This is a genomic window from Corynebacterium pygosceleis (assembly GCF_016595275.2).
Taxonomy (GTDB): domain Bacteria; phylum Actinomycetota; class Actinomycetes; order Mycobacteriales; family Mycobacteriaceae; genus Corynebacterium; species Corynebacterium pygosceleis.
The window spans coordinates 57,672-288,357 of the sequence record NZ_JAENIQ020000003.1 but is presented as its reverse complement, the minus strand read 5'-3'; the positions used below and the strand labels follow the sequence as shown (position 1 = coordinate 288,357).

Genomic DNA, 230,686 nt, shown 5'->3' with positions numbered 1-230,686 from the left:
AGCTTCCTCGTCGCGGCAGTCGGGTAGCCCCCGGCCCCCCCCCCGGTACACCCCACCCCGGGGTGTACCGGAAGGGACGCATCCCTCCACCCCGTTTCCACGACAGGGGTACCGGGGAAGGAAAGCCGGACGCTTTTTCGACGGTGGTCACATTCCCGCGAATACAAAACAGGAAAGACGTACCGGAGATGGAAAAACCTGTCACAGATCCATTACCGGCCTGAATCAACAGGCATAAGTGACAAATACTTGAAAGACACGGAAAACCGAACCAAAACACCTTTCCCACCTGCGGATTGATGTTTTTGTCAAATACCGTGAAAAACAGAAGATGAATTCATTTAACCGTTTCGGTTCGAGGTGCCCGGCACATGCGTGAAGGGGTAACATCGTAACCATCAGTCCTGCCACGAGATTCACCCTAAACGGTTTAGGCAAGGCTTCATTCAATTAAACAGCCCAACGACAGCGAGGAGCACCCATGCGTGTCGCTCTCTTCTCCACCTGCATCGGGGACGCGATGTTCCCGGATGCGGTCAAGGCCACCGCTGTGGTCATCTCACGCCTCGGACACGAGGTGGTGTTTCCCCCGGAGCAGACCTGCTGCGGCCAGATGCACGTTAACACCGGCTACCAGAGACAGGCGGTGCCCCAGATCGAGAACTACGTCGACGCGTTCTCGGACCCGTCGATCGACTGCGTCGTCGCCCCCTCGGGTTCCTGTACGGGCGCCGTCCGGGAACAGCACGTGCACGTCGCCGAGCGCTACGGCGGAAAGGGACTGGCGGACGCCGCCCGGAAGACCGCCGACAAGACCTACGACCTGTCCGAGTTCCTCATCGACGTCGCCGGAGTCGATCAACTCGGGGCCTTCTTCCCCCACCGGGTGACCTATCACTCGACGTGCCACTCACTCCGGTTCCTGAAGGTCGGTGACCGTCCTCTCCGCCTGCTGCGCAACGTCGAGGGCATCGATCTCGTGGAACTTCCGCACGCGGACGAATGCTGCGGCTTCGGTGGAACGTTCTCCGTGAAGAACGCCCACACCTCGGCGGCCATGGTCGCGGACAAGGTCCGGAACATCCGTGACACCGGAGCGGAGTACGTCACCGCAGGTGACGCATCCTGCCTCATGAACATCGGTGGGTCGCTCTCCCGGCAGCAGTCGGGTGTGCGGGCCCTCCACATGGCGGAGATCCTCGCCTCCACGAAGCAGCATCCGTGGCAGCCCGACTCCGCGATCTACTCGAAGGAGGCCATGCTGTGACCACTCTCCTGGGAACCCCGAAGATGCCGCCCCGCGCCCCGAAGGGCGTCGGCCATCTACGCGGCACACAGAGTTTCACCCGGGCGGCGGTGACCGAGCTGGACAACGCCACCCAGCGCCGCAACCTGCACAACGCCACCCACACCATCCGCGACAAGCGGATGCAGGTCATCACCGAGATCGACGACTGGGAACGCCTCCGCGAGGCCGGTTCCCACATCAAACGTGATGTCATGGCGCGGATGCCGGAACTGCTCGAGCAGTTCGAGCAGGCGGTGACCGCCCGGGGCGGCCACGTCCACTGGGCGCGGGACGCCAACGAGGCCGGCGCCATCGTCACCGATCTGGTCAGGCAGACCGGCGAAACCAACGTCGTCAAGATCAAGTCGATGGCGACGATGGAGATCGGCCTGAACGACCAGCTCCGCGAGGCGGGGATCTCCGCACGGGAGACCGACCTCGCCGAGTTAATCGTGCAGCTCGGACATGACACCCCGAGCCACATCCTCGTTCCGGCGATCCACCGGAACCGCGCCGAGATCCGGGACATCTTCGTCCGGGAGATGCCCACCACCGACGAGACCCTGTCCACGGAACCCGCCGAACTGGCCGAGGCGTCGCGACTCTTCCTCCGGGAACAGTTCATGCGCGCCAAGGTCGCCATCTCCGGGGCGAACTTCGGGGTCGCGGAGACCGGAACCGTGGCCATCGTCGAGTCCGAGGGCAACGGCCGGATGTGCCTCACTCTGCCCGAGACCCTCATCAGCGTCATGGGCATCGAGAAGCTCCTGCCGACCTTCCGCGACTTCGAGGTGTTCCTGCAGCTGCTCCCCCGGTCCTCCACCGGCGAGCGGATGAACCCCTACACCTCCCTGTGGTCGGGTGTCACCGAGGGCGATGGACCGCAGAACTATCACATCGTGCTCATCGACAACGGTCGGACCGCGGCACTGGCCAACGAGATCGGTCGCGAGGCCCTCAAGTGCATCCGCTGCTCGGCCTGCCTCAACGTCTGCCCCGTCTACGAGCGCGCGGGTGGACACGCCTACGGTTCGACCTATCCGGGGCCGATCGGCGCGATTCTCACCCCGCAGCTCACGGGGATCGACTCCTCCGATGACCCGAACGCCTCCCTGCCCTACGCGTCGTCACTGTGCGGCGCCTGTTACGAGGCATGCCCCGTGAAGATCGACATCCCCTCGGCACTGCTGGAGCTGCGGCACCAGAAGATCGAGGGACACAAGCCGAAGATCGAGGGCGTCATCATGGGGGCCATGGGCCTCGCCTTCGGCAACCGCCGCATCTGGAACGCGGCGACCCACATGGTCTTCCTCGGCCGGATTCTCGGCGGCTTCGACGGCCGGATCACGCACCTGCCGAGTTTCCTCGCGGGATGGACGGACGTCCGCGACACCTGCGTCCCACCGAAGAAGTCCTTCCGTCAGTGGTTCGACACCGATGAAGCCAGGGAACTGCTCGCCGAGGCGCGACGCACCGGCATCCCCGGCTCCGGGAACACCGCCGCGGGTAACGGGAACGGAGAGGAGAACTGATGTCCACCGACACCGGCAGTGCACTGGACCGCGCGAGGAACGCGGCCGCGAAGAAGGAGATCCTGAAACGGATCCGGAACGCCCACAAACTGGCGAACACGCCGCCCGGACCGGTCGAGGTCCCGCGGGAATACAATCTCGAACCGGAGATGGACTGGCCGGAGCTCAAGGAGATCCTGGTCGACAGGCTCCTCGACTACAAGGCCATCGTCGAGGAGACCACACCGGACGGGGTCGGCGACACCATCACCTCGATCCTCAGGGACAGGGGTGCCCGCACGGTCCGCTACGCCGAGGGCCTCGACGCCGAGCTGTTCTCGGGTTTCGACGGTGACGCCGGACCCGACGACCGCGACACCGATCCCCGACTGCTCAACGACGTCGACGTCGTCGTCACCGACAGCAGGGTCACCTCGGCGCAGACCGGCACGATCTGTCTCGAGACCGGCCCCGAATGCGGGCGCCGTGCGCTGACCCTCGTACCCGACTGCCACATCTGCATCGTGCGCCGGGACAGCGTCGTCCACGGTGTCCCCGCGATGGTCGAGCGCCTCGACCGTCGCCAGCCGATCACCATGATCTCCGGTCCGTCGGCGACCTCGGACATCGAGCTGAGCCGTGTCGAGGGGGTCCACGGCCCCCGCACACTGATCGTCGTGATCGTCGACTGATCTCCCCCGTGCCGGGGATACGACACCGGGTGGTCCAGCTGACCGGGGACACCCCGGTGTCGCTTTCCGGTGCCACGACACCGGGGTGTCCCCGGTCCCCCGTCGCGCCGGGGTGCACCCGACCGACCCGGTTGAGGGACACGGAGCCGGGGCCGGGGAGACGCGTTTCCCCGGTGCCGTACAGGATGCCCTCCGCACGGCTCTCCACGGGGAGGCACCGCCTGCCGGTGGCAGGTGCTCCCTCCGGTCACCGTCCGACAGCGGGGCGTTTGGTGGCTGACACCCCCGTGGTGCTAAAGTCGTATTCGTTGCACGATCAACGGGGTGGTTCCACCGCCCCGATCACGTCGTGTCAGCCCCGCCTCCGTAGCTCAGGGGATAGAGCATTGGTTTCCGGTACCAAAGGTCGCACGTTCGATTCGTGTCGGGGGCACCACAGTCGAAGAAAGCCCCACCGCACATCAGCGGTGGGGCTTTCTTTCTCGTCGTCGCACAGGAAATCAGGATGCGGTTCCGGGGCGGGGCATGATGAACCACATGACGAAGTAGAACAGCATCTGGGGGCCGGGGAGCAGGAACGACGCGACGAAGAGGATGCGCAGCAGGGTGCTGTTGATCCCGTAGGTTTCCCCGATTCCGCCGATGACGCCGGCGATCAGTTTGTCGGTTCCGCTGCGCCGCAGTTTCCGCTGCAGAAGAGGGCCTGCAGGCTCATTGCGCCGCTCGTTTCCGGGGTTTCCGTATTCCATGATCACGCCTTTCTCGAACTGTGCCGGGGACGGGCCGGTCTGTCATCTCCCCTACAGATCCGATTATCCCGGGACACCCCGTGGGGTCGCATCAGGGGTTTCCCCGATCTTCCCCTGATTTCCCCGACCCGGCGGAGTCCGTGACGGGGCGTTCGGGAACACCGTTCCCCGCGTCAGGGAAGGCGTGTTCCCCGGGGTCGAATCCGTTCGCCCCCGGAACATTGTCGACGGCAAGGACAGCCCGGAGAAAGCGGTTCAGGGCGGGGATGTCGTCGGGGTCAATGACATCGAAGATGAGGCGCTGCACCGATTCGACATGCCGGGGAACGGCGGCATCGAGACTTTCCGCCCCTTCGGGGGTGATCTGCACAACCACTCCTCGCGCATCCCCCGCGCACCTGGTCTTGCGGACGAGCCCACGGCGTTCCATACGTGTGATCTGGTGTGACGCCCGTGACCTGTCCCAGTCCAGGTCGATGCAGAGGTCCCTGAGCCGCATCTGCCGTTCCGGGTTCTCGGAGAGACTCACGAGGACGGCGAACTCCGAGGTGGACAGCCCATTTCCGGTGAACAGTGTTTCTTCGATGCACCGGTTCGCTTTGCGCACCGTGGCGAGGAGCAGACGCCAGAGGTTCTGCTCCTCCGGGGACAGCCAACGTGGTGCCGACGACGGATCCGTATTCATGACATCAACTTTATCGGGCGTTCGCCCCGTACCGAAATTCCGCAATCCCGGGACCCGGAGGAAGTCGGTGTTTCCGACCGTGGAGGATATGCACTGTTCCGACACGGTAAAACCCAAGGGTAATACCATTTCCCGCACCCCTCACCCCACCCCTGTCTGACAAATGGAGCTACAGGTCGACACCCCCTAATATTAGGGGTTCGGTGACGTGTCACGTCGGTTCCGGAGTTCCGACATGGTGAGGTGGGTGCGTCCGGGGACGCGATCATAACGGGAGGGTACGCAGGTGAGAACGAACACCTGACCGTTCTCACCGGCATCGGCGAGAACGGTGGCCATACGGCGGAGACGTTCACTGTCGGTGCTCCCCAGCGCATCGTCGATGAACACCGGAACTCCGCCGTCCTGTCCGACGAGTTCCGCGATAGACAGTCGCACGAGGACGCCGATCTGCTCGCGGGCTCCTCCCGAGAGTGAATCGACGTCGACGGTGGCCCGGCCGAGGGTACGGTCCGCGACGGCGAGTTCCTCCGTCAGCCCGAACCGGACGTCCGGGCCGAACACGGCCGCCGCCATCGTCGTCAGACGTCGGGAGAAAGGCTCCGCGTAGCGGCGCCGCGCATCATCCCGGTGCCGGTGCAGCACCTCCCGTAGTCTCCGGACGGCTTCGGCCCGCCGGAGGGTCGAAGCGAGGTTCTCCCGGGCTCTCCGCTCGGCGGAGGTCGCCTTCTCCAGCCGTTCCTCCGCGCCGGTGGCCTGTTCGATCCGGCCCCGGTTCTCCGCGACCGCCCGTTCCGCCAGGCGGATGGTCTCGTCGATGGACGAGACCTGGGTTTCCGCGCCCCGCAGCAGTTTCCCGGTCAGTTCCGGGTTGGTCTTCTCGAGTTCCCCGACTGCCGTGGCGAGTTCCGCCGCCGCCGATTCCCTGGCCTCCGTCTGCGCGGCGATGAGCGCATCCAGGTCCGCGTCGTCCGCCGTCCCGGCATGATCCTCCGGGTCAGCGCCACCGAGCGCGTCTTCCGCCCGGCGGAGCGCCGCACGGGCCGACTCCATCTTCGCGTCGTGGACGGCCAGCGCGCCTCGGGCACGTCGTTCCGACTGCGCGGACAACCGGGCCCTGAGGACGTCGACCCGGTTGCCCGCCTCATCCCTGGCGGTTTTCGCCGCCTCGATGTCCGCCCCCGAGGCGTCCGTGTCGGGCTCCGGTTCCGTGTCGGGTTCCGCCGGTGCACCGAGAGCGGTCATCTCGTGTCTCAGGGCCTGTTCGTCCCGGCCCGCGAGGGTGGCCTGGCGTTCCCGGCGGAGAGTGTCGAGTTCCCGTTGGCGCGTCCGGTGTTCCTCCAGGCGTTTTCTGGCGGTGTCCACATCGGGACAGTCCATCGCCCGGAGCAGGGCGTCGAGTGCCTGCCGCGCGGAGTTGACGTCGGCGTTCGCTCCCTCTATTCCGGCCCCCGGGGTGATGACGGCGGTGACTCCGCCCGTGGTCAGTGTCACCGGTTCGGTGACGTCGTAGGACCGCTCCTCACCGTCGACGGTGACGGTTTCTCCGTCGACGGTGACCGGGGTCGCTTCGACGGCGGTGAGTGCAACCGTGGCGGAGGCGGCGTCCCTCCTGCCGAGGGCGAGCTTCAGTTCGAGTTCGGCGTTCTCCGCGTCCGTGACTTCCGGTTCGGTGACCGTGTTCCCGGCGAGGTACTCGCGGAGCGTCGCCGTGCGGCCGTCGAGGTCGTCGAGTTCGCCGAGTATCCCGGCCAGTTCTCTCCGGCGTGCCGAGGCGACCGTCTCCCGGTGACGACGTTCCCTCGATTCCACCAGTTCCGTGGCCCGGGACAGATCGTCCTCCGCTGCGGCGAGGTCGACCTGGAGCTCGTCGATCCTGCTCTGTTCACGTGTCGCGGCATCGGCGAGGTCGACACGCGCGCGGGTGAGATCGCCGACCTCCTCCTCCATGGCGGCGACCTGGGCCACGAGTTCCTTCCGCCTGCGCATCCTGCCCAGTGACGCCTCGAGGGTGGCGGTGGCGGCGGTGAGCGTGTTCTCCGCCGCGGTGACCCGGGATTCGGCGCGTTCCGCCCGCTTCGCGGTCTCCCGCAGTTCGGCACGTTCCCTGACGGCGTCGGGTCGACGTGCCCGTGCCGCGGCCTCCTCCGCGGAGCGGCGACGCACCTCCTCGACGTATCCGGCGAGTCTCTCGACCTCTGCGGTGGCCTCGTCGAGTTCCGTCGAGGCACTGGCCGCGACCTCCCGTGCCGCTCTGAGTTCGCCGGTCTCCGTCCCACGGGCGGCGGTGTAGTACCGCTCGTACTCCTGTTCAACCCGACGCAGGAGCTGTTCCTCCTCCCCCACCTGTGGATCCTCTCCGGTGTCCGGGGCCCCGGAGTCGCCCAGTGCCCTGGCGAGGGACGGGACACCCGCCGCCGACACCGCCGCATCCAGTTCCCCCTGCCGGACGAAGAGCACGTCCATGAGCGCGGTGTCGAGGTACTCGTCGAGGATCGCCGTGAGCCGGTCCTCGGCCTCCCGTCCGGTGAGGTTCTCCGGACGGGGGCACCGCACGGTGAGGACCGCCGACTTCTGGCGGAGGTACGTTTTCGTGACCGTGAACGAGCAGGGACCGACCGTGGCGGCGAGTTCGATTCTGGGGGCGACGTCCTGCCCGACGGGCTGGAGTGCACGGACCTCACGCCGTCCGCTCGAGTGGGGGACGGTGAGAACCGTCCGCACGGATTCGAGAACCGTCGACTTTCCCTGTTCATTGTCACCGCTGATGACGATGAGTCCGGTGTCCGGCAGGTCCGTGAGCTCGAGATGGTCGATTCCACGGACGTTGTCGATGATGATCGAGTGGATGCGCATGTCAGTGGTCCTTGTCGGCGAATCGGTGGAGCAGCCGGAGGGCGTCCCTGGCGACGGGATCAGCGGAGGTCGTGTCCGTGCCGAGCGCGGCGGCGAGAAGTTCGTCCCATGCTCCCGCCGCATACCCGGACAGGCGGAGCTCCCGCAGTTCATCGTCCCCGGGTGACACGGTGAGGTCCATCAGTCGGGGCCGCTCCCGCAGCGACGCGAACCGGGGTTGGAGCCTGGCGAGCTCACTTTCGAGTCGCTGCCACGTGGACAGGTCCACCGAACCACGCAGCGCGTACTTGATGACGGTACGGGCCTTCTCGGGGTACGCCTCGAGTCGGGCGATGAACGCCGCGACATCATCGGCGGAGTTGATCTCCGCCCCGACGGCCTCGAAGGTCCACGTCCCGACGTCGATCTGCTCCACGGTGACCTCCGCCGGCGAATCGGGGGCGTCGTCATCGACACTCACCGTGACCACCAGCGCGGTACCCGAATTGTCCTCCCCGCCGCCGGCGGAATCCAGATCGTGGTAGTCCGTGGTCTCCGGCGCCCCGGAGAACCGGATCCGCCCGGTCTCCCCGACCGACTGCGCCGAGTGCGTGTCCCCGAGCGCCACGTAGTCGATGACCCGGCGCGCCAGGGCGTCCTCCAGTGTGCCCAGGTCCATCAGCCCCGGGGCAGGTTCCCCTCCCCGGTGCAGAACCTGACCGTGGGCGGCGAGTATCCGGATTCCCGGTGTGGGATCCAGTGCGGACAGCGCGCGGGCCGCGAGGTCCTCACTCGCGTACCTGGCGGTGAGCGGCGCGCCGACGAGTTCGACGCCGGGGGCGATCTCCACCGGTCTGTCGTCGGCCAGGACACCGACCCCGGGGATGGTGCACGCACCGTAGAAGGGGTTCGCCGCGGTGAGGGGGTCGTGGTTGCCGGGCAGGAGCCAGACGGGTGTCCGCAGTGACGCCAGCGCCTCGAGAGCACGCCCGGTGGTGTGTTCGGCGAGACTGTTGTGTTCGAAGACGTCTCCGGCGACGAGGATGAACGAGCACCCGTGGTCGACCGCTGCGGCGTCGAGGGTCCGGATGGCGTCGATGCGCGCCTGGTCGAAGCGCGCCTGTGCCTCGGGCGGGAGGAACCAGCGTTCCATCCCGAGCTGCCAGTCGGAGGTGTGGAGGAAGGTGATCGTGGTCATGTGCTGCTCCGGTTTCCGCGGGTCAGGTGTCTGTAGAGCTCGGTGATGTCGGCTGCGGCCGAGCGCGACTCGATCCGCGTGTAGGAGACGGTGAACAGTGCGTCTGCGAGTTTGTCGGGGTCCGTGTCGTCGATGAGCGGGGCCACGGCCGGCTCCGGTAGCGGCGGTAGCTCGCCACCGTCCCAGAACTCCTCTGAACTCACCGTGGTTGATTCGTTCCGCTCGGTCACCGCACCGCTCATGCTGCGCTGCACGGAGACGGGGTCGACGCCGCGCAGCGCGTAGAGGAGGTGCGGCCCGGCCTCCAGTTTCCGCGATGCGGTGTGCGCGACAGCCACGGAGTGTTTGCACACGGGTGCCGGGTCCGGGCAGGTGCAGTGGAACCTGAGTTCGTCCGCGTCGGCGCAGAGCAGGACGTCGAGGACGTCATCGGGGATGCTGCCCCGCCGGACGGCGTCGATGCCGCGCGGATCACCGGCCAGTACCTTTATCGCCTCCTGCAGGTCCTCGGCGGCACGGTAGGCGAGCCCCACGGTGACGGTGAAGGGTTCATTCTGACTCCCCGCGACCGTTCCGGTGATGCGGTCCCTGTCGACCACGACCGACAGGACGTTCCCGTTGTCGGCGTAGGCGCGACCCCGTTTCCGACGTCCCTCCTCGGCAAGCTCCGCGACCCCCTCACCGAGCCTGCGCATGACGGGGCTGACGGGGGCGGCCGCTTTCCGGGTCCTCCCGCGACGAGGGGTCTCGGTGACCCTGGTCGTTCGCCCGAAGTTGGCGTAGATGACGTTGTCCGCCCCGACCACGTGTCCCCTGCGGGTTCTGCCGGTGCCGCTCATTCGTCCTCCTCCTTCAGTGTGACAGGACCCGTGGGAGGGTCGGCCGCCCGGGATCCCCGTGCCCCGACCCGGCCCCGGTAGCTGAACAGCTCCGCGAGTTCCTCGTCGGACAGCTCGGTGATCCATCCCTCGCCGCCGCCGATGACGCTGCCCGCCAGTCGGCGTTTACCCTCGAGAACCTCCTGGATCGACTCCTCGACCGTTCCCTCCGTGACCATCATGTAGACGCGGACGTCCCTGAGCTGACCGATCCGGTAGGCACGGTCGGTGGCCTGGTTCTCCACCGCAGGGTTCCACCACCTGTCCATGTGGACGACGACGTTCGCCGCCGTGAGATTGAGTCCCGTACCCCCCGCCTTCAGCGAGACGATCATCACCGGGGGGCCTTCCGGGGACTGGAAGTCGGTGACCATGCGGTCCCGTCTGGCCCGGGTCAGTCCTCCGTGCAGGAACGGAATTTCCCGGTCGAGCCGGGAGGACAGATAGGGGGCGAGGATGGTGCCGAAGGCCCGGTACTGGGTGAACACGATGGTGCGCTCCCCCGCGGCGGTGGTGCGGTCGAGCAGATCCATCAGCGCGGCGACCTTACCGGACCTGTGCCCGCCCCGGAGCGAGACCGGTGAACCGTCCGCGAGATAGTGCGCGGGGTGGTTGCAGATCTGTTTGGTCCTGGTGATCGCCGCGAGAACGAGACCCCGGCGCGCGGTGGCTTCCGCACCGGCGAGTTTCTCCTTCACGTTGTTGACGTAGCTCTGGTACAGGGCCGCCTGCTCGGCGGTCATGGGCACCCGGAGGATGGTCTCGTTCTTCTCCGGGAGATCGTCGATGACGGCCGGGTCCGTCTTGACCCTGCGGAGGATGAACGGGGCGGTGAAGGTCCGGAGGCGTTCGGACATCTCCTCGTCACCGTATTTCTCGATGGCGTTCGCGTAGTGGTTGCGGAAGAAGTTCGCGCTGCCGAGTACGCCGGGATTGCAGTAGTCCATGATCGAACGCAGCTCGGACAACCTGTTCTCCACGGGGGTCCCGGTCAGGGCGACGCGGTGCCGGGAGGCGAGGGAACGGACCGCCCTCGACACGGCCGTCGCCGAGTTCTTGATGTGCTGCGCCTCATCGAGAACCACCCGCCACCACTCGACTCCGCCGAGAAGTTCCCTGTCACGGTTCACCGTTCCGTAACTGGTGACGACGATGTCTGCGTCAGCCACGGCACCGATGAAGGCGTCCCCCTTCAACCGGGACCCACCGTGGTGGACGATCACCTTCAGGGAGGGCACGAAACGGTGCGCCTCAGCGGCCCAGTTGGCGAGGACCGCGTTCGGGGCGACGATCAGTGTCGGGCCGAACTCTCCGCCGCACTCCCGCCCCTGCGCCGACTCCGCCTCCGTCTTCTCCACGGCGGTGAGGGTCAGCAGCTGGAGGGTCTTCCCCAGCCCCATGTCATCGGCGAGCACCGCCCCGAGCCCCGCCCGCGACATCCAGTGAAGCCAGTCCACGCCCCGCCGCTGGTAGGGACGGAGCTCCGCGTGAACGGTGTCCGGCACCGGGACACGGACGGGCGCGGGCTGCTCGGGCACGGCGGGCTCCGTGTCACGGTCTCCGGTGCCGACGGTGTCCCCCATCAACCGGGCGTGCCACCCGGTCGCGGTGAACTCCACGGGAGTGTCGTCCTCCGCGGAGTTCTCCAGGGCGAGCTTCCGGAGTTCCGCCGCGGAGAGCACACCGGAGGTGCCGTTTTCCTCCGCGAGAGCCCGCTCGGCTTCCGCCAGTGCCTTCTCGAGCTCCGGGATGTTCCCGGTTCCGGACATCTTCGCGGTGGCCAGCGCCTCGCGGTGACGCTCGACCTCCTCGCGCAGGTGTCCCTCGCCGGCCCGGACCAGCTGACTGACGTACTTCGCCACCCTGGCGACACTCTTGCCGTCGGCGACGACCCAGTTCCCGCGGAGCTTGATCAGGCCGTCACGCGAGTTGACCAGTTCGGCCATCTCCTCCGGCTCGAGGACCGTGTCGCCCAGACTGAGACGCCAGTCGTACCCGACGATCTGGTCGAGGCCGAACCGTCGGTGGGTGCTGCCCACCACCCCCGGGTCCTGGGGTGAGGAGGTGGAGACCTTCAGTCCGACCTCCTGCCGGGACCACGAGGCGGGCAGCATGACGAGGAACCCCTCCTTCCGCAGCGCCTCCGCGTCCTTCTCGATGAAGGTGAGGATCTGGCCGCCCGTCAGCGCCACATCCCAGTCCCCGTCGTCCTCGCCGGGTGCGCCCCCCCGGAGACCGGTCCCGAACCGGGAGTCATCGAGCAGTTCGCTGATCCGGACGGCCCGCCGGTACCGGTCGCTCAGTTTCTGCCAGATCTCCACGGGCCAGATCCCCCGCCGGAACGGTTCCGGTGTCCCGCCGTCCTTGCGCACGCACACCCGGATGCGCCAGGGGGCACCGACCGGTTCCTCCCCGGCAGGTGTCCGGTCCGTGGTGTCCGCGAGCCCCCGGAGGGCGGTGACGGTGCGTCGGGCCGCCGGTGCCCGCGACAATCCGGTGCCCCGCACATCCCCCTGGCCCGACCGTGGAACATTCCCGTGATCCCGGTCCGTGGTCACGGGTTCCTCCACGACGAAGACCAACTCGATCCGTTCGCTGTCCAGGGAACCACGCCACTCCGTCAGTCCGGCCACCAGGCGTGCGTTACCTCTGTGGAACGCCTCACCCGCCAGCAGCGCACGGACGAACGGGTGCGGTTCCCGGTCGGGGCTCCCCGGGGTGACACCGTCGAGGTAGGCGAGAGCTATCCAGTGCGGAAGGACCCCCGCGATCTCCTCGGCGACCGCCGCCGAGGCGTTGACCGTCAGAATCCTCGGCGCAGCTGCGGCCATCGCCGTCAGCCACATCGCCTCATCGGCCCCCATCACCAGCTGCCACTCGGGCCACCACTGACCGTCATCCCACCGGCACCGCAGAGACACCCGCCCGGCGCGGACGAAGCGCTCGAGCCCCAGATACAACCGGATCAACCAGAGCAGATCAGGGGCGACCGCCGCGCGCTGCCTCCGCCCGACCGCAGGGCCCGGCTGATCCAGCGGCCCCAACTGCGCCAGCAGTTCCACAGCCTGTTCCGGGGTGAACGCCGCCGTCGGGACAGTGAGACTCACCCTCCGTTGTTTCGGGGTCTGGAGGATGACCGGCACCCTGTGCCGGAACGACCGGCCGGTGAGAGCGACCTCGAGAACAGCGGGCAGTGTCCCGGAGGGAACCGCGTCCGGACCGACCACCCGATGTCCCTCGACCTGTTCGATCCACAGATGGAGACCCGAGTCACGACACCACAATCCGTGAACGAGATGGGTGGGCGTCGGTGTCATGCTGTCTTTTCTACCACCGGCACCGGACAATCCACCCACCACGGATGAACGGATGTTCGACGGACCACGGACCCCGGCCACCCCTGTGGGCCCGTACCCGACCACCCCCAAACCGGGCACCGGACCCCGGCTACCGGCCACACCGTGGAATCAGAGCGCCCCTGCATCCCCACAACGTTCTCACCACCGGTTTTACCGTACAAGCGGAACGATCCGAACAGAACCTTCAGCCACTGCCCCCGGAAACCACACACCCGCAGGTTGCCACCTCTAAGCTGGTGTGAAACCGTCGTTAAGGCCTGTCTCACGACCCGGGTACCCGCCGCACGACGAGGGGCACCCCCGTGAAGAGACCCCGACGCACGAAACGAAGCCACCGCACGACCACCACACCGCCGTCAAGCAAACTAGGAGGACACATGGCCGAACAAACATGGTTCGTGATCGCCATTGTCATATACATGCTCGTGATGCTCGCCATCGGATTCTGGGGATTCGGCAAGACCGATGAATACGATGACTACGTTCTGGCGGGCCGGGGCCTGAACCCGTTCGTCGCAGCCCTCTCCGCCGGTGCCTCCGACATGTCGGGATGGCTCCTCATGGGCCTCCCCGGAGCCCTGTTCGTCACCGGGTTCTCGGAGTTGTGGATCGCCATCGGCCTACTTGTCGGCTGCTGGGCCAACTGGTTCTGGGTCGCCCCACGACTCCGCAGTTACACGGAGGTCGCGAACAACTCGATCACCATCCCGTCCTTCGTCGAGAACCGGCTGCGCGACAAGTCACACACGCTGCGCATCATCTGCTCCCTCATCATCCTGGTGTTCTTCACCTTCTACGTCTCCGCGGGCATGGTCGCGGGCGGCAAGTACTTCCAGGCGACCTTCGACGGTGACTACCACACCGGTCTCCTCATCGTCGCCGTCGTCACCGTCATCTACACCGTCATCGGCGGTTTCCTCGCGGTCTGCTACACCGACGCCGTGCAGGGCATGATCATGTTCGCCGCGCTGCTCATCGTTCCCGTGATGGCACTGTTCGTGATGAACGATCCGGGCTCCATCTTCACCTGGGCCACCACCAGGGAGTACGGCCCCTGGACCGACGGTGAACTCAACACCCACTACTTCTCGATGATCACCGGCGTCTCCTTCGCCGCCATCATCGGCAACCTCGCCTGGGGCCTCGGCTACTTCGGACAGCCCCACATCATCGTGCGATTCATGGCGCTGAGCTCCCCGAAGGAGGCCAAGTCCGGCCGCCGCATCGGCATCGGCTGGATGCTGCTCTGCGTCATCGGCGCCGCCGCCGTCGCACTGATCGGCACGTCCTTCTTCGGACAGGACCCGAACATCGCGATCACCGACCGCGACTCCTACGAGACGATCTTCCTCGACATGGCGCGCATCCTGTTCCACCCGTTGATCGCCGGCCTGGTGCTCACCGCGGTTCTGGCGGCCATCATGTCGACCATCTCCTCACAGCTGCTGGTCACGTCCTCCGCACTCATCGAGGACCTGCTGCGCCTGTTCCACAAGCGTCCCATCACCAACCAGAAGCTCGTGTACTACTCCCGTACCGCCGTGGTCGGTGTCGCCGTCATCGCCACCCTCCTCGCGTGGAACCCCGACGCCTCCATCCTCGGGCTCGTCGGCTTCGCCTGGGCCGGCTTCGGATCCGCCTTCGGTCCCGTCGTGATCGCGTCGCTCTACTGGCGTCGCCTGAACACCCCGGGTGCCATCGCCGGTATGGCCTCCGGTGCTCTGGTCTCCTTCTTCTGGGGCCGGTCGCCCCTGGGCGACGTCCTCTACGAGATGGTTCCCGGCTTCCTCGTCGCGACCGTCGTCATGGTCGTCGTCTCCCTCCTGACCGCTCCCCCGTCCCGGGGCGTCACCAGGGAGTTCGATGAGGCCGCACGCCTCGCGAAGCTCGCGGACGAGAACCCGGAACTGGCCGTGGAAGAGGTCCAGGCCAAGGCCGAGAAGGGCGAGATCTGACCGACCCGGATTCCCTCCGGAGATCCGTGATCCACACCGGATGCCCGTCCCACCGCCACGGTGGGGCGGGCATTTCCGCGTTCCGTCCCCGGAACCCGGGCCTCCCGCCGCCGGTCGTACCGTCCATGACAACCACGCCCGCCCCCGCACCGCCACCACCACCGTGGACGATCCGCGCACTCGTACTGGTGACCCTGCTGCTGGGGGTGTACACGCTCGCCCCGACGGTCGGACGCGTGCCACCGGGACAGACGCCGCCACCACGGTTGGCCGACACGTTGCCCCTCATTCCCCGCACGGACAGCCGCGTCACGGTCCCCGGCTACCAGCGGGATCAGTTCGGTGCGGGCTGGGGCCCCGCGCACATCGGCCCTCTCGCCTGCACGACCCACGACCTCATGCTGGCCCTGTCGCTCCCCGGAGCAACCGTCGCCCCCGACTGCACCGTCTCCGCGTCGCCCGGTCAGGACCCCTACTCGGGATCGGTGATGTCTCTCCACCCTCCGGACCGGGATCAGCGGATCGAGGTCGATCACATCTACCCGCTCTCAGCGGCCTGGGACATGGGTGCCGCAGAGTGGGACCGGGACACCCGGATACGGTTCGCCAATGATCCGGCGAACCTCGTCGTCGTCTCGGCACGGGAGAACCGGAGGAAGTCCGATTCGCTGCCTTCCGACTGGTTACCGGGTGACCGTTGGTCCAGGTGCTGGTACGTGCGACGGTTGGCCGCGGTCGCCCGTGACTACCGTCTCCGGCTCACGCCCACCGATGTGGCGACGATGCGCCGGCAGTGTCTGCTCGCCGTCCACGCGCCACACTGAACGTCACACCATCCGGTTCCCCGGGAACGCGCTTTGTCCCGGGCACGGGTCGGCGGGTTATGGTGGTCGGTGACATTCTTTCCCCGACCTTCGAGAGGCCGATCCCCGACGTGGACAATCTCATCAGCATTCTGCATGTTCTTGCAGCAATCGTTTTTCTGGGCCCGGTGACCATCGCCGTCTCCATGTTCCAGGGACGTGCCCGCGCCGCCCACGACGGTGACCGGGCGGCGACCGGTTCCGCCGCGCTGCTCCACCGCATCACCAAGACCTACGGTTTCCTGTCCCTCCTCGTTCCGTTGCTGGGCCTCGGACTGTTCTTCACCGACACGGCTTTTCTGAAGGACGGCCGTTTCCACGCGTCCATCCTGCTCTCGGTCATCGCATGGGGCATCCTGTTCTTCCTCATCATCCCCCGCCAGAAGGTGCTGATGGCGGACCTCGGGGTCGCCACCGACGACGATGACCCCGCAGCTGCCCTCAACGTGGGGAAGGACACGGGAGCCGGGACCTCCACGACGGTGGACTGGACCGCCACGACGAAGAAGCTCTCCATGTTCGGCGGCATCTTCTCGCTCCTGTGGTTCATCGTCGCGGTTCTGATGATGATCTAGATCCGTACCTCGGACAAAGAGACCCGCCCCGATCCTGGTCTGAACCAGATCGGGGCGGGTCTCTTTTTCGTTCCGTGTCCCCCACCGACAACGAGGTCAGGAGGGATGCACGGGGTCAGGGGGCGGGCTGCGGCAGAATCTGCGAGGACAGTCCCTGCAGGGCGTCCGCCGAGGGGGAAAGATCGATCGGGAGCTTCGGGAGAATGTTGCCCTGCCGCGCGATGATGAACGCGAACATGAACAACCAGCCGAGTCCGATGATCCCCGTGGTTCCCAGTTTCGTGCTGAGGCTGATGCTCTTGCCGGACAGCGACTCGGTGCTGTTCAGGACATTGAATCCGGAGGACAGTTGCGCCGCTGAACCGTTCGGTGCCGGCGGGGTGTAGTCATCCGGAGGAGTGGGGCGCGGCAACGGCTTCGGGGTGAACTTCCCGTCTTCCTGGGTGGCGGCTTCGTTCTCCGCGTTCTCCACCGGGACAGTTGTCTCCTCGACGGCGGTGCCTGTTCCGGTTTCCCCGGCGGTGGCGACCGGGACGAGAACGGTCGAGGACAGGGACAGGGCGATGGCTGCGGCGACACCCGATCGGATGACGGAGCGACGGAACGAGGTATGCATGGATTGTTCTTTCCGGAGAATGTGGGGTACACGCCCCTGGGACCGTGCACCGTACGAGGACATTGATTCTGCCGTCGGCCCCTGAACACGTCCGGGGCACCGGGAGATACGTGGGAGCGACTCCACGTGTTACCGCCGGAGCCGACCTCCTGTTGATCCTATCCACCCGCCGCCCGTTTTCGTTAGCTCCACGGGAAGAGCGTGAGGGGCGACGGGGGAAGAAGGGGCCACCGTGGCACCGGGCCGTGGTCCCGGCCGCTACCACGGTGGCCGCAGTGGTTTCTTCGGTTGTTCGTTTCCGGTCTAGCGGGGCAGACCGGGAATCTGCATCGGGTGGGTCAGGAAGTGGATGATCGCGGCGAACAGGGCCAGCAGGGCGCCGATTCCGAGCAGAGGCAGCGCAGACGCCGATCCGGAGTTCCCGGCGGGATCCGGGGTCGTACTCGTGGACGGTGCACTGGTCTCCGTCGGCTCGGTCGGCTCGGTCGGCGCGCTGGTCTCACTCGGTGCCGTGGTTTCGGTCGGCTCGGTCGGCGCGCTGGTTTCGGTGGTGTCGTCCTGGACGGGGGCCACGTAGTCCATGTGAACCTGGTTGATGCCGGAGTCCTGCTGACTGGTGCCCGATGTCGGCGAGAGGCGGACCACTCCGACGAAGAACTTCTTTCCGGAGGAGTCCTGTGGCCGGTCGATGATGTAGAGCGAACCGTCGCTGAATTCCGTGATTCCCTCGTTGTAGGGAAGTCGGGTGTCCTTCACGTGCTGGCTGTAGCCGATCTGATCGCTGATTCCGTCGAGTCCGGCGGAGGCGGGATCGACGACGGCGATCTCGCCGGAGCGTCCGGAGGCGACGGCGGCCTTACCGTCGGTGAGGAAGCCGACACCGGCGTACTCATCGAACTTATCTCCCACGACTCCCGCCCCGACACGGGCAAAGGTGTGATCGGCCTCGTTGTAGCGGAAGAACGCGATCAGGGGCCTGGTCTGATCCTTCTGGGGCTCCGGGCTCTCGGTCCAGGAGAAGTTGTTCCAGATGGCGACGAGGTCACCACGTACCGCGACGCCTCTGGTGCCGTTGGAGCCGAGGCGGACACCGTGGATCTCGTCCTGGAGGTCCACCATGTTCATGATCGGGGTGACGGTCTCTGCTGTGGGATTGATGTGCACGGGTACGCCACCGGAGACGGTGCCGTCCTCGTAGAGGTGGTTGCCGTCCCGCACGTTGAGGAAGGTACCGTCCGGCAGTGCCCGGAGACCGGTGCGGTAACCCGCGTTGTAGGTGTCTCCGTAGATGTAGACGCTGTAGTCGTCGTTCAGTTCCTTGCCGAGGACATCGGAGGCACGGGGCAGGGCCCAGTTCTTCACCGTTCCCGCACGATCCACGGAGATGAATCCACCGTGTTGGCGTCCGGTCTTGTACAGCACACCGAGTGTGCCCGTCTCCTCCCCGAACGCGACACCGGTGACCTTGTTCGTGGCCTCCTGAGTCTGTCCCTGCACCGTGATGGTGGAGGTCCCGGGTACGGTGACGGCGACGGTGTCCCCGGAGAGCCCGCTCTCCGTCACGGTGACCTTGTGGACCGAGAGCTCATCGGAACCGGAGTAGTAGAGCGTGTCGGTCCGCTTGTCCCATGCGGCGTCGGAGCTGGCACGACTGTCGATCTCTTGACTGAACAGGCGGGTCTTCAGGTCGGCCGAGTAGCCCTGGACATAGCCTTTTCCGTCGTAGTTGGCGACGACGATCACGGCACCGGAGCTGTGCTCGAACACGGAGACCGCGTTGTCCCACGGAATGTCCGTGATGACGTCACTGGTGGCACGGTAGGCGGGGCCTTCGACCGCTCCGGTGAAGTCACCGGGGTAGCTGAAGTTCAGGGGAGCGAGGTTGCCGCCCGCGGTGTAGAAGTTCGAGAAGGCGGCGTTGCCCTCCTCGGTCAGCGTGGCTGTGACGTGATCCCACGTGACCACACCGTCCGCGCTGTTGAACCGACCGGCATCGACGTTGAGGTCGCCGAGGAGGACCTCTTCGGGGCCGAACCAGCCCCCGTTGTACTGCTTGGTGTGCCGGTTGATGAACAGTTCCCCCTCCCCTGTCGCCGGATCGAAGACGATGCGGGGATCAGCGAAGGTCAGGTCGAGATCGCACTGGCCACGGACGTAGCCGGTTCCGTCCTGGGGGCAGTATTGCATGAAGTTCACGGTTCCGCCGTACTGCACCTGGATCCGACCGTCGGCGAGTGTCGACGTCGAGATGTAGGGCCACTGGACGGAACCGTTGAGGAAACGGGCACCGTCGAGAACATGCTGGGGTTTGTGCCCGTCGACGTAGTTCATGAATGAGGAACGGATACCCCAGGCGAGGGCGAGGTGGTCGTCCGGATAGGACTGTTCCTTCCCCGGGGTCGGTTCGAGACCGATGGTCGAGGTGACGTCAGCACCGGCGACAGCGGAACCGATGGTCGAGGTGAGCGGGCAGACGATTGCGAGTGCCGCGAGCGCCGCGACCGCCGTCCGGGGCAACGCTCTGAATGTGGAGGTCATCGTGTATGTGTGTCCTAGTTTTCTCCGACGGACAGAAAATGTGCGGGTGATGGCGCCACACGGGAATCTACGGTCCGCCTCATGATTGTTTCAGGTTTTACTCACCATAAAACTAGCACGTCCGAAGTGAGGCTCCCCTTTTCATCATGCGGATCAACCCCGCTCCGGGATGCCGAAACCCCCTGTCGGGGCCCGGTCATCCGGACCCCGACAGGGGGTTCACTGTCTCCACCGCCCGTTGGGACGGGGGAACCTGGTGGGGTGGCTAGTTGCGCCAACCGCCACGGTCGTTGTTGCGGTCTCCCCCACGGAAACCGCCACGGCCGCCACGATCCTCACGGTCACCACCACGGAAACCACCGCGGTCGTTGTTGCGGTCACCGCCACGGAAACCGCCACGGCCGCCACGATCCTCACGGTCACCACCACGGAAACCACCGCGACCGCCACGGTCGTTGCGGTCACCGCCACGGAAACCACCGCCGGACTGACGTCCGATGGGGGCGTCCGGGGTGTGCTCGAGATGGATGAGCTGTCCGGAGATGCGGGTGTCGGAGAGGTTGTCCCACACCTCGCGGGGAAGATCCTTCGGCAGTTCGACGAGGGTGTGGTCGACGTTGATGGTGATGCGTCCGACGTCCTGGGACGTGAGACCACCTTCGTTGGCCAGGGCACCGACGATGGCGCCCGGGCGGACGTGCTGACGCTTGCCCACCGCGACGCGGTAGACGGACAGGTTCTTGTCGCCACGGTCGAAGCGGGCGTTTCCGCCGCGCTCACCCCGGTCGGGACGGTCTCCCCTATCGAAACGTCCGCCGCGATCACCTCGGTCGCCACGGTCACGGTCGAAACGTTCACGTTCCCGCTTCGGCTGCTCCTTGAGCAGGAAGTCATTGCCGGCCTGAGCCTGGGTGGCGAGTGCCGCAGCGACATCCTCGAGCGGCACGTCGTGCTCCTCGGCGTAGGCCTTCACCAGGTGACGGAACAGGTTGACCTGCTTGTCCTCGAGGGCGGTCGTGATCGAGTCGGCGAACTTCGCCTTACGGGACTCGTTGACCTCCTCGACGCTGGGCAGTTCCATCTCGTTGAGCGGGGCGTTGGTCGCCCTCTCGATGGACTTCAGCATACGGCGCTCACGGGGGGTGACGAACAGGATCGCCTCACCGGAGCGGCCCGCACGACCGGTACGGCCGATACGGTGCACGTAGCTCTCGGTGTCGTGGGGGATGTCGAAGTTGAGGACATGGCTGATGCGGTCCACGTCGAGGCCGCGGGCGGCGACGTCGGTGGCGACGAGAATGTCGAGACGACCGTCCTTGAGCTGGTCGACGGTACGCTCACGCTGAGCCTGGGCGATGTCACCGTTGATGGCGGCAGCGGAGAAACCACGGGCGCGCAGCTTTTCGGCGACTTCCTCGGTCTCGTGCTTGGTGCGCACGAACACGATCATGGCCTCGATCTCGGTGACCTCGAGGATGCGGGTCAGAGCGTCGATCTTGTTGCGGTGCGCGACCGAGAGGTAGCGCTGCGTGATGTTGGTGTTGGTGCGGGTCTTCGACTTGACGGTGATCTCCGCCGGGTCGTTGAGGTACTGCTTGGAGATCCGGCGGATACCGTTGGGCATCGTCGCGGAGAACAGTGCGACCTGCTTCTCCGCCGGGGTGTCGGCGAGAATCGTCTCGACGTCCTCCTGGAATCCCATGTTCAGCATCTCGTCGGCCTCATCGAGCACGAGGTAACGCAGACCGGAGATGTCCAGTGAACCCTTCTGCAGGTGATCGATGACACGGCCGGGGGTGCCGACGACGATCTGCGCGCCACGACGCAGCCCACTGAGCTGCACACCGTAGGCCTGACCACCGTAGATGGGCAGAATGCTGATGCGGTTCCCGATGTGATCGGCGAAACTCTGGAACGCGTCCGCGACCTGGAGCGCGAGCTCACGGGTCGGGGCGAGCACGAGCGCCTGGGGTGCCTTCACCGACGGGTCGATGCGGGAGAGGATGGGCAGCGCGAATGCGGCGGTCTTGCCGGTACCGGTCTGCGCGAGACCGACGACGTCACGGCCATCCATGAGGAGCGGGATGGTCTGGGTCTGGATCGGCGAGGGGGACTCGTAGCCGATCTTCCGGACGGCGTCGAGGGTACGGTCCGGAAGTCCGAGCCCGGCGAAACCGTTCTCCTCCTTCTCCTCGGTCTTTTCCTCGGCCTTGTCACCGGAGGTGTTCTCGGCGGCCGGTTCCGGCTTCGAGGCAGCTGATTCGGGGGCCTCCGGAGCTTCCTCGGTGACAGCCTCTTCGGAGACGGGGGTCTCGGCTGCGGGAGCCGCCGCGTCGGAGGTGGTGTCCCGGTCATCGGCGACGGTCACGACGCCGGTGTCACTGTCGGGGGTTTCGGTGTTCTGCTCGGGGGAACCGTTCTCGGTACCCGCATTCACCACATCATCCAGGGTGATGATCTCATTCGCATCACCGGTGGTGTTCACATTGTTGTCGTTCTGGGCGTTCACTGCGCCATCCTCATTCTTCTGCGCGACTTCATATTTCGCGCTGCTCATGTCATTCCGCACGCTGTTCGCGCGGCTCACACATTATTTTCCTGATGTTGTATCGGTGCATGACGTTATGAAGGCCGCACCGACGGGCACCCACCCGACGTTGACGCCACGGGATGCCATGTCCTGCTCGCCACACCTGAGCCTTGCCGGTCCACATCTAACAGACTGACCCCTTCCGGGGTGTCTGACTCGTCGATGGGAGATGGTGTCTACGCGGACAGATCCGTCGCAGTCAGCTTCCAGCGACTGACGACGGTCTCGCGGACACGACACAACCAGCATCCCTATGCTGCGGGGACACCGTTGCGGCGACCACCCAGAGCAGGTGTACTGACACCGGGAATGCCGGCTGGTGAAAAGCAGTACTCCCCCACGGTACGCGTAAAAGTCCTAGTTGGCTAATCCATCACTACGGCTTCTCTTGGCCTTATCTACGTATGTCAGAGAAACTCAACTCCCCAGATTCACTGAGTGTCACACGTTCCTAAGCGACGGTCCGTGAGTACTGTCTTCCAATCTGATTCAGAAGGTAGTGAGCCGGCCTCGGCATATGGCGAAAGATAGCGGATCGACGACTAGCCAAAACTCAAGACAATGGTGAAAACAGATACCTGGCCCAGACAGGATCTTCTCTGCCTTGAAGCCAGATATGTAACCACAAAAGAGGTACACAGTGTCTCAGTACCGGCTGATCACCATCGACTGGCCCTGACCTCCCGCGCCGCAGAGGGCGACGGCGGCGGTTCCCCCTCCTCGTCGGATGAGTTCATGCACCGCCGTAACCAGGACCCGGACTCCGGAGGCGCCGAGTGGGTGTCCCAGTGCGATCGCCCCCCCCCGTTGGGTTGCACCTGTTCATGTCCAGGTCGAGGTCCTTAAGGGATTGCACGACCACGACGGCGGACGCTTCGTTGATCTCGATGAAGTCGATGTCCTCGAGGCGTACCCTGCTGTCCGCCAGTGTTTTTTCAGGGCGTCGGCCGGTTTGGAGTGCAGGTAGTGGTCCGGCCCCCGGTGCTTCCGGCGCCTTCTACTCCATACAATAAATAAATCAGTTCCGGATCAATGCCCGTTCACAGATTGCGAACACTGCCAATTTATTCATGCACAGACCCGCGACATATTCCCGGAAGATCCGGGAAAAGAAACAGCTGGTCCGGAATCAGGCGAACCCCCACCACGCCCCCACGCGGTTAACCACCTTTAACTCCACAGTTTCTTCCGGGCGGACATCGGCCCCACCCCCCGGCAGAAGCGGATCCGGCCCGGATTCAGCGTGTCGGAACCGGTGTCACCGTCCGTCGGGTGTCAAGGGTCTCCCGCCCGAGAAGCCACGCGCACGCGGCCAGGAGACTCACCGCACCACAGGCCGCGAACGCGGCACGGTACCCGAAGGCGTCCGCGAGTGCACCGACGATGACCGGACCCGCGATCGCGCCCAGATCCTGCGCCATCTGGAAATTGGCGAGAACCCTGCCCCCGGAACGGTGATTGCCGATGATGTCCGCCAGTGTCGCCTGCTGCGAGGGAAGGAAGAGTCCCGCCCCGGCCCCGGCCCCCACCGACACCGCCAGCAACGTCCACGGCAGTGAGGTCAGACCTATCGCCGCGGTGAACAGACCGTTGACGACCAGCCCCGTCACGATGAGGGGTTTCCGTCCGATCCGGTCCGCGAACCTCCCCGAGACCTGGAGAGCACAGGCGTTGCCCACCGCAAAGGCGGCGAGCGCGATTCCCGCCACCGCCCCGCCGGTGTGGAACGCGGCCGCGGCGAACAGCGGCAGCAACGCGATACGCACCCCCAGGTTCGCCCACCCGTTCGCGAAACCGCCGATCAGGGCACTGCGGTACGCGGAGTCACGGATCGCCTCGGAGAAACGCATGGGAGGTGCCGACGTGTCATGGTCGTAGCCGTGCACCTTCGCCGCACTGAGCTTCCACCACACGATGAACGACGCGAGGAACAGTGCGGCACCGTAGATCAGGAAGGGTGTCCGCATACCCAGCACGGAGAGCCCCGCACCGATCACCGGACCGACGATCGACCCGGTGAGGAAAGCTGTGGCGTAGACGGAGGATGCTCGCCCACGGATCTCGGGCGGCGAGATCCTGACGATGAGACCCATCGCGGACACGGTGAACATCGTCGATCCGATCCCACCGAGGGCACGGAGCGCGACGATGTGCCAGTATTCCCGGGCGAAAGCGATCAGCCCCGTGGTCACCGCGACGGTGAGCAGGCCTGTGAGGTAGACCCTCCGCGACCCGATGAGGTCGACGAGTCGACCGGAGACGGGGGCGAAAAAGAGTCTGGAGGCGGCGAACACCGACACGACCATCCCTGCCGCCGCCATCGACACCCCGAAGCTCCGCGCGAACTGCGGGAGGATGGGCGCGATGAGACCGAATCCCACGGCGATGATGAATGCCGCACAGACGAGCACCCAGATCTCCTGGGGTATGCGGATCGCCGCCGCCTGTCGATCTGTCCCGGTGTTCTCTCTGGTCACCCATTCAGGCTAACCCCGATCCCCATGCGACACACAGTCGGACCCGGCCCGGACACGGGGAGGCCGACACCCGCGGATTCGAACAGCTTTTCGAACATCCGGTTGTCGTGTCCCTCCCCCGTTCTACGGTCGGACCATGATCACCTCACGGAACATGCCCTCTCTGTCCATCTCCGCCACGGTACGGAACCCCACGTCCGGGACGGTACCGGTACCGTCACCGGGGAAGCGGTCCAGCCGTGGTGCGGAACCTCCCTCGGGTACCGCACCACGGGCCGGTGCACGACCCCGGCTGGAGGCCGTGCACTCGATGATGCGGCATCCACGGTCGCTCGCCCGCCCGTCGGCGACCTGGCGGCCGCCGTCGACGGTGGTACCGGCGACGGGCGGACACCCCCGGATGAACGTCACCGTGCACCGCTATCTGGTGGGTGAAGCCGTACGCGCCCGACTCTTCGCACAGGGGGTTCACCGCTCCCCCGCCTATCTGGTCACCCTGCGACTGACCGCTCCGACGGGTGAGAGGATCGTCCCGTCCGTGGCCCGGGACTGGGCTCTGGCCGTCGCGGGACCCGACAGCGGGGACTGCGTCTTCGAGCTGACCGCGGAACCCGCACCCACGTTCTGCTGGCTGGTGGAGCAGAGTTTCCGCCCTGTCCCCGCACCGGACCACTTCTTCGACGGTCACCCCTGTGCGGCGTGACCGGAACCGATGTCGGGGAGATGGGACCGTCGGTCACCCCTGCGGAGCGGGCCCGTCCTCGTCGTCACCGTCGAGATCGAAATCCTCGATGTCGTCGTCATCGTCTTCGGTGTCACCGTCACGGGAGTCACCGAAGAGGACGTCGTAATCGTCGGCGGTGCTGGTGAGCTCCTCCTCCCAGTCCGCGACATGCTCGGCGATGAAGGGCATCACCGTCAGCAGGCGACCGAAGTCCGTGTACGTCCCGAGTCCCATGGTCTGCTCCGGGAGGATGAGTCCCTCGGCGAGGAAACACCCGATGAGTTCCGCCACCGTCTCGTCATCGACCGGGCCGTCGGTTCCGTCGAGCTGATCGTCGAGCAGGGCCTCGAGATCAGGGTCGAATGTCGTGAGCGTGACCGTGGCCGTCGGTTCACCGTCGACGATGTCTATGACGATGTCGAGTTCCGAGTTCTCCGCCGCCGGGGACCGGACCGTGATCGGTTCCCCCTCGACGGCGGTGAACTGGAGGTCACCGAAGCGCCCGTCCGGATCGGTGACCAGCTCATCCACCAGATCCACGATGGCGTCGGTCGCCATGTGATCGAGAACGGCGTCGACCGCCGCGTCGACGGAGAAGACCGCGGACACCAGGACCGCCTCGAACTCCTCCTCGTCCGCGTCGGGGCCCGTGCCACCGTCACAGGACTCCGGGGCGGCGGCTATGTAGATGTTCGCCGCCGGGAGCAGTTCATTGGTCACGTCGAACTGAATCTCGACACCCGACGAGATCGGCACGAAGAGGGTCTCATCGTTGACGCGTGATTCAATCCCCTCTGCGTCCAAGGCGGCAGCAAGATCCTCGTAGAAGCTCATGTCGTGGTTCACCCTTCCGGTGGTGACGTGCGGTTGTGTCGGTGAAGTGAGGGAACATCGGTGTCGTGCCCGGACCCGATCCAGGTGCGGGCACCGGGACACCTGACAGCCTAGTGCCGCCGCGTCCACTGTGCCGTCCACTGTCACTGAGGATGCGGAACAGGACCCCCGGACCGGAACCACCGGGCTACGGAACGAGCCCCGAAACCAGCTTCCGCTCCCGTTCCTCCGGCTTCTGCTTCGGACAGGACAGACACTTTCCGGCGGTGGGCGACCGGTAGATCATGCAGCATGACGCACGTTTGACGACGGTGTGCACCCCGTCCGGCTCCTCTTCCGCGAAGACGGCCTCCATGTCCGTCGGGGTCACCGTGCCACCGGTGACGGAGATGTCGAGAAAACGCGGCTGCGGTACCACGACACCGTCCCCGGGACCGGCCGCCCCCAACCCGGACACGAGCGCCACGGCGGTCCGCACACCCAGATACGGGTCGAATGCCTCGTTACCGGCCTCGACGGCGGCCTGCGCCACCCCGTCAGACACCACCGCCCACAACGGAGCCGGTTTCACCCCGGTGACCAGGGAGAGCGACTCCACCACCGGCGCGACCGACCGGGTGAAACCTTCCCCGGACCTCCGCTGCGGATTCCGGGGATCCGCGTCCGACGATCCGGACACGAATGATCCGGGTGTGAACCCGATCCAGTAACCCGCACCCGGATCACCGCACCCGTCCTCCGGGTCACGGACGAAGAGCTCCCCGGTGCCGAGATCCAGGTCGGGAACCCGGCCGTACTCGACCATCGCGGTCACCGACGGTGCGACGAGAGCATTCACGGCCGAGAACCACCACAGTTGTCCGGCATGGCGCGGGTCCGTGACACCGAAGAGCTCCCCGGCGGCGACCACCGCCCGCTCAATGACCGCCGGGGCCGCGAGTTCCGCCACCGTCAGGACACGACTGTGGGCCGCCGGTTCGAGTGCCGTCCGGAACCGGGGATACTCCGCCAGCAGTTGTCCGAACACGGGGTCCACCCGCCACCTCCTCACCCGGCCATCTTTCCCCCACGAGTCTAGTGGTTCTCACCGGGGAACTCCCCCGTCACCGTGTCCCCGTCCGGGAAGCTACCCCGGATCTCCAGGATGTCCGGGCGCCCGGCGCCCCACTCCCTCATGTCGTAGTTCCGCCACACCCGTCTCAGGTGGGGGCGCGGGTCGTAGACGACGGTGGACTCGGAGTCGAAGATCCGGGTCGCGCGTCCCGGGAGTGTGTCCCCGGCGAGCCGGTAACGCGGCCACCCGGACCCCGGTATCGAGTGGTAGATGAAATTCCCCCAGTACGCCTGCATCTCCGCGGTGACCTCACTGAGATCGTCGATTCCGCCGAATCGCGTGAGGGTGTGCGTCCGTGACTCCCTGTGTGCGGCGAACACCGCCGTCAGTTCGAACGAGTGCATGGCGCCGAGTCCGATCCACCGGAGTGCCGCCGGGGCGTAGTCGAACCGGTACATCCAGGTGTCGGCGCTCCGGGAGTGTGCCTCGGCGATACGGAGCGACGGTGCCCAGAAGACGGCGTCGGTGAGCATCCGTGCGAAATCCGTGCGTTCGACGGCACCGTCGTACGCGTCCAGCAGCGCGGCGGAATTCGAGTGGTCGTAGGCGTCGAGCATGCGGGCGGCGGCACGACTGCGTGCGGTCTGCCGGAGGTAGAGAAGCTTCGTCACCGACGCCTCATCGTTGTTCGTGCCGATGAGCAACGGGACCTTGGCCTGTCTGCCCGCGTCGAAGGCGTCGAACGGATGCTCCGGCAGGAGGTCACCGTCAACTGTGGGGCCGTAGCAGGAGTTGAGCTGGAGAAGTTCCCGGGAGCGCCACATCATCGACTGTCCGGCGCGGACGAGATCGGCGGCGTCTTCGCCACGGAGTTCGGCGCACGTGGTCTCCAGCGGAAGGGCCATCGCACCGAGAAGCTGCTGCACCCAGTACTCCGACTGCACCGGGGCGTGGAGTGTCGCTGCGGGGGCCGACTGCGCTATCGCCTTGTGGAACAGCCCCTCCGCCGACGGGACGCACATCAGGGTGGTGACCGCCGCACCTCCGGCGGACTCCCCCATGAGGGTCACGTTGCCGGGGTCGCCGCCGAACGCCCGGATGTTCTCGTTGACCCACCGGAGTGCGAGAAGCTGATCCCGGACGGCGGGATTGGCGACGCAGTCGCCGTCACCGAGACTCCGCAGGTCGAGATAACCCAGCACCCCCAGCCGGAAGTTGACGGACACGTAGACGACGTTGAGGTTCCGGACGAAGTTGTACCCGCGCAGCATCGTCTCGTGTGAGGAACCGACGATGAACGAACCTCCGTGGAGATAAACGACGACGGGGAGATCACCGTCGTCGGTGTCGGGTCGGACGATGTCGAGGTTGAGGCAGTCCTCGTCTCCCCGAACGGAGTCCTTGTAGGAGTAGACGGGCTGCGGTGCGACCGCACCGAACTCGTGGCAGTCCCGGACACCGTCCCACGGTTCCGGGACGGACGGGGCCCGCCAGCGGTTCGGGCCGGAGGTGTCGGCACCGTAGGGGACGCCACGCCAGGTCCGGATGCCGGAGACGACCGTGCCGCGTACGGGGCCGGCGGTGGTTGCTGTGATATCGTCCATTGCCTTACACCGTAGTGCCCAACGGGTGTCCGGGTACCGGGACATGTCCCGGACGCCGGGCGACGGTGGTGCGGTTCACCCGGTCACGCGGGTCACCGACGACGCCGTTCGACCGGTGGGTGTCCCGCACGGATCACCGGGGGCCTCTACGATGTAGCGCAGCACCGTCGCCGGGTATCCGGCACCCCCGGCGAGACCTCGACCGGGGCCACCCACGAGAATGAGAAATGAGTGAGTGACACCCATGGGTCTCTTTGACGGACTCTTCGGAGACGACAGCAACGACAAGCGAAACGACCGCCCCATCACCGACGCCGTGGGCTCTGACCCGAAGGCGCTCGAGGGACGTACCGGGGCGACGGGCCGGATGCTGATCTCCGGTCTGGACAAGGCCGTGCGCATTCAGGCCGGAACGATCTCGAGGTACGTGGACTGGATGCGGGCGAAGAACCCTGAGCTCAGCCCCCGGGAACTGCAGAAGGCCATCGACCAGCACTTCTCCGTGATGGCGACCGGATCCGGCGGAGCAGCGGGAATCGCCGCCGCCGTACCGGGTGTCGGCCTGATCACCGGTGCCGCGGCCATCGGCGTGGAGTCGCTGGTCTTCCTGGATCTCGCGGCGTTCTACACGATGGCGTCGGCGAAACTCCGCGGCGTGGACATCCACGACCCGGAGCGGCGTCGTGCACTGATTCTGGTCGCCCTCACCGGCTCATCGGGAACGGCGATCGTCGATGCGGCGGTGGGTGATATCTCCGCCGGTGCCGGCGGCCGTTCGGTGGCGACGACCCTGTCGAGTTTCTCCGGCTCGAAATTGACGAACGTGAACAACCGGATGCTCAATCTCGCGGTGAAGACGGTGGGCAAGAAGTTCCGTCGTGCCTGGTTCGGGAAGATCCTCCCGCTGGGCCTCGGCGCTGTCGCCGGATCGTTCGCGAACCACCGCCTCGCGGACAAGGTCGTGTCGAATGTCAGCGAGTCGCTCGGCGGACTGCCCGCCGAGTTCGCCACCCCGGTGCCGAAGGATGTCCCCGAGGACATCGACGTCCCCGCGGAGATCGCGCGTGACGTCGCGGAGGCGAACGTCGAGCAGAAGGACGGGGACAACTAGCCCGCACCTCCCCGGCGCACCCGTCTCCCCCGACACCGTCCCCGCGTCCCGGGGGCGGTGTCCTTTTTCCGGTGCCGCCACCACCCCGCACGGCTAACCCTGTGAGCTGATCTGGGATGATCGGGACAGGTACGCCGGGAACGAAAGGAACGGGATGACGTCCGCCGGATCAACGGAGAGCACCGGATCCGGTATCCGGGACGCCCTGCTGCGGCTCGTCCGTACGGCGGCCCGCCGCCGGTTCCCCGCCGTGTCCGCCCTGGCGGCGACCATCCTGGTCACCCTGTTCGAGACCGCCACCCCGCTGCTCACACGGGATGCGGTCGACATCGCCCTCGGTCTGCACGAGGGAGGTCGGCTCACCGGTCTGCTCCCGATGTATCCGCCGCTGACCACGGTCGTCATCATTCTCTGCGTCATCGCGGTCCTCCGCTTCCTCTTCCAGTTCATCCGACGGCTCACCGCGGGCGTGATCTCACTGGACACCCAGCAACGGCTCCGGGTTCAACTGCTGGATTCGCTGCAGGGGCTGGACGGGCCGGGACAGGATGAACTCCGGACGGGACAGGTGGTGAGCAGGTCGATCTCCGACATCACCACGGTCCAGGGAATGCTCGCGATTCTCCCCCTGACCGTCGGAAATCTCCTGAAACTGCTGCTGACCATGATCGTCATGCTGTGGTTGTCTCCGTTTCTCGCTGTCGTCGCACTCGTGACACTTCCGGTGATCCTCCTGCTCGGTGCCCGTGGCAGGAGAAGCCTCTTCGCCTCCACCTGGTCGGCACAGCAGAAGGCCGCCGATCTGGCGACCCGGGTGGAGGAGACCGTCACCGGGGTACGGGTGGTCAAGGCGTTCGCCCAGGAGGAGAACGAGATCACACGGATGGAGGAGGCCGGGCGCGAGCTCTACGCCCACCGCATGCGGGCCGCCCGGATCAACGCCCGGTTCCAGCCCGCCCTGGATCAGTTGCCGATGCTCACTCTGGTGGTCAATATCGCTCTCGGCGGTTGGCTCGCACTGAACGGCGACATCACCGTCGGCACATTCGTCGCCTTCTCCACCTACCTGACGACACTCACCTCCGTCTCCCGCATCCTCGCCGCGACGATGGTGCGACTGCAGATGGGGGCCAGCTCCGTGCAGCGGGTCTTCGAGGTGATCGATCTCCGCCCGGCTTCCCCGGTGGCGGACACCGGAGGGGATTTCTCCCCGGGGATACCGACAGGACCGCTGGGAATCCGGATGGAGGAGGTCACCTTCTCCCGGGACGACCGCACGATCCTGTCCGGTGTGTCGCTGGATGTCGCCGCCGGTTCCACTGTGGCACTGGTGGGTCCCCCCGGTTCCGGGAAGACGATGCTGGTGCAGTTGCTCGGCAGGTTCTACACCCCTGACTCTGGTCGGATCCTGCTCACCGCACGGGACGGTACCGGGATCGACTACGGGGAGCTTTCCGCGGAGGACATCCGCGGTGCCGTCATCTGCGCCTTCGATGAGGCGTTCCTCTTCTCCGGGAGCGTCAGGGAGAACATCGCGGCGGGCGCGGGCGGCCGGGACGTCGACGACGGGCAGGTGGTGGCGGCGGCCAGGGTCGCCCAGGCGCACGGTTTCATCACCGGGCTGGAGCACGGCTACGACACCCCGGTCGGTGAACGGGGACTCACGCTCTCCGGGGGACAACGCCAACGGATAGCACTGGCCCGGGCACTGCTCGCGCACCCGCGTGTGCTGGTTCTCGATGACGCGGCGTCCGCTGTCGACGCCGTCACGGAGGCCGCGATCTACCGGGGACTGAAGCGGCACCACCCCGATCTCACGGTGCTCACCGTCGCCCACAGACGGTCCACCCTGGAGCTGGCGGACCGGGTGGCGCTGATGGTCGACGGAAGAATCGGGGAGGTCGGTGCCCTCGACGAGATCGGACGAACCCCACGTTTCGCACGTCTGATGGACCCCGCTCCCGGTGCCGACCCCGCTGAGGAGGCACACGGGACCGACCGTGAACCGGACGAGGGGGAACTCTGGCCGGCGATCACCACCCCGGCGCCCGGACCACGGTGGAGACCGGAGGCCGGGGCCAGCCGTGCCGTACCTGTCGCCGGTGGACGTGGGCGGGGTATCGGCTCCGTCCCGCCGAGCCCCGCGTTGCTGGCCCAGGTGGATGCACTCCCCCCGGCGACCGAGGATCCCGGTGTCGACACCCGTGCGGCACGCTCCGATACCGGCACCTTCTCACTGCGGGCGTTGTTCCGCCAGGTCCGTGGCCTCACCGCGGCGGTGGTGGCGCTGCTGCTCCTCGGCGTCGTGACGGATCTCGTCTTCCCCGGCCTGGTGCGTGTCGCGATCGACCGGGGTGTCACCGACGGTGAATCCCGCGCGCTGTGGTCCGCGGCCGCCGCGGGTGTCATGGTGGTTCTCGTCGCCTGGATCGCGGCGGTCGCCCGGACCATCCTCACCGCACGGACCGGTGAACGGCTGCTGTTCGGTCTACGCCTGCGGTCCTACGCGCATCTGCAACGGCTCGGACTGTCGTACTTCGAGTCCACGATGTCCGGGCGGATCATGACCAGGATGACCACCGACATCGACGCCCTGAGTTCCTTCCTCCAGACGGGACTCGCGCAGGCGGTGGTGGCGATGGGCACGATGCTCGGCATCGCCGGTGTCCTGGTGGCGACGGACCCCGTCCTCGCGATGTGGGCGTTCTGGGCGGTACCGGTGATCGTCCTCGCCACCGTCGTGTTCCGGAGGATCTCCTCACGTCTCTATGCACTGGCACGGGAACAGGTGAGCGCCGTCAACGCGGACTTCCAGGAGTCGGTGGCCGGGCTCCGGACGTTCCAGATGCACCGCACGGAGGCGGCCCGACTGGCGTCGTTCGGGAGGAAGGCCGCCGCCTACCGCCGGACCCGGGTCCGGGCACAGACGGCGGTGGCACTGTACTTCCCCGGTATCGCGTTCGTCTCCGAACTGTCCCAGGCACTCGTCCTCGGTGTCGGGGCGGGGCTCGTGACGGACGGCCGGATCAGTGCGGGGGTCCTGGTTGCCTTCATCATGTACCTCGGCCAGCTCTTCGGCCCGATCCAGCAGCTGAGCCAGATCTTCGACGGTTACCAGCAGGCGTCGGTGGGCCTGACCCGGATCACCGACCTGCTGGCGACGGAGTCCCGGGTCCCCGACCGGGGGACGCGGGATGGTGCGGACACAGCCGTGGCCGGACACATCGCACTCGACTCCGTGTCCTTCTCCTATCCCGGTGCCGCGCACCGCACCGTCACCGAGGGGCTCGATCTGCGGCTGGAACCCGGGACCACGGTCGCGGTCGTCGGCCCCACGGGCGCCGGGAAATCCACGCTGATCAAACTTCTGGCCCGGTTCTACGATCCGGTCACGGGATGCGTGCGCGCCTCCGGTACCGACATCCGGGAGTTCCCTCTCGACGACTGGCACCGCCGGATCGGCCTGGTGCCGCAGGAACCGCACCTGTTCACGGGGACCGTCGCCGAGAACATCGCCTACGGGCGGCCCGGTGCCGACCGCGCCGCCGTCACCGCGGCGGCGCGTCGGGTGGGTGCGCTGCCGGCGATCGCGCGGATTCCGGGAGGCTTCAACCACCCCGTCGGCGAACGGGGACGTGGATTGAGCTCCGGGCAGCGGCAGCTGATCGCGTTGGCGAGGGCGGAGCTCGTGGAACCGGGACTCCTGCTCCTCGACGAGGCGACGGCGACCCTGGACCCGTCCACGGAGGCTGCGGTGCTCTCCGCCGCCGAACGCATCACCGGTGGGCGTACCGCCGTCGTCGTGGCGCACCGGCTGGCGACCGCCGCCAGGGCGGACAGGATCCTCGTGTTCGACGGCGGCCGCATCGTCGAGGACGGCAGCCACGGTGAACTGGTGGGAGGCGACACCCGGTACAGCGCGATGTGGAACGCACATGCGCGGGTCACCGGCGACGGGCGCCGGAGCGTTGACCTGTCACCGGACACGGGAAACCGGTAACGTGAGCGCGGTGCGGTGTCCGTATTGATGTGTCCCCGCTACCCACCGCAGCACGATGCGGCACTAAGCGGCACGGCCCCCGTGTCGTCACGATGAGACAGAACGGGGTCGCGGCAACTAGCCTGTAGTCGACGACTACAGTGGACATACTGACATAGGTTAACCAAGGAAATGAGGCGAGCACCTGCCGTGAGCAGCGCTAGTACTTTCGGCCAGAACCAGTGGCTGGTGGACGAGATGTTCCAGCAGTTCCAGGAGGACCCCGCGTCCGTGGACAAGGAATGGCGGGACTATTTCGAGACACAGGGCGCCCCTTCAGGCACCCCCGAAAAATCCCCCGCTGCCGCTGTGCGGAAGCCCGCTGAACCCGCCTCCGGGAAGAACACCGGGGACGGGGTTCGGAGCGCGGCGGCTTCCCGGCCGACCGCCCCTGAAAAGGGGATCGGAATCGAGGCCGAGAAGGAGAAGCCGGAGACTCCCGCAGCGAAGGCCCGCGATCACGCCCCGAAACGTGAGGGCGAGAGCAACCGGAGGCGGGACGCTGCCGCCGAACGGTTCGCGAAGTCTCCGTTGAGCCGTATCGAGGATCTCCCGGAGTCGGGCAAGAAGCAGCTGACCGGCATCTCGAAGGCCATCGCCAAGAACATGGATCTCTCCCTCGAGGTCCCCACCGCCACCTCTGTGCGCGACATGCCCGCACGGCTCATGTTCGAGAACCGGGCGATGGTCAACGACCAGTTGCGCCGCACCCGTGGCGGGAAGATCTCCTTCACCCACATCATCGGCTACGCCATGGTCAAGGCGACCATGGCGCATCCGGCGATGAACAACTCCTACGACGTGATCGACGGTAAGCCGACCATGGTGGTCCACGACCACATCAACCTCGGTCTGGCCATCGACCTTCCGCAGAAGGACGGCTCCCGTGCGCTCGTCGTCGCGGCGATCCGCGAGTGCGAGACCCTTTCCTTCTCCGAGTTCGTCGAGGCGTACGAGGACATCGTCGCCCGGGGCAGGAAGGGAAAGCTGACCGGCAAGGATTTCTCCGGTGTGACCATCACCCTGACGAACCCGGGCGGTATCGGCACCCGTCACTCGGTGCCCCGTCTGACCAAGGGCCAGGGCGCGATCATCGGTGTCGGGTCGATGGATTACCCGGCGGAGTTCGCGGGCGCCTCCGAGGATCGTCTCGCTGAACTGGGTGTCGGCAAGCTCGTCACCATCACCTCGACCTACGACCACCGCATCATCCAGGGTGCGGAGTCCGGTGAGTTCCTGCGCACGATGAGCCAGCTGCTCACCGACGACGCGTTCTGGGACCACATCTTCGACTGCATGCAGGTGCCCTACACCCCGATGCGCTGGCGTCAGGACATCCCGAACACCGGGGTGGACAAGAACACCCGCGTCATGCAGCTCATCGAGGCCTACCGTTCACGCGGTCACCTCATCGCGGACACCAACCCGCTGCACTGGACCCAGCCGGGTGTCCCGATCCCGGATCACCGGGACCTCGACATCGCGACCCACGGTCTGACCCTGTGGGACCTGGACCGGAAGTTCTCCGTCGGCGGTTTCGCGGGCCGTGAGCAGATGACCCTCCGCGAGGTCCTGACGACGCTGCGCCAGGCGTACACCCTGAAGGTCGGCTCCGAGTACTCGCACATCCTCGACCGGGACGAGCGCACCTGGCTCCAGGACCGGCTCGAGGCCGGCATCGAGAAGCCGACCGGCGCGGAGCAGAAGTACATCCTGCAGAAGCTCAACGCGGCCGAGGCCTTCGAGAACTTCCTGCAGACCAAGTACGTCGGCCAGAAGCGCTTCTCCCTGGAGGGTGCGGAGAGCCTCATCCCGCTCATGGACGCCTGCATTGACACGGCGGCCGGGCAGGGCCTCGACGAGGTCGTCATCGGTATGCCGCACCGTGGTCGCCTCAACGTCCTCGCCAACATCGTCGGCAAGCCGTTGCGCAACCTGTTCAACGAGTTCGAGGGCAACTTCGATCCCGCCCAGGCCGGCGGCTCCGGTGACGTGAAGTACCACCTCGGCGCCGAGGGTCAGCATCTCCAGATGTTCGGCGACGGTGAGATCAAGGTCTCCCTGACGGCCAACCCCTCCCACCTTGAGGCCGTCAACCCGGTCATGGAGGGCATCGCCCGCGCCAAGCAGGACATCCTGGACAAGGGCGAGGACGGCTACTCCGTCGTTCCGCTGCTGCTCCACGGGGACGCCGCCTTCGCCGGTCTCGGTATCGTCCCCGAGACGATCAACCTGGCCCAGCTGCGCGGCTACACCGTCGGCGGCACCATCCACGTCGTGGTGAACAACCAGATCGGATTCACCACGACCCCGGACGCCGCCCGTTCGATGCACTACGCCACCGACATCGCCAAGGGCTTCGGCTGCCCGGTGTTCCACGTCAACGGTGACGATCCCGAGGCCGTCGTGTGGGTCGGACGTCTCGCCACCGAGTACCGTCGCCGCTTCGGCAAGGACGTCTTCATCGACCTGGTCTGCTACCGCCGTCGCGGCCACAACGAGGCCGATGACCCGTCGATGACCCAGCCGCAGATGTACGAGATCATCGACAACCGCGACACCGTCCGTACCCGCTACACCGAGGACCTCCTCGGCCGTGGCGACCTGTCCTCCGAGGACGCCGAGGCCGTCATCCGCGACTTCCACGACCAGATGGAATCGGTGTTCAACGAGGTCAAGCAGGCGGGCAAGAAGCAGGCCTCCGCGCAGGAGGGGATCACCAGTTCCCAGGAACTCCCGCACGGCCTGGACACCTCCATCTCGAAGGCGGATCTCGTCGAGATCGGGGAGGCCTACGCGAACACCCCGGAGGGCTTCACCATCCACCCGCGCGTCCAACCGGTGGCGAAGAAGCGTGTCGAGAGCGTCCACGAGGGTGGCATCGACTGGGGCTGGGGCGAACTCATCGCCTTCTCCTCCCTGGCGAACTCCGGCAAGCTCGTGCGGCTCGCGGGAGAGGACTCCCGACGCGGCACCTTCACCCAGCGCCACGCCGTCCTCGTCGACCCGAAGACCTCGGACGACTTCAACCCGCTCAATGAGCTGGCCCAGTCGAAGGGCGACGGCAAGTTCCTCGTCTACAACTCCGCACTCACCGAGTACGCGGGCATGGGCTTCGAGTACGGCTACTCCGTGGGCAACCCGGACGCCGTCGTCGCCTGGGAGGCGCAGTTCGGTGACTTCGCCAACGGTGCGCAGACCATCATCGACGAGTACGTCTCCTCCGGTGAGGCCAAGTGGGGCCAGACCTCCGGTGTCATCCTGCTCCTGCCGCACGGCTACGAGGGCATGGGCCCGGACCACTCCTCCGCACGCATCGAGCGCTACCTGCAGCTGTGCGCAGAGGGTTCCATGACCGTCGCACAGCCGTCGACGCCGGCGAACTACTTCCACCTGCTGCGCCGTCACGCTCTCAGTGAACTGCACCGTCCGCTGGTCGTCTTCACCCCGAAGTCGATGCTGCGCATGAAGGACGCCGCCAGCCCGGTGGAGGACTTCACCGAGGTGCGCAAGTTCCGCTCGGTGATCAACGATCCGCGCCTCGTCGACCGCGACAACAACGTCATCGGCGACGTGGACAAGGTCACCACGATCCTCCTGGTCTCCGGAAAGCTCTACTACGAGCTGGAGAAGCGCCGGAAGAAGGACGGCCGCGAGGACGTCGCGATCATCCGCCTGGAGATGTACCACCCGATCCCGCACAACCGCCTCAGGGAGGCCTTCGGGTTCTACCCGAACGCCACGGAGGTCCGGTTCTGCCAGGATGAGCCGGCGAACCAGGGTGCCTGGCCGTTCCTGGCGCTCAACCTGCCGGAGCGCATCCCGGAGATGCCGCCGCTCAAGCGGATCTCCCGCCGTGCGCAGTCCTCCACCTCGACGGGCATCTCGAAGGTGCACCAGTTCGAGCAGCAGCAGCTGATCGACTCGGCCTTCGCCCCGGACGCCTGACCGGGGACGACCTGACGGCGGGAGCCCTGCACCACCGGGATAATCCGGTGGTGCAGGGCTCCCGCCGTCTTTCCGGGGATCTCCCGGGACCGGTCTACAGGCCCTCGCTGTGCAGGTACGGGACCACGGCGGCGGAGACGGAATTCGAGTCCAGGGCCGTGCGGGTCAGTTCACGGATGTCCGCCGTGGAGATCGTTCCACCGACCGAGTTCAGGATGAGCCGGTCACGACGGTCGAGCATCGGTTTGCGGTACACCGGCACGATGTTCTGCGGTAGTTCCGGACCGTCGTAGTCCTCGCATCCGAGGGCGTTGGAGGGATCCGTCGCCATCATGTTCCCGGGCAGTGAACCGACCAACGCGGAATAGACCTTCTCCCGCCACTCCCCCGAGTTCCGGTCGACGTCCCCGGACGCCACTGCGGCGGTGTACTGCGCCGACAGTTCCTCGGCCGCCACGGGATTGAGCTGGTGCAGAAGTTCACCGGTGCACCCCACGACGAGATCCGCCCGCCGCTCATTGAGCCGTTCGATGCGTTGATTGTCGTTCGATGTGGTTTCCAGGGTGAGATAGGCGTCCCGGTCGTGGGAGCGGAGGGTCCGCTGGTACATCTCCCCGAGGATCCGCTGTTCGATGGACGAGGAATTGACCGATATCTGGACGGGGCGGAACTCCGATTCCCCCGGTTCACCAGCCGGTTCCGGTGCACATCCCGAGAGCAGGGGCACACCGATCACCGTGCCGAGCACGACGCGGCACAGACGCCGCAGCGTCAGCGGGGTGTCAGTGGTTCTCATGTCGTGGTGCCTCCTGGATACGTGTACCTGTGGCCGGGGAACGGCGCGGTTCGGTGGGAACCGGTGGGACGGACGGCGGCGAATCTGGCGCGTCCCACCGCTCCGGGACCACTTTACGTCGCGGTCGTACGGGAGCGTGTCTTTCGACGATGGTGTCCACGGGCCGGAACTCGGTAGACTCACTGCCGGTCCGCCGTCCCGGGGTTCTCCGGGACCCGGCCGCCGACCACCGACCACCAGCCGTCCTCCCCCGAAAAGGAGCGTCACCGCCCGATGCCCAGTATCCGTCGTGTCCTCAAGCCCCGGACCTCCCTCACCGACAAGGTCACCCCTTCCCCGATGGATCCGGACGCCCCCGTCGAGGACGCCATCGAGCGCTGCACGGTCTATGTCGACGGGGTCGACGACGGACGGGAACACACGTATCTCAGTGCCCTGCGGCATGTCCGGGCCGAGGGCCGTGGCTGGGTGTGGCTCGGGCTCCTCGAACCCAACGAGCGGCAGATGATGGAGATAGCGGACGCCTTCAACATCCATGAGCTCATCGTCGAGGACGCGGTCAACGCCCATCAGCGCCCGAAGGTCGAACGCTACGACCAGCAGCTGTTCATGGTCGTCCGCTCGGTGATGTTCAAGGAGCACGAGTCGGTGAACAACGCCTCGGAGATCATCGAGACCGGTGAGATCCAGATGATTCTCGGGCCCGATTTCATCATCACCGTCCGCCACGGCAAACCCTCGAACATCAAGGGCCTGCGGAAACGCGTCGAGGAGGATCCCGAGCAGACCGCCCTCGGTCCGGCGTCCGTCGCTTGGATGATCACCGATGCCGCCGTCGATGAATACGTCCGGATCAGCGGTGAACTCACCACCGACGTCGACGAACTGGAGGCCGAGGTCTTCACCCCGAACGAGCGCTTCGACATCCAGACGATCTACATGCTCAAGCGGGAGATCCTCGAGATGCGGCACTCGATCGATCCTCTCGCCGCCGCGTTGCGGCTGCTGCTGGAGCGCAACGGGGACATGCTGCCCGGTGAACTCGTCCGCTATTTCCGGGACGTCCTCGATCACGAACTGATCGCCGTCGACAGTGTCCGGGGCCTCGATGAGCGTCTCTCGGCGCTCATCGACGCCGGCGTCGCGAAGATCACCCTGCAGGAGAACGACGACATGAGGAAGATCTCCTCCGTCGCGATCATGGCCGCGGTGCCCACCGTCATCGCGGGAATCTACGGCATGAACTTCGAGTTCATGCCCGAACTCCAGCTCCGGTACGGCTACTACATGGCGCTTCTGCTCATGCTCGGCTCCGTGGTGTTCCTGTGGTGGCTGCTCCGGCGCAGGAACTGGCTCTGAGTCTCCGGGGCCGTCACCGGCCGGTGGAGTGCCTGCCGCCGAGGTTCGCCCGGGCGATCTCGTCCCGGGCGCGGCGGGCGTGCTCGGGGGAACAGAGCACGTCGTACCTGCCGGCGACGATCTGCGTCGTCGTCGCGAAATCCCTCCGCCCCTTCGACGCCGCGTAGGGCACGGCTGCGGCGATCAGGCCGAAGATGACCCCCATGACGATGCCGTAGATCATCGGTGCCACGAGACCGTCGTTGAACAGACTCATCAGGACACCGACGAAAAGCCCCAGCCAGGCACCTGAGGCGGCACCCGCGGCGAGAACCCTGCCCCACGTCAGCCTGCCGACGACCCGTTCGACCTCCATGAGGTCGACACCGACGATGGTGAGCTCGTTGACGGGGAAGTCCCCGCTGTCACTGAGCATGTCGACCGCGGCCTGCGCGGAGGAGTAGTCCCCGAAACTACCGACGGGCCAGCCCTCGGGCCGTCGGCGTTCCCCCGGCTGGTTCTTCGCCTGCGGGGTCCCGAACGGTGCCATGCTCATGATCTCCTCCTGGGGTGCGGTGGAGAATACACCCACCCGGCTCTTCCGGTGGTCTTTCCTCCACCCGGTACAACGGTGCGCCCCGGCGGAATGTTCCCCCGGGGCGCACACAGTAAAGTGGATCCCCATGAGCCCTATCACCCGTGTGTACGCAGGCCGTCTCTCCGGCATGGTCGTCCGTGGCCCGGACACCGACGCCATCGGTCGTGTCCGTGACATCGTCATCGCGGTTCGCCCGAACGGCCAGACCTCCCGGGCCCTCGGCCTCGTCGTCGAGATGCTGAACAAACGCCGGATCTTCCTGCCGATGCTCCGGATCGCCGAGATCGAGCCGCAGGAGATCATGCTCGCGACCGGTTCGGTGTCGCTCCGGGCCTTCCAGTCGAGGACGGGTGAACTCAGCGTTCTGTCGGACATCGTCGGGTCGAAGATCGAGGTGGATGACCCGGAACTCGATCATCTCCACGGCAGGGCCCTCGAGATCGCGGACGTCGAACTGGAACGTACCCGCACCCGTGACTGGGTGATCTCCCGGGTCGCGGTGTTCCACGAGAAGGCGAAGTTCGGGCGGCGCCCGAAGCTGGACGTGGTGCCGTGGGCCCACGTCCACGGCATCTCCGCGAGCGGAACCGGGGACCCGGACGCGACGGCCGAGATGATCGCCCAGTTCGATGACATGCGCCCGGCGGACATCGCGACGCAGTTGTACACGATGCCGGCCCAGCAGCGGGAGCAGATCGCCGTCGAACTCGACGACGAGCGGCTCGCCGACGTCATGCAGGAGCTGCCCGAGGACCGGCAGGCGGAACTCCTCGACGCGCTCGACTTCGAGCGTGCCGCCGACGTCCTCGAGGAGATGGACCCGGACGACGCCGCCGACCTCCTCGGCGAGCTGCCGGACGCCAAGGCCGCCGCCCTGCTGGAGGAGATGAATCCGGAGGAGTCCGCTCCGGTCCGCCGCCTGATGAGCTTCTCCCCCGACACCGTGGGCGCCCTGATGACCCCGGAGCCCCTGGTGCTGACACCCCAGACGACGGTCGCCGAGGCACTCGCGTTCGCCCGTGACCCGGAGCTCCCCACATCACTGTCATCCATGGTCTTCGTCGTGCGTCCGCCCACAGCGACCCCCACCGGCAAGTACCTCGGGTGCGTGCACCTCCAGCGTCTCCTGCGGGAACCTCCGGGATCGCTGATCGGCGGCTGCCTCGATCCCGATCTCCCCCCGCTGTACGCGGACGACGACCAGGAGACCGCGGCCCGGTATTTTGCCACCTACAACCTCGTGTGCGGTCCCGTTCTCGACGCGGACAAGCATCTTCTCGGTGCCGTGGCCGTCGATGACCTCCTGGACCACATGCTTCCCGATGACTGGCGGGAACGGGGTCTGCGCCCCGATCCGGAGCTGGGGGGCAGGCGCCCCCTGTTGCATCCCGGGCCACGGACATCACTGTGACCCACCCGCACCACCCTCCCCTACGACTCCCCCAGATCCCCGTGAAGGAGCACACCCGTGGCTGATTACCAGCGCAGCGACCTCGACACACCGGTCGCCGGACAGCGTCGAAAGCTGATCAACATCGACGGTGATTCGGTCGGCGCTTTCGCTGAGAAGGTCGCACGATTCTTCGGCACCGGTGAGTACCTCTTCTGGCAGACGGTGTTCGTGATCATCTGGATCGCGCTCAATGTCGGTGCCTGGAAGTTCAGTTGGGACCCGTACCCCTTCATCCTGCTCAACCTGGCGTTCTCCACGCAGGCGGCGTACGCGGCGCCGCTGATTCTGCTCGCCCAGAACCGCCAGGAGGACCGGGACCGTGTCGTCATCGCCGAGGACCGGCGACGTAGTGAACAGACCAAGGCCGACACGGAGTTCCTCGCCCGGGAACTCGCCGGTGTCCGGATCGCCGTCGGTGAAACGGTCACCCGCGACTACCTCCGGCGCGAACTGGAGGAACTGACCGACGTTCTCGAGCGTCTCGAGGCGAAGATCGACGATGAGTCGGCGGCACGCCAGGCCCGGGACCATCTCGAGCACCGTGAGCGTGACGGGAAGGATCTCCTGTCGGAGCCGACGATGGGCGAGATCAACGACCGCGAGGACGGCGGCAGGTGACACAGCCCGCCACCACCTCCGGATGGCCGGTACGCCCCGCACGACGGTTCCCGGTGTCCGCGCGCTAGGATCGGTGGGTGATGACTACCGTGACTGAATCCGACGTCCGCGCCGCGCTCTCCCGGGTGATCGACCCGGAGATCGGGCGCCCCATCACCGAGCTCGGCATGGTGAAGTCCATCGCCGTCGATGGCTCGTCCGTGCAGGTGGAGATCTATCTCACCATCGCCGGATGTCCGATGAAATCGACGCTGACGGAGAACTCCCGTGCCGCTGTCGCGGAGATCGACGGTGTCACCGAGGTCACCGTCACCACCGACGTGATGAGTGATGAGCAGCGTCGTGAACTCCGGACCAGTCTCCGTGGCGGTGCCGCCGAGGTCGTCAACCCGTTCGCCCAGCCGGGGTGCACGACCCGGGTCTACGCGGTGGCGAGTGGCAAAGGCGGTGTGGGGAAGTCCTCCATGACCGTGAACCTCGCCACGGCGCTGGCCGCCCGGGGACTCACCGTCGGTGTCCTCGACGCCGACATCTACGGGCACTCGATCCCGCACATGCTCGGTTCGGACGAACGCCCGCACCAGGTCGACGACATGATCATGCCGCCCATGGCGCACGGTGTGAAGATGATCTCCATCGGGCATTTCGTGGAGGGAAACTCCCCCGTCGTGTGGCGGGGACCGATGCTGCACCGGGCGATCACGCAGTTCCTCACCGACGTGTTCTGGGGTGATCTGGATGTGCTCCTCCTCGATCTTCCCCCCGGTACCGGTGATGTCGCGATCTCCGTCGCCCAGCTGGTGCCCAATGCCGAGCTGCTCATCGTCACGACCCCCCAGGCCGCCGCCGCCGAGGTCGCCGAACGTGCGGGGTCCATCAGTCAGCAGACCAGGCAACGGATCGCCGGCGTCATCGAGAACATGGGTGCGATGGTGATGCCCGACGGCACCACCGTCGACGTGTTCGGGGCCGGTGGCGGTCAGACCGTCGCGGACAGGTTGTCCATCCTGACGGGAACCGAGATCGACCTCCTCGGTGAGGTGCCCCTCGATCCCGCGCTCCGTGCCGGCGGTGACGTCGGTGTGCCCGTCGTCATATCCCATCCGGAGTCCCCCACGTCGAAGGCCATCGGGGGTATCGCGGACAAGATCGCCGTACGGCGGGAGTCACTGGCGGGCAGGTCACTGAACCTGGGGGTCACCACCAACAGGTGACCGGACCTTCGAACCGCACACGGGAAACGGGCCCCGGGAGAATCTTCTCTCCCGGGGCCCGTTTTCCACTGTCGTCGTCCGTTCCGCCTAGGTGACGTCCGCCCAGTCGCCGGACCCCCGGGATCCCGCCGGCGGGTCCGTCCGTGGTGACGGCTCCCCTTCAGAGGGCCGCTCCACACGCACGGTCTCCTCTGCCGCCCGTTCGACGGTGGTGTTCCGCTCCGCCGCGCGTTGGCGGTGTGCACGCCCCGCGGTGTCACCGGACATGATCTTCTTCGGATCGAAGGCGTCGAGCACACTGTCGTCACCGTCGAAGAGGGTCTTGGTCAGGACCGCGCGGGGCCCCATCCGCTGCATCGCGGCGAGTTCCCCGAGGGAACCGGAGATGTCCTCGAACTCGGGACCGAACTCCTCGTTCATCGAGCGCTTGGCGTTGTCGATGGCGGTCCTGGCCGCGAGAATCGCCGCACGGACATCCTCGATGACACGGGGAAGACGCTCAGGGCCGATGACGATGAGACCGACAACGAAAAGGACGAATATCTCGAACCAACCGACATTGGAGAACACCTCTCCATCCTAACTGAAGAGGCCCCCGGGACAACGGGCTCCGGGGTTCACCTCCCCCGGGAACGCCGTACCGCACGGTAGAGGATGTCCACCTTGTCGAGCAGTGTCTCCGGCGGCGAGTAGACGGTGTCCTCGATCCCGGGCCCCGCCGGGCAGGACTGCGCGATAGAGGTCAACCGTTCCATCAGCGAACTGGGGACCCGGATGCCGTCGTTCTCCGTGCAGGTGCGGAGCCGCTCAGCGGCGCGACGCTGCTGATCGACCTCATCCCTGCACTCGACGCAGTGCACCATGTGCACCCGCGCACGGTGTGCGGCACCGGATGTCAGTTCCCCGTCGACGAACGCGGCGACGGCCTCGGGACTCAGGTGTTCGACGGACGCGAACTCACGCGGCCTCCGTTCCCTGCCCGCCATCCTTCCACCGTCGGGCTGCTGTTCACCCATGTGGAACCGCCTCCCTGAAATCTCCGTCCGGAGCCGGGGCGCATCCCGGTCGAGGACCCGGACATCCCGGCGAATCTGACGCCAAGAATACGCCGTCCGACGCGACACCGCCCGTTTCCGTGCACCCGTGAACCGGGGGGACGGTCAGTTTCCCGGCCCCACAGGAAGCAGAAGCCGCGCATCGGAGTCGGTGCGCGCGGCATCCTCGAGACTGGCCCGGAGCTGGCTCCGCCCGCGGTGGATACGCGAACGGACGGTACCCATCTTCACTCCCAGGGTGTCGGCGATCTCGTCGTAGGTCATGCCGAGCACGTCACAGAGAACGACCGCGACGCGGAACTCGGGGCTCAGGGCATCGAGGGCGTTCTGGAGAACAGGGTCAAGGTTCGCGAAACTGTACGCCTGCTCCGGCGTCATCTCGGTCCCGGGGACACGGTCGTAGTCCTCGGGCAACGCCTCCATGCGGATACGACTGCGGTGACGCACCATGTCGAGGAAGAGATTCGTGGTGATGCGGTGGAGCCACCCCTCGAAGGTGCCGGGCCGGTAGTTCCGGAGAGACCGGAAGACCCGCATGAAGGTCTCCTGGGTGAGGTCCTCCGCATCGTGCCGGTTACCGGACAGCCGGTACGCGAGACGATAGACACCATCGGCGTGTTCCGCGACCAGTTCCGCCCATGAGGGCATCTCCGCCTCGCCCGCGTCGAATGCGGCGGTTCCGCGCAGCTCCGCAGCCTCGTCGACACCGACGGCGGCCTCTGCGGTACCGGAGGGACGGTTCGTTCCGGAGGGATCGGACATCATGGTTTGATTCTCCATCAGTGAGTTATCCTACAGCGAAGCAGCCCCTGAGAACATCCTGATTTTCGCGCCTCAGTTCCGTAACGTACCCCCGCCCCTCCCCCAAATCACCGACCCGGGGAGTCACTCGCGCCACAGCGATCACATCCGGCGGGTTTCCCCCGTTTTCGACGCGATCCACCATAGACTCGGTTCCGTGAGTGACACCGCCTTCAGCACCCTCAGTTCCTACATCACCGGAACCACCGACGAGGACCCCGTACTCGTCGACGCCCGCAATGACGCGGGCGAGTTCGGACTCGCCGTACCGGACGAGATGACCGGATCCCTCCTCTCGACCCTCGCGGCCGGTGCCGCCTCCGGAGGGTCGGCGGGCGCCATCGCCGTCACACCGGCGGCCGGTGTCGTCGGCCTCTACCTCCTCGCGGGACTCGGTGAGCGCGGCCACCTCACGTGCATCGACCCGGAGGCCGAGCACCAGAAACAGGCCCGGGCGACCTTCACGGCCGCCGGTTACCGGCCCGGACGGTTCCGTTTCCTCCCGTCCCGCCCGCTCGAGGTGATGGGCCGTCTCGCGCACGGGTCGTACCAGCTCGTCTACGGGGACATGCGGCCGAGTGATCTGAGGGCGTTCATCAACGCGGCGTGGCCGCTGCTCGGTGACAACGGCGTGCTCGTGCTCGCCGACTGTCTCCTCGACGGAACACTGACGGACGAGACCCGCCGGGACCGTGACACCACGGCCGCACGGGAGGCCGATGAACATGTCCGGCAGATGGAGGACGCCCTCGTGACACGGCTGCCCCTCGGTGCCGGCATGACGATCCTCACCAAGCGTCCCGCCCCCGGCTCCTGACCTGTGAGGCACGAAAGCGCGTCCACGGTTCTCCCGTGAACGCGCTTTCTGCCGTTGTTGCCTCATCTGCCGGTGTCACCGCGACGAGCGTGGCGACCAGTGCAACCTGTCCAGCACGCTAGACGACGACGTTTTTTCCGATGCAGACGACCCCGCCGGCGCTCACGGTGAAGCGCCCCGAGTCCCGCTCGTGGTCGACCCCGATGAACTCCCCCTCGGAGATCACCACATTCTTGTCGAGGATCGCGTGACGGACCACTGCGTTCTTCCCGACGCGGACGCCGGGCATGAGCACGGATCCCTCGACGGTCGCCCCCTCCTCGATGACGACGTTCGCGGAGAGCACCGAGTTCCGGACCGTTCCGCCGGAGATGATCGAACCGGACGCCACCATCGACGACTGGGCGATACCCCCCTGCACGAACTTCGCCGGCGGGTAGTTGCCGGTGTCGGTGTTGTGGATCGGCCAACGACGGTTGTACAGGTTGAACACGGGGTGCACGGAGATGAGATCCATGTGCGCCTCATAGAACGCGTCGATGGTACCGACGTCGCGCCAGTAACCCCGGTCACGGTCGGTTGCGCCGGGCACCTGGTTCGAGGAGAAGTCGTAGACGTGCGCCTCGTTCTTCCGGACGAAGAACGGGATGATGTCCCCGCCCATGTCATGATCGGAGTTCTCGTTCTCCGCGTCCCGCTTCAACGCGTCGATGAGCGCCTCCGTGGTGAAGACGTAGTTGCCCATGGACGCGAAGGTCATCTCGGGGTCGTCCGGGGTCGCGGGTGGATCGGCGGGCTTCTCCAGGAACTCGGTGATCTCCCCCTCGTCGTTCGACTGGATGCAGCCGAACGCGGTCGCCTCGGAGCGGGGGACACGGATGCCCGCGACGGAGACCGAGGCTCCGGAGGCGATGTGCTCCTCGACCATCTGGCGGGGATCCATCCGGTAGACGTGGTCGGCGCCGAAGACGATGACGTACTCCGGGGCCTCGTCGTAGATGAGGTTCAGGGACTGGAGAATGGCGTCCGCTGAACCGGTGAACCACCGCTTACCCAGACGCTGCTGTGCGGGGACCGGGGTGATGTACTGGCCAGCGAGTCCCGCCAACTGCCATGACTGGGAGATGTGCCGGTCGAGGGAGTGGGATTTGTACTGTGTCAGGACACAGACTTTCATGTACCCGGCGTTGACCAGGTTGGAAAGAACGAAGTCGATCAGCCGGTAGGTGCCTCCGAAAGGCACAGCGGGTTTCGCGCGGTCCTCCGTCAGGGGGGACAGACGCTTACCCTCACCGCCGGCGAGGACGATGGCTAGGACATGTGGTTGGCTCCTCACGAAACCCACTGTATAAGACATTCGTCACTCATGGTGGGGTTCCGGCGAATTGTTTGCCGCAGACATGCGGACGAGGTCGCCACGGGATCTCTCCGGGACCCCGCACCATGCCCCCGGAACCCCGCCCCCCCCCGGGACGACCGTCGGCGACGGTGGATGCAGCGGTGTCCGTACATCGCACAGGCCCCCGCACCCCGCCCCCGCACGCGCACGCACCTCACCGACACCCGTTCCCCCGGAGACCGCAGTGCCCCCGAACAGCCACGATGGACCACAGATCACCTACGGGGTGCGGAGGTGCGGGGCCGGGGCCGGGTACACCCGCCCCTCCCCCGACCTCACCTCCCTGCGGGTTGTCGCGGGCACAGCTATCGTCGTTGGCATGCGAGTAGGAATGATGACCAAGGAATACCCGCCGGAGATCTACGGCGGCGCCGGCGTCCACGTGACCGAGCTGACGCGCTACATGCGCGAGCTCGTCGAGGTCGACGTGCACTGCATGGGGGCCGAACGGGACGAGCCCCGGACCTGGGCCCACGGCGTCGATCCGGCTCTGGCGGACGCGAACCCGGCCATCAGGACCCTGTCCACGGGACTCCGCATGGCGGACGCCGCCTCGGGCGTCGATGTCGTGCACTCCCACACCTGGTACGCCGGTCTCGGTGGGCACCTGGCCGCCCGCCTGTACGGCATCCCGCACGTCGCCACGGCACACTCCCTCGAACCGCACCGTCCGTGGAAGCGGGAGCAGCTCGGCGGCGGATACGACGTCTCCGGCTGGTCCGAGAGAAACACCATGGAGTACGCGGACGCCGTCATCGCGGTGAGCGAGAAGATGAAGGGCGCCATCCTCGAGGCGTACCCCCGGATCGATCCCAGCCGGATCCACGTCGTCCTGAACGGCATCGACTGTGACCTGTGGCAGCCCCGTCCGACATTCGACGCCGCCGTCGAGGCCCGTGGATCATCGGTCTTCACCGAACTCGGCGTCGATCCCGACAAGCCGATCGTCGCCTTCGTCGGACGGATCACCCGGCAGAAGGGCGTCGGGCATCTGGTGAAGGCGGCGAAGATGTTCGACCCGGACGTCCAGCTGGTCCTCTGCGCGGGTGCACCCGATACCGAGGAGATCGCGGCCGAGACCACCGCTCTCGTCGACGACCTCCGTGCCGCACGGGGCGGCGGGGTCTTCTGGGTCACGGAGATGCTGCCGAAGGAGAAGATCCAGGAGATCCTCACCGCCGCGGACACGTTCGCCTGCCCGTCGATCTATGAGCCCCTGGGCATCGTCAATCTCGAGGCGATGGCCTGCGGCACCGCGGTCGTGGCCTCCGATGTCGGCGGCATCCCCGAGGTCGTGGTCGACGGTGAGACCGGCACCCTGGTGCACTATGACGAGAATGATCCCGGGGCATTCGAACGTGATCTCGCCTCAGCGGTCAACGAGATGGTCTCCGACCGTGACCGTGCCCGCCGGATCGGGGAGGCCGGACGCCGTCGTGCGGTCGGGGATTTCTCCTGGGCCACGATCGCGGAACAGACCATCGACGTCTACCGCTCCCTGATGTGACCGCCGTCCATCCCGTCCCCCGTACGTCCGACAGTCCCCGACCGACACCGATTCCGGAGTCCGATCACCGATGACCTACACCACACACCGCCCTGAACTGCACGTGACCGCCGAGCAGGGGGTCCTCAACGCCCCTGCGGGAGCGATCCGGGACGCCGACATCTGGCACGTCTTCCTCCAGTACCAGCCGAGTCAGGGTGCACCGGCACGCTGGGCGCACCAGACCCTCGACGTCACCAACCCCTACGACTGGGACATCTGTGACGATGTCCTCGCCCCGGAGGGCGACGAGATACAGGTCCGTGCGGGATCCGTCGTGGCGGTCGGTGACACCGGCTCCGTGGATCTCTTCTTCACCTCCGTCACCCCGGAAGGCACGGAGGTCCACGTCGCCTCCGTACCCGCTCTCGCGGAGACCGTCACCGACCTCGACGACAACGCCCTGACACTGGACGCGTCCGTGTCCCGTGTCGGCCGGGTCCTGGGCGACCGTGACGGATGGCGCAACTTCCGCTCCCCCTGCGTCCTCACGGACGGCCCGGGACGGTGGTTGATGCTGGCTGTGACGGGTGACGTCGAGGAACCCCGCCTGGTGATCCTCGACTCCACGGACCTGCGCAGCTGGACGGTACGTGGACCGATGAGCTTCGAGGGCGACCCCGGGGTCAGTGGTGGTCACTGCATGGTGAGCCCCCGGCTCCTCCGGCTCCGCGACGAGGTCGACGGTGAGCTGCATGACGTCCTGCTGACCACGATCGAACAGGACGGTGGCCCGGACATCTCGGGATATCTCGTCGGGTCGCTGAACGGATCCCGGTTCACCGTCCGCACCCCGTTCACGCGGATGGATTTCGGCCATGACTTCACCCGGCCGCGCAACACCAATTTCACCGGTACCGGAACCGGTGAGAAACACAGTGACAGTGCCCTGGTGTTCGGTCTCATGAACGGTGTCGGCCGCAAGGACGACCCGGGGCGGCACAAGAGTCTCACCGATGAGAAATGGGCGAACTGTCTGTCCATGCCACGCCTGGTCACACTCCAGGGGGGGCGTCTGTTCCAGACACCGACCCCCGGGCTCCCGAGGGTGATTCCCGGCACCACCGCCGCCCGGATGATCACGACGATGCTCGAGGTCGGTGAGGGATCCGTCAGCATCGACGTCCTCGACGGCGACGGCGAACCGGCGGTGACCGTCAGCCACCACGGTGACCGCGTGGATCTGGACCGTTCCATGAACCCCGTGCACCGCGGCGATGCGGTGGCGTCCGGCCCGCTCGCGGACGCGGACACCGATTCACTCACCGTCATCGTCGACGGCTCGACGGTCGAGGTCTTCGTCGACGGAGGCGTCGCCGCGCTCGCCAGCCGCGTCTACTTCACCGGTGGGTGCGGTGGTTTCACCGTCCGTACCGACGGTGACGCACGGGTGCTGCGGACCATGGACCTCGGCCCGCTGCCCCATGACTCCACCGGCCTCGGTGAGGTCGAGGACGGGTTCGACCCGGACTCCACCCGGCGGCACTGAGAACAGGGAGAAGGGGAGGGACGCCTCACGGCCGTCCCTCCCCTTTCGTGTGCCCGCCGGGGCTCAGCGAACGCGGAGTCGCGTCACGGTCGCACGCGCGGTGAGACTCATGTGGTCCGGGAGCTGCGCGGCACGTTCGGCGAGGAGATCCGACGGGATGTGCCGTGCAGACGGGCTCATACCGGTCTGCGTCGCAATCGACTCCTGGTCGAGCCGCATCGTGAACTCGACGAGCTCCGGTTCCCCGACCGGTTCGAACCAACCCGAGGAACTCTCGACGAGCTGCTCCGCCTTTCCCTCCGGCACGTCGAGAATGCCCAGCGGCTCCCTGAGTTCGGTCAGATGTCCCGCTTCGGCGGTGAGGACCACGACCTGCCCTCCGGGCCTGAGCACCCGGGCGAACTCCGCAGGGTTGGACGGCGAGAACACCACCGTGATGACGTCGACCGAGGAATCCCGCAGCGGGAGCCGGTGCCTGGCGTCCGCCACGACGGCACCGACACGGGGATGACACGTCGCGAGGCGTTCGGCGGCCGGCACGGAGAGATCGATGCCGACCCCCCGTGCACCATCGACATCATCGAGCGTGTGTGAGAGGTAGTACCCGGTGCCCGCTCCGATCTCACAGATCACCGGGCGCTCGTCATCGGCGACACCGGCGTCATCGAGAGCGAGCTGCACCGCCCCGGTCACGGCCTCGACGAAAGGTGCGTAGTGCCCCCTGGACAGGAACGTCTCACGGGCGGTGACCATGCCGTCATCATCGGCACGGTCGGCGTGGACCTCATCGACGGTCAACGTCGCATACCCCGGACCGGCGACGTCGTAGTACCGGCCCGAAGAACTCTCCAGCCGGGAGCTGTCACTGTCGAGGTTCAGGGGACTTCCGTCCACCGGATCCGCCAGGACATCGGAGATATCTGTGAGCACGTCGGGAAGACTCCTTCTAGCGTTGATGAGTTGGGACACGGGCCGGTACCGATCGGTACCGGCCCAGGTCCACGGCACGGTGACTCCACCGGACCCCACCGGCCGACTGCCGGTCAGCGCGGTTCATGATACCCGCATGCCGGTCCGGGATGTGGAACGAGCCGGTCACCGTGGCCCCGTTCCCACCGACGCACCGGTAAACCACCGGGACCACGGGAGGGACACGGGAAAAGGGAAAACAGGAAGGACCGCCCCCGGTTCACGACAGGGAACGGTCCGGGGCCTCCGGGGAACGGGATCAGCCCGCGGCCTCAACGAGCAGGGCCCCCAGCTCAGCGGCCTCCTCCTTGTTGAGTTCCACGACGAGACGTCCACCGCCGTCGGTGGGAATGCGCATGACAATCTTGCGTCCCTCTTCGGCCGCTTCCATCGGGCCGTTGCCCGTCCGGGGCTTCATAGCTGCCATTACGTCCCAGCTCCTTCACAAGCTTGTCTTTTCGGAGGTATCGCTCCCCAGCCTAGTCGTTTTCGTGTTCCGGGGACGGTGGGCGCCGCACACCCGACGCAGTCAGTCGACCGGAGAGCCCTGCCTCTCGAGTCTGGCCGTGAGCTCCGCGACCTTCGCCTCATAGGCCCCGATCACCCGGTCGACCTCATCCATCCGGTACCCGCGCAACACGGTCCGGAAACGGATGTCGTCGACCCGACCGTCCCGGATCGCCGCATCATTGTGCGCGGCCACGTCGGGGATCTGTTCCTCGAACGGCGGAAGAGACTCCCCGCGACCGAACAACGCACCGAACACGACGGTGAACACCGCGATCAACACCAGCAGGATGCAGATGTAGATAATCCAGGTCAACAAAGGTATGACTCCTCGGGGCAGGCCGCTCGTCGCGGTGGCGGACACTTCTTCAACCACGACAAGGTTACCCCTCGAGGAGGGCGGGGTACAGCACGGACAGCGGAGGCCGCTCCGGCACGGAATCCCCTGCCGCACCACCGACACCGTGACGCGAGAGAATGGCCGCGGCAACCGCATCGGCGACCGGTTCGAGGTCCCCCGTCGGCTTGTTGCGGTGCCGACGGACCCCGAGATCGACGGAGGTGACGGCGTCGGGTCCGAACCGGGAAGCGACATCGAGCAGCAGAGCGGATTCCACACCCCATCCGGTGACGAACGGGAGACCGAGTGCGGTGCCCCGTCGAATCGCGTACTCACCGGTCAGCGGTTGCCGGATGTGGGTGAGTTCCGGATTGAGCACACGGAGCAGCGGCAACGCGGTCAACCTGGTGACCCGTCCCCCACCGTCGGCGTCATCACCGAGAGGGCGTCTGTGGTCCCCTTTGACGAGCTGAATCATCGGATCCGTGAAAGGGGCGGTCAGCGCACGCACCATCCCCGGCGCGGGATCCGTCAGGTCCGCGTCGATGAAGACGACCAGTGCACCCCGGGCGGCGGCGACACCGCGCCACAGCACCTCCCCCTTACCAGGATGCACGGGTACACCGGGCAGAGCCTCTTCCCTGCTCAGCACCCGGGCACCGGCGGCACGGGCACGTTCCGCCGTCGCGTCCCCGGACCCGGAGTCGATGACGAGCACCTCGGACGGGGAGTCGGCGAGCGCGGCACCGACGACACCGGCGACGGTGTCCTCCTCGTTGAGCGCGGGAATCACCACGCTGACGTCACCGCCGGCCCCCCGTTCACCCCGACCCCGGTTCACACCAACCCCCGTACCGGGGCGAGGGGGCGGACATCCCCACGGATCGCCGCCGTCATACGGAGTACGTCGACGGTGTCCCCGACCTCGTGCACCCGGAACGCGGCGACCCCGCGGTCGGCCGCCCAGGCCGTCGCGGCGAGTGTTCCCGCGACCCGACGTTCGAGGGGTCTGCCGACGGTCTCACCGATGAAGTCCTTGTTCGACAACGCCATCAGGACCGGCCACCCGGTGTCGACGAGTTCGTCGACGCGGCGGAGGAGCTCCAGCCCGTGGAAGGTGTTCTTCCCGAAATCGTGGGTGGGGTCGATCAGGATGAGGTCCTCGGGAACCCCGCACGCGACGGCGCGTTCCGCCAGTGCCGTGGTCTCGGCGATCACGTCGGCGACCACATCGTCGTAGTGGACACGGTGGGGTCGGGTACGGGGCACCGCTCCCCCGGTGTGGGAGCAGACGTATCCGACACGGTGGGCGCCCGCCACTTCCACGAGCTCGGGGTCGTGACCGGACCAGGTGTCGTTGACCAGGCTCGCCCCGGCACCGATCGCCGCATCCGCGACCCCGGAACGCCAGGTGTCCACGGAGACCGTCACACCCGGGTGACGCCGTGCGGCGGCCTCGATCAGGGGGATCACGCGGTCCGCCTCCTCGGCCTCGCTGACGTCCTCGCCCGGACCGGCCTTGACTCCACCGATGTCGACGATGCGTGCCCCCGCGCCGACCGCCGCGTCCACACGGTCGAGCGCGTCGTCGAGTGCGAAGGTCGCCCCACGGTCGTAGAAGGAGTCCGGCGTGCGGTTGATGATCGCCATGACGGCGGGCAGTGCGTCATCTCCCCGGTATCCGGAGTGGATCTGCTTCACGGTGTCAGGCCCGGGCGTCGTCCGCCGCGTCCCGGGCCGCCCTCTCGTCGGCTTCCCTCGCCATTCCCCGGTGCGCCGCACGGATGTGCTCCACGGCCTCCTCCGGGGAGTCGGTGACCATGACGAGGTCGAGGTCCTCGGGTGAGATCATGCCCTCGGCGAGGAGCCGCTCCCGGATCCAGTCGACGAGTCCGGACCAGAACGACGTACCGAGGAGGACGATCGGGTAGTTGGTGATCTTGCCCGTCTGGACGAGACACAGCGCCTCGAAGAGTTCATCGAGGGTGCCGAACCCGCCGGGGAGACAGACGAAGGCCTGGCTGTACTTGAGGAACATCGTCTTGCGGACGAAGAAGTACCGGAAATTGAGACCGAGGTCGATGTAGGGGTTGAGTCGTTCCTCGTGGGGCAGTTCGATACCGAGGCCGACGCTCATCCCGCCGCCCTCCGTCGCTCCACGGTTGCCGGCTTCCATCAGCCCGGGCCCACCACCGGTGATGACCGCGTAGTCGGCCGCGGCGAGACGCTCACCGAGCTCACGTCCGAGTGCGTAGTATCCGGTGTCCTCGCCCTGGCGGGCGGAACCGAACACCGTGACGGCGGGAGGCATCTCGGCCAGCGCGCCGAAACCGTTGACGAACTCGCTCTGGATACGCAGGACCCGCCACGGGTCCTCGTGGAGCCAGTCGGTGGAGTTCTGCGTGTCGAGGAGTCGCTGGTCCGTGGTGGACTCCTGTCTTCCACCGTGCCGTACGAGCACGGGGCCCCGCATGTAGCGGTCGTGGTCTGTGGTCTTGTCGCTCATCGGTGTCCCTCGTGTCCTTCGTGTCTCTGTCGGTGTCTTCTCGTGGTGTGTCGGTGGCGGAACCGGTACCGCACCACGAGGGTAGCCTCCGGCACCGGTTCGTGGCACCGGTCGGCGCCCCTGCGACGGATGTCCCGTCCGGTGGTCAGTGCCGCAGGTAGGCCAGGAGTGTCTCGGAGACGTCGGTGATCATGTGCACCGGACACTGTTCGTCGCGTTTGTGGCAGAAGGAGGGGTCTCCGGGCCCGAAGTTCACCGCGGGGATACCGAGTTCGGCGAAACGTGCCACATCGGTCCAGCCGAACTTCGCCCGGAATTCCCCGCCGGTCGCTTCAACGAGTTCCGCTGCGGCCGGCTGCCCGAGACCGGGGAGCGCGCCCGGGGAGATGTCGTCGGTGTCGACGGTGAAGCGGCTGTCACCCCGGACCCCGAGCACGCCGTGGAGGTGGTCCATCGCCTCCTCGACGGTCTTGTCGGGGGCGAACCGGTAGTTGACGTAGAGCACGGCCTCGTCGGGGATGGTGTTGGTGGCGACGAAGGATTCGCAGCGGACGACGTTGATCCCCTCACGGTAGGTGCAGCCGTCGATGGGAACCTCCGCGGGCTGATATTCGGCGACGCGGCCGATCACCGGGGCGAGGAGGTGCATGGCGTTGACCCCGAGCCAGGCGCGGGCGGAGTGGGCGCGGACACCGTGTGCGGTGATCTTCAGGCGGATGGACCCCTGGCAACCGGCCTCGATCACGGAACCGGACGGCTCACCGAGGATGGCCACGTCACCGGCGAGCCACTCCGGATGGTCCTTGGCGAGATGGGTGAGACCGTTGAACTCGGCGGCGATCTCCTCGCACTCGTAACAGATCAGGGTCAGGTCCCGGGACAGGTCGGGGCTGTCCGCGAGGCGTGCGAACGCGTTGAGGAACACCGCGTCACCGCTCTTCATGTCGACGGTTCCGCAGCCGAAGAGGGTGTCCCGTCCGTCGGAATCGGTACCTCGTGTGGAGGGGACGTTGTCGGCCACCGGAACGGTGTCGATGTGTCCGGCGAGGATGGCCCGTTCGGGCAGTCCCCGGTTGGTGCGGGCGAGAACGTTGTTGCGGTGGCGGAGGACCTCGATCCCCGTCCCCTCCGCCAGTTCCCTGAGTGCGGCCTCGATGGCGTCGGCGATCCGTTCCTCGTGGCGGGACGGGCTGGCTATGTCGACGAGCTGTGCGGTCAGGTCGACGGGGTCGGCGGTGAGGTCCAGTCTGATGTCGGTCACGTCACCACCCTAGCGTCCCGGTGTGTCCCTCCCCGCGCCGCTCCCCGGGCATGGTGTCGAGGTAGGGGTACTCCTGTCGGACAGCTTCACCGTCATCGGGATGTCGGCGGTTAGAATCTGGGGTGATGATTACTTCGGGAGCAAGCGCAGTCGGTATCGCCAACATCGCCATGGACGGCACGGTGCTCGACACCTGGTACCCCCAGCCGGAACTCCTGCCTGAGCCTGCGGGGCGGGACTCCGGGGCGGTGACGGTCCGGCTGGGGGCGGCGAAGTTGAGCAGGAAGCTCCTGTCCCTGGTCAAGCTCGACGAGGACCGGATGGTGGAGCAGGTCGCGGTGCACACCACCATCCCGGACCTGTCCGTGCCACCGGTGGATGCACACGATGTCTACCTGCGGCTTCACCTGTTGAGCCACCGTATGGCACGTCCGCACGACATCAACCTGGAGGGGCTCGAGCCGCTGCTCGCCACCGTCGTCTGGACCAACAAGGGACCGTGCCTCCCGAAGAATTTCGAGTTCGTCCGCACGTCACTCCGGTCCAGGGGACTGATCCACGTCTACGCCATCGACATCCTCCCCCGGATGGTGGACTACGTGGTGCCCACCGGCGTCCGGATCGCGGAGGCGGAGCGCGTCCGTCTCGGTGCCCATCTCGCGGAGGGGACGCAGGTCCTACGGGAGGGCTTCGTGTCCTACAACTCCGGGTCCGTGGGCCCGGCACACATCGAGGGGCTCATGTCCGCCGGAACGGTCATCGGGGCGGGTACCCACATCGGACTGTCCGCGACGGTCCTCACCGACGATGCGAGCGGCACCGACATCCCGCACCCCGTGCGAGTGGGCGACAACTGCCGCATAGGGGTCGGAGCCGGAGTCATCGGCATCGACCTGGGCGATGACTGCGTCATCGGCAACAACGTCGTCATCGACCGGACGACGACACTCAGGTTCCCCGACGGCGGGGACACGGCTCCCGCCGCACAGCTCAGCGGCCAGTCGGGGTGGCGGATCGACCGGGAACCGGGGTCCGCGGAACCCGTCGCACGGAGGTGCTGAAGGAGCGGCGACACACCACACCCGCACCACGGGGGTGGCGAACGCTCAAAAACACCCCCGGTAGCCACATTTCCGGAACCCCCGGCGACGCAAGGTCGCACCAACCCTGAACGTCGCATATGCACCGCACAACCCCACACCGGACACGGGTGACCGGAACAATTCCGTCCCCGACATGACCCCGGAAGACAATCACCTCAGCACGACGACAGGTTTTAAGCATTTACACAGGAGAATCTGCGGCTATTGTTTAGCCATGACATCTACTGAGAACACCGGGACCGAACTCGGTACCGGACTGAAAACACGACACCTGACCATGATGGGGCTGGGGTCCGCGATCGGCGCGGGGCTCTTCCTGGGCACCGGCGTGGGAATCCAGATCGCCGGCCCCGCCGTTCTCCTGGCCTACATCTTCGCGGGCATCATGGTGGTGTTCGTCATGCAGATGCTCGGCGAGATGGCTGCGGCACGGCCTGCGTCGGGTTCCTTCTCCAACTACGCCGAGATGGCGTTCGGCCACTGGGCCGGATTCTCCACGGGGTGGCTGTACTGGTACCTCCTCGTGATGGTCATGGGCGCGGAGATGACGGGTGCCGCCGGAATCATGTCGCAGTGGTTCGGGGTGGACCCGTGGATCCCGGCACTGGTCTGTGTCGTGATCTTCGCCGTGATCAACCTCTGGAAGGTCTCCGGATTCGGTGAGTTCGAGTTCTGGTTCGCGTTCATCAAGGTCGCGGTCATCATCATCTTCCTCGTCATCGGTGCCCTGCTGATCTTCGGTGTCTTCCCGGGCACCGACGCCGTCGGCTTCAGCAACTTCATCGGTGAGCACGGTTTCATGCCGAACGGTGTCTCCGGTGTCGCCGCGGGTCTGCTCGCGGTGGCGTTCGCCTTCGGTGGCATCGAGATCGTCACCATCGCCGCCGCAGAGTCCGACAACCCGGCGAGGAACATCGCCACGGCCGTCCGCTCGGTCATCTGGCGCATCGTGGTCTTCTACCTCGGCGCCGTTCTCGTGATCACCTTCCTCCTCCCCTACGACGAGATCAGTGGCGCGGATTCCGCCGCCGAGTCCCCCTTCACCCGGGTACTCGAGATGGCCCACGTCCCGGGCATCGTGGGGATCATGGAACTCGTGATCGTTCTCGCGCTGTTGAGCGCGTTCAACGCCCAGATCTACGGAACCTCCCGTTTCGCCTACTCACTCGCGACCCGGGGCAACGCACCGAAGCTGCTCAGCCGGACGAACAACGACGGCGTCCCGATGAACGCGGTCCTGCTCAGCATGTTCTTCGCGTTCGTCTCCGTCGCCCTCCAGTACTGGAATCCCGCCGGACTGCTGACCTTCCTGTTCAACGCCGTCGGCGGATCACTGCTCCTCATCTGGGGATTCACCATCCTGAGCTACCTCAGGCTGCATCCGGAGATGGAGCGCAGGGGAGAGATCTCGGTCCGCATGTGGGGCTTCCCGTGGCTGGGATGGGTCACCCTCGGGATGCTCATCGTCCTCACCCTGCTCATGCTCTCCGATGGTGCGGCGAGGTACCAGGTCCTGTCGGTGATCATCGTCTTCGGTGCGCTCATCGGACTGTCGTTCCTGGCCCCCGGGGCCCGCACGGCGAAGGCGGACAAAGCGGCCCGCACCAGGGAACTGAAGTAGCCGCCGGGGGCGTTCGCCCCTCTCGACAACGACCGTCGGGGCCCACCGTCGGGTGGACCCGGCGGTCGCTTCGGCTTCCGGTAGGTTGGAGTCCATGACTGCAGCAATAGCAACCGGACTCGCCACCATCCAACCCGACGGAACCGTTCTCGACTGCTGGTTCCCCGCACCCGAACTCACCGACACGGAGCAGACCGCCGGCACGACCCGCCTCGACGCTGACGAGCTCCCCGAACACCTGGCCCCTCTGACCGGCGCCGACGGGGACCGTGGTGTCGAGCGGGTCGGTGTCCGGACGGTCATCGCCGATCTGGGGGACGCACCGGTGGACGCCAATGACGTCTACCTGCGCCTCCACCTGCTCTCCACCAGGAAGGTCGTTCCCCACGGCCTGAACATGGACGGTGTCTTCGGCCTGCTGACCAACGTCGTGTGGACCAACTTCGGCCCCTGCCCGGTCGCCGATTTCGAGATCACCCGGGCGAAGCTCTCCCGGCACGGCAAGGTCACCGTCCATCTGGTGGACAAGTTCCCCCGGATGATCGACTACACCGTGCCCACCGGTGTCCGCATCGGTGACGCCGACCGGGTCCGTCTCGGTGCCCACCTCGCCGAGGGAACCACCGTCATGCACGAGGGTTTCGTCAACTTCAACGCCGGTACGCTGGGTTCCTCCATGGTCGAGGGACGAATCTCCGCGGGGGTCGTCGTCGGCGACGGCACCGACATCGGCGGTGGCGCGTCGATCATGGGGACGCTCTCCGGTGGGGGCAAGCAGGTCATCTCCCTCGGCGAGCGCTGCCTGCTGGGGGCCAACGCCGGTTGCGGCATCTCACTCGGCGACGACTGTGTCATCGAGGCCGGCCTGTACGTCACCGCCGGCACGAAGGTGAAGGTCTCGGGCGATGTCGCGACCGCCGTCGGTGTCTCCGACGGAGAGTCCGTCAAGGCCGTCGAGCTGTCGGGGGCGTCGAACATCCTCTTCCGCCGCAACTCCCTCACCGGTGCGGTCGAGGCCACCGCATGGGGATCCGCCCGCGTCGAGCTCAACGCGGATCTGCACGCGAACTGAACCGGTCGATCATTCAGAAGGGGCCCGCCGGGGCCACACACCTCCGGCGGGCCCCACGTGTACCGCCGACCGGCTATCCTGGACTTTTCACGTGACCGCCCCATCCGGGGATCCCGACGACGAGGAACCGACCGTGCCCTGGATCACCACTCCCCCCACCCTCACCGGCCGTATCGTCGAACTGTCGCCGCTCCGCAAGGACGACGCCGGGGAGCTCGCGGAGGCAGTCACCGACGGTGAACTGCACCGGGAGTGGTGGACATCGACACCCGCTCCCGGGGACATGGCGGATGATCTCGCGGACAAACTGGACAGGGCCGCCGCAGGAACCATGGTGCCGTTCATCATCCGCTCGGCGGGCGACGGAACCGCGCTCGGGGTGACCTGCTACTACGACCTTGATCCGACGGTCCCCCGGCTCGAGATCGGGTACACCTGGCTGCGCGCCTCGGCGCAGGGAAAGGGCGCGAACCCGGAGACGAAACTGCTGCTGCTGGGGTATGCGTTCGACGCGTTGAACTGCGCCCGGGTGGGCATCCGGACGAAATTCTCCAACACCGTCTCCCGGACCGCCATCGAACGCCTCGGACTGAAACGCGACGGGATCCTCCGCTCGCACGCGAGACTCCGCAACGGTGTCCTCGATGACGCCGTGCTGTATTCGGCGCTGGCGCACGAGTGGCCGGTGATCCGGGCCCGTCTCAGCGACCGGGTGGCCCGCCACACGTCGACGGACTGAACTCCCGGGCTGGTACCGACGACGGGGAACCAACGGCGTATTCTGCTGATGGGAACCCTTTTTAACCGTCGACATTCCGCAGGAGATGGCACCGCCGTGACCACGACCACCACAACACTCGGATCCGGGCTGAAGGTCCGGCACCTGACCATGATGGGCCTCGGCTCGACCATCGGCGCGGGACTCTTCCTCGGTACCGGCGTCGGCATCCGGGCCGCCGGCCCGGCCGTGCTGCTGGCCTACATCGCCGCCGGGGCGATCGCCGTGATGGTGATGCGGATGCTCGGCGAGATGGGCTCGGTCGTCCCGGCGTCTGGTTCCTTCTCCGAGTACGCGGAATTGGGCATCGGTCGGTGGGCGGGCTTCACGCAGGGGTGGATCTACTGGCTCGCCACCGTCGCGGTCCTCGGGGCGGAGATGACCGGTGCCGCGGCGATCATCGGTTCCTGGTTGTCGGTCCCGCAGTGGATACCGGCACTCGTGTTCGTCGTCTTCTTCGGCGTCGTCAACCTGCTGCGGGTGCGGGCGTTCGGGGAATTCGAGTTCTGGTTCGCACTGATCAAGGTCCTCGCCCTCGTCGGATTCCTGGTCCTCGGCGTCCTCCTCATCTTCGGTCTGCTCCCCGGGCACCCCTACATCGGGACCTCGGTGTTCACCGCTGACGGCTTCATACCCAACGGACTCGGCGGTGTCGCCGCAGGCATGCTGGCGGTCGCGTTCGCGTTCGGTGGTATCGAGGTCGTGGCCATCGCCGCGGCCGAGTCGGAGGACCCGGGCCGGTCCCTGGTCAACGCCGTCCGTACGACGATCACGAGGATCAGCGTGTTCTATCTGGGCAGTGTCCTGGTGATCACCTTCCTCCTGCCCTACTCCACACTGGGGGCCGCGAACTCCGCCGCCGACAGTCCGTTCGCCCTCGTTCTGGGGCTCGCCGGCCTGCCCGGGGTCGTGGGACTGATGGAGACGCTGATCGTGCTCGCGCTGCTCTCCGCGTTCAACGCACAGCTGTTCGCCTCCTCCCGGATGATGTTCTCCCTGGCCGGACGCGGCGACGCGCCGGCGATCTTCTCGCGGGTGAACGCCAGAAGGGTCCCGGTCCCCGCCATCGTCCTGTCGATCGTCCTCGCCGTCGTGATGGTGGCGCTGAACTACGCGGACACGGGTTGGCTGCTCGGGTTCATGCTCAATGCCGCGGGTGGTTCCCTGCTCATCGTCTGGGGGTTCATCACCGTTTCCGAGCTGAAACTCCGGCGTCGACTGGAGCGGGTGACGGAGCTGTCGATCCGGATGTGGGCGTGGCCGGTGTGCACGTGGGCGACCCTCGCCGTCCTCGTCGCCCTCGGCCTGCTGATGCTCGCGGATCCCGGCGCGCGCATCCAGCTGACGTCCGGTGCCGTCATGTTCCTCCTGCTGTTCATCGCGGCCCTGGTCAATTCGCGCGTCCGCGGTGTCAGTCCGTGGCAGAAGGCGCTCCTGCCCGGTGAGGACCGGGTTCTGCGGTAGTCACGCGCCGTCCCCGTTCTCCGGTGCGCGGGCGCCGTCCGTCCCCCCTCCCGGCACGGGAGGGGGGACGGACTTTTCAGTTTTCAGTCCCCTCCGCTCCCTTGCCGTCCGGCCATGCAGGAAACAATCCTTGACCCTAGGGTAATTATTTTTTACATTATGACCATGGATCCGGATACGACAGAGAACCTGGTGCGCAAGCTCCGCCGATGGACGGAGCTGTCCCAGGCCGATCTCGCGGCGCGGGTCGGCGTCACCAGACAGACGATCGCGAACATCGAGAAGGGCAACTACTCACCGTCCGTCCACCTGGCGCTGGCGATCTGCCGCGAACTCGGAGCCACCGTCGAACAGGTCTTCGGCGCCGAACAGAACACGACAGCCCCCGGCATCACCCACGAAAGGAACCGATGATGACCATCACCCGACACCTGGACACCGCGATCCGCTGGTCGGAGAACCAGTTCGAGGACGAGTTCCAGATCAGGACGTTCCACAGGTCGCAGACACTGGGACGGATACTCTGCGGTCAGCTGTCCGTACTCACGGCGGGTGTTCTCGCCTGGGCCCTCCCACCCGGATATGCGCTGCTGTCCTTTCTCGCCGTACTCCCGTTCGCCGGCTCCGAGCTGATCGCCAACGCATGGTTGACCCGCCGGGTACCGCGCCCCGCACCGCCGCGGATACCGGCACCGGTGATCGCGGTGACGGGTGTCCTCACCGCGTTCTGGTTGGCCGGAATCTGGCGGAACGGTCCGGAGTGGGGCGCGGACTGGCACCAAGGATTGATCGTCGGCGCCTGCGCCGGACTCATCACCCTGATCGTGGCGGGCCCCAGACTGATCCGTCGTGCCCGGCGCCGGGACATCCGGCGCATCGACGCACGACTGGGGGCCGACTGATCAGGCCTCCGGGACGGTGGGCTCCCGGACGGCCACGACACGGCTCGAGCGGAACGTCCAGAACTTGTTGATGACGAAGTTCACCGGCATCGCCACCATGATCGAGATCAGCGTCGCCCAGTAGAAACGGGTCCGGATCCCGGAGGAATCGTCGAAGATGTGCGCGGGCAGCGCGAACGGTGATTCCGGGTTCATCAGGGCCGTCACCACCACCAGACTCACCACGAGTGCCGCCAGGCCCGTGAGCAGGAACGGAACGAACTCCCGGAACCAGCTCAGATGCGTGGACGACCGGAACGTCCAGGACCTGTTGAGCTGGAAGTTCCACACGTTGGCGACGAGAAAGGCGATCGTCAGGAACACGTGGTACCAGCGGATGTTGTAGTCCGAACCGAGGAGGTTCAGGAAGGGGTCGTGCTCCGTTATCCCGTGCCACCACCAGGCGATCTTCTTGCCCACGGCGACCGCGATGAGGTTGACGATGACACCCGAACCGCCGACGAGACCGAACTTGATGAACTGCCGGAGACTGTTGGCGTAGCGGCCGGTGGTTGACGTCATGGTGCGCACGGGTGTCCTTATCGATCCAGTACAACGGGGCACGGTGTCCGTCCGTCGGACGACCCCTGGGCATCCCGCATCGCGGATACCCGATAACTGGGACATTCTACTTCCTACGCCCCACCGGTCCCGCATTCCGGGGACCGATGCCACACCCGCGTGACGACCGTCACCGTCGACACGGTTCACGGTCGGTGCGTGCTCCGCCAGTCCCGGGCTCTTCCGTCGACCGGATCAGTCAGCTGCAGGCGGGTTGCGACCAGACCCAACGGTCCGGTGAAGTCCAGGAGATCCAGGCCTCTGTCCACGGGGTAGGTGTCATCGCCGACGATCGGGCACCCGAGGTGCGCGAGCAGGACACGGAGCTGATGCGTGTGCCCGGTGACCGGCCGCAGCTCGACCAGCCGGTCGCTCACCCGACGGATCCGGGTCCGCGTCGGGGTACCACCGCCGGTGACCCTCACGGCCCGCTCACCGGAGATCTTCCGCATCGGCAGGTCGACCGTCATCCACTCCTCCCCCACCGGCGGTTCCGCCGCCACCCGGGCCAGATAGGTCTTTGTCACCTGCCTGCGCTGGAACAGCGTCTGGTAGGCGGCCCGGGTCCCCGGGTCCGTCGAGCAGAGCAGGACACCCGCCGTCAGCCGGTCCAGGCGGTGCAGGGGAACGATGTCCGGGTTGTCCAGTTCCACCCGCAGCCGTGTCTGGACGGTCTCCCGGATGATCCGCCCGTTCGTCGTGGCGGGCAGGAAGTGCGGCTTGTCCACGACCACGTACCGGTCGCCCGTCTCCAGCACCTCATGGGTGAAGGGGATCGGTGGCTCGGGAGGGATCTCGGGGGCGAACCACGCGGGCACAGGGCGTTCGAGGACCGTGCCCGCGGGAATCGTCTCACCGAACCGGAAGGGGGAGTCACCCGCGTCACCGGCAACATAGGTACGGTCGGCGGGCACCACCCCGCGGAGGATGACCCGGCGCGGTGAGACACCGTCGACGACGGGGAGGGGACGGCGGCTCACGCCAGCCGCGCCACCGCGGCATCGATACGCTCGTCCGTACCGGTCAGCGCCATGCGGACGTGGCGGGCTCCCCTGGGACCGTAGAAGTCACCGGGGGCGACGAGAATCCCGCGTTCGGCGAACCAGTCGAGGGTGGTCCGGCAGTCCTCGCCGCGGGTGGCCCAGAGGTAGAGCCCGGCCTCCGAGTGGTCGACGGTGAAGCCTGCGCCCGTCAGAGCGGCGAACAGCTTGTCCCGGCGCGCCCGGTAGCGTTCCTTCTGGGCGGCCTCCTGGGCGTCATCGTCGAGTGCCGCGACCGTGGCCGCCTGAATCGGCCCCGGCATCATGAGACCGCAGTGCTTGCGCACCTCGAGCAGCTGACCGATCAGTTCCCCGTCGCCGGCGAGCACCCCGGCGCGGTAGCTGGCCATGTTCGAGGACTTGGACAGCGAGTGGATCGCGATGAGACCGGTGTGGTCCCCTCCGCAGACGCGCTCGTCCAGGATGGACAGCGGCGGGTTCTCCTCGTCCCAGCCCAGGCCGATGTAGCACTCGTCGCTGCACAGGATCACGCCGCGGTCCTGGGCCCACCCGACGACCTTACGCAGGTGCTCGATGCCGAGTACCTTGCCGGTCGGATTCGACGGCGAATTGATGAACATCATCGTCGGAGTGGCGGGACCGATCTGCGTCAGGGAATCCGCCCGTTGTGGTCGGGCACCGGACATGAGTGCGGCGACCTCGTAGGTGGGATAGGCGACCTCGGGGATGATCACCGTGTGCCCCGCACCGACGCCCAGCAGCATCGGCAGCAGCGCGATGGCCTCCTTGGTGCCGATGACCGGCAGGACACACTCCGGTGTCAGTCCCGTCATGTTGTAGCGACGGGCAAGTCCCTCAACCAACGCCCGGTTCAGTTCCGGGGTGCCGGTCGTCTGCGGATAGCCCGGCTCGGCGGCGGCTGCGGAGAGCGCGTCGCGGATCGGTTCCGCCACATCGTCGACGGGGGTGCCCACGGAGAGATTGACGATGCCGTCCGGATGCTGCGCCGCCCTGTTCTTCACGTCGGCGATGGTGTCCCACGGAAAGTCGGGGAGGGTGTTTCCGGGAGGTGTGCGGGTGAGAGATGCCATACCACCGTTTATACCCGCCCACTGACGGAGGATAGCCCGGCGGGTCACACGGACCCGCCGGGCTGTCACACCGCTCAGACGTCAGGCCTGCGGGGGCAGCTTGTCCACCAGCGGCGGGTCGAAGTCCTGCTGACCGAGGCGTGCGGCGCCACCGGGCGAACCGAGATCGTCGAAGAACGCGGCGTTGGCGTCGGTGTAGTCGATCCACTCGTCCGGGACGTCATCCTCGTAGAAGATCGCCTCGGTCGGGCACACGGGCTCGCAGGCACCACAGTCGACGCACTCGTCGGGGTGGATGTACAGCGAGCGCTTTCCCTCGTAGATGCAGTCGACAGGGCATTCTTCGACACATGCCTTGTCCATGACGTCGACGCAGGGCTGCGCAATTACGTAGGTCATCGTGGTTCGGTTGCTCCAGGTGGAAACGGTTCGGGTGGTCGGACGACAGGGGCTGGTCCGTCGCCGGACCCCATTGTGTCACTTACCCCGTATCAACGGCCAACCGCCACCGGTCGCCCCCGCCAGCAGAAGGAGGACACCCCGCAGAGTTTCGGCGACGATGACGTCCCCCGTGACCGACGGCCAGATCAGCAGAGCGAGGTATCCGGCCAGCCAGACCCCCAGAGGGACACCTGCGGCCAGGCGGTTCTCCGTCCACAACAGTGCCGTCCGGGAGAGCACGAGGGTGAACCCGAAGGCGATGAGGATGGTGAATGGAAAAGCGACGGTCTGTCCCGTCGGCAACGTGATCCGGGCACCGACGTACACCACCTCGAGCAGGACGGACAGGAGGGCGCCGACCGAGAGCCAGGCGAGTCCGACGGCCTTCTCCCCCGTCGTGTGCTCGCGGTAGGTGTAGCGTCCGGCCGGGGTGTCAACGGTCACGGGAACTCCAGCCCTTCCAGCGGATCGACCGACGTCCCGGGCAGGGCGCTCCCCCACCCGATCCGGTAGTGCTCGTTACGCAGCAGCGGCTGCGCGATGAGATTACTCAGGGCGAAGACCCCGGGGGCGACCGTCGGATCGGTGACGGCGGCGAATGCGGCGACGGGGTTGACGCGACTGACGGTTCCGTCGGCGAACCAGATCTGTGTCGCGTGCGCCGCCATCGCGGCCTTCTTCGCTGCGAGGCACCGGTCATCCAGCCGGATCACGGCGTCGTGGGTGTCGACGGAGGCGAGTTCCCCGTCCTCCGCCCTCCGCCAGCCGTCCGGGATCACGGAGATGGCGTCGAGCCCGGCCCGCTGCTCCGTGCGGTCCGTCACCGCCCAGAGGATCCGCTGGGGGGCCGCCCCCTCCGACCCCTGCACCACCACCCTCTCCACGGCGGCGTGGGTGATCTCGTGCGCACGTATGTGATCCGGATGCCCGTAACCACCGTCCGGCCCGTAGGTGACGATCAGCTGCGGCCGGAGGCTGCACAGGACGTCGACGAGCTGGTCGACCGCGGCATCACCGGAATTGACGAACGCCCGGGGGTGGTCGTTCGCCGGATCACCGACCATCCCCGAATCCCGCCAGCACCCGGCACCGCCGAGGTGGACCCCGGCGGTGCCGAGGTGCGCCAGTGAAGCGTCCAGTTCCGCGATCCGGAACCCGCCGAGCTGATCGGCGGCGTCCGCGACGAGCCCCTGGTAGGGGGCTCCGATAACCTCACCTTGTTCACCGAGGGTGCAGGTGACGACGGTGACGTCGGCACCACGGTGGGCCAGGTGCGCGAGCAGCCCGCCCGTCCAGATCGCCTCATCGTCCGGGTGGGCGTGAACGGCGCACACCGTCAGCCCACCGAGGTCCCCGTGGTCATGTGTCACTTCTGTTCCTCCTCGGCGGTCCACCCGGCGGCCGTCGACAGCAGACTCGTCGCCTCACCCGGATGCGCCGCCCATTCCTCGATGTCACGGTCGGGGACAACGATACCGGGCCCCCGGACGATGATGCGGGTCTCGGCGAGCAGCGGCACGGTGAGCACCTCACCGTCCTCGATCCCGCGGAGTTCCGGGAGCACCTCGGCGAGCGGTACCTCACCGGCGAGCACGGACAACAGCGTGGCGTCCAGTTTCCGGGAGCAGATCCCGGAGAGGTTCCCCGAACGGATCATCGGCAACCTCCGTGCGCGGGACATCGAGGAGACGTCGTTGGTGCGCCCCGCCGTCGATGCCGTCACATCCGTCGGATCGACGGCCACGGGGCAGAGGAACCTGTCCGCCACAGACACCGCATCCGTCGCGGTCCGTCGCCTGCCGACGACGGCGTCGGCGTCTCCGGACGGGAGAAGCTCACCGGCTATCTCGGTGAACGGCGCGAACACGACCTCGGCGTCGACCCCCTTCCTGGCGAGAAGATCGACGATGGTGGTCGCCGCAGCGGTCGCGGTCCGGTCCGACGGGTCGGCGGCGACACGGAGCGGACGGTTGCGGATGGCGGATTCGAGTGTCGGACCGGGAGGCACCGGCGCCCCACCGGATTCCGTCGTCTCCCCGGTTCCGGCACCACCCGGCCCGTCCGGGGGCCCGGACACCCCGGAATCCGCCGTCCGGTTCTCCGTCGGGGTTTCCCCCGCGCCCACCCCGGAGGAATCCACGCCGGGCCCGGCACCGAGAACGGTCTCCGGGATCACCAGATCGGTGCTCCGCCCGGTCGCGAGCCGGGCCACGAGGTCCCGGTCGACGAGAGCGGCGAACTCCTTCCGGAGCGCCGCCGTCGAGAGGATCGGTGACGTGACGGACATGGTCAGCTCGAGCGCCGCCGCCCGCTCCCGCACCGACACCTCCGTGTCGGGGAGGAGACTGAAGGCGTCGTAGGTCGTTTCCACGGGGGTGATGTCGAGGTAGCCGACCTGCCCGGAACGGAGCATCTGCACGCCCTGCTGGACGGAGCGGACCTCCCGGAAAACCAGGGTCTCGGTTCTGGCCGGTTCCGTCCCCCAGAAGCGGTCGTTGCGCACGAGGGTCACCACTCCACGTTGGCGGTCCACCAGGTCCACCGTGTAACGGCCGCCCGCCGCCGGGATCCCCTCGTTCAGCCCGGTGGTGAATCCGTCCGTCATGTCCCGGAGCAGATGACTCGGCAGGAGATGGTCGAACAGGCCGCTGATGTCGGCGACACGGCGCCGGAAATCCACGTCGACGGTACGCCCGCCACCGGACGTCCGTATCGCACTGATCTGTTCGTACCCCGCGGCACCGATGACGCCGGGGGTGGAAACCATGGCGTCCCGGAGATAGCTGAAGTCGGCGCCGGTGATCGGGGTACCGTCGGACCACTGCGCAGCGGGATTCAGCTGATAACGCACGGTCTGCGCGACACCGGGCGCTGACGGATCGACGAACTCCACCGACTCCACGAGATCGGGGTCCGGTTCGCCGTCGGTGTACGCACCGGGAAGCACCAGATCGGCGAGCGCCTGGACGAAGGCCGAGTCCCGGGCGATGAGGTGCGGGTTGAATCCGCCGTCGAGGGGGTCGATCCCGATGGTGATCTCCTGCGCCAGGGTCTCCGGGGTCACCGGACCGGACCGGTCCGGCTTCGACTCCGGTGGCACCGTCGAACTTCCCGCCGCAGGATCCACGGGCAGCGGGGTGGGCTCACCGGTGGAACAGGCCGTGAGCACCGTGGCGATGACGGTGCAGAGAGCGCACACCACCGTGGTACGGGACCGGTGGGGTCGGGGCCCCCGCACCGTGGACGCGCCGCCCCGATCCCGGTGCGGGGTTCCGGTCACCGGGACGTAACTCGAGAGAACAGACACACGCCCATCCTAGTCCGTGGGACACTCCCCACGCCCCGCACACGACCGCGCCCCCTCCCCGTCCGTGGTGTCAATCGGAGAGGGGGCGCCTGTCGTCGGTGCCCGGATCAGCCCTTGTTGCGCTGCTTGTCGCGGGACCGGGCGCGGCCGCGCTCCGTGGCGTTGAGGATGGTCTTGCGCACACGGATGATCTCCGGGGTGACCTCCACGCACTCATCCTGACCACAGAACTCCATCGCCTCGTCGAGGGTCAGGTTCCGGGCCTTCGCGAGGGTGACCGTGGCGTCGGCGTTGGCCGAACGCATGTTGGTCAGCTTCTTCTCACGGGTGATGTTGATGTCCATGTCCTCGTCGCGGTTGTTCGCTCCGACGACCATCCCCTCGTAGGCCTGGGTACCGGGCTCGACGAAGAAGGAACCACGGTCGGCCAGCTGCTGGAGGGCGTAGGCGGTGATCTGACCGGTACGGTCGGCGACGAGGGAACCGGAGGCACGGCCCTTGATCTCGCCGGCCCAGGGCTTGTACCCCTCGGAGTAGTGGTTCGCGATACCGGTGCCGCGGGTCTCGGTCATGAACGTGGTGCGGAAACCGATCAGGCCACGGGCGGGGACGGAGAACTCCATGCGGACCCAGTCGGTGCCGGTGTTGTCCATGGACAGCATCTGGCCCTTGCGGGCGGCGAGCAGCTGGGTGATCGCCCCCTGGAACTCGGTGGGGACGTCGATCACGATGTGCTCGAAAGGTTCGTGCAGCTTACCGTCGATCGTGCGGGTGACCACCTGCGGCTTACCCACGGTCAGCTCGAAGCCCTCGCGACGCATGGTCTCGACCAGGATGGACAGCGCCATCTCACCACGGCCCTGGACCTCCCAGGCGTCGGGACGCTCGGTCGGGAGGACCTTGATGGAGACGTTGCCGATGAGCTCCTGGTCGAGACGCGCCTTGACCACGCGGGCGGTGAGCTTGTCGCCCCCGCCACGACCGGCCATCGGGGAGGTGTTGACACCGATGGTCATCGCGATGGCGGGCTCGTCGACGGTGATCCGGGGCAGCGCGACCGGGTTCTCCGGATCGGCGAGGGTGTCACCGATCATGATCTCCTCGATACCGGAGATGGCGGCGATGTCACCCGCGATGACCTCATCGGTGGGCACGCGGTTGACGCCGACGGTGCGGAGCAGTTCCGCGATCTTCGCCGTCTTCGTGTGCTGGTTGCCCTCGGAGTCGTAGTGGATCCAGGCGACCTGCTGGCCCTTCTTCAGACGTCCCGCGTGGACGCGCACCAGGCCGATACGACCGAGGAAGGAACTCGAGTCGAGGTTGGTGACGTGCGCCTGCAGCGGGCCGTCGAGGTCCGCGCTGGGCTCGGGGAGAACGTTGTAGAGGACGTCGAAGAGGTCCTGGAGGTTCTCGGTGTCCGGGGCGTTGCCGTTGCCCGGGTTGACCGTCGAGGCCTTGCCCTCACGGCCCGAGGCGTAGAGGACCGGGAGGTCGAGGAGACTCTCGGCGGCCTCGGCGGCCTCCGGGTCCTCGATGGTGGAGGCGAGTTCGAGAAGCAGATCCTGGCTCTCGTCGACGACCTCCTCGATGCGGGCGTCGGGGCGGTCCGTCTTGTTCACGACGATGATGACCGGCATCTTCGCCGCGAGCGCCTTACCCAGCACGAAGCGGGTCTGGGGCAGCGGCCCCTCCGAGGCGTCGACGAGCAGGACGACACCGTCGACCATGGACAGTGCACGCTCGACCTCGCCACCGAAGTCGGCGTGACCGGGGGTGTCGATGACGTTGATGACGAGATCTCCGCCGTCCCTGCCGACACCCCTGCGACGGATCGCGGTGTTCTTGGCCAGGATGGTGATGCCCTTTTCCTTTTCCAGGTCCCCGGAGTCCATGACACGGTCGACGGGTTCGGCGCGCTCCTCGAAGGCGCCGGACTGACGCAGCATGGCGTCGACAAGGGTGGTCTTTCCGTGGTCGACGTGCGCGACGATCGCGACGTTACGGAACTCTGTGGTACTCACTGGTGGTTTCTCTCCTGGCGGAATGCGAACGGAGGGACTGAAGCGCCCTCCGCTGTGTTAATCGGTGGTTCAGCGTACCCGCATCGACACCACCACCGCACCTTTCACCTTTTTCGGGTGCGTCGTCGGGAGGCCACCACGCCCCCGTGGTCCGGCGCGGTGCCGTCCGGGGTGTAACGAACCTCCCCCCGCCGCCGACACAGGAGACATCACCGGTGGCGGAGCACCGGCGGCCCCGACCCCGCACGCATCGGGCACCGTTCGACCATCAACCGCGACCGGCCACGGCACGGGACATCATCCCCCGGGGCCCCGGCACCCCGCACCACCCCGTTGTCACTGGTGCAAAACTAAATGAAAGGGGCTAGAGTAACGCATGTTACGCGTGTGAATGATGTACCGCCCGCCGGATCCGATCCGTCGACGACGTACCATTCACCGTGCCCCACCCCAGCGACAGACAGACAGATGGAGCCCGTCACCGTGCCAGAGAATCCCGGAGGCATCACCCGCCGCCTCGCCACCACCGCCGCAGCACTGCTCGTCTCCACGGCGGCACTCGGCACGACTCCCGCGACAGCGGCCCCCGCACCGGCCGGTTCCGCCCCCGTCAGCTCCAGCACCCCCGGACTCCCCCAGCTGCCCCCGCCGCCGCTGGACCATCTCGGCCGGCCCGCCCCGCACATCCTCCGGCAGATCCGCGATTTCGCCGCACAGGACTTCATCCCGGAGAAGGTCCGGGACATGCTCCTCGCGGCGGTCGGATTCTTCGAGGGCGGCGACAAGCCCGGAGTTCCCCTCCCCGAGGACGCACCCGTGTTCGCCCAGTTCGGTTGGCCGACGGTCGCGGACAACTGCATCGGCGGTGAGAGCAGGGCCACCGGCACGGCGATCGCGGTCCCGGGCCCCGCCGATCTCCCCCTCCCCGGCGTCCCCGCAGGGCACGCGACCTTCGTGTTCACCGCACTGGGCACGGACCGTGTCGCCGAGGAACAGCGTACGTCCATGCAGGTCCGCTGGTTCAACATCAGCAACCTCCGGACCGGGGTGACCCCCCTCGGATACACGGGGATCAACCCCGACGGACCCGCCACTGTCGCCGGAACCGCGGACACCGGCCCCGGGACCGTCGTCGCCCTCCTCGACGGCGGCATCACCACCACCGACACGCACGGCGACACCGCCACCTGCAACTTCCTCCCGACCACCGGCATCTTCGACGTGAGGTGACCAGCCATGACCGATCTGCACCCCGTGAAGCACGAGAGCTTCAACATCGACGGCGGAACCAACATCGACCCCAAGGGTTTCATCCGGGACGTCGACACCTACCGCACGACCGATTTCGGGCTCTACATGGCCCGGGGCGCCGATCATCCGAGATTCGGCTATCTCGAGACCTGGCTGCTGCCCGAACTGGGACTAAGAGTCAACATCTTCCACTTCCGTGACGGTGTCGACGTCCACCAGGACTACTACGTCGACGTCGCGGAGATCACCGTCACCCCGGACGGCGTGTGGAGGACCCGGGATCTCTACGTCGACCTCGTCTCCGTCACCGGAGAACCCGTCGAGGTCATGGACATCGACGAACTGGCCGCAGCCACCTCCGCCGGCCTGATCTCCGCCGAGGACGCGGAAACCGCGATAGACACGACCCTGACCGCCGTCGAGGGAATCACCCGCAACGACGACGACCTGATGGCCTGGCTCCGTGGCAAGGGAATCGAACTCGACTGGGCCGATCCCACGACCATCACCCTCACCCCGACCGGATAGAACTTCCCGGGCCCCCGCCGTCTCCCCGCGCTTTCCCCGGCGGTGCACCGGCTGGCTACACTGACTCCCCACCACCGGCCGGGAACCGCCCGACCGACTCCACCCGCGCAACACCGCCCCTGTCCCCGAACGGGACGAGGGAACGTTGTCACGCGCCGACACGGCCAAGGAGTCCCCCATGTCCGACGACCACGACCCACACGAGAACATCCCGTCCGACGCCCCGGGGAACGGGCACAGCGGTACAGACACCGACGGCCTGTCGGAGACGATGATCAAACAGATCAACGAAGGCACCGAACGCCTCTCGCGCCCACCGGCCGCACTCGTCGTCACCGGCGTCATGGGCTCCCTCGAGGTCGGGGTCGGGCTCCTCGCCGAATACATCGTGACCACCTCAACCGGCAGCGAGATGCTCGGGTCACTCGCGTTCGCCATCGGCCTCGTCATCATCCTCCTCGCACACTCGGAACTGTTCACCGAGGGATTCCTCGTTCCGGTGTCCTCGGTGGTCGCGGGAAAGATGCCGCTGCACAGACTCCTCAGGTTCTGGGCGGCCACGTTCACCGGGAACATCATCGGCGCAGCGGTCATCATGGAACTCCTCGTCACCGCCTACCCCGACATGCACCCGTACCTCATCGAGAAGGCGCTGCACTACGCCCTCATGCCGATCGACCCGCAGCACGTCGTCCTCGCCGCGCTCGGCGGCATGTTCCTCACACTGGTCACACGCATGCACCAGTTCAGCGACGAGGTCTTCCCCATGATCGTGGCCAGCACCATCGGCGGATTCCTCCTGTCGGCCACGGGCATCGTCCACTCGATCCTGGACACCCTGTTCATCTTCGGTGGACTGTTCACCGGGGAATCGGGACTCACGTTCACCGACTGGCTCACCTTCGTCTGGTGGGTCGCCCTGGCGAATCTCGTCGGTGGACTCGTCCTCGTCTCGGCACTGCGCTTCGTGCAGGCACGCCGGGTCGTTCTCGACCAGAAGAACGGTTCCGTCAGGACCCGGGGACAGGCACCCGCCGACGCCGGACGGTAGAGTGGCCCGAAAAGACCCATGAAGAACACGGGTCACTCCAGAAACATTTCGCCGTCACCCACCTCCAGAGGAACCCGACGCCCATGGCCCACCGCATCCGCCGCGTAGTCGCAACCACCGCGCTAGGCACCGCCCTGCTCTCCCCCGTCGTCGCAGCCGCCCCCGCGGGTGCGATCATCGGTGCCCACAACGCCCATCCCTCCCGTGCCGCGTCCGCCGTCCGCCTCGAACTCGGCGACATGAGCTGCACCGGGACCCTCATCGCCCCGGAGTGGGTCCTCACGGCGAAACACTGTGTCGGACAGGGCAACACCTCGCGGATCTCCGTCGGACCGGCCTACCGCTCAGAACACCACTTCGCCACCGAAGTCATCATGCACCCGACGGTGGATCTCACCCTGGTGAAGCTCGACCGCCCCTCCGGGGCACCGGTCGTACCGCTCTCCGGTCACCACATGCAGCCGGGTGACGTCGGACGGGCCGTCGGCTGGGGCGGTGTCCGGGGCAGCGTCGCACCTCCCGTGCAGGAGTCCTCCGTGACCGTCCAACGGCGCGTCACGAATGTTCCGAGCCCCGACCGGGGAGCGACGATGGTGGAGACCTGGGTCGACGGCGGGCGCATTCAACGCGGCGACTCCGGAGGCCCGGTGTTCATGGACGGGGCGGTCACCGGTGTCATCGCGATGTCGAACGCCGGGGCGGAACACACCGTCGAAGGCACGGTCGCCTGGTACGTCCCCGTGGCGGAGAACCTCGACTGGATCAGCCGTCACTCCGGTGCCCCGCGTCCGGCTGTCACCGGTTCCCCGGCACCACTCGTCGACGCCACCGCGTACCCGACGGTCGCTCCGGTGCTTCCCCCCGTACCGGCGGTGTTCGGCAGCAGTATGCCGCAGCTTCCGCCGGAACTGTCCTTCCTCACCGCCGGAATCCCGCTGGGTGTGCCGCCTGCCGGTTCCTCCTAGAAGCGACGCGCGCACTGAGGTAGTCCCCGGAAAGCCGAAAAAGGCCCGGCTCCATTCGTGTGGAGCCGGGCCTTCGTCGTACGGAGACCTGTCGAACGTCCCCTAGATCGACACGCCCAGTTCGATCCCGAGACCGGGAACGGAGTCGATGAGGTCCCGGGTGTAGGCCTCCTTCGCACCGGCGAAGATTTCGTCGGCGGTACCGGACTCGACGACCTGTCCCTGTTTCATCACGACGATGTCGTCGGCGGTCTGCCGCACGACGGCGAGGTCGTGGGTGATGAAGAGGTAGCTGAGGTCGAGTTCCTCCTGGAGGTCCGCCATCAGCTGGAGGATCTGGTTCTGCACCAGCACGTCCAGTGCGGAGACGGCCTCGTCGAGGACGATGACCTCCGGGTTGAGCGCGAGTGCGCGGGCGACGGCGATGCGCTGGCGCTGGCCACCGGAGAGCTCGTTGGTGTACCTGCGCATCGTCGACCGTGGCATGGCGACCATGTCGAGGAGCTCGGCGACGCGGTTCTCGCGTTCCTTGCGGTTGCCCACCTTGTGCACCTTGAGGGGCTCCTCGATGCACCGGTAGATGGAGTACATCGGGTCCAGGGAACCGTAGGGGTTCTGGAACACGACCTGGAGCTTGCGGCGCATCGCGAAGAGTTCGCGACGGTTCAGCGTCGACAGGTCGGTACCCTTGTAGTACACCTTGCCGGAGGTGGGGTCCAGGAGATTGAGCACCATGTTCGCGACGGTTGATTTGCCCGAACCGGATTCGCCCACGAGCGCGAGCGTCGTTCCCTTCCGGAGCCCGAAGCTCACGTCGTCGACGGCCTTGAACTTCTTCTTGGCGCCCTTCGCACCACGGATGTCGAAGACCTTGGTGAGGTTCTCGACCCGGATGACCTCCTCCGCGACCTCCGCGGAGGAGTGGTTCAGCAGTTCCGGGGCCTCCACACCCTGTTCCTGTGCGGAACGGATACGTGCACTCGCCAGGGACGGAGCTGCCTTCACGAGACGCTGGGTGTAGGGGTGCCGCGGGTTCCGCAGGATGTCCAGCGACGGACCGGACTCGACGACGCGACCACGGTGCATCACCACGAGGTGTTCCGCGCGTTCCGCCGCGAGACCTAGGTCGTGGGTGATGAACAGGACGGCGTTGCCGAGCTCATCGGCGAGGGTACCGAGGTGGTCCAGGATCTGCTTCTGCACCGTGACATCGAGCGCGGAGGTCGGCTCATCGGCGATGAGCAGGTTCGGCCGGGCGGCGAGCCCCATACCGATGAGGGCCCGCTGGCGCATGCCGCCGGAGAACTCGTGCGGGTACTGCTTCGCACGACGCTCGGCGTCCGGCAGGCCGGCCTCCTCGAGCAGTTCGGTGACCCGCTTGTCGGCCTCGGAACCGGTGGCGATGTTGTTGGCCCTGAGTGATTCCTTGATCTGGGTGCCGATGCGCCACACCGGGTTCAGGTTGCTCATCGGGTCCTGGGGCACGAGACCGATCTCCGAGCCCCGGTAGGCCTCCATCTCCTTCGAGGAGAGCGTCGAGATGTCCTTCCCCTTGTACAGGATCTCGCCACCGGTGACCTTGCCGGTTCCGGGCAGGAGACCGATGACCGCCATGGCGGTGGTCGACTTGCCGGAACCGGATTCACCGACGATGGCGACGGACTGCCCCGGGTAGATGGTGAGGTTGACGTTCCGCACGGCTTCGACGGTTCCGGTGGAAGAGGTGAAGGAGACACAGAGGTCCTTCAGTTCGAGCAGCGGTTCGTCGCCGTGACGGTGCCCCATGGGGCGGGTTCCCTCCGCGTCCGGGTTTGTCGGGTTCACTGGTTGACTCATCGCTTCCTCGCCTTCGGGTCCAGGGCGTCACGGACCGCGTCGCCCATCATGATGAAGCTCAGCACCGTCAGTGCCAGAGCCATGGCCGGGTAGAAGAGGACCATCGGCTGGGTGCGCAGGGAACTCTGCGCCTTCGAGATGTCCCCGCCCCAGCTGACGATCGTCGTCGGCAGGCCGATGCCCAGGAACGACAGCGTGGCCTCAGCCACGATGAAGATACCGAGTGCGACGGTGGCGTAGACGATGATCGGTGCGGCCGCGTTGGGCAGCACGTGACTGGTGAGGATCTTCGTGGGGGACGCACCGACCGCGCGGGCCGCGGTGACGTACTCCTCGTTCTTGACACTCATCACGGCGCCACGGGTGATACGGGCGATCGAGGTCCAGCCGAACAGTCCGAGGACGAGGACGACGGTGATGATGGTGCGCTGTTCCTTGAACATCTGCATGACGACGATCGCGGCGAGCACGAGCGGGACGGCGAAGAAGGTGTCCGTGATACGGGAGAGGATCGCGTCGACCCATCCACCGATGTATCCGGCGAGTGAACCGATCAGCGTACCGATGAGGACGACGAGCGCCGTGGTGAGGATACCGACCGTCACCGACGCGCGGGCACCGTAGATCGTGCGGGCGAAGATGTCGCAGCCCTGTCGGTCGAAACCGAAGGGGTGTCCCTCACGCGGGCCCTCCAGGGAGTTCGACAGTTCACACAGCGTCGGGTCGGTCGACGTGAACAGGCCGGGGAACGCGGCGAGGAGCACGGCCACGAGAATCAGGACCGCGGAGGCCCAGAAGAGCGGGCGGCGACGCAGGTAGCGCCAGGATTCACCCCACACACTCGTCGGAGCGGACTCGTCGGCGACGGCGTCGACGGCACCGAGACCGGTTTCGTCGGTCTCCGCGATGAAGTGGTTCTGTCCGCGACGGGTCGAGGGGAACAGTGTGCCGGTGGCGTCATCGACGGTCGGGCTGGGCAATGGCTTGTCAATGTTGTCATGCATAGCGGATCCTCGGGTCGAGTACGGCGTAGAACAGGTCCACGAGCAGGTTCGCCACGATGTAGACGACCACCAGGACCGTCGTGAAGCTCACCACCGTGGTCGGTTCGCCCTTCAGGATGGCGTTGAACATGGTGCCTCCGACACCGTTGATGCCGAAGATTCCCTCGGTGACGATCGCACCACCCATCAGAGCACCGAGGTCGGCGCCGAGGAACGTGGTCACCGGGATCATCGAGTTCCGCATCACGTGGCGGACCATGACGGAGTTGTTGCTCAGTCCCTTGGCCCGTGCGGTGCGGACGTAGTCGGCGGTGAGGTTCTCGGACACGGACTGGCGTGTCAGTCGGAGTACATAGGCCAGAGAGACGGCACCGAGCACGGCGGCGGGCATGAGCAGATTCTTGACCGTGTCATGGGGCCCGACGGTCGACGGCAGCAGGCTGAACTTCACACCGACGACGTACTGGAAGACGAAACCGATGACGAAACTCGGCACGGCGATGACGATGAGGGAGATGACCAGGACGGTCGAGTCGAAGACGCCCCCGCGACGGATACCCGCGATGAAACCGAACCCGACACCGATGACGGTCTCGAAGATCAGGGCCATCAGCGCCAGTTTGATGGTCACGGGGAACGCGGTGGCCATGACGGAACTGACGGGCTGGCCGGAGAAGGTGGTGCCGAAGTCGAGGGACAGGATGCCCTTGAGGTAGAGCAGATACTGGATGATGAACGGCTTGTCCAGGTTGTATTCGGCCCGGATTCGCTCGGCGGTGGCCTCGGTGAGTCCACGGTCACCTCCGAGTGCCTGAACCGGGTCACCGGGCATGAGGAAGACGAGCGCATAGATGAGGAATGTCGCACCGAAGAAGACCGGAATCATCTGGAGCAGACGGCGCCCTACGTAACGCAGCATGGGGGTTCCTTCTGTCGAGGGAGGTGGGGCGGAACATACCCGGACCGGGAGGGGACCGGGGTACCGCGCCAGGCCCCGGGTCGCCGAAAACGGAGACCCGGGGCCTGGCGTAAACCCAGCTCACCTGGGAACGGAACTCATCCGGCGGTCGGGCGCTGGGCCCGTACCGACCGGATGAGATCTACGGTCGGTGAGGAGTCGGTGGTACCGGTGGAGCCGGTACCGTCGATTACTTCTTGGTGATCTGGTAGTAGATCGGCTGCGAGTTCCAGCCGAACTGGACGTCATCGACCTCGGAGGACCAGCCGGCCGTGACGTTGGAGTACCACAGCGGGATGACCGGGAGGTCCTTCAGCAGGATCTCCTGCGCCTCGTTGTAGAGGTCGGTGGCCTCCTCCACGCTGGAGGCGCCGGCGGCCTGGCTCAGCTTGTCGTCGAAGTCCTTGGAGGAGTAGTCGCCGTCGTTGGAACCGGCACCGGTGCCGTAGATCGGGGCGAGGAAGTTACCCACGGACGGGTAGTCGGCCTGCCAACCGGTACGGAACGCACCGGAGATGGTGCGGTTGGTCACGTCGTCACGCAGGGACTTGAAGTCCGGGTAGGGGTTACCCACGGCATCGATGCCGAGCGTGTTCTTGATGGAGTTGGCGACGGCGTCAACCCACGCCTGGTGTCCACCGTCTGCGTTGTAGGAGATGGTGAACTGGCCGGTCCACGGGGAGATCTCGTCGGCCTTCTGCCACAGCTCCTTGGCCTTCTCCGGGTTGTACTCGAGGACCTCGGCACCGTTCAGGGAGTCACTGTGGCCGTCGATCACCGGGGAGGAGAAGTCGGTCGCCGGGGTACGCGTGCCGTCGAAGATCTTGTCGGTGATCTCATCACGGTTGATGGACATGGAGATCGCCTCACGGCGCAGGTGTCCCTCTTCACCGTTGAAGTGCTCGAGCTTCTCCGGGATGGTGAAGGACTGGAAGATGGCGGCGGGCTCATTGACCCAGCGACCGTCGAGCTCATCCTTGTAGTTGGCGAAGGCCGAGTCCGGGATCGTGTCCAGGACATCGAGGTTGCCGTCCAGCAGCGCGACGTAGGCGGCGTCCGGCTTCGGGTAGAAGACGAACTCGATGCCGTCGTTCTGTGCCTTGCGTCCACCGTCGTAGCTCTCATTCGGGACCATCGTCAGGGACTCATTGTGCGCCCACTCGGCGACCTTGTAGGGGCCGTTACCGACGGGGTCCTGACCGAAGGCGTCCATGTCGTCGAACGCGGACTCGGGCAGCGGGTAGAAGGCGGAGTAACCGAGACGCAACGGGAAGTCCGCCTCAGGCTGCTTCAGGGTCACGGTGAAGGTGTGGTCGTCGTTGACCTCGAGACCCGTCAGCGGCTTGCCCTCCTCGAAGCCCTCGATGGGCTCGAAGAAGTAGCTGGACAGGGTCTCATTCTCGACGGCGTAGTTCCAGGCGTCGACGAAGTTCTTCGCCGTGACCGGGGAACCGTCGGAGAAGGTCTCCCCCTCCTTGATCTTGATGACGAACTTCTTGTTGCCGTCCTCCGGAGTGATGGACTCGGCGAGATCATTGTGGACCTTGCCCTCACCGTCGTAGTACACGAGGCCCGCGAAAATGCTCTCGACGATGCGGCCGCCACCGGTCTCGTTGGTGTTCTGCGGGACCAGCGGGTTCTGCGGCTCGGAACCCCAGGCCGTGATGTAGTTGCTGCCGCCCGAACCGCTGTCGGAGCCGCTGCCGCCCTCGGAATCGGACGAACAGGCGGACACGGAAACGGCGAGCGCGGCCGCGGTCATCGCGGCGATGGTCTTCTTCAAAGTCATGCGGGGGACCTCCAGTATGAGTGAACGGGAACCCGACAGTTGCGTTGTTTTGTTGTCAACTGCCTGTTTCACTGTGGGTCATCTTAACTGTGACCCACCTCAATTATCGAGACAGGGCCCCAGCACTGTCACATCGCCCCTCCGCGACCGACTCCCCCATTTTCGCCACCACCGCACAGGACCAGCAGATTTAGGGGTCAGACCTCCGGAACGACCCCGCGACCCGTTATTGAATCGTTACTGGACGGACCGTAAACGTGCCGTGAGTTGCCCCTGACAGCATCTGAGATACCCACACCGTCCCGGTGCCCCGGTTCCGGGACGGCACCGTCCGGGAACCGGGGCACCGCCGGAAACACCACATCCCGGCTCAACGGTGCGAGCACCGGATCAACGGAGTCCGCCCGGAAGAAGCGCGCCTCCTCTATCTCGGCCCGTACCTCCGGAAGCTGATCCAGCGGCGACGGATACAGGAAGACGTCACAGTCGACGCTGCATCCCGCCTCATTCGCGGCGGGGGCACCGAACCTGCCGAGGGGCACGAGTAGCTCCGGATCCAGGTCGACTCCGAGTTCCTCGGAGATTTCGCGCACAGCCGTCTGCCGGCCCGTCTCCCCCGCTTCGAGCTTCCCACCAGGCAACATGAACGCCACGGTTCCCCGCTTGCGCACACTGAGGATGTCCCCTCCCGCGTTGCGGATGACGACGGCGGCGATCCTGATGACACTCATGTGGACAGATACTATCCGCACACCATCCCTCACCCACTCAGGACGGTGAGATCGACGGTGCCCAGCACATTGCCCGGATCAGCCGCGTGACGTTCCTCCTGCTCCGCCCAGTACCCCCACCATTCGGCGAATCCCGGGTCCCGGGCCAGCGCACGTTTCCTGCGCTCGGTCCCGTCGAGGTCGACCCGTACGGTGAAACAGCGACCACGACGCCGCGCCGCCCGGAGGTTCGCCGGGGTCAACGATCCCACCCCCTCGATGATCAGGACCTCCCGGGGGTCGAGTGCGACCCATTCACCCGGGCGGTCATTGACCCAGTCCCAGCGTGTGTACCCGGGGCGCTCCGGGGCGAGAACGTCCCGGGCCACCATCATGCTCCCTTCCGCGAGGCCTCCCCACCCGGGGTAGAAGTCGTCGAGGTGCACGACCCGGTGTCCCGTCCGTGACCCCGCCATGCGGGCCAGCGTCGTCTTCCCGGAACCGGAACGCCCACCGATGAGGACCGTCCGGACACCGGAGGCACAGGCGTCGGCGAGAATGCCCACCGCGGCGTCGGGTCGGACCGGCCCCTCCATCACACCCCCAGGAAACGGAAGTCGCCGGTCGCCACCGAAATCCCCAGGGAGAGCAGGGAGACGGTGAGACAGACACCCATCAGCACCCAGTCGCGCGGATGCAGTCGGGTGGGACGGGCCCAGGTCCGGGCGATGTCGGCCCCGAACGCACGGGCCTCCATCGCGGTGGCGAGTTTCGCCCCACGACGCAGCGCGAGAACGAGGAGGCCGAAGAGCATCGTCACCCCACGGACCACCCGGCCGTCATCGGCCAGTCCCCTGGACCGACGGGCCCGCCCCATCGCCTGCCAGTCCCGTCTGAAGAGAGTCGCCAGTCGGACCCCGGCCACGGTGCCGATGACGAATTTCGCGGGGAGGTGCCAGATCTGCGCCAGACCGTCACCGAGGTCCGTCGGATCCGTTCGCCCGATCATGACGATGGCGGGGAGTCCGACCGCGAAGATGCGGACCATGATCGCCAACGCGAGCTGGATGGAGTTGTCCGTCACGTGGATCCAGCCGTAGGAGAAGTGCTCGGTTCCCTCCGGTCTGCCGTAGAGGACCATGGAGACACCGGAGAGCGGGGCGGCGAGAAACAGCGGCCAGGCCCGCACCGGCAGCCGTCTGATGTCCGTTCCGGTGAACGGTAGGACGATGAGGATGAACGCCAGGCAGCACGCCGCTGACACGATGTCCACGGACAGCAGCAGCGGTGTGGTCAACAGAACGAGACCGCCGATCCGGGCCACGGGGTTCGTGCGGGCCAGAAGATCAGGCATCGGTCTCCACCTCTATCCGGTGGTCACCGAGCGCCCCGGCGAACAGGTGGTCATGGGTGATCGACGCCAGTGTCACGCCCCCGTCGACGAGTTCGCGCAGCAGGAGCACGAGTTCGGTGAAGGTCCGCCGGTCCTGCCCGAAGGTCGGCTCATCGAGGATGAGCACGGACGGTGCGGTCACCAGTGCGGTGGCCACACTCAGACGACGTTTCTGGCCGCCGGAGAGGGAGAACGGGTTGGCGTCGGCGAGATGGTCGAGCCGCAGCCGCACGAGGAGTTCGTCGACCCGCCGCCGGTCGGCTGCGGTGACGGCGTCCGCGGGTGTGTGGCCGGTGAGTCGCCTCCACAGTCCGACACGTCCACGCCGTCCCGCGGTGACGGCGGGCCCGATCAGCAGTTCCGAGCGGACGCTCCGGGCGACGAACTGGTGCTCGGGATCCTGGAAGACGAAACCGATCCGGGTCGCGAGGTCACGGGAGGACCAGCGGTGGGGGCCTCCGGACAGACCTCCGGAGACCCTCTCCCCCGCGTGGACGGTTCCGCCGAGTGGAGGGAGCAGACCCGCGAGGGTGAGCGCGAGGGTGGATTTTCCGGCACCGTTCGGCCCCGTGACCACGGTGGATCGACCGTCGGGAAGAACGAGGTTCCGGGGTGGTCCCACAGGCCTCCCCTCCGCCCATCCGACGGTGAGGTCATCGGCGCGGAGCGCCGGTTCGGTCGCCGTTCCGGCGAAGGGGTTCGCCTCCGGCAGGTCCGGTGGTATCCCGGGAACCCAGACGCCGTTCGCCGCGAGGTGCCGCCCCTCGGTCGCGATGATCTCGTCGAGGGGGCCCGCAGCGATCAGACCACGGTCGGCGGTACCGAGCACGAGGGCGTGATCGACGACACCGGACCAGATCTCGACACGGTGCTCGACGACGATGAGGGTCGCGCCGGTCTCCCGGACCACCCGGTCGACGGCGTCCCGTACCTCCGCGACGCCGTCGGGGTCGAGGTTCGCGGTCGGCTCATCGAGCAGGATCAGCCGCGCCCCCATGGCGATGACCCCGGCGAGGGCCAGCCGCTGCTTCTGCCCTCCGGACAGTTCGGAGGTCGGGTGGTCCAGTGGGAGGTCGAGTCCGACCATCTCCAGCGCGTGGGCGACACGGCGCCAGATCTCCGTGCGTTCGACACCGAGATTCTCGCAGCCGAAGGCGACGTCGTCACCGACCCGGGATGAGATGACCTGGGAGTCGGGGTCCTGGAGAACCATGCCCACCAGGCCACGTGCCTGCTCCGGTGGACGGCCGTCGACGAGGAGCGTGCCCTGCCGGTCCCCCTCGTCATCACCACCGAGGACGCCGGCGATCGCGGCGAGGAGCGTGGATTTTCCGGAGCCGGATTCACCGAGCAGCAGGATGCGCTGGCCCGGTTCGACGTCCAGATCGAGGTCGGCGATGGTGGGGTGCAGGCGACCTGCGTGCCGCCAACCGAAGCCGGTCGCACGGATCGCCGCTCCCCGGTGGCCCGCACCGGTCGACGGATCCGGTGCCACGGTCTAGACCTGCCGCTGGCGTTCACGCCCGGCGGCGAAGCGGTCCAGTGCACCGGTGGCCGCGAGTGCGCGGACGAGGAACCAGGAGCAGATACCGGCGATGACCGCACCGGAGACAAGGAGTGTGGCGAGGTAGGTGACCTGGAATTCGGTCGACTTACCGAAGTTCCCGGAGAGGAACCCCTCGAGGATCCAGGCGCCGGCGCCCGCTCCGGCACCGGCGAGGGCGGCGACGACCGGTCCGAAGCGGCGGTAGAGGAAGATGGCGAGGATGATCTCCGCGCCGAGACCCTGTGCGATACCCGAGTAGAGGGTGCTGATCCCCCACTGGTTGCCGAGGCCCGCGGACACCGAGGCCGCGATGACCTCACACAGGAGGGCGGCACCCGGCTTACGGATCACCAGGCCCCCGAGGACACCGGCGAAGAGCCAGGGACCGACGGCGAGTCCGCCGAATCCCGGGGTGACGGCGCTGATCGATTCGTAGAAGGCGCCGCCGGGTCCGTTGTAGGCCCAGAAGACCAGACCAGCGGCCACGCCGAGGACAGCGAGTGCGATGATGTCGATGACCCGCCAGCTCTTTCCCGACGATGCGGTGACGGTGATCGGTGTACGGGTTTCAGGCACGGATGTGCTCATGGTTTTTCCTCATCTCCCTAGCGCCGGCATTACCCGGATCAGGTTGTTACGGTCACCGGTGCGCCGCGTGGTGCACACCTCGCGGTCAACCGACGTCTCAGCCCGATTCACGCTCGGACACCCGTGGGACCGGGCCAATGATACAGATCGTCCCCGACGGACGCGAGGGGCGGTCGGGTCTCCCCGCATCCACCGACGCCCGTACGGGTGCCGCATTCCGGGCCCACGGGGATTCGGACTATCCTGAGAAGATGAGCAGTCACACCAGTCACACCGGAAGCGGTGGCACCGTCCACGATCTGCCGGGTGCGCCGGAATCCCGGATCAGCCGGACCGGAGCGGCGACAGCATTCACGTCCCTGGTCATCGGCGCCATCCTCCTCACCGGCTGCACCGACCACAACCGGTCCGAGGTCACCCTGGCCGGGAGTGCGGGGGTGGAGGACGGCACCGGGGACGGGAACAGCCCCACCGACCGGTCCACACCCCCCGACCTCTCCGCCCCGTGTCCCGCCGCACAGCTCACCGCGGCGGTCGATTCGACCAACGCCGGGGCCGGGCACACCTTCTACACCGTCCGGCTGACCAACAACGGAAGTCCGTGCACCCTGTCCGGCTACCCGGGGGTGTCCCTCATCGACGCCGCGGGAAACCAGGTGGGCGCGGCGGCCGACCGGGAGATCGGGGCCAAAGGCCACCCCACCAGACTCGACACCGGTTCATCGGCGACCTTCTCCACGAGATTCAGTCAACCCCACGCCTACAATCCCGAAGCCTGCGAACCGACCGAGCGGGCCCAGCACATGAAGATCTACCCGCCCAACGACACCGGGTGGCTCACCATCCCGGTGAGCCAGTCGACCTGCGGTTCGGACCGGATCAGCACGATCACGGTCACCGGGGTCGGTGCGGACTGATCACCGGGGCCCCGCACCGGCGTCGGCCATCGCACGGCGTACCGCCGACGCCGAAACCCCGAGCAGTTCCCGTTCCGTGGCGTCGAGCGGTGGGGTCACCCGACGCCGCACACCGCCCCGGCCGATGACACACGGGAGGGAGAGCGACACACCGCTCAACCCGTATTCACCCTCCAACGGACCGGAGGTGGGGTACACCGCGCGTTCGTCGAGGAGGGCGGCCCGGGCCAACACGATCGCCGACTGCGCGACACCGGCGCTGGTCCAACCTTTGGCGTTGAGCACGTCGTAGGCCGACTGAACCACGTCCTCCGCGAGCTCCCCCAGTTCATAGGGGACACCACCGAACGCGTCCCCGAGCCCGGCGTTCGGCACACCCGCCACAGAGACCAGACTCAACGCCGGGACGGCGGACAGGCCGTGTTCCCCGACCATCAGCCCGTGCACGGAACCCGGGTCGATGCCGTGGCGGTCGGCGATGAGCCGGCGCATCCGTGCCGAATCCAGCATCGTCCCGGTACCGAACACCCGGCCACGGGGGAACCCGAACTCCGTCGCCGCGACATGGGTCATCGTGTCGCAGGGGTTGGTGATCACGATGACGACGGGGTCGTGCGTCACCGCGGCGATGTCCCCCATCACCTGACGGATCACCGCCGCATTCGTCCTCGCCAACGCGGCCCGGTCCGGGGCCTTCTCCTCCTCCGAGGGGATGATCGAGGGACCGGCGGCGATGATGACGATGTCGGCGTCCGCGCAGTCGTCGTAGTCACCGGCGTGAACAGTGACGTTGACCCGCGTATCCAGTGCGGTCGCGTGATGCTGGTCCAGCGCCTCACCGACGGCGACGCCGTCGGCGGTGTCGATGAGCGCGATCTCGCCGTAGAGCCCGGACGCGACCGCGTCCGCGAGGACACAGGAGCCGACGTGTCCCAGTCCGACGATGACGAGTTTGTTCACGTGTGTGTTCATGTCTCCAACCCCCCGGGTGTCAGGTCTTCGGGAGGAGATCGGGTGGACGGGGTGGCGCCACAGCGGATCTCCATTTGTGCAATTCCGACGGTACCGTCGAACACTCCGCGAGGGTAGGTTCTTCAGACATGGCCAGTGGACTTCTCGACGCAGCGGTACTCCTCGGTACCGGGCTGTCCGGAATCGTCGTCGCCGCAGGCCTCGTCTTCCGCCGCGTGCGGGTGCGACGGAGCTGGTACCGGACCGAGGGCACCGTCATCGACGCGATCCCGCGTCCCGGCGCGCCCGCCGATGATCCGTTCCGGTGTGCGGTGATCACCTTCACGGGCCCCGACGGCGGTCTCCACCAGTGGATCGACCCGCACCACACCTCCTTCGCACGGGAACAGGTCGGCCAGCGGGTCGATCTGTTCATCACGAGACACGGCAGCGGTGACGTCCGCAGGCCCCCGACCGTCGACCCCTTCTTCTTCGTCGTCATGTTTCTCGCGGTCGGAGGACTGGCGCTCATCATGGCGGGGGTCGTCCTCGGCACCGAGGCCACACTGCGGTAGCCGGGTGCCCGACACGTACCATGGCGTGCCATGAAGGCAACCATGATCCACGCCCCCGGTGACATCCGTCTCGAGACCCGCACCGACCCGACCATCGTGGAACCGACCGACGCCATCATCCGCACGGTCGCCACCTGTGTCTGCGGGTCCGACCTCTGGCCGTACCGTGGCGACAACGACATCCCGGAACCGAACCCCATCGGCCACGAGTACGTCGGGATCGTCGAGGAGGTCGGCGCAGCCGTGTCCACGGTCTCCCCCGGCGACTTCGTCGTGGGTGGGTTCCTCTACTCGTGTAACGACTGCCCGACCTGTCGCGCCGGCATGCACGCCAACTGTCCCCGGGGCGGCGGATACGACGGCTGCCAGGCCGAGCTGATCCGGGTACCGCTGGCGGACGGCACCCTCGTGGCGACACCGGGGGCTCCGGACCGCGATCTCATCCCCTCGCTGCTGACGCTGTCCGACGTGATGTGCACCGGGTGGCACGCCGCGGTCTCCGCGGGTGTCGGTGCCGGGGATTCGGTGGTGGTCGTCGGTGACGGTGCGGTGGGACTGTGCGGCGTCATCGCCGCGAAACAGCTCGGGGCGGGACGCATCATCGCGATGTCCCGGCACGCCGACCGGCAGGAACTCGCCCGTCGCTTCGGTGCGACCGACATCATCGCCGAGCGCGGTGACGGGGGTGTGGCGGCGGTCAGGGCCCTCACCGACGGCATCGGCGCCGACCGTGCACTCGAGTGCGTCGGCTCCGAGGGGGCACGCCGCCAGGCCGTCGACGCCGTCCGGCCCGGTGGGATGGTCGGGCTGGTCGGACTGCCGCACGGAGGGCTCGAGGCGGAGCGACTGTTCTGGAGGAACAAGGGGATCCGGGGCGGGGTCGCGCCGGTACGGGCCTACCTCGACGAGCTCCTGCCCCTCGTGTGGAACCGGGAGATCGATCCCGGCGCGGTGTTCACGGACCACTACCCGCTGGACGAGGTGTCCGACGCGTACGCAGCGATGGATCAGCGACGGACGGTCAAGGCACTGCTGTGGACCTGACGCATTCGCCGGTGGCGGCGTGCATCAGTAATACTGTGCCCATGCATGCACAACTGACTGACCGACCGCGGGTCCTCTGATGGCCGGCGGACTGGCGGCCCTCCTCGACGATGTGGCCCTCATCGCCCGGACGGCCGCGGCCAGTGTCGACGACGTCGCGGCCGCGGCCGGCCGCACCAGCGCGAAGGCGGCGGGTGTCGTCGTCGACGATGCCGCGGTGACCCCGCGCTTCGTCCAGGGGGTGCGGCCGGCGAGGGAACTGCCCATCATCTGGCGGATCACCAAGGGATCGCTGTTCAACAAACTCGTCATCATCCTTCCGCTGGCACTGCTGCTCAGCGCGGTGGCCCCCTGGGTGCTCACCCCCATCCTGATGCTCGGCGGCACCTACCTCTGCTACGAGGGCGCGGAGAAGGTGTGGGAGAAGTTCTCCGGTTCCGGTGGGGGCCACGACACCCCGGTCCGCGAATCCGGTCCGGACGCCGAGGACCGCCTGGTGAAGGGCGCGATCACCACGGACCTCATTCTCAGCGCGGAGATCATGGTGATCTCCCTCAACGAGGTCGCGACCGAACCGTTCTGGACCCGCACCGCCGTACTCGTCATCGTCGCCCTGTTCATCACGGCCCTCGTCTACGGGGCGGTGGCCGTCCTGATCAAGATGGACGACGTCGGGCTGAAGCTGGCGAAACGCCCCAGCCGCCGTTCGAAGAAGTTCGGCCGGGCGCTGGTCTCCGCCATGCCGAAGGCCCTGGACCTCATCGCCGTGATCGGCACCTTCGCGATGCTCTGGGTCGGCGGGCACATCATCCTCGTCGGCATCGACGAGTTCGGGCTCCACGCACCCTATGGGTTCGTGCACCACCTGGAGGAGTCCGTACGCGGCTGGTCCGGCATCGGTGGCGCCGCGGCATGGATCGTCAACACGTTCTTCTCCATGGTCATCGGCGTCATCTGGGGCGCGATCGTCCTCGGTGTGATCCACAACCTGCCGTTCGGGAGGAAGAAACACTGACACGAACACGGAGAGGGCTCCGTATCCCGGTACCGGGATACGGCCCCCTCTCCGACACGCGAAAAACTAGCGGGCGGAACCGAGTCGGCGGTAGAGGATGTAGCAGCCGACGAGGAGGAGCAGGATCGGCAGGAACTTGAAGAATCCGACGACCGCGCCGACGAAGGCCAGGATCAGGGCGATCGAGGAAAGAACGATCGTCGCTCCCCCGAGAAGGAACGACAGCCCCTTGTTGCGCTCCCAGGTGAAGAAACCGGCGACAGCCGTGCAGACGGCGAGGACGGTGAAGGTGACGGTGGCACCGAACATGGTGTGTTTTCTCCTGTGTTTTCAGTCGGCCCGTGACGGGCCGGTCAACGTGGCGGCCGGTTGACCTCCGACCGCGGAACTCCGATGATACGTCACTTCCGCAGGGCGCTCCCGCACTGTGATGCCGGCTCGGTCTACTGCACGAACGTCAGGTAGATGAGCAGGAAGTTGAGGGCCACGATAGCCACCGAGATCGCGGCCATCGCCGAACGCACCCACACGTTGTCCCGCCACTGCCCCATCAACTCCCGCCCGGAGGTCATCCGCGCCAATGGGATGATCGCGAAGGGGATACCGAAGGACAGCGCGACCTGGGAGAGAACCAGCGCCCAGCTCGGGTCCGGGTAGAGCCAGAGGATCAGCAGGGCGGGAATCAGAGTGATCGCCCGGCGGAAGACCAGCGGAACCCGGACGTGCAGGAGACCGGCCATGATCTCCGAACCCGCGTAGGCACCGACGGAGGTCGACGCCAGACCGGAGGCGAGGAGCCCGATGGCGAAGATGGCACCGATCACCGGGCCCAGCGCCTGTTCGATGGCGTGGTGCGCGCCCTCGATGCTGTCGGTTCCGGGAACCCCACCGAGTGCCGACGCCGCCAGCAGCAGGAGAGCGATGTTGATAGTTCCGGCGAGAACCAGGGCCCACACCACATCGTGCTTCGTGGCCTTCAGCAGTCTCGGCAGATCCCGCCCGAGTTTCGGGAACCGGTGGTTGACCAGGCTGGAATGCAGATAGATGGCGTGCGGCATTACGGTGGCTCCCAGCATGGAGGCGGCCAGCAGAACCGAGTTGGTGTCCGCGAAACGCGGCACCAGACCGCCGAGAACCCCGGTAGCGGACGGCGGACTGATGACCAGACCACTCAGGAACCCGACCGTGATGATGAGCAGCAGACCGATGATGATGAACTCGAAGTGCCGCTGGTGTTCAGGGTTCTGGAACAGCAGCAGCCCCATGGAGATGGCGCCGACGATGGCCCCGCCGACGACGAGTGGCAGATCGAACATGAGATTCAGCGCGATCGCCCCACCGACGACCTCCGCGAGATCGGTCGCGGCGGCGACGAGCTCCGCCTGTCCCCAGAACGCCAGCCGCTGCCGCTTTCCGAGCCGGTCCCCCAGCAGCTCAGGGAGGGATTTCCCCGTGACCAGACCGAGCTTGGCGCTCTGGTACTGGATCAGCACCGCCATCGCGTTGGACAACACGAGCACCCAGACGAGCAGATAGGCGTAGGTCGCCCCGGCGGAGATGTTCGCCGCGACATTGCCCGGATCGACGTAGGCGACCGCGGCGACGAACGCCGGCCCCAGAAGCGTTATGAGCGGACGCTTCACCACACCATCTGTCGGTGCACCGAATTCCGCAGTTTTGTTGGACGACATACCTGAATCATGCTCCTCCGGTCCTCTGTCCGCAACGCCGCGTTGCCTTAGGTAACTGGCGGAACCATGGCAGGACAACCCCCTCACAGAACTATTCACCGGCACGGTGAGAAGGATGATCGAACCGCAGGTGAATGATGCCGTATTACACGGATCCCCGGTGGGCGGGATCACACGAGGCACCCGTCCACGGGAGACGCTGCCCCACCACCTCACGGAGCGGGGTCCACAGGATCTGTCACCCCAGTCGCACCGGAGAAGGGGGCGAGTACACCGGCCTCTTCCGGTTCCCTGTCCGGCGGGGTGAGTTCGAGCCGGGGATCGGTTCTGCGTTCCTCCACCGGAACGTTCATCGCGGCCATGAGCAGTTCAGCCAGACGGCGGGCGGCATCCAGCTTCCCGCCTCCGGCGGCCCATTTACCGAAGGTGAGCACGATGTTCCTGTCCCGGGTGATGATGTCCAGCATCGGTCCATCCGTTTCCCTTTCCCGGAATCGGACGTACCGGATGTCCGCCAATGGAATCCGCTGGTCCACCACACCGTTCCTCAGCACACTGTCACGCGAGGCCAGGAAAAGACCGGAGACGGTCACCACCATGAATCCGGCGGAAGTCCGGAATCCACCCGGGAGATTCACGTCGGCGAGTGCGATCACCGTTTCGCCCGCGGGCAGTATCCACCGGAGGATTCCGAGCACCTCACCCGGTGTCTCATGCTCGAACACGGCGATGTCCGGGCGCACCGGTAGCGGGCCGACGTGGTCTCCGAAACGGAGACGCGCGACATGATCCGCCAACCTTCCCACCAGCGCGGCGGTCTCCTCGTATCTCCCCCGCTTTCCGGGCAGGGGCAGGGATCGCTCGGGAGGCAGCAGTACGAGGAGCCTGCACTGACGTTCACACTCGTCGAGAATGTCCGCTACCCGATCCATCGTCACGGTGTGTTCCCTCCGTGTCACCATGACTATCTCATCGAACAGGCTGCGATTCTCCGACAGCTCCGGATCGGAGTGAAGGATAGTGCAGGCCCGGAGCACTCTGGACGCGAGCCAGGTCTGTTCCGCGAGGATCATCCCGTTGATGTCCTCGAGGATCCTCTGCGCGTTTTCCCGGATGTACCCCCTACGTTCCGGGGGTGAGGCGTCCAAGGACCGAACGTGTTTGTCCATGCGGTCGTGGAAAATATGCCGGTGTTTGCGTACATCCGTCTGCCGGGACCTGATCGGATCATAGACGTGGTCACTGACACCACCTGCCGCCCGCGCCTCGGACACCGCACCGTCAACGACCTGCTTCAGGCTGCGGAGCTCAGCGATCTGTTCGGTACGCAGCTCATCCAGAACTCTGTCCGTCAGTTCGATGTTCCGGTCCAGGCGGCCGGAAATCGACGCCAGCTGGATCTGCAGGGCGAGCAGTGGCGCCTGCGCACCGAGAGCTGTGAGCATGCCCGACGCCTGCAGTCCGGTCTCGACGAGAAATCTAGCCTGTCCGATGATCCGGCCGTTGTCGTTGACGATCGCCCCCAGAGCCTTACCACCGGACTCCATGAGGTGGCCGGTCTCCAGCAGTGCGCGGGTAGCGGAATCGAAACGGACGACCCCAGCGGACAACTCCTGAACCTGCAGCCCCAGACCACCGAGAGTCAACGCCGTCGCCAACTCCCCGGTCAGTTCACGTTCGGTCGATTCATCGAGCAACGCGAAAGGCATGACCTCGAGATCATCGGGGACATCTTCACCGAAGAACACACCGATACCTGGTTCCACCTCGATCAACGCCGACAAAGGTGCGGGCGCGGACTGCAGTTCGACATCGGGTTTTTGCGGGGACGACATGGGATTCTCCTCCATCAGGTTCGCCATCAACTCTAGAAGAGAATCCGCTCACACCACCCCCCGGTCACGGATCACCGGAAGATCCCGCTCGTTCAGCGGAACACGATCATCTCGCCGTGGGTCATCGTGAAACACGAATCCGGGTGGTCAGCCCAGCTCCGCCACGCCCTCACCATCTCGTCCATGTCCGTTTCGGTCGTCCCCAAAACGGTGGCGACCCGATCACGGAATACCGCTCCTGAGATGCGGTCGGCCTGGCTGTTGCTGGACGGTTCCCAATCTCAGGTGCAGCTACAGATCCGATACGACAGTTCTAAAACCATATCTGAAGATGCTCCGGAAATGACATTCCCACCCTCCCCAGATCGAACTCAGTCAGTATACTTTGGTAATAAAATGATAACTCGAAGAATACAACCGTGCTCGAGCGCGGATGCCCGACACATTTCCATCTGGACCTGCAGGACCCAAAACTTGTCTAAGAAACCGTAATAGCTATGACCCCCCATTCCGAGAATCACCAAAACAACTGGGACACGACCTTCGCATTCTCGTGATCCTACTGTTCGTCTACTTCCTTGGGGCCTTCACCCACGATCCGACAAGTTATTCATCTCCGCCTACTTACACCTCATCACCGCAGCCCCTCGGCGTTCACCTCTGAATCTGCGGTGATCTTGGGTCACCACATTCGTCGCCGCAGTAGCCATGATTATTGCGTGCTCGTAAGGAACGGTCATCGATCCCAATAAGGTCTATCTGCCCTGTAATTCACATACCCGGATGGTGTTGACACAGAGAATCGGAGACAACCACTGACCACTATAATGATGCGGCCGAACTAGAAGTCACTTCGCAACGTGGGAACCTGCCATCAGGACCAAAGAGTCAAGAACTAGCTCCGAATAAAGACACCATCACAGTCCTAACCGCCTCCTCCGACATCATCATCGAACGGGAAATGACGTAGTCACCAACCAAGCACGTACACTGCCAACCTCCGGCAAAAAGATTTACAAGACTGCCGATATCGCAACAATAGATACGTTTTCCCAAACGTATTCCGCTCTATACGGGTCTTGGGTACGGTACTCATGGTCGTCGACTAACTCAACTCCATTGGCACCTACTAACCGCGCTGTATCGTAATCATGGGTACGTGGTCGGCTAATTTCCCGACTTGCCGATGCGGTAAGTAATAGGCCACAACTCCAGGCACTCCAAAACCGCCCAGTGTGATGACTGTAACCAATCATCACCGACATCAACGCCAATCGTTCATCCACACTCCAGGCGGTTAATCACGACGACGATACTCCGCCAATATTGAAGCTCCTTTCACTAGTCGAGGACGACCTCACCACAGCCCTACGAACAAACGATTGCGGAGCGCCTTGACTTAGCCAAATCCCGGCACTTGACTTGAGCAGTTTTTAGCGAAGGAAGCGGCCCCGCCCCGGGAAATTGGCTTTGCCGACCTGCTACGGCGGTCCACAAAACTGCCACGGATGCGATATGAACATTTTTCAAGAGGTTTTACAAGTCGTCGCGAGCCACCGAAGCGCTGGTCAATCCGTTCTTCTACATCACGGTTTTCAGGTTACTGTTCGGCCTAGGCATTAAAACTCTCTCGAACACAGTGCTCCACCGGCACTTTCTCGGCTTCACCCAAGGCCCCCATATAGCCACTACCACGACGTCCAGAGCCCTGAGGAAACAATTCTGCAAAATTCCGCTTATGTGGGCTATAAATTAACAGAAAAGCGCGACCTTCTTGTCAGCATGGTGGGGCCACCGACATCCGGATACCTGCGGCAGCCAGCTACAAGAATGAAGCGCAAGACGGCCGAGCTACTCTCCGCCAAACGCCACTGCGCAATCATCCTGCCACACTGAGCACAGGAAATACTGCAACAATCCGCGTTCGCTGTTGACAGACATCAACAGACCGCCACTACCGATTCACGGCCAATAAACTTGTAGGAAGCGGCCGATCAGACAGGAACGTAGCCAAGCCCACCCGAATCCACACGACCCTACCGCAGTATTGACAGCCTGGACAAGGGTGCCAACCATTCCAGGACCTGGATAATCCAGAACTCATTAAAACAATTCCGAAAAAACGAACCGCGAGATATACCCTGCCACAGCCCCTCTGCCCGATGGCAAAAATGAGCAAACCAATAAACGGGCAACTTAACTTGTAAAACTTTATCATTCCCATTAGACACTTTTAAAACCACCAATATTAAGGAATTTCCCGTAGGTAAACTTCTCATTTCCGATCTATAAAGTACCCCTAACCTTACTAAAGCAAAACACGAGTTAGTAGAATCCATTTCACAATATAAAACATCTCACCAATCTATAATGATCAAAAAGCAACGAAAGCAAGCGCCGAGCAGCTCTGTTGGCCCGTAGCGAAATAACAAAGTAGCCCAACTAGTCAAAACCAATGATTCGGCAATCACGAAATCAGCAGCAAGAAAAACTAATAACGCCTCACAGAGATGCCGGATCAGTGAACCCCCTGCCTACGCCGAACTCAAAGGCTATCCTGTCAAGCTTCCCAGTCGTACAACGACCTCCAAGGAGAACAGCGACTTTCCCTACCGAATGGCAATAACCGACAGGCAAGAGGCATTAATACCACGAAGTTCGGCAAGCTTCAATCCCCTCGCCTAGTCCGGCCACTAGCTGCGCCGGAGTATGACCCCATACCCCAGAAATACACCGTGCTGCGGTGCGGTAAATGTGACAATTCCAATACCAAAAATCCAAGGGTCTTCACCTAAAATGGTATTTCAATGCAGCAAACCGGACATATACTGATGTCGCCATCGCCAGAAAAGTCGATCAAACCAGCAATAAAAATACCTTCGAACGATAAATTAATTACCCGAAGAAAGCGACCCCCATACCGAGAAATCAAACCGCCGACCGTCTCCACTGAACGAGTACGCTCAATACGCCAAACTACCGACCAAACGCGAGTAGAACAAAGTACCTTTAATACTCTTCATTTTTCCAAATACGTCAACCGGCAAAAAACAAGGTCGAGAGTGGGAAAAAGGACACCACTACCATACAAAATGAAAGTAATTTAGCTGGCAGCTGCCAGAACTGGGATCACAGAGTGCCACCCACCAGCAATCTCACCGAAGCATAAAACAAGCTACAATAGTCCGTCTAACCTGCGCTAGAGTCGGCACCTTTAAAAAGTAACCATTAAGGGCGCTAAAGCGCTCGCAGGAAAAGCGTAGGAATGGGATGAGTTGCCACCAGATCAACAAGAGAGAATAGCATAGAAGAATGTCCCAGTACCCGCGACGGGTACTGGGACATTCTTCTATCTTTCTTTTTCTATTTTCGCGCAGTCCTACCTATCCGGTCAGATCCAGAAGAGACGAAGCCAAAGTTGATTCGACGCTTGTTCTCGAAATACCGATCTGGATCCTCCTGAAGAAGACGAATTCGATGGACCTTATGGGCATCAGTTAATTTATCCTTACTGTGGCTCACCCTAAATCCCCTTTCTGTAGGAATGTTCCTAAAACGATTATATGCCAACAACAACGTAAGAACGATATATCGTGACTTATATCACTCATCTTGGCTAGTGTGACCTATTTCGAGAGCCATTTCCCGGGAGTCTTCGGAGGAAAAAGTAAGAGCAAGTTCGGACGCAAAAAGGTTTAGCAAATCCTTCGCCTCAAAGTCGGTAATATCACCTTTTTTGGGAGAGTCTATAGTCAGCATTCCATAAAGGAATTTTTCTGAACTGACTGGCATCGTTGCGAAGGTCTGATACGAGGGCGGACAGGTTAGCTCCTGAGAATATGCATCTTCCACAAACCTACCTGTATTACATTGCAGTGCAAGCTTGAAGGATTCGTCTTTAAACGTAAATACTCTTGCAGAACGATGATTGTGACGACCCTCATGTCCATAAGAGGAGGCCTCAAGTTTAGGGGGTGAACCTGGTACTACTTCAAAAAAATTAACCCTTACCCCTGTGTCAGGCCCTATCGAACGGCGGACAGTGGAGAGAATTGCTCTCCGTGCAGCAGCAAGAGCTTTATCTCTCGACTTTTTATCCCCGGCAGTTAAAGCATCACATGTCCCCTGTAAAGTATCAATGACTGTATGAACTAAATCTTTGACGGCCTCTTTCTCGATTTCCTGCCGATTTTGAAAGACGACCTGGACCCGGCTCTCGCGGAGATGATCTAAAATAAGGCCGAAAGCGATAATTACAGAACAAATAGTAGCGAACCACCACTCTCGATTACTGAGAAAGGCACCAGCGGCCAAACAGCCAAACACGATAAAAGCATTGCTGACAGAAGGCCTTAATGAAGCCAGATTAGCTACCCATCGAGGTTCCCTAAGCTCAGCTTTTCGCTCTTCTATTAAAAGAATTTCAGAAGCGAGAGATTTAATATTGTGAAAATTTTTTAAAAATTTTTTTCCCACAGAAGCCCCTAAATTGACGGTCACCTAAAAGTATGGTCTGCGACTTCCCCTTCTACAGCTAGTGTTAACACGGTAAGTTCGTCACTCACCCCAATTTCTCCACTTCATATCTGCGGTATGGAGGTTATGTACGAGTTTCCGCGAAGAATGTTGATAGGTTCCAAGACTATAAAGTTGGTCGCAATCCTACACGAAGTCTCCAGCTAAGTCAAATAGTTGAATCGATGCTTAATTTCCACCCCATCAACCCAACCCTGCTTGCAATGATATTTATATTATTTCGAGCGCTTTTTCCACTGGGTCTGGCCAAAGAGAGCCGGGTCCGCCGCAGGAACGTGTGACAGTAGTTGACCACGGTCCACGACACGTCACGTGTGCCTCGCCAGTACCGGCTAAATACGTTGTTGCGTAACAGCCAAACAAGCTCTTCATGGCGGCGTCCTCCCTGGGCGCGCTGACCTCAGAACTTTGATCCGATCATGTGGTGACGATTGATCGCGTGCTGTAATTTCTTCGAGCGGAATTGCCCCTGTCTGAATGCAGGACGCAACCGGCTACCGTCTGGCCCTCGACACGTTGCCTGATAGCGACATTGTCCAAGCCGCCGCCCGCGAGGCAGGCATTGAGTCGCGGGTTGATCGAGTAATCGAATGGCCCACAATCCGGCCCAAGAACATGTCGTTAACCGCCCACAGGAACCACGTTCGTCCTGCGGCCTGGTAGTCAAGTGTCGGTGATCCACACCCGCTTCTTCGGCACGTCCGCGGTCAACAAACGCCGCAAGATGTCGTCATGGACCGGCAGACCAAGGGTTTTGTGGGTTCCGTGCCCACGGATTCGCGAGCACCGACCCCACCGGTTGACCTTGCAGAGCCGCCACGGCTGCTGTCTCGGCCATCGGCTGACCGGCGACTCAGGTCTCGTCGACCGAGGACCGGTAGTCGAACTCCGGATCGTCACGGTAGGCGTCGAGCAACGGGTCGGCGCGGTGAGCTTTCACCCATTGGATCGGATTCTGGACAGGTACGTCAGTGTTCGTGGTAGTGACTCGGCCAGCTTAACCACCTGACAACGTCGCCACCACCGGAATCCGGTCGGTACTAACCTCGCTCCCGAGTGGGTGGAGCCCTGTCTCGGCAGGTTCGCCCAGGATAAGTACGTCGCAGAGCGTCCCAATACTTCGTTTTCCTGCTCCATCAGGTGGATCCATCGGTTGGCCCCACACCAGGCTACCGGCTTCAGGGCGGTGGTTTCCGGACTACTCGCCTTTATCGATGCGGTCCCAGTGCCGCCACGTGGCCGGTGTCATCGGATGGACCTCAAGGTCATGGGTAACCTGCTCCACCGTGACTCCTGAGGTCACGATAGCAGGCTTGGTGCATCACAACGTCACTGTCTGGGTTGGTTCTGGGCATACTGCCACTTCGCAGTCAGCATCTTCGAGCCCGTCACCTCGGGTATCACCTATCCCTGTGACAGACCCAGCGATTCGCTTTCGATTTGTCACCTTTACTCATAAAAGAGGGACATATTTTCGAAGAAAGGTGTAGCCAACAAATCTCCGGAACTCGTCAAAATACCACAACTGGAGGACTAACCTACAAATATCCTATACATAGTCACGACGATATATAGCCAGATCCTCGGATGAGATGTTCTGTGCAGGAACCAGCTGGTAGTGAGCTTCGTGGCGCACACGCATCTCGCCGTCCTGAAGGTCGAGTTCAAACAAAGCGATTAACCCATCAGATGCAAACTGAGCCGCAACAGGTCGTGTGATCATATTAGGCCATTTCTGCGCGCATACAACCAGATCCTGTTCGGCTTGGGTGATCCCAATCTCGTCCTTGCCCCCCTTGGCTTGAACAGGGATAACAAACTGGCGACCCGCTGCATCGACTGCGACATAGATCTCATCGACCTCAACTTGTCCAATTCCAGTGGCAGTTGTACGCAGGTGATTCTGCAGTGAATAAGCGGTAACACCCAAGAATGTATCGATTAGTCGATTATAACGGACCAGCGCTAGAAGCGCTTGCTCATCTCCTAAAGCTGACGCGGCGATAATCTCGGGAGTTGAGTCAGGTAGCTTCGTACGCATGAGTGAAGAGTTCGGTTTGATACGCACCTGCGCCTTGATCATTTCGAAAGCATATTTTCCGTGCCCTTTTCCACGGATCACCCATTCGCAACCATCGAGGGCTTTTTCCGTGATCGACTGAGGCAATTCGGAACGATACCGGAAGGAATACACAAGATCGCCTAGGTTTTTAGGCAGCTCGATGCCCAACTCCACGGCAGCCTTTTCGAGATCTTCACGACTCCAGAGCACAACAGTAGCCCCTTCGAAGTAGTACCGAGCGAAAACCCACTCGAGTAACGCGACATAGCGGTTCTTTTTCGCACTTCCCATAGCCCTTAGCCTCGTTTCCGATTTCGTTGCGGGATGACCCTCTCAGAGAGCCCAAAGTAATCGTGTGCTTGACCCGCATTGAAATAAAGCAGCGCGGGATCACCAAGACTGGTTTTCTTACCCTTGATCGGAGTCACGCCATCAGTTTGGAGCAATGCAGCACCAACCGCCCTTCCGAGCGGAATGGGGACGGAGTTGCCGATCTGGCGGAAACCGTTCCACTTAGTTACGTGGAAACGGAACCAGTCTGGGTAGCCGTGCAAACGCGCGGCCTCACGGACAGTGATGACGCGTGGCAGCAAAGGATGGATCGGGCGGGGCGCTGTGTACGCACCTCTATCTGAAGCCGTTCCTGCACGCAAAGTGTTGCAGATACCGTCACTGTGCAACCGAAGGTAACGGGAGATAGACTCTGTAGTCCCAGGTAAAGTTGAGGAAAATCGGGCGATAGACTCTGCCGTATGAACAGTACGTGTTGATGAGGTAAGCATGTTGGGATCGAAGGGGCGCCGGTGCGAAAAGTCGGCGGGATCTATCTTCTTACAGCGCAGGCGCTGAGCATAGATCGATCCAGCTTCCGGCCATGTGACCGAAACATGGTCATCGTGGAGCAGCGCTTCATAGCGATCCGCATCTGGCAAGTCACCGATGGCATCAATAACACTCGGCCCAACCGGTAAATCGCTATACAACGGTGCAGTGCCACGAAGGTTCCTTGGACGTACCGTAGCCTCTGGGTACCTCGGAAGCGGTACACCACGTCGAGCTCCAAGCAGTATTAACCTTCGCCGAGATTGCGGAGTCCCGTAATCGGCAGCTTGGAGAACCTTATACGGAAGTACGATTTTATATCCACCCATTTCGAGCAGTTCGACAACCTCTGCGAGAAGCTGACGATGATTGCCTACAGTGAGGCCCGCTACGTTCTCCATCAAGAAGAATCTCGGTTGTAATTCAACAACCAATCGTACATATTCGTTGAGGAGGGCGTTGCGCGGATCATCAATCATGCGTCGACCGATCATCGATACGCCCTGACAGGGAGGTCCACCGGCCACCAAGGAGATCTCACGGTCTCCGATCTCTGACTTCTCGCGGATCTCCCGCCCTGTCATGGTCGAAACATCGCGAGCAAAAGTTTTACCATAAGTGAAATTAAACTCGTGCACGGCAGCGTGGACTGGGTCATATTCGACAGACGCTGCAATCTCATATCCAGCTTGCTCGAGGCCCATTGATAACCCACCCGCCCCAGCGAACAGGTCAACGGCCAGCGGGCGGCGAACGTCAATCTTCATTCAAACCACTCTAGCGGACCCGCCCCTAGCCCGCGTCTTGAGGTTTCGGGCCATTCTGGTTCCCCTACCCCACTTTGCCTACTCCCAAAAGCAGTCCCACTAAACGTTGAACTTGAAGTCCACCACGTCGCCGTCTGCCATGACGTAGTCCTTGCCCTCCTGGCGGACCTTGCCGCGGGCCTTGGCCTCCGCCATGGAGCCGGCTTCGTCGAGGTCGGTGAAGGCGACGATCTCGGCCTTGATGAAGCCGCGTTCGAAGTCGGAGTGAATGACGCCGGCGGCCTGGGGGGCGGTGTCGCCCTTGTGGATGGTCCAGGCGCGGGATTCCTTGGGTCCTGCGGTGAGGTAGGTCTGCAGGCCTAGGGTGTCGAAGCCGGCGCGGGCGAGGGAGTGCAGGCCGGGTTCGTGCTGGCCGACGGATTCGAGGAGTTCGGCGGCTTCCTCTTCGTCGAGTTCGAGGAGTTCGGTCTCGGTCTTGGCGTCGAGGAAGACGCAGTCGGCGGGGGCGACGAGTTCGCGGAGTTCCTGCTTGCGGTCCTCGTCGGTGAGGACGGTTTCGTCGGCGTTGAAGACGTAGAGGAAGGGCTTCGCGGTCAGCAGGTGGAGTTCGCGCAGCGTTCCGAGGTCGATCTCGTCCTTGGCCTTGAACAGGGTGCGGTCGTCCTCGAGGATCGTCTGCGCCTTCTTGACGGCGTCGACCTCGGCGGCCCTGGACTTGTCCTTGCGGGCTTCCTTCTCGAGGCGCGGGATGGCTTTCTCGATGGTCTCGAGGTCGGCGAGGATGAGTTCGGACTCGATGACGGCCATGTCGCTGACGGGGTCGACGCGTCCGTCGACGTGGATGACGTCGTCGTCGCTGAAGACGCGGACGACCTGGCAGATGGCGTCGGATTCGCGGATGTTGGCGAGGAACTTGTTGCCCATGCCCTCACCCTGGGACGCGCCCTTGACGATGCCGGCGATGTCGACGAAGGACACGGTGGCGGGCAGGATGCGCTCGGACCCGAAGATCTCGGCGAGACGCTTCAGGCGCGCGTCCGGCAGCTCGACCAGCCCGACGTTGGGCTCGATGGTGGCGAACGGGTAGTTCGCCGCCAGCACATCGTTGCGGGTCAGTGCGTTGAACAGGGTTGACTTGCCGACGTTGGGCAGTCCGACGATTCCAAGAGTAAGGCTCACAGTCGCACATCCTATCAACCTCGCCCGTACGGGCCGGACACCGCCGGAACGACCGTCACCCACACCGGCGTGGATCTGTCGTGACCGGCTCACCCCGGATCCACCCGTCGTCCCACCCGTCGGACACCGTGTTCCGTGCGGTGAAATGAGCTGCTAGAGTCATGTCCGGTTAAGAAAACCCGTAGAACGCGCTGAAGGTAATCGGCACGGCGCCACCCCTGCCACCGACGCCTGCGCCGGACACATACTTAGAGCGTGTAGTTCACTGTCACCACCCCGACGCCCACCGACTACCGCAGAACTTCCACATCCGACTTGATTCGAAAGGCCGGCAATGGCTGCTGACACTTCTCAAGGTCGCGAAGTATTCTCCACCCGCATTGCGTTCCTGCTTGCGGCGATCGGTTCCGCAGTGGGCCTGGGTAATATTTGGCGTTTCCCCTACGTCGCCTATGAAAACGGCGGCGGCGCGTTCCTGATTCCCTACATGGTGGCTCTGATCACCGCGGGTATCCCCCTCCTCTTCCTCGATTACGCGATGGGCCACCGTTTCCGTGGCTCCGCTCCCCTGGCCTACCGCCGTCTGCGGACGTGGGCGGAGCCGGTCGGCTGGGTGCAGGTCGGTGTCTGTTTCATCATCACCATCTACTACGCGGCGATCATCGGCTGGGCGGCGCTCTACACGCTGAAGTCCTTCAACACGGCGTGGGGCAGCGACCCCAACACCTACTTCTTCGAGGACTTCCTCAAGTTCGACAGTTCGCAGATGATGTCGATGGACATCGTCCCGCAGATCGCTCTCGCGCTGGCGTTCGTCTGGATCCTGGCGATCATCGTGCTCGCGATGGGTGTGGACGAGGGTATCGGCCGCATCTCGAAGGTGTTCATGCCGATCCTGACGGTGCTGTTCATCCTCGTGGTCGGGTACTCCGTCACCCTGGAGGGTGCGGCTGAGGGCCTGAATGCCTTCTTCACCCCGAACTGGGCCGCGCTGAGCGATCCGGGTGTGTGGGTCGCGGCCTACGGCCAGATCTTCTTCTCCCTGTCGATCTGCTTCGGCATCATGCTGACGTACTCCTCCTACCTGAAGCCGCGCACCAACCTGACCGGCACCGGCCTGGTCACCGCGTTCGCGAACTCCTCCTTCGAGGTTCTCGCCGGCATCGGCGTCTTCTCCGCTCTCGGTTACATGGCCGTGCAGCAGAACGTGGCCGTCGATGAGGTCGCCACCTCCGGCATCGGTCTGGCGTTCATCGCCTTCCCGACGATCATCAACCAGATGCCCCTGGGCCCGATTTTCGGTGTCATGTTCTTCGGCTGCCTCACGGTCGCCGGTTTCACGTCCCTGTTCTCCCTCCTCGAGGTCGTCGTCTCCGCGGTGAAGGACAAGCTCAACCTTCCGCGTAAGGCGACCGCTCTCAGTGTGGGTGTCGTCATGACCCTGATCTCGCTGACGCTGTTCGCAACGACCTCCGGTCTCGCGACGCTCGACATCATGGACAAGTTCGTCAACAACATCGGCATCGTCGGTATCGCGCTGGTCGCCATCATCATCCTCGACTGGATTCTCCGCCGCGCGGACGAGATGGCGCTGCACCTCAACGCCGTCTCCAGCTTCCGGGTGGGCAACCTGTGGCGGGTCTGCGTCGTGAACATCACCACCATCGTCCTCGGCTACACCCTCCTCCAGGAGCTCATCAGCCTCGTCAAGGAGAACTACGGCGGTTACACCGACCTCCAGATCAACGTCTGGGGCTGGGGTGTCGTCGGGCTGATCCTGGCGGCTGCGGTCGTCATGAGTCTCGTTCCGTGGCGCGGCAACATCGCCCTGGTCGGGCCCCCCGGCTCCGATTTCGGCGTCGACCCCGATCTGCAGCTCGAGATCACCACACCGCAGAAGTACGATCCGGAACGCCCCCGTCACGCGGGCTTCGCGGTCGAACAGTTAGGAGCCCGCAAATGAGTGGCATCGCAATCATGATGATGATTCTGTTCATGGTGGTCATCTGGGGTGGCCTCCTCGTCAGCATCCTCGCCCTGCGCAAGCACCCCGATGATTCATCCGGGGTTCTCGGAACCTCCGATCTCGCGACGGACGACGTCCTGATCGAACAGGAGAAGGCCGGCCCACCGGCCCGATCCACCGAATAGCCCCCGGCCCGACACCGGAAGCGAAGCGCCCGCCCCGACCGTGTCACACGGTCGGGGCGGGCGTGTTTTTACGCATGTATCGCCTCTGTGGCCCACAAACGGGACACGGTGTTCGGGGCCACACCGTTTTAGGGCAATATAGGGGCTGTGACCGACCCCCGCGAACTTCCCGACCGCGACTCCGGACCGGAACCCGGAGACAGTTCCGCACTGTCCGGGTCCTTCGACTCGGCGGCCTCTCCCCCGCTCCCGGACGGGGAATCCCCGGACACCGCGGAGACCCTCGCGGACGAGGCGTCCCGGACATTCGAGGAATTCCAGCCCGACGCCCCGATCGACCGCTCGGAGATCATCGCCGACGGACTGCGTGAGTTCGCGGCGTGGTGCCTCCGCCTCCTGATCGTGTCCGCGGCGACCTACATGGTGGGATTCGTCCTGCTGAAGTTCTGGCAGGGCGTTCTACCCGTCGTCCTCGCACTGATCGTCTCCTCCGTGCTCTACCAGCCGACGAACTGGCTCCGTCGGCGTGGTCTCCCTGCGGCCCCGGCGGCGATCATCACGATTCTCGGCACCCTGGCGGTGTTCGGAGGGGTCATCGCACTCATGGCCCCCAGCGTCGCCCGCCAGTCACAGGCCCTCTACTACCAGGCTTTCGAGGGGGTCCAACGGGTCCAGTTGTGGCTCCAGAATCCCCCCGTGCAGTTCCAGGGCAATGACCTGGGTGACTGGCTGGCGGAGGGGGCGACCTGGTTGCAGCAGCAGGCGTCGACGATCGCCGGGGAGATCTTCGCCGGTCTCGGTGTCGCCTCGACGATTCTCATCATGCTCGGCATCGTGCTCGTGCTGACGTTCTTCTTCCTCAAGGACGGCGACCGGTTCCTTCCCTGGCTGCGTGAGGTGACGGGCCCGAGGATCGGGTGGCACCTCACGGAACTCCTGACCCGGTCCTGGATCACCCTCTCCGGGTTCATCCGCGCGCAGGCTGTCGTGGCGATGATGGACGCGATGTTCATCGGTTTCGGTCTGGTGCTGATCGGGGTGCCCATGGCGCTGGTGCTCGCGGTACTCACCTTCATCGCCGGATTCATCCCCATCGTCGGTGCCGTCGTCGCCGGTGCGTTGGCGGTTCTCATCGCCTTCGTCTCCCTGGGACTGACGGAGGCGGTTCTGGTGCTTGTCCTCGTGATCGCGGTACAGCAGATCGAGGGCTACGTGCTCTCCCCCTGGCTCCAGTCGAAGGCGATGAACCTGCATCCGGTGATCGTGCTCGTCTCCGTCACCGTCGGCGGTGGCCTGTTCGGCATCATGGGGGCTTTTCTCGCCGTACCGACCGCGGCGATGGTCGCGGTGCTCTTCCGTTATCTCTCGGACATGGTCGCGCTGCGTGCCGGGGAGAAGACGGCGGACCAGATCGTGTTCGCGACCGTCGCCGGTTCACTCACCGCCAGGCACGGCGAGGAGGTCGGACGGCGGATGCGGGCGGCCAGGCGTTCGGTCGGTGGGGACACGGAAGGTCTGCGCACCCCGGAGGACGGCACCGACATGGGTGCGTCCCCGGAGCGTCGGGCCGGTGGTGTCCCGGGGAGAAGGATCCAGGACCTCACCGCCAGATTCGCACATCTTTTCGACACGCCGCGCTAGAACCCTCCCCGGTGTCCGGGGCACGTGGCACAGTGGTCCCCATGAGCCCGTCCGTCACCCTTCTCCTGACCCTGATCCTCGGCATCGCCATCGGAGCGGCACTCGGGTGGCTGGCCCGTGAGCGGTCCGCCGGGGCGGCCGGCGGCGACGTCGAGAAACTCGCGGAACTCGCATCCGCACGGTTGCGGGCGGACACCGCCGAGCGGACGTCCGCGGCCGCGGAGCAGTTGACGGGTCGCGTCAGCACGTCCCTCGCCCCGCTGCAGCAGGCGGTCGCCCAGTTGAGTCAGCAGGTGCGGGCGCTGGAACAGGAGCGGGTCGAGGCGTACGCGGCACTCAGCAGTCAGATGCAGTCCATGACCCGGACCTCGACGATGCTGTCGGACCGGACGGGGAAGCTCGTGACCGCGCTACGGGCACCGCAGGTCCGTGGCCGGTGGGGTGAGATGCAGCTGGAACGTGTCGTGGAGATGGCGGGAATGGTGCGGTACTGCGATTTCGACACGCAGGTCCATGTACGGGGGCCGGAGGGGCCACTCCGCCCCGACCTCGTGGTCCGCCTCTCCGAAGGGAGGACGATCGTGGTGGACTCCAAGGTGCCGTTCTCCGCGTACCTGGATGCACTCGACACCGAGGACCCGGAGGAACATGCGGCGCATCTGCGGCGACACGCGCACCAGTTGCGCAACCACGTCAATCAGCTGTCATCGAAGAACTACGCGGCGGCCTTCGACCGGACCCCTGAGTTCACGGTGCTGTTCGTCCCCGCCGACCCCTTCCTCGACGCGGCACTCACCACGGATCCGGAACTTCTGGAGCACGCGTTCTCCAGGAACATCATTCTCGCGACACCGACGACACTGGTCGCGCTTCTCCGTACCGTCGGGCTCGGGTGGCAGCAGGAGGCCGTGAACGAACAGGCCGAGACGATCCACCGGCTGGGTCGACAGCTCCATTCGAGGCTGAACACCATGGCGGAGCACTACAACAGGGTCGGTGCGGCCCTCGACCGCGCCACGGACGCCTACAACTCGACTCTCGGGTCCCTGGAGTCACGGGTGATGGTCACCGCGAGGACCCTCAACGAGATGGACGCGGGACCTGTCGGCAACGCCCGTCCGGTTCCACTCCGTCCGGCGACGGGCAGGTCCCGGCGGATCGCACCGGAGGACCGGTCCGGGGACCCCGGGGACGGAAACGGAGGAGAATGAGGGGCCCTGTCCGGCGTCGCCACGGGGTGACGGTACCGAAATTCAGCGCCGGAGTCGGTAACATAGCGTCCCGTGCCCCAGCAGTCCACGAATCGATCGAGTAACCGACGTCCCGGTCCTCCCGTCCGGCGTGTCGGCGCCCCGACGTGGTCCTGCCCCCTGATCCTCCTTCTCGCCCTGATCGTGGGCATGGTCATCAGCATTGATCAGCAGCAGATAAGCGGCGCCTATCTGTGGCTCTTCGCCGTGACGTCCCTCGCCTGCACACTGTTCGTGGTGCCGAGGGGACTCTGGTTGACGGTGTCCTCCGTTCCCCTCCTGTTCGGTGCCGCCACCCCCGTCGCCGCGTGGACGATCGCCCGTTCCTCCGCGGCGGAGGGCAGTGACGCTTTCTCCGCGACAGGCATCGCGACAGCCATCTACCCTCTCGCGCAGCACTTCCCGGTTCTCGCGGCGACCACGGTCGGTTGTGTCCTGATCGCCGTCCTCCGTCTCACCCGGGTCAGGCAGCTGCAGATCACCGCGGAACGCAACCACCGTCAGGTCCGCCGTCAGATCAGCGACGCGGAGGAACGCAACATCTCCACCGCGTCCCGGGCACGGAGTGTCAGTTCCCGGGCCCGGCGTGAGAAGGTCGAGGGCGACACGCGCCCCACCGTCGCCGAACTCCGCCGGAAGACCCTCGAGGAGGAGGCCGCCCGCCGCCGGGCCGCGCGTCCCGCCCCGGGCGACCCCCGCGGCGGTGGCGGACAGCGTGTCCGCAGGCGCCCCGTCGACGACCGACGCAGGAGCACCGCCGAGCACGCGACGGATCATCCCTCCGGCCGGTCCCGGTTGCGGCGGCCCGAACAGGACCTGGACGTGACCCCACGTGCACGGCGCGTATCTCGCCCCGGAGAGCCTGTGCAGCCCGGAAACACCCGGGCGGAGGCGGGACGCCCGACCCCCGCCCCGGGTGTGCGCCGCCCCCGCCCCGAGGTCCGTCGCGACCGCTACTCCGTCGGGGAACCCGCCCGAGGCCGGGTGCGGGATCCCCGGGACCAACGGCAGGGGGAGGATTCCTCCGCGTATCCGCGTGCTCCCCGCCGGAGGCCCGTCTCCGAACCGCAGCGTCCCCGTGGGGAACGGAACCCCACCGGAAACGACGTTGCACCTGAGGTTCCCCTGTCCGGGCGCGTCCGGGACAACGCCCCCCGTCGCTCCCCCACCCCGGAGAACACGCCACAGAAGCCCTCGAAGCCCCGGCACCGGTGGCTGGACGACGACCTCTACAGCTGACCGTCCCGGCGCCCGCCGGGTGCTCGCCCCGACGTCGAAAACATTCGCGCCCCGCATCCCGGGCGGAAGCCACGGGGGAATGAACCCGTGAGACCACGGACACGAGTCGGAGCACGTGCAACGGAACCACTCGACCAGTCGGTGTTCAGCCACTCCCGGAAAGATCCGCGGGGCGGGCCACCGAAACGGGAGGCGACCTCACCTCACCGTCGGGGTTTTCCTTCGCCCGCCCACGACATCAGCGCCCACCCGGTTCCGGTGATCCACCCCGGGGTCTCCGGGGGTTCACCGGTACACATCGCAGGGTGGTGGCCGTCCGGCCGGTGCCGGTCAGCGACGTCCGACCGCATCCTTCGGCCGCAGGTCACGGGGCAGGGCGAAGACGAGTTTCTCCGCTGCGGTGGTGACCTCCTCGACCGTAGTGTAGCCGTGTTCGGCGAGGAGTTCGAGGACGTCCCGGACGAGGATCTCCGGCACCGAGGCGCCGGAGGTCACCCCGACGCAACTGACACCCTCGAACCAGGCGGTGTCGACCTGGGAGGCGTAGTCGACGAGATAGCTCGCGTCGGTACCCGCCTGGAGGGCGACCTCAACCAGTCGCTTGGAGTTCGAGGAGTTCTGGGAACCGACGACGATCATCAGCTGGCACTGTTCGGCGATGGCCTTCACCGCGACCTGACGGTTCTGCGTCGCGTAGCAGATGTCGTCGGAGGGAGGATCCTGCAGCTGCGGATACTTCTGCTTCAGCAGGTTGACGATGGTCATGGTCTCGTCGACGGAGAGGGTGGTCTGGGACAGCCAGATGAGTTTCTCACTGCCGTCGAAGTCGAGCTTCTCGACGCCTTCGACACCGTCGACGAGGTGAACCACGTCAGGGGCCTCACCGGCCGTCCCCTCGACCTCCTCGTGCCCCTCGTGTCCGATGAGGAGGATCTGGTAGCCCTGCTTCGCGAACCGCTTCACCTCGTTGTGGACCTTGGTCACGAGGGGGCAGGTGGCGTCCAGCGTCTTGAGGTCGAGTGTCCTGGCCTCCGCGTGCACGGCGGGGCTGACGCCGTGCGCGGAGAACACGAGGTGCGAGCCCTCGGGTACCTGGAAGGTCTCGTCGACGAAGATCGCCCCGCGTTCGGCGAGGGTGTCGACGACATATCGGTTGTGCACGATTTCCTTACGCACGTACACCGGGGCGCCGTACTTCTCCAGGGCCCGCTCGACGGTCTCGACCGCACGGTCGACTCCGGCGCAGTAGCCGCGCGGGGCGGCGAGCAGGACCTTTTTTTCTGTGGCAACGGGTGACGTCATGGGCTACAGCGTAACCAACGGACCGGTTAAACGCCTACAATCGGGGTTTCGGAACCGGTTGACCGTCCGGTTACCTCCATCCGCGATCCCGAGCCCCTGATGAGGAGAGGTGCGTCTGTGACTCCCGCAGCTCCGTCCGCCGACAATCCATGGCCGGTCCGCGAGGTGAACGCGAAGGTGAAGGCATGGATCGAGCGTCTCGGGCACATCTGGGTCGAGGGACAGCTCACGCAGATCAACGCCAAACCGACGTGGAAGCTGTCGTATCTCACCCTGCGGGACACGGAGGCGGACGCGAGTGTCCAGTTGACCTGCTACACCTCCCTGCTCCGCAACTCCCCGGCCCCGCTCCGTGACGGGGAGCGTGTGATCGTCCACGGCAAACCCGCGTTCTACCCGGGACGGGGCAGTTTCTCACTGTGGGTCACCGAGATCCGTCCGGTGGGGATCGGTGAACTGCTCGCCCGGATCGAGATGCTGCGCCGGACACTGGCTGCGGAGGGGTTGTTCGACCCGGGGCGGAAGAAACGACTGCCCTACCTGCCGAACTGTGTCGGCCTGATCACCGGCCGCGGTTCCGCCGCGGAACGGGATGTGCTCTCGGTCGCGAGGGATCGGTGGCCGGAGGTGCGTTTCCGGGTCATCAACACCCCGGTGCAGGGGGCGACCGCCGCACCCGAGATCATCCGGGCGCTGACGACGCTCGATGACGATCCGGAGGTCGATGTCATCATCATCGCGCGCGGTGGTGGTTCGGTGGAGGATCTCCTGCCGTTCTCGGAGGAGTCGCTGCAACGCGCGGTCGCTGCGGCGTCGACGCCGGTGGTCAGCGCGATCGGTCACGAGCCGGACACACCGGTGCTGGACAACGTCGCGGATCTGCGGGCGGCGACACCGACGGACGCCGCGAAACGTGTCGTGCCCGATGTCGCGGAACAGCGGGTACTCATCCGGGAGCTGCGGGCACGGGGCGCACAGGCGCTGCGCGGATGGGTGGAACGCCAGTCACAGGGGCTGCGGGATCTGCGCAGCCGGCCCGTACTGGCAGATCCGATGCTCCCGATCACCCGGAGATCGGATGAGCTCGCCCAGTTCGTCCGGCACCTGCGGGTTCAGGTGACCCACGACCTGGATCAGCAGGAGACCCGTGTGCAGGCCCTCCGGTCGAGGGTCTCCACCCTGGGACCGTCGGCGACGTTGGCCCGTGGTTACGCCGTCGTCCAGGTGGGCCCCGCCGGGGCGGAGCCTGAGGTGGTCACCTCGATAGCGCAGACCCCGCCGGGGAGCCAGTTGCGGATCCGGGTCGCCGACGGTGCGATCACCGCGGCGACGATGGCGACCCGTTCCGCTGATTGACCGACATCTTTTCCCACCTGACACCGATACGAGGAGTTTCCACGCCGTGAACAGTGATGCAGTAGGTACGGGGCAGCCGAATCAGAACGCCTTTCCCCCGGTCTCCGATCTGAGCTACGAGGCCGCCCGGGATGAGCTGGTCGAGATCGTCAAGATCCTCGAGCACGGCCAGATGCCGTTGGACGAGTCCCTGAGGTTCTGGGAACGGGGAGAGGCCCTCGCGAAACGCTGTGAGGAGCATCTCGACGGCGCACGCGGCAGGGTCGAGGCCATCCTGCGCTCCGGTTCCGACGCCCCGCCGGAGGACGCGGGGACGGACACCGAATAGGGGCTCCCCACTCCTCTCGTCGGCCGCGCCGCGGGCGATCCGTCGTGTCCTCAGCTGCCGAGCGGTTCCGCGATGAGGGTGTTGTGGATGAGTTCCGTGAACTCCTCCTCGTCGGCGGTTCCCGCGAACACGAGGGTGACATCGCCGTAGGTGGTGGTCCAGGCGGTGTCGGCGGTGTCGTCGAAGGGGGTCCAGACGGTGAAACGCTGCCCGTCCACGTCGCGGGTGCCCGCGGTTTCACGGGGATGTGAGTCGAGCCCCTCGACGGCGTCCTCCTCGGGCTGATCGGTCTGGAGCAGCTGGAGGTATCCCCTGTCCGCGGTGACCCATCCGACGAGCAGCGCGGGGGTGTTGTTGACCGGGTGGCGGCGGGCGGAGTTGGGGATCCACCCCTCCGGACTCCCGGGCAGCCGGACGGGGAAGGTGACGGCGCGGGCCTGGAGGTCGAGGAAGGCGTGGGCGTCGACCTCACGGACCGGCCCGTCCTCCACGGGGTCCTTCCGGAGAGAACACATGCCGGTCAGGGTAACGACCATAGCCATAATGACGACGATGACCAGCAACGACATCATCATGTCCCTGCTGTCCTGGAAGATACGGGGTTTGTTATCGGCCACGGGGACCAGTATGTCAGAACCCGGCCCGTCCGCTGACGCCCGCCACCGGCCGTCCCGGGGCGGGGGTGGAGCACGTGCACCGGTGGTCCGGGTTGTCTCCCCACGCCGGTCAGAAAGTGCAACAATGGAGTGAGCGGACGCACGGACAGTGCCCGGACGTCGTACCGCGCGTGTAGCTCGTGCGGGGATGCGCCGGGTTCGCCCCTGGACGACCACGGCTGCGCGCCCGCGGCTAGAGACATCTAGAGACAATGACCTACGACGACAAGCAATGCGGTCATGCACCGTCCCGCCTGTGGTGCCGGGCACTCCCGGTCCGTGGCGGGCGGCCCGGGGCCGCGCATGAGCGCCTTACAGGAGGCACTGACATCATGAGCATCCAGAAACCCGAGCTTCCGGACCGCAACCTCGCGATGGAACTCGTCCGCGTCACCGAGGCAGGCGCACTCGCGTCCGGCCGCTGGGTCGGACGCGGCAGGAAGAACGAGGGGGACGGCGCTGCGGTCGATGCGATGCGGAAGCTCATCAACTCCGTGAACATGCGCGGTGTCATCGTGATCGGTGAGGGCGAGAAGGACGAGGCCCCGATGCTGTTCAACGGCGAGGAGGTCGGCACCGGCGAGGGGGCCGCCGTCGACATCGCCGTGGATCCGGTGGACGGCACGACGTTGATGGCGGAGGGCCGCCCCAACGCCATCTCCGTTCTCGCGGCGGCGGAACGCGGCTCGATGTACGATCCCTCAGCCGTCTTCTACATGGACAAGATCGCCTGCGGTCCCGAGGCCGCGGGCAAGATCGACATCCTCGCACCGGTGGAGCACAACATCCGGGCCGTCGCGAAGGGCAAGGGCATTCCCGTTCACGACGTGACCGTCGTCGTCCTGGACCGTCCGCGGCACCGTTCCCTGATCGCCGACATCCGTGAGGCGGGGGCGAAGATCCGCCTGATCCGCGACGGTGACGTCGCCGGCGCGGTCGCCGCCGCACAGGACACGAACTCCGTCGACCTGATGATGGGTATCGGCGGCACCCCCGAGGGGATCATCACCGCCTGCGCCATGAAGTGCATGGGCGGCGAGATCCAGGGCAAGCTGCACCCCACCAGTGACGAGGAGCGCCAGCGCGCCCTCGATGCCGGCCACGATCTCGACCGGGTGCTGTTCACCGACGACCTCGTGCGGTCGGACAACTGCTATTTCGTCGCGACCGGTGTGACCAAGGGTGACATGCTGCGCGGCGTGACGTACCGCGCCTCGTCCGCGACGACGCGTTCGCTGGTCATGCGGTCCCGCTCCGGCACGGTCCGCCACATCGAGTCGGTGCACCAGCTGGCGAAGCTCCAGGAGTACTCGGTCGTGGACTACGGTTCCTAGACCTTCACTCCGACCCGGTACCGGCACCCCCTCGACATGAGGTGGGTGCCGTCCCCTTTTTCCGGTGTCGCCGTCCGGGGAGCGTGGTGGCACGGACGGCCGGAACCACTGGACCACCCCCGAATGTGTGGTTGAGACACCGTCCGGTGTGTCATTGCGCTGCGATCTGTTTCACAGGTCCCCTATCGGGGTGACGGGAAACTGACGAACCCCTCTTTTTTCGGCCATACTTGGATCAGCTGCACCACGCGGTGCGCGGCTTTCGCCTGCGGGCGGTCCGCCACGGACGCGGTGTGACATCCACACAAACAATGAAGAGGTTGGTTATTCATGACTGAGCAGGAATTCCGCATCGAACATGACACCATGGGCGAGGTCAAGGTACCGGCGAAGGCCCTGTGGCGTGCCCAGACCCAGCGTGCGGTCGAGAACTTCCCGATCTCCGGCCGGGGCCTGGAATCCGCGCAGATCCGGGCCATGGGCCTGCTGAAGGCGGCCTGTGCCCGGGTGAACCTGGATCGTGGCCTGCTCGACGAGGAAAGGGCCGACGCCATCATCGCCGCCGCGAAGGAGATCGCGGCGGGTGAGCACGACGCCGAATTCCCCATCGACGTCTTCCAGACCGGTTCCGGCACCTCGTCCAACATGAACACCAACGAGGTCATCGCCTCCATCGCGGGCCGCAACGGCGTTGAGGTGCACCCGAACGACCACGTCAACATGGGTCAGTCCTCGAACGACACCTTCCCCACCGCCACCCATGTCGCGGCCACCGAGGCCGCGGTCAAGGACCTGATCCCGGGACTCAGGGTGCTCCGGGAGTCCCTCGAGAAGAAGGCCCGTGAGTGGGAGAACGTCGTCAAGTCCGGTCGGACGCACCTGATGGACGCCGTCCCGGTCACCCTGGGCCAGGAGTTCTCGGGCTACGCCCGGCAGATCGAGGCCGGCATCGAACGTGTCGAGTCCACCCTCCCGCGTCTCGGCGAGCTGCCCATCGGCGGCACGGCGGTCGGTACCGGCCTGAACACGCCCGCCGACTTCGGAGCCAGGGTCACCGCGGAGCTCAAGGATCTGACCGGTGTCGGGGAACTGCGTGAGTGCGTCAACCACTTCGAGGCACAGGCCAACCGGGATGCGCTGGTCGAGTTCTCGGGCGCGATGCGCACCATCGCCGTGTCCCTGAACAAGATCGCCAACGACATCCGCTGGATGGGGTCCGGTCCGCTGACCGGCCTGGGCGAGATCCACCTGCCCGACCTCCAGCCCGGATCCTCCATCATGCCCGGCAAGGTCAACCCGGTCCTGTGCGAGACCGCGACCCAGGTTGCCGCACAGGTCATCGGCAACGATGCTGCCGTCGCCTTCGGTGGTTCACAGGGAGCGTTCGAGCTGAACGTGTTCATCCCGGTCATGGCCCGCAACGTGCTGGAATCCGCACGCCTGCTGGCGAACACCTCGCGCGTGTTCGCCGAGCGACTGGTCGACGGCATCGAGCCCAACGAGGAGCGCATGAAGACCCTGGCGGAGTCCTCCCCCTCCATCGTGACACCCCTGAACTCGGCGATCGGCTACGAGAACGCCGCCAAGGTCGCCAAGACCGCCCTGAAGGAGGGCAAGACCATCCGGCAGACGGTCATCGATCTCGGTTTCGTCGACGGTGAGAAGCTCACCGAGGAGGAGCTCGACAAGCGCCTCGACGTTCTCGACATGTGCAACACGGACCGCGACGCGAAGTAGGTCCCCGTCACCTCCCCTCCGCCGGGAGGGAATCAGCCCCCGCAGCACGCCCGTGCTGCGGGGGCTGTCGTGTTCCCCACCCGAACACCGACCTCGCGGATGGTCCGTCTCACGGTGCCCGTCCACGGCACATCTTCACCGTGTGCATTTTTGCACTCCGTGCATTTTCGGGCGTAGGGTCAGGTTCATGCCCAACGACAATCTCCCGTTACGTGAGGCCAAGCGGCTGGCCACCCGAGCGGCGATCGACGATCACGCCACCCGCCTGGTCCTGAAACACGGCTTCGACGCGGTGACCGTCGATGACATCTGCACCGCCGCAGGCATCTCCAGGCGCACGTTCTTCAACTACGTCGACTCCAAGGAGACGGCGGTCATCGGCGAGCAGCCCCGCCCCCTCACCGCTGCGGAGATCGAGGAGTTCACGTCCGAGCACCGGCCCGATCTCCCCCTGGCGGTCATGCGTTTCGCGTTCAGGACGAGCAACCTGTTCCACCCATGCACCGGGAGGAAGATCCCACCCGGTGGAATCGATCCCGGTGAACTCCTGCTCCGCAGGAGACGCATCTGCCGGGCGGAACCGCAGCTCTCCCTGCAGCGGACCGCCAGATACCCGGACATCCACGAGAGCCTCATCGACACCGTGACCTCCTATCTGACGACCTGGCCGGCAGACCGCCGGATCCCCTCCTCCACCCCGAGGGAAGAGGCGGCCACCGTCGTCGCCGTGGCCACCACCGCGATCCGCCTCGGATTCCATCTCTGGATGGAAGGCCCGCAACCGACCGCCGACGCCCTCCGTTCCCACTGCGTCACAGCTCTCGGGAACATGACCCTGCTACTCACGGAGGAGGAACGGAAACCGTGAGCTCCACCCTGACCACCACCCGTCCCGGGGCAGACACCCGGACAGCCCAGCCACGTCTTCCGTTGATCTTCACGGCCCTGATCCTGGCGATGCTCATGAGTTCCCTCGGCCAGATGATCTTCTCCGCCGCGTTACCGACGATCGTCGGTGAACTCGGTGGCGTCGAGCACATGACATGGGTCATCACCGCGTTCCTCCTCGGCCAGACGATCGCACTGCCGATCTTCGGCAAACTGGGTGATCAGTTCGGCCGGAAGTATCTGTTCATGTTCGCGGTGGTCCTCTTCATGGCGGGCTCCGCACTCGGTGGTTTCGCCGGATCGATGAATGTTCTCATCATCGCCCGTGCCGTCCAGGGGGTCGCCGGCGGCGGCCTGATGATCCTCTCCCAGGCCATCACCGCCGACGTCGTCTCCGCCCGCCGGCGGGGGAAATACATGGGGATCATGGGGTCCGTCTTCGGCCTGGCGTCGGTCCTCGGCCCGGTACTCGGCGGCTGGTTCACCGACGGCCCCGGTTGGCGCTGGGGACTCTGGCTGAACATACCGATGGGACTGCTGACCCTGATCGGCATCGCCCTGTTCCTCACCCTGCCGAACCATGCCCAGGGTGGACGTCTGGACTGGGCGGGAATGGCGACGATGACGTTGGCGACGGCCAGCTTCATCCTCACCGTCACCTGGGGAGGGCGGGACCATCCGTGGACGTCTCCGGTGATCCTGGGCCTGATCTGTTCCTCAACGGTGTTCACGGTCCTGTTCGTGGCGGTGGAGAAGCGGGCACAGGATCCCCTGGTCCCGATGTGGCTGTTCGGTAACCACAATTTCCGGTTGACCACGATCGCCGGTCTCATCGCGGGAATCTTCATGTTCGGTGCACTGGCGTACATGCCGACCTATCTCCAGATGGTGCACTCGATGAGCCCCACGGAGGCCGGGCTCATGATGGTCCCGATGATGCTCGGTCTGATGGGCACCTCCACCGTGGTCGGAGCCCTGGTCACCCGTACCGGCAGGTACAGGATCTACCCGATCGCGGGAATGGTGTGCACCGGGGCAGCCCTGTGGCTGTTGTCCCGCCTCTCCCACGAGTCCCCGCTCCCGGAGGTGGGCGGATACCTGTTCATCCTCGGTTTCGGCCTCGGTTGCGCGATGCAGATCCTCGTGCTCGTCGTGCAGAATTCATTCCCGATCGCTGTGGTGGGTACCGCGACAGCGGCGAACAACTTCTTCCGGCAGATCGGCGGAGCGACCGGTTCCGCCCTGGTCGGGGGAATTTTCGTCAGTAACCTGTCCGGGCTCCTCGGTGACCGGCTTCCCGGGGCACTGGCGGAGCTCGGGGACGACGCAGCGGAAACCGGGGCGAAGATATCGGGCCATGGCGCGAACCTCACCCCGTCGCTGGTTCAGGCGCTGCCGGAACCCGTCCGCGTGGCCATCGACGCAGCCTACAATGATGCGCTCACCCCGGTGTTCGCGCTTCTCGCGCCACTCGCCGTCGTGTGCGCGGCGATCCTGTTCTTCGTCCGCGAGGAGAAACTGAGGGAAACCATCGACTGACACACATGAGAGAGGCGCTCCACCTGACGGGTGGGGCGCCTCTCTTTTTCGTTCCCGCACACGGAAAACGCGTTTCCCAGGTCCGCCTCAGACGGATTCGGGCTTCGGCAGGAGCTTCTCCCAGATGACGGTGTCACGCCACTGTCCCGCGAGTTCACCGTAGGGCATCTTCGCGAGGTGGCTGAGCGTGCCCGCCTTCTCGAAGCCCCGGGACTGGTGGAGTTTCGTCGATCCGGTGTTCTCCGGGAAGATCCACGAGTGGATGGCCCATTTCTCCAGTTCGATGCACTTCTCGATCAGGGTGTCCAGCAGTGCACCGGCGACACCACGGCCCTGCGCCTTCGGGTCGATGTAGATGGAATCCTCGACCACACCGTGGAAGACCTCGCGCTGTGAGATCGGCGCCGCGGACACCCATCCGAGAACGGTCTCGTTGTCGGAACGTTCGACCGCCACGAAAGCGCAGTCCATGATCTTCCGGCTGTTGAACTCCTCCCAGGTCAACGCGTGACGTTCATAGCTGGCGTGGCCGGTGTCCAGGCCACGTTCGTAGATGTACCGGACCTGGCCGTAGTCGTCCTCGGTCAGCGGTCGGATGATGAAGTCGCGTTCAGACATGTCCCGAAGAATATTGTGCGGGACCGGCCACGGCAACCTGAGAAAAACTCATGCGTCGTGACCAGGGTCATTTCCCCGCCGTTCCCGGACTCCACCGGACCGGTGCACGAAAAAATCCCCGGAGGTTCCGGGGATTCTTTCATCGGCCTTTCATTTCCCCATCAGGTTGACCGGGGCGGACCGGGGTGACCGACTAGTTCTTCTCGATCGTCGGGCCCCAGGTTCCGTCGGTCTGGGACCAGATGATGTCCCCGTGCTCGAAGTTCTGGGTCCAGCCGTTGCCGTCCTGGCGTTCAACCTCGTATGCGGTGGGCATACCCAGCTCGGAACCGAGTCCACCCTCGGACATCCAGGTCTCGGCGATCTTGCCGTTCAGACGCTGCGCACCGGTCGCCTCGGAGTAGGCGATGTAGTAGCCCTCGTTGAAGGCGGCGAGGTAGCGGCCGTCCTTCTCCTGCAGGTCGGTCAGCTGACCGAGGTGGCCGGCGGTGCCGCCCATGGACTCGTACATCTCGACGATCGGGGTCGGAACAGCGACATTGTTACCTGCGGCGTCGGTGACGTCGGTCTTGTTGCCTGCACCATCCACCGCGTCCTTGGCACCTTCCTTGGCATCCTCGGCGGCCTCCTCAGCCTTGTCGGCGCCGTCCTTGGCGGCGTCCTTGGCCTTGTCGGCACCGTCCTTGGCGGCGTCCTTGGCCTTGTCGGCGCCATCCTTGGCGGCGTCCTTGGCGTCCTCGGCACCGTCCTTCACGGCGTCCTTGGCGTCTTCCGCACCTTCCTTGACCGCGTCTCCGGCGTCAGCCGCAGCATCCGAGACCTTGTCGGCGGCTGCGTCCAGGTCATCCTTGGCTTCCTGCGAGCAGGCCACTGCGCTGAAAGAGATGCCCAGTGCTGCAACACCGGCGAGGATACGGGTACGGGTTTTCTTGGTCATTTAGAATCAGATCCTAAGTATGTAGATGGTCAGTGCCAATTACATACTATGACACCGCACAGGTTTCGGCGCCAATCCTGATACATCCTGATGCGGACCCGTCACCTTCCCGTCACACGCTTGTGATCACACCTTTCACGAACATCGAGCCGGAACGCCGTTCACTTCCTGCCCCGACGGCGTGCCGATCCGGCACCACCACGTCCCGCCCGTTTCTGGCCCGCCGACCTCCTCCGTACCTCGCCGCCGGCGGCCGCCCGCCGGGCCTTCTTCGCGGCCGCCTTCTCGGACGCGCTCCGCTTCGGTTGCACCGTTCTCGAGCTGGCACCCGTTCGTCCCCTCGCGATACCGACGAAGTCCTGGATCATGTCGCAGTCGTCGGCGACCCGCCACACCAGCGCGATCTTCGTCGGGGTCCCGTTCCGGTACCCCCGGTTCTCGGTCCGCCGCGAGCCCAGACGTCGCAGCAACGGCCGGGGTGCGATCACCACGCCGACGCCGGTTGCGACGATGTCCACCGCCTGTTCCACCTCAGCCACGTCGACCACCCCACCCGTCCCCGGACCGTAGAACACCTTCTGGTCGGCGATGTCCTCATCACCCAGTGTGTCGACGAGGGTGAGTTCACTGTCCTTGGGGACCGCGATACCGGGCTGTTCCTCATACAGACGCACGAGGTGGAACGTCTCGTCGATCCGGGCGTCCGGGAGCCGGACCAGCGCCAGGTCCGCTTCCCCGTTGATGAGCAGGGACACGGGATCACCGCTTTCCCGGGTCACGGGCTCGCGGTGACCGGTCCGTTCCGCGAAGCGTTCGAACCACTTCCCCGGCGCCGTTCCGGTGACGAAGGCGATGGACAGGACGGAGCCGACACTACGGGGAATCATGCCGGGAATGTTACCGTGAACGGATGACAGAGTCTGAAGCACGCCAGCCGTCGAGCACCGCCATGAAGCCGCTCACCGCAGCGAAGAAACTCGGGATCTACCTCCCCGCCGCACCGGAGGAGTTCCAGAACAACGCACTCACCCATGCCGAGTTCACCGAACTTCAGCACAATCCGCCGCAGTGGTTGACCGATCTCCGTGCCTCGGGCCCGCACCCCCGACCCGAGGTCGCCCGGAAACTGGGGATCACCGTTGCGGCACTCAAACGCAACGACATGGACCGGCCGCTGACGACCGCGGAAATCAAGGCACTCCTCGCCGATCAACCGGAGTGGCTGAGCAGGGCCCGGACCTCTCTCGCAGAGGAGCGTGAGGCTGCCGCGGCCCGCGAGGCGGCCGCAGCGGAGATCACCGGGGCGGACAACCCGGACGCCCCCGACGCCGGATAACCCCGTTTCACCCCGTTCCGGGGGCTGATGAGGGTGTGGAACGGGTGACGATTCGATGAATTCACGGCAAGCGGCGGTGAAATTCCCAGGGGAGCGGGACGTCACCTCCGACATTTCTCCGTTCAGGGCGTTTTTCGTTGATTAACTGCTGGGGACAGTAATCCGCACTTCCAGCCCTCCGGAGCCGCCCGCAATGAACATCCACCGCCACGCCCTCCTCTCCGCACTCACCGTCGGCACGCTGACCCTCAGCGGTCTGGCCGCACCGGTCGCAGGTGCGGAGGAGGCGACACCGGTCACCCTCAACATCCTGGCCACCAGCGACTTCCACGGACACATCTCCGCCGTACACGGCCGGGACGGCTCCGTGGTTGATCCCGGCGCCGCCGCACTGGCCTGCTTCATCGACGCCGAACGGGACCGCAACCCGGACACGAACTTCGTCGCCGCCGGTGATCTCATCAGCGGTTCCCCCTTCGTCTCCTCCATTCTCCGGGACAAGCCCACCCTGGACGTGTTCAACGCCATGGGACTGGACGTCTCCGCACTCGGAAACCACGAGTTCGACAACGGTTTCGGGGATGTCAGTGCCCGGGTCTCCTTCGACGGCACGGGACAGGCCCACTTCCCCTACATCGCGGCCAACATCAGCGGGGCCGACCCGGCCCCGGCCCCGAGCCACACCGTCACCACCGAATCCGGGATCCGGATCGCCTACGTCGGCGGAGTCACGGCCGAGACCCCCTCCATCGTCAACCCGGACGGTGTCGTCGGCCTGCGGTTCAGTGAACCCGTCGCCGCGATGAACGCCGAGGCCGAGCGCATCGCCGCCGCAGGTGACGCCGACGTCATCATCGGTCTCGTCCACGAGGGGGTCCACGTGAACTCCGGATTCAGCGACGTGTTCGACGCCGTCGTCGGTGGTCACACCCACCGGGAGACCCTCGAGACCGGGCCCGCACGCGACGGCCGTCAGCCCCTCGTCGTCGTCCAGCCCGGCGAATACGGTCGTCTGCTCTCCGACATCGACATCGTGATCGATCCCGCCACCCGGGAGATCCGCTCCGTCACCGCCGCGAACCACACCGCCGACGACATCTGGGCGGAGTGCGGCGAAACCCCCGACACCGAGGTGCAGGCGATCGTCACCGCAGCCGAGGAAGCGGCCGCCGAGGAAGGCCAGCGGGTCGTCGCGACGGTCCCGGGAGCCTTCCTGCGCGGTCGGGATTCCGCGGAGGGTGACACCGGTGGTAACCGGGGTGTGGAGTCCTCACTGAACAGCCTTCTCGCCGACGTGGCGCTCGAATCCATCAACACGAAGACCGCGTTGAACGCAGACATCGGCGTGATGAACGCCGGCGGTGTCCGGGCGGACCTCGCCGCCGGCGAGGTGACCTTCGCCGACGCGTACCAGGTCCAGCCCTTCGGCAACCCGATCGGCACGGTCGACATGACCGGGGCACAGTTCATCGAGCTGCTCGAGCAGCAGTGGAAGCCGGGCCAGTCCCGTCCCAGACTCGCCCTCGGACTCTCATCCAACGTCACCTACATCTACGACCCGACCGGTGAACAGGGCTCCCGGATCACCCGGGTCCTGGTCGACGGCGCCCCGATCGATCCCGCGGCCACCTACCGCGTCGCCGGCAACCGGTTCCTGCTCAACGAGGGCGACAGCTTCACCGCCTTCGGCACCCAGACCGGGTCGAACACCTTCACCGACACCGGCCTGATGGACGTCGATCTGTTCATCAGCTACCTCGCCGCCAATCCGGAGGTCGCACCGCGTGAGCAGCAGACCTCCGTCGGGGTCCACGTCGACGGAACCGCCGCCGACGGCTCCGTGGCTGCCGGGTCCGGGATCACGGTCAACCTGTCCTCACTCTCCTACACCGGCGGGGAACCGGTCCCGGAGAACGTCACCGTCACCCTCGGCGACGAGAAGGTGACCGTCCCGGTCGACAACACCATCGTCCCGGCCGGTGACGAGACCGGCCGCGCTTCCGCCACTCTCACCGTTCCGGGTGGTGCAGGGGAACTGACCCTCCACATCGAGACCGACACCGGTACCGTCGCGGAACTCCCGCTCACGGTCACCGACGGGGCGACGCCGCAGCCCCCCGCAACCGGAAGCGGCGCCGCCCTCAGCTCCGACATCGATGAACTGTCCGGCCCGCTCGGAAACTTCGGGTACATCATCGGTGGTGGACTCGCGGCACTGATCGCCCTGCTGCTGACCTGGCTGCACGCACGGTAGGCCCCGGTGGAGAAGGACGAAGGCATGACACGACGACACTCTCTCACCGTTCTCGCGCTGGCCACCGCAGGTTCGGTCATCATCTCCGGCACGGCCCCCGCCACAGCCGCCCCCGGCGGTGACAACATCGTCATCAGCCAGGTCTACGGCGGCGGCGGGAACAAGGGCGCGGAGCTCACCTCCGACTTCATCGAACTGTACAACCCGACAGATTCCCCCGTCAGCGTCGACGGGTGGACCCTCCAGTACCTCTCGGCGAAGAACACCTCGGCGAACCCGGGACAGATCCGGGAACTGGCGGGCACGGTGGCCCCACGTTCCCATCTGCTCGTCCGCGGTGCACGGGGCAACGGCGGCTCCGTCGAGTTCACGGCGGACATCGACGCCCCCGAGCTCACACTGAGTGGCCGCGCCGGTACGGTGGTTCTGGCCGCAGACGCGACACCCTTCAACGCCGATGCGGCCGACGCTTCCGCCGTCGACATCGTCGGTTACGGCGGAGCAGCGGTGGCCGAGGGCACTCCGGTGCAGCCCCTGGACAACACCCTCGCCGCGATCCGCGGGGACAACGGGGCGGACACCGACGACAACGCCTCCGATTTCACCACCGCCGCACCGTCACCGAGATACTCCGGTGGTCCGGCCGTCGGCGGTGCGATCCCGGAACCCGACCCCACCCCGTCACCCGCCCCGGTGGGCCCCCTCGAGGTGTCGATCGCGGAGGTCCAGGGAACCGGTGACGTCTCCCCGCTCGTCGATGAGGAGGTACGCACGACGGGAATCGTCACCGCCACCTGGCCGGACGGCGGACTCGGCGGCTTCGCACTGCAGACCGGCGGTACCGGCCGGCTCCACGGCACGGATGCGCCGTCCACGGGTGTCTTCATCTACACCGGGCGGGGTTCCGAGCCCTCCCCGGACCTCATCGGATCCTGCGTGAGTGTCACCGGAAAAGTGTCGGAGTTCCACGGGCAGACCCAGATCGCGGGGCGGTTCACTCCGGTTGAGGCGGCGACGACACCCGACTGCGCGGAGCCGGTCACACCGATCACCGACACGATCCCCGAGGATCCGGCACTACGGGAGGCCCACGAGGGCATGCTCTTCCAGCCGACGGGCGTCCACACGGTGACGGAGAACTACAACCTCAACAGGTACGGCAGTTTCGGGGTGGTCGCGGGCGACACCCCGCTGTACCAGGCGACCGACGTCGTCGAACCCGGCGCGGCCGCTGTCGCGTACGAACGGGACAACGGTCGCCGTCTGCTCACCATCGACGACGGCAGTTCCCGTGATTTCCTCCGCAACAGTGAGGCCCGCGACGTTCCGCTGCCGTACCTGAAGACCGACGGGGAGATCCGTTCCCTGCGCACCGGCGATCACGTGACCGTCACCCGCCCGATGGTCCTGGGCTACTCGTTCGGTTCATGGACCCTCCAGCCGACGACTCCGGTGGACGGCACGACCCCGGCTGCTGAACTGCCGGTCTCGTGGACCTCCGGCCGGGACGCCGAACGCGGCGGCCCGGACGAGGTGGGCGGAGACACGAGTCTCGCCAGTTTCAACGTCCTCAACTTCTTCACCGATCTCGGCCGGGACGAACCGGGGTGCACCCCTGTGACGGACCGCTCCGGTACCCCGGTGACCGGTGACCGGTGCACGGTCCGTGGCGCGTACACACCGGAGGCGCTGGCCGATCAGCGGGCGAAGATCGTCTCCGCGATCAACACCCTGGACACCGACATTCTCGGGCTGGAGGAGATCGAGGACAGTTCCCGTTTCGGGCACGACCGTGACGCCACGCTCAATCACCTGGTCGACGCCCTCAACGCGGCCGGTGGAAACTGGGCCGCTGTCCCCTCCCCCGCCGAGGTTCCGGGCGGGACCGACGCGGGTGACGTGATCCGTACCGCGTTCATCTACGATCCGGCGCGCGTCCGCCCGGTCGGTGAGTCCCGGATCCTCACGGACGACGCCTTCACGGGCATCGCCCGGGAGCCGCTCGCCCAGGAGTTCGCGCCGGTGGACGGTGGCACGCACGTCGTGGCGGTGGTCAACCACTTCAAGTCCAAGGGATCTGTCGCGCGCGGTGACGCGGACACCGGTGACGGGCAGGGCAACAACGCCAGGCTCCGTACCGCCCAGTCCCTCGCCCTGTTGTCCTGGCTCGCCGGCCAGGAGGACTGGACGGATCTCCCGCAGTTCATCATCGGCGACCTCAACTCCTACTCCCGTGAGGACGCGGTGCGGGTCATCGAGGACGCCGGGTTCACCAACATCGGCCGGCACTTCGACGCGGGGACGAGTTACCAGTACGGGGGTCGTCTCGGTTCCCTCGACCACGTCCTGGCCAACCGGCGGGGTGTGGAGGTGACCACGGGAGCCGATGTGTGGGACATCAACTCCGACGAGTCCACCGCCTTCGAGTACTCGAGACGGAACACCAACGCGGTCGATTTCTTCGCCCCCGACCCGTTCCGCGCCTCGGACCACGACCCGATCAAGGTCGGACTCACCCTGGGGGCCCCGGACCCCGGTGACGGTGGGACACCCCCGGAAACCCCCGACCCGGGTGACCACGGACCGGTGGGTTCCTCCCGGGGAACGTCACTCTGGTCGATCCTGACCGGAGTGCTCACGGCGGTGGGGCTCGGTGCGCTCATAGCCTGGCTCGCCCAGCATCCTGCGGTACAGGGGTTCCTGAGGCACTGACACCACTCCACGAGTGGTGCGACGACCCCCGTGGTTCCGGTTCACGGACCACGGGGGTCGTCGGTGTCTCCGCACCGTGTCCGTCCCGGCGCGGCACACGGGAGTCCTCCACCTCCATTCCCCTTGCCCCAATATACCCCCCGGGGTATATTGGGGCTTCGCTCCACTTCCCGCGAAAGGACGGACACCGTGCCCGATTTCAACCCGGAGGACAAGAAACGCATCCTCAACCGGCTGCGGCGGGCCCGGGGCCAGCTGAACGCCGTCATCGAGGCCGCCGAATCAGGTGCGCCCTGCCGGGACGTCGTCATCCAGCTCGCGGCACTCAGCGCAGCCCTCGACCGCGCCGGATACGCCGTCATCGCCGGAGCGATGAAGAACTGCATCCGGGACGAGGACTCCCGGGAGGACGGCGATCTGACCCCCGAGGAACTGGAGAAGCTGTTCCTCATGCTCGCCTGAGCCGCACCACCCGGCAACCACCACCCGCAACAACCCAACCCCACACGGAGGAAACTATGTGCCGAGCAGTCACCTGCCGCAGATGCGGAAAAACCACCTGGGCCGGATGCGGCCAACACGTCGAACAGGTCATGCGCGGCGTCCCGAAGGCCGAGCGCTGCCCGGGGCACGCCGATGAACCCGCGACCGGATTCCTCTCCCGGCTCTTCGGACGGAGTTGACCCACCCCCACGCGGTGACACACCACTACACTCGGCGGTGATCCGAGTACGACCAGACACACCGAGACCACACCACCGGTCGCCCGGTCGGTGACGGAAGGATGATCCGCTCCATGTCCGAGAACAACCACACCGGCGGGAGCCCCGCCGTCCGACTCGACGTGAAACTCACCGGGGAAACCGCCGACGCCATTCCCGTCGTCCTCATCGGTTCGCTCGGCTCCGACCGCTCGATGTGGGAGGAGCAGACCGGCCCGCTGTCGGAGAAGTGGCCGCTGGTGGCCGTCGATCTGCGTGGGCACGGCGCCTCCCCCGTCCCGGACGGCCCCTACTCCATGCCGGAACTCGCGGCGGACGTCCTCAACACCCTCGACGACCTGCGGGTCCGGCGCGCGCACATCGTCGGCCTGTCACTCGGCGGCGCAATCGCCCAGCAGATCGCCCTCGACGCCCCGGAACGGGTCACCAGCCTGACGCTGTTGTCCACCGCGGCGAAGTTCGGCGAGGAGAAGACGTGGCGGGACAAGGCCGCCACCGTCCGTTCGGAGGGAACGGAGGCACTGGCGCACACCGTCGCGCACAACTGGTTCACCCCGACGTTCGGTGAGGCGGGGGCCTTCGCCGACTACGAAGCCATGGTGTCCGCCTGTCCGGACGAGGGCTACGCCGCGTGCTGCGAGGCACTCGCCGAGTTCGACTCCCGTTCCCGGCTGGGCGAGATCAGCGCCCCGACGCTGGTCGTCTCCGCCGCCGACGACCCCTCCACCCCGCCGGACATGGTGCGCGTCCTCGCCGACGGGATACCCGGTGCCCGCCTCGAATCCATCTCACCGGCCGCGCACCTCGTCAACGTGGAACAGGCGGCCGCGGTGAACCAGCTGCTGGCGGATCACTTCACCGCAGCGGTCTGATACTGCCGGGACGGGAAACAGAAGAGAAACCGCCCGCCCCACCGGGTGCAAACGGTGGGGCGGGCGGTTTTCCGTGTCACAGAGCGGACCGGTCATCCGGCCCTGGTACGGCAGGGATCAGAGCATCTTCCACTCTTCGAGGCCCTCGTACAGCGGGTAGGACTCGGCGAGCTTCGCGGTGCGGGCACGCAGCGCGTCGACATCGGCGTTCTTCCCGTTCGCCAGGGCGGTGCCGATGATGTCGGCGACCTCGGTGAACGCGGCGTCGTCGAAGCCACGGGTGGCCAGCGCCGGGGTGCCGATGCGCAGGCCGGAGGTGACCATCGGCGGGCGCGGGTCGAAGGGCACGGCGTTGCGGTTGACGGTGATGCCGACCCGGTGCAGCAGGTCCTCGGCCTCCTGGCCGTTGAGCTCGCTGTTGCGGAGATCCGCGAGCACGAGGTGGACGTCGGTGCCGCCGGTGAGGACGTCGACACCGGCGGCGGTGCAGTCGGAGCCGGTGAGGCGCTCAGCGAGGATGCGGGCGCCGTCGAGGGTGCGCTGCTGGCGGGCGGCGAACTCCTCGGAGCCGGCGATCTTCATGGCGACGGCCTTCGCGGCGACGACGTGCATGAGCGGGCCACCCTGCTGGCCGGGGAACACGGAGGAGTTGAGCTTCTTCGCCCACTCCTGCTTCGCCAGGATCATGCCGGAACGGGGTCCGCCGAGGGTCTTGTGGACGGTGGTGGACACGACGTCGGCGTGCGGGACCGGGGAGGGGTGCACGCCACCGGCGACGAGACCGGCGAAGTGGGCCATGTCGACCCACAGCTTCGCGCCGACCTCGTCGGCGATGGACCGGAACGCGGCGAAGTCCTGGTGGCGCGGGTATGCGGACCAGCCGGCGATGAGGACCTGCGGCTTCTCCTTGATGGCCTGCTCACGGACGCGGTCCATGTCGATGCGGAACGTGTCCTCCTCGACACCGTAGGCGGCGACCTCGTAGAGCTTGCCGGAGAAGTTGAGCTTCATGCCGTGGGTGAGGTGGCCACCGTGGGCCAGCGAGAGCCCCATGATCTTGTCGCCGGGGTTGGCCAGTGCCATGAGAACGGCGGCGTTCGCCTGCGCACCGGAGTGCGGCTGGACGTTCGCGAACTCGGCGCCGAAGACCTCCTTGGCCCGGTCACGGGCGAGATCCTCGACGACGTCGACGTGTTCGCAGCCGCCGTAGTAGCGGCGGCCGGGGTAGCCTTCCGCGTACTTGTTCGTCAGGACGGAGCCCTGCGCCTGCAGCACTCCGCGCGGGACGAAGTTCTCGGACGCGATCATCTCGAGGGTGTCCCGCTGACGTGCGAGTTCGTCCCGGAGAACCTGGTCGACGGCGGGGTCGAGTTCAGTCAGTGGAAGCCATCGTGAGTCGGCGTTCGGGGTGGAGGTGGATTCGGTCATGTGTGCCCGGTTTCCCTTCGTGTCAGCACCTCCCGGGACAAGACCACGCCCCGGGATATTCAAATGCTCCGCCAGTCTATCCCGCACGGCCGGGAATGTGGACAGAGAGGTCTGTTCCCGGGCGCACCCGGCCCCCGTGTCGGGGTGGCGCCGGGGATTGTGCACAATGGACGCATGGCACGCCCACGGGAGATCAGCCCGTACCTGGACTTCGACCGGACCGAATGGCGGCATCTGCGTAAGTCGATGCCGCAGGTTCTGACGGCCGATGAAGTTGTCCGGCTGCGCGGTATCGGCGAGAACATCGACCTCGATGAGGTCGCGGACGTCTATCTCCCGTTGTCCCGCCTCATCCATCTGCGGGTGAAGGCCCGTAAGAAGCTGATCGGTACGACCTCGACGTTCGTGGACAAGCCCGTCGAGCACGTTCCCTTCATCATCGGCGTCGCGGGGTCCGTCGCGGTCGGTAAGTCGACGACGGCGCGTCTGCTCCAGGTTCTGTTGCAGCGGTGGGAGTCCCATCCGCGGGTCGATCTGGTGACCACGGACGGTTTCCTCTACCCCACCGCCGAACTGGAGCGCCGGGGGTTGACCACACGGAAGGGCTTCCCGGAGAGCTACGACCAGCGCGCCCTGATGCGCTTCGTCACGGACGTGAAGTCGGGTAGCCCGGTCTGTCAGGCGCCGGTGTACTCGCACGAGCTGTATGACCGGGTGCCAGGTGAGGTGATCGAGGTCCGGCAGCCGGACATCCTCATCCTGGAGGGCCTGAACGTCCTGCAGACGGGGCCGACACTGATGGTCAGTGACCTGTTCGATTTCTCCGTCTACGTGGACGCGCACACGGACGACATCGAGGAGTGGTTCATCCGGCGGTTCATGGCGTTGCGGGCGACGTCGTTCAGCAAGCCAGGTTCGCATTTCGCGCACTTCGCGGACCTGGATGACGAGGAGTCACGCCGGATCGCCCGGGAGATCTGGCAGTCCGTGAATCTGCCGAACCTGGTGGAGAACATCCTCCCGACCCGTGTGCGGGCGTCGCTGGTGCTCCTGAAGGGCCGGGACCACCTGGTTCAGCGGGTCCGGATGCGGAAGATCTAGCTCACCGGCACGCACCGTACGTCCGGTTCAGGTGAGGTTTCCCCGGACCCACCGCTCCACGGGATCGAGCTCCGTGTCATCGACGCGGTCGATGTCGCGCCCGTACTGGCGGACGATCTCCTCCTCGTTCTCGTTGCGGTTGGACTTGCGGCGCAGCATCTGGTTGAGCGACCACAGTGTCCCCCTGTGTATGCGGCTGAGTTGTGAGTGGTTGAGCCGTCCGGGGAGGTAGAACCGGGTCACGTGGTCGGCGTTTCCGCCCAACGCCCTGGCCGCCCCGTCCTTCTCCCGGGCCCAGGAACTGACGCTCATGCCGATCACCACCAGTGCGACGGGACGATCACCGTCGTCCGCGTCCCGGAGCCATTTCGCGCCGCTGATCTGGCCCGCGTAGTTCGGGGAGAACACCACCACGGGCCCGGTTCCCGGGAGCTGTCCGACGGAGGAGGGGACGTCCGACAGGGCGATCGGGGCGACCCCCAGGCGTTCGGCGAAGGTCCGGGCGTAGTGTTCGGTCGATCCGTAGACGGAGTCGAAGATGACGGTCAACGCGGGCGTGTTCATCGGTGGGTCCTCCCTGGGAAAGGGTTATTTTCCGAAGCGCCTGCTCCGGAACGCGTAGGAGCGCAGTGCCCGGAGGAAATCGATCCTCCGGAACGCCGGCCAGTAGGTGTCCGTGAACCAGATCTCGGAGTAGGCGGCCTGCCACAGCAGAAATCCGGAGAGGCGTTGTTCCCCGGATGTCCGGATGACCAGGTCGGGATCCGGTTGCCCGGAGGTGTAGAGATGCCTGGAGATCGAGTCGACGCTGATCTCCCCCACCATCTGTTCCGGGGTGAGGCCTTCGCCGGCCTTCTCCGCGACGAGATCCCGGACCGCGTCGACGATCTCCTGCCGCCCGCCGTAGCCGACGGCCACGTTCACGGTGACACCGGTGTGTTCCCCGGTCTTCCGGGTGGCGGCACGCAACCGTTCCGCGAAGTGGTCCGGGAGCAGGTCGAGGTGGCCGACGAGCCGGACCCGGCAGTTGGTCTCGGGATCCGCGAGTTCATCGACGACGTCGCCGATGATGTCGAACAGCAGCTGCAGCTCATCTTCCGCCCGCCCGAGGTTCTCGGTGGACAGCAGGTAGACGGTGACGAGTTCGACGCCGGTCTCATCACACCAGCGGACCATCTCACCGATCTTCTTCGCACCGACACGGTGCCCGTGACTGACGTCGGCGAAACCCGCCTCGCGGGCCCATCTCCGGTTGCCGTCGCACATCACCGCAACGTGCTTCGGTCGCCGACGTCCGCGGATCTCACGGCGCAGCCGGTTCTCGTAGAGCGGATAAAGCAGTTGCGGAATAAGTTTCACGCACCCGATTCTAGTAGCCTTCCGGCCACGGGAGGGGCACAGGGTGGAGCGCGGGGCGACTCCCCCGGTCAACCCGGCGGTTCCGCCGGAGCGGACCGTCAGAACCAGCGGCGTTTCGGTGAGGTCAACCCGGCGTCGGCCATCGCCCTGTCCACGGCCTCCTGGTCGAAGGGGTCGATACCGTGCGCCTCGGCGAACTCCCTTCTCCGGGCCATGCCGCGGACGCGTCGACTCAGGGCCCACCCGATGTAGAGCACGATGGCCCCGAGGAGCACGAGCACGAACAACCCCACGGGTGACGCCTTGCCGAACTCCGGCCCCAGCGGTCCGGACCGTTCCGCCTGCGCGAGAATGACACCCGCGATGCCCTGGATGTCCATCTAGTTCTCCTCTGTTCCGATACCCGCGAACAGATCCGTTTCCGGGAGGGTCGTCTGCACCCTGGTCCGCGCGAGTTCAAATTCTTCCGTCGGCCACAGTTTACGCTGCACGTCGACCGGCGTGGCGAAGAACATCCCCGCGGGATCGATCTGCGTCGCGTGCGCCCGGAGAGCATCATCGCGACTGTCGAAGTGGTCGGCGCACGGCACCTGCGTCGTGACCCTCGCCATGATGTCCGCACGGTCACTGCTCCACCGTTCCAGCATCGGCCCGAACGGACTGGGGCGACCTGCGGCGACGAGCTCATCGTGGAACAGCTGCATCCGCTGCCGGATGAAGCCGTGGGTGTAGTAGAGCTTCAGGGGCGTGTACGGTTCCCCGAGCTCCGGATGGTAGCCCGGGTCCCCGGCGACGTCCCAGGCGATCATCGACACCTCGTGGACCTTCAGATGGTCCGGGTGCGGGTATCCGCCGTTCTCGTCGTAGGTGATGATGACCTGCGGGCGGAACTCCCGGATGATCCGGACGAGTTTCCGCACGACGTGGTCGTTGTCCTCGAGGGCGAAACATCCCTCCGGCAGCGGTGGCGGCGGATCCCCCTCGGGGAGCCCGGAATCGACGTACCCGAGCCAGGCGTGCCGGCAGCCGAGGGCACGCGCCGCGGCGGCCATCTCCCCGCGCCGGATCTGGTCCATGTTCTCCAGCACGCCGGGCCGGTTCATGGCCGGATTGAGGATCGAGCCACGTTCGCCGCCGGTGCAGGTGACCACCATGGTGTCGACGCCTTCGGCGGAGTAGCGGGCGAGTGTCGCCGCCCCTTTGCTGGCCTCATCATCCGGGTGTGCGTGGATGGCGAGTAGGCGCTGCTGGCTCACGGTGTCGTCGTCCTTCTTCCTGGGGTCCGGTGCGCCGGAGGACGTCCCCACCGGCGGCTGCGTCCCCTCATCCTAGACAACCCCGGAACCGGTCCGCACCGCCACCCCGGGGCCGGTCTATCATGGTGCCGTGCACCCCGATGAGGTGCGCCGGCACCGGTCACGCCCGGGGTCGGACGTTCGGACAGACAGGAAACCGCCACCGTGGAGAACCGGCCCCACCGCCCATCCCTCCCGTCGGACCGCTACGCCGTCACCGCCGACGGTAGCCGGGGAAACCTCTCGGGCCGGATCATCGCGATCGGGTCGGTCCTGTTCCTCGTCGCGGCGGTGGTGGTCACCGTCCAGTATTTCCAGAAGACGGCCGCCGCGACGGTGAGCGCGACCACCTCCGGTTTCGAACGCACTGAGGATGAGTCGACCCTGCGGATGTTCGTCGACGTCACCAGGAAGAACACGGACACCGACAGTTACTGCGTCATCCAGGCCCTGGACTACGACAAGATCGAGGTCGGGCGCCGGGAGTTCCTCATTCCGCCGGGCGGGGAGTCCACTGAGCGGTACACCGTGGAGATCCCGACGCGCGGGTTGCCCGTCGCCGGAAAGGTTTACGGCTGCCACGAGAAGGTTCCGGCCTATCTGACGGAGTCGGAGCCCCGCTGAACGGGTCCGTCCCGACGTCCCGTGTGTTAGAATCCATCGCGAAACAGCCCTGACGACACTCGTGTGTCCGGTGGCGTTGTTCCCCGATCCGTGGGTGCCGTTCACCGGCGTCCACGCAGAAGGCACCACAGTCACGCCCCGTGGGCCGCACCCGGACACCTCGGTGTCTTTCGCGTGCGGGCACCCGGGGCACTGTCAGCTGTCGGGGAACAGTCGCCGTCGGCGACGTGCGTGTGTTCCGGTACCTCATCGGCGCAGGGCAGGTCGGACGGTGTGCACCCGCCGCCGTTCGGCCACGACGACGAAAACTGGGAAGGCACCGACACCATGGCTGACATTCAGAAGCAGTACATCACCCCGGAAACCAAGAAGAAGCTCGAGGCGGAGCTCAATGAGCTCATCGCCCACCGGCCGGTGGTCGCTGCGGAGATCAACGAGCGTCGTGAAGAGGGTGACCTCAAGGAGAACGCCGGTTACGACGCGGCCCGCGAGATGCAGGTCGAGGAGGAGGCCCGCATCCAGCAGATCTCCCAGATCCTGGCGAACTCCACCACGGAGCGCGCCGCCGTCGAGGAGGGTGTGGCGCACGTCGGTTCCGTCGTTCACGTCTACTACGACGGTGACGAGTCCCAGAAGGAGACCTTCCTGATCGGTACCCGTGCTGCGGCGAGTGACAACAAGGACCTGGAGACCTACTCGGAGCAGGCTCCGCTGGGTGCCGCCGTACTGGGCGCCCGCGAAGGTGAGACCCGCGAGTACACCGCACCGAACGGTCGGGTCATCACCGTCACGGTCGTCTCCGCGGAGCCGTACAACTCCGAGAAGTACGCGACGTTGCGCGCCCAGAACCAGTAGACCAGCCCCTACACGAAAGGCCCGGACACGATCATGACCACCCGTACCCGTTCCCTCGCCGCGCTCGCCGCGGCTGCCCTGGCACTCGCGGCCTGTTCCCCTCCCCACGAGGTTCCGACCGATGAGCGTGTCGTCACCGCCGGGGAGCTGTCCTCTCCGGCGAGCATCGAGATGGACGAGACCACCGCGATGACGACCTCCCCCGCACACAGCGGGTCGGCGCACGACTCGACGTCGGAGACGTCATCGACCACCACGACGAGCGGCACGGCGGAGCCCGAGACCCTTCCCGGGGTCATCAACTGCGTCAGTGCACCGACCCAGCGTCCGTCGACGCTGAACCTCGCGTGCTCCGGCAATGATGACCGTCTCGTGGACATCGTCTGGACCAGGTGGGATGAGGAGCAGGCCGTCGGTACCGCCAGCCGTGTGACCAACACCTGCGAGCCGAACTGTGCCGAGGGTGAGGAGAAGACCGTCCTCGACGTCGATGTGGTTCTGAGCCTGCCGCGCAACACACCGCAGGGCCCGGCGTTCACCCAGATCACCGTCGACGGGGAGACCGTCGCCCTGTAGGGTCTCTTTCCCCTTTCCCGCAGAGAACCGGCGGCCACTGAGCATGTGGTCGCCGGTTTTCCTCTGTCGGTCATCTGACCGCGCCTCCGTGCACCGCGCGCCCGGGTGTCCCGGATCCGTGGGTCGGGGGCGGTGCGGACATGACGGAACCCCCGCTCCCCTTTTCCGCCGGTTCGTGACGGAGGGGAGGCGGGGGTTCGTGGTCGTGCTCCCGGTTTTCCGGGTCAGCGGTTGTTGAAGTAGCTGAGCAGTCGGAGGATCTCGGTGTAGAGCCAGACCAGGGTGACCGCGAGGCCGAGGGCGACACCCCAGGCCATGTTGGCGGGTGCACCGGCGCGGACGAGCTTGTCGGCGGAGTCGAAGTCGACGAGGAAGCTCATGGCTGCGAGGACGATGCAGACGAGCGAGAAGATGATGGCGATCGGGCCACCGTCACGCAGGACGTTGAAGTCCGAGAACATGGACATCACCATGTTGCCGATGGCGAGGACGAGCACACCGAATATGCAGCCGACGAGGATCCGGGTGAACTTCGGGGTGACCTTCACCGCACCTGACTTGTAGACGTACAGCATTCCGAGGAACACACCCACGGTACCGAGCACGGCCTGGCCGATGAGGGCACCCGCGTTGGCGCCACCGACGAGGGCTCCGGAGAACGTCAGGGAGATGCCTCCGACGAACAGCCCCTCGAAGGCGGCGTAGGTCAGGGCGATCGGCGCGGAACCGAACTTCCTGCCGAAGGTGAAGATCAGGACGGTGATGAGCCCACCGATCGCACCGACGATGGTCAGCAGCATCGACAGGCCGGGGTTGACCATCACTCCGATGAAGAAGTTGACCACCGCGAGCGCGACGATGATCCCCAACATGATGCCCGTCTTGGTGACGATGTCATCGACGGTGATCGGTCGCTGGGCACCGGAGGGGTCGCCCTGCTGGGCGAGGTACGGGTCCTGGTAGCCGGCCTGCGGGTAGCCCGTCTGGTAGGGGTTCTGCTGGGGCTGGTTCCGATTGCCCGTCAGTGAACTGAGAACAGGGTTGCTACTACGCACGTCGTCCCTGGTCCTTTCTTTTGTGTTCTGGTTGCGTTCTGGTTCAGTCATGAAGACGTCTACATCCCCTACAACGCGTCCCCCCGCGGAAAAGTTCCCGGTTCCCCGCGACACAAAGATGAAGTCGGGGACCCGGCGTGCGATCCGGGGCCCCGACAGGGACGGTACCGGCTATCCGGTGGTGGAGCGTGCGGTGAGTTCCGCGAACTGTTCGTTCTGGAAATCCCTCGGCGACATGCCGTGCATGCCCTTGAACGCCCGGGAGAAGGCGGCGGTCGAACGGTAGCCGACCGTGCGGGACACGTCCTTGGGGCGCAGTCCGGCGCGGAGCAGCTGCCGCGCCTCCTCCATCTTCTGCGTGAACGTGAACACGGACGGTGCGGAGGCGGTGTCACGCCGGGTGACCACCCCGAGGGCACTGCGGTAACAGTCCACGACCCCGGCGAGGTCCGGGGTGGAGTCGAGATCACCGGCGGCGTTCAGCGGCAGCGCGATGGATCCGGCCGCGATGTCGAGACGGGTGTTGGTGCCGGCGGGGATCGTCGCACTGTCACCGTTGCCGAGGAAGCGGCAGTACCCGGGCGTGGTGAGGGTGGCGGTACCGCGGTAGACCCACAGGACCACGTCCGAACCGGTCGAACGGTGCCAGGTGCTCGACGAGGGGATCTCCGGTGGCGTCCCGGCGGGGGCCATCCCGACCGAACCCGGCGTGTACGCGGACGGCGTGCATCCCGTGTGACGGCGGAAGGCCCGGGTGAGCGACGAGGTGGCGGCGAAACCCACGAGATTCGCGACGACGGCGACGGAGAAGTCCCGAGCGAGGAGTTCCGCTGCGGAAGACACACGGTAGGCGGTGCGCCACTCGGAGAACGTCAGGCCCGTTGAGGCGAGGAACTGGCGCTGCAGCGTCCGCGCCGACACCCGGTACTGTTCGGCGAAGTCCTCGAGCGACGTCTGATCCCCCGGATTGACACGCAGCCTCTGCGCGACGGCGTTCGCCTCCTCGGCCTCCGGGGCCGGCGGCGGCGCGGCGGGATCGTCGAAGAGCCTGGAGATCTCCGGGGACAGTGTCCGTGCGCCACGCAGGTAACCCAGGGAGCGGGAGAATTCGTAGACCATGAAATCGCCCCACTCGACACCGAGATGCACACGGCGTGACGGGCCCGAGATTCCGAGGTTCGGGAAGACGATCGGGATGACCAGACCAGTGCCGGACACCGTGGACGGGCCCGCGGCGAAGCAGAGTTCACCGGCGGGAAGATCACACTCCCAGGTGCCGACACTGATCGTCGCGGAACCCGAGTGGCACCACAGGAGAGCCGGGTGGGGGTAGGAGACAACCATGTCGTACCTCAATCATCTTTAGGCGACGCTAACCTAAACGATAGTAACGGTACGGCAACGCCCCGGCACCTTTCACCCAGCCGGCAATCATTGCCGATTGTCGCTAGCGCAACCATTCAGTGAGGTCAACCTATCCTTCTTTCGGCCACCCCCAGTCGGCCATCCACCCCCATCACGGGGTGTCGTGCGAAAAATCACAGCACCCGACCCCCGTCCCCGCGAACCACCGCACCGCCGATGACGGGCACGGTGCGGAGCACGGAAAACACCGACAGGTCCGGATGAAACAGCGCACTTCCGACACACCCGCCCACGGTGCCCCCAGTGGGACTCGAACCCACACTGCGCGGATTTTAAGTCCGCTGCCTCTGCCAATTGGGCTATAGGGGCGTACCGGCACAGTTTAACGCACCGGTGGGGCGTTCCTCACACCCGTTCCGTCACCGGTCCAGTTCGTCGGCGAGGCCGGCGATGATGCCGTCGAGGATGTCCTTCTCGGAGATGACCATGGAGTCGGCACCGGTGGCCTCGCGGGCGAGGTCGATGATCCCCTGGACGACGACGGATCCGCCGCCGAGGACGTCCGCGCGGCCGGGGTGGATGACGGGGTTGGTGGCGCGTTGTTCGGAGGTTTCCGCGATGAGGTGGTCGGTGAGGACCCTGAGTGCCTCGAAGCGGAGGACGGAGCCGTGGATGGCGCTGGCGTCGTAGTGTTCGAGCCCGAGGGCGAGTGCGGAGAGGGTGGTGAATGTTCCGGCGCAGCCGACGAAGGTTTTCGTGCGGTCGACGGGGACGATGGCGCGGACCTGTTCGAGCCGTTCCGCGACGTATTCGCGGGCGATCTCGATCTCGGTGTCGGTGGCGGGGTTGGAGCGCATGATGCGTTCGGTCACGCGAACGCAGCCCATCTGTGCGGAGTGGCTGCCGAGGATTCCGTCGTCGACGGTGCCGACGACGAATTCCGTGGATCCTCCGCCGAGGTCGATGACGCAGAACGGGCCGGTCTCCGGGGGGAGGTCGGCGACGGCCCCCCGGAAACTGAGGGCGGCCTCCTCCTCGCCGGTGATGACCTCCGCGACGGCGCCGGGTTTGATCCGGCCGAGGAGTTGGCGGGTCATCCGGAAGAAGTCCTCGCGGTTGTGGGCGTCGCGGGTGGCGGAGGTGGCCACCATGCGGACGTCGGCGACGCGTTCGATCTCCATGATCTCGACGTAGCGTTCGAGGGCGGCCCGGGTGCGTTCGAGGGCGGCCGGGGCGAGTTCACCGTTGGCGTCGACGCCTTCGCCGAGCCTGACGAGTTCCATCGCGCGGTGGATCTCCCGGGTCTGTCCCCCGCCGACCTCGCAGATCAGCAGCCGGATGGAGTTGGTGCCGCAGTCGACCGCCGCGAGCCGGGTCATTTCCGGACCTCAGCGTGGGTGAAGTCGAACTGGTCGATGTCGATGCCGAGGTCTGCGCAGGTGGGCCAGTCGGCGGGGATGGCGGTGCCGCGTAGCCCGGCGTGTTCGGCGGCCAGCGCCACGGCCTCGTCGCCGAGCCGGAAGTGTCCGGCGCCCTCGGCGAGGGCGTAGGCGATGAGGACGTGGAGGCATTTGACCCGTTCGGGCATGCCGCCGCCGGAGAAGTCGGTGCCGAGGTCCTCGAGTGCGTTGCGGCGGTCGAGGTAGTGGCGGTGTGCGGCGTCGTAGTCGGCGGCGAGCTCCAGGTCGTCCCTCAGTCGCTCGCTCATCCACTTCATGACGTGGGCGACCTCGAGGCGTGACGCCTCGGCCGTGAGCCGGGGGTCGGTGAGGTAGTACAGCGTCGGGAACGGGGTTCCGTCGGGCAGACGGGGGGCGGTCAGGACCACGCCGGGCGCGCCGTCCGGGCAGCGGTAGGCGATCTCGATGACTCCGCGGGGTTCGCGGCCGAGTTGTTCGGTGACCCGGGCGATGTCGGCGTCGTCGACTGTCATGGGTGTGTCCTCCTTGTCGCCCCGGGCTGCGGGGTGGTCATCTTCTGGTCATTCCGCGGGTGCGGGTGCGGGTTGTTCTTCCGCTGGTGGTGGTACCGCCGTCGGCAGGTGACCTTTCCCCACCTCGTCGGCGGGGTCCGGCTCCGGGTCCGTGCCGGGCAGACTGACTCCGGTGTCCGGGGACGCGACCGAGCTCCACAGGATGTCCCACCAGGGGGCGCTCACCCCCGGGGTGGTGTCGTCCCCGCCACCGGTGGTCGCCGTGGAGGTGGTGATCTCCGGGTCGATGATACGGAAGGGGGTCTCCCCCGGTTCGATCACCCCGAGCCGTTGCCGGGCCTGTTCCCTGATGTACGCCTCGGAACGGTACTTCTCGATCTCCCCGAGGAGGGTGTCTCGGCGTTCGGTGCGTTCGTCGATGGAGGCGCTGAGCCGCGCTATCTCCGCCCGCTGCTGGAAGTAGTTGCGCACGGGGACCGCGATCATGACGAGCACGAGAATGAGAACGACGATCAGGATGCCGACCTGGAACGCGCTGAACCGCCCCCGTCCGGTGCGTGCGCGCGCCTCCGACGCCGCCGACCCCCCGGGCCTTTTGCCGGGGCGTTTCCCTGATGTTCCGCGGTTGGTCACGGGAACCCGTTTCCGCCGCATGTGCCCTTGATTCATCATTGTCCGTCGATCCTACCGCGCCGGCGTACGGGCGGGCGAGCTCCGACACACGAACGGGCCCGGACCTCCCCGTCGTGGGGAGGTCCGGGCCCGTGCCCGTGATTCCTGCCGGATGTTACTTGGCGGCGAAACGCGGGAACGCGGAACGGCCGGCGTAGCGTGCGGCCGGGCCGAGCAGTTCCTCGATGCGGAGGAGCTGGTTGTACTTGGCGACGCGCTCGGAGCGGGCCGGGGCACCGGTCTTGATCTGGCCGCAGGAGAGGGCGACGGCGAGATCGGCGATGGTGGTGTCCTCGGTCTCACCGGAGCGGTGGCTCATCATGCAGCGGTAGCCGTTGCGGTGGGCCAGCTCGACGGCGTCGAAGGTCTCGGTGAGGGTACCGATCTGGTTGACCTTGACCAGCAGTGCGTTGGCGACGTCGTTGTCGATGCCCTGCTGGAGGCGCTCCGGGTTGGTGACGAAGAGGTCGTCGCCGACGATCTGGACCTTGTCGCCGATTTCGGCGGTGAGGGTCTTCCAGCCCTCCCAGTCATCCTCGTTCAGCGGGTCCTCGATGGAGACGATCGGGTACTTGGCGACGAGCTCGGCGTAGACCTTGCACATCTCCTCGGCGGTGCGCTCGCCGCCCTCGAAGTGGTACTTGCCGTCCTTGTGGAACTCGGAGGCTGCGACGTCGAGGGCCAGGGCGACGTCCTCGCCCGGGGTGAAGCCGGCCTTCTCGATGGCCTCGATGATGAGGTCGATGGCCTCGGCGGTGGAACCGACGGAGGGGGCGAAACCGCCCTCGTCACCCAGGCCGGTGGACAGGCCCTTCTCCTTGATGACGCCCTTGAGCGTGTGGTAGACCTGCGCGCCCATGCGCAGGGCCTCGCTGAAGCTGGCTGCACCGACGGGGGCGATCATGAACTCCTGGCAGTCGACGCCGGAGTCGGCGTGCGCGCCACCGTTGACGATGTTCATCATCGGGACGGGCAGGAGGTGGGCGTTGGGGCCGCCGATGTAACGGAAGAGCGGGAGTGCGGCGGCGTCGGCGGCGGCGTGGGCCACGGCCATGGAGACACCGAGGATCGCGTTCGCGCCGAGCTTGGACTTGTTGGGGGTGCCGTCGGCGTCGATCATGACCTGATCGATCTCGCGCTGGTCGTCGGCCTCCATGCCCGCCAGTTCGTCGACGATGGTCTCGTTGACGGCCTCGACGGCCTTGAGCACGCCCTTGCCGAGGTAGCGGTCACCGCCGTCGCGCAGCTCATGTGCCTCGTGGACGCCGGTGGACGCGCCGGACGGGACGGCCGCCTTGCCTGCGGAGCCGTCGGAGAGGACGACCTCACACTCGACGGTCGGGTTGCCGCGGGAATCCAGGATCTCGCGGGCGAATACGTGCATGATCTCAGCCACAATGGCCTCCTATGCCTTATTAGGGTGCTGCTTCGATTGTCGTTCTACGTGGCGCCGCGCAGGCCCTCAACCGGAACACACCACCCGGGCAGTACCTCACACAACCGGAAATAACCGGGCATTTTAGGGAGATGCACCCCGGAGGGATCTGATGGTCGGCGACCATGCGGAACGCTCGACATCAATTGTTCCATGAAATGTCCGGGCGCGCCGCCGGACCACACATCCGGGCACCCTGCCACACCGATGTCACACCGGTGGCTGCCTGAGGGCGTAGGCGGCTGCGGCGTCCCGCACCTTCATCAGGTAGTCGGTGGAGTTGTTGTAGGACCGGATGGCCTGCGTCCACCCTTCCGGGGTGGCGAGATCGCGGTCGTGCGCGCAGAGCAGCCGCGCGGAGGCGAGCGCGGCGTCGTCGATCTGCTGCGGGTCCGGGTTCCCGTCGCCGTCGGCGTCCCGTCCGTAGATCCGCCAGGACGAGGGGATGAACTGCATGGGGCCGACCGCGCGATCGAACTCGGTGTCGCCGTCCAGTGCGCCACCGTCGGTGTCCGGCACCCGCGCGAGGCCCGGGCCGCCGTCGAGGGGGACACCGATGATGGGTGGATCGACGACGCCGTCGTCCCCGATCCTGGATCCGCCGAAGAGCTTTCCCGAATAGGTCCCGTGCCGGGTCTCGACGTAGCCGATTCCGGCGAGGGTGTTCCAGGAGAGGTGGCAGTCGGGCCAGCTCTGCCGGGCGATGAGCGCGGCGTTTCCGTACGCCTGCACGGCGGCGACCGGGATGCCGGTGTCGGCGGCGAGCGGCTGCGCCCAGAATCCGAGCTTGAGTGAGGTTCTGCCCGGGGCGTTCACGTCGATCTGCGGAACCTGCTCCCCCACGGCGGGCGGGACGTTGTCCGGGACGGGCTGCAGTTGCCGGATCGGTGCCGGGCCGTCGAGGAAGGACAGGACCCAGCCGACGAACGCGACGACCATCACCACGGCCAGCACCGAGGTGACGCCTGCGACAAAGGTACGGCGGACTGCGGAACTCATAGCGGCGAAGTCTACCCGTGCCATTCCCCCGGAACGCCAGCCATCCGGACCATTCACACCACCCGCCCCAATAACCCCTCCGATTATTTCCCTTCACTTCAGAAACAGGTGGGACTACAGTTCCAACGAGACCCCGTCCGCCGCACGGACCCCACCGAAGAGGATCCAGGAGAACCATGTCCCTCAAACGCACCCTCACCGCAGCCGTCACCACCGCCGCCATCGCCACCGGATTCGCGGCCCCCGCCACCGCAGCCCCGCTCGGCGCCATCGGCCTGCTCCTCGGCACGAACACCGCCGCCGAGGTCCCGTGCACCGATCTCGGGGTCCTGCTCCGCAACACGAACATGATCAACGACACGACCACCGCACGTGAACTCACCGGAAGCCTGACCGCCGCCGGCGACCGACTCGCCGAATCCCTGGGGCTCCGGGGGACCGCGAACCTCATCACCGCCAAGACCGCCGGCGACATCACGGACCGGGCACGGGAATGCGGACTCGTCAGGACCGACCCGATCGATGACGCGCTCGCCGCGATCGGCAGCTCGGAGCTCTCCCGTCAGCTACCGGTACTGAGTTCCGCCGTCAAACTGGCCGACTGACTGTCCGTGATCCGTTACCCGGATGGCACGAGACGGGACGGGTTTTTGGGATAGGGTGGCAGCAAGTCACCGAATAGCCCTCATGAGGAGCACCATGTTCAGCAAACGTCTTGTCACGGCAGCCGCCACGGTCGCCATCGCGACCGCCGGGCTGGCGGCACCCGCATCCGCCGATGAAACCGAGTTCCGGGGTTTCCTCTTCGGGGATCTCCTGGCGTCGGCCATACCCTGCGACGATGTCGAGAGCGTACTCACCGACGCGGGCATCCTGAAGAAGAACATGACCGAGGCCGGCCTGCGGAAGGCGATCAACGACAAAAACACCGCGATCGTCCAGCAGCTCTACGGTTCCCCGGACGCGACCGCACCGGTCTCCGAGGCCCAGGCCAGGGAGCTGGCCAAGCGCGCCAAGAAGTGCGACCTGGTGAAGAAGGAGGACACGGACACCGTCATCGGTGGCGCCGGTTTCGGCAGCTCCGAGATCACCAGGATCATCCAGTCCCTGGTGAAACTGCTCAATGCACTGAACCCGACCAACTTCCGCCTGGACAAGATCCTCGAGCTCACGGCCCCCGCCGGCAACGCCCCCGCGCTGAGTTCCGGCCTGCCGCGCTGACCGCGCGCACCTCAGAAGCCGGGGCGGTGACAAACGTTCACCCGCCCCGGCTTTTCGCCGCCTGCCACAGCTTCTCCTGCTCTTCGACGGGGACCGTGACGTCCGTTCCGTCGAACAGGTAGGGCGCCCGGCGGCGCAGCTTCGAGGTGAAGGAGTCGGCGACGTCGTCGAGATCGAAATCTCCCCGCCGCGCGGCGATCTCCGCGTGGAAGAGCACCTGGAGCAGGACGTCCGCCAGCTCCCCCCGGAGCTCGATCGCGGTGCCCGTGCCTCCGGCGTGGGCCCGCACGGCGTCGGCGAGCTCCTCGGTCTCCTCCAGCAGATACGGAAGCAGACTGACATGGTCCTGGTTCCGCTCCCACTCGCCGACGTCGAGAGCCCGGGTCATCACCGCCCGGGCCGCGGCGACACCGGACGCACCGGGCCCCCGGAACTCCTCGCCCGCGTCCGATCGCCGCAGGACCTCCGGAGAACCGGGCTCGGTGTCCACCCAGACCGTCGCCGACCCCGTGGTCGACTCCCGGAGTCCGCACCCCAGCACGAGTTTCCGCACCGCTTCGGGAACGGACCCGCTGAAGGCAACCGTGTGCCCCGCCGCCGCGGCGGTGGTGATGACCTCCGCCGGGATCAGCGTGGGTGATGCGGGGTCGAGCAGCAGAACCGTCATGCGGTCATCCTAGCGACGCGGGTCATCCCCCGATCGAGATGACCCCGGGCTTCCGTCCGCCTTTTTCCGCCTTCCCACCGGTGACGTCCAGGGCGGGGACGTCGAACATCGCGGTGAGGAAGTCCGCGCACCACTGGATGAGGGCGACGTCGCGCAACTGCGGATCGGTGACCTTCCTGCCCGCCTTCGGGAAACTCAGCTGGATGGCCTTCGCCGCCGCCCGGTAGTTCGACCCCGCGTAGAGACGTTTCAGCCGGACCTGCTTGGAGTCCGGCAGGTCAACCGGGTGCACCTTGATCCTGGTGCCCTGCACCCCGATGTCGGTGATTCCCGCGGCGCGGCACCGGTGCCTCAGCCGCGCGACGGACAGCAGCCGCTCGACCTCGACGGGAACGGGCCCGTAGCGGTCCTCCATCTCCTCCACCGCGAGCCGCAGGTCCGTCTCTGACTGGGACTGGGCGAGCTTCCGGTAGACCTCGAGGCGCAGCCGCTCGGAGTTGATGTAGCTCTCCGGGATGTGTGCGTCGACGGGGAGGTCGACCCGGATCTCCTTCGGGGTCTTGTCCGTCGCGTCCAACGGTTTCCCGTCGGCGATGGCGCGGTACATCTCGACGGCCTCACCGACCAGCCGGACGTACAGGTCGAACCCGACGCCCGCGATGTGCCCGGACTGTTCCGCCCCCAGCACGTTGCCCGCGCCGCGCATCTCCAGGTCCTTCATGGCGACGGCCATACCTGCACCGAGGTCGTTGTTCTGCGCGATCGTCGCCAGCCGGTCGTAGGAGGTCTCCGTGAGCATCTGGCCCTTCGGGTACAGGAAGTAGGCGTAACCCCGTTCCCGGGAGCGTCCCACCCGGCCGCGCAGCTGGTGCAGCTGACTCAGACCCATGTGGTGGGCGTTCTCGACGATGAGGGTGTTGGCGTTGGCGATGTCGAGGCCGGTTTCGACGATGGTGGTGCACACCAGTACGTCGTACTCACGGTTCCAGAACCCCTGGACCGTCTGTTCGAGCTGTTCCTCGCCCATCTGTCCGTGGGCGACGACGACCCTGGCCTCGGGGATGAGTTCACGGAGCTGGGCGGCCCGCTTGTCGATGGTCTTGACCTTGTTGTGCACGTAGAAGACCTGGCCGTCGCGCAGCAGCTCCCGGCGGATCGCCGCGCCGATCTGCTTGTCCTCCTGCGCGCCGACGTAGGTGAGCACCGGATGCCGGTCCTCGGGAGGGGTGAGGATCGTCGACATCTCCCGGATGCCGGCCATCGACATCTCCAGGGTGCGCGGGATCGGGGTCGCCGACATCGTCAGGACGTCGACGTGGGTGCGCAGGGCCTTGATGTGCTCCTTGTGCTCCACGCCGAAACGCTGTTCCTCGTCCACGATGACGAGGCCGAGGTTCTTCCAGTGCACCCCGGTCTGGAGCAGCCGGTGGGTACCGATGACGATGTCGATCGTCCCGTCCTTCAGCCCCCGGAGGACCCGCTTCGAGTCGGCCCCGGAGGTGAACCGGGACAGTCCCTCGATGGTGACCGGGAAACCGTCCATCCGTTCGGCGAAGGTCGCCAGGTGCTGCTGGGCGAGCAGTGTCGTGGGGACGAGGACCGCGACCTGCCGGCCATCCTGCACCGCCTTGAACGCCGCCCTCACCGCGACCTCCGTCTTGCCGTAGCCGACGTCACCGACGACGACACGGTCCATGGGCACGGGCTTCTCCATGTCCTCCTTGACCGCGTCGATGGCGAGCATCTGGTCCTCGGTCTCGACGTAGGGGAAGTTGTCCTCCATCTCCCGCTGCCAGGGACTGTCCGGCGCGAACGGGTGCCCCGGGGACCCCTGCCGCTTCGCGTACAGCTCGATGAGTTCGCCGGCGATCTCCCGGACGGCGGACCGGGCCTTCTTCTTCGTGTTCTTCCAGTCCGAACCGCCCATCTTCGACAGGGCCGGTTTCTCCCCGCCGACGTAGCGGGACAGCAGGTCGAGGGCGTCCATCGGGACATAGAGCTGGTCACCGGGTCCACCCCGCCGTGACGGCGCGTACTCGATGACGAGATACTCCCGGCGCGACGTCCCGTCGCCCGTGGTGATGGTCCGTTCGGTCATCTCGACGAAACGGCCGATGCCGTGGGATTCGTGGACGACGAGATCACCGGGTTTCAGGGCCAGCGGGTCGACCTTGTGGCGGCGTTTCGCGGGCCGGCGTTTGGCACCCGCGATGTCGCCGACGCGGTTGCCGGTCAGATCGGTCTCGGTGATGACGACCAGCGGCAGGGCCGCGGCGTCCTTCAGTTTACGGACCCTGGGGAACACGAGCCCGGCGTGGCTCAGTGCCCGGTAGAGCGTGATCTCACCGGGGGACGGTTCCCACCCCGGTGTCGCCACGTGGACGGGGATTCCCTTCTCCCGGAACCTCTCGGTCATCCGTTTGACCGGCCCGGCGCCCGGGGCGATGAACGCGGCACGGCCACCCGCCCGGGTGTGCTCCAGGAGCAGCGCCATCATGGCGTCGATCTCCCCCAGATCCCCGCGCGGGGTCGGGCCGGGATCGAAACCGAGCGGGAGTGTCTCGGATTCGGTGGCGTCCCCGAGCATCCCGTCGGGTCCGAAGGTCCACCACGGTGAGCCGACGGTGCGGGCCGAGACCTCGAGTGATTCCCAGGAACGGTAGGACCCGGCGGACAGGTCGATGCCCTCCGCCGCGACCGGCCCGGTCGCCCCCATGGCGGCGGCTTCCCAACCAGCGGCGAGGAACTCGTCGTCGGTGGTGATCAGGTCATCGATGCGGGTGCGGATCTTCTCCGGTGCACAGGCGAGGACGTGGGTGCCCTCGGGCATCAGTTCCGGGAGGCTGACCAGGGGGGTGTCGGTGAGCACCGGGATCAGGGCCTCCATGCCGTCGGCGGGCTGCCCCTCCCCCAGTGCGGTGAGCAGTTCGACCAGGGTGGCGTTGCCGGGGTGGCTGACCGCGAGTTTCCGGGCCCGGTCGGACACCGCGTCGTCGACGAGCAGCTCGCGGCAGGGGTAGATCTCCACCTCCCCGACCTCGAGTTCGGAGATGGTGCGCTGGTCGGCGACGGAGAACTGGCGGACGTCGGTGATCTCGTCGCCCCAGAACTCCACGCGCACCGGGTAGTTCAGGGTGGTGGGGAAGATGTCGATGATGCCGCCACGGGTGGCGAACTCACCCCGCCGCGCGACCATGTCCACGTGCCGGTACGCCCGACCGACCAGTTCCCGCACCAGGGAGTCGAAGTCGTACTCGCGTTCCTCGGCGAGGATCACCGGATCACGGCCGGGAGCGGTCTCGAGCACCGGTTGGCAGAATCCACGCGCGGCGGTCACGATGACCCGGAGGCGTCCAGCGGCCAGATCGTGCAGGACCTTCGCCCGACGCCCGACGGTGTCCACCCCGGGACTCAGACGCTCGTGGGGCAGGGTCTCCCAGGAAGGGAACCACGCGACCTTCTCCCCCAGCATCGCACCGAGTTCGGCGGAGAGATCCTCCGCCTCCCGTCCGGTGGCGGTGACGACCAGCAGCGGTGCATGGTGCGCGAGAGCGCCGATCATCCAGGGGCGGACCTGGTCGATTCCCGTCACGTGGAGTCGCGGGGCACCGACCTGCCCGATCAGTCCCTTGAGCTTCGGATCGGTGGCCGCGACCTTCAGCAGGCCTGCGAGCACGGGGGTCGACGCGGAGGGTTTCTCGGGCAAGGTGGCTCCTGATCTGACGTTTCCGGGGGCCGTCGGACCCCGGTGATGATGATTGTGGTGATGGGCGTCTCGGATCAACCGACCACGGTGTCTCCCGGGGCCGTCGGATTCTCCGGGACACCCGCCGCCCGTAGCGTGGGCGCCGCCTCCATTCCCGCCAGTCCGTTCCAGCAGAGATTGACGATGTGCGCCGCGACCTCCTCCTTCGGGGGCTCGCGGACGTCCAGCCACCACTGGGCGGTCGTCGACACCATACCCACCAGCGCCTGACCGTACAGCACCGCGTAGTCGGGATTGAGCCCCGACCTGGTGAACGCGTGGGCGAGAATGTGCGCGACCTGCCCCACCGCGTCATTGAGCATCGTGGAGTAACTGCGCTCCGCGCCGGGGGTCAGGTCCCGGACGAGGATCTGGAAGCCGTCGGTGTGTTCCTCCACGTAACTGAAGAGCGCGAGCACCACCCGCTCGATGCGTTCCCGGGATCTACCCGTGGACAGCGATCCGGTGATCAGTGCCTCGAGGCGCAGCATCTCCCGGTCCACGACCACGGCGTACAGCCCTTCCTTTCCCCCGAAATGCTCGTAGACGACCGGTTTGGACACCCCCGCCCTGGCGGCGATCTCCTCGACGCTGGTTGCCTCGAATCCGCGTTCAGCGAACACTTCCCGGCCGACGTTGATCAACTGCTCACGACGTTGCTTACCGGTCATCCGCTGTCTCACCATGCCGACGATCCTACCGCCTGACCCGAATCGAAAACCCGCCGTCCCATGCGGTAGAGTCTCAAGCGCCGTGAACGTTTCGACGGCGTTTCCCCGTGGTGTAATTGGCAACACTCTGGTTTTTGGTACCAGCTTTCCAGGTTCGAGTCCTGGCGGGGAAGCTCTTCTTTTTTTTCCGGGGGTGTCGGGGCGGCACCAGGGGCCGGGGCCCACCCGCGACGGGTGGAACCGCAGGTGTGACGGGGCACCCGCCACCCGGACACCGGAACACTGCGGGAGGGTCCGGTAGCGTGGAGCGGAGAACTGTAGCTTCCACCCGCTTCCCCATGATCGGAGACCCATGACAGAGACCTCCTCTGACAATGTGGCCGTCATCATTCTCGCCGCCGGAGCCGGCACCAGGATGAAGTCCGCCACCCCGAAGATGCTGCACCGCGTCGCCGGACGCACGATGCTCGCCCACGCCCTGCACGCGGCTGCCGGGTTGAAACCGGCCAACGTCATCACGGTGGTCGGACACCAGCGCGACAAGGTGATTCCGGCGGTGTCGGAGGAGGTTCCCGTCCTCGAGGCGGCCTACGGCACCACATCCGTCGGGATCGCCCACCAGGAGGAGCAGAACGGCACCGGGCACGCCGTCGCCTGCGGCCTGGAGGAGCTCTTCCCCGACTTCGCGGGCACCGTCGTGGTCACCACCTCCGATGTCCCGATGATCAACTCGGAAACCCTGCGCGCCCTCGTCGAGGAGCACAACACCAAGCCGCGGGCCGCGGTCACCGTCCTCACCGCGACCCTCGACGATCCGACGGGGTACGGCAGAATCGTGCGCACCCCGGACGGGGAGGTCACCCGGATCGTCGAGCAGAAGGACGCCACCGAGGACGAGCTCGAGATCACCGAGATCAATTCGGGTGTCTACGCCTTCGACGCGGAACTTCTCCGTACCGCCGTCACGCAGCTCGACACCGACAACGCACAGGGCGAGTTCTACCTCACCGACGTCATCGGCATCGCCCGGGACAACGACCGGTCCGTGCGGGGACACCGCCTGGACGACGCCGCCATCATCGCAGGCGTCAACGACCGGGTGCAGCTCGCCACCATCGGCGCCGAGTTCAACCGCCGCCTGTGCGAGGCGGCGATGCGCGGCGGGGCGACCATCGTCGATCCCGCATCCACGTTCATCGACGTGGACGTGCGTATCGGCCGTGACGTCGTCATCGAACCGGGTACCCAGCTCCGTGGACACACCGTCATCGGCGACGACTGCACCATCGGCCCCGACACGACGTTGACCGACATGGTCGTCGGCGACGGTGCCTCCGTCATCCGCACCCACGGATCGGAGTCCACGATCGGACCGCGCGCCACCGTCGGCCCGTTCACGTTCATCCGGCCGGGAACCTCCCTCGGTGAGGAGGGCAAGCTCGGTGGTTTCGTGGAGACGAAGAAGGCGACGATCGGCCGCGGTTCCAAGATCCCGCACCTCACCTATGTGGGGGACGCGACCATCGGCGAGGAGTCGAACATCGGCGCGTCGAGTGTCTTCGTCAACTATGACGGGGTCAACAAACACCACACCACGATCGGCGACCATGTCCGCACCGGCAGTGACACGATGTTCATCGCACCGGTGACCGTGGGTGACGGGGCCTATTCCGGGGCGGGTACAGTGATCAAGGATGACGTCCCGCCCGGGGCACTGGCCGTCTCCGGCGGCCGTCAGCGCAACATCGAAGGTTGGGTGCAGCGCCGCAGGCCCGGTACTCCGGCGGCCGACGCCGCCGAACGCGCAGCAGCGCAGCTCAGCGTCAACAATCAGGAAGGCGAAGCAGAATAGACATGTCTGCCCAGTGGATCGACAACCAGAAGAACCTCATGCTGTTCAGCGGGCGGGGAAACCCGGCGCTCGGTGAGGCGGTGGCCCGGGAGCTCGGGGTCAAGCTGACCCCGACGACGGCGCGTGACTTCGCCAACGGCGAGATTTTCGTCCGCTTCGAGGAGTCCGTCCGCGGATGTGACGCCTTCGTGCTTCAGTCCCACACCCAGCCGCTCAACAAGTGGCTGATGGAGCAGCTCATCATGATCGACGCGCTCAAGCGTGGTTCCGCGAAGCGGATCACCGCGATCCTGCCGTTCTACCCCTACGCCCGCCAGGACAAGAAGCACCGTGGCCGTGAGCCGATCTCCGCGCGTCTCGTCGCGGACATGCTCAAAACCGCCGGCGCCGACCGCATCGTGTCCGTGGATCTGCACACCGACCAGATCCAGGGGTTCTTCGACGGCCCGGTCGACCACATGCACGCCATGCCGATCCTGACCGAGCACATCAAGAAGAACTACAGCCTGGAGAACATCTGTGTCGTCTCCCCGGACGCGGGGCGCGTGAAGGTCGCCGAGAAGTGGGCCAACACCCTCGGTGGCGCACCGATGGCCTTCGTCCACAAGACCCGCAGCGTCGACGTCGCCAACCAGGTCACCGCGAACCGTGTCGTCGGTGACGTCGCGGGCCGCACCTGCGTGCTCCTCGATGACATGATCGACACCGGTGGAACGATCTCCGGTGCCGTCGGGGTGCTGCGTGAGGCCGGTGCCGGTGACGTCATCATCGCCACCACGCACGGTGTGTTCTCCGGTCCCGCCCGCGAGCGGCTGTCCCGCTGCGGCGCCCGTGAGGTCATCGCCACCGACACCCTGCCACAGAACACCGACGGGTGGGACAACCTCACGGTTCTGTCCATCGCCCCGCTGCTGGCCAAGACGATCCACGAGATCTTCGAGAACGGCTCGGTGACGACCCTCTTCGAGGGCCAGGCCTGATCCATCTCCCACGCCCCCGGAACCGCCGCGCATTGTGCCCGGTTCCGGGGGCGTGGTACTGTCAGCGGAGTCTCGGCGAGGGCCGATCCACCGGATCAGCCGTTATCGACGCGATGTGACGCATGAAGCGCCCCCTCCCTCCGTACGCGGAAGGACGGACAGCCTGCGATGACTCGACGAGAAGCCGGGTTTCGCGGGCTTTTGTTGTGTCTGCGGCCCGGGACCACACATAACTGTCCAACCAACGCATCAGGAGAAACACCATGGCCATCAACAAGGCTATCCCGCTCGAGGCGACCCCCCGTACCGAGTTCGGCAAGGGCGCCGCCCGCCGTGCCCGCCGTGACGGTCTGATCCCCGTCGTGATCTACAGCAAGACGATCGACGCGCCGCTGCACGTCACCGTCGACCGCCTCGACTTCACCGCGATCATCCGCAACAACGGCGTCAACGCCGTCGTCGACGTCGACATCGAGGGCGAGAAGCAGCTCGCCATGGTCAAGCACCTCGACCAGAACGTCCTGACCTTCAACATCGATCACGTCGATCTCCTCGCCATCTCCCGTGGCGAGAAGGTCGAGGTCGAGGTCCCGGTCGTCTACACCGGTGAGCCCGCACCGGGTGCCATGGTCATCCAGGACGCCGACGTCCTCGCCGTCGAGGCTCCCGTCCTCTCCATTCCGGAAGAGTTCGAGATCAACATCGAGGGCCTGGAGATCGGCACCCAGATCTCCGCCGCCGACGTCAAGCTGGACGAGGACATCACCCTGGTCTCCGATCCCGAGATGCTGATCATCAACATCCTCGAGCCCGAGGAAGAGGAACTGCCCGAGCCCGGTGAAGAGGGCGAAGGCGACGCCGAGGGCGAGTCCGTCGAGGCCACCGAGGAGGGCCCGACCAACGACAGCGACAGCGAGTAACGTCCCTGTCCGGGAGTTCCCGACCGGGGACTCCCCGCAGAACCGCACCCGCCCCGGGATTCCGCCGAGCATTCGCCCGGACGGTCTCCCGGGGCGGGTGTCTCTTTTCCCGCACCTTCAGTACCGTGTGCGACAATGTTCGGCGTGAGTTCATCTGACGTCACCTCCCGGAACACCGCCGCCGTCACCACCGGCCCACTTCTCGTCGTCGGTCTGGGCAACCCCGGCCCGAAATACGCCGCCACCCGCCACAATGTCGGGTTCATGGTCGTTGACGAGCTCGCCGAACGGGCGCTGCCCGCGCCCGCGAATTTCAGTGTGCACAAGCGCTCGAACGCGGAGATCGCTCAGATCCGGATCGGTGGGCGCCCGGTGATCCTGGCGAAACCCCGTAGTTTCATGAACCTGTCCGGAGGTCCGGTGAAGGCGCTCGCGGGCTACTTCGGTGTCGCACCGGGAGACATCGTCGTCATACATGATGAGCTGGACCTGGAGCCGGGGATCGTCCGTCTCAAGATCGGTGGCGGGGAGAACGGCCACAACGGACTGAAGTCCACCAGTAAATCCCTGGGAACGAGGGACTACATCCGGGTCCGCATGGGCATCGGTCGTCCCCCGGGGCGGATGGATCCCGCGGACTACGTGCTGCGTCCCATCCCCCAGTCGCAGTGCGCGGACCTCGCGGTCCAGTGTGCGGAAGCGGCGGACGGTGTGGAACTGATCGCGACGTCCGGGCTCGTCATCGCGCAGAACACGATCCACTCCCGGTGACGGGGTGACGACCGCGGGCGGTTCCCACCACCCACGGACTCCGCCATTCCCCGTCCGTCCCGGTCATCCGGGTCCCGTCAGCGTACGGTGTCCCCGGACGGAGCCGACCCGGTGTCCGGTTCGACGTGGGTGATCCCCTGTTCCGCGTACAGCTCGGTGGTGAATCGGGCGAGTTGTCCGGGGTCCAGCCCGCCGTCCACGGTCACGACCACGGACAGTTCACCGGTGTGGTCGACGGTCCTGGTGTCCGTCCCCGCCGAGGTGACACCGGCACGGTGTGCGGCGTCCGTGATGATCGTGTCCCGCAGGTGCGTGTTCCCGGTGGCCGGTGACTCCGGGGAGAAGTAGACGACGACTCCCCTTGCTTCACCGGTGTCGCGTGGCGCCGGTCGGTGGGTGGCGGTGAGGATCGGCGCATCGGTGGTTCCTGTTGCCGGTGACGTGCCCGCGGGTGTGCAGGCGGCCGTGCACACGAGCACCGTTCCCGCGATCAGAGCCGTCGGTGATCTCCGGTGCGTCGTCGTCACTGTCGTGTCCCTCCCCCATCCGTGTCTCTCGGTCACCGCCGGAATCCCCCGAGGCCGTAGTAGCTCAGCCAGTACAGCGTCCGGAGCCAGTCCATGTAGCTGACCCGACGGTCCGGATCGGGTGTGGGCCGGGTCCCGTCGTCGCCGGGTTCACGATCGGAGTCGTCCCGGGGATCATCGGCGGGGGCGGACACGGGTTCCGGTTCCACCGGAGCCGGAGCACCCGGTGCGGACTCCACCGGTTCCGGTTCCACCGGGTCCGTGTCCCCGGTCGGCTCGTCGACGGGGATGTCACCGGGGTCGGTGTCCCGGGGTGAACGGTTTTCCCCGGCACCGACCGCTGCGGCGGCGTCGATCAGACCGGCTCCGCAGCCTGCCCAGCAGTTGCGGGTGAGCGGTCGGGCGGTGTCGGTGATCCGCGTCCTGATCTGGTCGGGGGTCAGCCCGGGTTCCGCGTGGTGCAGCAGTGCCGCGACCCCGGAGACCAGCGGGGTGGCCATGGAGGTGCCCTCGTAGTAGGCGTAGGCCGGGGAACCGGGGGTCCTGGTGCCGGTGTTCAGGGTGGACAGGACACCCGCACCGTTGGTCATGTCACCGCCGGGGGCGGTGATGTCGAGGACGTGGCCGTGGTTCGAGTAGCCGGCCAACGAGCCGGATTCGCCCGAGGCCCCGACCGTGATCACGTTGTCGCAATTGGCGGGCTGCACCCGGCTGGCGTCGATGGCGTCGTTACCCGCGGCGACGACGACGGTGACTCCGCGTTCCACGGCGAAGTCGATGGCCCGCTGGTAGGTCCGGGAGCAGCGCCCCTGTCCACCCAGGGAAAGGTTGATGACCGATGCCGGGGTGGTGTTCTCCGGTACCCCGTTGACCCGTCCACCTGCGGACCAGATGATGGCGTCGGCGATGTCGGAGGTCAGTCCGCCGCACTTGCCCAGGGCGCGGACGGGCAGGATCCGCGAGCCGGGGGCGGTCGCCGCCACACCGATGCCGTTGTCCGTGGCGGCACCGATGATGCCCGCGACGTGGGTGCCGTGCCACGAGGAGTCCGCTCCATCCCGGTTGTTGCATTCGCCGGGGAGGAACCAGTCCCCGTTGTCCTGCGGGTCACCGTCCCGGCCGTCGCCGTCCCGGTAGGCGACGATGAACCGGTCCATGCCGTCGGCGTCGGGCGAGACCTCGTCGTGCGGGTCGAGCCGGGTGTTGTCGTCCGGACTGTTGATGACGGTGGGGATGTGGTCGGCGTCGATGTCCTGCGCGACGGCGGGCGAAACGGCGACGAGGATTCCGGAGGCGAGCCCCGGTGCCGACGGTCAGGGCCGCGACGACGGAGCGTCGGCGGACCGTCGGAACCGGGGGTCGTCGGTGAGGAAGCGGAAGCCGACGAGGCGGACTCCAGGTGAAAGGGGCATTGGCAGATGCCTTTCAGGTTGGGTGCAGCAACCGGTCAGTTGATGCAAATGTTTTCTAATTGACACCGCAACGTTACATTTGCCACCGCTCCCCCGACAGGTCACGGACACCCCGCGAAGCCCACGGAGAGCCAACCTGTGAACGTTGTCCCCCGACTTCCGCTGGCCAGCCATCCCAAAGGAATCAACCTGGGAATTCCATGGGACTTTGAACTTCCCCCGGATGAACACCCCGCCACCGGACCGACCCGGCCCCGACCGACGTCAACGGATGCGGGCCTTGGCCCAGACCTTCTCCAACGCGACATCGTCGAGATCGAAGGCACGGGCCTTCTCCAGACGCTTCACCACGACCGGACACAGCTTGCAGCGCTGCCGCGACCGACAGCACTTCTTCTTTCCCCCATTGGCGGCCTTACGCCGCAGCTTCGCCATGTCCACACCCCGAGCCTATTACCGACCGCCCCCCATTGACATCCCACGCTGCCGAATCCGGAGATTCAACACCCCCACACAGGACGAAACCCGCCCGGGACGGACATCCGGGGCGGGCCGTACACGGACACGAGGGCGATCAGAGTTCGTCGAGTTCCCTACGACGCGGGAGGACGACCGGACGTGCGTGCGCGATCTCCTCGACGATCCGGACGACCTGACTGGAGTAACCGAATTCGTTGTCGTACCAGACGTAGAGCACGAGGTGATTGCCCTGCGCGATCGTCGCCAGCCCGTCGACGATACCCGCCTGAGTCGTTCCGACGAAGTCCGTGGACACGACCTCCGGGGAACGGATGTACCCGATCTGCTGCCGCAGCACCGACTTCAGGGACACGTCACGGAGATAGGCGTTCACCTCATCCACGGTGGTCCCCCTGTCCAGGGTGAGGTTCAGCACCGCCATCGACACATCCGGGGTGGGGACACGGATCGCGTTACCCGTGAGTTTTCCCCCGAGTTCCGGCAACGCCTTGGCCACGGCCTTCGCGGCCCCGGTTTCGGTGAGCACCATGTTCAACGTCGCGGCCCGCCCACGCCGCTCACCCTTGTGGAAGTTGTCGATGAGGTTCTGGTCGTTGGTGAAGGAATGGACCGTCTCGACGTGTCCGAAACTCACGCCGAAACGATCATTGACGGCCTTGAGTACGGGGGTGATCGCATTGGTGGTGCAGCTCGCGGCGGACAGGATGCGGTCCCCATCCGTGATATCGGAGTGGTTGATCCCGTAGACGATGTTCTTCAGATCCCCCTTACCCGGTGCGGTCAGCAGAACCCGGGCCACACCCTTCGACTTCAGGTGCTGTTCCAGGCCCGCACGGTCGCGCCACCGCCCGGTGTTGTCCACCACGACGGCGTCGTCGATGCCGTATTCCGTGTAGTCGACGGTCGCCGGATCGGATGAGTAGATCACCTGGATGGGAGTGCCGTTCGCCCAGATGATGTTCTTCTCCCGGTCGATGCTGATGGTGCCGTCGAACTGGCCGTGGACGGAGTCGCGGCGCAGCAGTGAGGCGCGCTTCTCCAGGTCGATGTCGCCGTTCCTCCGGACGACCACGGCCCGGAGCCGTACTCCGAGGCCACGCCCCTCGCGGGCGACGAGGATGCGGGCCAGAAGACGTCCGATGCGCCCGAACCCGTAGAGCACGACGTCGGTCTCGGGGGTCTCCGCCGCAGTGCCGATGACCTCGGACAGCTCCTCCTCGAGGAACCCCCTGAGATCGTCCGACCCGTCCTCCCGGAAGCGGGTGGCGAGACGTCCGATGTCGATGGACGCGGTACCGAGGTCCATCTCGACCAGTTCCCGGACGATGGGGAGCGTCGCGGACAGTGACATCTCCCGTTCGGTTATCCGGCGCGCGAAGCGGTGCGACTTCACGATGTCGATGGCGGTGACATTCTCGAGGAGCCGCCCGTAGATCGAGGTGACCACATTGCGTTCCCGGTGCAGTTTCCCGAGGAGCGGGACCATCTCCTCAGCCAGGGCGAGACGTTCATGGAAATTACGGTGCGTAGCGATCGAATCCGTCATGGAAATACGGTGTCCTCTTTCGGGTCGGGGCGGAACCGGGTTCCGGGAAATCCTTGTCCAGGGGTGAAAAATTCTCCGGCACCCCAAGATAGCAACACCGTGCCAGCCGAAGTTGTGGTTCCACCCCTATTTGATCACCCCCGATGGGGCGGCAGTCGACTGGCCACGGGAACGTTCCCCCCCCTCCCACCACAATCCGGCACCCGTCACACGCACAGATCCGGAGCACCCCCGCAGAGATCACCGGGGGCCGACGACGGGCGACTGGCGACGGGCGACTGTGACCGGAATCACCCCAACCGATAACCGGAGCCCACAGCCCCCGCACACCACCGAGGAACCGCGACCACACCACCGCACTCCGGAACGGGCCGATCTCCGGGCGATTCAGCGCGAACCTTAAGATAAGGTTAGACTCACCTTTACTCTCGGACGTGCGCCGGCCCCGACGGGACCCCGGTACGCGTCCCCACGTTCTCAAGGATGTGCCCCCGGTGAATAATTCACTACGTCGCTTCACGCGCCTGAGCCTGGCCGCCGCCGTCTCCGCGTCGCTCATGATCCCCCTGTCCACCCCGGCGTACGCCGGTGTCGACTCCACGCTGGGCGTCACAGCCCGCGAAGACGTCGACGCGACCCCGTCCGCAGACACCCCCGCACTGTCCTGGGCGATCCGCGACTCCTTCGACAACTATGTCAGCGGTGCCACCAGCGTCATCGACGGCGCACGTCAGGACGGTGAAACCTTCCTGTGGCCCTACCGCTCCTCCACGACCACCCCGGAAGGCGCCGTGAGCGTCCAGTACGGCGGAACCGTCAACTACATGCTCTACTGCAGTGGCGACACCCCGGTGCGCGGCGAATGCCAGCTGGATGTCACCATCGCCGATCCCCGCGTCGTCATCGATCCGGACACCGGCGAGGGAACCCTGTTCGCACTGGTCAACTACGTCCGCTACAGCGACGGATCCTGGTCCGAGGAGAAGGAGGTCCCCTTCGGGAGACTGGACGTCTCCTCCGGCCGCTACAACACCGCTGACGGGGTGACCACCTGGAGGAACATCGGCGCCGAACTCACGGAGGCCGGACAGGACGTCTTCTCCAACTTCTACGACGACAACCCCTACCTGAATTCGCTCACGTTCAGCTACCCCGGTGAATCCGGTGTCCCTCAGTCGCCCGCCGACGGCGACGGCTGGTACCGGCTCGCCGACGCGAGCATCATCGACACCGATCCGGGCACGCGGACCGGAGGGGCCGTCCGTCTGCACGAGATGTCGAACGGCGACCTCCTCTACATCAACCGACCCCCTGAGGGGAGCAACGTGGCGGTCGTGCCGCGTTCCCTCCGGGGCGCGGTGGCGCTGCCACGACTGAACATGCTCAACAGCGCCGAGTCCACGTTCGATCCAGCCACCGACACAATGACCTGGATCGAACCCGCGGCCTCCACCGGTGAATTCACCGTGAAGTCCGCGCACGTGACCCGCGACGGATTCGACGGGGAGAAGACCCTGTTCACGGCGGACGGTGTCCCGACCGCGCTGGCACGCTCCTTCGACGGCAGCCGTACCGCCCTGATCTATCTGGAGAATCCGCCTGCCGGCGCACCCTGGAACTATCTGCGCGGCGCCACATTCGTGGAGATCACCCCGGACGGTGAATCGACGAGCACAGGGCTTCCGGCGACCTCGGACCTCTACCCCGATGTCCTGATCGATGACGAGCACCTGTCGAACGACACCTTCGGGAATCCCTACGGTTTCAGCGACAATGACGGCCTCCGTGCACTCGCCGACGGAACGTACATCTACGTCAACGACTACAACCTCACCGTCACCGGCGGTGAGACCCGTCCGGCGCTCCCCGTTCACATCACCCCGGCCGGTGATGTGAAGGCGTCGCTGATCGAGGCGTTCACACCGGCGAATCCCGTCACCGCGCGCGGTTACAAGGGCGTCGCGACCGACGGTTCACGTATCGCCGTCTACAACGACCGCCAGAACAACAACACCTACGCGTTCATGGACTACACCGACGGTGAATTCACCCTCCTGTACTGGGCCGACAACCCCTACGAGACCCCCGGTCCGTACAGTGCCATCTCATCGGTCGTCTTCGACGCCGACGGCAACGCCATCATCGCCACCGGCCTGAACAAACTCTTCCTCGTCGACCCGAGCAACGGAGACGTCCTCAGGGAATCCACCCTGTCCGGAAAGACGAAGGGGACGAACAGCAACTACCCGGAGCTGATGGTGCGCAGCGGAGAAGAGCTGTTCATCGCCGACCGCCGCGAGGTCGATTACGTCGACTATGCCGGCATCCAGCGCCTGACGCTCCCCGATGAAGCGGGGCAGCACGACGAGAGTATCCGACCGGTCCACATGGGCGGGTCGGCCACGGCTCCGATCGCCGACACGGTGGAGCTCACCTATCCGGAGTCCACGGTGCAGGCCGGCGGGGAAGTAACGCTCACCCCGGTCATCACCGGAGGAACCCCGGACGGGACCGGATTCTCACTGAGGGAACCCGTGGTGGGACTGTCCGTGAACACCTCGACCGGGGCCGTCACCTACACCGCCCCCGCAGACGCCACTGCGGGCACGGTCACGGCGGAGGTCGTCGCCACGTACGCCGATTCCTCCGTCGACACCGCGCCTGTGACCATCACCGTCACCCCCGCAGCGGAGATTCCCGGAGACGGTTCCACCGGGTCTGCGTCCGCTCCACGGATCATCCGCGTCCTGGCACTGTTCGCCGCACTAGCCGGCGGTATCGGATGGCTCATCCACACCGGTGTGTTCGGTCCCCTGCAACAGATGTTCACCGAAGGCCTGGCCCGCTTCACCCGCTGACGCCCCGTTCAACACGGTGACCGGCCGGCCCGGCCGGTCACGCTTCCCCGGTTCCCGCCAGCCAGCGCAGAATGTCCACCGCCGGACCGGAACGGATGTGCGGTACGCCGGTACCCACCCAAGCCGCCACGAGATCGTGGTCCCCGCTCCGTGCGGCGGCGGAGCGTACCGGCCCCATCACAGCGTTGACGTACGGATACACGGCGGGGGCATCCGTACGTTCCGTCATGAACCCGGTACGCACACCCCGCGCGGGACGACCCGAGTACGCCCGCGTCACAGCGGTGTCGGGGCACTCCCGCGCACCCCTGACCATGTCCCGGTGGGGCTGCGAGGTTCCCGCCTCATCCGCGAGGAGGAGAGCACTCCCACACGACACCGCGCAGACCCCGGGCCACCGCAGTGCGGCGGCGACCTCCGCAGGCGTCCCCAGTCCCCCGGCGACGACGAGAGGTAGATCGACGACGTCCGCCACCTCACCCGCGAGGACCTCCAGTGGGACGTCAGAGGGTGTCTCCTCCACGGTCCGGGTCGCCCGGTGTCCCCCCGCACCGGGTCCCTGGACGACAATCACGTCGACCCCGGCGGACACCGCAGGCGGCACCGCACGGACATCAGCCACCGTCGCCCACACCTCGATCCCGTGACCGTGGAGCCGCTCGACCTCCGCATCGTTCCAGACACCGAACGTGCACGAGACAACGGCCGGTCCGTATCCGCCGGCCCGGGCCGCACACACCGCCTCCAGCTTGGCGGCGAATGCGTCGGTGGGGTCCACGGTCCCGAGCCGTCCGATGAGGTCCGCCGCCGTGATCCCGTATCTGCTGAGAGACGGCCCGAGCTGTTCCACGTAGGTGCGCACGGCGGCAAGCTCCACGGATGACGCCGCCCGCTGCGGACAGAACAGGTTGACCCCGTACGCACCACCGTGCACGCTCCGCATCTGTCCATCGAGTTCCCCCGCACCCAGGTAACCACCCGCGAGAAATCCGAGCGAACCGGCTGCGGCCGCGGCGTCGACGAGCGCCGGGGTCGATGGACCGCCCGCCATCGGGGCGACGATGACCGGCGATGAGAGGGTGCGGACGATACTCATGGCGCCGAGAATAACGAACACCGGAGCATGGCGTACCCTGACGGGAGTCACAGTTCCCACCCCTGTCCGGCCGTTTGTCTGAAAGTTGCACCGAAACATGAGCGAGAGCACCCCCCACAACGATCCGGCGTCCGAGGCAACCCGCCGCCGCACCTTCGCGGTGATCGCCCACCCGGACGCCGGTAAATCCACCCTGACCGAGGCACTCGCGCTGCACGCCCACGTCATCAGTGAGGCGGGTGCGGTGCACGGGAAGGCCGGACGTAAAGCCACCGTCTCCGACTGGATGGAGATGGAGAAGGACCGGGGTATCTCCATCGCCTCGTCGGCACTCCAGTTCGAGTACGCCCCCGCCGGTCACGGGGGCGAACCGTACATGATCAATCTCGTCGACACCCCGGGACACTCAGACTTCTCCGAGGACACCTACCGGGTGCTCACCGCCGTCGACGCCGCCGTCATGCTCATCGACGGCGCCAAGGGCCTCGAACCGCAGACGCTGAAGTTGTTCCGTGTGTGCAAGGCCCGCGGCCTGCCGATCGTCACCGTCGTCAACAAGTGGGACCGGCCCGGCAAGTCCCCGCTGGAACTGATGGACGAGATCGTGTCCGAGATCGGTCTCCAGCCCACCCCCCTGTTCTGGCCCGTCGGAGAGGCCGGTGACTTCCGCGGGCTCGCACGCCTGGACACCGGGGGCGAGATCGAGGAATACATCCACTTCATCCGTACCGCCGGTGGCTCGACCATCGCCCCGGAGGAACACTTCACCCCGGATGAGGCCGCAGGAAAAGAGGACACCGCCTGGGAGACCGCCGTCGAGGAGGTCGAACTGATGACCGCCGACGGTGCTGTGCACGAACAGGATCTCTTCCTCGACTGCACCACCTCACCGGTGATCTTCGCCTCCGCGATGCTCAACTTCGGTGTCCACCAGATCCTCGATGCACTCTGCGAGCTCGCCCCCGGCCCCGCCCCCCGGTACACCGATCCGAAGGTACTGGAGGGCGCCTCCTCGGCGGTCGACGAATCCCGGGCACCGGGAGACGAGTTCTCCGGCGTCGTGTTCAAGGTGCAGGCGGGCATGGATCGCAACCACCGCGACTCACTCGCCTTCATGCGCGTCGTCTCCGGTGAATTCACCCGTGGAATGCAGGTCACCCACGCGCAGAGCGGGCGCAGTTTCTCCACGAAGTACGCGCTCACCGTCTTCGGCCGGACCCGCTCCACCGTCGAGGCCGCCTACCCGGGCGACATCGTCGGTCTGGTCAACGCCGGCTCCCTCGCCCCTGGGGACACCATCTACGCGGGACGCAAGGTCCAGTTCCCGCCGATGCCGCAGTTCGCCCCCGAGCACTTCCGTACCCTGCGGGCGAAGTCACTGGGCAAGTACAAGCAGTTCCGCAAGGCTCTCGAACAGCTCGATTCCGAGGGTGTCGTCCAGGTGCTCAAGAACGACGCCCGTGGCGACGCGGCTCCGGTCATGGCGGCCGTCGGCCCGATGCAGTTCGAGGTCATGCAGGCCCGGATGCTCGCCGAGTACAACGTCGAGACCGTCACCGACGCCGTCCCCTACACCGTGGCCCGGCGCACCGACGCCACGACCGTTCCGGAGCTGGCGAAACAGCGCGGTGTCGAGGTGTTCACCCGCACGGACGGCGAACTGATCGCCCTGTTCGGCGACAAGTGGCGGCTCCAGTTCATCGAGAAGGAACACCCGGAGTTCACGCTCGAGGCACTCGTCGCTGACTGATCCCGGCCCAAACGTGACCGGTCCAGCCTCCCGGACGTTCGGAACGGCGGGACCATCCGCGCACCACCGCCCCCGCCCACGAGACACGTTTTCCACCGGCACCGTCCGGGGGAACACCGTCTCCGCGTGTCCGGGGACGACGTCGAGGTCCGGTGCCACGTCAGGTCAATCGGTGTCGAGCTCCGACTCCACCAGTGCGCGGACCGTGGACCCGTCGATTCCCTGGCACCGGGCCCGGGACAGGAGCGCCCGAAGCTCCGCAGCCAGGCGCTCCTCCGCCCCGGGAACGGGCCGCTCCGGGGAGAGCACCACACTTCCGGAACGGTGGCCCGTGGTGATGATGCCCTCCGACCGCAACAGGTCATAGGCCTTCTTCACCGTCGCCGGATTGATGTCCAGGTCCGCGGCCACCGACCTCACCGAGTCCAGGCGGGTACCCGGCGCCGTCTCCCCACGGGAAATGGACCGGACGATTCCGTCATGGAGCTGAAGGAAAATCGGGATGTCGGAGAGCGGATCGAGACGGATGTCCATCAGGGTTGGTTCCTCCACGGCTGCGGCCACGACGACGGCGGCGGCGATGATGATGACTTGGCGACAACTGCGCCACACAGACTAATACACGCTGATACACGGGTGGACATCGGTATCCGCGGGGGCACTGCCGTTAGAGTGGACGCACACCCTCCCGAAGGAGAATCCCATGGAACATCCCCCACCGCGATCTCTCGCGGAGATCGTCACGGACGGAGCGATCGCCCGCGCCGACGCCGACGCCGCGTTCGCGGCGGCTCTCGGAGACCACGCGGGCATCGAGTTCAACCGTGACGGGAACCGCATGCAGGTCCGTGCGGTGCGCAACCGGGACCGGGACATCGACACCACGGGGACCGTCGTCGCGGAGATCCGGGACGGTCTCTGGACCTGGTGCAGTGACACCGCAGCCGCGGCCGCGGAGAGATTCGGGATACCCGAACTCACCGGGGCACAACCGGTCAGTGACGATCTCGTCGCCGCGGCCCGCACCCTCCACTACTGCACACCGTGTTTCCTCGCCCCGATGCCCGACGGCTGCACGGCCGTCGTGTGTCTTGATCCGCCGCAACCGACCGGAGACACGCGGACGGCCATGATCACCGCAGCGACCGTCCCCGGATGCACCGGTGATCTCCCCCGTTCCCTTTCCGGGTTCGCCGCGATCCGCGGACTGGACGTCACGTCGGACGGTTCGGTGTGGCGATTCTCCGACGGCACCGCGGTACGTGTCCGGGACGGGCGGCTCCGCGACATCTCGGGGGGTCTCGACATCGACGAGATCCGGGCGGACGCCCTGCTCCCCTCCGTCGAGTCCCAGATGTACCTCGACGCCAGGGTCCCCGGGGCCACCGCCGCCGTGGATCCCCACCGGGGACTCGTCACGCTACGCGACGTGGACGGCGCGGAGACGCACGCCCGGGGTGTCATTCTGGCGACCGTCACCGGGGACACCTGGTGCTGGGGATGGGCGGACAGACACATCGGCAGATCTCCGTCGACCTCCGCCTGCCACAGGATCCGGGACTTCGGTCGGCGTGAGGGGGTACCGGCTTTCGTGTCCCCCACGGTCCCCCTGGCGCTGGCACGTGAACTCGACCTCGTGTCCGCGGCGAAACCGGTTCTCGGCATGTGGTACCACGCGACGGTCCAGCTCAACAGTGACACCTGGGCGGTCGTGGTCTTCGCGGACGCCGCCCTCGCGCTGCCGCCCCCGACGGTCCGTGCCGTCGAGGCGGTCATCGACGTGGTCCGTGACGCCGTCCCCGACGGTGTCGACGGACACCGGGCCATCGCGGGCTACGCACGCTTCCGGGGGCTCCGTCCACTCCCGACCGGGGACCCCGGTTCCGTCTCACTGCCGGTGACCGACGGTACAGTGACCGTCCGGTTCTCCCCCGGTGGCGGGATGACGGGCACGACGGCCCGTTGACAGGCTAAGCTGGTTCCTGTTCTCAGGGCGGGGTGGAAGTCCCCACCGGCGGTAGACACCTCCATGGTGAAGCCCGCGAGCGCCATCACACGGATGTTCCGCGTGATGGGTCAGCAGATCCGGTGTGATTCCGGAGCCGACGGTCACAGTCCGGATGAGAGAGAACCTGCACGACCGGCACTCCCGGACGTCGGCGACCCGTATCCACGGTCCGTTCCGGCACCGGGGTACGACCGGGCAGTTTTTCAGCCCCGAGGATCCATGTCCGCACCCCTCTTTCACATCAGGGAGAACCATGAATCCTTTCACCGAATTACTCGATGCCACGATCTCCGTCGGCGGCGTCCCCATCCTCTGGCGCGAGATCATCGGCAACGCCTTCGGTCTCGCCAGCGCCTACGGCGGAATGAAACGCGTCGTCTGGGCCTGGCCCGTCGGCATCGTCGGAAACCTGCTCCTGTTCACCGTGTTCCTCGGCGGGGTGTTCAACACCCCGCAGGCGCTGGACCTCTACGGCCAGGCGGGCCGCCAGGTCATGTTCCTCATCGTCTCCGTCTACGGCTGGTACCAGTGGTCCCGGGCCCGGAAGCGGGGCCTGCGGGAATCACCGGAAACCGACCCCTCCCGGTCCATCGTCACCGAACCCCACGAGGACACCGCCGCGGTGCAACCGCGCTGGGCGACCGGGCGTGAACGTCTCGGACTCGTCATCGCCGGGATCGTCGGAACCGTCGGTTGCGCGATGATCTTCTCCGCCCTCGGGTCCTGGGGCCCGTGGGCCGACGCCTGGATCTTCACCGGTTCCGTGCTCGCCACCTACGGCATGGCCCGCGGCTGGACCGAGTTCTGGCTGATCTGGATCGGTGTCGACATCGTCGGTGTCCCCCTGCTCCTCACCGCCGGCTACTACCCCTCCGCCGTGCTGTACATCGTGTACGGGGTGTTCGTCATCTGGGGCTTCACCGTCTGGATGAAGGTGCACACGAAGTCCGGTGGGACGCCCGAACCGGAACGGCTGCACGCCACGGTCTGACCGTCACCCCGGAGACCTCCGAGGGCCCGCACGCGGTACGCGTGCGGGCCCTTCACCGTCAGGACGGACACGCCCGATCTAACGGTGCTTCAGTATCGTCCGGTAGAAATCGACGTCGACGTCCCCGGTGGCGGACGGATCGAAGGTGGGGCTGCGGTCCTTGTCCACGAGAACGGCGCGCACGCCTTCGGGGAAGTCGTGTTCCCTCCGGAGCACCGACCCCACCGCGAACTCGTTGTCGAGGGCGTGTACGATGTCCCGCGCCGCACGGTTCGCCGTGTAGAGTTCCACTGCCGCGACGACGGAGGTCGGACTCGCCTTCTCCGTCAGGTCCCGGACACGGGCGACGAAATCGGCGTTGCCGTGCCCCTCCAGGGCCCCGTCGATCGCGGCCCAGGAATCATGCCCGAAGGTGGCCCGGATGTCGGGGAGGAACCCCTCGAGCTCACCCCCATCCACGAAGTCGACGGGACGGGCGTACTGTTCGAGCGCGTCGTCGAGGGACTCGGCGATGACGGCGTCGATGAACCGGTCGACGTCCTCCGAGGCGATGAGATCGGTGGCGAGACCCGACCAGAGCATGTCCGCGGGAGTCATCCTCCACCCGGTGACGCCGAGGAAGGTGGCGAGTTCCGGCAGTGCTTCACCACTCTCCCCGATCATGCGCTGCATCATCCAGGTCGTGCCGACGTCGGGGATGAAACCGATCGCCATCTCGGGCATCGCGGCGAAGGCCTTCTCGGTGATGACCCGGTGGGAACCGTGTACGGACACACCGAGCCCGCCACCCATCGCCACACCGTCGATGACCGACACGATGGCCTTCGGGAAGTCTGCGAGCTGCCGGTTCATCTCGTACTCCGCGCGGAAGAACCGGTCACCCGAGTCGAAGTCCCCCGCCAACCCCTCCTCCCTGCAGGTGCGGACGTCACCACCGGCACAGAAACCGCGTTCGGAGGAGGAGCAGATGACGACCCGGTGCACTGAGTCATCGTCGCGCCACGTGTCCAGCGCCTCCGAGATGATCTCCACCATCTCATGGTTGAGGGAGTTCAGTGCCTTCGGCCGATTCAGTTCGAGCACACCGGTGGTGTGTCGGACGAAAGCGTTGACGAGGTTCCGGGTGGGACGTTGTCTCATGTCCGAAGTCTGTCATATACCGCCACATCCGCGCCACGGTTTCCGCACGGAAAAATCCCCGGGGCACACCCCGGGGACCACGCGGTCACGGGAGGGGAACTACTTCTTGCCCTTCCCCTTCTTCGCGTCCCCGGACGCGTCCTTCTTCCGCTTTCCCCGGGCGAGTTCCAGTTCCGCCGCGACATCCGGGACGTAGCGGAAATCACTGCGCGGGGGTCGTTCGTAGTCGTTGGTCGACTGCGGGCGTTTCGGGATCTCGGGGAGTTCGCGGTCGATCTTCTCGTAGGGGATCGTCGACAACAGGTGGCTGATGACGTTGATCCGGGACCGCTTCTTGTCCTCGCTCTCGACCGTGTACCAGGGGGCGGAGGGGATGTCGGTGTGGATGAACATCTCGTCCTTCGCCCGGGAGTAGTCCTCCCACCGGGTGATCGACTGGAGATCCATCGGAGAGAGCTTCCAGCGACGCAGCGGATCCTCCCGACGGGAGGTGAAGCGTTTCACCTGCTCTTCATCCGAGACACTGAACCAGTACTTGCGCAGCATGATCCCGTCCTCGACGAGCAGCCGCTCGAAGATCGGTGCCTGATGGAGGAACCGACGGTACTCCTGGGAGGTGCAGAAGCCCATCACCCGTTCGACGCCCGCGCGGTTGTACCAGGACCGGTCGAAGATCACGATCTCACCGGCGGTGGGGAGCCTCTCGACGTAGCGCTGGAAGTACCACTGCCCCTGTTCCCGGGAACTGGGCGCGGGCAGCGCCTCGATGCGGCAGGTCCGGGGGTTGAGGTACTGGGTGATCCGCTTGATCGCGGAGCCCTTTCCCGCCGCGTCGCGCCCCTCCATCACGACAACCACCCGGGCTCCGGTCTCGACGACCCACTGCTGCATGTCGACGAGTTCCGCCTGAAGTCTCTTCAGCTCGGACTCGTAGTGCTTCTTGGACAGCTTCGGCGGTTTCTTGGATTCCTTTTTACCCATGATGACCAGCCTACCCTCGGCCGTTCGACCGGTCGGCGGGTTTCCGACCACCGTTCGACCGGCGGGGGTGGTGGTTCAGTCGACGCTGAACTCGGCCATCCGGTCCCACTCGGTCTTCCCCTCGATGAGGGTGTTGATGATCTGCGGGGTCTCGACGAGGACCGTCGGGAAGAGCTCACAGGCCTTCTTGAAGTGCTCGGAGTTGACGTGCGCCTCGGCGGCGTCATCCTTGAAGCCCTCGACGAGGATGTACTCGTTCGGGTTGTCGGTGGACCGGAACCAGTCGAAGAAGAGACAGCCGTCCTCGGCCCGCGTCGCCTCGGTGAACGGTGCGACGGTCTCCCGGAAGGTGTCGGCGTGCTCGGGCTGGACGGTGAAACGAACGTTGATGAGGATCATGCGCCCGATTCTAACGCAGCCCGACGGGTGTCATCTGTGCAGTTCCCCGCCGTTCGGAGGGATCGTACCGGCCCGTGTCACCCGGCCACCCGGGGACAGAGACTCTCACTGGTGTGGGGCTCATCGTCGAGGAGTGTCGCCCGGACCGATGTATCGAGACGCTCCCTGGTGTTCTTCAACGCCTGGCAGAGGTCATCCCTGCCGCCGAGCACCGGAAGATAGACCACGAAATACTCCGGTGTGTCGCTGTTCCCGCCGAGGGAACCACACGCCCTCGACGTCGTGTAGGTCGCACCGAGGGTTGTCGTCGTCGCCTTCCCGACGTCCTCGACGGAGGCGTAGTCCCCGAGGAGCAGGACACCCGAACCGTCACAGGCGGGGAGCGAGTACGGCAGGCGACCGTTCGTGGAGACGTCCCGTCCGTCGACGGTCCCGGGGGCCGACATCTGCTCGATCGACAACCACTTCCCCTCCCTGGAGTGCATCAGGTCCGTTCCCACGAACACCCCGAGCGCGGCGAGCGAGAGAAGGGCGATGAGCACCCAGAGCAGACACGGCCCGCCCGCACGGCGACCACGTCCGGCCGAATCCGGGGAAGGTTCCGCCCCCCGAATTTCCTCCGAACCCACCCGGGTACCACCTTCCACAACACAGACCACCGTGGATATCCGCGAATACCCTTCAGCTTTTAGCTTTCTCTTATGTGGGTGTCAGTTTAACGCATTGTGCGGGCGGCGTGGAGTTCCGTTACGATTGCCCCCAATATGGGGGTAACATTGTTAGCCTTCGAGGGCTTCCGCAAGGCCCATCCACTGGGACTCCAGAGCATCTGTCTCCGCCTCCAGCTCCACCCTCCGCGCATCGAGTTCCACGAGTTTCGACTGGTCGAGCTGTTCCGCCGCCTGCGCCATCTCAGCGGCGAGCGACGCCTGCCGGGACTGGAGCTTGCCCATCTTCCGCTCGACCGACCGCATCTCCTTCGTCAGACGCTGCTCTTCCGCAGCCGACAGCCTCCGTTCCCCACCGTCCGAGGTGCCACCACCCGGAGCGGACTCACCGAGTTCATTGGCGGATCCGAGATCGAGGACACCGGTGGTGCCTTCCGCGGTCCGGGCCCGCCGTTCCAGATACTCCTCGATCCCCCCGGGCAGATTGGTCAGTTCCCCGTCACCGAACAGGGCCCATGTACTGTCGCAGACCCGCTCGATCAGATACCGGTCGTGGGAGATCACGACGAGGGTCCCCGGCCAGCCGTCGAGCAGACTCTCCAGTTCCTGGAGGGTGTCGATGTCGAGATCGTTGGTCGGCTCATCGAGGAGCAGCACGTTCGGTTCAGCCATGAGGACCCGGGTCAGCTGCAGTCGACGCCGCTCACCGCCGGACAGATCCCCCACCGGCGTACGCTGTCGCTTCGCGGAGAACCCCAACCTCTCGGCGAGCTGTGAAGCGCTCAGCTCACGTTTACCCATCTGTACGTAACTCGCCACGTCCTCCACGGCGTCGAGCAGGCGCTGGTTCGGGTCCAGGTCATCGAGTTCCTGCCGCAACCATCCGAGACGGACCGTCTTCCCCTCGATCCGACGTCCCCCGGCGAGTTCGTGTTCACCGGCGATGGTGCGCAGCAGGGTGGTTTTACCGGATCCGTTGACACCGACCAGTCCGATCCGCTCCCCGGGGTTCAACCTCCAGGTCAGGTCGCGGACGAGTTCCCGTCCGTCCGGGGTCGTGATCGTCGCGTCCTCGAGTTCGATGACCACCCGCCCCTGCCGTTTCCTGGAGAAGGCCATGAGTTCGACGGTGTCACGGGGTGCGGGAACGTTGCTGATGAGCGCCTCCGCGGCTTCGATCCGGTAGCGCGGTTTGGAGGTCCGGGCGGGTGCCCCCCGGCGCAGCCAGGCGAGCTCCTTGCGTGCGAGATTCTGTCTCCGCTGTTCGATCGCGTCAGCCTGTCGTGCCCGTTCGGCCCGGGCGAAGGTCCAGTCGTTGTAGCCGCCCTCGTAGGCGTCGACGGTGCCGTCGTGGACCTCCCAGGTACGGGTGGCTACGGTGTCCAGGAACCACCGGTCGTGGGTGACGACGACGAGTGCGCACCGGCGGGCGACGAGATGGGCGGCCAGCCACTGGACCCCCTCGATGTCCAGATGGTTGGTCGGCTCGTCGAGGATCAGCAGATCGAGATCGCGGACCATCGCCGCCGCGAGATTCGTCCGACGGCGTTCACCGCCGGACAGCTGACCGACGGGTGTGTCGAGCCCCAGGTCGACGATACCGAGCCCTCCGAGCACCTCCCGGACCCTGGCCTGGGACGCCCACTCGTAGGTGTCCAGCCCGAGGGGACGCAGGACGACGTCGGCGACGGTGTCGGTGTCGGTCAGGTTCGCCCGCTGTGTCACCACCGCCATGCGGAGGTCCCCGGTGTGGGAGACCCGACCGGAATCCGGCGGTTCGATCCCGGCGAGGATCTCGAGCAGGGTCGTCTTACCGCCACCGTTCAGACCGACGACACCGATCCGGTCGCCGGTCTGAACACCGATGCTCACCGAGTCGAGCAGTGTCTTCAGCCCGAAGGTCTTGGACACGTTCTCCAGATTGATCAGATTGGCCACAGCCGCTTACCTTTCATCGTGGAACAAGTTCGGCCCCGGGTGCGGGCCCGATGGCGGTCGCGGTCATGACGACACCGTCGGCCCCCGTCACGGAGTCGGCGACCACACGGGCGGTGGCCGCATCGGCACAGAGGAAACCACAGGTCGGTCCCGACCCGGACACGATTCCGGTGAGTGCACCGGCGTCCCGCCCACGGCGCAGGATCCCCGACAGTGTCGGGGACAGTCGCAGTGCGGGCCCCTCGAGATCGTTGACCAGCAACGGTGCGATCTCCCCGGGCCCGGCGCCGGCGAGAAGAGCCGAGCGGAGTGCACGGGTACCGGAGATCTCCACCGACCCCGTGGAGCGCGACTCATCGAGAGCGCGGAACACCGCCGGGGTCGACAATCCCCCCCTGTTGAAGGCGAGGACCCAGTGGTACCTCCGTGACACCGGGATCTCCTCCAGCCGTTCCCCGCGCCCGGTGCCGCGTCGGGTTCCACCGAGGAGCGTGAACGGGACATCCGATCCGAGTTCCGCCGCGTACCCCAGCAGACGCCCCCGTGAGGGAGCGGCACCGGTGACCGTACGGAGAACCTCTCCGGTGGCGAGCAGCGTCGCGGCGGCGTCCGCCGACCCTCCGGCCATGCCACCCGCGGTGGGGATGCCCTTCTCGATGTGGATGTCCACCGAGGGGGCCCCGGGCACTCCGTCGAGGAGCATCTCGGCGGCACGCCAGGCGAGGTTGGCCCGGTCGGTCGGAACACCGGTGGCACCGAGACCGGAGACGGTGAGCCGACGCACCCCCGCCGGGCCGTCGACGGGGGTCACGGTCACCCGGTCATGCAGGTCGAGGGACTGGAAGACGGTGTCCAGTTCGTGGAAGCCGTCCGCACGCAACGGACCGACCTCCAGCGCGAGATTGATCTTGGCGTGCCCGAGTGCGGTGACCGAGCCCACTACACGACCCCCGCCAGCCGGACGAAGTCGGCGACGCCGAGTTTCTCCCCCCGGAGCCCCGGCTCGATGCCCGCGTGACGCAGCGCCTCCTCCGCCGCGACCCCGGAACCGTAGTGCCCGGACAGGGCGGCACGGAGAGTCTTCCGCCGCTGGGCGAAGGCGGCGTCGACCAGAGGGAACACCGCGGCACGGCTCTCCGCCCCGATCGGCCAGGGTTCGCCCCCCGCCCGGAAACGGTCGATCCGGACCAGACCGGAATCTATCTTCGGGGCCGGCCAGAAGACATTGGTGCCGATGGCCCCCGCCCGACGGACGTCACCGTAGAACGCGGCCTTGACACTGGGGACACCGTAGATCTTCGACCCGGGGGCTGCAGCCAGTCTGTCGGCGACCTCCGCCTGGACCATGACCAGTACACGCCTGATGGAGGGAAACTCCGCCAGCAGGTGCAGGAGCACCGGTACGGAGACGTTGTACGGCAGGTTGGCGACGAGTGCCGTGGGCTCCGGGGCGCCGGCCGTACGGAGATCCGCCGGCATGACCGTCAACGCATCCTGGAGGATGAGTGTGAGCCGGTCGGCGTGATCCGGTGCGCGGTCGGCGACGGTCTGCGGCAATCGGCCCGCGAGGCGCGGATCAATCTCGACGGCGGTGACGGAACGGACGGTGTCCAGCAGCGCGAGGGTCAGGGAACCGAGTCCGGGTCCGACCTCGATGACGTCATCGTCCGCCCCCACGGACGCCGCCGACACGATCCTCCGGACGGTGTTCGGGTCGTGCACGAAATTCTGCCCGAGCTTCTTCGTCGGGGTGATGTCGAGTTCCTCGGCGAGCTGCCGGATCTCCACCGGTCCGAGCAGTGCGGCAGGTCGCGGGCCCGCGTGGGAGGTGTCCTGGGGTGTGTCCATGATGCCGCCAAATCTACCGCAGTGACGCACCGGCCCGACCATCCGGTCCGGGAAGGCCGGGTGATCCGTCAGCGGATACCCAGTTTCGCCGTGCAGGCGGGCCACGCTCCCCAGCCCTGACCGGCCCGGACCTTCTCGGCGACCGCGATCTGTTGTTCACGGGTCGCCTGCCACGCCATCGGCGCGTACTGTCCACCGCCGAAGGCCAACCAGGTCGACGGGGTGAACTGGAGACCGCCGGAGAATCCGTTGCCGGTGTTGATCGACCAGTTGCCGGTGGACTCGCACTGTGCGATGGCGTCCCAGACGGAACCGTTCGCCACGGCGGGCGCGGCGGGTCGGGTACCCCGGGCTATGGTCGCGGGCACGGCGGGGGTGAGTTCGGTTTCCTCGATGACGGTACTCGCGACCTCCCGTCCGTTGACCCAGCGGACGTCCCTGACCACCCGGCGCGTACCGTCGACACCCGGAGCGGTGACCGTCTCCGTCCCCTGTTCGGCCTCCGGATCATCGACGTAGACGGGCGGGACACTGAACGGCACGGTGTCGGTCAGGGTGTCCGTGCGGATCCGGTCGATGACGATGTTCATGCCGTCCCGCACGGGAGCGTCCACCGCCGGGGAGACCGTGTCGAGATCCCCCAGGACGACACCCTCGTGATCGAGCAGATCACCGACGGTCACCGCCGGGACGGTGGCGGTACGCCGCGCGCCCCCGTCGAACAGGCCGACGGTTTTCGGGGTGGTGATCTCCAGGGTGAACCCGGACACCGGGAGCGCGGTGTCCGACGGGGCGCTGAGTCTGTCGTCGGGGCCGACGGTTCCGAGTTCCCCGACGAGATCACCGACGGTCAGGGCCGTGGTCTCGACGGTACGGGACTCCCCGTCGACGGAGACGGTGACGGGACGGACGGTACGGACGGTGATCCGCGCGTCCTGCCCGTCCAACCGGGCCCCCAGCGCCGGCGTGACGACGGCCTCCGTGGACCCCAGATCAACCCCGGCCTCGTCGAGGACGTCGTCGACGGTGGTGGACAGGGTGGCGAGCTGGATCATCTCACCGTCGACGTCGAGGGACACGTCCTTCTTCGCGATGACCGCCAATCCGCCACCGACCATGAGGGTCGCGAGCATGCCGCCGGTGGCCATCCTCAGGGGGACGCTGCGACTGCCGTTGAGACGGTTGATGCGGGACTGACGGTGTTGTGCTGTCATGGTGGTGAAGGGGCTACCTGTCTGCCTGAACGAAGTGTGACGAACCGTGTGTCCGGAGCCGGTCTCATCCGCCGACCCCGACACGATCACCGTCACGATACGGTAACAACGCCAGGGTTGTCGACATTTCAGGGGACGTTAAGTCACAACAGTCACAGCAGGTGACAGGCGTTTTTTGAGCACCGTACGTTTCAGGTCCGGTACCGTGCCCGTCACCCCAGAACGAGCAGTCCGGCGACGGCCGCGACCACGATGACGGTGGGGAGCACCCAGTGCACCGGTCGGAGTTCGATCGCGTGGTGCAGGGTCCGCCGCCGGTACGCGCCGAAGGCACGCCCGTCGACGGCCACGGCGAGCTGCTCCCCCTGACGCATCGACGCGGCGAGGACCGGAACGGTCGCCGCGACCGTCACCCGGGGCCGGGCGACCCTGCTCCCCCGCGCCCGCAGCACGGACATCCGACCGACGGTGACGAGGTCCCGACCGATGATACGGAGGTAGCGCATGCCCAACCCGAGGATGTCCACCACCCGGTAGCTGACGGGGAGATAGCGGAGCACGGTGTCGGTGAACTCGCGCCAGGTGACCATCAGCAGCAGCGGCGCGGCGACCGTACCTGCGGCGGTCGTCCGCAGACCACCGGTCAGGCCCTGCAGCACCTTCTCCCGGGGCGGATCGCCGGGCAACCAGTCCACCGGTGGTGAGTACACCGCGGGGTCGGGCAACCAGAACAGGAAACTGAGACCGACGACAACCACGAGCACCGGCAGCGACAGTGTGGCCGCCAATCCCCACCGGGGGTTGAGCACCCAGATGGCGATGAGAGTGGCGGCCATGACGACCGCGGGCAGTTCCGGCCCCCTGGCCATGAGGGTGACCACCATGGGAACCGGTACGGCCGCACTGACGAGCAGTGGATGCGCCCACCTGCTCCTCGGGGTGCGACGGTCGTAGGCGCGGACCGCCTCCGTCCGTTCCCTCTCGGTCAGCGTCCGCATCTTCTCCGGGACGGAACTCATGCCGGGGTCACTCCTTCGGTCCTGCCGCCGACCAGCCGCATCCGGTGGGTCGCCACCGCATCGGCGAAATCGGGGTCATGGGTGGCGATGACCGTCACACGGTCGGCCGCATGGGTCGAGATGATGTCCGCTATCTGACGCGCACCGGTGCCGTCCTGGGAACTCGTCGGTTCATCGAGAAGGACCAGTTCCGGGCCACCGATCATCGCGACGAGAACGGCGAGCCGCTGCCGTTGTCCCCCGGAGAGCTTCAGGGGGTGTTTGCCACCGGCGTCGGACAGTCCGATCATGTCGCGCCACCGGGTGAGGTCGTCATCGGTGACGGTGAGTCCGGCGGCTTTCGCCGCTGCGGTCAGCTCGGAGTCGACGGTGCCGCTGAGGATGAGGTCACCGCTACGTTGCGGAGCCCACCCGATCCCGGCGCGGATCCGGTCACGACGGCCCGGGGTCACCCGCCCACGGAGCCCCCGGCGCACACCGGACAGTACCCGGATCAGCGTCGTCTTCCCGGATCCGTTCGGGCCCCTGAGTGCGAGAACCGCCCCCTCGGGGATCTCGGCGTCGACGCCGTCGAGAAGCTCTCTGCCGTGACCGTGGACACCGACCCCCTCGAGCCGGAGCCCCGTGTCCGTGTCCGCCGACGGCCCCGTGGACGCCGTCGCGCAGCGCCGGCCTGAGCCGGTGAAGGTCTCGTCGTCGGCCCAGGGTGCCGGTACACGGAGGCCCAGTTCCCGACACTCCCGCGCATGCCGTCCGTACACCTCCTCCGGGGTGCCGTCGACCGCGACGGAGCCTCCCGGCGCGATGACGACGACCCGGTCCGCCAGATCCATGTGCGCCTCCGCGTGATGGTCGACCGCGAGGACCGTGATGTCCCGGCTGGCACGGATCCTCCGGAGGACCTCGGTGAACCGTTCCGTCGCCTCGTCATCGAGCTGGCTGGTCACCTCGTCGAGCACGAGAACCGGCGTGTCGAGCACCAGGGCCGCCGCGAGAACGAGCCGCTGCTGCTCACCACCGGACAGGGTCCAGGGGTCCCGCAGCGGGTGAATGTGGGACAACCCCACGTCATCGAGGGCGGCCAGCGCCCGCCGGGTCCCCTCCTCCGCCGGGACGCACAGGTGGTCGAGCCCCCTGCGGATCTCGTCGATGACAGTGGCGGCGAACAGCTGGCTCTCCGGATGCTGCCAGACCGCGGCCACCCGGCGACCGACCTCGGCAACCGGCGCCACCGTTCCCTCCGGTCCGGCGACCGTGGTTCCGTCGATGCGCACCGATCCCGTGGTGTCGGCGGGGAATCCCGCTCCGAGAACACCCGCGACAGAGAGGGCGACCGTGGATTTACCGGACCCGGTCGGCCCCGACACGAGGGTGTAGCTGCCTGCGGCGAGCGTGATGTCCACGTCGTCGACCGCCGGCGCGGGGGCACCCGGATACGTGACGCTCAGGTGGTCGATGACGACCTCCGCGGAACGCGGAGCCACGTCCCCGCTGCCCGGAACCCGGGTGATCCGCCCGGCCTCCCGCGACCGTGCCCTGTCCAGCGCGATGCCGCGCAGGTCGAATCCGGCGTTGATCAGACGTTCAGCCAGGAGCCAGGCCAGCCAGCCGTACACCGCACCGAGACCGATGCGTACGACCCCCGCCATCACGATCCAGACGGTGTCCAGCAGGAGGAACTCGCGGTAGAAGAACATGGAGATCCAGTTGACCGTGCCGACCGCCATGCTGGAGAGAACGGCCGCGAGGAGCCAGCCTCCGCTGGAATCACGGTTCCGACGCAGGGTCCACGGCGCGAGAACCGCGTCGATGATCAGACCCGAGATCGGGGAGAAGGGGTTGAAGCCGACGATTCCGGCGACGACCGAGGTCATCGTGGCCACCCCTGGGCGGCGCAGCAGCAGGGCCGCGGTGATCATCGGGAGCATCCACGGGAACGGCGTGGGGAACGCGAGCCACGGGACCGTGACCTTCAGCACCCACCCCACCGGGCGTGCGATCTGGATGATGAGACCGGACGCGGCACCGAGAACGCAGCAGACGATGAGTGCCCGGGTGGTCAGTCTCGGCAGCCGGAACCGGTCCCGGAGAGTTGTGCCGTCCGGGTTCTCCGTCGCGCTCACAGTGGCATCGGTGCGCTCAGGCGCACCCCGACCCCGCCGGAGACGTCGGCGAATTGCGGACCCGACTGCGGGCGCGACCGCAGGAGCATCTGCCGGGGTGACTGCGGGGACGAATGGGGGGACGCCTGTGAGGGCACAGCGGACCATCCTCTCGACGGTTTCGGGTTGCCGGACACGTCCGCCGGGTGCGGACGACACCCGGCGGAACACACCATGAGGCTAACCTTATCTCATCCCGACCTCAGGTGCGCCCACGCCGGACGGCGCCGGATCAGGCGGGGAGGTCCAGCCCGTAGACCCTGTCGAACGTGGCGTTGACCTCATCCGCGAGCTCCCTGACGTCCACTCCGCGGATCTGGGCGATCCGTGCGTAGGAGTGGCCGATGAGTGCGGGTTCGTTCTTCGACCCGCGGTACGGGACGGGCGTCATGTAGGGGGCGTCGGTCTCCACGAGAAGCTGGCCCGCGGGGGCGATCCGCGCGGCCTCCCGCAGATGGTCGTTCGCGTTGAAGGTGACGTTGCCGCTGAAGGAGAGGACGTATCCGCGGGACAGTGCCTCCTCCGCCACGTCCAGCGGGGAGGAGAAGCAGTGCAGCATCACCTCGCGGGGCGCCGGTGAATCGGCGAGGATCCGCAGGAGATCGGCGTCGGCCTCCCGGTTGTGGATCATCAGGGTTCGCCCCGAACTGACGGCGAGGTCGATGTGCCAGCGGAGCGCCTCCTCCTGGGCGTCCATCGACGCACAGGTGTCGGAGCGGGTGATCCAGTAGGCGTCCAGACCGGTCTCCCCGATCGCGACGCAGCGCGGATCTCGGGCCATCTCGGTGAGCCGGGCGCGGACGACGTCATCCATCTGATCCGCCCGCGTGGGGTGCACGGCGCACGCGGCGTAGACCCGCTCATGGGTGTTGGCCGCCTCGAGTGCGGCGCACGCCTCCTCCAGCCCGTCGCCGACGGTGCAGAGCTTTTCGACACCGGCGTCCACGGCACGGGCGACGATGGCGTCGATCTCCTCCGGGGTACGGGCACCGCAGCTCGCGAGATGCGTGTGGGCGTCGACCAGTCCCGCGACTCGGTCCGCGGGGACAGGTGTTGGACGGGGCTTCTTGTTCTTGGCCATGTCGGTCGATTCTAACGGCCCCGGGCGGGGCGTCCACGGAGGACCGTGAATCCGGCGCGGGCTTCCGGTCGGACGCCACCCGACCACGGGGAAGGTCCCCGCGGATCAACCCGTCCCCCCTGTCGGAAAGGGTAAGCCTATGCTATTACTGAATAGCGATCACAGTTATGGGGGCCGATCCGAGGTATCCCATCCGCAAACGGCACGAGAGATCAAAAGACCAGGAAGTCGCGCCGCGACTCTCATCACCCAAGGAGCACCGAGTGGCATCCCGACTCGACACCAGAGATTTCATCAATGTCGGAATCTTCACCGTCATCTACTTCCTCATCCTCTTCGCCACCGGCATGCTCGGGATGATCGGACCCCTGATCATGTTCGTCGGGTTCGGACTGGGGCTACTGCTCAACGGCACCGTCATAGCCCTGTATCTCGCGCGCACCCCGAAGATGGGCGCACTGACCCTGATGAGCCTGATCGTCGGAATCCTCTTCGTCCTCACCGGGCATCCCTGGATCACCCCGATCGTCTCCACCCTCGCCGGGTTCGGCGGCGACATCGCCTTCGCCCGGCTCCGCGGCGGCTGGCGCATGCCCGTCGCCTACGCGATCTTCTCCCAGCTCTACATGGCACCGTGGGTACCCCTGCTGTACAACTCGACCCGGTACGTCGACGACATCGCCGGGACCATGGGCCAGGACTACATCGATGCACTGGAGTTCTTCCTGCAGCCCCGGTCCATGATCGTCTGGATGATCCTCGTCTTCGTCCTCGCGCTGATCGGGGGACGGATCGGGGTGCGCGTCGGACGGCGGAACTTCGCACGGGCGGGGCTGGCGTGAGACGCGCCGATCCACGCACCCTCATTCTGCTGCTGCTGACCGTCAACGCCCTGATGATGGGCCGGACCGATCAACTCGTGGCCGTCGCAGGTGCACTGCTCACGGTCACGGCCCTCCTGGTCACGGGACGGGTCCGGTGGGCGATCCTGCTCCTGGTGTCGGTCGTCCTCCTGACGGCCGCCGCCTACTGGATCCCGGCCCACTGGTCGAACTCACCTGCGGCGCTGGTGGGGGTGCTGGCCTACTGGATCTCCCGGTTCACGGTCGCCGTCGGTATCGCCGCGTTCGTCCTCACGCAGCTGCGTCCGACCGAGTTGAATGCGGCGCTGCGCAGGATGCACGCCCCGAACTGGCTCATCATCCCGCTGGCCGTGGTCGTACGGTTTCTCCCCGCGCTACTGGCGGAGACCCGTGCGATCAACGAGGCCATGAGCCTGCGAGGGATCCGGCCCGGCGCGCTCGGTCTGCTTTTACACCCGGTGCGCTACGGCATCTACGTCGTCATCCCGCTGCTGTCCTCGGCGATCCGGATCAGTGACGAGCTCGCGGCCGCCGCGTTGATCCGGGGGTTGGGGGTCACCACCCTGCGTGACGGCTCAACCGTCCGGCCGACCACGGTGACCCGGGTCGGGTTCGGGCCGACCGATCTGGTGCTGCTGCTCGCCGTCGCCGCGCTCGTGGGCCTGCACGTCAGTGGATGGGAGCTGCAGCGATGACCGGCACGGGACGGATCACCCTCGACGGCGTCAGTTTCAGCTACCGCGCCGACCGCGCAGCCGGAGCCGACGAGGTCTTCGGGGTCGTCGAGACGGACACAACGACGCCGGTGGAGCCCGGGCGTGGGGTCAGCGACATCACCCTGAGCTGTCCACCGGGAAGCCTCACAGTGTTGTGCGGCCCCTCCGGCTCCGGGAAATCGACCGTGCTCCGTCTCATCAACGGACTCGCCCCGAACTTCCACCCGGGCGACATCAGCGGAACGGTCCGCGTCAGCGGAGCCGACATGCCGACGACCCCTCTGTCCGAGGTAGGGGGATTGAGCGCAACCGTGTTCCAGAATCCCCGCACGCAGTTCTTCACCTCGACGGTGACCACGGAACTCGCCTTCACCCCGGAGAACTTCGGGGCCGCTCCCCCGGAGATCCGTGCCCGGGTCACCGAGGCAGCCGAACGGTGCGGAATCTCCGGACTGCTCGGGCGGAAACTGTCGACCCTGTCCGGTGGGCAGCTCCAACGGGTCGCGTGCACCTGCGCGGTCGTCGCCGGGGTACCGGTCCTGCTCCTGGACGAGGCCACATCGAACCTCTCGCCGACCGCCGTCGACGAGCTCGCGACACTGCTCGCCGAACTCAAGTCCGAGGGTACGACGATCATCACCGCCGAGCACCGCCTCCACCACCTGCGGGATCTGGCCGACACGGTGCACTACCTGCGCGACGGCCGTATCGAACGCAGCTTCACCGGGCGGGAGTTCTTCACCCTCGACGACGACACGCGACGACGCCTCGGGCTCAGATCCCTCACCCGTCCGGTGGCACCGGTCCCCACGGCGGACCCCGGAGCCCCCGCAGACACCGACGGCCTGGAACTGAGGGACATCCGTTTCTCCTACGGGTCACGGACCGTACTGGACATCCCCCACATGGTCTTCCCGGCAGGAACCGTCACCGGACTGACCGGACCGAACGGAGCCGGGAAAACCACCCTCGCCCGACTGATCTGCGGGCTCGGGAACCCGGCCGGGGGTGGTCGCGTCTCACTCGCGGGCCGTCCCCTCTCGGCCCGGGACCGGGCGGCGAACGGGTACATCGTCATGCAGGACACGGGGCGGCAGCTGTTCGCGGACACCGTCATCGGTGAGGTCACCCTCGGCACGGACGGCGACCACGGCGGTGAGCACGCCGCCGAGCTGCTGGCGGCACTGGGGCTGGCCGACACGGCCACCCGCCACCCGCTGTCACTGTCCGGGGGACAACGCCAACGTCTGGTCATCGCCACAGCGCTCGCGCAGAACAAGCGGATCTACGTCTTCGACGAACCCACCTCCGGGGTCGATCTCGCGCATCTGGACGCGATCGCGGCCAAGCTCCGGGAGCTCGCGGAGGGCGGCGCGGTGGTGATCGTCATCAGCCACGACGCCGAACTGATCTCCGCCTGCTGCGACCGTGTCATCGAACTCACACCACACCTAACAGAAAACGAATCCGAGGAATGACATGACAACCAACCGCACGAAACCGGACGATGAGAGAATCACCGATGCCGCCGAACGCTCCGCCGCGGAGAAGGCGGCGCTCAAGGAACTGCTCTCCCCCGTCGCGGGGGCACTGAACATCGGGCGGGTGTTCGGTGTGCTCTCCGGCGTCGCCGCCATCGCCCCCTACATCGCCCTCGTCCGGCTCGGTGAGATCTTCCTCACGGCACGGGCGTCCGGGGTGTCACCCGACCGCGGCGAGGTGACCACCGTGACCGCATGGCTCATCGGCGCCTTCGCCGCCCAGGCGATGCTGATGCTCACGGGACTCGGGATCACCCACTACGCGGACCTGAAACTGGGCACCCTCGTCCGCAACCGACTGGTCGCCCGCGTCGCCACCGCCCCGCTGGCGTGGTTCAGCGACACCAACTCGGGACGGGTGCGCAAGGCCGTGCAGGACGACATCCGTACCCTGCACACACTCATCGCCCATGCACCCGTGGAGTCGGCCGCGGCGTCGGCGGCCCCCGTCGCACTCATCGTCTACGCGTTCTTCGTGGACTGGCGGCTGGGTCTGCTCGCCGTGGCGAACCTGCCCGTGTACATCCTGATCATGATCCTGTCGATGCGCGGCATGGCGGAGAAGACCACGGAGATGGATGTCCTGCTCGGCGACGTCTCCGCGACCGCGGTCGAGTTCGCCGACGGCATCGAGGTGGTCAAGGCGTTCGGGCAGACCGGCCGTGCCCACCGGCGGTACGCCGATGCCGCGGACCGGTTCTCCTCCTTCTTCTACGACTGGTGCGGACCGCAGATGCGCCGCTCCGCGATCGCGGAGGCGATCATCAGCGTCCCCCTGCTGATCCTGGTCAACTTCGCCGGTGGCTCACTGCTCGTGCGCAACGGAACCGTCTCCATCGCGGACGTCCTCGCCACGACCCTGATCTCCCTCGTCATTCCGACGGCCGTCGTCGTCATGGCCAACTCGTCCTGGGGCTATCTCACGGCCGGAGCCGCGGCGAAACGACTGCAGGAGACCCTCAACGCCCCGTCACTCCCGGTGGGTTCCGGCGGAACACCCGACGGGCACACCGTCCACTTCGAGGACGTCAGCTTCTCCTACGGTGACGGCACCGGGAACACCGCCCTCGATCATGTCGACCTGACCTGCCCGGAGGGGACGGTGACCGCACTGGTCGGTCCGTCCGGTTCCGGCAAGTCGACTCTCGCGACGATGCTCGCGCGATTCACGGACCCCGATTCCGGACGCGTCCTCATCGGCGGCGTGGACATCCGTGAACTCACCACCCGGCAGCTCTACGGCGAGGTCAGCTTCGTCCTCCAGAATCCCAAGCTCCTCCAGCTGACGATCCGGGACAACATCCGCCTCGCCACTCCGGAGGCGACCGACGAGGAGGTCTGGGCCGCGGCTCGGTCAGCCCGTATAGCCGAGGAGATCGAGGCGCTGCCGGACGGGCTCGACACCGTCATCGGCGGCGAATCCGGGACGGATCTCTCCGGCGGTCAGGCGCAGCGCATCGCCATCGCCCGTGCGCTGCTGGCCGACGCCCCGATACTCATCCTCGACGAGGCCCTGGCCGCGACCGATCCGGACGCCGAGTCCGAGATCCAGCTCGCACTGAACAGGCTCGTCGCCGGACGCACGGTGCTGGTCATCGCGCACCGCCCGGAGTCTGTCCGGGGCGCGGACCAGATCATCCGCCTCGAATCGGGCCGGATCACCGGCCGACTCACCGGCGACGCGGTCACCGACCACGCCATCGACGCCCTCATGGGCCTGACCACCGAAGGGAAGTGACCGTCATGGCCACACACGGAATCGATCCACTGCAGCTCGGGATCCTGCGCCGGCAGATGAGCGACAGCGGCATCCGCCAACTCAACAAGCACCTGTTCGCGAACGTCGCCAACGGCGCACTCGAGGGGATCTCCCTCCTCGCGCTCCTGCCCGCGGCGACCACGCTCGCCACCGGGTCCGACGCCCTCGGAATACCCTTCACCGGTTGGCTGATCATCCTCGCCGTCCTCGCCGCGATCACCTTCTACTTCCGCTACACCCAGGCGGTGACCGGGTTCACGGCCACCACCGACTACATGCGGCACACGCACCACGCACTCGGCGACCACCTGGCGACACTGCCGCTGGGATGGTTCAGTTCACTGTCCACCGGGGGATTGTCCAGACTCGTCTCCACCAGCTTCGTCCTCATCTGCCAGATCCTCGCCCACATGCTCCAGATGGTCATCTCGCAGGCGGTGTCGGTGTTCGTCATCCTCATCGGCTGCTGGCTGTGGGACTGGCGCATCGGCCTGACGATGACCGTCGCGACGCCGTTCATCTTCATCTCCCTGGCCGGACTCCGGGCGGTCAAGATCCGCAGCGATGAACGGGTGAGCGCCACCGACGCGGTTCTCGCCGACCGCCTGGTCGAGTTCGCGGTGTGCCAACCCGAACTTCGCGCGGCGGGTCTCACGGACGACTTCACCCCGCTGGTCGAGGCGGGTGAACGCAACGACTCCGAACGGCTCCGCGACTTCTTCATCTCCGCGGTGGTCCTGGGGATCAACGGTCTGCTCATCCAGCTGGTGTCCGTCGCGCTGATCACCACCGCGGCGATCCTGGCGACGGACGGCGCACTGGGACCGATCGAGACCATCGCATTCATCGGCATGGTCCTCCGCTTCACGCAGAACCTGCAGGCACTCGGCGAGGGCTACGCCGGAATCAGCGTCGTCCGGACCCCGATGAAGGAGATGCGGGAGATCCTGGACGCCCCCGTGTACGAGACCCCGGAGAACCCGGCCGGTGTGACGGACCCCGGGGAGGTCGTGCTCGACGACGTCACCTTCGGATACGAGCCCGGTTCGCCCGTCCTGGAGGGTGTCTCCTTCACCGCGGGTCCCGGAACCCTGACCGCACTCGTCGGCCCCTCGGGCTCCGGGAAGACCACGATCGCGAGACTGATCTGCCGTTTCTACGACGCCGATTCCGGATCCGTGCGCGTGGGCGGGGCCGATGTCCGGGACCAGTCGACCGAGCAGCTGATGGAACAGGTCTCGATGGTGTTCCAGGATGTCTACCTCTTCGACGACACACTCGAGGCGAACATCCGGATCGGACGTCCCGACGCCACCGACGAGGAGATCCGGGACGCCGCGCGCCTCGCCGGGGTCGACGACATCGCGGACCGTCTCGGCTGGGACACCAGGGTCGGTGAGGGCGGCCGTTCCCTGTCGGGCGGCGAACGCCAGCGTGTGTCGGTCGCACGGGCGTTGATGAAGAAGGCACCGATCGTGCTGCTCGATGAGGCCACCGCCGCTCTCGACGCGGAGAACGAGGCCAACATCGTCGCGTCCGTCGCGGAGCTGTCCAGGCGTTCCACCGTGATCGCGATCGCCCACAAGCTCAACACCGTGAGGGCCGCGGACCAGATCATCGTCCTGGATGATTCAGGTTCCGTCGTGCAACGGGGAACCCACGGGGAGCTCATCTCCGTGGACGGTCCCTACCGGCAGTTCTGCGGGCGGCGCGAAGCCGCCGCAGGGTGGCGTCTGACACATTCCTGATACTCTTGTGACCCATGGAACCATGTCAGACCCCACGCCGGAAGACTGGCCCCAAACCGGTATTCACACTTGACCAGGCCGTGGATGCCGCCATTTCCCAGGGAATCGACCGTTTCACCCTGACCGGGGTGGCGAAGACCCTCGGGGTCGCCGCCCCGAGTCTCTACCGGGTGGTGAATTCCCGGGACGACCTGCTCATGCACTGTTTCCTCCGTGTGACCGGAGAACTCAATCTCCCGGACCCGGAGGCGACGTGGCAGGACCAGCTCCGCGAGTACACGGATGCGCTGTGGAACCTGTGCGGCACCTATCCGGGAATCGCCCACTCACTGCTGACGTTCCCCGGTTCCCACTTCGCCATCCAGGACTACCTCGATGACCTCACCCGGGGCCTCACGCGGGCGAGTTTTCCCGGCGGGGACGACGACATGCACTTCATCGTGGACATGTTGAGCGACAACGTCCTCGTGGCGAGCATGGTCACCCAGTCACTGCGTGACGGTGACGGATTCGAACTGGCCAGACAACGCCTCGGGTCGGTCCGCAGTGAGGAACGGCAGCACTTCCCGATCCGGGAGAATCTGTGGGACCACGACTGGCTGCAACGCAAGACCGAGTTCGTGATACGCGGCATGGAGCTGCAGCTGCGCCCCTGACCCCGGGAACAGTCCCTCACCGTCGAATCACTTCTTCGGTAAACCCTTCCCGGGTTTCAGCAGCTGGTTCACACCGTCGAGCATCTCGTTGGCCTGGAACGGGAACTCCCGGACGGAGTCCTTCGACGAGATCCCCGACAACACGAGGACGGTGTACAGACCCGCCTCCATGCCCGCGACGATGTCGGTGTCCATCCTGTCACCGATCATCCCCGTGTGTTCACTGTGGGCACCGATCTTGTTCAGCGCCGAACGGAACATCATCGGATTGGGTTTACCGACCACGTAGGGTTCCCTCTTCGTGGCCTTGGTGATCAGCGCGGTGATCGCACCGGTCGCCGGGATGATCCCCTCGGAGCTGGGCCCCGTCGGATCGGGATTGGTCGCGATGAACCGCGCCCCCTCGTCGATCAAGCGGATCGCCGTGGTGATCGCCTCGAAGGAGTAGTTGCGGGTCTCCCCCACGACGACAAAATCCGGGTCCCGGTCCGTGAGCACAAACCCCGCCTCGTGCAGGGCGGTGATGATACCGGCCTCACCGATGACATAGGCGGTCCCGCCTGCGGCCTGTTCCTTCAGGAAGGTCGCGGTCGCGAGCGCCGATGTCCAGATGCGTTCCTCCGGGACGTCGAGCCCCGAATCCTGGAGACGCGCGGCCAGATCCCTCGGGGTGTAGATGGAGTTGTTGGTGAGGACCAGGAAGGGAGTCTCCTCCTTCTTCCAGTGCTCGATGAGATCCTGGGCGCCGGGCAGGGCCTTCTCTTCATGTACGAGGACACCGTCCATGTCGGTGAGCCAACTGGATACGTCTGATCGGGTTCGCATGCCCTCCACGGTAGTCCAAACCGTCAGGCCACCGGTGCCCGGCTACCCGGCCCCGACCACGTCCCGTGGCCTACCCGGGACGCACGGGTTGCCGGCCTCACCGGACCGGCGCCCACTCCGGACCGGTCTCCCCCAGCTCGGGATCCAGCTTCGCGATGAGCGGCTTCGGCTTCGTCAGTGCCGTACCCGGGACGACGTCGACGCGTTCCCAACGGGCCTGCTGACCGGCGTAGTCACCCATGATGACGGGATAGCTCCGCCCCTTCTCCGGTACACCGGCACCCACCGGATCAACCGGCATGTCGTCGGTCACCTCGTGGATCTCGGGCATCGCGGCCCAGACCCCGTCACGCCCGAGGGTCTCGTGGACCTTCTGCGCGGTGTGGGGCAGGTACGGGGTGAGGAGGGTGTTGCAGTCACTCACCACCTGCAGAGCGGTGTGCAGCACGGTGCCCAGCCGTTCACGCTGCGACTCATCCTTGGCGAGCTTCCACGGCTCCTGCTCGGCGATGTAGGCGTTGGCCTCACCGACGACGTGCATCGCGTGGGTGATGCCCGCCTTGAACTTCGACTGTCCCAGTGCCCCGCCGACGACGTCGAAGGCCTCGGATGCGAGGGTGAGGATCCGCTGGTCCGCCTCGGTGAGTTCACCCGGGGTCGGGACCTGACCGAAGTTCTTGTGCGCCATCGACACCGTCCGGTTGACCAGGTTCCCCCAGCCGTTCGCGAGTTCGTTGTTCACCCGGCGGACGAACTCGTCCCACGTGAAGTCCGTGTCGGTGTTCTCCGGGCCGGCGACGGCGATGAAGTAGCGCAGCGGGTCCGGGCCGAACTCCTTCAGGAAGTCCTTCACGTAGATGACCACGCCCTTGGACGACGAGAACTTGGAGCCCGACATGGTGAGGTACTCGGAGGACACGACCTCCGTGGGGAGCTGGAGGGCACCGAACTCGCCCTGCTGTCCGCCCCTGGCACCCAGGCCACGGTAGCCCAGGAGCTCTCCCGGCCAGATCTGGGAGTGGAACGTGATGTTGTCCTTGCCCATGAAGTAGTAGGAGAGGGCCTCGGGGTCCGTCCAGAACCTCCGCCACGCCTCCGGCTGCCCGGTGCGCCACGCCCACTCGATGGAGGAGGACAGGTAACCGACGACGGCGTCGAACCAGACGTACAGCTTCTTCGCGCCGTTCTCGGACCAACCGTCGATCGGGACCGGCACGCCCCAGTCGATGTCACGGGTCATCGCGCGCGGACGGAGATCCCCCAGCAGATTCAGCGAGAACTTCAGGACGTTGGGACGCCAGTCGGTGCGTCCCTTCAGCCACTCTTCGAGTGCCCCGGCGAGGGCGGGAAGATCGAGCAGGAAGTGTTCGGTCTCGACGAACTCGGGTGTCTCCCCGTTGATCTTGCTGACCGGGTCGATGAGGTCTGCCGGATCCAGCTGATTCCCACAGGCGTCACACTGGTCGCCACGGGCCCCGGCGGCGCCGCAGAGCGGGCAGGTCCCCTCGATGTAACGGTCCGGCAGTGTCCGACCCGTGGACGGGCTGATGGCACCCATGGTGGTCTCCGCGACCATGTACCCGTTGTCGTGCAGCCCCCGGAAGAGCTCCTGCACCACGGCGTAGTGGTTGCGGGTCGTGGTGCGGGTGAACAGATCGTACGACAGCCCCAGGCCCGCGAGGTCCTCGACGATCTGGCGGTTGTACCGGTCCGCGAGCTCCTGGACGCTGACGCCCTCCTTCTCCGCCTGCACGAGCAGCGGGGTGCCGTGCTCGTCGGTGCCTGAGATCATCAGCACATCTGACCCCGACATTCGTTGGAAACGGGAGAACACGTCGGAGGGGACACCGAACCCCGCCACATGCCCGATGTGGCGGGGACCGTTGGCGTAAGGCCAGGCAACAGCAGTGAGCACAGACTTCGTCATGCCCACCAGCCTAATTTATCGCCCCCGACGGTGCCGACCCCGGGTACCCGGGAAAAGACGGAACCCCGCCACCGGACTGTCCGGTGGCGGGGTTCCGCAAACGAAGCGGGAACGCTGTTACTCCTTGTTGCCCTTCTTCGCCGACTTCGTGGCGTTCTTGATCTTGGGTGTCTTGCCCGCCGCGCGCGCGGCCTTCTTCGCCGCACGCTTCTGGTGCTCGGCGTGGAGACGTGCCTCACGGGCGAGATTCATCGCGAACTCACGCTGCGCCTTGTGATCCAGGTAGAGCTGATCGTTGCGCAGATCCTTCACCAGAGCGAACATCAGCAGGAAGATCACGAGCAGGAACGGGCTGGCGACGATGATGGTCACGTTCTGGAGGTTGCTCAGAACATCCGCGCCACCACTCATCAGCAGGGTCAGACCGATGGCGGCCGTACCGACTCCCCATCCGGCGGTGACGAAACGGTTGGCTTCCAATCGGCCGTTCTGGCTCATGGAACCCATCACCGTGGACGCGGAGTCCGCGGAGGTGATGAAGAAGGTGGCCAGCAGCAGCATCGCGACGAAGGCCGCGATGGATCCACCCGGCAGGGTGTAGAGCAGGTCGAACAGCTGACGCTTGGCGTCGCCGTCACCGTAGATGGATTCACCGATCTGCTCGAGGTGGATGGCGGTGCCGCCGAAGATGCAGAACCAGACGACGGACACGGCGGTCGGAACGGCGATCACACCGATGACGAACTCACGGATCGTACGACCACGGGAGATGCGCGCCAGGAACATGCCGACGAAGGGGCTCCAAGAGATCCACCACGCCCAGTAGAAGATGGTCCAACCGGAGAGCCAGTCACCCGCGGTACCGTTCGCGGAATCTGCGGTGCGCGCCGCCATCTCGAAGAACTCGAGAAGGTAGTTGCCGGTCGCGGTCGGGATCATGTTCAGGATGTGAACCGTCGGTCCGAGCACGAACACGAAGATCGCGAGAAGGCCGGCCAGGATCATGTTGACGTTGGAGATGTACTGGATGCCCTTGCCGACACCGGACATCGCGGAGATGACGAAGGCGAGGGTCAGGACGAGCACGATCATGAGGATCGTGGAATCCTGGGCATCGGGGATCAGGCCGGTCTTGTCGAGGCCGGCGGAGATCTGGACGGCACCGATGCCGAGCGAGGCCGCGGTACCGAACACCGTGGCGATGATGGCGAGGATGTCGATGATCTTGCCGAGCACGCCTTCCGCCCCCTTCACGCCGATGAGCGGGGTGAAGGCGGAACTGAGCAGCTGCTTGCGGCCAACGCGGAACGTGGAGTAGGCGATGCCCAACCCGACGATGGCGTACACGGACCAGGGGTGGAGCGTCCAGTGGAACAGGGTCGTCGCGAATGCGGTTCCGACCTCCTGCTCCTCATGACCGGGAACTCCGGCACGGTAGTGGCCGAGCGGCTCGGAGGTTCCGTAGAACATCAGACCGATGCCCATGCCCGCGGCGAACATCATCGCGATCCAGCTCACCGTGGAGAACTCCGGTGCCTCGTTGTCCCGACCCAACTTGATGTGGCCGAACTTCGTGGCGGCGAGGATGACGATGAACGCGACGAAGACCGTCCCGAACAGGGCGAAGGCCCAACCGAAGTTGTTGACGACGACGGAGAGGGCATCCGAGGCGAAGGCCGAGAAGGAATCGGGGCCGAGCAGGCCCCAGAGAACGACCGAGATGACGATGGCCATCGCGGGGAGGATCACGGGCCAGCAGAGCCGGTGGAACTCGGCGTCTGCCTCCGAGACGATGTCGTCGGTGTCCTCGGTGTGATGCAGGGGGGCCGGCGACTCCAGCATGGACGCCAGGGTCTGCGTCGCCGACCGGGGCTCGATTTCAGTCAGACCGTCCTTCGGTCCGCACTGATGTGTGTGGTGCGCGTCTAGTTCATTCGGGTCAGAGTTGGTCATGGTTCCAACATGGTGCCAAAGCCCTGATTAATCAAATGACCAGCATTTTTTACCGCCGTCTTAAGGTGAAAGCACGGTGGATCGCACCTCTGCTCATCCGGCATCTCCCCTGACCAGAGCGGATGCCGGCCGAAACGGGTAACAACTCGGCAACATTTCAGTCACGGAGTGCCACAACTCCGTCGTAGATCTGTTTCTTGGAGACCCCGTGCGCAGCGGCGAGTTCCGCGCAGACCGTCTTCAGGCGTTCACCGGAGGCAGCCCTGCCCTCCGCCTCCTCCACGAGATCGGCGACATCTCTGGTGACGGGTCGCGCACCCTCTATGACCACGGAAATCTCACCCCTTACACCCCCGTCGGCCCACTCGGCGAGCTCGTCCAGTGTACCCCGTCTCACTTCTTCATAGGTCTTGGTGAGTTCCCGGCAGACCGCCGCCCGACGGGCACCACCGAGCACCACCGCCGCGTCCGCCAGTGTCTGCGCGAGCCGGTGCGGCGACTCGAAGAAACACACGGCACGCCGCTCGGCGACGAGTTCCTCCAACCAGGCGACCCGTGCCCCGTGTTTCCGGGGCGCGAACCCCTCGAAGCAGAACCTGCCCACGGGGATACCCGACAACGCCAGCGCCGTCGGTACGGCGGAGGGACCGGGGAAACACGTCACCGGGATACCCGCGTCATGCGCCGCGTCAACCAACGGGAACCCCGGATCCGAGACACTGGGCATACCTGCGTCACTGACGACGACAACGGTCCCCGTCCGTGCGACATCGAGGAGCTGCCGCACACGACCGACCTCGTTGTGGTCGAAATTCGAGAGGATCCGCCCTCGCGGCCGGACATCGAGAGCCGCCGCCAGCGCGGAGGTCCGCCGGGTGTCCTCCGCCGCGATCACATCGGCGAACTCGAGCGCGGCGGCGAGCCGGGGGGACGCATCCGCGACGTTCCCCAACGGGGTCGCGGCCACGATCACACCTGTCGGTAACTGACGCTGCTGGGATTCAGACTGCATGCGGCCAGTCTCCCACACCCCGCCCCGGCACGCCGTCGACACGGTGCCGGGCCTCCGCACTGTCGTGGCGGCAGCACAACCAATAGACTCGGTCGGGTGACCGATGCACCCACCTCCCCACCGACCACCGAAACCGGGGCCACGCCACCTACGGCGGAGCCCACGGAACGGCGTTTCCGGCTCCCGGATCCCACCGGGCCGGCGCCCCGTCCATGGACGCGGACCGACACCTGGACGTTCCTGGGCATAGGGATTCTCGCCCTCCTGACCCGTTTCTTCCGGTTGTCCTTCGCCACCGGAAACGGGACCCCGGTCTTCGACGAGAAGCACTACGTACCCCAGGCGTGGGACATGGTCCGCTCCGCCGGGAATCCTGTCACCGGCGGTATTGAATCGAATCCCGGTTTCGGTCTGGTGGTGCATCCGCCGCTCGCGAAGCAGCTCCTCGCCTACGGTGAGATGATCTTCGGGTACACCCCCCTGGGGTGGCGGTTGAGTACGGCGCTCTTCGGTGTCGCGACGGTCCTGACGGTGATGGCGCTGACCCGCCGTCTCACCGGTTCCCCCGTCGCCACCGCCGCCGCGGGCGTGCTGGCGTTGGTCGAGGGCGTACTTCTCGTGTCCTCCCGGTTCGGCATGCTGGACATCTTCCAGGCGTTCTTCGTCACCGCAGCGGCGTACTGTCTCGCCAGGGATTTCGATGAGGTGTGGCGCAGGTACCACCGTGCGTGGGCCGACGGGACGCTCCGGGAGGTCTCCCGGGGGATCGGACCGAGGGTCGGGTTCCGGTGGTGGCGTTTCGGCTGCGGCATCCTGCTCGGTCTGACACTGTCGGTCAAATGGTCCGGCCTGTACTACATGGCCTTCTTCGGTGTCCTGACGGTGTGTCTCGACATCTGGCTGCGCCACCACTACCGCATCGCCCGGCCGTTCTCGGGGATGCTCCTCCGCGACGCTTTCCCGGCGTTCGCCTCGATCGTCATCGTTCCGGTCCTCGTGTACGCGTGGAGCTGGCGGGCGTGGTTCGCCTCGGAGACCGGCGTGTACCGTCATTCAGCCGTCAACGGCGACATCGCCCCGGATTCACCGCTGAGTGCGCTTCCCGACGCACTGGCCGGGTGGGTCTACTACCACCAGCGTGTCCTCACCTTCCACGCCTCCCTGACCAGTTCCGGTGGGCACAGCCACCCGTGGGACTCGAAACCCTGGTCCTGGTTGGCCGCGACCCGACCGATCCTCTACTTCTCGGAAACGGGGTTGGAATGCGGCGACGACACCTGCCGCCGCATGATCATGCTCTTCGGCAACCCGGCGGTCTGGTGGCTGACGGTACCCGTCGTCCTGTGGGGGATCTGGTGCCTCGTCATCCGGCGTGACCTCCGTTTCGCGGTACCCGTCACCGGCTTCACGGCGGGATGGCTCCCGTGGCTCATCGCCTACGACCGCCAGATGTACTTCTTCTACGCCACCGCGATGGTGCCCTTCACCGTCGTACTGCTGGCGATCACACTCGCCCAGATCGCCCGGACCGGCGGTCCCGCACGGATCAGGTTCCCCCGGGTACCGTTCCCACGGAAGCTCACCACCGGTGGCCTCGGCGTCATCTGTTATCTGGCGCTCACCGTGACACTGTTCTGCTATTTCCTGCCGATCTTCTACGGGTTCCGCATCACCGACGACCACTTCAACTCACTGATGTGGCTGCGCAGCTGGAAGTAGCCGCGCCGCAGTCGCCGCCGCGCCCACCGGCCGCCAGCGACTGCGGCGTCGTCTCATTCCCCGTGGCCGTAGATCTCTTCCCCGTCACGGGTGATCCGCACCGCCGGAGACGGTTCGAGGACCAGTGCGACCCGCAACCGTTCTCCCCCCTCCCCGACACAGTCGTAGCTGTAGGTGGTGTTCGACAGCTCGACGGTCTCCACACGGGCGCGGACCAACCACGGATGGTTCCGGCGGAGCGCGATCAGATCATGATGCACACCACGCAACCACGCCCCTTCCTCCCCGAGTTCGTCCGGTGTCGCGGGGAACGCCGGCCGGATCTCGTCGTCCCCACCGACCCGCTCGTACTTCTCCCCCTCGATCCCGGACTCGTCTCCGTAGTAGACCGCGGGAACACCACCGACGGTGAACAACACGGCAGCGGCGACCGCGGCTTTCTCCGGCCCCACCTTCGTGGCGATCCGGGTCACGTCGTGGTTGCCGACGAACGTGTACGGGGTGAACGTGTCCAGCAACTCGTCGTGCCTGCGCAGACACCACTCCAGTTCGAAGAAGTTCTCGTCCCTGAGTGAGCTCCACGTCGCCTTCCACAGCTCATAGGCCGTGATCGAGTCGACCCCGGACCTCCGCACGTAATCCGCGTAGTCACCGTGGATCATCTCACCGTAGATGTAGCAGTCGGGGAACTCCTCCCGCACACGGGGGAGAACGGAGCGCCAGAACTCGGCCGGGACGGCGTAGACCGCGTCCAGCCGCCACCCGGCGATCCCCCGCCGCAACCAGTGCAGCATCACCTCCACGACCAGATCCGCGACCCGCGGATCCTCGTGGTTGAACTCGACCAGGCCCTCATGCCCCTCGAAGGTACCCACCGTGGCGTCGTCTCCGTCGAAGGAGATCCGGAACATGCCGGCGTATTCACCCTCGGGCCCCTCGTCGAGTGCCTGACGCACCAGCGGATGCTCACTGCCGACATGGTTGAACACACCGTCGAGAAGGATCCCGATCCCACGGTCGGTGGCGGCGTCGATCAACTCATCGAAATCCCCGTCGTCCCCGAGTCGCGGGTCGATGCGCAGGAAATCCAGGGTGTCGTACCCGTGGGACGTCGACTCGAACACGGGCCCCAGCTGGATCACGTTGAAGCCCAGCCCGACGGCGTGATCGAGCCAGTTGACCAGCGCCGGAAGCCGGTGGGTGAGTTCGCGCTCCCCGGGCCCGGAGGGCCGTACCGGGGCCGCGGTGAACCCCAACGGATAGACGTGCCAGATGATGGCGTGATCGACGAAACTCATGACGCGTTCAGCTCCCGGAATCGATTTCAGAAAACGGGTCCCGAAACGGGCACGGTCCCCGCCCCAGTCTGCCACGGTCACCGGTGAGGCACACAGCCGCTGCGCACGGGCCGCGGCGGCGTTCAGTCCGGCTGCGCCGTCACCGCACGCCAGGCCCGCCCCATGGCCGCCAGACCGAAACCCGACAGCCAGGTCCACAGCAGAACAAGGGTGGACACGAGCAGCAGAACCAGACCGAAGACATCCGACGCACTCGCGTACCCGAGCACCACCTCCCGGGTCGCGAAACCGAAGCTGAACGCCCACAGTGCCCCGTACACCGGCAGCATTCCGGCGGCGTTCCGGGGGCGCCACGCCGCGAAGAACAGGCCGACACCGAGCGCCAGCCGCACCGCTGCGGCATCGACGAACAACCCCGCCGTGACCGAGGTGTCGATCAACGGATCAGCCGGCGGAGCCGACACCGCCGCCGACGACCCCAGCAGCACGATCGCCCAGATGACGTAGGCGACACCGAGCCCGACGAGAGCCACACGCGACAACGCCAGACCGAAAGCCCGGGTCGCGGCACGACGCCGCATCTCCGGCTCGATACCGGCGAGAATCGACGCGGACAGATCCGGTGGGACCATCGGCCCCGACTCAGACGCCGTCGACAGCTTCAGCTGACGGTTCAGTGCCGCAGCTGAATCGAGGAAGGCACGGCACTCCCCGCACGCCGCGACATGTGCGTCGACGACATCATCGTCGATACCGGCGGGTTCCCCGTCCAACCGGGCCGACAACGCCCGCTGGACCTCGACGCAGTCGATCATCTACCCAGGACCCCGTCGATGCTCGCCCGCCCCGGACCGAACACCACGATCATGAGGAGTGCCACGACGAGCACGACGACGTACTCGAAACCCCCCTCGGCGACGAACACCGTCGAACCGAGGTGAACGAAATAGAACGCGCAGGCCATCAGGAGGGCGAGGCCCACCGCGGCGAAGGTCGCGAGCAACCCGACGACCAGCATCCCGCCACCGACGAGCTCCGCGAGCGCGGCGATCCACGCCGACAGTTTCGGCTGCGGCACCCCCGCCGCGCTGAACTGTCCGGTGGTCTCGGTGATACCGGTGAAGAAGAGTTTGTCCCAGCCGTGCGCCACGAACACCAGACCGAGAACCACCCGAAACACCAGCAGCATGCCGTCCCTGACAACCGGTTTATCCATGATGGACAGACTACCCGGTGGATCCCCGCCCCCCGGGGGACGCCCCTAGAACCCCTCGAGAATGCCCCCGCGGACCTCGAACCACCTCAGGGTGTCGGCGATCCCCTCGTCAATGGAATGCTCGGCCACCCAGCCCAACTCGTCCTTCGCCCGGCGCGACCGGGTGAACGCACCCGCGACATCCCCCGGACGCGGCGGCCCGGTGACGACCTCCAGCTTCTCACCCGAGACCCGGGAGAAGGCGTCGGTCAGCTCGAACACCGTGGTTCCGTCGCCGGTGCCCAGGTTGATGACACGGTAGGAGCTTTCGGCGTCGGTGCCCGGGACCACGTCGTCGAAACGCTCCACGGCCCGGCAGTGCGCCTGGGCGAGGTCCCAGACGTGGATGTAGTCGCGGATCCCGGATCCGTCCCGGGTGGGCCACTCGACACCTGTCACCGTGAACGGCCTGCCCGCGTTCCTCGCCTCGATCATCTTGCCCATGGCGTGGGAGGGGAACTCCAGCTGGAGACCGGTGCGCATCTTCGGGTCGGAGCCGATCGGGTTGAAGTAACGCAGGGACAGGACCTTCAGGTCGGTGCCGTGGGCGATGTCCCGCAGCATGCCCTCGACGTGGGCCTTGGTGCGTGCGTAGGGACTGGTCGGCGAGATGTCACAGTCCTCGTCCACCGCGAAATCCTCCCGGACCGCGTAGATGGACGCCGACGAGGAGAAGATGATCCGTCGGCAGCCGTTGGCGAGCAGCGCATCGACGAGCTCGAGCGTTCCCCCGACATTGTTCCGGTAGTACCTGATCGGCTCCGCGACGGACTCGGGGACGACGATCGACGCCGCACAGTGGATCGTGACCGCGATGTCCGGGTGCTCGGCGAAGATACGGTCCACCACGGACCGGTCCGCGATGTCGCCCTCGTACACGGTGCGGTCGGTGACGAACTCCCGCCTGCCGGTGGAGAAGTTGTCCAGCACGATGACGTTGTGGCCGAGCTCCATCAACGCGGAGCCGACCGTCGATCCGATGAAGCCTGCGCCGCCGGTGATGAGAATGTCCATGTGGGTTCCTTGCCTGGGTTCGTCTGCCGCGGGGCAGGTTCGGGGTCGTGGACGCCGCCCCCTGTCCGCGGTAACGGAACGGTCTCGTTTCCACCGAACCTATCACTGCCTGACCGACATCAGGCGGGACACCGCCGGGGAACCGGATGATTCACCGGCATCTTCCGGATTCAGCTTCTGTGCTGCGGGATCGTCATCCCACGACACACGGGCCGGGAGCATCATCTTCACCCCGGACGTTCCGGGACCGGTCCCCTGTCCCGTTCTCTGGCGCTGGTGCGGGGCACCCCGTTACCCTGGCATCACCGGGACTCCCGCCCCGGACCGGCCGACAACGCGAAGGAACCGCCCCCAGATGCTCGAACTTCCACCGATCACCTGGCAGGCGGTCCTCCTCGGACTCACCGTCGCCCTGTGCGGCTACGTACTGTCCCGCGCGTTGAACTGGGCGACCTCCCGATTCCTGCACTGGCGGGGCCGCAGCGACTCCTCCCGCCGGGTGTTCGCGGGTCTGGTCCAGGCAGCCGTGATCGTCATCTCCCTCGGCGCGGCCCTGACCATCGTCTTCCCCAGCGTCAAACCCGTCGACATCCTCGGCGGGATCGGACTGTTCTCCCTGGCGATCGGCATCGCCTTCCAGACGGTGCTGGGCAACATGTTCGCCGGAATGGTCATCCTCGCCCGGGACCGGTTCCGAGTCGGAGACCAGATATCCCTGAAGGACCACGCGGGCACCGTCGTGGAGATGCAGTTGTCCCACACCGCGATCCGAACCTTCGACGGACGACTGGTGCTCATCCCGAACTCCGCGCTGCACTCCGAGATCGTCACCGTGCAGACGGGCTTCGAGTACGTCCGCACGACCGTCACCTTCGATCTGACATCGGGAACAGACCTGCCGGCGGCCCGGACCGTGGCACTCAACGCCATCCGCGAACTCCCTAGCGTGCTCTCCGACCCACCCGCCCAGGCACTCTTCTCGCGGATCGACGGCACCGGGACGATACAGCTGGACCTGAGATTCTGGACCAGCGCCCGACAACTCGACACCAAGGAAGCCCAGGACGCGGTGATCGAGCACGTCCTGGGCTCCTTCGCCGAAAACGGAATCACCATCGGGACCCCGCCGTTGGCCGTCCGGCTGGTGGAACGCCCGGGTACGGACAAGTGACCCGGTACTTCGGGAACCACCTCCCCCGAAGAAATGAAGAGAACCCCCTGCTGTGCAGGGGGTTCAGTGGTGGAGCTAAGGGGAATCGAACCCCTGACCTCCTCGATGCGAACGAGGCGCGCTACCAACTGCGCTATAGCCCCTTGTGGTGTTTCCCTCGGGATTCACCTGGGTACCGAAGCCCGGTGTAGACCGGACCGCTCGGTGCTGGTGGACATGTTACGCCGACAGGCCCGACGACACAATTTGGGTGCGGCGCTCCCGGCACGAGGCCTCTGACCGGCCCGGACGGAGGACGCTCCGGTCGCCCGGTCAGCCCGCCCGGCGCGGGTGGTAGGTCGACAGGTCGATCACCGTGTCCTCGTCCGGTCCGGCCGCCGCGTGGCCCTCGCGGAGTTCGAGTTCGTGGAAGTCGGGGCTCTCGTCGTCGATCTCCAGGACGATGGCACCGGGGCGCCGCAGGCGTGCGGGGACCCCGAGTTCGGCGTCGGCGGCGTTGCGTACCCCGAGCCGGGCGCGGCGGATCTGGCGGATTCGGCGGGCACGGAGTTCCTGTTCCGCCATGACCTGGGTGCGCAGTGCGTAGAGGTACATGCCGAGCAGCAGCCCGACGGCCGCCGGGGCGAGCCAGTACGGTCCACCGAACAGGAAACCGATCCCGAGGCCCACCGGCAGGAGCACCGCGAGGATGATCAGGGTGCGCTGACGACGCCGGAACCGTGCCGCCGCGTAGGCGTCGTGGGTTTCGGGGTCGAATCCGCCCCGCCCGCGGCGGCTGGCGGCGAAGGCGATGTCCTCGTCGGTGAGTTCCGGTTCGGTGTCCTCCGCCTCTGCGATGTCGACGACCCGGGGTTCGTCGCCGTAGTCGTATTCCTCGCCGGTGTCGTCGGCGGGGCGGTAGTCGCCCGCCGGGTGCAGGAGATCCGCGGGATCGGTGTACGCGTCATCGTGACGGAAGGCTTCTTCGTCGTCTTCGTCGAAGTCGGCGGCGGAGACCACCACGGTGTCCACGGTTTCGGACTGGGCGGCGAGCGCCGGCAGTTCCGGGACCACTTCCCCCTCGAGGATCTCGATGGTGTCCTGTTCGGTGGTACGGGTGCGGCTGCGCATCCTGCTGCGGATCTCCTCTGCGGCGGCCCGCCTGCGGTCACTGACGGCTGCGGCTCCGGTGTCCCCGTCGGTCTCCTCCGTACCGGGGAACCCGTCGTCTTCCCCGGTACCCGTGTCACGTCCGAGAAGAGTGGCGAGGAAACGCCCGATGACGGAGCGGCCGTGTTCCCGCTGTTCCTCCCGGTATCCGTCCCCGTCACGGGGGTCCGGGACATCGGGCTCACCGGCTTCTGCGGTGTCGGACTCCGCGTTGTCGAGGAGTTCATACTCACCGACGGTGTCGCGGGGTGAGGTGTCCGTCTCCGGACCGTCACCGTGTGTGTCGATCGGGCCGAGTCGCGGTCGACGACGGGGCGCCGGTGTGGCACTGTCCCCGGCGAAGACGATGCGGGTGTCGTCGAGTCCCTCGCCCGCGTGGCGGATGGGCCTGCGGTTGCGCAGCACGAGTGGAAGGAGCACGAACAGCCAGACCACCACGATCAGGCCGATGACGAATGTTCCGAACATGAGCGTCCGCCCACCTTCCACTTGGGTACAACAGAATGCCGGGCAGGGGTGACCTGCCACTTCTTCCCCACACTATCCGTGCCCGCCGGCCTCGACGTGTAGGCACGCCGGATGTGTTCCCGCCGCAGGTTCCCGGGTCAGTGGTCTCTGCGGAGGAGTCTGCCGCTGTTTCTCAGTCGGTCGACGCAGGAGTCGAGGAACTCCCCTTCTGTCAGTGCGACGAGATGGTGGTCCCGCCAGTCGCCGTCGATGTGGAGGCAGCGCACCAGATAGCCTTCCTCGCGGAATCCGTTGATCGCGAGGACCCTGCCCGATGCCGGGTTCGCCGGAAGGTAGGTTGCCGTGACCCGGTGGACGCCGACCCGGGTGAAGGCGTGGTCGGTGCCGAGCGCGACGGCCGCCGTCGCCACGCCCCGGCCGGTGTAGCGGCTGGAGACCCAGTAGCCGATCCAGCAGTCGGAGACGACACCGTGCTGGATGTTCCCGAGGGTGAGCTGACCGGCGAAACGTCCGTCGCATTCGATCGCCATGGGGACCACTCCCCCGGCGTTCGCCGTGTTGTGGAGAGTCAGGAGCAGCTGCCACCAGGCGGAACGGTCGTGTGCACGTTCCCAGTTTCCGGCGACGGTGGGTTCCACGGGCCGGAGTGCATCGACGTCCTCGTTCCGCATGGCGGACCACGCCCCGGCGTCGCGCCGCAGCAGGGGACGCAGTCGGACGGTGGTGCCGTCGGGTGTCTCGACGTGGTCGGTGGTCTCCGGCCATCCGGGGTGTTCGGGGTGGGGGGCGCGGACGGCACGGCGTTGTGCCCTGCCGAGTGCGAAACCGAAGGGATCAATCATGGGTGGACGGTCTTCCCGTGGATCCGTTCACTGACTCTGGGAGAGGAAGAGAACGTCGACGACATCTCCCGGTCGGATGGCGGTGACCTCCTCCGGGATCCGGATCATGGCGTTCGCGGTCCCCATTCCGGCGAGCAGGTGGGCCGGCGCGCCACCGGCCCCGCCGAGTCCCTCCACGAGGTAGTCACGGGTTTCCGCGTCACGCATGAGCTGGGCCCGGATGAGCCCCCTGCGCCCTTCGCGGGAGGTGATGCGGTTGAGTGCGCGTGCTCTGACGGTCCGGCGGGTGGCGTTGCGTTTGCCGAGGGAGAGCCGTACGACGGGGCGGATGAAGGTCTCGAAGATGACGAGTGCGGACACGGGGTTCGAGGGCAGGAGGAACACGGGTATCCCCTCGTCGCCGAGGAGTCCGAAGCCCTGGACGGATCCGGGGTGCATGGCGACGCGGGTGGTGTCGATGTCGCCGAGCTCGGAGAGCACCCTGCGGATGGTCTCCGAGCCTGCGCCCCCGACGGCGCCGGAGATCACGATGATCTCGCTGCGCAGCATCTGCCCCTCGATGATCTCCCTCAGTCGTCGGGGTTCCCCGGCCGCGATACCGACACGGTGGACGTCCGCACCGGCTTCCCTGCCTGCCGCGGCGAGGGCGTAGGAGTTGACGTCGTAGACCTGGCCCCGGCCCGGGTCACGGTCGATGTCGACGAGTTCCGCGCCTGCCGAGATCACCGACATGCGTGGGCGGGGATAGACGAGGACCTTCGGGTGTCCGACGGCGGCGAGGAGGCCGATCTGCGCGGGCCCGAGGACACTGCCCGGCGATACCGCCACGTCACCTTCACGGATGTCGTCGCCGACCCTACGGACGAATTCACCGGAGCGGACGGGCCGTTCCGCGGTCATTCTCTTGTGCCCGCGGTCGGACCAGGCGAGTGGCAGAACCGCGTCGGCGAGTGTGGGCAGGGGTGCGCCGGTGTGCACCCGGACCGCCTGCCGGGGTTGCAGCCTGAGGGGTTGCTGGGAGCCCGCGGGAACTTCACCGACGACAGGCAGTGAGGTGGTGGAACCAGCTGCGGGATCCCCGCTGCGGGTCTCTGCGGCGGTTGTCAGGTCGGGGACACCGATCCCCTTTTCACCCCCGACGTCCACGGCACGGACCGCGTAGCCGTCGATCGCGGCCTGGGTGAATCCGGGCAGGGGGCGGGTTGCCTGGACCTCCTCCGCGCACATCAGGCCGAGCGCCTCGGAGATGGCGATGCGAACCGGTTCCGGTGTCACCGCTGCGCGGGTCACCAGGGACAGCTGCTGTTCGACGGAACGCACTCGCTTCGTCTCCTTCCCGACGGACACGGACCTGGACACCGCGTCGTTCCGCCGTCATTGTAGTGCGGTGGAGGGGTTCGCGGGTGCTATCCGGTGGGTGTTACCGGGGTGTCGTGCCACCCGTCCCGCGTGTCACCGCCGTGTCTGCGTTACTCGGATTCGAGGAGTTCGGCGACCCATCTGCGGAGGGAGGGGCCGTATTCGGGGTGGTGGATCCCGTAGTCCACGCAGGCGCGGATGTATCCTCCCGGGTTACCGAGGTCATGGCGGCGGCCCTCGTGGACGACGATGTGCACGGGGTGTCCCTCGGTGATCAGGAGCTCGATCGCGTCGGTGAGTTGGAGTTCACCCCCCTTACCCGGTTCGATGCGGCGCAGCGCGTCGAAGATCGCCCTGTCGAGCAGGTACCGGCCCGTGGCCACGTACGTCGAGGGGGCGTCCTCGCGTGCTGGTTTCTCCACCATCCCGAGGACACGTTTCACGTCCCGTGTGTCTCCGTCGATCTCCTCGATGTCGAACACACCGTAGTTGCTGACCTGTTCCGGTTCGACCCGGAAGGCACAGAGAACACTGCCGCCGAGTTCGGAACGGACCTGCGCCATTCTCTCCATCACCCCGGTCGGGAGAACGAGATCGTCGGGGAGCATCACGGCGACGACATCCTCGTCCTCGTCAAGGACATCCTCGGCGAGTCCGACCGCGTGCCCGAGGCCGAGCGGTTCCTCCTGTTCGACGGGCACGGCCCGGATCAGGGACGGCGCCCGACGTACCTTGGCGAGCTGTTCTTCCTTCCCCCGCCCCTCGAGAGTGCTTTCCAGCTCCGGGTGTTCCCGGAAGTGCGCGAGCACACCCTGTTTGTTCGGTGCCGTGATCACCGCAAGCCGGGTCGCCCCCAACTCCGCCGCTTCTTCGGCGATCAGCTCGATCCCCGGAGTGTCCACCACAGGAAGCAGCTCCTTCGGGACGGTCTTCGTCGCGGGCAGGAAACGGGTGCCCAGGCCCGCTGCGGGGACAACGACCGTCTTCACCGCATGCTTGTGCAACTTCATCGGCTTGCTCATACCTTGAGCCTACCGGCCCCGCGTACCGGTACGGGCAAGGCGTACCCGGTGGGCGCGCCTCAGGGGAGGGTTAGAATCGGATGACATGGACAGTCAGCCGTCACCACCGGAATCCCCGCTCTGTGGCCCCCGGGAACGGAAGAAGGGTCTCCGCGGGGCGGTCCTGGAGGCGCGGGCGGCACTTCCCTCGGCGCAGCGCCACGCGCGGGATCAGGCACTGGTGACGGAGGTGCTCCGGCTCGTCGATTCCCGGGGGCCGCGTGCGGTCGCCGCATATTCACCGGTGCAGGGGGAGCCCGGTGGTGGATACCTGGTCCGGTCCCTGTTGTCCGTGGTCCCCGAGGTCTGGCTCCCCGTGAGCGGGGCCGACGGCCGGCTCAGGTGGGCGTCCTGCACATCCACCGGTGAGCTACGGCGCGGCCGTTTCGGCATCGATGAGCCGACGGGCCCCGGGACGGATTCCCTTCCCGGTGACGTGGAGCTGTTGTTGTGTCCCGCACTGGCGTGCTCCCTCGACGGGGTGCGGTTGGGCAGGGGCGCCGGATACTTCGACAGGACGTTGGCGTCGGTGAACCGGGACAGGTGCGGGATCGTCGCGCTGGTCTACGCCTCCGAGCTGCTCCCGGAGCTTCCCGCTGAAAACCATGATGAACCTGTGGACGGTGTCCTCACCCAGGAGGGATTCCACATCTGTCTCCCGGATTCCGGGGTTCCGGGAACCTAGACCGGTGGGTGGGTGTCTCATCGGGCATGAGACTCCCCGACACACGCAGATCAGTTTCCCGGTCAGTTTCCCGGACGGCCCGGACGGCTGAGGGCCCGTCACGGCTGGATTCCCTCATCACCCGGATCCGGACCCCGGGTTGGCGCCGCAACCGTGCGGTGCGTCAGCTGCTGGCACTGGCTCTGGTGGTGACGGCCGCCGTCATCGCCCTGTCGTCGACACGGAACACGGATCCGTGGGCCGTCGTACTCAACCGGAGTGTCACGGCCGGGACGGAACTCACTGGGGAGGACCTGGACCTGGTCCGGGTTCCCGCCCGTCTGCTCCCCGAGGGTGCCCTCGACTCGGTGGACGGCGGTGTGGGCAGGATCATCGTGACCTCGGCTGATCCCGGACAGATTCTCACCGAGACGCTCCTGGTGGGACCGGGGATGACGGCACGACTGATCGACGTACCGGAGTCCGCACCGTCGCGGGGCGGGCCGACCCTCGTCCCTCTCCGACTCGCGGACCCGACGGTCATCCCGTTCCTGATGCACGGGGACACGGTCACCGTCCTCACGGCTGCGGGGGGCGATGCACCGGCACCGGACACCCCGGGGCCGGGGGTGGAGCCAGGTTTCCGGGTCATCGCGGAGGGTGCTCGGGTGGTGTTGGCGGGCGCTCCCGGTGACGGACGTGGTCAGGGCGCTGCGACGGTTCTCCTGGCACTACCTGAACAGGACGCCGGAAAGGTCGCCGCGCTGTCGCTGGGGTCCCCCGTCACGGTTGTCCTGACGGGTTCCCGGGCCCGGGGTCTCGGCTAAACCGGTTGCAGCGTCTAAAGTGTTGTCGTCGTTGCTGCGCGATTGATGCGGAGTCGACGGCCGTACATCACGTGATACTCACTATCCAGGAGCTACAGACCTTCATGCTTAACGGTTTCAAGAATTTCATCATGCGGGGAAACGTCGTCGACCTCGCCGTCGCCGTCGTGATCGGTGCCGCGTTCACCTCGATCGTCACCGCGTTCACCGACAACCTCATCAACCCGATTCTCGCCGTGTTCGGCGGCGCCGACTACGCCGGACTCGGTTTCTACCTGCGCTCGGGCAATGACGCCACGTTCGTCGACATCGGAGCGATCATCACCGCGGCGATCAACTTCCTGATCATCGCCGCCGTGATCTACTTCGTTCTCGTCGCCCCGATGAACCGCGTAAAGGAGATGCAGGCCGCACGCGCCGGCCAGGAGGAGGAAGAGACCCCCGCCCCCGTCGAGGTGGAACTGCTCACGGAGATCCGCGATCTGCTCAAGGAGCAGGGCCAGGGTCCCGCTGCCGGACGCCTGGGCTAACCCCAGTGCGGCGGGCGCTCGTTCCGCCAGTATGTTTCATCGAAGCCCTCGGACACGGAGGCACCGGAAGATCCCCCGTGTCCGGGGGTTCCGGCTATTCTGCGGGTCATCGAGGCCCGATCCACCGAGCGGTCGATGTGTGACGCGGTCGACGGACGCACCACACGGCGCCGCCCCGGGCGTGTTCCACCCATCTGCCCGATCACTCCCCTAGTCCACCGACCAGGCCTGGAGTTGATCGATCACGTGGTGGACCAGTGGACCGAGGGTCGCCATTCCGTCACGGATCGCGGCACGGGAGGAGGCGAGGTTCACGATGACCGTGGACCCCGAGACACCGGCGATCCCCCTGGAGGTTCCGGCGTCGATCGCACCGCAGGCCAGCCCCGAGGAGCGCAACGCCTGGGCCACACCCGGGAGAATCTGGTCGAGGACGGCGCGCGTCGCGTCCGGGGCCTTGTCCCGGGGCCCGACACCCGTTCCCCCGACGGTGATGACGAGATCCGCACCCCCGACCACCGCCGTTTCTATGGCTTTGCGGATGTCGCCCTTCGTCGAGGTCACCTTGACCACCGCATCGACGGTGAAATGATCCTCCTGGAGCAGCTCGGTGACCAACCGGTCCGTGTCATCGCGGTCATCGGCGATCTGATCGGTGACCAGGACCACGAGTGCCCGCCGGGGCGCCGGTAGCGGCCGGTTCCCCTCGGCCGCCTTCAGGAACTCCGGATCCGGCTCGCCGAAATCGTCGAGAACGCTACTGTCGGGGGCCAGGTTCTTGTCCATGTCCAGGAGTGTACTTTCTCCGCACCGGCGGCGTCGACTGATCTTTTCTCTGCGGTGTTCGGCACCCGGGAGGCACCCGTCAGTTGCCGGTCAGCGTGACGTCGACGTCCCGGGCGGTGCCGTTCTCCGGATCGGCCACCTTCAGTGTGACAGTTTCACCGAACTCATGCGACCGGATCGCGGCGATCAGGGCGTCATTGCTGTCGATCACCCGGTCGTCGACCTTGACCACCAGCTCACCCGGCCGGATGCCGGCGTTCTCTGCGGGACCGCCCGGCGTGAGGGACTCGACGAGCCCACCCCTGTAGCGTGACTTCGGTGCGAGCAGCACACCGAGAAGTGGATGGGTCACCTCGCCGGTGTCGATGAGCTGCTGCGCGATTCTCCGAGCCTGGTTGACGGGGATGGCGAATCCGAGTCCGATGGATCCCGCCTCACCACTCGCGGTGGACGCGATGACGGAGTTCATGCCGATCAGCTGCCCCTCCATGTTCACGAGAGGGCCACCCGAGTTGCCCGGGTTGATCGCCGCATCGGTCTGGATCGCGTCGATGAGGGATGACTCACCACGGTCACCTCCGGCACGGACCGGACGGTCGAGCGCGGAGACGATGCCCGTCGTCACCGTCGCACTCAGACCGAGGGGCGATCCCACCGCGACAACCTGCTCCCCGACGGTCAGGTCATCCGAATTGCCGAACGTCATGACGGGGAGATCGCGGGCGTCCCGGAGTTTGATGACGGCGATGTCGGTCTGCGCGTCAGTGGCGACGATGTCGGCGAGATAGGAACGGTCGTCGTTCAGGATGACCCGGATCTCCGCGGGTTCCCCCACCCCGGTCACGACGTGATTGTTCGTCAGGATCATGCCGTCGTCGGAGATGATCGACCCTGACCCTTCGCCCGCTTTCAGCGGCCCCGTGACCTCGATCGACACCACGGCGGGCAGGACGCTGGCCGCGACCTCCTCCACGCTCCCGGCAGCGGGCAGACTGGTCCGGTGCGCGGCGGGTTCGTTGAGGGCGTTGACCTGCTGCACCGGGGGAGCGTCCTGGTGCCCGGTGCGACCGACCACGACCCCGGTGACGGTTCCCGTGAGGATCGCGGTGGCCAGCATGAGCGCGGTGACAGGGACGATCCCGAGCCCTTTTCTCCTGTCCGCACGGTGCTGCGGTACCTGTCGGGGCGTCCCGCCCGCCACCTCCCGCGGGTAGCCGCCGTACAGCGGAGACGTCTGCGGGTTCCCCGGATGCCGCCGGTAGGGCGCACCGGGGTTGACCGTGTCCGATCCGCTACCGGCGTCCCGCTGTGTTCCCTCGGCGCCGGAGACGCGGCCGGCACCGGATGGACCGTGGGGATCCCCCGCGGGGATGGCTCCGGTCCCGTTGTTGTCTACGCTCTCGTCATTCATGGATCCGATTATCGTCCTTGCTTCTGTACGTTACCTGTGAGTCGACTGCACACCTGTTGTGTGACGGCGGTCGCACGGACCGCGGGCACCGAGGCTCTTCAGTTGTCCCGTTCATCGGCGACGGAAGGGGCACCGGGCAGTGTGACACGCATCATCGCTCCACCGTCATCAGATTCCTCGGCGACGATGGTACCTGCGTGGCGCGCGATGACCTGTGCGACGATCGCGAGCCCCAGACCGGAACCGGGCATGCTGCGGGCGGCGATGGAACGGTAGAAGCGTTCGAACACCTTCTGCCGGTCCTCCACCGGGATACCTGGCCCGGAATCGGAGAAACGCAGCTCCATGACTCCGTCCCTCACCTGTTCCATGTCTATCCGGACCTCGCCCTCCTCCGGCGACCATTTCGCGGCGTTGTCCATCAGGTTGAGTGTCGCGCGTCCCAGTGCGAACGGATCACCGTAGAGGAACCACGGTGTCGAGTTGAACGTGAACGTCACATCCGGACGTCGGCGGCGAACCCGTTCAAGGGAGGTCTCCATGCACTCGACCAGGTCGATGCACTCCACGATCTGCTGGGGCCCGTCCTCACGGGCTAGGTCGACGAGATCTCCGATGAGCGTGGACAGTTCCTCGATCTGCGCGATGACGTCGCGTTCCAGATCGCGCCGGTCCTGCTGACTGATCGACGCACCACCCTGGCGGTCGACCATCATGAGCAGTTCCACATTGGTGCGCAGACTGGTGAGCGGTGTCTTCAGTTCATGACCGGCGTCGGCGACGAGTTCCGCCTGTCTGCGGCGGGACGCCGAGAGGGCGGCGAGCATACCGTTGAAACTCCGGGTCAGCTGTGCGAGTTCGTCGTTGCCGACGACGGTGATCGGCCGAAGATCATCGGTCCGCGCGACATGGTCGACCGCGTGCCGGAGGCGACTCACCGGGCGGAGTCCGGTGGTCGCCACCACCATTCCCGCCGCGATCGCTATGAGGACGCCGATCCCGCCGATCAGGAGCAGCACGAGCCCCAGGGAGGAGATCAGCTGATGGGTACCACGCATGTCCTGGGCGAGGATCACGGTTGCACCGATCTTGTTCTGCTCGGCGAAGATACGCTCGTCTCCGCTGCTCCGGACGGAGTTGTCCCGCGTGCCCTGGAGAACCTCGACCTCGTTGAGGATCGGGATGCTGTCGCCGATCGGCCGGACGGATCCGGGCGGATAGTAGGCGACCCGGATGTCCGGGTTGTAGGTCTTGAACGTCGCGACCTCGACCGCGGGATTGTAGACGAACGCCGGATCGAAGCTGTTCTGCAACAACGAGGAGGCCTTGTCCTCGAGTTCCCGGTCCACGTGCTGGGTCAGGGACGTGGAGACCGTCCAGTAGGCGACGACCGTCATCACCCCGACAGCCACCGCGACCATGACGGCGGTGACCAGTGACAGCTGCCAACGCAGCGGCGCACGCCGGGACCACCCGACGTGCGTCTGTTCTAGCGGGTCCGGAGCGTCGTCCCCCACCGCCGGGCCGGAATCCGGCGTCGGCGTACGGAGAATCACGGAGCGGTCTCCCGGAGGACGTAGCCGACGCCGCGCACGGTGTGGATCAGGCGGGGCTCACCGTCCGCCTCGGTCTTGCGCCGCAGATAACCGATATAGACCTCGAGTGCGTTGCCCGAGGTCGGGAAATCGTAGCCCCAGACCTCCTCGAGGATCGAGGCCCGCGACAACACCCTGCGGGGGTTGCCCATCAGGAGTTCGAGGAGTGCGAACTCGGTGCGGGTCAGGCTGATGGACCGTTCACCACGGGTGACGTCCCGGGTGTCCGGATCGAGCCGGAGATCCTGGAACTCGAGTTCCTGGGATCCGGAACTGTTCACCGCATCCGCGGCCGCGCGGCGCAGCAGCGAACGCACGCGGGCGAGAAGCTCCTCCAGCGCGAAGGGCTTCGGGAGGTAGTCATCCGCTCCCGCGTCAAGTCCCGCCACCCGATCCGAGACACCGTCCCGGGCTGTCAACACGAGGATGGGACGGTCATCCCCCGTGGAACGCAGGCTACGACAGACTTCGAGGCCGTCGATCTTGGGCATCATCACGTCAAGAATCACGAGATCGGGCTGTTCCTTGGCGATCAGATCGAGTGCGGATTCACCGTCCTCAGCGAGCACGACATCGTAACCGTTGAAGGAAAGCGAACGTCGCAGCGATTCGCGGACCGCCTGTTCATCATCTACAACCAGAATCTTCATGTCCCCCATTGTGCCCTCACCAGATGTGTTTTCGCTGAATGTCTCCCACACACGACATGTGACAGTTTCTGACGTGCGGAAACACGGTGGAGACAACACGCCGGTCCCGTTGTTCCGCACGCGACGGACGGTATCCGACGTCGCCGCACATCAACTCCCGCCGTCCCGGGCACGAGAAAACCCACCCGGACACGGTGTGTCCGGGTGGGTTTTCTCGTGTTGATCCCTCAACCGGAAGACCGGTTCAGTGAATCAGAACTGCTCGACCTCGACGAGACCCAGCTGCGCGGCCTTGACCAGGCGGCGCGGGATCAGGTGCTCGCGGCCGTCGATCTTCACCTGCTGGAGGGCGACATTGTCGGCCTTCCACTGAGAACGACGGTGGTGCGTGTTGGCACGGGACATACGACGCTTCGGAACTGCCATTTTCTATTCCCTCCTCAAGCCTTCTTGGCGCGACGGGTACGGGACCCGTAGCGACGCTGGAACTTCTCGACACGACCGGCGGTGTCCATGACGCGCTGAGCACCGGTCCAGAACGGGTGCGACTCGCTGGTGACGTCGACGACGATGAGCGGGTACTCATTGCCGTCCTCCCACTCAACGGTGCGCTGGCTCTTTGCGGTGGAACGGGTCAGGAACTTGTGACCCGTGCCCGCATCCTGGAAGACCACCGGGTGGTAGTCGGGGTGGATATCCTTCTTCATTCTCATCCCTTTAAGATCACGTACGTGTGCTGATCGGCGTACTGCGCTACTGGGAGCGCGGTGTGCAGCCGCTAACAGATACTGGTACTAACGGTGCCCGCAGGCCTGCCACGCCACCTCGACGAGCGACGTCATCCGGATGAACCGGCGCCGTACCCGCCCACGCTGGCGTCCCCTCGGCCAAGCCGTCAGCGGCTTTTCCGGGGACACACCTCGACGTAGCCGTGTATGCATCGGTGAATCCTACAACGCAGAACGCCGAATACCGAAATCCCGGGAAATGGCCGCACCCCACCTCCCCGTGCGGGGAAGTGGCGGACGGACCGTCTCCTGCGGTTCCTCCGGAACAACTCCCGGCGCCCGTCGGACATCTCCCGATGCCGGACGGGCACCTCACGGACATCCCGGGAAAACTGAACCATGGATTCAATTCGACCTTTCCATACTAGTGGTAGAAGCGGACATATGACAAGGCCACACCACATGGGCAACATCGGCCACACGGGCCACGGGAACATCCGCACGCGGGAAAACACGCGGGAAAACATGTCGCGAGCCAACCCCATCCGCTTCCATCCACCACCCCACCACGTCATCAGACCGTGACCCGGAAAAGGGCCCGGTGGGGCCATCGACGTGGACGCGCCCGACGGAACGGCGTCATCCGCGATCCGTGCCCACCGACGACCGCAGAGCCGATCCGGCACGTCCGCATCCGCCGACATCCACCGCGCCCACCCGGACGATCCGCCATGACCCGACCCCTCCACGACGCCGCACCGGGGGGCGCGCCGCAGTGGGCGAGGCACGGCACACGGGGCCGGGGAACCCCGCGCACGACCCACGACCACCACGGTCATCGACCCCGTCCGCCACAGACACCGGCGGAGCTCCGTGAATCACGGCGACGGACACCGCCAGATTAGGCAAATGTTCATCTTGGCGGTATGGTTGTCCCTTGCTGTTGTCGAAATATTCGTTATCGCCCGCGCATCTGTCATGGCCGCGCCCCGTTTCCGCCCTGTTAACGCAGGTCACAGAGACGGTGCGGCTGCGGTCAGCGTTGTAGTCGGGCGGCTAGGAGAAAGAAACCCATGTCGGCTATTTGCCAGGTCACGGGACGCAAGCCGGGTTTCGGCAAGTCCGTCTCGCACTCGCACCGGCGCACCAACCGCCGTTGGAACCCCAACGTGCAGCGTCGCAAGTACTACCTGCCCTCTGAGGGCCGGACCATCACGCTCAACGTGTCCACCAAGGGCATCAAGGTCATTGACCGCGACGGCATCGAGGTCGTCGTCGCCCGTATCCGAGCTCGCGGAGAGAAGGTCTAGAGATGGCACGTAATGATATCCGTCCGATCATCAAGCTGAAGTCCACCGCGGGCACCGGCTACACCTATGTGACGCGCAAGAACAAGCGCAACAACCCCGATCGCATCACGCTGAAGAAGTTCGATCCGATCGTCCGCAAGCACGTCGAATTCCGCGAGGAGCGATAATTCATGGCCAAGAAGTCGAAGATCGCCAAGAACGAGAAGCGCAAGGAAATCGTCGCCCGCTTCGCGGAGCGTCGCAACGAGCTCAAGGCCATCATCAAGAACCCGAACTCCTCCGATGAGGAGCGTATGGATGCGCAGTACGAGCTGAACCGCCAGCCGCGTGACGCGTCTCCGGTCCGCGTTCGTAACCGTGACGCCGCTGACGGCCGTCCCCGCGGTTACCTCCGCAAGTTCGGTCTGTCCCGTGTTCGCGTCCGTGAAATGGCTCACCGCGGTGAGCTCCCGGGCGTCCGTAAGTCCAGCTGGTAAGGGAGTAGCTAAATGAAGCGCACCAACATGAAGAAGGCGCGGATGGAGCAGTCCCGCCGCCCCAAGAAGAACCCGCTCAAGGCCGCCAAGATCGACCGCGTCGATTACAAGGACATTGACACCCTGCGGCTGTTCATCTCCGACCGTCACAAGATCCGGTCCCGCCGGGTCACCGGTCTGACCCCGCAGCAGCAGCGTCAGGTCGCCACCGCGGTCAAGAACGCCCGTGAAATGGCTCTCCTGCCTTTCACCAGCCGCTAGATCGAGATTCATCGGGGGCCTCCGCGAGGATCTCCTTCCGCAGCCGCCTGAGAGGGCGTCTATGCGATGACAGCGAACTTTCGCCGCTGACACTCGTGACACGGCCAAAGTAACGGCGTTCACCGAACACCGTGAACAACCGGCCCGCAACAACCACCCCTTCACCGGGTAGTGGCGCTTGCGGGCCGGTTTTCGTGTGTCCGGGGTCCGGTTCCCCCTTTTCCCCGGCCTTCGCGCCGGTCACGGATCCGGGGGACGGTGCTGGTAAATTGGACCGGAAGATCCTCACACACCATCTTTCCGGAGGGCACCACCGTGCTGCATGATTCGCTGACCGACCTGGCTGAGCAGGCACCCCTGTGCGCCTCCGCGGCCACCGTGCGGGGTGTCCTCACGGAATCCCACGACCTTCTGCGCAACGCCCTGAACCACAGCGCCGACGCCGTGGAGGTCACCCGCTGGTACACCGCGCTCGTGACCGACGCTCTCCACAGTCCGGGGGCCCGGGCACTGGCCGGCGACGCGGACATCGTCGTCACCGGCGCCTACGGACGTGGTTCCGGCACCCCCACGGCGCCGCTGCACTGGCTGACGGTTCTCCCACCGGACACGGAGGGTCCCACCGCCGATCCCGCGGGGGAACTCGCGGCTCTGGTCTCCGAATCCGGGATACTCCTCGGGGGGACACCCACCGCCCTCTCCCCCGCGGACCGCTCGACGTGGTCGAACCGGATCGATGCCGCCGTGGATTCCCGTGACGGTACCGCCCTGGGATGGTTCGTTGACGCGGGAAGCTGGTTCACCCCCGCTGTCATCGACCGGACCTCTGATTTCACCCCTCTCCTCGTCGAAGCGGTGGAGAACCGGCCGCCGGCGGTGCGGTCGAGGGAGGGACTGCCCCGGAAGGACGTCCCGATCGATGTCACGGGGCAGCTGCTCACCCCTCTCGGGCAGATCGCCCGGTGGGCGGGGACGGCTGCGGGATGCGCACGGACCGGGGTCGTCGAACGGATCGGTGCCGCCCGCTCGGCGGGTGTCCTCCTCGATTCGGAGGCGGACTACCTTCTCGAGGCCTGGGAGGCCGGACTCGAGTTGACGCTGACGAGGTGGCTCGAACGTGTCCAGGATGAGCCGACCACGCTCGACATGCTCCCGCAGCTGCAGCGCTCCACATTCGGTGCCGCATGCAGGATGCTGGCCGATGTGACCCGCTCAACCGCGGAACGCCACGGAATCGACACGCGGAAGTGCGGTACCCGGATATGAGCATGTGTTCCGACAGTCGCAGGGGGAAGGTCCCCGCACCGGATAGACTCCGGGGGTCCGTGGTGGTTGAACGAGGAAGGCGGGTGAGCTAGATGGCCGGCACTGTCGGGCGTCCACGCAAGAACAGTCCCCGCCGCAGGGGAAGTACCGCGAGGGAGGAGATCCTCGACGCCGCAGCGGAGTTGTTCACGACCCAGGGATTCGCGACCACGTCGACGCACCAGATCGCTGACGCCGTGGGCATCCGGCAGGCGTCGCTGTACTATCACTTCCCCTCCAAGACCGAGATCTTCCTGACGCTCCTCCAGTCCACCGTCGATCCGTCCCTGGAGCTGGCCGGGAGACTCGAGGCCTCCGATGCCGGGCCGGCGCTGAAACTCTGGGCGCTCGTCGCCGTGGAGGCGCGTCTGCTGCTGTCCACACGGTGGAACGTCGGGCGGTTGTACCAGCTGCCCATCGCCGCATCCGATGAATTCACGGATTTCCATGCGCAGCACCGGGAGCTGAAGGAGATCTTCCGTTCGATGGCCGCGGAGCTCACGGGTCGCGACGATCAGCGCATCGAGCTCCCCTTCTACCTCGCGCAGTCCGCGACGGAGATGCGGAGCAACGACGGCGTCGTCCCCTCCCCCCTGTCATCGGAGAGTCTCCCGCCCACCGCGGTCATGCTCGCCGACGCGGCACTCACGGTCCTCGGCGGTGTCCCCCCGGAGGACCGGGTCGCCCGCACGCTGGAACTGCTCACGGTGAACTGAGTTCCTCCCGGGGCCGTGGGGTCTGTCGTGGCCCGTCAGCCGGCCCGCGCCACCAGGCGCCGGGCCTGGGCGATCAGGGGGGCGTCGATCATCTCACCGTCGATCTTGAACGCACCGGGGTGTCTCCGTGCCTCCTCGACGATCCGTCGGGCGCGATCCAGCTGGCCGGGTTCAGGGGTGTAGGCGCGGCGGACGACCTCGATCTGCCGGGGGTGGATGCAGGCGGTCGCGGCGAACCCCGAACGAGCCGCATCGGCGGCCTCCTCGTACAGTCCCCTGTCATCGGTGAAGTCCGCGTGCACGGCATCGACCGTGAACTTGCCCACCGCAGCCGCATGCATGTGCATGAGCGAACGGGCCATCAGCATGATGTCCCGGTAGCGTCCGGGACGGTCCTCCGGGGCCCCTTCGTCCGGTTGGAGCCGGGAGTGTGTCCCTCCCAGGTAGGCACAGAGATCCTCGGCTCCCCAGTAGAGCCCGACGACATCGGGATCCGCCGCGAGTGCACCGAGGCCGAGGACGGCCTGTGGCGTCTCGATGAGCGCGATGACCCGGAATCCGCGCACCTCGTCCGGGATGCGGTCGGTCACCTTCGGGACGATGACGGTGCGGTAGCCGGTTTCCCGGATCGCGCTGACATCGTCGGCGAAACCGGGATCCTGCGGGCCGCAGACCCTGACCATCGTCCGCCGTGGGTCCAGGCCGGAGGCGACGATGTTGCGCCGCCCCTCCTCACGGGAGACCGAACCCGCACCGTCCTCGAGATCGAGGATGACCATGTCCGAGCACTCCGCCGCACGGGCGAAACGTTCGGGGCGGGTGGCGGGGGCGAACAGAAGTGCAGGTCCGGTGATGACCGGATCCGTCGTACCGTCGTCGTTCTTTCCGGTCATGTCCGTCCTCTCACGCCCTGCGGCACGACCGGGACCGGACGTACCCGCGCCGTTCCGCCCGGCCACCCGGAGCGACGGCGTCTCGGTGCCCATTATGCCGGAGTTGCTCCACCCGCACGGGACAACGGGTGCTGCGGATCAGTGCGCGAAGTGCCGTGACCCGGTGAGGTACATCGTGACGCCCGCCCTGTTCGCGGCCTCGATGACCTCGGCGTCGCGGATGGATCCACCGGGTTGGACGACGGCGGTCACGCCGGCTTCGGCGAGCACCTCGAAGCCGTCGGCGAAGGGGAAGAAGGCGTCCGATGCCGCGACCGCACCACGGGCCCGGTCCGCCCCCGCCCGCTGGACGGCGAGGCGGGCGGAGTCGACGCGGTTGACCTGCCCCATGCCGACACCGACCGTCGCACCGTCGGCGGCGAGCAGGATCGCGTTGGATTTCACGGCACGGACACTACGCCACGCGAAGACGAGATCGGCGAGGGTGTCCGCGTCGGCGGCGTCCCCCGCGGCGAGGGTCCAGTTGTCGGGGTCGTCACCGTCGGCGTGGACGAGGTCGCGTTCCTGGACGAGGACGCCACCGGAGATCTGACGCTCCTCGAAGCCGCCACGGACGGGTTCCGCGGCGACCAGGATGCGGATGTTCTTCTTCCGGGAGAGGACGTCCACGGCGCCGTCAGCGTAGGACGGCGCGATGATGACCTCGGTGAAGATCTCGGCGACCTGTTCCGCCATCTCGACGCTGATCTCACGGTTGGCGGCGATCACGCCTCCGAACGCGGAGACGGGGTCACAGGCGTGGGCCGCCCTGTGCGCCGCCGCGATGGATTCGTCGGAGACCGCGATACCGCAGGGGTTCGCGTGTTTGATGATGGCGACACAGGGACGGTCATGGTCCCAGGCGGCACGCCAGGCGGCGTCGGAGTCGGTGTAGTTGTTGTAGCTCATCTCCTTGCCGTGGAACTGCTCGGCCTGCGCGAGACCCGCACCCGCCCGGTCCGCGTAGAGCGCCGCGGTCTGGTGGGGGTTCTCGCCGTAACGCAGTGTCGCGGAACGGACGTGGGTGGATCCGATCCAGGACGGGAAGGAGTCACCGGCCTCGGTCTGTCCCGTGATCCAGCCCGCGACGGCGACGTCATAGTCGGCGGTGTGCCGGAATGCCGCGGCGGCCAGACGTGCACGTTCCCCGCGGGTGAAACCCCCGTCGGTGACCGCGCGGGCGACATCCTCATAACGGGAGGGGTCGACGACGACGGCGACGGAGGGATGGTTTTTCGCTGCGGCACGAACCATCGACGGCCCCCCGATGTCGATCTGCTCGACGCAGGCGTCGAAATCCGCGCCGGAGGCGACGGTCTCGCTGAACGGGTAGAGGTTGACCACCACGAGTTCGAAGGGGGCGACGCCGAGCTCACTGAGCTGGTTGAGGTGCTCGGGGCGGCGGGTGTCGGCGAGGATGCCCGCGTGGACGCGGGGATGGAGGGTCTTGACACGACCGTCGAGACATTCGGGGAATCCGGTGAGTTCCTCGACACGGGTGACCTTGACACCCGCCCCGGCGATACGGGTGGCGGTGGAACCGGTGGAGACGATCTCCACGCCTGCGGCGTCGAGGGACCGTGCCAGTTCCTCCAGACCGGTTTTGTCGTAGACGCTGATGAGTGCGCGGGTGATTGCCTTGCGGTCGTCGCTCATGGCTGCTGTGGGGGCCTTTCGTCGGTCGTTCGGGGTCGTGTCTTCGGTCGTCATGCCCAGCGTAGGTGCCGGGGGTGGTGCGTGGTGGAGCTCAGGGGGTTCCGGAGCGGTTGGCCGCCCGGCGGACGTCGTCGGGATCGACCGCGTCGAGCAGGTCGACGATGAGTCTGCGTTCCTCCGCCTTGATGCGCTCATGGAGGGTGTCCACGTCATCGTCCGGGAGGACGGGGACCGCGGCCTGCGCGAGGATGGGGCCGGTGTCGACACCCTCGTCGACGATGTGGACGGTGCATCCGCTGACCTTCACACCGTGCGCCAGGGCGTCGGGAACCGCGTGGGCCCCGGGAAAGGACGGGAGGAGTGCCGGATGGGTGTTGATGACCCGCTCGGGGAACGCCTCCAGGAAGCGGGGCCCCAGGATCTTCATGAACCCGGCGGAGACCACCAGATCGGGCCGCATCGAGGAAACGGTGTCCCGGAGTTCGTCATCCCAGTCGGTCCGGGGGCGACCCCGGTCGAGATGGACCACGCGGACCGGTATGCCCGCGGCCTCCGCCCGACGGCCCGCGCCACACGGCTGGTCGGTGACGACACCGACGACGGTGTAGTGCCTGTCGGCGGCGGTGATGATCGCCTGCAGCAGGGTTCCCGTCCCTGACGCGAGAACCACCACCCTGGTCAGTTGTCTGTCTTCGGTCACCGGGACAATGTTAGTACCCGGCGTGGGGCACCGCAGGCAACCGTCACCCCACGACGCCCGCGCGGGTGCACCTCACCCCGTCGCGGACACCGCCCGGGTCACTGCTCCGGATCGCGGTCCCCGGCCTCCGGGTCCGTGCTCGTCTCGACGGAAGCGTCACGCGCGTCGCGTTCCGGTCCCTGCGTCTCCGGCTCATCGGGGTCCGCCGGAGTTCCCGTGGCCACCGCCTCATCGGGGTCCTCCGGCACCGGGGTCCCCCCGGTCTCCACGGGGTCCCCGCCCCGCTCTTCCGCGTCCGCGGCCGATTCCGGGACGGAGTGCCCGGATTCGTCCCCGGTGGCGGCGAGGACGGCGGCCGTGTCCGCATCTCCGTCCGTGGGGCCGTCGACGGAGTCCGGGCCGGGTGCGTCGGATTCCCCGGCGGCGATCAGATCCTCCTCATCGACGGTCTCCCCGGGCGAACCTTCCCCGGTGACGGTTCCGTCCACATCCGACCCCTCACCGTCGACACCCGGCCCGGCACCGTCGTCCGTTTCCCCGTCGTCCACCGCGTCCGTCGGGGGTTCAGTGTCCCCGTCCACGGACCGACGCTGGAGGAGTATTCCCGTGACCGTGTTCACCACGGCCCCCACGACGGCGAGTTCCACGGCGACGAGAGCGGCCGTGAGAATGACGGCCACCCCGCTGGATCCGTAGACACCGACGGTTCCACCGGTCAGTGCCCCGACGATGACGGTGAACACCCCGGCCCAGAGCCCCGCGAGCCCCATCTCCCGCCACGTCCTGGTGCCTGCTCGGCAGTACCCGTGGGCGACGATGCCCGCCAGGACGGGCGGAATGACGATGAGCACGAGGGCCCAGCCGGGAACGGAGGTCGGAACGGCGGCCAGGAGCGGCAGGGGTGGCAGCGGGACGACGGTCACGTCGTGGAGGGACACGGAGGCGCCACCGAGATGGAACTCGGAACCGACCAGCACCGCGGCACCGGCGACGGCGGCATCAGGGAGGTAGAGCAGACTGACGCCGACGAGACCTGCGGTGGCCGTGCCACCGCCGAAGGTGTCCAGCAGTTCCGCCAGCACCCGCCAGTGCACCACGAGAGACACCAGCACGAGCAGCAGTCCCGCGACCGTGAGGGCCAGGAGGAATCTCACCGCCGGAGCCACCGCGTCGACCACCGACGGGGGCACGGTGAATCTTCTGGCCAGCGCCCGCCACAGTTTCGGCCCCATGCCGATCACGAGTGCACCGAGGTGCAGGAGCAGGACCCGTCCGAGAACCACCGCGAGCGGTGGAACCTCGACGGGAAGGACCGGACGGGCGTCGAGGAGCATCGCCGTGGCGGTCAACGCCAGCACCACGGGGGTCAGAAGCACACAACCGGTGAGCACGGTCAGGTCCAGGATGGAGATGCGGTGCCGGACGGCCACCCTCACCCGGTGCGACACCAGCCACACCACGCCGAGGGCGGGCAGCATCGGGAGCTGTGACAGGACAGCCGTGTCCGAGGCGACGGGGGCCAGATTCACCGCGAGCCAGAGCTGCGCCACGGTCGCCGCGAGCGGGACGAACCCGGAGTCCGTGAGCATCAACGCACACAGTGCGACAAGAACGACGACCGCGACGACCACGGCGTTCGGGATCAGTGCGACCGGGAGAAACGCCCGCAGCCGCCGGCGGAGGTTGTCGCGCACCGGAGGGGTCCGTGCTTCCGTCTCCGCGGCACCGGCGGAACGGGTCCGCCCCGCGGCCGGGGCCGCGCCCCTCCGCGATCCCGGACCCGGTCGGTTGCGTGACGCCGGGGGACGGTTCGGACGGGGATTCTGTCGTGTCTTTCTGCTCACCGGTCCAACTGTGCCACCTCCCCTGCCCAACGGGGTGCTGACACGACCGGATCCCGGCCCACGACACCGACCGCCCCTCCCCGGACGCCCCGGGGACCGGCGCACGGGAGGCACGGAGGCCGCTCCGCACCGTGGTGTCCGGAACACGGAGATGTCGGACCTGTGGTGCGGTCCCGCCGCTCTGCGCGCACGATCGGTGGCCGCCGTGTACTGTTACCGGAGTCCGATTCCGCATGGATCGGCGTCAGGGTGTCCGACAGGTCATTTCCAGGCGTTTCAAACTCCCCCACCCCAACCGGGAGTGACAATCATCACAACAGATGTGCGGGAATGACTTGCCAGGTTTGTAACAAACCGTTATCGTTGTGAAGCGTTAGGTAACGGGACGATCACACCGGCGGCCACGCCGCACGGTCCCGGCACCGGCGCCTGCATCAATGATCGTCACCCCGTCGAACGGGGGATGACGTCGAATGGTGTCGCACGGCGCATCACGGCTCAAGAGTTAACGAGATGGAAGAAGGCTTCATGCACAAGCAGGCTCAGCGGAGGACCGCAGGCGCGCACCGCAAGCAGTCCGTCTCATCCAACGCCAAGAGCCGCATCGCTCTCGTCGCGGTGGCGACCGGAGCGGTCTCGACCGCAGGTGCCGGCGGCGCAGCCGCAGCACACGCCACCCATCCGGCGGCGGCATCGACCGAAGCCCGGGATGAAGCCCCCGATTACACCCTCGTCGCCGATTCGGTGGCCCCGGTCATCGGAAGTTCGGAAGCTCCGCAGATCCTCAACATCGCGGAGTTCAAGCCGATCGACAATCTCGCGGAACAGCTCAACAAAGCCATCCAGTACAACGCGGAGCGTATCGCCGCGGATCTCGCCGCTCGTGCGCCGAAGAGCTCCGCCCCGGCGGAGGGAACCCTGACGTCGACGTTCGGTGCTCGGTGGGGAACACTGCACGCAGGCGTCGACATCGCCAACGCTCTCGGCACCGCGATCACGGCGGTCGAGGACGGCACGGTGATCGATGCGGGACCGGCCTCCGGTTTCGGCCAGTGGGTCCGTATCAAGCACGCTGACGGGACCGTCACCGTCTACGGACACATGGAGACCGTCGAGGTTTCCGTCGGACAGCAGGTCACCGCCGGTCAGCGTATCGCGGGAATGGGTTCACGCGGTTTCTCGACCGGTGTCCACGTCCACTTCGAGGTTCACCCCAACGGTGGCGGAGCCATCGACCCCCTCCCCTGGCTCGCCGAGCGCGGTGTGTTCCTCTAGGCGGAACCGCCCGCTCTGACACCCGGCACGCTCACGGTCAACACCGTGTGGCGTGTCTTTCCTTTTTCCTGCACCGGGTCATCCGCGTCAACGGATCAAGCCGGCGGGTGCCCGAAACCGGTGGTCAGTTTTCCGGTCGAGATGCACCCGTCGGCTTCACCGGTCTGTCAGAGCTTCTCCATGGGCAACCCGGCCATCAGCATGAGCCGTACCGTTCCGGAGGATCCGAAGTCAATCGTCGCTGAGTCGTAGGCTCCCACCGGGGTCACCTCCTGCACGGTGCCGAGACCGTATTTGTCGTGGTTGACCCTGTCCCCCACCGCCAGCTTGAGGGCCGGCCGACCGGAACCACCCGATCTCGGACGGGTGGCGGGACCGGAGGAACGGCCGTTGTACCCTCCGGCACCACTGCCCCGTGGGTGATGGGTCCCCCGGCTACCGGAACCGCCCCAGGCACCACCGGAGGACCCCGCCGGTTCCTCACGACGCCAGTCGATGAGTTCTCCGGGGATCTCGGTGAGGAACCGGGACGGTGGATTCGTCATGGGGTTTCCCCATGAACTCCGCAGCACCGCCCGTGTCAGGTAGAGGCGTTCACGGGCACGGGTGATGCCGACGTAGGCGAGGCGTCGCTCCTCCGCCAGCTCCCCCGGATCACCGAGGGAACGCAGGTGCGGGAACTGCCCGTCCTCCCAGCCGGTGACGAACACGACGGGGAACTCCAGTCCCTTCGCGGTGTGGAGGGTCATGAGGGTGACCACCCCCTGTCCGTCATCGGGGATCTGGTCGGCGTCCGCGACGAGGGACACACGTTCGAGGAACGCCTGGAGGCTACCCGGCTCCGGTTCCCCCGGCTCCGGCGCGTAGTCGCCACCGTCCATCTCCTCGTAGGCGACCCGCATCGCGGCGTCACTGGAGAACTCGCGCGCGACGGCGATGAGCTCCTTCAGGTTGTCCAGCCGGGTAGCATCCTGCGGATCGTTCGATTTCTCCAGTTCCGCGAAGTATCCCGTACGGGTACAGACCTCGGTGATGAGCTCCCCCAGGTCAGGCATGCGGGTGTCGTCGTCGACCGTGTTCGCCGCCACGTCACGGAGTTCCGCGAGAAGAGCGACGAATCCCGTGATGGCGTTGCGCCCCCGACCGCCCAGCATGTCGACCTCACCGGCGGCGGCGTCGAGCAGTGCCCGGTGGAAACTGATGCGGTTGGTGTCGGCGTGCAACGCGACGAACGCCTGTGCCCGGTCGCCGATTCCCCGACGCGGGGTGTTGATGATCCTGCGCAGGCTCACCGTGTCATCGGGATTGTCCAGCACCTTGAGGTAGGCGATGATGTCCCGGATCTCCCTGCGTTCGTAGAACCGGGTACCCCCGACGACGCGGTAGGGCACACCGGAACGGATGAACACCTCCTCCAACGCGCGGGAGGCGTTGTTCGTGCGGTACATCACCGCAATGTCGGAGTAGTGCACCCCCCGGTCGGACAGGGCGTCGATCTCCGAGGCGACGAAGCGCGCCTCGTCATGTTCGTTGTCGGCGACGTAACCGACGATGGGATCCCCCTCCCCGAGGGCCGTCCACAGTTTCTTCTCACGCCTGCCCGCGTTCCTGGCTATGACGGCGTTCGCGGCGGAGAGGATCTTCTGCGTCGAACGGTAGTTCTGTTCGAGGAGAATCGTCCGCGCCTCCGGGTAGTCCCGTTCAAACTCCTCGATGTTCCTGATCGTCGCACCACGGAAAGCGTAGATCGACTGATCGGCGTCACCGACGACGCACAGTTCACTCGGCGGAACCGAATGCGCACCGTCCGGCTGCGGGCGCCCGACGAGTTCCGCCACCAACCGGTACTGGGCGTGGTTGGTGTCCTGGTACTCGTCGATGAGGACGTGACGGAACCTGCGCCGGTAGTGTTCGGCGACATCCGGATGTGCGGCGAGCAGCCCCACGACCTCACCGATCAGGTCATCGAAGTCGACGGCGTTGGAACGGCGGAGCCGGACCTGGTACTCGGCGTAGACCTCCGCGACCGTCATCCCGAACCTGTCGGACGAGCGTGACGCCTGTGCCGCGGCATCCGACGGATCGACGAGTTCGTTCTTCAGGTTGGAGATCGCGTTCGCCAGCGCTCTCGGCGTGAACTTCTTCGCGTCCAGGCCCATGTCCTTGGCGATCATCCCGAGCAGACGCCGGGAATCGTCGGAGTCGTAGATGCTGAAGTTGGTCTTGAGCCCGTCGATCAGCGCCGCCTGCTGACGCAGAATGCGCACACAGGTGGAGTGGAAGGTCGACACCCACATCCGCTCCGCGGAGGGACCGACCAGCCCCCGGACACGCTCCCGCATCTCGGACGCGGCCTTGTTGGTGAAGGTGATGGCGAGGACCTGCCCCGGATGCACACCACGATGGGCCAGCAGGTGGGCGATACGTCGCGTCAGGACGGCGGTCTTACCGGAACCTGCGCCCGCGACGATGAGCAACGGCCCACCGGTGTGCTCGACGGCGGCACGCTGCTGGTCGTTGAGGCCCTCCACGAGGTCCGCCGGGGCCCCGGGGACATCGGCGGCGCCGTGTGCGGCACCGGTGCGGAACGGGGCGAGAGGTGTTTTTCCACCGGATGCCCCATCAGGCGTTCCGGCGGGTGTTCCATCGGGCAAGATACTCATAGTTCCTCCAACTTACAGTTCCCCGGGACATCCCCGGATCCAGCTTCCGCCGTACCCGCTCAGCTCCACGCCCCACGGGGCGGGACGGCGGGGAGACGTGGCAGAATACGGGTCATGAACGCCGATGCCGAACACTTCGAGATCCGCAGCCCCTCCGGGACCGACGATCCCCTGTCCGACGCCGAGATCCGGCGGTACCGGCAGGAGATAGACAGACTCGACAGGGAGATCATCGCGGCGGTGCAGCGCCGACGTGAGATCTCGCAGGCGATCGGCAAGACCCGGATGGGGTCCGGTGGAACGAGACTGGTTCACGGTCGGGAGGTCGCCATCATCAACCAGTTCCGTGATGAGATCGGCGAGGAGGGACCCGCCCTCGCGGCGATCCTGCTCCGGATGGGCCGCGGCAAACTCGGCTGATCCGGTCGCATCCACCGGACATCATCAACGGCGTCCGGGGTCCCCGGTCCGACGGTACGGCACATCGAGCTGCTCACGCCACGAGGTGAAGTCCCGGCCGCCACCACCCGAACGGAACCTGAGTTCGGCGATCCGTTCGAGGCGCACATATTCCCGCAGGACGTGCCCCGCCAGTTCGTCCACGGCGACGCCGTGGCGCCGGGCGCACTCCCCGAGATCAGCCAGAAGAGCCGCGTCAATGCCGATGTGATGCGCGTGTCCCTCACTCATGCCCCCACTCTCCCGCCACCGTTCCCACGTGTCAACGTTCCGTCCCACCCGTCGACACCACGACGTTTCGCGGGAATCGAACTCCGCGGTGCACGGAGCCCCCGGACCACGCACGTTCACGCGTACGGTACGTTCGTCGACACCGGAATCCCGTGGGACAACTCCATCGGCCCCTGGACAGGAACGGTGCACGCCGGCCGGGAACCGGGCCGCAGCCGTGCATTCCGTCACGGAAGAAGCGACACCGACGGGGGCGCCGATCCCCGCCGCAACTGGCCGGCAGGTCAGGCGCACCCGCCCCGCCACGGACCGGAGAGCGGCGGGGCGGCGGCACCCCGGCCCCGGTGCATCGGAATGCACCGGGGCCGGGGTGTTCTCCACCGGTGGTCTAGACCGGCAGTGAGATCAGTTTCGTCTCCAGGAACTCATCGATCCCCTCGAAACCGCCCTCACGTCCGAGACCGGACTGCTTGACCCCTCCGAAGGGGGCCGCCGGGTCGGACAGTGCACCCTTGTTCACGGCGACCATGCCCGCCTGGATCTTCTCCGCCGCCCCCAGTGCCCGGGTGAGGTTCTCGGAGAACACGTAGGCGGCCAGACCGAAGGGGGTGTCGTTGGCCATGCGGACGGCCTCCTCGTCGGTGTCGAACGTGGTCACGGAGACGACCGGACCGAAGATCTCGGCATCGCGGATCTCCGCCGATTCGGGGGCGTCGGTGAGAACGGTGGGCGGGTAGAAACTACCGCCATCCGGAACACCGGGAAGTTCGGAGCGGTCCCCGCCGAGCAGCACCTTCGCCCCCTTCGCCTTCGCGTCCTCCACGAGACCGGAGACCGTCTCCATTTGGTCGTCCCCGGAGAGCGGACCGACGGTGGTGTCCGGGTCGGTGCCCCGCCCGACGGTGAACTGACGCATCTTCTCGACGACGCCGGCGACGAACTCGTCCTTGATCGACGAGTGCACGAGGAACCGGTTCGCCGCGATGCAGACCTGTCCCGCACCACGCATCTTCGCGGTGGCCACCGCCTCGACGGCGGACTCCAGGTCCGCGTCATCGAAGACGACGTAGGGGGCGTTTCCACCGAGTTCCAGAGACACCCGCATGGTGTTCTCCGCGGCCTTCGCGGCGAGCATCTGACCGACCTCGGTGGAACCGGTGAACGTGAGTTTCCGCAGTCGCGGGTCCTCCAGCAGAGAGGACACGTTCGATGCCCTGGCGGTGGGCAGCACCGAGACGACCCCGGCCGGGACACCGGCCTCAGCCAGGAGTTTCGCCAGGTAGAGCATGGTCAGTGGGGTTTTCGAGGCGGGCTTGATGATCATCGTGCATCCGGCGGCCAGCGCCGGGCCGAGCTTCCGGGTCCCCATCGCGAGGGGAAAGTTCCACGGTGTCACGGCGAGACTCGGTCCGACCGGCTGCCGGGTGACCACCAGTCGGGCGTTACCCGACGGACTGTGCCTGTAGTCCCCCGTGATGCGCACCGCCTCCTCGGCGAACCACCGGAAGAACTCCGCACCGTAGGCGACCTCACCGCGTGAATCGGGCAGCGCCCGACCGAGTTCAGCGGACTGGAGGTAGGCGAGCTCCTCGGCGTGCTCCAGCACGAGACGGTTCGCCCGGTAGAGGATCTCGGATCGTTCCCGGGCCGGGGTGGCGGCCCAGTCGTCCTGGGCGGCCACTGCGGCGTCCAGCGCCCGGCGGGCGTCGCCGCCGGTGGCGGAGGCGACGGTGGCGAGGACGGTACCGTCGGCCGGGTCGATGACGTCAAGGGTACCACCGTCCGACGCGTCGACGAATTCGCCGCCGATGAACAGTTGCTTCGGGGCGCCCTCGATGAGCGCGGCCAGGTTGATCGTGGAATCAGTCATGCCCCCACTATGCCCGTTTTCCCACCGGCGTGCGACACCCCTCATCCGACTCGGGGTAGCAGTACCGACAGCACCGACACCCCCGCCACAGAGAGGGTGGTTTCCCTGATGCGTCCGGCACTCCTTCAGCCGGGACACAGCCCCGGCCCACCGGCGGGATAACGGCTAACGTGGGGGTGTAAAGACGACACCGGAACCGGTACGCGGACCCCGGGCCACAAGCCCGGCCGGAATCCGCGCGCCGTCCCGGCGACCGACATCCCTTGTAAGGAGACGTCCATGGCCAACGACATCACCACCACCCCGCAGTGGAAGGCGCTCGCGGAGCACTACCGGCACTTCGCCGGAACCACGCTCCGGAGCCTGTTCAGCGAAACCCCCGACCGGGCGGAGCGTTACACGATCGACGCCGCCGGGTTGCGTGTCGACCTGTCGAAGAACCTCGTCTCCGACGAGACCCTCGATCTCCTGGTGGACCTCGCCGACGCCGCCGACCTCAAGGGACGCACGGAGGCGATGTTCACCGGCGAACACATCAACAACACCGAGGACCGGGCCGTCCTCCACACCGCCCTGCGCATGCCCGTCGAAGATGAACTCACCGTCGACGGACAGGACATCGCCGCCGACGTCCACGAGGTCCTGGGACGTATGCGGGACTTCTGCCACGCACTGCGGTCCGGTGACTGGCTCGGGCACACCGGTCACACCATCAAGACCGTGGTCAACATCGGTATCGGTGGTTCCGATCTCGGCCCCGCGATGGCCGTGAAGGCGCTTCGTTCCTACGCGACCGCAGGCATCGACGCGAAGTTCGTCTCCAACGTCGACCCCGCCGACATGAGCGCAACCCTCGAAGACCTCGACCCAGGTTCAACCCTGTTCATCGTCGCGTCCAAGACGTTCACCACCCAGGAGACACTGGCCAACGCACACGCCGCGAAACGCTGGCTGCTCGAAGCCTTCGACGGCGACGGGTCGGCGGTCGCCAAGCATTTCGTCGCCGTGTCCACCAATGCGGAGAAGGTCGCGGAATTCGGCATCGACACGAACAACATGTTCGGGTTCTGGGACTGGGTCGGCGGCCGGTACTCCGTGGACTCCGCCATCGGGCTGTCCCTCATGGCGGTCATCGGCCCGCAGGACTTCATGCGCTTCCTCCAGGGCTTCCACGACATGGACGTCCATTTCCGCACCGCACCCGTCCGCGAGAACATCCCGGCGCTGATGGGGCTGTTCGGTGTCTGGTACGGCGACTTCCACCGCGCGGGCACACACGCTGTGCTACCCTACTCGGAGGACATGTCCCGGTTCCCGGCCTACCTCCAGCAGTTGACGATGGAGTCCAACGGCAAGTCCGTCCGGGTCGACGGATCAGCGGTGAACTGCCCCACGGGCGAGATCTACTGGGGTGAGCCCGGAACCAACGGACAGCACGCCTTCTACCAGCTCATGCACCAGGGGACCCGCATGGTCCCGGCCGATTTCATCGGTTTCGCCCGCCCGAAGCGGGATCTGCCCACCGCCGACGGCACGGGCAGCATGCACGACCTGTTGATGAGCAACTTCTTCGCCCAGTCCAAGGTCCTGGCGTTCGGCAAAACCAGGGAGGAGATCGCGGCAGAGGGCGTGCCGGAGCACCTGGTCACCCACAAGGTGATGCCCGGCAACCGTCCCTCGACGACGATTCTCGCCGAGGAACTCACCCCCTACGTCCTCGGCTCCCTCATCGCGCTCTACGAACACATCACCTTCACCCAGGGCGTCATCTGGGACATCAACAGCTTCGACCAGTGGGGCGTCGAGCTCGGCAAAAAGCAGGCCGGTGACCTTCTCCCCGCCGTTACCGGCGCCGAGAAGCCCGAATCCGGGGATTCCTCGACCGATGCACTGATCGGCTGGTACCGCTCGAACAGGTAGCGGCGATGCACCGATGGACCCCTGACGGGGACTGACGGAGACGCCCCCTCCGGCAAGTACCGCCGGAGGGGGCGTCGTCTCGTCTGCGCGGACCGGGATATGGAGGGCCCGGCCACGTCCCCGCGGCCGGGCCCTCGAATCACATCACGTGTCCCGTCGTCAGGCCCGCGGGAACACGCCGTCCTCCCCCAGCCGGACATCGGGGTCGAGGATCAGGTTGATCTCCGCCTCGTGTCCGCCTTTCTCGGGGAGCCTGCGTCCGACGGGCACCTCATAGAGCGGTGCGCGGCCGATCATGCCGGCCTCCAGCCTGCGGACACCGGCCTGCAGTCGGGCGCTGGCCCGCCGCCGCCATTCGTCGACGTCGTGGCCGGCGTTCGCCAGGGCCTTCTCGAAGCAGGTCGGGTGTGCGAGCACCACGACCGCCGAGACGTGCCCGAACCCGAGCGAGGTGAGTACGCCGGCCTTCACTCCCCCGACCCCGAGGTCGAGCGGTTCCCGCAGCCACACGAGGTTCGTGGCCTTCGGTGCGATCGCGGGATCGACGCAGTCGAGGGCGGCGTTGGCGGGCAGCTCACCGGTGGCGAGGATGTGGGTCAGGCCGCCGATCTGGAAGAGAGCGGCACCGCCCTTGGCGTGACCGGTGAGCGTCTTCTGGGAGACCACGAACATGGGGTTGTCCGTGCCGCGGCCGACAGTCGTCCACAGCTGCGAGTGCAGCTCGGACTCGTTGGGGTCGTTCGCGTTGGTGGAGGTGTCGTGCTTGGACACCACGCGGACGTCGTCCGGGGTGAGGCCCAGGCCCTTCAGGTTGCGGGCCAGGGCGGAGCGTTCCCCGCCGCGCGCCGCGCCCAGGGCACCGAGGCCCGGGGCGGGGATCGAGGTGTGTGCACCGTCGGCGTAGCTCTGGGCGTGGGCGACGACGGCGAGCACGGGCAGGCCGAGCTTCGCCGCGACATCGCCGCGGGCGATGATGACGGTGCCGCCGCCCTCGGCCTCGACGAAGCCGCCGCGGCGACGGTCGTTGGCGCGGGAGTAGAAGCGCTCGTCGATTCCCTTGTCGGCCATCGCCTGCGAGCGGGCGGTGGCGTTCATGTCGCCGAAGCCGGTGAGCGATTCGACGCTGATGTCGTCGATGCCGCCGGTGACCACGACCTCCGCCTTCCCGACCCGGATCTTGTCCACGCCCTCTTCCAGGGAGACCGCGGCGGTGGCGCAGGCGGCGACGGGGTGGATCATCGCGCCGTAGCCGCCGACCCAGGACTGCATGACGTGTGCGGCGACGACGTTGGGCAGGGCCTCCTGCAGGATGTCGCTGGGGCGGTCCTCACCGAGGAAGCGGGAGACGAACACCTTGTGCAGGGACTCCATGCCGCCGATGCCGGTGCCCTGGGTGCAGGCGACGTCACCGGGGTGCACGGCGGTGAGCAGTTCCGCCGGGGTGAAGCCGCTGGCGAGGAACGCGTCCACGGCGGTGACGAGGTTCCAGCAGGCGATCCGGTCGAGACCGTCGATCATGGAGGCGGGGATGCCCCAGTGGGCGGGGTCGAAGCCGGTGGGCATCTGGCCGCCGACGGTACGTGTGAGGCACGCCCTGCGCGGGATCGAGGCGCGGGCGCCCTTCGCCTTGTGCACCGTCCACTCGCCGTCGTCGCCCTGCCAGATCCGGGTGGTCGCCGGGTCGGCGTCGAGGTAGTCGCGGGCCTCGGATTCGCCCGCGACGGTGAATTCGATGTCGCGGTCGAGGTACACGGTCGCGAGGTCGATCGATCCCTGGTCGACGAGGGTGAAGTCGTCGACGAAGGTGCGGATGCCGGAGCGGGCGACGACCTCGTCGCGGAAGCGGTCGTGGATGTCCTCCTCGGCGACGGCGGCCCCGGAGTCGTCGTACCAGCCGGGTGTGGGGTCCTCCGCCCACGTGATCAGACCCATCATCCAGGCGAGTTCCATGACACCGGCCGCGGTGAGATCGACGCTGCCGTCGCGGTGGATCCCGTACTCGGCCTCGGTGCGGGTGCGCCCGGAGCCCCAGGACGAGACCTCACCGACACCGACGACGACGATGAGGTCCTCGAGGTCGGTGGTCACCTCGCCGATGTCGACGGGCTGCGGCTGTGCGCGGCGGGCCGGGGTGGGCAGGGCGCGGATCGTGGCACCTGTGTCCCCGGCATCGTCGGTGCCGGCCGCGGCCGCGGCCAGCGCGTCGCGGTCGATGCCGCGGGCGAGTTCGGGCAGGGACACCTCGGAGTCGGCGAGGCCACCGGTCAGGTCGGCGTCGATCGGGGCATCCGCCGCGCGGCGGCGGGCGTCCGGGGTGGCCAGTCCGAGCAGGTCGGCGGTGATCTCGTCGGGGGTGTAGACGTGGATGCCTGCCTTCTCCGCGGCGGGCACGAGCAGGTCGTTGCCGCCCATGAGGTTGGTGCCGGACACCCAGCCGATGCGGGCCTGGGCGAAGCTGATGTGCTCGGGCCAGCCGGTCTCGGAGTGCCACTTGGCGAGGATCGCGTCGAACGCTGCCTTGACCTCGCCGTAGGCCCCGTCTCCGCCGAAGGTGCCGCGGTTCGGGGAGCCGGGCAGGACGACGTGGGCGCGGGTGCCGACGGAGCCGGTGGCCGCGAGTCGGGCGAGTCCGGCGATGGTGCGTTCGACGGACCAGAGCAGCAGGCGGGCCTGGTTCTCTGCGGCGCCGCCGGCGTCGGCGAGCGACCCGGAGACCCGCGGTGCGGCGAACGGGAACGCGAGGGTCGGGATGAGCGCGGGCTTGGTCACGGTGACCTTCTCCC

199 protein-coding genes, 4 tRNA genes, 2 pseudogenes and 1 riboswitch (2 of these 206 only partly in view) are annotated in these 230,686 nt (G+C 66.3%); of the genes and pseudogenes, 86 read left to right on the top strand and 119 right to left on the bottom strand.

Translation table 11 applies throughout. The features are described from left to right. From JIM94_RS07800 to JIM94_RS07780, 5 genes are all read left to right on the top strand, one after another. On the top strand, positions 1–27 hold the 3' end of the coding sequence (locus JIM94_RS07800; RefSeq protein WP_200251516.1) for an L-lactate permease. 1,662 nt of this gene lie to the left of the window's left edge; 27 of the gene's 1,689 nt are visible here — the last part of the coding sequence; its start codon lies off the left edge, out of view; the stop codon is at positions 25–27. 454 nt (positions 28–481) lie between these two features. Further along, entirely contained in the window at positions 482–1,267 is a 786-nt protein-coding gene (locus JIM94_RS07795) for a (Fe-S)-binding protein (protein WP_200251514.1), read from the top strand. Continuing rightward, a complete protein-coding gene (locus JIM94_RS07790) occupies positions 1,264–2,820 on the top strand; it encodes an LUD domain-containing protein (RefSeq protein WP_200251511.1) in 1,557 nt (518 codons plus the stop codon). The genes JIM94_RS07795 and JIM94_RS07790 overlap by 4 nt, the downstream gene beginning before the upstream one ends. Continuing rightward, entirely contained in the window at positions 2,820–3,491 is a 672-nt protein-coding gene (locus tag JIM94_RS07785) for a LutC/YkgG family protein (protein WP_200251508.1), read from the top strand. The genes JIM94_RS07790 and JIM94_RS07785 overlap by 1 nt, the downstream gene beginning before the upstream one ends. Positions 3,492–3,851: 360 nt before the next feature. Continuing rightward, a tRNA-Arg gene (locus JIM94_RS07780) sits at positions 3,852–3,927 on the top strand. Positions 3,928–3,991: 64 nt separating this feature from the next. Here JIM94_RS07780 and JIM94_RS07775 read toward each other — a convergent pair. From JIM94_RS07775 to JIM94_RS07750, 6 genes and pseudogenes are all read right to left on the bottom strand, one after another. Then, positions 3,992–4,240: a PspC domain-containing protein gene (locus JIM94_RS07775; protein WP_200251499.1), complete on the bottom strand. Its 249-nt coding sequence runs from the start codon at positions 4,238–4,240 to the stop codon at positions 3,992–3,994. A 91-nt stretch (positions 4,241–4,331) separates the two neighbouring features. Continuing rightward, entirely contained in the window at positions 4,332–4,925 is a 594-nt protein-coding gene (locus JIM94_RS07770; protein ID WP_200251496.1) for a MarR family winged helix-turn-helix transcriptional regulator, read from the bottom strand. A gap of 192 nt (positions 4,926–5,117) precedes the next feature. Next, complete coding sequence (locus JIM94_RS07765) at positions 5,118–7,781, bottom strand: AAA family ATPase (RefSeq protein WP_200251494.1); 2,664 nt, start codon at positions 7,779–7,781, stop codon at positions 5,118–5,120. Between the two features lies 1 nt (position 7,782). Further along, positions 7,783–8,958, bottom strand: a complete 1,176-nt coding sequence (locus JIM94_RS07760; protein WP_200251491.1) for a metallophosphoesterase family protein — start codon at positions 8,956–8,958, stop codon at positions 7,783–7,785. After that, the gene (locus JIM94_RS07755) at positions 8,955–9,797 is read right to left on the bottom strand and encodes an SWIM zinc finger family protein (protein WP_200251489.1); all 843 of its coding nucleotides are present in this window, start codon (positions 9,795–9,797) and stop codon (positions 8,955–8,957) included. The genes JIM94_RS07760 and JIM94_RS07755 overlap by 4 nt, the downstream gene beginning before the upstream one ends. Positions 9,798–9,865: 68 nt before the next feature. Next, positions 9,866–13,153 (bottom strand): annotated as a pseudogene (locus tag JIM94_RS07750) (DEAD/DEAH box helicase); the annotation flags it as partial. Between the two features lie 419 nt (positions 13,154–13,572). On the opposite strand from JIM94_RS07750, the gene putP reads away from it, so the two are divergent. The 3 genes from putP (at position 13,573) to JIM94_RS07735 (ending at position 16,588) form a co-directional block, all read left to right on the top strand. Continuing rightward, positions 13,573–15,150 (top strand): sodium/proline symporter PutP, encoded by a 1,578-nt coding sequence (gene putP / locus JIM94_RS07745; protein WP_200251483.1) that lies wholly within the window; start codon positions 13,573–13,575, stop codon positions 15,148–15,150. Between the two features lie 125 nt (positions 15,151–15,275). Next, positions 15,276–15,974, top strand: coding sequence for an HNH endonuclease family protein (locus JIM94_RS07740; protein WP_200251481.1), 699 nt, complete (start codon positions 15,276–15,278; stop codon positions 15,972–15,974). 110 nt (positions 15,975–16,084) lie between these two features. Next, a complete protein-coding gene (locus JIM94_RS07735; RefSeq protein ID WP_200251479.1) occupies positions 16,085–16,588 on the top strand; it encodes a DUF2269 domain-containing protein in 504 nt (167 codons plus the stop codon). Between the two features lie 115 nt (positions 16,589–16,703). On the opposite strand, the gene JIM94_RS07730 is transcribed toward JIM94_RS07735, so the two are convergent. The 7 genes from JIM94_RS07730 to JIM94_RS07705 form a co-directional block, all read right to left on the bottom strand. Continuing rightward, positions 16,704–17,204, bottom strand: a complete 501-nt coding sequence (locus JIM94_RS07730; RefSeq protein ID WP_200251477.1) for a hypothetical protein — start codon at positions 17,202–17,204, stop codon at positions 16,704–16,706. A 303-nt stretch (positions 17,205–17,507) separates the two neighbouring features. After that, positions 17,508–19,742 (bottom strand): HtaA domain-containing protein, encoded by a 2,235-nt coding sequence (locus tag JIM94_RS07725; RefSeq protein WP_200251475.1) that lies wholly within the window; start codon positions 19,740–19,742, stop codon positions 17,508–17,510. A gap of 265 nt (positions 19,743–20,007) precedes the next feature. Then, positions 20,008–22,299: a DEAD/DEAH box helicase gene (locus JIM94_RS07720; RefSeq protein ID WP_200251473.1), complete on the bottom strand. Its 2,292-nt coding sequence runs from the start codon at positions 22,297–22,299 to the stop codon at positions 20,008–20,010. A 678-nt stretch (positions 22,300–22,977) separates the two neighbouring features. Further along, entirely contained in the window at positions 22,978–23,127 is a 150-nt protein-coding gene (locus JIM94_RS11315; RefSeq protein WP_200252166.1) for a hypothetical protein, read from the bottom strand. Then, a complete protein-coding gene (locus JIM94_RS11470; protein WP_418904447.1) occupies positions 23,066–23,215 on the bottom strand; it encodes a hypothetical protein in 150 nt (49 codons plus the stop codon). The genes JIM94_RS11315 and JIM94_RS11470 overlap by 62 nt, the downstream gene beginning before the upstream one ends. A 355-nt stretch (positions 23,216–23,570) precedes the next feature. Beyond that, entirely contained in the window at positions 23,571–24,809 is a 1,239-nt protein-coding gene (locus tag JIM94_RS07710) for an MFS transporter (RefSeq protein ID WP_248703002.1), read from the bottom strand. A 123-nt stretch (positions 24,810–24,932) separates the two neighbouring features. Then, a complete protein-coding gene (locus tag JIM94_RS07705; RefSeq protein WP_200251461.1) occupies positions 24,933–25,220 on the bottom strand; it encodes a hypothetical protein in 288 nt (95 codons plus the stop codon). Here JIM94_RS07705 and JIM94_RS07700 point away from each other — a divergent pair. Continuing rightward, on the top strand, positions 25,210–25,512 hold the full coding sequence (locus JIM94_RS07700) for a hypothetical protein (protein ID WP_200251457.1): 303 nt from the start codon (positions 25,210–25,212) through the stop codon (positions 25,510–25,512). The two genes, JIM94_RS07705 and JIM94_RS07700, sit on opposite strands and share 11 nt — an antisense overlap. Positions 25,513–25,545: 33 nt before the next feature. Here JIM94_RS07700 and JIM94_RS07695 read toward each other — a convergent pair whose 3' ends face one another. From JIM94_RS07695 to JIM94_RS07685, 3 genes are all read right to left on the bottom strand, one after another. Further along, positions 25,546–26,367, bottom strand: coding sequence for a hypothetical protein (locus JIM94_RS07695; protein WP_200251454.1), 822 nt, complete (start codon positions 26,365–26,367; stop codon positions 25,546–25,548). A 187-nt stretch (positions 26,368–26,554) separates the two neighbouring features. Beyond that, positions 26,555–27,403, bottom strand: a complete 849-nt coding sequence (locus JIM94_RS11405) for a (2Fe-2S)-binding protein (protein WP_200251451.1) — start codon at positions 27,401–27,403, stop codon at positions 26,555–26,557. 38 nt (positions 27,404–27,441) lie between these two features. Then, on the bottom strand, positions 27,442–29,070 hold the full coding sequence (locus JIM94_RS07685) for a carboxylesterase/lipase family protein (RefSeq protein WP_200251448.1): 1,629 nt from the start codon (positions 29,068–29,070) through the stop codon (positions 27,442–27,444). A 199-nt stretch (positions 29,071–29,269) separates the two neighbouring features. Here JIM94_RS07685 and JIM94_RS07680 point away from each other — a divergent pair, with 199 nt between their 5' ends. The 3 genes from JIM94_RS07680 (at position 29,270) to JIM94_RS07670 (ending at position 38,123) form a co-directional block, all read left to right on the top strand. After that, positions 29,270–30,136, top strand: coding sequence for a hypothetical protein (locus JIM94_RS07680; protein WP_200251445.1), 867 nt, complete (start codon positions 29,270–29,272; stop codon positions 30,134–30,136). 154 nt (positions 30,137–30,290) lie between these two features. Beyond that, positions 30,291–34,136, top strand: coding sequence for an ABC transporter ATP-binding protein (locus tag JIM94_RS07675; RefSeq protein ID WP_200251443.1), 3,846 nt, complete (start codon positions 30,291–30,293; stop codon positions 34,134–34,136). A 189-nt stretch (positions 34,137–34,325) separates the two neighbouring features. After that, positions 34,326–38,123, top strand: a complete 3,798-nt coding sequence (locus JIM94_RS07670) for a multifunctional oxoglutarate decarboxylase/oxoglutarate dehydrogenase thiamine pyrophosphate-binding subunit/dihydrolipoyllysine-residue succinyltransferase subunit (protein ID WP_200251440.1) — start codon at positions 34,326–34,328, stop codon at positions 38,121–38,123. A 94-nt stretch (positions 38,124–38,217) separates the two neighbouring features. Here JIM94_RS07670 and JIM94_RS07665 read toward each other — a convergent pair whose 3' ends face one another. Next, a complete protein-coding gene (locus JIM94_RS07665; RefSeq protein WP_200251429.1) occupies positions 38,218–38,919 on the bottom strand; it encodes a hypothetical protein in 702 nt (233 codons plus the stop codon). Positions 38,920–39,192: 273 nt separating this feature from the next. Here JIM94_RS07665 and JIM94_RS07660 point away from each other — a divergent pair, with 273 nt between their 5' ends. After that, complete coding sequence (locus tag JIM94_RS07660; protein WP_410170964.1) at positions 39,193–40,278, top strand: magnesium and cobalt transport protein CorA; 1,086 nt, start codon at positions 39,193–39,195, stop codon at positions 40,276–40,278. Positions 40,279–40,291: 13 nt separating this feature from the next. Here JIM94_RS07660 and JIM94_RS07655 read toward each other — a convergent pair whose 3' ends face one another. After that, positions 40,292–40,813, bottom strand: a complete 522-nt coding sequence (locus JIM94_RS07655; protein WP_200251426.1) for a YflT domain-containing protein — start codon at positions 40,811–40,813, stop codon at positions 40,292–40,294. A gap of 127 nt (positions 40,814–40,940) precedes the next feature. Here JIM94_RS07655 and JIM94_RS07650 point away from each other — a divergent pair, with 127 nt between their 5' ends. The 3 genes from JIM94_RS07650 (at position 40,941) to JIM94_RS07640 (ending at position 44,140) form a co-directional block, all read left to right on the top strand. Next, positions 40,941–42,266, top strand: a complete 1,326-nt coding sequence (locus JIM94_RS07650; RefSeq protein ID WP_200251423.1) for a magnesium transporter MgtE N-terminal domain-containing protein — start codon at positions 40,941–40,943, stop codon at positions 42,264–42,266. A 57-nt stretch (positions 42,267–42,323) separates the two neighbouring features. Then, a complete protein-coding gene (locus JIM94_RS07645) occupies positions 42,324–42,926 on the top strand; it encodes a DUF1003 domain-containing protein (protein ID WP_200251420.1) in 603 nt (200 codons plus the stop codon). Positions 42,927–43,006: 80 nt separating this feature from the next. After that, positions 43,007–44,140 carry an Mrp/NBP35 family ATP-binding protein gene (locus JIM94_RS07640; RefSeq protein WP_200251417.1) on the top strand — a complete coding sequence of 378 codons (1,134 nt, stop codon included), beginning with the start codon at positions 43,007–43,009 and terminating at the stop codon, positions 44,138–44,140. Between the two features lie 87 nt (positions 44,141–44,227). Here the strand turns inward: JIM94_RS07640 and tatB are convergent, their stop codons facing one another. The 3 genes from tatB to sigE all read right to left on the bottom strand — a co-directional run bounded on the left by tatB (position 44,228) and on the right by sigE (position 45,957). Beyond that, positions 44,228–44,710 carry a Sec-independent protein translocase protein TatB gene (tatB, locus tag JIM94_RS07635; RefSeq protein WP_200251414.1) on the bottom strand — a complete coding sequence of 161 codons (483 nt, stop codon included), beginning with the start codon at positions 44,708–44,710 and terminating at the stop codon, positions 44,228–44,230. Positions 44,711–44,757: 47 nt separating this feature from the next. After that, on the bottom strand, positions 44,758–45,156 hold the full coding sequence (locus JIM94_RS07630; RefSeq protein WP_234039064.1) for an anti-sigma factor family protein: 399 nt from the start codon (positions 45,154–45,156) through the stop codon (positions 44,758–44,760). A 144-nt stretch (positions 45,157–45,300) separates the two neighbouring features. Next, positions 45,301–45,957 carry an RNA polymerase sigma factor SigE gene (gene sigE, locus JIM94_RS07625; protein ID WP_200252155.1) on the bottom strand — a complete coding sequence of 219 codons (657 nt, stop codon included), beginning with the start codon at positions 45,955–45,957 and terminating at the stop codon, positions 45,301–45,303. A gap of 196 nt (positions 45,958–46,153) precedes the next feature. On the opposite strand from sigE, the gene JIM94_RS07620 reads away from it, so the two are divergent. Next, positions 46,154–46,813 carry an O-methyltransferase gene (locus tag JIM94_RS07620; RefSeq protein WP_410170962.1) on the top strand — a complete coding sequence of 220 codons (660 nt, stop codon included), beginning with the start codon at positions 46,154–46,156 and terminating at the stop codon, positions 46,811–46,813. 118 nt (positions 46,814–46,931) lie between these two features. Here the strand turns inward: JIM94_RS07620 and glgC are convergent, their stop codons facing one another. Continuing rightward, positions 46,932–48,170, bottom strand: a complete 1,239-nt coding sequence (gene glgC, locus JIM94_RS07615) for a glucose-1-phosphate adenylyltransferase (protein WP_200251411.1) — start codon at positions 48,168–48,170, stop codon at positions 46,932–46,934. Between the two features lie 361 nt (positions 48,171–48,531). On the opposite strand from glgC, the gene glgA reads away from it, so the two are divergent. Then, positions 48,532–49,719, top strand: coding sequence for a glycogen synthase (glgA, locus tag JIM94_RS07610; RefSeq protein WP_200251401.1), 1,188 nt, complete (start codon positions 48,532–48,534; stop codon positions 49,717–49,719). 70 nt (positions 49,720–49,789) lie between these two features. Beyond that, positions 49,790–51,247, top strand: a complete 1,458-nt coding sequence (locus JIM94_RS07605) for a GH32 C-terminal domain-containing protein (RefSeq protein WP_200251391.1) — start codon at positions 49,790–49,792, stop codon at positions 51,245–51,247. Between the two features lie 63 nt (positions 51,248–51,310). On the opposite strand, the gene JIM94_RS07600 is transcribed toward JIM94_RS07605, so the two are convergent. The 7 genes from JIM94_RS07600 to dapE form a co-directional block, all read right to left on the bottom strand. Continuing rightward, positions 51,311–52,177, bottom strand: a complete 867-nt coding sequence (locus JIM94_RS07600) for a methyltransferase domain-containing protein (RefSeq protein ID WP_200251367.1) — start codon at positions 52,175–52,177, stop codon at positions 51,311–51,313. A gap of 298 nt (positions 52,178–52,475) precedes the next feature. Then, positions 52,476–52,643, bottom strand: a complete 168-nt coding sequence (locus JIM94_RS07595; RefSeq protein ID WP_198735586.1) for a DUF3117 domain-containing protein — start codon at positions 52,641–52,643, stop codon at positions 52,476–52,478. Between the two features lie 102 nt (positions 52,644–52,745). Continuing rightward, positions 52,746–53,039, bottom strand: a complete 294-nt coding sequence (locus JIM94_RS07590; RefSeq protein WP_234039062.1) for a DivIVA domain-containing protein — start codon at positions 53,037–53,039, stop codon at positions 52,746–52,748. A 67-nt stretch (positions 53,040–53,106) separates the two neighbouring features. Then, positions 53,107–53,904: a glucosyl-3-phosphoglycerate synthase gene (locus tag JIM94_RS07585; RefSeq protein WP_336296542.1), complete on the bottom strand. Its 798-nt coding sequence runs from the start codon at positions 53,902–53,904 to the stop codon at positions 53,107–53,109. Further along, complete coding sequence (gene folP, locus JIM94_RS07580) at positions 53,901–54,713, bottom strand: dihydropteroate synthase (RefSeq protein ID WP_200252148.1); 813 nt, start codon at positions 54,711–54,713, stop codon at positions 53,901–53,903. Before folP ends, JIM94_RS07585 begins: the two co-directional genes overlap by 4 nt. Before the next feature lie 55 nt (positions 54,714–54,768). Continuing rightward, positions 54,769–55,569, bottom strand: a complete 801-nt coding sequence (locus JIM94_RS07575) for an LOG family protein (protein WP_200251361.1) — start codon at positions 55,567–55,569, stop codon at positions 54,769–54,771. A gap of 145 nt (positions 55,570–55,714) precedes the next feature. Then, positions 55,715–56,821, bottom strand: coding sequence for a succinyl-diaminopimelate desuccinylase (dapE, locus tag JIM94_RS07570; protein ID WP_200252145.1), 1,107 nt, complete (start codon positions 56,819–56,821; stop codon positions 55,715–55,717). 134 nt (positions 56,822–56,955) lie between these two features. Here dapE and JIM94_RS07565 point away from each other — a divergent pair, with 134 nt between their 5' ends. The 7 genes from JIM94_RS07565 to JIM94_RS07535 all read left to right on the top strand — a co-directional run bounded on the left by JIM94_RS07565 (position 56,956) and on the right by JIM94_RS07535 (position 63,770). Further along, positions 56,956–57,891: a DapH/DapD/GlmU-related protein gene (locus tag JIM94_RS07565; protein WP_200251351.1), complete on the top strand. Its 936-nt coding sequence runs from the start codon at positions 56,956–56,958 to the stop codon at positions 57,889–57,891. A 256-nt stretch (positions 57,892–58,147) separates the two neighbouring features. Further along, positions 58,148–59,554 carry an amino acid permease gene (locus tag JIM94_RS07560; protein ID WP_200251349.1) on the top strand — a complete coding sequence of 469 codons (1,407 nt, stop codon included), beginning with the start codon at positions 58,148–58,150 and terminating at the stop codon, positions 59,552–59,554. A gap of 94 nt (positions 59,555–59,648) precedes the next feature. Beyond that, positions 59,649–60,626 carry a 2,3,4,5-tetrahydropyridine-2,6-dicarboxylate N-succinyltransferase gene (gene dapD, locus JIM94_RS07555; RefSeq protein WP_200251347.1) on the top strand — a complete coding sequence of 326 codons (978 nt, stop codon included), beginning with the start codon at positions 59,649–59,651 and terminating at the stop codon, positions 60,624–60,626. 91 nt (positions 60,627–60,717) lie between these two features. Further along, the gene (locus JIM94_RS07550; protein ID WP_248703001.1) at positions 60,718–61,365 is read left to right on the top strand and encodes a GNAT family N-acetyltransferase; all 648 of its coding nucleotides are present in this window, start codon (positions 60,718–60,720) and stop codon (positions 61,363–61,365) included. A gap of 150 nt (positions 61,366–61,515) precedes the next feature. Then, a complete protein-coding gene (locus JIM94_RS07545) occupies positions 61,516–62,868 on the top strand; it encodes an amino acid permease (RefSeq protein ID WP_234039140.1) in 1,353 nt (450 codons plus the stop codon). 165 nt (positions 62,869–63,033) lie between these two features. Beyond that, on the top strand, positions 63,034–63,282 hold the full coding sequence (locus JIM94_RS07540; RefSeq protein WP_200252141.1) for a helix-turn-helix transcriptional regulator: 249 nt from the start codon (positions 63,034–63,036) through the stop codon (positions 63,280–63,282). After that, positions 63,282–63,770, top strand: a complete 489-nt coding sequence (locus JIM94_RS07535; RefSeq protein ID WP_200251332.1) for a hypothetical protein — start codon at positions 63,282–63,284, stop codon at positions 63,768–63,770. The genes JIM94_RS07540 and JIM94_RS07535 overlap by 1 nt, the downstream gene beginning before the upstream one ends. Here JIM94_RS07535 and JIM94_RS07530 read toward each other — a convergent pair whose 3' ends face one another. The 8 genes from JIM94_RS07530 to typA all read right to left on the bottom strand — a co-directional run bounded on the left by JIM94_RS07530 (position 63,771) and on the right by typA (position 72,231). Further along, a complete protein-coding gene (locus tag JIM94_RS07530; protein WP_200251328.1) occupies positions 63,771–64,331 on the bottom strand; it encodes a GtrA family protein in 561 nt (186 codons plus the stop codon). A 185-nt stretch (positions 64,332–64,516) separates the two neighbouring features. Further along, positions 64,517–65,350, bottom strand: a complete 834-nt coding sequence (locus tag JIM94_RS07525) for a pseudouridine synthase (protein WP_200251326.1) — start codon at positions 65,348–65,350, stop codon at positions 64,517–64,519. Continuing rightward, the gene (gene dapC / locus JIM94_RS07520) at positions 65,347–66,462 is read right to left on the bottom strand and encodes a succinyldiaminopimelate transaminase (RefSeq protein ID WP_200251324.1); all 1,116 of its coding nucleotides are present in this window, start codon (positions 66,460–66,462) and stop codon (positions 65,347–65,349) included. The genes JIM94_RS07525 and dapC overlap by 4 nt, the downstream gene beginning before the upstream one ends. An 81-nt stretch (positions 66,463–66,543) precedes the next feature. Continuing rightward, the gene (gene fdxA / locus JIM94_RS07515) at positions 66,544–66,861 is read right to left on the bottom strand and encodes a ferredoxin (RefSeq protein ID WP_198735573.1); all 318 of its coding nucleotides are present in this window, start codon (positions 66,859–66,861) and stop codon (positions 66,544–66,546) included. A 78-nt stretch (positions 66,862–66,939) separates the two neighbouring features. Beyond that, positions 66,940–67,347, bottom strand: a complete 408-nt coding sequence (locus tag JIM94_RS07510; RefSeq protein ID WP_200251322.1) for a hypothetical protein — start codon at positions 67,345–67,347, stop codon at positions 66,940–66,942. After that, positions 67,344–68,273, bottom strand: a complete 930-nt coding sequence (gene mshB, locus JIM94_RS07505; protein WP_200251320.1) for an N-acetyl-1-D-myo-inositol-2-amino-2-deoxy-alpha-D-glucopyranoside deacetylase — start codon at positions 68,271–68,273, stop codon at positions 67,344–67,346. Before mshB ends, JIM94_RS07510 begins: the two co-directional genes overlap by 4 nt. After that, positions 68,270–70,210, bottom strand: a complete 1,941-nt coding sequence (locus tag JIM94_RS07500; protein WP_200251310.1) for an ABC transporter substrate-binding protein — start codon at positions 70,208–70,210, stop codon at positions 68,270–68,272. The genes mshB and JIM94_RS07500 overlap by 4 nt, the downstream gene beginning before the upstream one ends. Before the next feature lie 107 nt (positions 70,211–70,317). Further along, entirely contained in the window at positions 70,318–72,231 is a 1,914-nt protein-coding gene (typA, locus tag JIM94_RS07495; protein ID WP_200251309.1) for a translational GTPase TypA, read from the bottom strand. 483 nt (positions 72,232–72,714) lie between these two features. On the opposite strand from typA, the gene JIM94_RS07490 reads away from it, so the two are divergent. The 4 genes from JIM94_RS07490 (at position 72,715) to JIM94_RS07475 (ending at position 76,026) form a co-directional block, all read left to right on the top strand. Next, positions 72,715–73,461, top strand: coding sequence for an Rv1157c family protein (locus JIM94_RS07490; RefSeq protein ID WP_248703000.1), 747 nt, complete (start codon positions 72,715–72,717; stop codon positions 73,459–73,461). A gap of 6 nt (positions 73,462–73,467) precedes the next feature. Beyond that, a complete protein-coding gene (locus tag JIM94_RS07485; RefSeq protein WP_200251304.1) occupies positions 73,468–74,010 on the top strand; it encodes a ribonuclease FAU-1 family protein in 543 nt (180 codons plus the stop codon). Positions 74,011–74,188: 178 nt separating this feature from the next. Continuing rightward, positions 74,189–75,061 carry a formate/nitrite transporter family protein gene (locus JIM94_RS07480; protein WP_200251300.1) on the top strand — a complete coding sequence of 291 codons (873 nt, stop codon included), beginning with the start codon at positions 74,189–74,191 and terminating at the stop codon, positions 75,059–75,061. A gap of 83 nt (positions 75,062–75,144) precedes the next feature. Then, complete coding sequence (locus tag JIM94_RS07475) at positions 75,145–76,026, top strand: trypsin-like serine protease (RefSeq protein ID WP_200251297.1); 882 nt, start codon at positions 75,145–75,147, stop codon at positions 76,024–76,026. Positions 76,027–76,128: 102 nt separating this feature from the next. Here JIM94_RS07475 and JIM94_RS07470 read toward each other — a convergent pair whose 3' ends face one another. The 9 genes and pseudogenes from JIM94_RS07470 to JIM94_RS07430 form a co-directional block, all read right to left on the bottom strand. After that, positions 76,129–77,811, bottom strand: a complete 1,683-nt coding sequence (locus JIM94_RS07470; RefSeq protein WP_200252137.1) for a dipeptide ABC transporter ATP-binding protein — start codon at positions 77,809–77,811, stop codon at positions 76,129–76,131. Positions 77,812–77,858: 47 nt separating this feature from the next. Further along, complete coding sequence (locus tag JIM94_RS07465) at positions 77,859–78,866, bottom strand: ABC transporter permease (RefSeq protein ID WP_200251294.1); 1,008 nt, start codon at positions 78,864–78,866, stop codon at positions 77,859–77,861. Continuing rightward, the gene (locus tag JIM94_RS07460) at positions 78,859–79,785 is read right to left on the bottom strand and encodes an ABC transporter permease (protein WP_200251291.1); all 927 of its coding nucleotides are present in this window, start codon (positions 79,783–79,785) and stop codon (positions 78,859–78,861) included. The genes JIM94_RS07465 and JIM94_RS07460 overlap by 8 nt, the downstream gene beginning before the upstream one ends. Before the next feature lie 229 nt (positions 79,786–80,014). Continuing rightward, positions 80,015–81,613: a peptide ABC transporter substrate-binding protein gene (locus JIM94_RS07455; protein WP_200251289.1), complete on the bottom strand. Its 1,599-nt coding sequence runs from the start codon at positions 81,611–81,613 to the stop codon at positions 80,015–80,017. 344 nt (positions 81,614–81,957) lie between these two features. Beyond that, a pseudogene (locus JIM94_RS07450) lies at positions 81,958–82,344 on the bottom strand (NUDIX hydrolase); the annotation flags it as partial. Positions 82,345–82,373: 29 nt separating this feature from the next. Beyond that, the gene (locus tag JIM94_RS07445) at positions 82,374–82,919 is read right to left on the bottom strand and encodes a nucleoside/nucleotide kinase family protein (protein WP_200251285.1); all 546 of its coding nucleotides are present in this window, start codon (positions 82,917–82,919) and stop codon (positions 82,374–82,376) included. Then, positions 82,919–83,677, bottom strand: coding sequence for an energy-coupling factor transporter transmembrane component T family protein (locus JIM94_RS07440; protein WP_200251283.1), 759 nt, complete (start codon positions 83,675–83,677; stop codon positions 82,919–82,921). The genes JIM94_RS07445 and JIM94_RS07440 overlap by 1 nt, the downstream gene beginning before the upstream one ends. Beyond that, positions 83,670–85,211 carry an ABC transporter ATP-binding protein gene (locus tag JIM94_RS07435; RefSeq protein ID WP_248702999.1) on the bottom strand — a complete coding sequence of 514 codons (1,542 nt, stop codon included), beginning with the start codon at positions 85,209–85,211 and terminating at the stop codon, positions 83,670–83,672. The genes JIM94_RS07440 and JIM94_RS07435 overlap by 8 nt, the downstream gene beginning before the upstream one ends. Before the next feature lie 3 nt (positions 85,212–85,214). Further along, complete coding sequence (locus tag JIM94_RS07430; protein WP_200251281.1) at positions 85,215–85,850, bottom strand: ECF transporter S component; 636 nt, start codon at positions 85,848–85,850, stop codon at positions 85,215–85,217. A gap of 137 nt (positions 85,851–85,987) precedes the next feature. Between JIM94_RS07430 and JIM94_RS07425 the strand changes: the two genes are divergently transcribed. Then, a complete protein-coding gene (locus JIM94_RS07425; RefSeq protein WP_200251279.1) occupies positions 85,988–86,767 on the top strand; it encodes a DUF4232 domain-containing protein in 780 nt (259 codons plus the stop codon). Here JIM94_RS07425 and JIM94_RS07420 read toward each other — a convergent pair whose 3' ends face one another. Next, positions 86,768–87,739 carry a lactate/malate family dehydrogenase gene (locus JIM94_RS07420; RefSeq protein ID WP_200251277.1) on the bottom strand — a complete coding sequence of 324 codons (972 nt, stop codon included), beginning with the start codon at positions 87,737–87,739 and terminating at the stop codon, positions 86,768–86,770. It lies immediately after the preceding gene. A 128-nt stretch (positions 87,740–87,867) separates the two neighbouring features. Here JIM94_RS07420 and JIM94_RS07415 point away from each other — a divergent pair, with 128 nt between their 5' ends. The 3 genes from JIM94_RS07415 (at position 87,868) to JIM94_RS07405 (ending at position 90,352) form a co-directional block, all read left to right on the top strand. After that, a complete protein-coding gene (locus tag JIM94_RS07415; RefSeq protein ID WP_200251275.1) occupies positions 87,868–88,293 on the top strand; it encodes a DUF3592 domain-containing protein in 426 nt (141 codons plus the stop codon). A gap of 30 nt (positions 88,294–88,323) precedes the next feature. Continuing rightward, on the top strand, positions 88,324–89,337 hold the full coding sequence (locus JIM94_RS07410; RefSeq protein WP_200251273.1) for a zinc-dependent alcohol dehydrogenase family protein: 1,014 nt from the start codon (positions 88,324–88,326) through the stop codon (positions 89,335–89,337). Between the two features lie 79 nt (positions 89,338–89,416). Continuing rightward, positions 89,417–90,352, top strand: coding sequence for a DUF808 domain-containing protein (locus JIM94_RS07405; RefSeq protein WP_200251270.1), 936 nt, complete (start codon positions 89,417–89,419; stop codon positions 90,350–90,352). Between the two features lie 66 nt (positions 90,353–90,418). Here JIM94_RS07405 and JIM94_RS07400 read toward each other — a convergent pair whose 3' ends face one another. The 7 genes from JIM94_RS07400 to ychF all read right to left on the bottom strand — a co-directional run bounded on the left by JIM94_RS07400 (position 90,419) and on the right by ychF (position 103,244). Further along, positions 90,419–90,661, bottom strand: coding sequence for a hypothetical protein (locus tag JIM94_RS07400; RefSeq protein WP_200251267.1), 243 nt, complete (start codon positions 90,659–90,661; stop codon positions 90,419–90,421). A gap of 134 nt (positions 90,662–90,795) precedes the next feature. Next, positions 90,796–92,043, bottom strand: coding sequence for an Nramp family divalent metal transporter (locus JIM94_RS07395; RefSeq protein WP_200251264.1), 1,248 nt, complete (start codon positions 92,041–92,043; stop codon positions 90,796–90,798). A 212-nt stretch (positions 92,044–92,255) separates the two neighbouring features. Next, on the bottom strand, positions 92,256–93,878 hold the full coding sequence (locus tag JIM94_RS07390) for a hypothetical protein (RefSeq protein WP_200251257.1): 1,623 nt from the start codon (positions 93,876–93,878) through the stop codon (positions 92,256–92,258). A 3,603-nt stretch (positions 93,879–97,481) separates the two neighbouring features. Next, positions 97,482–98,378, bottom strand: a complete 897-nt coding sequence (locus tag JIM94_RS07385) for a hypothetical protein (RefSeq protein WP_200251256.1) — start codon at positions 98,376–98,378, stop codon at positions 97,482–97,484. Between the two features lie 1,585 nt (positions 98,379–99,963). Then, positions 99,964–100,767 carry a hypothetical protein gene (locus JIM94_RS07380; protein WP_200251255.1) on the bottom strand — a complete coding sequence of 268 codons (804 nt, stop codon included), beginning with the start codon at positions 100,765–100,767 and terminating at the stop codon, positions 99,964–99,966. A 5-nt stretch (positions 100,768–100,772) separates the two neighbouring features. Further along, entirely contained in the window at positions 100,773–102,065 is a 1,293-nt protein-coding gene (locus JIM94_RS07375) for a DNA cytosine methyltransferase (RefSeq protein ID WP_200251254.1), read from the bottom strand. Between the two features lie 99 nt (positions 102,066–102,164). Beyond that, positions 102,165–103,244 (bottom strand): redox-regulated ATPase YchF, encoded by a 1,080-nt coding sequence (gene ychF / locus JIM94_RS07370; protein WP_200251253.1) that lies wholly within the window; start codon positions 103,242–103,244, stop codon positions 102,165–102,167. Positions 103,245–103,578: 334 nt separating this feature from the next. Here ychF and JIM94_RS07365 point away from each other — a divergent pair, with 334 nt between their 5' ends. The 5 genes from JIM94_RS07365 to JIM94_RS07345 all read left to right on the top strand — a co-directional run bounded on the left by JIM94_RS07365 (position 103,579) and on the right by JIM94_RS07345 (position 109,525). Then, entirely contained in the window at positions 103,579–105,207 is a 1,629-nt protein-coding gene (locus tag JIM94_RS07365; protein ID WP_200251251.1) for a sodium-dependent transporter, read from the top strand. Further along, entirely contained in the window at positions 105,204–105,395 is a 192-nt protein-coding gene (gene metS, locus JIM94_RS07360) for a methionine/alanine import NSS transporter subunit MetS (protein WP_200251248.1), read from the top strand. Before JIM94_RS07365 ends, metS begins: the two co-directional genes overlap by 4 nt. 210 nt (positions 105,396–105,605) lie before the next feature. Further along, positions 105,606–107,036: an AI-2E family transporter gene (locus JIM94_RS07355; RefSeq protein WP_200252133.1), complete on the top strand. Its 1,431-nt coding sequence runs from the start codon at positions 105,606–105,608 to the stop codon at positions 107,034–107,036. Between the two features lie 41 nt (positions 107,037–107,077). Next, positions 107,078–108,247 carry a DNA recombination protein RmuC gene (locus JIM94_RS07350; protein ID WP_200251246.1) on the top strand — a complete coding sequence of 390 codons (1,170 nt, stop codon included), beginning with the start codon at positions 107,078–107,080 and terminating at the stop codon, positions 108,245–108,247. Positions 108,248–108,319: 72 nt separating this feature from the next. Then, positions 108,320–109,525 carry a DUF6542 domain-containing protein gene (locus JIM94_RS07345; protein ID WP_200251243.1) on the top strand — a complete coding sequence of 402 codons (1,206 nt, stop codon included), beginning with the start codon at positions 108,320–108,322 and terminating at the stop codon, positions 109,523–109,525. 330 nt (positions 109,526–109,855) lie between these two features. Here JIM94_RS07345 and JIM94_RS07340 read toward each other — a convergent pair whose 3' ends face one another. Next, positions 109,856–110,827, bottom strand: coding sequence for a 4-hydroxy-3-methylbut-2-enyl diphosphate reductase (locus JIM94_RS07340; RefSeq protein WP_200251240.1), 972 nt, complete (start codon positions 110,825–110,827; stop codon positions 109,856–109,858). 99 nt (positions 110,828–110,926) lie between these two features. On the opposite strand from JIM94_RS07340, the gene xseA reads away from it, so the two are divergent. Both xseA and JIM94_RS07330 read left to right on the top strand, forming a co-directional pair. Next, positions 110,927–112,183, top strand: coding sequence for an exodeoxyribonuclease VII large subunit (gene xseA, locus JIM94_RS07335; protein ID WP_200251238.1), 1,257 nt, complete (start codon positions 110,927–110,929; stop codon positions 112,181–112,183). 46 nt (positions 112,184–112,229) lie between these two features. Continuing rightward, on the top strand, positions 112,230–112,511 hold the full coding sequence (locus JIM94_RS07330; RefSeq protein WP_200251235.1) for an exodeoxyribonuclease VII small subunit: 282 nt from the start codon (positions 112,230–112,232) through the stop codon (positions 112,509–112,511). Positions 112,512–112,561: 50 nt separating this feature from the next. Here JIM94_RS07330 and JIM94_RS07325 read toward each other — a convergent pair whose 3' ends face one another. Then, positions 112,562–113,128 carry a DUF4245 family protein gene (locus JIM94_RS07325; RefSeq protein WP_200251232.1) on the bottom strand — a complete coding sequence of 189 codons (567 nt, stop codon included), beginning with the start codon at positions 113,126–113,128 and terminating at the stop codon, positions 112,562–112,564. 371 nt (positions 113,129–113,499) lie between these two features. Between JIM94_RS07325 and glpX the strand changes: the two genes are divergently transcribed. The 4 genes from glpX (at position 113,500) to JIM94_RS07305 (ending at position 118,665) form a co-directional block, all read left to right on the top strand. Next, positions 113,500–114,501, top strand: a complete 1,002-nt coding sequence (gene glpX, locus JIM94_RS07320; RefSeq protein ID WP_200251230.1) for a class II fructose-bisphosphatase — start codon at positions 113,500–113,502, stop codon at positions 114,499–114,501. 330 nt (positions 114,502–114,831) lie between these two features. Further along, on the top strand, positions 114,832–116,238 hold the full coding sequence (locus tag JIM94_RS07315) for a class II fumarate hydratase (protein WP_200251217.1): 1,407 nt from the start codon (positions 114,832–114,834) through the stop codon (positions 116,236–116,238). A gap of 187 nt (positions 116,239–116,425) precedes the next feature. Further along, the gene (locus tag JIM94_RS07310) at positions 116,426–117,106 is read left to right on the top strand and encodes a TetR family transcriptional regulator (RefSeq protein WP_200251215.1); all 681 of its coding nucleotides are present in this window, start codon (positions 116,426–116,428) and stop codon (positions 117,104–117,106) included. Positions 117,107–117,114: 8 nt separating this feature from the next. Beyond that, a complete protein-coding gene (locus tag JIM94_RS07305; protein WP_272493941.1) occupies positions 117,115–118,665 on the top strand; it encodes an MDR family MFS transporter in 1,551 nt (516 codons plus the stop codon). Between the two features lie 87 nt (positions 118,666–118,752). On the opposite strand, the gene JIM94_RS07300 is transcribed toward JIM94_RS07305, so the two are convergent. From JIM94_RS07300 to JIM94_RS07290, 3 genes are all read right to left on the bottom strand, one after another. Then, positions 118,753–119,283 (bottom strand): GNAT family N-acetyltransferase, encoded by a 531-nt coding sequence (locus JIM94_RS07300; RefSeq protein ID WP_200251211.1) that lies wholly within the window; start codon positions 119,281–119,283, stop codon positions 118,753–118,755. 193 nt (positions 119,284–119,476) lie between these two features. Beyond that, positions 119,477–120,220: an LGFP repeat-containing protein gene (locus JIM94_RS07295; RefSeq protein ID WP_200251208.1), complete on the bottom strand. Its 744-nt coding sequence runs from the start codon at positions 120,218–120,220 to the stop codon at positions 119,477–119,479. Positions 120,221–120,381: 161 nt separating this feature from the next. Continuing rightward, a complete protein-coding gene (locus tag JIM94_RS07290; protein ID WP_200251206.1) occupies positions 120,382–121,107 on the bottom strand; it encodes a LysR family transcriptional regulator substrate-binding protein in 726 nt (241 codons plus the stop codon). 23 nt (positions 121,108–121,130) lie between these two features. Here JIM94_RS07290 and JIM94_RS07285 point away from each other — a divergent pair, with 23 nt between their 5' ends. The 6 genes from JIM94_RS07285 (at position 121,131) to pcaD (ending at position 128,116) form a co-directional block, all read left to right on the top strand. Continuing rightward, positions 121,131–121,556 (top strand): DUF5997 family protein, encoded by a 426-nt coding sequence (locus JIM94_RS07285; protein WP_200251204.1) that lies wholly within the window; start codon positions 121,131–121,133, stop codon positions 121,554–121,556. A 193-nt stretch (positions 121,557–121,749) separates the two neighbouring features. After that, a complete protein-coding gene (locus JIM94_RS07280) occupies positions 121,750–123,810 on the top strand; it encodes a bifunctional metallophosphatase/5'-nucleotidase (RefSeq protein WP_200251201.1) in 2,061 nt (686 codons plus the stop codon). Positions 123,811–123,834: 24 nt separating this feature from the next. Further along, on the top strand, positions 123,835–126,522 hold the full coding sequence (locus JIM94_RS07275) for an ExeM/NucH family extracellular endonuclease (protein WP_200251199.1): 2,688 nt from the start codon (positions 123,835–123,837) through the stop codon (positions 126,520–126,522). 189 nt (positions 126,523–126,711) lie between these two features. Next, positions 126,712–126,984 carry a metal-sensing transcriptional repressor gene (locus JIM94_RS07270; RefSeq protein WP_200251185.1) on the top strand — a complete coding sequence of 91 codons (273 nt, stop codon included), beginning with the start codon at positions 126,712–126,714 and terminating at the stop codon, positions 126,982–126,984. Between the two features lie 56 nt (positions 126,985–127,040). Further along, a complete protein-coding gene (locus tag JIM94_RS07265) occupies positions 127,041–127,205 on the top strand; it encodes a hypothetical protein (protein ID WP_200251183.1) in 165 nt (54 codons plus the stop codon). A gap of 113 nt (positions 127,206–127,318) precedes the next feature. After that, complete coding sequence (pcaD, locus tag JIM94_RS07260; RefSeq protein ID WP_200251181.1) at positions 127,319–128,116, top strand: 3-oxoadipate enol-lactonase; 798 nt, start codon at positions 127,319–127,321, stop codon at positions 128,114–128,116. Between the two features lie 117 nt (positions 128,117–128,233). Here pcaD and glyA read toward each other — a convergent pair whose 3' ends face one another. After that, positions 128,234–129,544, bottom strand: a complete 1,311-nt coding sequence (gene glyA, locus JIM94_RS07255) for a serine hydroxymethyltransferase (protein ID WP_200251179.1) — start codon at positions 129,542–129,544, stop codon at positions 128,234–128,236. 174 nt (positions 129,545–129,718) lie between these two features. Between glyA and coaA the strand changes: the two genes are divergently transcribed. Next, complete coding sequence (gene coaA / locus JIM94_RS07250) at positions 129,719–130,645, top strand: type I pantothenate kinase (protein ID WP_200251177.1); 927 nt, start codon at positions 129,719–129,721, stop codon at positions 130,643–130,645. A gap of 27 nt (positions 130,646–130,672) precedes the next feature. Here the strand turns inward: coaA and JIM94_RS07245 are convergent, their stop codons facing one another. The 4 genes from JIM94_RS07245 to mca all read right to left on the bottom strand — a co-directional run bounded on the left by JIM94_RS07245 (position 130,673) and on the right by mca (position 133,260). Further along, entirely contained in the window at positions 130,673–131,209 is a 537-nt protein-coding gene (locus tag JIM94_RS07245; protein ID WP_200251175.1) for a flavodoxin domain-containing protein, read from the bottom strand. Between the two features lie 24 nt (positions 131,210–131,233). Beyond that, complete coding sequence (locus JIM94_RS07240; RefSeq protein WP_200251172.1) at positions 131,234–132,004, bottom strand: isoprenyl transferase; 771 nt, start codon at positions 132,002–132,004, stop codon at positions 131,234–131,236. A gap of 98 nt (positions 132,005–132,102) precedes the next feature. Next, the gene (locus JIM94_RS07235; RefSeq protein WP_200251169.1) at positions 132,103–132,384 is read right to left on the bottom strand and encodes a hypothetical protein; all 282 of its coding nucleotides are present in this window, start codon (positions 132,382–132,384) and stop codon (positions 132,103–132,105) included. Continuing rightward, entirely contained in the window at positions 132,385–133,260 is an 876-nt protein-coding gene (mca, locus tag JIM94_RS07230; protein WP_200251156.1) for a mycothiol conjugate amidase Mca, read from the bottom strand. Positions 133,261–133,464: 204 nt separating this feature from the next. On the opposite strand from mca, the gene JIM94_RS07225 reads away from it, so the two are divergent. The 3 genes from JIM94_RS07225 (at position 133,465) to JIM94_RS07215 (ending at position 135,354) form a co-directional block, all read left to right on the top strand. Continuing rightward, on the top strand, positions 133,465–133,923 hold the full coding sequence (locus JIM94_RS07225) for a DUF4307 domain-containing protein (protein WP_200251146.1): 459 nt from the start codon (positions 133,465–133,467) through the stop codon (positions 133,921–133,923). Positions 133,924–134,250: 327 nt separating this feature from the next. After that, on the top strand, positions 134,251–134,778 hold the full coding sequence (gene greA, locus JIM94_RS07220) for a transcription elongation factor GreA (protein ID WP_200251144.1): 528 nt from the start codon (positions 134,251–134,253) through the stop codon (positions 134,776–134,778). A 33-nt stretch (positions 134,779–134,811) separates the two neighbouring features. Next, positions 134,812–135,354, top strand: a complete 543-nt coding sequence (locus JIM94_RS07215) for a hypothetical protein (RefSeq protein ID WP_200251142.1) — start codon at positions 134,812–134,814, stop codon at positions 135,352–135,354. A gap of 224 nt (positions 135,355–135,578) precedes the next feature. Here the strand turns inward: JIM94_RS07215 and JIM94_RS07210 are convergent, their stop codons facing one another. The 8 genes from JIM94_RS07210 to JIM94_RS07175 form a co-directional block, all read right to left on the bottom strand. Then, positions 135,579–136,409, bottom strand: a complete 831-nt coding sequence (locus tag JIM94_RS07210; RefSeq protein ID WP_200251140.1) for a Bax inhibitor-1/YccA family protein — start codon at positions 136,407–136,409, stop codon at positions 135,579–135,581. Between the two features lie 171 nt (positions 136,410–136,580). After that, positions 136,581–137,753: a helix-turn-helix domain-containing protein gene (locus tag JIM94_RS07205; RefSeq protein WP_200251132.1), complete on the bottom strand. Its 1,173-nt coding sequence runs from the start codon at positions 137,751–137,753 to the stop codon at positions 136,581–136,583. 316 nt (positions 137,754–138,069) lie between these two features. Further along, positions 138,070–138,143: transfer RNA gene (locus JIM94_RS07200), tRNA-Leu, on the bottom strand. A gap of 50 nt (positions 138,144–138,193) precedes the next feature. Beyond that, on the bottom strand, positions 138,194–139,153 hold the full coding sequence (locus JIM94_RS07195; protein ID WP_200251130.1) for a Ppx/GppA phosphatase family protein: 960 nt from the start codon (positions 139,151–139,153) through the stop codon (positions 138,194–138,196). Next, on the bottom strand, positions 139,150–139,707 hold the full coding sequence (locus tag JIM94_RS07190) for a DUF501 domain-containing protein (protein ID WP_200251128.1): 558 nt from the start codon (positions 139,705–139,707) through the stop codon (positions 139,150–139,152). The genes JIM94_RS07195 and JIM94_RS07190 overlap by 4 nt, the downstream gene beginning before the upstream one ends. Positions 139,708–139,755: 48 nt before the next feature. After that, positions 139,756–140,340, bottom strand: coding sequence for a septum formation initiator family protein (locus JIM94_RS07185; RefSeq protein WP_248702997.1), 585 nt, complete (start codon positions 140,338–140,340; stop codon positions 139,756–139,758). 154 nt (positions 140,341–140,494) lie between these two features. Then, positions 140,495–141,775 carry a phosphopyruvate hydratase gene (eno, locus tag JIM94_RS07180; RefSeq protein WP_200251126.1) on the bottom strand — a complete coding sequence of 427 codons (1,281 nt, stop codon included), beginning with the start codon at positions 141,773–141,775 and terminating at the stop codon, positions 140,495–140,497. Positions 141,776–142,024: 249 nt separating this feature from the next. Then, the gene (locus JIM94_RS07175) at positions 142,025–142,813 is read right to left on the bottom strand and encodes a lytic transglycosylase domain-containing protein (RefSeq protein WP_200251124.1); all 789 of its coding nucleotides are present in this window, start codon (positions 142,811–142,813) and stop codon (positions 142,025–142,027) included. Between the two features lie 176 nt (positions 142,814–142,989). Between JIM94_RS07175 and JIM94_RS07170 the strand changes: the two genes are divergently transcribed. Together JIM94_RS07170 and JIM94_RS07165 are read left to right on the top strand one after the other, a co-directional pair. Beyond that, complete coding sequence (locus tag JIM94_RS07170) at positions 142,990–143,418, top strand: hypothetical protein (protein ID WP_200251121.1); 429 nt, start codon at positions 142,990–142,992, stop codon at positions 143,416–143,418. A 94-nt stretch (positions 143,419–143,512) separates the two neighbouring features. After that, positions 143,513–144,034 carry a hypothetical protein gene (locus JIM94_RS07165; protein WP_200251118.1) on the top strand — a complete coding sequence of 174 codons (522 nt, stop codon included), beginning with the start codon at positions 143,513–143,515 and terminating at the stop codon, positions 144,032–144,034. A gap of 37 nt (positions 144,035–144,071) precedes the next feature. Here the strand turns inward: JIM94_RS07165 and JIM94_RS07160 are convergent, their stop codons facing one another. The 3 genes from JIM94_RS07160 to JIM94_RS07150 form a co-directional block, all read right to left on the bottom strand. Then, positions 144,072–144,701, bottom strand: a complete 630-nt coding sequence (locus JIM94_RS07160) for a MazG nucleotide pyrophosphohydrolase domain-containing protein (protein WP_200251115.1) — start codon at positions 144,699–144,701, stop codon at positions 144,072–144,074. Positions 144,702–144,723: 22 nt separating this feature from the next. Further along, positions 144,724–148,377 carry a transcription-repair coupling factor gene (mfd, locus tag JIM94_RS07155; protein WP_200252127.1) on the bottom strand — a complete coding sequence of 1,218 codons (3,654 nt, stop codon included), beginning with the start codon at positions 148,375–148,377 and terminating at the stop codon, positions 144,724–144,726. Between the two features lie 104 nt (positions 148,378–148,481). Further along, the gene (locus JIM94_RS07150; RefSeq protein ID WP_200251112.1) at positions 148,482–149,132 is read right to left on the bottom strand and encodes a TetR/AcrR family transcriptional regulator; all 651 of its coding nucleotides are present in this window, start codon (positions 149,130–149,132) and stop codon (positions 148,482–148,484) included. 86 nt (positions 149,133–149,218) lie between these two features. On the opposite strand from JIM94_RS07150, the gene JIM94_RS07145 reads away from it, so the two are divergent. From JIM94_RS07145 to pth, 5 genes are all read left to right on the top strand, one after another. Continuing rightward, positions 149,219–149,290, top strand: a tRNA-Gln gene (locus JIM94_RS07145). Positions 149,291–149,469: 179 nt separating this feature from the next. Next, complete coding sequence (gene glmU, locus JIM94_RS07140; protein WP_200251110.1) at positions 149,470–150,969, top strand: bifunctional UDP-N-acetylglucosamine diphosphorylase/glucosamine-1-phosphate N-acetyltransferase GlmU; 1,500 nt, start codon at positions 149,470–149,472, stop codon at positions 150,967–150,969. 2 nt (positions 150,970–150,971) lie between these two features. Then, the gene (locus JIM94_RS07135) at positions 150,972–151,949 is read left to right on the top strand and encodes a ribose-phosphate diphosphokinase (RefSeq protein ID WP_200251108.1); all 978 of its coding nucleotides are present in this window, start codon (positions 150,972–150,974) and stop codon (positions 151,947–151,949) included. 269 nt (positions 151,950–152,218) lie between these two features. Beyond that, positions 152,219–152,869: a 50S ribosomal protein L25/general stress protein Ctc gene (locus JIM94_RS07130; protein WP_418904446.1), complete on the top strand. Its 651-nt coding sequence runs from the start codon at positions 152,219–152,221 to the stop codon at positions 152,867–152,869. A gap of 135 nt (positions 152,870–153,004) precedes the next feature. After that, positions 153,005–153,640: an aminoacyl-tRNA hydrolase gene (pth, locus tag JIM94_RS07125; protein WP_200251104.1), complete on the top strand. Its 636-nt coding sequence runs from the start codon at positions 153,005–153,007 to the stop codon at positions 153,638–153,640. 77 nt (positions 153,641–153,717) lie between these two features. Here pth and JIM94_RS07120 read toward each other — a convergent pair whose 3' ends face one another. The 4 genes from JIM94_RS07120 to JIM94_RS07105 all read right to left on the bottom strand — a co-directional run bounded on the left by JIM94_RS07120 (position 153,718) and on the right by JIM94_RS07105 (position 157,605). After that, positions 153,718–154,203 (bottom strand): hypothetical protein, encoded by a 486-nt coding sequence (locus tag JIM94_RS07120; protein WP_200251102.1) that lies wholly within the window; start codon positions 154,201–154,203, stop codon positions 153,718–153,720. Then, the gene (locus JIM94_RS07115) at positions 154,200–155,324 is read right to left on the bottom strand and encodes a S8 family serine peptidase (protein WP_200251100.1); all 1,125 of its coding nucleotides are present in this window, start codon (positions 155,322–155,324) and stop codon (positions 154,200–154,202) included. Before JIM94_RS07115 ends, JIM94_RS07120 begins: the two co-directional genes overlap by 4 nt. 519 nt (positions 155,325–155,843) lie before the next feature. Next, positions 155,844–156,020 carry a hypothetical protein gene (locus JIM94_RS07110; protein ID WP_200252201.1) on the bottom strand — a complete coding sequence of 59 codons (177 nt, stop codon included), beginning with the start codon at positions 156,018–156,020 and terminating at the stop codon, positions 155,844–155,846. A gap of 133 nt (positions 156,021–156,153) precedes the next feature. Further along, complete coding sequence (locus tag JIM94_RS07105) at positions 156,154–157,605, bottom strand: glyceraldehyde-3-phosphate dehydrogenase (protein WP_200251097.1); 1,452 nt, start codon at positions 157,603–157,605, stop codon at positions 156,154–156,156. A 494-nt stretch (positions 157,606–158,099) separates the two neighbouring features. On the opposite strand from JIM94_RS07105, the gene JIM94_RS07100 reads away from it, so the two are divergent. Beyond that, on the top strand, positions 158,100–160,463 hold the full coding sequence (locus JIM94_RS07100) for an HtaA domain-containing protein (RefSeq protein WP_200251094.1): 2,364 nt from the start codon (positions 158,100–158,102) through the stop codon (positions 160,461–160,463). A gap of 37 nt (positions 160,464–160,500) precedes the next feature. On the opposite strand, the gene JIM94_RS07095 is transcribed toward JIM94_RS07100, so the two are convergent. Further along, on the bottom strand, positions 160,501–161,559 hold the full coding sequence (locus JIM94_RS07095; protein WP_200251092.1) for an NAD(P)H-dependent flavin oxidoreductase: 1,059 nt from the start codon (positions 161,557–161,559) through the stop codon (positions 160,501–160,503). A gap of 97 nt (positions 161,560–161,656) precedes the next feature. Here JIM94_RS07095 and JIM94_RS07090 point away from each other — a divergent pair, with 97 nt between their 5' ends. Further along, positions 161,657–163,309 carry a peptide chain release factor 3 gene (locus tag JIM94_RS07090; protein ID WP_200251081.1) on the top strand — a complete coding sequence of 551 codons (1,653 nt, stop codon included), beginning with the start codon at positions 161,657–161,659 and terminating at the stop codon, positions 163,307–163,309. 165 nt (positions 163,310–163,474) lie between these two features. Here the strand turns inward: JIM94_RS07090 and JIM94_RS07085 are convergent, their stop codons facing one another. Next, positions 163,475–163,921 (bottom strand): GntR family transcriptional regulator, encoded by a 447-nt coding sequence (locus tag JIM94_RS07085; RefSeq protein ID WP_200251077.1) that lies wholly within the window; start codon positions 163,919–163,921, stop codon positions 163,475–163,477. Positions 163,922–164,012: 91 nt separating this feature from the next. Between JIM94_RS07085 and JIM94_RS07080 the strand changes: the two genes are divergently transcribed. Continuing rightward, positions 164,013–165,275: a DUF6882 domain-containing protein gene (locus tag JIM94_RS07080; protein ID WP_200251058.1), complete on the top strand. Its 1,263-nt coding sequence runs from the start codon at positions 164,013–164,015 to the stop codon at positions 165,273–165,275. Positions 165,276–165,289: 14 nt separating this feature from the next. Then, a riboswitch (FMN riboswitch) is annotated at positions 165,290–165,445 on the top strand. 125 nt (positions 165,446–165,570) lie between these two features. Further along, entirely contained in the window at positions 165,571–166,308 is a 738-nt protein-coding gene (locus JIM94_RS07075; protein WP_200251055.1) for a nicotinamide mononucleotide transporter family protein, read from the top strand. A 78-nt stretch (positions 166,309–166,386) separates the two neighbouring features. Here JIM94_RS07075 and JIM94_RS07070 read toward each other — a convergent pair whose 3' ends face one another. The 11 genes from JIM94_RS07070 to JIM94_RS07020 all read right to left on the bottom strand — a co-directional run bounded on the left by JIM94_RS07070 (position 166,387) and on the right by JIM94_RS07020 (position 178,758). Beyond that, positions 166,387–167,448, bottom strand: coding sequence for an enoyl-CoA hydratase/isomerase family protein (locus JIM94_RS07070; RefSeq protein WP_200251053.1), 1,062 nt, complete (start codon positions 167,446–167,448; stop codon positions 166,387–166,389). A gap of 99 nt (positions 167,449–167,547) precedes the next feature. Then, on the bottom strand, positions 167,548–168,429 hold the full coding sequence (gene ppk2 / locus JIM94_RS07065) for a polyphosphate kinase 2 (RefSeq protein ID WP_200251051.1): 882 nt from the start codon (positions 168,427–168,429) through the stop codon (positions 167,548–167,550). Positions 168,430–168,504: 75 nt separating this feature from the next. Continuing rightward, entirely contained in the window at positions 168,505–168,828 is a 324-nt protein-coding gene (locus JIM94_RS07060) for a putative quinol monooxygenase (RefSeq protein ID WP_200251048.1), read from the bottom strand. A gap of 77 nt (positions 168,829–168,905) precedes the next feature. Continuing rightward, entirely contained in the window at positions 168,906–169,370 is a 465-nt protein-coding gene (locus JIM94_RS07055; protein ID WP_200251046.1) for a hypothetical protein, read from the bottom strand. A 237-nt stretch (positions 169,371–169,607) separates the two neighbouring features. Beyond that, positions 169,608–171,434: an ATP-binding cassette domain-containing protein gene (locus JIM94_RS07050; protein WP_200251044.1), complete on the bottom strand. Its 1,827-nt coding sequence runs from the start codon at positions 171,432–171,434 to the stop codon at positions 169,608–169,610. Between the two features lie 13 nt (positions 171,435–171,447). Next, positions 171,448–172,374, bottom strand: a complete 927-nt coding sequence (locus JIM94_RS07045) for a 4-(cytidine 5'-diphospho)-2-C-methyl-D-erythritol kinase (protein ID WP_200251043.1) — start codon at positions 172,372–172,374, stop codon at positions 171,448–171,450. Beyond that, complete coding sequence (gene rsmA, locus JIM94_RS07040; RefSeq protein WP_200251042.1) at positions 172,374–173,282, bottom strand: 16S rRNA (adenine(1518)-N(6)/adenine(1519)-N(6))-dimethyltransferase RsmA; 909 nt, start codon at positions 173,280–173,282, stop codon at positions 172,374–172,376. The genes JIM94_RS07045 and rsmA overlap by 1 nt, the downstream gene beginning before the upstream one ends. Before the next feature lie 68 nt (positions 173,283–173,350). Further along, positions 173,351–174,496, bottom strand: coding sequence for a resuscitation-promoting factor (locus JIM94_RS07035; RefSeq protein WP_234039057.1), 1,146 nt, complete (start codon positions 174,494–174,496; stop codon positions 173,351–173,353). A 212-nt stretch (positions 174,497–174,708) separates the two neighbouring features. Beyond that, positions 174,709–175,515, bottom strand: coding sequence for an energy-coupling factor transporter transmembrane component T family protein (locus JIM94_RS07030; RefSeq protein ID WP_200251037.1), 807 nt, complete (start codon positions 175,513–175,515; stop codon positions 174,709–174,711). Then, positions 175,512–177,638: an ATP-binding cassette domain-containing protein gene (locus JIM94_RS07025; protein WP_200251036.1), complete on the bottom strand. Its 2,127-nt coding sequence runs from the start codon at positions 177,636–177,638 to the stop codon at positions 175,512–175,514. The genes JIM94_RS07030 and JIM94_RS07025 overlap by 4 nt, the downstream gene beginning before the upstream one ends. Before the next feature lie 271 nt (positions 177,639–177,909). Continuing rightward, on the bottom strand, positions 177,910–178,758 hold the full coding sequence (locus tag JIM94_RS07020; protein WP_200251035.1) for a TatD family hydrolase: 849 nt from the start codon (positions 178,756–178,758) through the stop codon (positions 177,910–177,912). A gap of 263 nt (positions 178,759–179,021) precedes the next feature. On the opposite strand from JIM94_RS07020, the gene JIM94_RS07015 reads away from it, so the two are divergent. The 6 genes from JIM94_RS07015 (at position 179,022) to JIM94_RS06990 (ending at position 186,041) form a co-directional block, all read left to right on the top strand. Beyond that, positions 179,022–179,600 (top strand): MptD family putative ECF transporter S component, encoded by a 579-nt coding sequence (locus JIM94_RS07015; protein ID WP_200251034.1) that lies wholly within the window; start codon positions 179,022–179,024, stop codon positions 179,598–179,600. Beyond that, complete coding sequence (locus JIM94_RS07010; protein WP_200251032.1) at positions 179,597–180,316, top strand: energy-coupling factor transporter transmembrane component T family protein; 720 nt, start codon at positions 179,597–179,599, stop codon at positions 180,314–180,316. Before JIM94_RS07015 ends, JIM94_RS07010 begins: the two co-directional genes overlap by 4 nt. Continuing rightward, entirely contained in the window at positions 180,313–181,815 is a 1,503-nt protein-coding gene (locus tag JIM94_RS07005) for an ABC transporter ATP-binding protein (protein ID WP_200251030.1), read from the top strand. The genes JIM94_RS07010 and JIM94_RS07005 overlap by 4 nt, the downstream gene beginning before the upstream one ends. A 1-nt stretch (position 181,816) precedes the next feature. Continuing rightward, on the top strand, positions 181,817–183,616 hold the full coding sequence (locus tag JIM94_RS07000; protein WP_200251028.1) for an ABC transporter ATP-binding protein: 1,800 nt from the start codon (positions 181,817–181,819) through the stop codon (positions 183,614–183,616). Positions 183,617–183,621: 5 nt separating this feature from the next. Next, positions 183,622–185,385: an ABC transporter ATP-binding protein gene (locus JIM94_RS06995; protein WP_200251025.1), complete on the top strand. Its 1,764-nt coding sequence runs from the start codon at positions 183,622–183,624 to the stop codon at positions 185,383–185,385. 80 nt (positions 185,386–185,465) lie between these two features. After that, positions 185,466–186,041: a TetR/AcrR family transcriptional regulator gene (locus tag JIM94_RS06990; protein WP_200251023.1), complete on the top strand. Its 576-nt coding sequence runs from the start codon at positions 185,466–185,468 to the stop codon at positions 186,039–186,041. A 27-nt stretch (positions 186,042–186,068) separates the two neighbouring features. Here the strand turns inward: JIM94_RS06990 and JIM94_RS06985 are convergent, their stop codons facing one another. The 4 genes from JIM94_RS06985 to rsmI form a co-directional block, all read right to left on the bottom strand. Next, positions 186,069–186,866, bottom strand: a complete 798-nt coding sequence (locus JIM94_RS06985) for an HAD-IIA family hydrolase (protein ID WP_200251017.1) — start codon at positions 186,864–186,866, stop codon at positions 186,069–186,071. A 97-nt stretch (positions 186,867–186,963) separates the two neighbouring features. Beyond that, on the bottom strand, positions 186,964–188,793 hold the full coding sequence (metG, locus tag JIM94_RS06980; protein ID WP_200251014.1) for a methionine--tRNA ligase: 1,830 nt from the start codon (positions 188,791–188,793) through the stop codon (positions 186,964–186,966). A gap of 117 nt (positions 188,794–188,910) precedes the next feature. After that, positions 188,911–190,746, bottom strand: a complete 1,836-nt coding sequence (locus tag JIM94_RS06975) for a BCCT family transporter (protein WP_200251012.1) — start codon at positions 190,744–190,746, stop codon at positions 188,911–188,913. Positions 190,747–190,903: 157 nt separating this feature from the next. Beyond that, a complete protein-coding gene (rsmI, locus tag JIM94_RS06970; protein ID WP_200251010.1) occupies positions 190,904–191,758 on the bottom strand; it encodes a 16S rRNA (cytidine(1402)-2'-O)-methyltransferase in 855 nt (284 codons plus the stop codon). A gap of 96 nt (positions 191,759–191,854) precedes the next feature. On the opposite strand from rsmI, the gene JIM94_RS06965 reads away from it, so the two are divergent. Then, the gene (locus JIM94_RS06965; RefSeq protein ID WP_248086234.1) at positions 191,855–193,477 is read left to right on the top strand and encodes a dolichyl-phosphate-mannose--protein mannosyltransferase; all 1,623 of its coding nucleotides are present in this window, start codon (positions 191,855–191,857) and stop codon (positions 193,475–193,477) included. Between the two features lie 53 nt (positions 193,478–193,530). On the opposite strand, the gene JIM94_RS06960 is transcribed toward JIM94_RS06965, so the two are convergent. The 4 genes from JIM94_RS06960 to galE form a co-directional block, all read right to left on the bottom strand. Beyond that, a complete protein-coding gene (locus JIM94_RS06960; protein WP_200251008.1) occupies positions 193,531–194,775 on the bottom strand; it encodes an alpha-amylase family protein in 1,245 nt (414 codons plus the stop codon). 122 nt (positions 194,776–194,897) lie between these two features. Further along, positions 194,898–195,590, bottom strand: a complete 693-nt coding sequence (locus JIM94_RS06955; RefSeq protein ID WP_200251006.1) for a zf-HC2 domain-containing protein — start codon at positions 195,588–195,590, stop codon at positions 194,898–194,900. Then, entirely contained in the window at positions 195,587–195,991 is a 405-nt protein-coding gene (locus JIM94_RS06950) for a DoxX family protein (protein WP_200251004.1), read from the bottom strand. The genes JIM94_RS06955 and JIM94_RS06950 overlap by 4 nt, the downstream gene beginning before the upstream one ends. A 45-nt stretch (positions 195,992–196,036) precedes the next feature. After that, positions 196,037–197,044, bottom strand: a complete 1,008-nt coding sequence (gene galE, locus JIM94_RS06945) for a UDP-glucose 4-epimerase GalE (protein ID WP_200251001.1) — start codon at positions 197,042–197,044, stop codon at positions 196,037–196,039. Positions 197,045–197,399: 355 nt separating this feature from the next. On the opposite strand from galE, the gene JIM94_RS06940 reads away from it, so the two are divergent. Further along, positions 197,400–198,215, top strand: a complete 816-nt coding sequence (locus tag JIM94_RS06940) for a mechanosensitive ion channel family protein (protein ID WP_200250998.1) — start codon at positions 197,400–197,402, stop codon at positions 198,213–198,215. Between the two features lie 67 nt (positions 198,216–198,282). Here the strand turns inward: JIM94_RS06940 and JIM94_RS06935 are convergent. The 5 genes from JIM94_RS06935 to JIM94_RS06915 all read right to left on the bottom strand — a co-directional run bounded on the left by JIM94_RS06935 (position 198,283) and on the right by JIM94_RS06915 (position 203,055). Further along, positions 198,283–198,358, bottom strand: a tRNA-Ala gene (locus tag JIM94_RS06935). Positions 198,359–198,527: 169 nt separating this feature from the next. Next, a complete protein-coding gene (sepX, locus tag JIM94_RS06930) occupies positions 198,528–199,832 on the bottom strand; it encodes a divisome protein SepX/GlpR (protein WP_200250987.1) in 1,305 nt (434 codons plus the stop codon). 137 nt (positions 199,833–199,969) lie between these two features. Continuing rightward, positions 199,970–200,674, bottom strand: a complete 705-nt coding sequence (locus JIM94_RS06925; protein ID WP_200250985.1) for a GNAT family N-acetyltransferase — start codon at positions 200,672–200,674, stop codon at positions 199,970–199,972. Between the two features lie 27 nt (positions 200,675–200,701). Next, positions 200,702–201,994, bottom strand: a complete 1,293-nt coding sequence (gene glp / locus JIM94_RS06920; RefSeq protein ID WP_200250982.1) for a molybdotransferase-like divisome protein Glp — start codon at positions 201,992–201,994, stop codon at positions 200,702–200,704. A 149-nt stretch (positions 201,995–202,143) separates the two neighbouring features. After that, on the bottom strand, positions 202,144–203,055 hold the full coding sequence (locus JIM94_RS06915) for a UTP--glucose-1-phosphate uridylyltransferase (RefSeq protein ID WP_200250979.1): 912 nt from the start codon (positions 203,053–203,055) through the stop codon (positions 202,144–202,146). Between the two features lie 85 nt (positions 203,056–203,140). On the opposite strand from JIM94_RS06915, the gene JIM94_RS06910 reads away from it, so the two are divergent. From JIM94_RS06910 to mscL, 3 genes are all read left to right on the top strand, one after another. Then, positions 203,141–203,779 carry a 5-formyltetrahydrofolate cyclo-ligase gene (locus tag JIM94_RS06910; protein WP_200250976.1) on the top strand — a complete coding sequence of 213 codons (639 nt, stop codon included), beginning with the start codon at positions 203,141–203,143 and terminating at the stop codon, positions 203,777–203,779. 26 nt (positions 203,780–203,805) lie between these two features. After that, complete coding sequence (locus tag JIM94_RS06905; RefSeq protein ID WP_200250973.1) at positions 203,806–204,585, top strand: SAF domain-containing protein; 780 nt, start codon at positions 203,806–203,808, stop codon at positions 204,583–204,585. Positions 204,586–204,689: 104 nt separating this feature from the next. Continuing rightward, a complete protein-coding gene (gene mscL / locus JIM94_RS06900; protein WP_200250971.1) occupies positions 204,690–205,115 on the top strand; it encodes a large conductance mechanosensitive channel protein MscL in 426 nt (141 codons plus the stop codon). Positions 205,116–205,325: 210 nt separating this feature from the next. On the opposite strand, the gene JIM94_RS06895 is transcribed toward mscL, so the two are convergent. The 6 genes from JIM94_RS06895 to JIM94_RS06870 form a co-directional block, all read right to left on the bottom strand. Continuing rightward, the gene (locus JIM94_RS06895; protein WP_200250969.1) at positions 205,326–205,901 is read right to left on the bottom strand and encodes a MogA/MoaB family molybdenum cofactor biosynthesis protein; all 576 of its coding nucleotides are present in this window, start codon (positions 205,899–205,901) and stop codon (positions 205,326–205,328) included. Between the two features lie 79 nt (positions 205,902–205,980). Next, the gene (locus tag JIM94_RS06890) at positions 205,981–207,312 is read right to left on the bottom strand and encodes a S1C family serine protease (protein ID WP_200250967.1); all 1,332 of its coding nucleotides are present in this window, start codon (positions 207,310–207,312) and stop codon (positions 205,981–205,983) included. 98 nt (positions 207,313–207,410) lie between these two features. Next, the gene (locus tag JIM94_RS11400) at positions 207,411–208,868 is read right to left on the bottom strand and encodes a HAMP domain-containing sensor histidine kinase (protein ID WP_248086236.1); all 1,458 of its coding nucleotides are present in this window, start codon (positions 208,866–208,868) and stop codon (positions 207,411–207,413) included. After that, positions 208,865–209,557 carry a response regulator transcription factor gene (locus JIM94_RS06880; protein ID WP_200250965.1) on the bottom strand — a complete coding sequence of 231 codons (693 nt, stop codon included), beginning with the start codon at positions 209,555–209,557 and terminating at the stop codon, positions 208,865–208,867. Before JIM94_RS06880 ends, JIM94_RS11400 begins: the two co-directional genes overlap by 4 nt. A gap of 252 nt (positions 209,558–209,809) precedes the next feature. Beyond that, positions 209,810–209,983: a 50S ribosomal protein L32 gene (gene rpmF, locus JIM94_RS06875; RefSeq protein ID WP_198735424.1), complete on the bottom strand. Its 174-nt coding sequence runs from the start codon at positions 209,981–209,983 to the stop codon at positions 209,810–209,812. Positions 209,984–209,997: 14 nt separating this feature from the next. Then, complete coding sequence (locus JIM94_RS06870) at positions 209,998–210,264, bottom strand: type B 50S ribosomal protein L31 (protein WP_200250963.1); 267 nt, start codon at positions 210,262–210,264, stop codon at positions 209,998–210,000. Between the two features lie 1,094 nt (positions 210,265–211,358). Here JIM94_RS06870 and rpmB point away from each other — a divergent pair. The 6 genes from rpmB (at position 211,359) to JIM94_RS06840 (ending at position 214,353) form a co-directional block, all read left to right on the top strand. After that, positions 211,359–211,595, top strand: a complete 237-nt coding sequence (gene rpmB, locus JIM94_RS06865) for a 50S ribosomal protein L28 (RefSeq protein WP_198735422.1) — start codon at positions 211,359–211,361, stop codon at positions 211,593–211,595. A gap of 2 nt (positions 211,596–211,597) precedes the next feature. Then, on the top strand, positions 211,598–211,762 hold the full coding sequence (gene rpmG / locus JIM94_RS06860; RefSeq protein ID WP_010187624.1) for a 50S ribosomal protein L33: 165 nt from the start codon (positions 211,598–211,600) through the stop codon (positions 211,760–211,762). A 3-nt stretch (positions 211,763–211,765) separates the two neighbouring features. After that, entirely contained in the window at positions 211,766–212,071 is a 306-nt protein-coding gene (rpsN, locus tag JIM94_RS06855; protein WP_198737577.1) for a 30S ribosomal protein S14, read from the top strand. Between the two features lie 12 nt (positions 212,072–212,083). Next, on the top strand, positions 212,084–212,332 hold the full coding sequence (gene rpsR, locus JIM94_RS06850) for a 30S ribosomal protein S18 (RefSeq protein WP_198735420.1): 249 nt from the start codon (positions 212,084–212,086) through the stop codon (positions 212,330–212,332). Between the two features lie 315 nt (positions 212,333–212,647). After that, positions 212,648–213,598, top strand: a complete 951-nt coding sequence (locus tag JIM94_RS06845) for a putative nucleotidyltransferase substrate binding domain-containing protein (RefSeq protein ID WP_200250953.1) — start codon at positions 212,648–212,650, stop codon at positions 213,596–213,598. A 92-nt stretch (positions 213,599–213,690) separates the two neighbouring features. After that, positions 213,691–214,353, top strand: coding sequence for a TetR/AcrR family transcriptional regulator (locus JIM94_RS06840; RefSeq protein ID WP_200250951.1), 663 nt, complete (start codon positions 213,691–213,693; stop codon positions 214,351–214,353). A 35-nt stretch (positions 214,354–214,388) separates the two neighbouring features. Here the strand turns inward: JIM94_RS06840 and JIM94_RS06835 are convergent, their stop codons facing one another. From JIM94_RS06835 to JIM94_RS06820, 4 genes are all read right to left on the bottom strand, one after another. Then, the gene (locus JIM94_RS06835; protein ID WP_200250949.1) at positions 214,389–215,246 is read right to left on the bottom strand and encodes an HpcH/HpaI aldolase/citrate lyase family protein; all 858 of its coding nucleotides are present in this window, start codon (positions 215,244–215,246) and stop codon (positions 214,389–214,391) included. A 138-nt stretch (positions 215,247–215,384) separates the two neighbouring features. Beyond that, a complete protein-coding gene (gene purH, locus JIM94_RS06830) occupies positions 215,385–216,941 on the bottom strand; it encodes a bifunctional phosphoribosylaminoimidazolecarboxamide formyltransferase/IMP cyclohydrolase (protein ID WP_200252109.1) in 1,557 nt (518 codons plus the stop codon). A gap of 91 nt (positions 216,942–217,032) precedes the next feature. After that, complete coding sequence (gene purN / locus JIM94_RS06825; RefSeq protein WP_200252106.1) at positions 217,033–217,677, bottom strand: phosphoribosylglycinamide formyltransferase; 645 nt, start codon at positions 217,675–217,677, stop codon at positions 217,033–217,035. A gap of 62 nt (positions 217,678–217,739) precedes the next feature. Continuing rightward, a complete protein-coding gene (locus JIM94_RS06820; RefSeq protein WP_248086237.1) occupies positions 217,740–219,335 on the bottom strand; it encodes a cell division protein PerM in 1,596 nt (531 codons plus the stop codon). Between the two features lie 663 nt (positions 219,336–219,998). Between JIM94_RS06820 and JIM94_RS06815 the strand changes: the two genes are divergently transcribed. Beyond that, positions 219,999–220,760: a M23 family metallopeptidase gene (locus JIM94_RS06815; RefSeq protein WP_234039054.1), complete on the top strand. Its 762-nt coding sequence runs from the start codon at positions 219,999–220,001 to the stop codon at positions 220,758–220,760. A 167-nt stretch (positions 220,761–220,927) separates the two neighbouring features. Here the strand turns inward: JIM94_RS06815 and JIM94_RS06810 are convergent, their stop codons facing one another. After that, the gene (locus JIM94_RS06810) at positions 220,928–223,423 is read right to left on the bottom strand and encodes a UvrD-helicase domain-containing protein (protein WP_200250945.1); all 2,496 of its coding nucleotides are present in this window, start codon (positions 223,421–223,423) and stop codon (positions 220,928–220,930) included. 114 nt (positions 223,424–223,537) lie between these two features. Here JIM94_RS06810 and JIM94_RS06805 point away from each other — a divergent pair, with 114 nt between their 5' ends. Next, positions 223,538–223,843: a chorismate mutase gene (locus JIM94_RS06805; RefSeq protein ID WP_200250943.1), complete on the top strand. Its 306-nt coding sequence runs from the start codon at positions 223,538–223,540 to the stop codon at positions 223,841–223,843. 24 nt (positions 223,844–223,867) lie between these two features. Here JIM94_RS06805 and JIM94_RS06800 read toward each other — a convergent pair whose 3' ends face one another. Together JIM94_RS06800 and JIM94_RS06795 are read right to left on the bottom strand one after the other, a co-directional pair. After that, positions 223,868–224,113, bottom strand: coding sequence for a hypothetical protein (locus tag JIM94_RS06800; protein ID WP_200250941.1), 246 nt, complete (start codon positions 224,111–224,113; stop codon positions 223,868–223,870). Positions 224,114–224,501: 388 nt separating this feature from the next. Beyond that, positions 224,502–225,983 carry an NAD-dependent succinate-semialdehyde dehydrogenase gene (locus tag JIM94_RS06795; protein WP_200250939.1) on the bottom strand — a complete coding sequence of 494 codons (1,482 nt, stop codon included), beginning with the start codon at positions 225,981–225,983 and terminating at the stop codon, positions 224,502–224,504. A gap of 279 nt (positions 225,984–226,262) precedes the next feature. On the opposite strand from JIM94_RS06795, the gene pgi reads away from it, so the two are divergent. After that, positions 226,263–227,903, top strand: coding sequence for a glucose-6-phosphate isomerase (gene pgi / locus JIM94_RS06790; protein ID WP_200250936.1), 1,641 nt, complete (start codon positions 226,263–226,265; stop codon positions 227,901–227,903). Positions 227,904–228,062: 159 nt separating this feature from the next. Here the strand turns inward: pgi and JIM94_RS06785 are convergent, their stop codons facing one another. Then, positions 228,063–230,686, bottom strand: partial view of a type I polyketide synthase gene (locus JIM94_RS06785; RefSeq protein ID WP_248086239.1) — the final stretch only. The gene runs 6,604 nt beyond the window's last position; only the last 2,624 of its 9,228 coding nucleotides appear in the window; the start codon falls outside the window, past its right edge; the stop codon is at positions 228,063–228,065.

Bases quoted from the DNA above. Each gene is read 5' to 3' on its own strand.
- JIM94_RS07795 (WP_200251514.1), top strand. From the start codon at position 482: ATGCGTGTCGCTCTCTTCTCCACCTGCATCGGGGACGCGATGTTCCCG.
- JIM94_RS07785 (WP_200251508.1), top strand. From the start codon at position 2,820: ATGTCCACCGACACCGGCAGTGCACTGGACCGCGCGAGGAACGCGGCC.
- JIM94_RS07775 (WP_200251499.1), bottom strand. From the start codon at position 4,240: ATGGAATACGGAAACCCCGGAAACGAGCGGCGCAATGAGCCTGCAGGC.
- JIM94_RS07770 (WP_200251496.1), bottom strand. From the start codon at position 4,925: ATGAATACGGATCCGTCGTCGGCACCACGTTGGCTGTCCCCGGAGGAG.
- JIM94_RS07765 (WP_200251494.1), bottom strand. From the start codon at position 7,781: ATGCGCATCCACTCGATCATCATCGACAACGTCCGTGGAATCGACCAT.
- JIM94_RS07760 (WP_200251491.1), bottom strand. From the start codon at position 8,958: ATGACCACGATCACCTTCCTCCACACCTCCGACTGGCAGCTCGGGATG.
- JIM94_RS07755 (WP_200251489.1), bottom strand. From the start codon at position 9,797: ATGAGCGGCACCGGCAGAACCCGCAGGGGACACGTGGTCGGGGCGGAC.
- putP (WP_200251483.1), top strand. From the start codon at position 13,573: ATGGCCGAACAAACATGGTTCGTGATCGCCATTGTCATATACATGCTC.
- JIM94_RS07740 (WP_200251481.1), top strand. From the start codon at position 15,276: ATGACAACCACGCCCGCCCCCGCACCGCCACCACCACCGTGGACGATC.
- JIM94_RS07730 (WP_200251477.1), bottom strand. From the start codon at position 17,204: ATGCATACCTCGTTCCGTCGCTCCGTCATCCGATCGGGTGTCGCCGCA.
- JIM94_RS07725 (WP_200251475.1), bottom strand. From the start codon at position 19,742: ATGACCTCCACATTCAGAGCGTTGCCCCGGACGGCGGTCGCGGCGCTC.
- JIM94_RS07720 (WP_200251473.1), bottom strand. From the start codon at position 22,299: ATGAGCAGCGCGAAATATGAAGTCGCGCAGAAGAATGAGGATGGCGCA.
- JIM94_RS07700 (WP_200251457.1), top strand. From the start codon at position 25,210: ATGAACGTCACCGTGCACCGCTATCTGGTGGGTGAAGCCGTACGCGCC.
- JIM94_RS07695 (WP_200251454.1), bottom strand. From the start codon at position 26,367: ATGAGCTTCTACGAGGATCTTGCTGCCGCCTTGGACGCAGAGGGGATT.
- JIM94_RS07685 (WP_200251448.1), bottom strand. From the start codon at position 29,070: ATGTCCCGGTACCCGGACACCCGTTGGGCACTACGGTGTAAGGCAATG.
- JIM94_RS07680 (WP_200251445.1), top strand. From the start codon at position 29,270: ATGGGTCTCTTTGACGGACTCTTCGGAGACGACAGCAACGACAAGCGA.
- JIM94_RS07675 (WP_200251443.1), top strand. From the start codon at position 30,291: ATGACGTCCGCCGGATCAACGGAGAGCACCGGATCCGGTATCCGGGAC.
- JIM94_RS07665 (WP_200251429.1), bottom strand. From the start codon at position 38,919: ATGAGAACCACTGACACCCCGCTGACGCTGCGGCGTCTGTGCCGCGTC.
- JIM94_RS07660 (WP_410170964.1), top strand. From the start codon at position 39,193: ATGCCCAGTATCCGTCGTGTCCTCAAGCCCCGGACCTCCCTCACCGAC.
- JIM94_RS07655 (WP_200251426.1), bottom strand. From the start codon at position 40,813: ATGAGCATGGCACCGTTCGGGACCCCGCAGGCGAAGAACCAGCCGGGG.
- JIM94_RS07650 (WP_200251423.1), top strand. From the start codon at position 40,941: ATGAGCCCTATCACCCGTGTGTACGCAGGCCGTCTCTCCGGCATGGTC.
- JIM94_RS07640 (WP_200251417.1), top strand. From the start codon at position 43,007: ATGACTACCGTGACTGAATCCGACGTCCGCGCCGCGCTCTCCCGGGTG.
- JIM94_RS07630 (WP_234039064.1), bottom strand. From the start codon at position 45,156: ATGGGTGAACAGCAGCCCGACGGTGGAAGGATGGCGGGCAGGGAACGG.
- sigE (WP_200252155.1), bottom strand. From the start codon at position 45,957: ATGTCCGATCCCTCCGGAACGAACCGTCCCTCCGGTACCGCAGAGGCC.
- glgC (WP_200251411.1), bottom strand. From the start codon at position 48,170: ATGTCTTATACAGTGGGTTTCGTGAGGAGCCAACCACATGTCCTAGCC.
- glgA (WP_200251401.1), top strand. From the start codon at position 48,532: ATGCGAGTAGGAATGATGACCAAGGAATACCCGCCGGAGATCTACGGC.
- JIM94_RS07605 (WP_200251391.1), top strand. From the start codon at position 49,790: ATGACCTACACCACACACCGCCCTGAACTGCACGTGACCGCCGAGCAG.
- JIM94_RS07595 (WP_198735586.1), bottom strand. From the start codon at position 52,643: ATGGCAGCTATGAAGCCCCGGACGGGCAACGGCCCGATGGAAGCGGCC.
- folP (WP_200252148.1), bottom strand. From the start codon at position 54,713: ATGGCGATCATCAACCGCACGCCGGACTCCTTCTACGACCGTGGGGCG.
- JIM94_RS07575 (WP_200251361.1), bottom strand. From the start codon at position 55,569: ATGAGCGACAAGACCACAGACCACGACCGCTACATGCGGGGCCCCGTG.
- JIM94_RS07565 (WP_200251351.1), top strand. From the start codon at position 56,956: ATGATTACTTCGGGAGCAAGCGCAGTCGGTATCGCCAACATCGCCATG.
- JIM94_RS07560 (WP_200251349.1), top strand. From the start codon at position 58,148: ATGACATCTACTGAGAACACCGGGACCGAACTCGGTACCGGACTGAAA.
- dapD (WP_200251347.1), top strand. From the start codon at position 59,649: ATGACTGCAGCAATAGCAACCGGACTCGCCACCATCCAACCCGACGGA.
- JIM94_RS07545 (WP_234039140.1), top strand. From the start codon at position 61,516: ATGATGGGCCTCGGCTCGACCATCGGCGCGGGACTCTTCCTCGGTACC.
- JIM94_RS07540 (WP_200252141.1), top strand. From the start codon at position 63,034: ATGGATCCGGATACGACAGAGAACCTGGTGCGCAAGCTCCGCCGATGG.
- JIM94_RS07535 (WP_200251332.1), top strand. From the start codon at position 63,282: ATGACCATCACCCGACACCTGGACACCGCGATCCGCTGGTCGGAGAAC.
- JIM94_RS07530 (WP_200251328.1), bottom strand. From the start codon at position 64,331: ATGACGTCAACCACCGGCCGCTACGCCAACAGTCTCCGGCAGTTCATC.
- dapC (WP_200251324.1), bottom strand. From the start codon at position 66,462: ATGGCATCTCTCACCCGCACACCTCCCGGAAACACCCTCCCCGACTTT.
- fdxA (WP_198735573.1), bottom strand. From the start codon at position 66,861: ATGACCTACGTAATTGCGCAGCCCTGCGTCGACGTCATGGACAAGGCA.
- JIM94_RS07485 (WP_200251304.1), top strand. From the start codon at position 73,468: ATGACCGATCTGCACCCCGTGAAGCACGAGAGCTTCAACATCGACGGC.
- JIM94_RS07480 (WP_200251300.1), top strand. From the start codon at position 74,189: ATGTCCGACGACCACGACCCACACGAGAACATCCCGTCCGACGCCCCG.
- JIM94_RS07475 (WP_200251297.1), top strand. From the start codon at position 75,145: ATGGCCCACCGCATCCGCCGCGTAGTCGCAACCACCGCGCTAGGCACC.
- JIM94_RS07470 (WP_200252137.1), bottom strand. From the start codon at position 77,811: ATGGGGCACCGTCACGGCGACGAACCGCTGCTCGAACTGAAGGACCTC.
- JIM94_RS07465 (WP_200251294.1), bottom strand. From the start codon at position 78,866: ATGCATGACAACATTGACAAGCCATTGCCCAGCCCGACCGTCGATGAC.
- JIM94_RS07460 (WP_200251291.1), bottom strand. From the start codon at position 79,785: ATGCTGCGTTACGTAGGGCGCCGTCTGCTCCAGATGATTCCGGTCTTC.
- JIM94_RS07455 (WP_200251289.1), bottom strand. From the start codon at position 81,613: ATGACTTTGAAGAAGACCATCGCCGCGATGACCGCGGCCGCGCTCGCC.
- JIM94_RS07445 (WP_200251285.1), bottom strand. From the start codon at position 82,919: ATGGAGGGGCCGGTCCGACCCGACGCCGCGGTGGGCATTCTCGCCGAC.
- JIM94_RS07440 (WP_200251283.1), bottom strand. From the start codon at position 83,677: ATGCCTGATCTTCTGGCCCGCACGAACCCCGTGGCCCGGATCGGCGGT.
- JIM94_RS07430 (WP_200251281.1), bottom strand. From the start codon at position 85,850: ATGAGCACATCCGTGCCTGAAACCCGTACACCGATCACCGTCACCGCA.
- JIM94_RS07425 (WP_200251279.1), top strand. From the start codon at position 85,988: ATGATACAGATCGTCCCCGACGGACGCGAGGGGCGGTCGGGTCTCCCC.
- JIM94_RS07420 (WP_200251277.1), bottom strand. From the start codon at position 87,739: ATGAACACACACGTGAACAAACTCGTCATCGTCGGACTGGGACACGTC.
- JIM94_RS07415 (WP_200251275.1), top strand. From the start codon at position 87,868: ATGGCCAGTGGACTTCTCGACGCAGCGGTACTCCTCGGTACCGGGCTG.
- JIM94_RS07410 (WP_200251273.1), top strand. From the start codon at position 88,324: ATGAAGGCAACCATGATCCACGCCCCCGGTGACATCCGTCTCGAGACC.
- JIM94_RS07405 (WP_200251270.1), top strand. From the start codon at position 89,417: ATGGCCGGCGGACTGGCGGCCCTCCTCGACGATGTGGCCCTCATCGCC.
- JIM94_RS07400 (WP_200251267.1), bottom strand. From the start codon at position 90,661: ATGTTCGGTGCCACCGTCACCTTCACCGTCCTCGCCGTCTGCACGGCT.
- JIM94_RS07395 (WP_200251264.1), bottom strand. From the start codon at position 92,043: ATGTCGTCCAACAAAACTGCGGAATTCGGTGCACCGACAGATGGTGTG.
- JIM94_RS07390 (WP_200251257.1), bottom strand. From the start codon at position 93,878: ATGTCGTCCCCGCAAAAACCCGATGTCGAACTGCAGTCCGCGCCCGCA.
- JIM94_RS07380 (WP_200251255.1), bottom strand. From the start codon at position 100,767: ATGGGAAGTGCGAAAAAGAACCGCTATGTCGCGTTACTCGAGTGGGTT.
- JIM94_RS07375 (WP_200251254.1), bottom strand. From the start codon at position 102,065: ATGAAGATTGACGTTCGCCGCCCGCTGGCCGTTGACCTGTTCGCTGGG.
- JIM94_RS07365 (WP_200251251.1), top strand. From the start codon at position 103,579: ATGGCTGCTGACACTTCTCAAGGTCGCGAAGTATTCTCCACCCGCATT.
- metS (WP_200251248.1), top strand. From the start codon at position 105,204: ATGAGTGGCATCGCAATCATGATGATGATTCTGTTCATGGTGGTCATC.
- JIM94_RS07350 (WP_200251246.1), top strand. From the start codon at position 107,078: ATGAGCCCGTCCGTCACCCTTCTCCTGACCCTGATCCTCGGCATCGCC.
- JIM94_RS07340 (WP_200251240.1), bottom strand. From the start codon at position 110,827: ATGACGTCACCCGTTGCCACAGAAAAAAAGGTCCTGCTCGCCGCCCCG.
- xseA (WP_200251238.1), top strand. From the start codon at position 110,927: ATGAGGAGAGGTGCGTCTGTGACTCCCGCAGCTCCGTCCGCCGACAAT.
- glpX (WP_200251230.1), top strand. From the start codon at position 113,500: ATGAGCATCCAGAAACCCGAGCTTCCGGACCGCAACCTCGCGATGGAA.
- JIM94_RS07315 (WP_200251217.1), top strand. From the start codon at position 114,832: ATGACTGAGCAGGAATTCCGCATCGAACATGACACCATGGGCGAGGTC.
- JIM94_RS07310 (WP_200251215.1), top strand. From the start codon at position 116,426: ATGCCCAACGACAATCTCCCGTTACGTGAGGCCAAGCGGCTGGCCACC.
- JIM94_RS07300 (WP_200251211.1), bottom strand. From the start codon at position 119,283: ATGTCTGAACGCGACTTCATCATCCGACCGCTGACCGAGGACGACTAC.
- JIM94_RS07295 (WP_200251208.1), bottom strand. From the start codon at position 120,220: ATGACCAAGAAAACCCGTACCCGTATCCTCGCCGGTGTTGCAGCACTG.
- JIM94_RS07290 (WP_200251206.1), bottom strand. From the start codon at position 121,107: ATGATTCCCCGTAGTGTCGGCTCCGTCCTGTCCATCGCCTTCGTCACC.
- JIM94_RS07285 (WP_200251204.1), top strand. From the start codon at position 121,131: ATGACAGAGTCTGAAGCACGCCAGCCGTCGAGCACCGCCATGAAGCCG.
- JIM94_RS07280 (WP_200251201.1), top strand. From the start codon at position 121,750: ATGAACATCCACCGCCACGCCCTCCTCTCCGCACTCACCGTCGGCACG.
- JIM94_RS07275 (WP_200251199.1), top strand. From the start codon at position 123,835: ATGACACGACGACACTCTCTCACCGTTCTCGCGCTGGCCACCGCAGGT.
- JIM94_RS07265 (WP_200251183.1), top strand. From the start codon at position 127,041: ATGTGCCGAGCAGTCACCTGCCGCAGATGCGGAAAAACCACCTGGGCC.
- pcaD (WP_200251181.1), top strand. From the start codon at position 127,319: ATGTCCGAGAACAACCACACCGGCGGGAGCCCCGCCGTCCGACTCGAC.
- glyA (WP_200251179.1), bottom strand. From the start codon at position 129,544: ATGACCGAATCCACCTCCACCCCGAACGCCGACTCACGATGGCTTCCA.
- coaA (WP_200251177.1), top strand. From the start codon at position 129,719: ATGGCACGCCCACGGGAGATCAGCCCGTACCTGGACTTCGACCGGACC.
- JIM94_RS07245 (WP_200251175.1), bottom strand. From the start codon at position 131,209: ATGAACACGCCCGCGTTGACCGTCATCTTCGACTCCGTCTACGGATCG.
- JIM94_RS07235 (WP_200251169.1), bottom strand. From the start codon at position 132,384: ATGGACATCCAGGGCATCGCGGGTGTCATTCTCGCGCAGGCGGAACGG.
- greA (WP_200251144.1), top strand. From the start codon at position 134,251: ATGGCTGACATTCAGAAGCAGTACATCACCCCGGAAACCAAGAAGAAG.
- JIM94_RS07215 (WP_200251142.1), top strand. From the start codon at position 134,812: ATGACCACCCGTACCCGTTCCCTCGCCGCGCTCGCCGCGGCTGCCCTG.
- JIM94_RS07205 (WP_200251132.1), bottom strand. From the start codon at position 137,753: ATGGTTGTCTCCTACCCCCACCCGGCTCTCCTGTGGTGCCACTCGGGT.
- JIM94_RS07195 (WP_200251130.1), bottom strand. From the start codon at position 139,153: ATGACCCGGCTCGCGGCGGTCGACTGCGGCACCAACTCCATCCGGCTG.
- JIM94_RS07190 (WP_200251128.1), bottom strand. From the start codon at position 139,707: ATGACAGTCGACGACGCCGACATCGCCCGGGTCACCGAACAACTCGGC.
- JIM94_RS07175 (WP_200251124.1), bottom strand. From the start codon at position 142,813: ATGAGTTCCGCAGTCCGCCGTACCTTTGTCGCAGGCGTCACCTCGGTG.
- JIM94_RS07170 (WP_200251121.1), top strand. From the start codon at position 142,990: ATGTCCCTCAAACGCACCCTCACCGCAGCCGTCACCACCGCCGCCATC.
- JIM94_RS07165 (WP_200251118.1), top strand. From the start codon at position 143,513: ATGTTCAGCAAACGTCTTGTCACGGCAGCCGCCACGGTCGCCATCGCG.
- JIM94_RS07160 (WP_200251115.1), bottom strand. From the start codon at position 144,701: ATGACGGTTCTGCTGCTCGACCCCGCATCACCCACGCTGATCCCGGCG.
- JIM94_RS07150 (WP_200251112.1), bottom strand. From the start codon at position 149,132: ATGGTGAGACAGCGGATGACCGGTAAGCAACGTCGTGAGCAGTTGATC.
- glmU (WP_200251110.1), top strand. From the start codon at position 149,470: ATGACAGAGACCTCCTCTGACAATGTGGCCGTCATCATTCTCGCCGCC.
- JIM94_RS07135 (WP_200251108.1), top strand. From the start codon at position 150,972: ATGTCTGCCCAGTGGATCGACAACCAGAAGAACCTCATGCTGTTCAGC.
- pth (WP_200251104.1), top strand. From the start codon at position 153,005: ATGTTCGGCGTGAGTTCATCTGACGTCACCTCCCGGAACACCGCCGCC.
- JIM94_RS07115 (WP_200251100.1), bottom strand. From the start codon at position 155,324: ATGGACCGGTTCATCGTCGCCTACCGGGACGGCGACGGCCGGGACGGT.
- JIM94_RS07105 (WP_200251097.1), bottom strand. From the start codon at position 157,605: ATGACGGATTCGATCGCTACGCACCGTAATTTCCATGAACGTCTCGCC.
- JIM94_RS07095 (WP_200251092.1), bottom strand. From the start codon at position 161,559: ATGAGTATCGTCCGCACCCTCTCATCGCCGGTCATCGTCGCCCCGATG.
- JIM94_RS07090 (WP_200251081.1), top strand. From the start codon at position 161,657: ATGAGCGAGAGCACCCCCCACAACGATCCGGCGTCCGAGGCAACCCGC.
- JIM94_RS07080 (WP_200251058.1), top strand. From the start codon at position 164,013: ATGGAACATCCCCCACCGCGATCTCTCGCGGAGATCGTCACGGACGGA.
- JIM94_RS07075 (WP_200251055.1), top strand. From the start codon at position 165,571: ATGAATCCTTTCACCGAATTACTCGATGCCACGATCTCCGTCGGCGGC.
- JIM94_RS07070 (WP_200251053.1), bottom strand. From the start codon at position 167,448: ATGAGACAACGTCCCACCCGGAACCTCGTCAACGCTTTCGTCCGACAC.
- ppk2 (WP_200251051.1), bottom strand. From the start codon at position 168,429: ATGGGTAAAAAGGAATCCAAGAAACCGCCGAAGCTGTCCAAGAAGCAC.
- JIM94_RS07060 (WP_200251048.1), bottom strand. From the start codon at position 168,828: ATGATCCTCATCAACGTTCGTTTCACCGTCCAGCCCGAGCACGCCGAC.
- rsmA (WP_200251042.1), bottom strand. From the start codon at position 173,282: ATGGACACACCCCAGGACACCTCCCACGCGGGCCCGCGACCTGCCGCA.
- JIM94_RS07035 (WP_234039057.1), bottom strand. From the start codon at position 174,496: ATGACAGCACAACACCGTCAGTCCCGCATCAACCGTCTCAACGGCAGT.
- JIM94_RS07030 (WP_200251037.1), bottom strand. From the start codon at position 175,515: ATGAGTTCCGTCCCGGAGAAGATGCGGACGCTGACCGAGAGGGAACGG.
- JIM94_RS07020 (WP_200251035.1), bottom strand. From the start codon at position 178,758: ATGGCCAAGAACAAGAAGCCCCGTCCAACACCTGTCCCCGCGGACCGA.
- JIM94_RS07005 (WP_200251030.1), top strand. From the start codon at position 180,313: ATGACCGGCACGGGACGGATCACCCTCGACGGCGTCAGTTTCAGCTAC.
- JIM94_RS07000 (WP_200251028.1), top strand. From the start codon at position 181,817: ATGACAACCAACCGCACGAAACCGGACGATGAGAGAATCACCGATGCC.
- JIM94_RS06995 (WP_200251025.1), top strand. From the start codon at position 183,622: ATGGCCACACACGGAATCGATCCACTGCAGCTCGGGATCCTGCGCCGG.
- JIM94_RS06985 (WP_200251017.1), bottom strand. From the start codon at position 186,866: ATGCGAACCCGATCAGACGTATCCAGTTGGCTCACCGACATGGACGGT.
- metG (WP_200251014.1), bottom strand. From the start codon at position 188,793: ATGACGAAGTCTGTGCTCACTGCTGTTGCCTGGCCTTACGCCAACGGT.
- JIM94_RS06975 (WP_200251012.1), bottom strand. From the start codon at position 190,746: ATGACCAACTCTGACCCGAATGAACTAGACGCGCACCACACACATCAG.
- rsmI (WP_200251010.1), bottom strand. From the start codon at position 191,758: ATGCAGTCTGAATCCCAGCAGCGTCAGTTACCGACAGGTGTGATCGTG.
- JIM94_RS06960 (WP_200251008.1), bottom strand. From the start codon at position 194,775: ATGAGTTTCGTCGATCACGCCATCATCTGGCACGTCTATCCGTTGGGG.
- JIM94_RS06955 (WP_200251006.1), bottom strand. From the start codon at position 195,590: ATGATCGACTGCGTCGAGGTCCAGCGGGCGTTGTCGGCCCGGTTGGAC.
- JIM94_RS06950 (WP_200251004.1), bottom strand. From the start codon at position 195,991: ATGGATAAACCGGTTGTCAGGGACGGCATGCTGCTGGTGTTTCGGGTG.
- galE (WP_200251001.1), bottom strand. From the start codon at position 197,044: ATGGACATTCTCATCACCGGCGGCGCAGGCTTCATCGGATCGACGGTC.
- JIM94_RS06940 (WP_200250998.1), top strand. From the start codon at position 197,400: ATGCTCGAACTTCCACCGATCACCTGGCAGGCGGTCCTCCTCGGACTC.
- sepX (WP_200250987.1), bottom strand. From the start codon at position 199,832: ATGTTCGGAACATTCGTCATCGGCCTGATCGTGGTGGTCTGGCTGTTC.
- JIM94_RS06925 (WP_200250985.1), bottom strand. From the start codon at position 200,674: ATGATTGATCCCTTCGGTTTCGCACTCGGCAGGGCACAACGCCGTGCC.
- JIM94_RS06915 (WP_200250979.1), bottom strand. From the start codon at position 203,055: ATGAGCAAGCCGATGAAGTTGCACAAGCATGCGGTGAAGACGGTCGTT.
- JIM94_RS06910 (WP_200250976.1), top strand. From the start codon at position 203,141: ATGGACAGTCAGCCGTCACCACCGGAATCCCCGCTCTGTGGCCCCCGG.
- JIM94_RS06905 (WP_200250973.1), top strand. From the start codon at position 203,806: ATGAGACTCCCCGACACACGCAGATCAGTTTCCCGGTCAGTTTCCCGG.
- mscL (WP_200250971.1), top strand. From the start codon at position 204,690: ATGCTTAACGGTTTCAAGAATTTCATCATGCGGGGAAACGTCGTCGAC.
- JIM94_RS06895 (WP_200250969.1), bottom strand. From the start codon at position 205,901: ATGGACAAGAACCTGGCCCCCGACAGTAGCGTTCTCGACGATTTCGGC.
- JIM94_RS06890 (WP_200250967.1), bottom strand. From the start codon at position 207,312: ATGAATGACGAGAGCGTAGACAACAACGGGACCGGAGCCATCCCCGCG.
- JIM94_RS06880 (WP_200250965.1), bottom strand. From the start codon at position 209,557: ATGAAGATTCTGGTTGTAGATGATGAACAGGCGGTCCGCGAATCGCTG.
- rpmF (WP_198735424.1), bottom strand. From the start codon at position 209,983: ATGGCAGTTCCGAAGCGTCGTATGTCCCGTGCCAACACGCACCACCGT.
- JIM94_RS06870 (WP_200250963.1), bottom strand. From the start codon at position 210,264: ATGAAGAAGGATATCCACCCCGACTACCACCCGGTGGTCTTCCAGGAT.
- rpmB (WP_198735422.1), top strand. From the start codon at position 211,359: ATGTCGGCTATTTGCCAGGTCACGGGACGCAAGCCGGGTTTCGGCAAG.
- rpmG (WP_010187624.1), top strand. From the start codon at position 211,598: ATGGCACGTAATGATATCCGTCCGATCATCAAGCTGAAGTCCACCGCG.
- rpsN (WP_198737577.1), top strand. From the start codon at position 211,766: ATGGCCAAGAAGTCGAAGATCGCCAAGAACGAGAAGCGCAAGGAAATC.
- rpsR (WP_198735420.1), top strand. From the start codon at position 212,084: ATGAAGCGCACCAACATGAAGAAGGCGCGGATGGAGCAGTCCCGCCGC.
- JIM94_RS06840 (WP_200250951.1), top strand. From the start codon at position 213,691: ATGGCCGGCACTGTCGGGCGTCCACGCAAGAACAGTCCCCGCCGCAGG.
- JIM94_RS06835 (WP_200250949.1), bottom strand. From the start codon at position 215,246: ATGACCGGAAAGAACGACGACGGTACGACGGATCCGGTCATCACCGGA.
- purH (WP_200252109.1), bottom strand. From the start codon at position 216,941: ATGAGCGACGACCGCAAGGCAATCACCCGCGCACTCATCAGCGTCTAC.
- JIM94_RS06815 (WP_234039054.1), top strand. From the start codon at position 219,999: ATGGAAGAAGGCTTCATGCACAAGCAGGCTCAGCGGAGGACCGCAGGC.
- JIM94_RS06810 (WP_200250945.1), bottom strand. From the start codon at position 223,423: ATGAGTATCTTGCCCGATGGAACACCCGCCGGAACGCCTGATGGGGCA.
- JIM94_RS06805 (WP_200250943.1), top strand. From the start codon at position 223,538: ATGAACGCCGATGCCGAACACTTCGAGATCCGCAGCCCCTCCGGGACC.
- JIM94_RS06800 (WP_200250941.1), bottom strand. From the start codon at position 224,113: ATGAGTGAGGGACACGCGCATCACATCGGCATTGACGCGGCTCTTCTG.
- JIM94_RS06795 (WP_200250939.1), bottom strand. From the start codon at position 225,983: ATGACTGATTCCACGATCAACCTGGCCGCGCTCATCGAGGGCGCCCCG.
- pgi (WP_200250936.1), top strand. From the start codon at position 226,263: ATGGCCAACGACATCACCACCACCCCGCAGTGGAAGGCGCTCGCGGAG.